We start from the raw sequence: 230,686 nt of genomic DNA, 5'->3' as shown, positions 1-230,686 counted from the left end.
AAGAAGCACGTGGCAAACACTTTCTTAATCTTTATAGCTATACCTCAACTGCTAGCTTACATGCAGCACTTGGCGGTGCAGCAAGTACCACGAGTGTCGACCTATCAAATACTTATTTGAATTGGTCAAAAGAAAATTTTGTATTGAATGGTTTAACGGTAGATCATGCTGATGAACAACATATGTTCTTTTCGAGTGATTGCTTTGAATGGTTAAAAGAAGGTCATGAACAATATGATCTCATCTTCATTGATCCTCCAACTTTCTCTAACTCAAAAAAGTTTTATGGTACATTTGATGTACAGCGCGATCATGTTTCCCTGCTCAAACGTGCAATGAATCGTTTAACCAGTGATGGTACTTTGTACTTCTCCAATAACTATCGTGGGTTTGAGTTAGATGAAGAAATCGCAGCAATCTATCATGTCGAAGAAATTACTTCTGAAACGATAGGCTTAGACTTTAAACGTAATCAAAAAATTCATCGTGCTTGGAAAATCCAACATAATCAAATTTAAGGAATGATTTTTCTCATTATTTAAATGTGAATTTGGTTCTTTTCAAATTAGGAGAATCAAACTCATAAATCATGAAGTTATCTGGAGCCTCATCATGGGGCTTCATACTTGCTTTCTTCTTTTCCCGCACATCCATTACAGACGTTTTCTTTTGTTCTTCATAAGGTGATAAAGCACCTTCAGCAAGCATACTAATTCTTATTTCACGTAAATTACGATCGCTTAAAACACGTTGCGTACGCCAACGCTCCTCTTCTGGCTGCATCGCATCTCGCTGTGCTTTCTCAATAATATTAGGCAGCGCCTTGGTCAACATACCTGTTTGTAAGGCTAAAGTTCCCTCTGTCATCGGTTGTACAGCCCAACCTACGATCGGAAATGCTGTTATGAACACAATTACACCAATATAAGTGTAATAATGTTGCTTATTCTCCATTTTAATTCATCCTGAATTTTTTTCTTATTTATTCCGAAACTAGCAAGCTTTTCATAAAATCGCAATGTCATTGGTAATATTCCTTAAGAAATCAGATAAATTGCACTGATATAAAAAAAGATGGCGATTTTCATCGCCATCTTTTTAGCCAATCATTCAAATTAGATTTAGCTAAGTTTCATTTTATCAAACACAAGCTGACCACTATCACCTTTAATCAGAATATTATCTCCGGGCTGGAATTCACCAGATAAAATTTTCTGAGCCAAGTTATTTTCAACTTGTTGCTGTATTGCACGTTTTAGTGGTCGTGCGCCATAGATTGGATCAAAACCAGCATCAATCAATAGATCAAATGCACTATCATCGACAGTTAAAGCCATATCTCGTTCGCTCAGACGTGAACGTAAACGATCCAATTGAATATCCGCGATACCACGAATTTGAGCTTTTTTCAACGAATGGAAAATGACTAATTCATCAATACGGTTAATGAACTCTGGACGGAAATGCTGAGTTACAGCACTCATGACCACTGTTCGAACTTCCTCATCAGTTGCACCTTCACCTAATTCACGTACATCTTGTGAGCCTAAATTAGATGTCATCACAATGACCGTATTTTTAAAATCGATAACACGACCTTGAGAATCAGTTAAGCGACCATCATCCAATACCTGTAACAGGATATTGAATACATCTGGATGAGCTTTTTCCACTTCGTCAAATAACACTACACTATATGGCTTACGACGAACAGCTTCTGTTAAAACCCCGCCTTCTTCATAACCCACATATCCCGGAGGAGCACCCACTAAACGGCTGACAGAATGCTTTTCCATAAATTCAGACATATCGATACGAATCATGGCATCATCACTATCAAACAAGAAGTTTGCTAATGCTTTAGTTAACTCAGTTTTACCTACACCTGTCGGTCCAAGGAATAAGAATGATCCACTCGGACGATTCGGATCAGATAGACCTGCACGTGAACGACGGACTGCATTGGAAACTGCAACCACAGCTTCATGTTGCCCAACTACACGGTTATGTAAAAACTCTTCCATATTCAGTAGTTTTTCACGTTCACCTTGTAGCATTTTCGCCACAGGAATGCCTGTTGCCGCACTCACTACTTCAGCAATTTCATTTTCAGTCACTTTGGTACGAATTAGCTTCGGTTCTTCATTTTCCTCAGCGACTTCCGCTTGTTCCAAGCGTTTTTGCAACTCAGGAATCACGCCATATTGTAAGCGTGCTGCTTCAGCCAAATCACCTTCACGTTTTGCTTTTTCTAAAGCAACACGGGCTTGATCCAATTCAAGTTGAGCTTTCTTATCACCTTCAACGAGTGTTTTCTCGGCTTTCCAAATTTCCTCTAGATCATTATATTCTTTTTGCTTTTCAGCAATTTGCTGTTCAAGATGATTCACTTCAGCTTTACTGCCAGCATCTGCATCTTTCTTCACTGCTTCTAATTGCATTTTCAATTGGATTAAACGGCGATCAAGTTTATCTAAAGCTTCGGGTTTAGAATCGATCTCCATTTTGATACGTGAAGCAGCTTCATCAATTAAATCAATGGCTTTATCAGGCAATTGACGGTCCGTGATATAACGATGCGACATTTTTGCAGCTGCAATAATTGCTGAGTCTAAAATTTGAACGCCATGATGCGTTGCATATTTTTCTTTTAGACCACGTAAAATCGCAATGGTATCTTCCACACTTGGTTCATCAACGAGTACTTTTTGGAAACGACGCTCTAGGGCAGCATCTTTTTCAATATATTGACGATATTCATCTAAAGTTGTTGCTCCAACACAACGCAACTCACCACGTGCTAAAGCAGGTTTCAACATATTACCTGCATCCATTGCACCATCGCCTTTTCCTGCACCTACAAGCGTGTGTAATTCATCAATAAATAGAATGATTTCACCTTCTTGTTTTGCAAGATCATTCAAAACGGCTTTCAAACGTTCCTCGAACTCACCGCGATATTTAGCACCTGCCAGCAACGAACCTAGATCCAAAGACAATACCCGTTTACTTTTTAGACTTTCAGGAACTTCACCATTAATAATTCGTTGCGCTAGACCTTCAACAATCGCAGTTTTACCCACGCCAGGTTCACCAATCAAGACTGGGTTATTTTTAGTTCGGCGTGATAAAACCTGTATCGTGCGACGTATTTCATCATCACGACCAATAACTGGATCAAGCTTACCGGCCAAAGCACGTTCTGTTAAATCAATGGTATATTTATTCAATGAATCGCGTTGATCTTCATGATTATTACTCATGACTTTGTCATTTCCTCGAATATTTTCAATTACTTTGCGTAAACTATCTGGTGTTACCCCAACGCTGTTTAATATCGTTTTGGTTTCACCCGTTTCCGCTAAACTTAATAACACCCAATCTGTTGATAAGAATTCATCACCTGCTTTTTGCGCATAACGATCAGCTAAATTTAAGATCTTTACCGCTTCAGGATTAAGATTAATATCTCCAGTTGGATTTGATAAAGTCGGTGCATTTCTTATTGCTTGTTCTAACTTTTGTTTTAACTCTGGCAAGCGTGCACCTGATTGCTGCAACAAACTTAAATTGGCAGGCTCTTCTAGTAAAGTCGATAAAATATGAATACCCGCAATAGAAGTATGGTCTTTACCCATTGCCAATGATTGTGCATCTGAAAGAGCTTGCTGTAGACGGTTCGTAAATTTTTCAAAACGCATTCTTGTTATTCCTCACAACAAATTTTTAACTTACCACTAAGATGGGAACACTTTTTAAATTTTCAAATAAAATTTATATATTTTTCAATATTTTGTTTAAATTAAACTTTATAAAACTTGGTAATAGTATGGGTATACAAACAATCTATTTCAAGTATATTTTGTATAATTTTCTATCTATTCTGATTTAAACAATATCCATATTGTTATTTTAGGGTGAAACTTTTACCTTAAGTCTTTACTTCATTTAAAAATGATCGTTATGCATTTAAGAAGAATTGTAATAGCTAGTATTTGCCTTTTCCCTATTCAGATGGCTATCGCTCAATTACCACAGAATTCACGACATGCAGGGGACTAAATTTCCAAGTTTTATTCCACCAACAGCAGGCAAATTTAGTAACTCATTTGGACGCAAACGTTTCTTTAATAATGAAGAACGCGCCCCACATTCAGGTCTAGACATTCCAGCACCAATTGGCCAAAAAGTTGTAGCGCCAGCAGATGGCATTATCGTTCAAACTGGTGATTATTTTTTCAATGCTAAGACTGTTTTGATTGATCACGGTCAAGGTTTAATCAGTATGTTCTGCCATCTCAGTAAAATTGATGTTTCAAAGGGACAACATATTACTCAAGGTGAACTTTTAGGTTTAGTGGGAAATACAGGTCGAGTCACTGGTCCACACCTGCACTGGGGAATGAGTTTAAATGATGCACGGATAGACCCACAATTATTACTAAAATAAAAACTATGTCGATAAAAAAGTGATCTAAACAAATAGATCACTTTTTAGTTAAACTTAATAATTAAGTCTTAATCAGCTTCTACAATTTCAAAGTCATGTGTGATTTCTACACCACCATCAGACAACATTTTGCTCGCAGAACAATATTTTTCTGCTGAAAGCTCAACTGCTTTTTCAACTTGCTTTGCTTTAACCGCTTTACCTGTTACTACGAAATGTAAGTGAATTTTTGTAAACACCGCAGGAATAGAATCAGCTCTCTCCGCTTTTAACTGGCATACAACATCGGTCACATCTTGGCGTGATTTCTTTAAAATAGTCACAATATCAAACGAAGCACACCCACTAAGTCCCATTAAAATCAACTCCATAGGACGTGGCCCACGGTTTTCACCACCATACTCAGCAGAACCATCCATCACTACACTGTGACCACTTTCTGATTTCGCTTCAAAAGCAACATTCTCTAACCAATGTACACTTGTTTGCATTGCAACTACCCGAAAAACGTTATAAATTTACTTCAGTTCTTGTACACTAACATAAAATGAGTTGATAAGGAATTTCATCTCTTCTGTGTAGAAAAGGCTCCATGGGGCCTGTGCGATCGGTTTTATCCAAATTCGGAAATTTTAAGCATGACTTCAAATTTTTCACATCTTAGCACTGATGCTTTGTCTCCAGGTCAATTACCTGAGTCAGTTAAAGCATTGCTAAAACGTGCTCATATTAATAGATACCCTAAACGCACCACGATTGTTGACGCTGGAACGGAATCAAAATCACTGTATTTAATATTAAAAGGTTCAGTGTCAATCATATTACGTGAAGATGATGAGCGTGAGATTGTTGTTGCATATCTCAATCCAGGTGATTTCTTTGGTGAAATGGGGCTGTTTGAAAATAACCCTCAACGTACCGCAGAAGTACGTACACGAGATGTTTGCGAAATTGCAGAAATCTCATATGAAAATTTCCACGAACTCAGCAAACAATACCCTGACCTGAGCTATGCTGTATTTGCTCAGCTTGTTCGCCGTCTGAAGAATACAACGCGTAAAGTCACTGACTTAGCATTTATCGATGTATCTGGTCGTATTGCTCGTTGTTTAATTGACTTATCTACACAGCCTGAGGCAATGATTCTACCGAATGGTCGTCAGATTCGTATTACACGTCAAGAAATTGGTCGTATTGTGGGTTGTTCACGTGAAATGGTTGGTCGTGTTTTAAAAACACTTGAAGATCAAGGCATGATTCAAACTGATGGTAAAGCAATTTTAATTTTTGATACTTCTTTAGATGATAACGCATTTTCTGAAGATGAATTTGATGATGAGGATTAATCCCCTCTAGCTTTAAGCTAATTTCAAAGCCAGTGCAAACCACTGGCTTTAATTTTATCCAGATGAAGCTAAGCTATTTAGCTTTTCATCAATTCTGCTTACATAATTACTATGATTATAGAGATAATCAGAATATAAAGCCTTGCAAACTTTTTTTATAATTCTTGTTAATCATGGGTATATTTATAAGATACTGATTTGGAGCAAATAAGTATGAAAAAATTGGCTTTAAGCCTTTGTGCAATGACTGTAATAACGATTTCAGGTTGTGCATCATTTGCAGATATGGCAGGTGCTGACAGTGCCACATTAAATGCTCAGTCGGCTCAAAGCTTTGCAAAGATGACACAGGAAGCTCGTGCCAAGAATCAATTGGATATGAGCTCAAATACTTATCAACGTATTAATTCAGTATTTTTGCGCTTAAAACCGTATGCTGACCAAATGAACCAAACCGGTCAGCGTTTTGATTGGCAGTTAGCAGTACTAAAATCAGATACTGTAAATGCCTATGTTGCGCCAGGTGGGAAGGTCGTTTTCTATACGGGTATTGTGAACAAGCTGAATTTGACCAATGATGAAATCGCAGCAATTATGGGACACGAAATGACCCATGCCTTAGAAGAACATGCCAAAAGTAAAATTGGTGCACAAGCACTTACAAACTTAGCGATTGGGATTGGTACGACTTATGCGGGTGCGAATATTGGTGAAGCAGGTAATGCGGCAATTGCTTTAGGTAGTCAAATTGGTATTGGTTTACCCTATTCTCGTAATTTAGAAAGTCGCGCTGATTTTGGTGGGTTAATGCTGATGGCAAAAGCAGGATATAATCCAAATGCAGCAATTAGTCTTTGGGAAAAAATGGATCGTGTAGATGGTGCTGGTGGTGCATCATTCTTATCAACTCACCCATCAAATAGTCAACGTATTAGTGATATGCGTAAAAATTTACCTGCTGCTCTGGCAGTTTATAATAAACGTCGTTAATTTAGCCAAAGCCATTAGATCTCATTTTAGAGATTTAATGGCATATCTTTTAGCTGTCTTATATACAAAAACTCTAATTTATCTCAGCAATTTTTGAATCCGTTTCAACAGTCTGATTAATCTCTATCAGCTTTTGAATTTCCCCCGTTTGTGGAGCAATCACAGGGACCTCCATTTTCATTGCTTCCATAATTGCAATTGTCTCACCTTGGTTTACATGATCATTTTCTTGAACTTTCCACACGGTGATTACACCACTCATCGGTGCTAAGACACTATTACTACTTGGGTTCTGATCAGAATCATTTTGTTTCTGATTTGGTGGGGGTGTCCCGACTAAACTAAAAAATCCATTTGGTAAGCCAATCTGATGCAACTTTCCATCTATTTCAATTGGATAACGTTGTAATTCAACTTGATTGCTCAGTTTACTACGTGAATAGTGAGGATAATCATGGCGACTATCTTGTTCAATCCAACGTGTATGTACTTTAAATTCATCAATAAAGTCAGCATCTGACAGGATTGCACGATGGAATGGTAATACTGAAGCAATGCCCTCTATTTCAAAATGGGCAAGCGCTCTTTTGGCCCGTTGAATTGCAATCTCGCGGGTTGCACCAGTCACAATTAATTTCGCAATTAAAGAATCAAAATGACTTGAAACAACACTTCCAGTCATCACCCCCGTATCAAGACGAATACCAATTCCTGATGGTGGGTGAAAACGAGTAAGCTGTCCAAATGCTGGGATAAAACCACGTGCTGGATCTTCCGCATTAATTCGGAATTCAATTGCATGTCCTATTGGTTTTGGCATTTCTTGAATCGAAAGTGGTTGACCTAAAGCAATTCGAATTTGTTCTACAACTAAGTCTAAGCCCGTAGTTTGCTCAGTAACTGTGTGCTCAACTTGTAGACGTGTATTAACCTCTAAGAACGAAAGTTGACCATTTTGACTAAGTAAATACTCGACGGTACCTGCCCCGACGTAATCTGCAGCGCGGCAAATTGCAATAGCAGATTGCACTAACTGAGCTTCAATATGCTCATTAATAAATGGTGCAGGTGCTTCCTCGACTAGCTTTTGATTACGGCGTTGTAAAGAACAATCTCTCGTTCCTACAACGACAATATGTCCCTGTTGATCAGCAATAATTTGTGCTTCCAAATGCCGAGGCTTATTTAAATATTGTTCAACAAAACATTCTCCTCGACCAAAAGCAGCGAATGCTTCTCGCACAGCCGATTCATATAAATCGGCAACTTCATTCAATTGCCAAGCAACTTTTAAACCACGTCCACCACCGCCATAAGCAGCTTTTATCGCAATCGGCAGACCATACTGTTTCGCAAAATATACGGCTTCTTGAGCTGATTGAAGTGGTTGTTCAGTACCATGAACCAAAGGTGCATTTACCGACTGTGCAATTTTACGCGCTTGTATTTTGTCACCAAGTTTATGGATAGTTTCAGGAGATGGCCCAATCCAAATCAGCCCCGCATCCATCACAGCTTGGGCAAATTCGGCACGTTCTGATAAAAAACCATAACCAGGATGAATCATGGTCACTTGGGCTTTATACGCAATATCAATAATTTTATTGATATCTAAGTAAGTTTGCTGTGCTGTTTGTCCTGATAAGGCCCAAGCTTCGTCTGCAAGTTGAACATGCAAACTGGCAATATCATCATCTGCATAAATCGCCACTGATGTAATATCCATATCTTTACATGCGTGAATAATGCGTACAGCAATTTCTCCGCGATTCGCAATCAGCAGCTTATGTTTTTTATGCATCTTTTTTGACATCCATGAAATCATAAATTTTACGAAATTGAATATGGCAACCAGCTGGAATCTGTGCAATTAAGTCCAAATGATAGGATGCGACCGCCGCAATCACAGGATAACCCCCTGTAATAGGATGATCATTCATAAATAATACAGGCTGACCATTTGGAGGAATTTGCAAAGCACCTGTACAACAACCTTCGCTCGGTAATTCTTGCTCGAATTGTCGCGTTAAAGGCTGATCACCCACTAATCTCAATCCAATTCGATTACTCTCTGTGCTCACTAACCAAGTTTGTTTAAACAATAAATCAAGGCTTTCTTCGGCAAACCAATCTGTACGCGGCCCTAACACGAGATCTATTTCAATAATCTCATCTCGTTTAGGTAATTTAATCGGTATTAGATTTAAGCTGACAGGCTGCGTTTTTAATTGGGCAAAATGAATCTCATCACCCACTTGAATTGGTTTTGTACCCAATTCAGCCAAAGAATCATAACTAGCACTTTCTAGTACTTGCTCAACAGCGATACCGCCTCGTAGCGCAATATAATTACGAATCCCTGCACTCGGTGCTGAAATATAAATTTCATCACCATAATCTAAAGCAATCGGCTGATACAAAGCCACTTTAACTTTATCCGCGCCAATATAAGTAATCCATACTTCCGTTTCCGCACCTGTCACAGCAATAACTGTTGCTTCTAAAACCTGTAATCGCAATCCACCATTTAAAACTTCCATGACGGCTGCATTCTGTGGATTGCCAACAATTAAGTTTGCCTGACGAAATGCCTTTTGATCCATAGCACCTGCCCGCCCCACGCCTAGCTCAGCTAAATTTTTACGTCCTTCATCTTGGATCAATACTTGTAAGCCAACATTTTTAACGCTTAACACAGCAGGTTTTTTAATCGATTTTCTTTGAGAAAATCTCTGAGCAGGCACACAAATTTGGGTTGGATTATGACTATCATCCTTAAAGATGACATGATCACTCGGCAGTAATAAAGCAGGCTGTTGTCGATGAATATCCCACAATATCTCATCAGTCTGTCCAATCAACTGCCATCCACCCGGACTATCTTGAGGATAAATACCGCTATATTCGCCTGCTAAACCTACTGCCCCTGCACTAACTTTTTTACGTGGTGATGCTAAGCGTGGAATACTCCTAAATACTTGCTCAGGATTGGTTAGATAAGCAAAGCCGGGAGCAAAGCCAATAAATGCAACTTGCCAATAAGAGTTGGTATGTTTCTGAATGACTTGTTCAGTACTTATTCCTAAATATTCAGCAACATTATTTAAATCAATACCGTTATAGCGCACACCGATAACGATTTCCTTCCCTTGACGCAAAGTATCCTGACTGATTTTTTGGCTTGAAATCCATCGAATCAGTGTATGCATCTCGACCAATAACGAATCAAAATAAATCAGTATGCTACGTGCCGCAGGAATAAGTTCTTTTATATGAGGATGCTGTGCTTGTTTTAAGCAGTAATGAACCGCCATTGTTTCTTCTAAACTTTCAAGCTCAATCAAAAAACAATCTAAATTAACGGATAGAAATCGCATAAAACAGCTCTTTTAAAATGTTTAAAACTCATTCAAAGACTAAAAGCACGAACTTCAATTTTATTTTCTAACAATACTTGGCGAATCTTTTCTGCCATTTGTACCGCCCCAAAGGTATCACCATGCAAACAAATGGTATCTGCCTGAATTGTAGTGAAATCCCCTTCAATCGACTCAATACCTCCGTTCTGAATCATGCTCAGTACACGTTGAGCTACGACTTCTGCATCATGTAAAACAGCACCATCTAAACGGCGTGAAACTAGTTCACCATTACGATGATAAGCACGATCAGCAAACGCTTCAGAAATAACGCCAACTCCCTGCTTACGAGCAAAATTAATTAAAGGCGAACCCGCCAATGCAACTAACACTAATTTTTTATCTGAATGCTGTATTGCATCAATCACTGCTTGAGCTTGAGTTAAATTGGTGGCAATAGTGTTATATAAAGCACCATGTGGTTTGACGTAAGTCACTTTTGTTCCAGCGACTTGAGCCAACCCTTGCAGCGCTGAGATTTGATAAAGCACGTCTGCGTATAATTCATCATAAGATACATCCATATTACGGCGACCAAAACCAACCCGATCTGGATACGAAACATGCGCTCCCACACTAACATTTTGAGCGGCCGCTTGTTTTAAGGTATTTAACATATTGACAGGATCACCTGCATGAAAACCGCATGCAATATTGGCGCTACTCACAATCGCAAGAATCTGCTCATCATTTCCCATTTTCCAAGCACCATAGCTTTCGCCTAAGTCGCTGTTTAAATCAATATGCATATATAAACCTAATGCTGATTTTATGATCCGATAATTAAGTAATATATTCGAAGTGATTACAAAATCACATATTTTATCGACTTTAACAGCTTATAGCTGTGACTAAGGTTACGGTTTCTTGTGCCTGTAAATGTCTAAGTGTTAGCACTTCGGGATACTATGCTTGGCGAAAGCGACAGATGTATGTCCATCAGAAATATACTGATTTAAAAGCTATTTATTGGCAGCACCATGCTCGCTTAGGAGCACCTTCATTGACGCATGACATGCATGATTTAGGTTACTGCATAAGTGAACGTACAGTTGGAAGAATGAGGATTTGAGTTGCCGCCTGTTGGATTCATATTTCCAACACAACCATTTAAAAACAAGCTAGATGCAGAACAGATCAAAATTGGATATTTCATCTATACACCCCCTATTGAGTGAATGAATGATTTGCAAAATTGTACAAAAACCAGCAGAAATGACTAAAACTCAAAGCTAGTTTATGAATAAACCATATCAAAACAAAACAGTTGTAAATTTTCATTCACAACTGTTTTATAAATAAATCTATAAATGGTTTAAATAAATTTATTTCGCAGCCATACGAATACCACCATCTAAGCGGATCACTTCACCATTTAAATATGAATTTTCAGCAATATGTGCAACCAAACGACCAAATTCTTCAGGACGTCCCAAACGTGATGGATAAGGCACCATTTGCCCTAAGGCATCTTGTACATTTTGAGGTAAGCCTTTCAGCATTGGAGTTTCCATAATCCCTGGTGCAATGGTTAAAACACGAATTTGATGACGTGCTAACTCGCGCGCAATCGGAAGCGTCATCGCAACTACACCACCTTTTGATGCAGAATAAGCCGCTTGTCCAATTTGCCCATCAAAAGCAGCAACTGAAGCTGTATTTACAATCACCCCACGATCTTCATCGCCTTCAGCAACAATATTTTTACTCATTGCATCTGCTGCGAAACGCAACATGTTAAATGTACCCGTCACGTTGATATGTAAGGTTTTTGAGAACATAGCTAAATCATGTACAGATTCTTTGCCCACAACTTTTGCTGAGGGTCCAATCCCTGCACAGTTGACTAGTCCATATACCGCACCATGTTTTGCAACAACATCTTTAAAGAGTTGCTCTGCAGCTTGTTCATCAGTTACATCTAATTTTACAAATTCAGCTTGTGCACCTAATACCTGTGCCTGTTGTTCACCCGCTTCAGTGTTCATATCGACTAAGGTAACCGTCGCACCTTGTTTAACGAGAACCTCTGCTGTTGCAGCCCCTAAACCAGAACCACCACCAGTAATAACAAAATGTTTTCCTTGAATTTTCATCTAAATTTCCTCGTAAATTAAAGATATAAATTTTTATAAGCGAGAGTAAAGCCAAGTTTTTTCCGATACAATTCCTAAAAGTAGCAAAAGTGATGCGACTTTTGAGCATTCAACCTATTTACTCTTCTATATTTCATTTCTGTATGAGCAAAAGCACCGATGTCGATCTTAATTCTGCTAAGGATACAATTTCAATTGCTTTAATTCGTGAAGCATTGAGTGTTGCCGCAAGTCGAGGTTTAGATATTCTCCATATCGCTAATCAAGCAGGCGTTTCAGTCGAACTGCTCAGTTCAACCAAAGCCCGTGTTCCAGTGATGCAATGTGCACGATTGTGGATTGAGCTAGCAGAACATATGAATGATGAGTTTCTAGGCATGGATCGCCATCCAATGCGTCGAGGAAGCTATAGCTTATTGGCAAAGTTGGCATTCAGTGCAGAAACATTAGAACAAGCTATTCAAGAAATCTTAAAGTTTCTGAGTTTAGTGTTGGATGACATTCAAGGTGAATTGATTCAACAAGGTGCAAAAGCATACTTAATTTTGCATGACCGTGAACATCCTAAACGAATGTTTACTTATTCGACCTATTTGATGTTAGTCCATAGTTTAATGTGTTGGCTAAGTGACCAGCGCATCCCTTTTCAGAAAATGACCTTTAAATGTCATCAACCTGTCGAAATACAGGATTATCGTGTTCGTTTTTGCGAAGATATTCAATTTAATGCTGATCAAAATCTCATTGAATTTGATGCAAACTACCTCAAACACAAAATCAAAAAAGATAAACAGGCTTTAAACGACTTTCTCAGACAAACGCCTTACAATCTAATTGTTCGCTTTAAAAATGAAAACTCTTTAAGCTTGCAAATACGTCGTCAACTGCTTTTACAACCACCCTCAGAGTGGGATGAACTCAAAGAAATTGCCCAACAACTGAATATGTCAACGGCAACCATTCAACGCCGTTTAAAACAAGAAGGTGTCAGTTATCAGCAGCTAAAAAATGATATTCGCTGCGATATTGCAATTGAACGGCTCAGTAAAAGCAATGATTCAATTCAGAACATCAGTGATGATTTGCATTTCCATGATCCAAGTGCATTTCATCGCGCTTTTAAAAAATGGACAGGCGTTAGTCCCGGTGCTTATCGTGCGAAAACACTATTTAGTAAAATAGAAGCTTAAATAGTTTTTTGTCCTAGACTGACACGATCATTGCCACCATAATCCTTGATAGTCTGAATCTGCTTAAAACCTTGTTGCTCAAACATATTTCGCACTGCTTGCCCTTGATCATAACCATGTTCAAGCACAATCCAACCATTGGGTTTAAGCCAATCTTTGCCTTGGGTAATAATGGTTTCAATATCTGCGATACCCTGCTTATCAGCAACCAATGCTCGCTCAGGTTCAGACTTGAGCTTTTGCATATGTACATCATCAGGATCAATATACGGCGGATTGGAGACAATCAAATCAAACTGTTGCTGCTCTAAAGCCTCGAACCAAGCCCCACAAGCGAACTTCACTTGCATCAGCCCGTGTCGAACTGCATTGTCCTGCGCCACGTCTAAAGTGGGTGCGTATATATCAGTTGCAGTGACTTGCCATTGCGGACGCTCACTTGCGAGCGCCAAAGCAATTGCGCCTGTTCCTGTGCCTAGGTCAACAATATTCGCGTGTTGATCGAGTGGCAGTTTGAGCACCGTTTCAACCAAAATTTCGGTATCTGGGCGTGGCACTAGAGTGTCATGGGTGACTTTTAAATCCAACGTCCAAAAAGGTTGTGAACCTGTGACATAAGCCAAAGGCTCACCCTGTTCGATACGCGCAAGCCCTTCTAAAAAAGCCTGTTCCTGTATTTCAGTCAACTCTTGCTCAAGTCTTAATTTGAGTTCTAAAGCATTGATACCTAGTAGGTGTTCAAGTAGCCATGCCGCCTCTTGACGTTCATAGCTATCAATTTCACCTTTGATTTCTAAGGCTTGAGCAATATTCATTAGCCGCCATTTTCCTGTGCAAGCATCGCCAACTGATCCGCCTGATATTCACGATGTAAGCTATCCAGCAATTCCGTTAAATCACCTTCCATAATTGCATCTAACTTATATAAAGTCAGGTTAATACGGTGATCGGTCATACGACCTTGAGGGTAGTTATAGGTACGAATACGTTCAGAACGATCACCTGAACCGACGAGGTCACGGCGCATTTCTGAAGTCGCTGCATCAGCGGCTGCACGTTTAGCATTTTCTAAACGTGAGACTAACAATGCCATCGCTTTGGCTTTATTCTTATGTTGCGAACGCTCTTCCTGACATTCCACTACCACACCCGATGGAATATGGGTAATACGCACCGCAGAATCGGTTTTGTTAATATGCTGACCACCTGCACCTGATGCACGATAGGTATCAATGCGCAGATCGGCGGGATTGATTTCAACTGTGGTATCCACATCCACTTCTGGCAGAATCGCAACAGTACACGCTGAAGTGTGTACACGACCTTGAGATTCAGTCGCAGGTACACGTTGAACACGGTGTGCACCACTCTCAAATTTCAAACGACCATAGACGCCTTCGCCATCAATACGGCAAATGATTTCTTTATAACCGCCATGCTCACCTTCATTTTCAGAAAGTACTTCAATACGCCAACTTTGTGTTTCAGCATATTTGGTATACATACGGAATAAATCACCCGAAAAAATCGCTGCTTCGTCACCGCCTGTTCCAGCACGAATTTCAAGGTATGCTGCATTGGCATCATTTGGATCTTTCGGAATCATTAGAACATTTAATTGTTCTTCGAGATCAACTAGAAGCGCTTTATTTTCTTTAATTTCTTCTTCTGCCATATCCTTGAAATCGGGATCTGATTTCATTATTTCAGCCGTTTCAATATCTTCTTCCGCTTGACGATATTTGCTCCAAACCTCAGTGATTTCTGTTAAATCATTATGTTCGCGAGACAATTTACGAAAACGTTTATTGTCCGAAATTACTTCTACATCAGCGAGCAATGCAGTCAGCTCTTCGTGACGATCACAAAGCTGATCCAGTCTTAAACGGAGTGATGCTTTCATGGGCGGAATATCTCAAAACTAAAGACTCAGTGCCGATCAAAATAATGAAGCACGAGCAAAATCAAAAAATTGCGCATAGTTTACAGATTCTAAGACTTAAAAGACATAGAGAAACTAGGTAACTTACCAATCCCCTATTATTTCATCACAAATTCTGCGTTTTTTAGTATGTATAGGTTGTTCTCTTCCCTGAGCTTCGATATAAATAATCAAAGATAAATTAGAATGATAAAACAATAGGATAAACGATGAGTAATTTAATAAACCGCCCTACACTCGCCTTCACAGCCGCAAGCTGGCTTGCGGTTCTTATTGGTGTTGTTGGTTTTATGATTGGATTGTGGAATGCAGAAATGCCTCTGCATGAAAAAGGCTATTATTTGATCATTCTATTATATGGACTGTTCTCCACGATCTCACTACAAAAAACATTACGGGATCAATTAGAAGAAATACCTGTAACTATGATTTATGTTGCGCTTTGTTGGGCATCAGTTGGTATTTGCATTGGATTATTACTATTTAGTTTAACTAACGCTACGCTCACTTTAAGTGAAAAAGGGTACTACATTATGTCTTTCTTGCTCAGTTTGTTTGGCGTCACAGCGACCCAAAAGAACATTCGTGATCTCGATCATTTACGTCATCAACAAGAAATAAATTCTCATCAACACAAATTAGAAGAAGAGTCGAGTAAGAAAGTTCCATTAGATTAATTACAATCCATTAAAGAGTGCTTGTCGTTTAAGCCTCTTTTTGTGAATTAAATCAGTATTTGATTGATTACAAATATTTATTTCACCTTATTCAGGATTGTTATTAACAAAACACTACATTCTCCTTACTAAGTAGTAATAATTTCTGTCGGCATCTCCATATTTTCTTTCTCAAACTTTGTTACATTTGCAGTCATTAAAAAGATGTCCCATTACTGGGAACATGGAGTCAAAATGAAAGCGAATATTTTGTTATTGAGCGCAATTTTAGCAAGCTCAACTCTAGCAACCAGCGTGTATGCTGATAATGCAACACGTGTTGCAGCAACTTCTGCTTTAGGTAGTGTTGTTGGTACAGCAATTGGTAAAGAAATTGGTGGTAATAATGGTGCGATGATTGGCTCTGCTGTCGGTGGTGCTGGCGGTGCGGCGGCTGCAAGTAGCAAACGTACTCGTACTGAAGCTGCGATTGGCGGTGGTCTAGGTGGTGTTGGTGGCTACACTGTAGGTAAAAATGTAGGTGGAACCACAGGTGGATATATCGGAGCGGCAGCTGGTGCAGCGGGCGGTGCAGCATTAGGTCGTCAAGTTGGTCAAGATCGTGATTATGACAATCGCCAAGATAACAAACGTCATTGGAAAAAGAAAAAACATCGTCATCATTAATCATTCTAAAAAGCAGCTTAGGCACTGCTGTCCCATAGTTAGACTTAAATAAAAAAACCTGAGTCCAAAGTAGTTAAAATATAAGTGCGAACAAACACTTCAACTACAAGGATTCAGGTTTTTTCACATCAGAATACGGTATTTCATCAATTACTCAAGCCCATTTTGAGACAAGATTTTGAACGTCTTGCAAAACAATACCATCAAGGACAAAAATTAAGATCAGCAACACGATGGGATCAATTTATTGCAATATTAATGTCCCAACTATCATGCCGTCAAAGCTTGAGGGATATTGAATCTAATCTCGAATCACAACAGGAAAAGCTTTATCACCTTGGTGCCAAAAGAATTGCACGTAGTACATTAGCAAGAATCAATGAAGAACAACCCGCTCGCTTGTATCAACAATTCTTTATCCAACTACTGCAACATTGTGAAAATTCCAAGATTGCTCATAAATTTCGATTTAAAAATCCACTCTATTCACTTGATGCGAGTCATATTGATCTTTCACTGTCATTGTGTGAATGGGCAAAAGTACATGAGTCCAAAGCAAGCATAAAACTTACAGTTGGGTTAAATCATAGCAACACTATTCCTGAGTTTGTTGCGCTTGGTGATGGTATTGAAAATGACATGGTACAAGGCAGAACACTTAAATTACGATCTGGAAGTATCGCTGTATTTGATAAAGGGTATATTGATTATCAATGATTTGCAGAAATGACCAACCAAAAAGTCAGCTTTGTTACTCGGTTGAGATCAAAGACAGTTTATAAGGTAAAATCAAAACAAGATGTGTTCGCCAGTAAGGGGATTCTTGCGGATGAATATATTGAGTTGAGTAGTGATCATGCTAAAAAGCGTGGTGCACCTAAGCGATTAAGACGTATAAAGTTTTATGATAAAAAAAGAAAAGAACGTTTGAGTTTTTAAGTAATAACTTTCATTTAGCTGCATCTACCATTGCTGCAATTTATAAAGATCGGTGGAAAGTAGACCTATTTTTTAAAGCGATCAAGCAAAACCTAAAATTGAAATCGTTTCTAGGCCGTAGCCGCAATGCGATACAAACACAAATATGGATTGCATTAATCGCGTATTTACTGATAAGTTTTGCGAAACATATGGCACAAGAAGGATGGAGTGTTCAAAGATTATTAAGAATTATTCAGGTGAATTTATTTGAAAGGAAACCATTGAAGGCTTTGTTTTTACCTGACAAAAAGTGTAATAAACAAGAAGAACCTCAGTTGAGGTTCTTTTTGTGATATTTGTGAGACAGCAGTCACCTAAGGTGCTTTTTTCACTAGAAGCTCGTTGCGATCAAAACTAGGAAACTAAACAACAACGTACCTATAGATCGTTTACAATGTACATGAACTTCTTGCTCAAGCCCTTGAGTCAATTGGTCTAAGTTTTCCATAACTTTGCGCTCATTTAATGTACGGCAATTGTTAATTTGCCTAAATAATCCACCAGTTAAAATTAGCAAAAAGTCTAATAATATGCTAGAGCGATTTTTTAACCAATAGGTTAAATTGTGACAAAAATAAGTACATTACAAGAAATAATGATGATTAAAATTTATAGATACTATCCGAAAATTAAAAAAGCTCACTATTGTGAGCTTTTTTAATTCAGATGTTTAGTTTTGAGCAATTACTGTAATACCAGTTGCTTGAGGTCCTTTTTTACCATCAGCAATAGTGAATGAAACACGTTGTCCTTCATGTAAAACCTTAAAACCGTTACTTTGGATTTCACTAAAATGAGCAAATACATCTTGCCCAGAATCCGCATGAATAAAGCCAAAACCTTTAGTTTCATTGAACCATTTAACTGTACCAGTCACAGTGTTAGACATATACTTAACCTATTAGAAATATTTGGAATGCTTAGCAGCAAGTAACTTGGAATCATAAACTCTGAGATTAAATCTGATAACACGAAAGGTTTATCTAAACTACGAGATGAAAGATTTTCTGAATCAACAGTGTTATTCTTCTAGTTATTATTTAATATACACCACTTTACTTTTTCGGCACAAACATTATCTAACCGTAGATGAAAAATTGGGGGCAAATAGTTGTGTTACTAAAAAATCCTATTAAAAAAACAATCGCTTTTAGCATTTCAAAAATTGTAAAATTTCATTTATCTCAATCAAACAATTATATTTAAAAATTATTTTGATGCTTTTCTCGCACATAAAAAACATCAAAAAAGCCCACAGATGTGAGCTTTTTTTACTGGTCTAAAAATTAGATAACAGTGATGAGCGTTGCTTGTGGTCCTTTCTTACCTTGACCAAGTACGAAAGAAACGCGTTGGCCTTCTTGTAATACTTTAAAACCTTTGCTTTGGATTTCGCTGAAGTGAGCAAAAACATCTTGACCAGAATCAGCTTGAATGAAACCAAAACCTTTAGTTTCGTTAAACCACTTAACAGTACCAGTAACTGTATCAGACATACTTTTAAACCTTTTAAAATTTGTTCATTTATAAATTAAATCAAAATTTTCATTCTGACTTAACTTAATCTATCTTTATTTGACAGATACTGCAAGCATAGCAAATTTTAAGTCATACGAGATAGTGCATCTATGAAAGTATTGAAAGTTTTATCTCTTGAATGAAAAAGGTTGAGCTTTAATAAACCAAATCATGTAAAAATAACGTTCTTTGCTAAATCAAAAAATTAGCTTTGATAGTGTAGTTACACAACTTATAAAACTTAAGATTTACTGACAAGAGATCATAAAAAATATTTTATCTTTCCCATTTAAGATTTTCTTATATAAAAATTTACTGATTGCTTTCTTATACAAAATTCTGCTTTTAGTCAGAAGATCAACCTCTATAAAGCTTAGAATCTCATACAAAGCACAACTAGAAATCAAAAGATAGTTTTTGGATATAACAAAAAGCCCACATAAAGTGAGCTTTTTTTCAAGCAATCTTATTAGATAACTTTAATTGTAGTTGCTTGTGGTCCTTTTTTACCTTGACCAAGTACAAACGAAACGCGTTGGCCTTCGTTTAATACTTTGAAACCATTGCTTTGGATTTCACTGAAGTGAGCAAAAACATCTTGGCCAGAATCAGCTTGAATGAAACCAAAACCTTTAGTTTCGTTAAACCACTTAACAGTACCAGTAACTGTATCAGACATACTTTTAAACCTTTAAACTTTGTTCATTTATGAATTAAATCAAATTATGAATATTGATTTAACCCAATCTATCTTTAACCAATAGATACTTTAAGTGCGTAAATTATCTATATTAATCGATAAAGCTGATTAACATCGGTATAGAAGCTTTTCCCATCTAGATTAAAATCGACTTCTCGACCCGACTCTAGCTGGATTTTCTTTCCAACCTCTACCCATTTGAAACCATCCAACGTATTTTGTTGACGTTTCATCGGGATAATTTGCACACAAATTTCATTGCCATTGCTGGCTTTGGCTACACGCCATTCATTAATAATTTTCAAAACAAAATCACTCATTTCTGAGCTCAAGTGATCGATTTGGATTTACTATAACGCTAGATATATGGAGAGAGGTAAACTACAATTCTAGAATCTAATAATTTTTAGCTTTCTTTAGGGTTATTTCAGCTAACTTAATTGCCGTCTAATCTTTCAGATAACAACAACTCAATAATCACAGAGCTAATATTCAATTAACTTTAAAGTGGTAGCGGGAGCTGGATTTGAACCAACGACCTTCGGGTTATGAGCCCGACGAGCTACCAGACTGCTCCATCCCGCATCAACATCTTGATCAACATGTTTGATCAATGAGATGCTTTATACGCCCATCTCCCCCACAATGCAATTTTTTTTTAGAAAAATCACATAATTTACTGCCTAACGCTCAAATTAAATACAAATTGATTAAAAACAAATCAAAATAAGCCTTATTAGTTGATCTATTCAAAAGAGACCGAATTTTGGAATATGTACTCAATAAAATTAACTCTGTTTAATAAATCCACTATTTTCTTATAATTCAAAATCCTACAAAAATATTATGCAGCGAAAAGCCTGCTATGTAACAATATCAACAATCTTTCATTTTTATAGTTCGACATGTCATTAATTATTGGTATTGATCCTGGTTCACGCTTAACAGGTTATGGAATTATCGAAAAAGATGGCAATAAATTACGTTTTGTCGATGCAGGAACCATTCGTACTGAAACTCAAGCAATGCCTGAACGACTAAAACGTATTTTTGCAGGTGTTGAACGTATTGTTAAATTTCACGGTCCTACTGAGGCTGCTGTTGAACAAGTTTTCATGGCGCAGAACCCTGATTCTGCTTTAAAACTTGGACAAGCCCGTGGTGCGGCAATTGCGGCATTGGTCAATTTAGACCTACAAGTCGCGGAATATACTGCTCGTCAAATCAAACAGTCAGTGGTAGGTTACGGCGCTGCTGAAAAAGAGCAAGTTCAAATGATGGTGATGCGTTTATTGAACTTAAGCATTCAACCACAGGCTGATGCAGCCGATGCGTTAGCTGCTGCAATCTGTCATGCTCATGCTTCAGGGAGTATGAGCAAAATGGCGGTGTTAAATGCGCTCGGTGGTATGGCTCGTGGGCGAAGTCGTTCAAGTAGTAGAAGGCGTTAGTTTTCTTGATTTACCACTGTATAAATCACTTTCCCCATGTCATGTGCTTGTAAACCACGCATTCCATGTTCAGCCAGTAAATCCCCTGCCTGTGCATGCAAACTCACAATTTCATGCAATGCGACTTGCTCATGAAATTGTGCTTTTAAACTGGCAATCACACCTGCGAGCACATCCCCCATTCCTCCTGTACCCATTCCTGCATTGCCTTGGGTACAGATAAATAATTCAGCTTCTAAGACCAAGCTACCTGCCCCTTTAAGCACCCATTGTCCTGCATATTTTTGCTCTAGCTGATAAATTGCTGCAATACGATCTTGCTCAATGTCCGCAGCCGTACAACCCAATAAAGTTGCTGCTTCACCTGAATGTGGTGTGGCATAAATATGCTGTTTTAATTTTTGCTGATGCTTTGCCAGAAACCAAAGTCCATCCGCATCAAGCACGACTTCTAAGTGCGAATTTTGGTTGAGTAAATCAAACCATTGCTGATAAATCTGTTCTGCCCATTCATCCCGTCCCAAACCCATACCAAAACAGACGGCATCCACATGATTTAATAAGATTTGGATTGCATCTTGATCCAACGAATTAATATCTCGCACCATAATGTTTGGTGAACGCGACAGAATAGCCTGATGGTGTTTGGCATGACAGACCACACTAACTTTCCCTGCTCCAGCATGAAACGCTGCTTCAGCAGACATAATCACCGCTCCACCCATATCCGCATGACCACCCACCACCAGTACATGCCCATAACTACCTTTATGACCAAAGGCCTGACGTTTAGGTAAAGAGATTTTTTCAGGGGAAAGATAGGCGATTGGTTTTAACTCCACATCAGTTGGAATCAGGCTGACTAAATGTAGTTTTCCCACATATTCCTTTCCTTGACCTGTAAACAAACCTGCTTTATAACCCAAAATTGTAAAGGTATGATCGGCTTGTATTACACATGGCAAAGCCTGACCTGTATTGGCATGTAGCCCGCTCGGAATATCGATAGCAATCTTTAAACCAATCTGTGAGTTAAACAACTGGATGATCGACTGCCATTTTTGATCCAGCATTCGATTGAGACCTATGCCAAACAGAGCATCAATATGACAATCAAAAGTTGGAATTTCTTGGTGATTCGCATTTTCCGACAATAAATAATCGATACTTTGAATATCAACTCGATTTAACAGTGCATATTGTACAGCTTGTTTTAAATCTAAAGATTGACCGAGTTCAGCTGCATAAACCGTGATGTGAAATCCATGTTGCTTTAGAAAAGCAGCGATATAGTAACCGTCACCTGCGTTATTACCTTGTCCACACCAAATTGCGATCTTTTGAATTTTATTTTTATTAAATGGTTCAATTAACTGTTGTGAGATTGTCCAAGCGGCTTGTTGCATCAATCCTAAAGATGAATTTTGCTGCGCAAACCAACGCTGCTCCCATGCTTGAATGCTTTGGCTATGGTAAACTGAACGTTGCATGTTATCCCCTAATTATTGGTTTATGGCTTCAACCACATCCTCTGGAAAATCACTTGATAAAATTGAGCTTCAGCAGCTTGATCCTCAAGAACTTAAAACATGGATAAAAACTCAAGCTTTAGACTTGGGCTTTTCTGATTGTGTCATTGCCAAACCTGATGCTCAAGATCAAATGCCACGTTTTAAAGAATATTTAAAACGTGGTTACCATGCTGATATGCATTATTTGGAAGAGAATTTAGAAAAACGTGCTGATCCAACATTGCTTGTACCTGGAACTAAAAGCATTGTTTGTGTGCGGATGAACTATCTTGTGGCATCACCTAAGCCCCGTTATGTACCATTTGAACCAAATTCAGCCATTATTGCGCGCTATGCACGTGGACGTGACTATCATAAAGTCATGCGTGGTCGACTTAAAACATTAGCCAGTCGTATTAAAGAAAAAGTGGGCGACTTCGAATCACGCCCGTTTGCGGACTCAGCACCTATTTTTGAAAAATCACTTGCTGAAAGTGCAGGTATGGGCTGGACAGGAAAACATACCTTACTCATTCATAAAAAATCAGGTTCTTTCTTCGTTTTGGGTGAGCTATTTACTTCGCTTGACCTCCCTTTTGATCAACCCGCAACAGCCCATTGTGGCTCATGTACTGCTTGCATCGACATTTGCCCAACACAAGCCATTGTTGAGCCTTATATGTTGGATGCAAGGAAATGTATTGCTTACTTAACTATTGAATATAAAGGAATCATTCCTGAAGAGTTACGTTCAGGTATAGGTAATCGTATTTTCGGTTGTGATGATTGTCAGCTGATTTGCCCGTGGAATGGCTTTGCTAAAACCGCGTCAATTCCAGACTTTGACCCAAGACATAGTTTAGATGACATTAGCTTGTTAGAGATCTGGCAATGGGATGAAGTAACTTTTCTTGCAAAAACAGAAGGTAGTCCAATTCGCCGCACAGGCTACCAATCCTTTAAACGGAATATTGCAATCGGCTTAGGAAATGCGCCATACTCGGCTGAAATCGTGAGCCAATTGCAAGAAGCAAAAGCTCTACACGATGAGATTGTCAATGTACATATTGAGTGGGCAATTCAACAACAATTGCAGCAAATAAACGTACCTGAATTGAAAAATGATGTTTTTTGCCCTTTGGCTTTGGCACGATTTCTGTATGATTAATCTCAATGTTTGTAATCAATCATCATGGATATAACAATGACTTTACGTAATGACTGGACTCGTGATGAAATCCAAGCTTTATATGATCAACCTTTTTTAGACTTAGTATTTGCAGCACAAGGCGTTCATCGTGAGCATTTTCAGCCAAATACCATTCAAGTCAGCACACTGCTTTCAATCAAAACAGGTAAATGCCCAGAAGATTGTAAGTATTGCTCGCAATCTGCACATTACGACTCAAAACTAGAAGCAGAAAAGCGTATTGCAGTAGATAAAGTCATTCGTGAAGCTCAAACAGCAAAAGATTCTGGTTCTTCACGTTTCTGTATGGGCGCTGCTTGGCGCAACCCACATGAACGAGACATGCCCTATGTGTTAGAAATGGTTCGTGAAGTAAAAGCACTCGGTTTAGAAACTTGTATGACTTTAGGTATGCTGAATCAGTCACAAGCTGAACGCTTAAAAGATGCAGGTTTAGATTATTACAACCATAACCTTGATACCTCTCGTGAATACTATTCACATATTATTAGTACGCGTACTTTTGATGATCGTTTAGATACATTAGATCATGTACGTCAAGCGGGTATGAAAGTATGTAGTGGTGGTATCGTTGGCTTAGGTGAAAGTCGTAATGACCGTATTGGTTTATTACAAGAACTTGCAACTATGCCAGTACATCCTGAATCAGTGCCAATCAATATGCTTGTACCGATCGAAGGTACACCACTTGCCGATGTTGAAAAACTGGATGTGACCGAATGGATTCGTACCATTGCGGTTGCACGTATCATTATGCCGCACAGTTACATTCGTTTATCTGCTGGCCGTGAGTCACTCAGCGACTCTGATCAGGCATTGGCATTTATGGCTGGGGCAAATTCACTGTTCTCTGGTGATAAGCTTCTGACCACACCAAATGCTGGTGAAGGCAAAGATCAGGTCTTGTTTGCCAAACTGGGTTTAAGCGCAGAAAAGCCGAAACCAACTGTTGCAGAACTTTCCATTGATGCAATGAGTGCATAAACAAAAAAGCCTTGTTATTTGACAAGGCTTTTTTTCGATCATATTAAATTGATGTCACTAAAATGCCGTATTTGGCATTTAAAAACATTCCTACACGAATAATATCCACACCTGCTGCATGTGTGACTGACAACTCTTGAGTATGTACATCAAAATGGAAAGAATCAAAAATATCCTGATGCTGCATCAACCATAGAATGGTATCAGTCGTACTTTCATCTACCTTCTCTGTACACGACAAATTTCATAGGGCCCTTGTCCTATCAGGCTTTTTCTTTCTTAAAATTGCGAGCACTTTCTTAAATTCTTCTTTTTTCCCAAAACCAATCAAACGTAGAATAGCCATTTGAACATAGTCCAAACCGTATCGAAATAAACTTACTGAAAGTCGTCCATGCTTCTTTATTTTTATCGCTTTTTTTCGATCATGTTGCCATTCACTTGTTAAATAGCACCAACAGAAACCGATGGCTCGCACTGCTATCAATTTCTTGACTCGTCTAGGGTCTGTTAAACGAGTATTTTCAAGATTGAATCCACGTCCTTTGAGACAACTAAATAAGGTTTCGATTTCCCAGCGTAATGCATAATCACGAATAGCAGAAGCATTAAACATAGGAGAAACAACAAGTAAAAGTTCTCCATCTTCTAATCGTAACGCACTAAGATCTGTTGAGAATTACCGAGAGTTAATTAAACTCGCGCACAATTGAATCATGGCTTCAAAACTCGTATCTGTTTTACAACTACGCATCGCTATACGTTTAAATTCTTTTAACTTACAGAAATAGTTTTCAATGAGATGACGCCATTTATACATAATCGCATCAAATGCTCTCATTACTTTTCGATTAGATTTTGGTGGGATCACCACTTTCACTTTACGTTCATTGAGCTCTTGGATGAGCCAATCTGCATCAAATGCTTTATCCGCTAGTAATGCTTGAAAATCAACATCTTCGATTAAAGGTTTGGTTTCTACTAAATCGTGATATTGACCAGACATTAATCGAAACTTAATGAGGTTGCCTAGACTATCCACTAAGGCAAGAATTTTACAGGTCATTCCACCTCGAGATTTACCTATAGACTGTTTGAAAGTCCCCCTTTTGCACCTTGGCCATGTCGATGAACTTTAACAATCGTTCCATCAATCATGGTGTATTCCAAATCAACATCTTCATTTACAGATGCAAAAAGGCTTTGTTGAACAAATAGACGAAAGGTAGAGTTGTTCTAGGGCTTGTTGAGAATTAACAAAGGCAACTGATTAATTTATAATAGTACTATGGATAGATACATACTTACTGATGCCCAATGGGCAAAAATGGAACCTTTTTGCCTAGGTAAAGTGACCGATCGAGGTCGTAGTGGAAAAGATAATCGATTATTCTTAGAAGCAGTCCTCTGGATTGCCCGTACAGGCAGTCCATGGCGTGATCTACCTCCTCATTTTGGTAAATGGAATACCGTCTTTAAAAGATACCGTGACTGGGTGAAAGCTGGTGTATTTGAAACTATTTTTGCATCTGTAAATGAAGATGTTGATTTGGAATACGCCATGATTGATGGAACGATTGTTAAAGTTCATCGACATGGGCAAGGTGCAAAAGGGGGACTTTCAAACAGTCTATAGGTAAATCTCGAGGTGGAATGACCTGTAAAATTCTTGCCTTAGTGGATAGTCTAGGCAACCTCATTAAGTTTCGATTAATGCCTGGTCAATATCACGATTTAGTAGAAACCAAACCTTTAATTGAAGATGTTGATTTTCAAGCATTACTAGCGGATAAAGCATTTGATGCAGATTGGCTGATTCAAGAACTAAATGAACGTAAAGTGAAAGTGGTGATCCCACCCAAATCTAATCGAAAAGTAATGAGAGCATTTGATACGATTATGTATAAATGGCGTCATCTCATTGAAAACTATTTCTGTAAGTTAAAAGAATTTAAACGTATAGCGATGCGTAGTTGTAAAACAGATACGAGTTTTGAAGCCATGATTCAATTGTGCGCTAGTTTAATTAACTCTCGGTAATTCTCAACAAACCCTAATCTTCAGATATTTATGCAACAGCCACCGTTTTAGCTGTACCAAACAGAAGTTAATGTCATTTTCAATTCACCATGTAAACCATTTCTCACCGATAAATTCTCTGTCTGCGAACACATTCACAATACGATCTTTACCAAAAATGGAGATAAAGCGTTGAATCAAAGCAATACGCTCTTTTGTATCTGAATTTCCACGTTTATTGAGCAATGTCCAAACAATAGGTATCGCTATTCCACGATAGACGATGGCTAACATCAAGATATTGATATCTCGTTTTCCCCATTTCCAGTTGGTTCTATCCAAAGTTAATTGGACTTTATCGAATGAAAATATATTGAAAATTAACTGAGAAATTTGACGATAATCGAAATACTGATCTGCAAAGAAGCGCTGCATACGTCGATAAAATGATTGTGGTAAGCACTTGATGGGTAAGGCTTTAGATGCAGAAGAAAGGTTACATGTCTGTTTTACAATTAATGCAAGCATAATCAGTGTAAAACATTTTACATGTGACTTGTTCCACTTTAGATATTTGTTTAAGATGAGATGTAACTCATTGAAATGTGTCATCATATTCGTCGTCAGAAAACAAGTATTATGCCATTATTTCAATGAGTTATCTTTTTTTGTCGTGTACAAAGGAAAATACGATATTCTTTAATTTCATTCTTGAACCTGCTTTGGTACATTTTTATGCAGATACATTCTAGCGGTCAAACAACTTAAGTAAATGTATATTTATATTTCCATATAAATCAAAAGTTAATTTTTATTAATTTATAAAAAGCACAGAACAAATAGACAGTTTGCCAAAATAATAAGCATGCCATTTTCGGTTTGCATGCTAAACTATGCGTTGCTTTAAAAAAGGATAGTCCTTCTATGCGGTTTGTTCATCTCGGTATCCATACAGAATTTTCGATTACGGAATCGATTGTTCGCATACCTGATTTGGTCAAAGCTGCCGTTAAAGATGACATGCCTGCGCTTGCATTAACAGACTTATCCAACTTGCACGCTGCGGTGAAATTTTATGAAGCTTGTTTAAAAAAAGGCATTAAACCTATTTTAGGCAGTGTCATTCGACTAAATGACGCAGAGCACCGCGCAACCTTATTAGCTATGAGCAGTAAAGGTTGGCGAAATCTAACCGAAATCGTATCTCGGGGCTTTATTGAAGGACAACAACTTAGTATCCCATGCGTACAAAAAGAATGGATACGTGAACAATCAGAAGATTTAATTGTATTGCTTGGACAGCATAGTGATGTTGGCAAAATGCTGTGTTCATCCAATCCACAAAAAGCAGAACCTTTATTAGAAGCATGGATTGAAAAGTTTGGTAATCGTGTTTATTTAGCATTAACACGTACTGAACGTGTTGGTGAAGAAGATTTTATTCAACAAGCCGTTAAACTCGCTGCTAAATATCAAATTGGTGTCGTTGCACATAATGATGTTCACTTTATTGAACAAGATGATTTTGAAGCACATGAAGCACGTGTGTGTATTGCCGATGGTTATGTCCTTGGTGACGATAAACGTCCTAAGAATTATAGCTCTGAACAGTATTTTAAAACTGGTGAGCAAATGTCTGAACTATTTTCAGACATCCCTAGTGCCATTGAAAATACTTATCAAATTGCCAAACGTTGTAATGTTGCCTTACAACTCGGGACTTATTTCTTACCTGATTTCCCGATCCCAGATGGCTATACCATCGACACCTATTTCGAACATTTATCTCGTACAGGTTTAGAGGAACGCTTAAATCACCTTTACCCTATTGCTGAACGTGATGAAGATTGGGCTGAAATCCGAAAACCTTATGATGATCGTATCAAATACGAAGTTGATATTATTTTAAAAATGGGTTTTCCGGGTTACTTCCTGATCGTCATGGACTTTATTCAATGGGCCAAAAATAATGGTGTGCCTGTAGGTCCTGGCCGTGGTTCGGGTGCTGGTTCATTAGTTGCCTACAGTTTAAAAATTACTGATCTAGATCCATTACGTTATGATTTGCTTTTCGAACGTTTCTTAAACCCTGAACGTGTCTCAATGCCCGATTTTGACGTCGATTTTTGTATCGCAGGTCGTGACCGAGTGATCGAATATGTCGCACAAAAATACGGTCGTGAAGCCGTTTCACAGATTGCGACTTTTGGTACGATGGCTGCAAAAGGTGCAATTCGAGATGTTGCACGTGTCTTAGGTAAGTCTTATGGTCTGGCTGACCGTATTTCCAAAATGATTCCGACCAAGCCGCTTGGCGTTGATCTAGCCACTGCGATTGACATGGAACCACAGCTCAAAGACATCGTGACCAACCCATCAAACCCTGATAATGATGATGCTGCTGAAATTTGGGAAATGGCACTTAAGCTCGAAGGCATTACACGAAACACAGGGAAACACGCAGGTGGTGTAGTCATTGCACCCGGAAAAATTACCGATTATTCAGCGGTACTGTGTGAAGCAGATGGAACAAGTCGTGTTGCGCAATACGATAAAGATGATGTTGAAGCAGCAGGTCTGGTTAAATTTGACTTCTTAGGTTTGCGTAACCTCACAGTTATTGAAGATGCCGTTCAAAATATTAATAAAAGAATCAAATCTGAAATTCCTCTCGAAATTGCAAATGTTCCATTAGATGACAAGGATGCTTATTTAGTCTTTGCGGACGCAAATACAACTGCGGTGTTCCAGTTTGAATCCATCGGCATGAAAAAAATGCTCAAGGAAGCAAGACCGAGTAAATTTGAAGAAATTATTGCTTTCGTTTCTTTATACCGCCCCGGTCCAATGGATCTAATTCCAGACTTTATCCATCGTATGCATGGTGGTGAGTTCGAATATCTACATCCATTGCTAGAAGGTGTATTGGAACCTACCTACGGGATTATGGTTTACCAAGAACAGGTGATGCAGGCGGCACAGTTCTGCGCAGGCTATACGCTTGGTGGTGCAGATTTGCTTCGCCGTGCCATGGGTAAAAAGAAACCTGAAGAAATGGTTAAACAGCGCCAAATCTTTATTGAAGGTGCTGCAAAAAAAGAGATTGATGAAGCAACAGCAAACCATATCTTCGACTATATGGAAAAGTTCGCAGGTTATGGATTTAACAAATCACATGCTGCAGCCTATGCCCTTGTTGCCTATCACACTGCATGGTTAAAAGCACATTATCCTTCAGAATTTATGGCGGCGGTTTTATCATCAGAAATGCAGAATACGGACAGTATCGTATTCTTAATTGATGACTGCCGTAATAATAAATTAGAAGTGCTACCGCCTTCCGTAAATATGTCTTTGTATCATTTCCACGCCAGTGATGAAAAAACCATTGTTTATGGTCTCGGTGCAATTAAAGGCGTCGGTGAACAAGCGATGCAATCAGTCATCGACTCACGCATCAATGAAGGTCCATACAAGGATTTATTTGACTTCTGTCATCGAATCGACCTGAAAAAAATCAATAAACGTACTTTAGAAGCCTTAATTCGTGCAGGTGCATTGGATTGTTTAGGCATTGAACGTTCAAGCTTAATGGCTCAATTGCCTGAAGCTGTTCAAGCGGCTGAACAAGCACGAAGTAACCGCGAAACGGGTATCATGGATTTATTTGGTGAGGTTGAAGAAGTTCAACGCAAACCTGCTAAACCTGTGAAACCGTGGTCAGACGAAGTTCGCCTTAAAGGTGAAAAAGATACGCTTGGATTGTATCTCACTGGTCATCCGATTGATGTCTATCGTCCAGAATTAAAATCGTTTATTCCAGCAAAATTAAATGAACTAACACCTACTCGTCGTGGTGTCACGACCGTCTTTGCTGGTTTAGTCGTTGATATTGCCAACTTCCCGAACCGTATCATGATTACACTAGATGATGGTACTGCTCGTGTGGAAATCAGCTGTAATCATGAGCGTTTTCAACGTTATAAAGAAATCGTTCGTCTAGAACAAGTCATTGTTATCGAAGGCGAAATCTACGAACGTGAAGGCTTTGATCGCCCAATGGCGCGTTTAAGTAAAGCGTTTAATTTAAATGATATCCGCCAAAAGCGTGCCCAAAGTATTCAAATTCGTCTCCCTCAAGATTTAATGACCAAATCTTTAGCCAAAGATTTACAGGCAATTTTATTACCTTATTGCAATGTCGATATGTGTCAGCATATTGCTTTACAAATCCAACTTGAACAAAGCTTTGCGACAGCAGAGTTGCATCTAGGTCCGCAATGGAAAGTCGCACCTTTAGATGAGTTGCTAGGCAAGCTACGTGATTATTTTGGTAAAGACGCGATTTTTATTGAATATCAAGTGAAGTCAAAAGCTGCAAAGGTAGCAGAAGCGCCTAAAGTAACGACAGTTGCACCACCACCTGAAAACATGTCTATAGATGAAGCACTTGATCTGTATCAAGCTGAAATCTCTCAATACTCTTAATTTTGGATGATATATGAATCTGTTTGACTCAAATAACGTGTCTAAACACTTGGATCATGTGCGTATTGTGATGGTCAATACCACCCTACCAGCCAATATTGGTAGTGCCTTACGCTCAATGAAAACGATGGGTTTATCTCAACTCGTTTTAGTTGCGCCTAAAACCTATCCACACCCAGATATTGATGCTTTAGCAGCGGGTGCACAGGATTTAATTGAAAAAATTGAAATTGTTGATACTTTAGAGCAAGCTATTCAAGACTGTCATCTCGTGTTTGGAACCAGCGCACGTAGTCGTACCATTCCATGGCCGTTACTGGACGTACGTCCTGCTGCAAAAGAAGCGTTACAAGCTGCAACTCAACAACAAAATATCGCTATTGTTTTTGGTCGTGAAGACCGTGGTCTCACCAATGAAGAACTTGCTTTAGCCAATTATCACTTAACCATCCCAGTTAATCCTGAGTATGGTGTTTTAAATGTCGCACAAGCGATTCAAGTCATTTGTTATGAGTTGAGAATGGCTGCACTCGAACAAAATACGCAACAAATGACTGTTGTTCCAGATGATCACATGCAACTTAAACAACAACAGAGCATGGAATGGGATGAGCCATTAGTAACACAAAAACAAATGGAAGAATTCTATCCTCATCTAGAAAAAATGCTGACTGAAATCGAATTTTTAGATCCAAATAATCCTCGTTTACTTCCATTACGCTTACGTCGCCTGTTCGGAAGGATACAATTAGATCGTATGGAATATCATTTATTGCGCGGAATTTTCAGCCGCGTACAGGCTTTAGCCAAAGGCTCATGGAAACAAACCAATTCGGAGGATCATGCCCAATGATTAAACAGCTTAAAGAAGATATCGAGGCTGTATTTGCACGTGATCCTGCTGCTCGAAATACACTCGAAGTTCTAACCACCTATCCTGGTATTCATGCTTTGATCATGCATCGTATGGCACATGAGCTTTGGAAAAAAGAGTACAAAGGTACAGCACGTTTACTCTCTTCATTTAGCCGCTTTGCAACAGGAATTGAAATCCATCCTGGCGCAAAAATTGGTAAACGCTTTTTTATCGATCATGGTATGGGCGTTGTCATTGGTGAAACAGCTGAAATTGGTGATGATGTCACGCTTTATCATGGAGTAACGCTTGGCGGCACAACATGGAATAAAGGCAAGCGCCACCCCACGCTTGAAGATGGTGTGGTGGTGGGTGCAGGTGCTAAAATCCTCGGTCCCTTTACCGTCCGTAAAGGTGCAAAAGTTGGCTCAAATGCAGTCATCACCAAAGAAGTTCCTGAGGGCGTAACCGCCGTTGGCAACCCTGCACGATACATTTTCAAGGATAAAACCCAGATTGAGCAGGATGAAGCACGCCGCCGTGATTATGCTGAAAGCATCGGTTTCCAGCCTTATGCCACCACTCAGGATCAGTCAGACCCAATCTTAGAAGGTATTCGTGTTTTACTGGATCGGATGCAGCAAAATGAAAAGCGCATGAATACCCTTTGCCAGCGCCTCTCGCTACTGGACCCAACATTTAACGGTCAAAAACAGAAGACACAGCCATTTAGTAAAGAAGAACTTAAAATTATTGAAGAGGTTAGACGTGAATGTGAAGCTCAGAGCAAAACTTCTTCTAACTAATCCAATTTATAAAAAATGTAACAAGCTTCTCGTTGCAAGTTGGTTTTGCTTTTCCTAGACTGGTAAAACCAACGACCGACCTAGTTAATTCACTAAAATTAATGGATGTAAAGCATGAATTTTAAGCCTTTGGCACTTTTTGTACTTTCAACTTCTTTTTTAACTGCATGTAGTACACCACCTCCTGTAAAAAAAGAAGTTGCGGCACCCCAACCTTTTGTATTCAAAGAACCTGATCCAACTCCCCCATTTTACGCTTTAAATCCAGTTAAATATGATGCTCCACCAAGCTTTGAAGTTGCAATTAAAGATGCATCGGCTCAACCTGTAACAAAAATGGTTGTTTCACTTCAAGGCGACCCATCAAAATCAACCACCCTTGAGGTGAATAAATTAATTGTCCCTACGACAGATCAAAAGCAACGTAATATGAAATATGCGGTGCTTGCTGGTGATAATGAAGTAGATGTCACTGAAATTGATGATTTTCTTCAATTGGTTGAAGGTAAAGCGCGTCACTATCCACCACGTTTTACGGAACGCCAAGAACGTAAAGGTTATGAGGCAAAACTTCGTGAAATTACGCAGAAACTTGATGCTTTAGCAGAAAAGCCCAATGCTTCTCTGGATGTACTTACTCGTGCATTTAAAGCAAGCGTTATGGCACGTAATATGGACTTAGGTACAGCCTATACAACCAAATCACTCAACTACGCACAGCGTATTCTTGCGATTAGCCCAAATGACCCTGAAACTAATTTTTGGTTTGGTTTTGGTCTATCTGAAGGTGGCGGTCAACGTGAAGCAATTCCATATCTAGATAAAGCGATTAAAGGCGGTGTACAAGAAGCTTATCTTTCTGCTGCAAATAACTATTTATGGTTAGAGCAAAAGAAAAATGCGATTCAAACACTCAAAAATTATAAAATTAATTATCCTGATGAAGCCGAAGTTGCAGATCAACTTATCAAAGAAGTTGAATCTGGAAAACGTTGGAATGTTTGGCAAGTCCTAAATTAAAGATTTGTGATTTTGTAAAAATAGACTGTTCAGAACAGTCTATTTTTTTAAGTTGATTGAAAAAACATCTTTTTTTCGTATTATAGCTAGAATCTTCCAGCTAAATTTGCTCCTTGATAATGCAAGCATCTAATTCAAACAAATATCTATTTGCCTTTACGCTGTTATCAACTATTGCTTTAAATGGCTGTCAGGTCGTTAGCCTCAAGCAACAAGCGGTTGATGTCACCCTAGCCAATGAACGTAATAGTATAGTAACTCAGAAAAAGTTAAGTGAAGCAAGCCTGAATGTCTTATCGATGTCAGGTAAAGAAGCAAAAATTTGTATGCAATCTCCGAATGAATGCATTGCAGATCTACACAAAATTCCTCAGATTCAAGACGAACAATTATTGTCGACAGCCAGTGAACTATATCTTGCTAAAGCCGTGTCACTGTCGGACTCATCAGAATGTAAAATCAGTAAATTGTCTAAACATAAACCTGCTGATGAACAAAAGCTAATACAGCAAAATTATGAAAGTTGTTTAGATCAGAAGCTTGAAGCTTTGGATAAAAGTATTCGTTATAGTTATGCGTATTTATTCAAAACATCACGTCAGCCACAAGAACGACTTTTTGATAACCGCCAATTACAAATTCGAGATTTCTACAATCAGGCACTTACTCAATTGGTGAGTGGTCATAGTTTAAGGAATCCATCGACCAATCTTAGCCCAACGATTAAAATTGGAAAAAGTACTTACACAATTGATATTCAAGCATATCAACGCCTACAGAATATGAAACTGGAAAAATTCATTTCCAGTTACAACATGAATTTTTCTGGATTAAGAGCAATTAACCGCCGTGATGGTTTCGGTTCTGATTTTGTCGCAGTTTTTCCATCGACAGACTCATCATCACAAGTAAATAAATACATTCTTAATCCTTTAACCCATGATTATCCTAAAGGGATAAATCCTAATATTCATAAAGCACGCTATTTAGCAGCCACAATTATTGCTCAACCGAAAAAATCGAATGCAACGATAGAAGATGTTTTAACAAATCCGAATTTTGAAATTAAGGTTTATGATCCTTATAGCATTGAGAAAGTAGAGATTGCCGGTAAACCATATTCATTAGCAGCAAATTTTTCTGCACCCTATGGTTTATGGCTAGCAGAAAACAATTTAGGTGCGGCTGCGTATTTGACCTTAATTGACCGCGATCAGCATTTGGCAATGCCGCATCTCTATATGCTGGAACCCTATAACCCGAATAAGAAAATCATTGTATTAGTACATGGTCTGGCAAGTAGTCCTGAAGCATGGATTGCGGTAACTAATGACATTATGGGTGATGCAATATTAAGAGAACATTATCAAGTTTGGCAAATTTTTTACTCTACCAATATGCCAATTTTGGAAAGCCGTTTTCAAATTTATGCTTTATTAAAACAAGCATTTGGTTCACTTAATCCCAAAGATGCAGCAGCCCAAGATGCAGTTTTAATTGGGCATAGTATGGGTGGAATTATTAGTCGACTTTTAGTGAGTGATGCAGATATTTCTAAACAAGCTTTAGAATTGATGAATAATCGCCAACAAACACGTCTAAGAAAACACCCTGTCATTGGTGAAAGACTCAAAATGAAACCAATTGAAAATTTTGATCGAGCTATTTTTCTCGCAGCACCACACCGAGGTACAGATTATGCAGACCGATGGTTTACTTTAGCAGCAAGAAAAATTATTAAAATTCCTGCAACTTTCTTAACGACCCTTGCAGATACGCTGACCAGTTATGATGTTGATTTAAAAGACTTTGTCAAAACACTAACGAATGATGTCATTCAAAATGGACCAAGTGATCTAAGTAAAAAATCTAAATTTATGGAACTGACAGCTAGCATCCCACCCGAAAAAGGCTTAGTTTTTCATTCTATTATGGGCAATATTACTAAAAGTGATGATCCAAATGTCATTACAGACGGGATTGTTCCTTATAAGAGTGCACATTTAGATGGTGCTGTTTCCGAGAAGATCTTCACGGGTGGTCACTCTATTCAAGAAACGCCCGAAGCTGTGTTAGAACTTCGTCGCATCTTACGCCAACATTTAGTTGATCATGGTTTATATAAACCGAAGAATTAAGCACAATAAAAAAAGCCCCAAACAATTGGGGCTTTTTTAATCAAATCATTTACACATCAGAGCGAATCATATAATCAAAAGCGGATAGAGACGCTTTGGCACCTTCACCTGTCGCGATGATGATTTGCTTGTAAGGCACGGTGGTACAGTCACCCGCAGCAAATACACCTTTGACATTGGTTTCATTACGATCATTGATCACAATCTCACCACGATTGCTGAGTTCAACCGCACTGTTCTTCAAGAAATCTGTGTTTGGTAATAAACCAATCTGCACAAAGATTCCTGCAAGCTCAACTGTATGTTCAACATCAGTCGCACGATCTTTGTATTTCAATGCCGTCACTTGAGCACCATCTCCGACCACTTCAGTACTGAGCGCATTCAAAATCACAGTGGTATTTGGCAAGTTGTTTAATTTGTCTTGCAACACTTGATCTGCACGAAGCTTGGTATCAAACTCAACCAACGTCACATGCTCCACAATTCCTGCAAGGTCAATCGCTGCTTCTACACCCGAGTTACCGCCACCAATCACCGCAACACGTTTGCCTTTGAATAATGGGCCATCACAGTGTGGGCAGTACGCCACACCACGGGTACGGTATTCTGCTTCACCCGGTACATTCATTTCTCTCCAACGTGCGCCTGTTGAAAGAATAATGGTTTTCGATTCAAGCTTAGCTCCATTTTCCAATTCAACTTCAACCAGACCATTGGCTGTTTGATCTGCACCTGTGATCTTGCTGACACGTTGCAAATTCATGATATCCACACCGTACTCACGTACATGGGCTTCCATATCTTGAGCAAACTTCGGACCTACAGTTTTTTGAACCGTGGTGAAGTTCTTAATGTCCATAGTATCCATGACCTGACCACCAAAGCGTTCAGCCACGATACCTGTTTTGATCCCTTTACGTGCTGCATAAATCGCTGCTGTACCACCTGCAGGACCACCACCAATCACCAATACATCAAAAGCATCTTTGGCATTGAGTGCTGCGGCATCTTTTTCAGCTGAGTTGGTATCTAGCTTCGCCACGATTTCTTCCAAAGTCATACGACCTTGTCCAATATGTTCATTGTCTTGAAACACCATCGGTACAGCTAAGATTTTGCGTTCTTCAACTTCTTCTTGGAAGAAACCACCATCAATCATGGTCGCCGTTGCATTCGGGTTATAGATTGCAATCAAGTTGAGTGCTTGAACCACATCTGGACAGTTATGGCAGCTCAATGAAACAAACACATCAAAGTTTGCTTTTAAATTTAAGCCTTTGATCTGGTTCAAGACTTCATCAGAGACTTTAGGCGCGTAACCTGATACTTGTAATAAAGCCAAGATCAAAGAGGTAAACTCATGTCCCATCGGTAAACCAGCAAAGAACACACGTGGTTGTTCACCTGCTTTAGCTACACCGAAACTCGGACGGCGAGCGTTTGAACCGTCAAAACGCGCCGTAACTTGGTCAGAAAGTTCTGCAATTTCAGTCACGAGTTCTTTGATTTTTGCAGCTTTGTCTGATTCATCTAAAGCCGCAACTAACTCGATTGGACTTTCTAAACGTTCTAAGTAAGCTTTTAATTGAGTTTTAATATTTTGATCTAACATGTATTTCTCCAAATTCTAAGCAGTTCAAGTCAGCTAAATTCATTCGATGAAGCTATAGTACGCAAAACTAATAAATAGGTAAAACAGTATGTTTTTATAAATTTAATCGGATAAACCGAATTAAGATTTAAGAGACATCAAGCTTTTGATTAATGCGCATATGGCGATTTTTCAATTGCTTAGCGAGTACATACAAAATAGTGCTTAAAGCAACAACCAACACAATCAAGCCCCATAAAATTACATTCACAATCTGAGAAATACGTTCGGCTTGTTGTGCACGCAGATCTAAGGGCTGAGTAATTGAGGTGATACTCTTACCGTAGAGCTGCTGCTGCATAACCCATAACTGTTCAGGCTTAAAATCATATTGTTTAAACTGAATCGGGTTATTCTTCTCAGCGACAATCAATTGATTCACGTAGACATTGGCAGTTTTACGATCGATAGGCTGATGCAATAAAGCTACTTGTGCCAACACATAGGCTTTTTCAGTCGATGAAATGTTGGCCTGCTGTAAATCTTGAGCAATTTGACTTTCAACAATATTATTTTGATAGCTCATCCATTGTTGATAAGCCTGTTTGGTTTCATCTTTCCAATCGTATTGAATGTAGCTCAGACTGGACCAAAGCAAAATAAAGGCAATAATCCAAGCCAGAATACGCTGTGTCCATGCTTGGAAACGTTGTTGAAAAAACTTAAATTTCTTCATCCAACTGAGCAGTAAAAATGCCCCAATAAACGAAACCAAAATTTTTAGAAACAACCAACCAAACCATGATAATAAATTAAAAAAATAATCGACTGGTTGTTTAAATGGCACCAATTCTTGAACATGATAAGGCAAATCTAATGCCTGAACATGCGTGGAAAGATCAAAGAACCGATAGATAAATTCTTTTTGCAAAAATAACGATGCAACTGTAATAACGACCAATGTACAGGCTAAAACGAACCAGATCATTAAATGACGTTGACGTTTTTTTCTTTGTACACGACAAAAAAGATAACTCATTGAAATAATGGCATAATACTTGTTTTCTGACGACGAATATGATGACACATTTCAATGAGTTACATCTCATCTTAAACAAATATCTAAAGTGGAACAAGTCACATGTAAAATGTTTTACACTGATTATGATTGCATTAATTGTAAAACAGACATGTAATCTTTCTTCTGCATCTAAAGCCTTACCCATCAAGTGCTTACCACAATCATTTTATCGACGTATACAACGCTTCTTTGCAGGTCAGTATTTTGATTATCGTCAAATTTCTCAGTTAATTTTCAATATATTTTCATTCGATAAAGTCCAATTAACTTTGGATAGAACCAACTGGAAATGGGGAAAACGAGATATCAATATCTTGATGTTAGCCATCGTCTATCGTGGAATAGCGATACCTATTGTTTGGACATTGCTCAATAAACGTGGAAATTCAGATACAAAAGAGCGTATTGCTTTGATTCAACGCTTTATCTCTATTTTTGGTAAAGACCGTATTGTGAATGTGTTCGCAGACAGAGAATTTATCGGTGAGAAATGGTTTACATGGTTAATTGAAAATGACATCAACTTCTGTATACGTGTTAAAAAAACTTTATTGTGACCAATCACTTAGCCAGGAATCATAAAATTAGTGATTTATTTCGTCATCTTCAAGTTGGTCAAACTGAATGTCGTAAACGACGTATTTGGGTTGGTCGAGTGAAACTGTATATTAGTGCGCTACGATTAGAAGATGGGGAACTTTTACTTGTTGTTTCTCCTATGTTTAATGCTTCTGCTATTCGTGATTATGCATTACGCTGGGAAATCGAAACCTTATTTAGTTGTCTCAAAGGACGTGGATTCAATCTTGAAAATACTCGTTTAACAGACCCTGGACGAGTCAAGAAATTGATAGCAGTGCTAGCTATCGGTTTCTGTTGGTGCTATTTAACAGGTGAATGGCAACATGATCGAAAAAAAGCGATAAAAATAAAGAAGCATGGACGACTTTCAGTAAGTTTATTTCGCTACGGTTTGGACTATGTTCAAATGGCTATTCTACGTTTGATTGGTTTTGGAAAAAAAGAAGAATTTAAGAAAGTGCTCGCAATTTTAAGAAAGAAAAAGCCTGATAGGACAAGGGCCCTATGAAATTTGTCGTGTACAGAGCGTTTTTTTAATGCATCTAAACGTTGGTCAATCGGTTGTACACTAAAATCGTTTATGGGTGACAATGATTTTTCCTTCAAAAATTAACAATATCAAGATTTAGGTGGCTGGCTATGCTCAAGCACTAAATGATTTAAGTTCTCTTGCAAAGCACGTAAACGTGTTGTCGCTTCCGCACGCTTTTGCATCCCTTCTTTCTGGATCTGAATCACATCATTTACTGTTTTAATGAGGGTGTTTTGTACATGTTCAAGTGTTTCTACATCAATCACTGAACGTTGATTCGCTTTCGCAGTATCGACTGAGTTTTGATGCAATAATTCAGCATTACGGCGTAATAATTCATTCGTTGTGTCATCAATCGCTTTTGCTAACTGGACACTATTCTTTTGCTCTTGTAATGAAATCGCCAAACTAATCTGATTTTTCCATGCAGGTAGCGTAATGTTCTTAATGGCATAGAACTTATCTACCAACATTAAATTATTCGACTGGATGATCCGAATCATCGGCAGAGTCTGCATTGCAGATTGTTGTAAAACCTGCAAATCACTGACTCTTTTTTCAAGATTATTCGCCAAATGATTAAGATCATAAATCTGTTGCGTCGTTTGTTGATCCTGCTCTTTTGATGTGAGAATTGAGATCTGTTGCTGAATATCCTGCTGTTTTAATTGCCCTGCAGCAATATAAACTCCAAGCTGTTTATATTCATCCTGTACCGCATCAAACATTTTATCTAAGGTTCCAACCCGAGCTTTCAACCCTGATTGAGAACTTTCAATTTCTTTAAGCAATACATCAATCTGCTCTTTGGTGGTATTAAAATGCTGATCAAAATTTTGTTTAGCATTTTTAAACTTACTCAGTAAACCGCCAAAAAACCCAGAGCTTTTTGATTTATTCAAAATACTTGAAGTATTCAATTGCTGTGCGACTTGCACGACCTCATTAAGTTTTTGTCCAGTCGTATCCAAATCTTTATTCTGAACCAGATTTAACAGTTCATCAGTATAAGTTGAAGTTTTACTGGCAATATTTTTGCCATATTCAGCTACCACTGTGGTACTGATATCTGCCAATTCTTTATGTGCATCCATTACTTCTGCAAGATCATGTGGTTGCAATCCTAAATCTTTTAAATTCAACTGTTCAAAACGTTGCTCAGGCTTTACTTCAAGCTCATGAGATAATTTGCTAAGTTCTGAATCTGACATCTTTTTTCCCTCTTATTTCTGTAATGATTTTTTCAAATTTCTAATTAAATCTTCTCGACTTTTATCAAGCTGATCAAGTGTATTTGTTGAAGTCGATGCTGTACTTTGTTTAACGTGATATTGCCATGCAGGAATCAAAACCTGTTGTGCTTCTTTAAATCGATCTAGCAAGCCAAAAGATAACTCTTGTGATAACTGCATTTGTTTCATCGCAATATCATTACTCGTTTGTAAGGTGTGTAAGGTGTTTATTTTTTTTGAGAGCCGTTCAACAAAATGGTCAAGCTTTTGCTGTTGAGTAAATTGAGGATATTCTATTAAAAATTCATCAGCGGCGCGGATATAAGCGGCCATCTGTTCTCTCAAACCTAAAGCTTGCTGTAGTCGTGATTGCGATTTTTGGATTTCGATCTGTAAGCGCTGACTTAAATGATTTGCTTCATTGATTAAATGCTCAAGATCTTTGACAAACTTTACTTGACCAGCATCGTATTCAACATCTATACCTAACCATTTTTGCAACGCGTTAAAACGACGACCACCTAAATGTTTTTTGGAAATTGAAAGTTGCTGAATAATCTGGGTAATCACTTCACTCAATTGCTGATTCAATCTAGGGTCAACACCATTCAGTAATACACTTTGAGCTTGAACTAAATGATCTGCATAATGATTCAAACGATGTGGATCATTGAGTAGAGGAAGTAAATCATTACGTTTAATCGCTAAAATATGTTCTTGATTTGATTCAATTTGCGATAAAGGTATGAAGTCGAACGATTGCGTCATATTAGCCGAGTATAGTAAGAACAAATAAATTTGAACATAATTAGTTTTAGCATGTTCTTACTCTTTCGCATACTTAAATGTTGTTATGTTTTTTAAAATTTAACATTTTGGAATGAATAAAAAACCTCTTAATTACAATGAATAAAGAGGTTTTCAGAATTGTAAACGATGCTTTATTCATCATTCAGAGCGTATTCAAAACTATTTGGATTTTGCTTACAACGCACTTTTTTCAGAAAGTTCATCATTTTAGGATCATAAATACCTGCTTTGGTTAAAAAAATACGAGCTTCGCGCATCATTTTCATATAATTAAGCTGTTCTTCGGGGGAATGTTCATCCAATATTTTTCAGAAATTTCTTTTTCATATTTTACGATGATATTAAATGTACGACCAAGTTGACCCGCTACCCATTCACGAGACTTTTGCCCAAATCCTTCAGGAAACTTATCCTTTGGAATAATAAAATTTGCTGAAATTTGTGTTAATGGAAATTTTACGATTCCACCTTTATCCCCCAAACCTTTATAGAGTTCAAAGGGTTTATAAGCAACAATCATTGATAGGCAAGTATTGCTGTTTTTAAGTCTGTTCATGCACCAATTGCATCCAATGATGCTACATATTTATTGAATTGGCGACCACGCAAACCACTAATAATCGCACCATCACATTGTCCAAGTTTCAAATCTTAGGAATTTACAGTCAATTACTCTCTAAACAAGACCGTTTTAAACAATTCTAATTAGTCAAATAATTACTGAGCTTTTCGTGGTGGAAGCGCATATGTTCCAATCACATGCGCAACTGGTTCTTCATCATCCAAAGAATATAACCACACTTCACCTGTAACTAATGTTTTACCAACTTTGATTAATTTACATTCAGCTTTAATATTTTGATTTCCATTCGGTTTACGAAAAAAATTAATGGTCATGTTGGTTGTAACAGCCATAGCAATTAGACCTAAATGTCCCATAATCGCAACATATAGCGCGAAATCAGCCACCAACATCAAGGTTGGACCTGATACAGTTTGACCTGGACGTAAATCGTTCTGATCGATTTTATAAAGTAACTGTGCCCCTTTAGGGCTAATCTCTTCAATACTAGTTTTTTCGAGTGCTTGAGGAAATTCCTGTGCCAAAAAACGAGTAATTTCATGCTTACTAAGTGCCATAACAATACATCCCAAATGACTTAGATTATTTTTAAATTATGACTAAAACTATAAACAAACATTTAATCAGCTTGATCTGAAAGTTCATTTAAGACTTGCCAGTAACTAGGAGGCTCAGGAACATGCCCACGCTCTAATAACATCTGGTGCATTTTAGGTAACTTAAAATATGGAACTGTTGCCATTAAGTGATGTTCTTTATGGAAATTGACATGGATAGGTGCAACTAAAGCACGAGCAATATAACCTGCTTTTGTAGACCGTGTATTGGTTAATGCACTATTACTGGTTGGCATACCTGCATGTTCTGCCATCGAACGAACACGTAAAAATAATGGAAATGGTGTTAAATATGCCAATATCCAAAGCGCATACAATTTAGGATGACCGGCTGCCCATAATATTGAAAACAAAGCAGCATTTGTTGCTATTGCACCACCACTATTTTTTAGAAATGCTTTTGGATAGTCGACCCAATGGCGTCCCTCTTGAGAAATCCAACGACGGTCGTTAGATACCGTCCACTCCATTTTCTCAACATCCATAAGCACTCGTCCAAGTGCGAATTTTAATCCTGTTATTCCAGAAACATCACGTAAAAACTTACGCATTAACGATTTCTTCGAAGTTGGAAAACCCTCTACCAAAGAGAGATCAGGATCCTCTACGGTAGAAGTTTTACTGTGATGGCGTAAATGATGGGCACGATATTTCTTTAAATCATTCCAGATTGGGCGAGCACAAAGCCAATCAGTGGCAATATCATTCAGCCATTTGGTTTTAAACAAGCTTTGGTGTGAAGCATCGTGCATAATGATTGCAAGTGCAAGTTGACGACCCGCTAATATTACCAATGCAGCTATACACATCAGTAATTTGCCCCAGACAGGTAAATACTCCCATGTACTGGCAACTGCAGCGAAGGTTCCACCAATGACTGCCCAAGTTGATAAAACAGCCCAACTACCGTGTAAATCTGACTTTGTTGTCAATTCTGTGATTTCTTCTCTTGTGAACAAATCACTTATTGATGTACGTGTATTCATATCCCTACCCTACAATTTTTTTATTTCTATAGATACATAAATATATTTTTTATTTTAGATTAAGTAATATTTCTGTCAATACATTAAAATTAATTTTTCAGTAATATTTATACTAAACTAATTTCATAGAATCGTTGCCACAATTCCAGTCCAGTCTGATCCAATTGCTGAACACTTAACGCAAATTGATCACGTAAATGAACATCAACAAAATCCTCAGGCAATAATGGATCATTCATCAGCAAAGAAATGGTCTGCCGACCAAGCAATAGCGATTCTTTAGCAGCAATATCTAAACTTAATTGCTCAACTGTCTCCAACCACTTTTGAATCATTTGACTATATTTTTTATAGTTTTGGTTAAGTGTTTGAGTGGGCCAAAGCTTCGGAATTTTATTTAATGTTGTGGTGTCGAAATGATTAATTTGGCAAATTTTGGCGCTTTTTTCTAAGCCAGAAGCTTGTAATGCCAAAAATACCTCTTTAAAAGAAATGGCTAAATTATCAGGGCGAATATAAATACCTTGTTCTAATTCTTTAAAACCGAAGTGCTTTAATGCGCGTTCTCGGCGCTTTAAAGCTGTACGATCAACCCGCCCTAATTCCCCCGTAAAGACAGCTAAGTATTGGTGATCCCATTGTTTTGTTTGTTTAATTCCGTTTTTACGGTTCAACATCACATCGGCCCATTCATGTGATTTAGCCGTAAATTGATATATACCCCGCTCAATCGCCTCAATCACCCCATCACTAGATAATCGGGTTACTGCGACACGAATACTATTTTCGCTAATCTCAAAAAGCTTCGCTGCGATAATAATTTGTTTAATCGAGATCTCACGACCTTGTAGCCCTAAAAGTAAATCAATGATTAAATCTCGGGCATTCATTTTAGCTATTGTCATCTTACAATCGAACCAGTTCTAAACATGAAAAAAGAAATAAAGAATAAGAATTTTAACTTAGAATCTCTCCCTTTTAGTAATTTTTCTAAAAGGGAGATTTTATTTTTATAGAAAAACAAATAATAAAATTATACCCAGTACAATCCGATACCAAGCAAATACGCGTAAAGTGTGGCGTTCAACAAATTTAACTAATGCGCTCACCACCAATAATGCCGAAATAAAAGCAGCAACAAAACCAACCCCGATATTCAACATATTATCTTGTGTCAATACATCTGCATTACGAATAAGATCAAAAGTTGCAGCCCCCAACATCGTTGGCATCGCGAGAAAGAAAGAAAATTCTGTTGCCGCTTTACGAGACAAACCTGAGAACATTCCTCCCACAATGGTAGCACCAGAACGAGAAGTCCCTGGAATCATCGCAACGCATTGTGCACAACCGACTAAAAAAGCTTGCTTGTAAGTAATTTTTGTCGCTTCAGTTGTTTTATGATCAAAATTCTTGGATTCAACCCAGAAAATAATCAGACCACCAACAATCAGTGCGATTGCGACCACAAGTGGACTAAATAGAACACTTTTAATAAAATCGACTGCAAAAATACCAATCACGACAGCAGGAAAAAAAGCAATTAAAACGCTAAAAGCAAAATGACGCGCTTCTGAATCACCACTAAAAAAACCTTTAACCAAATCAAAAATCTTTTGTCGGTATAACCAACAAACAGCCAAAATTGCACCAAGCTGAATGACAACTTCAAATACACGCCCATCGTCAGAATGGAAGTCGATCATGTGACCAAATAAAATTAAATGACCCGTACTTGAAATCGGTAAAAACTCGGTCAAACCCTCAATAAACCCTAAAAATAAAGCCTTTAAAATTTCAATATGTTGCATAACTTACTCAAAAAATGCGTAATTCAAGATTAAAATAAAGGGCAAGCTTACCTTGAAATTAAATCATTTTATGTGATTGTCACGTAACGTTTTAAGCTTGATCTTTCTAGCTCTAATACGAGTTTATTATTAAATAATCATCAAACTATTTTTCTTTTGCATTTGTTCAACAACTTCACGTGTATCGAATCCTAAACGCCAATAAAGCAACTCTAAAACATCTAATTCATCTTGCGTGATGATACGATCGCTCCATAAACATCGCTCTGCAATTGCTAAAATATTGAGGCGATCACGTAATAATAAGCCTGAAACATCATTTAAAATTTCTGCTAAATCAAGTGGTTCATCAGAAATATCTGCATAAATCTGCATTTCTTCAGGTGCTAAAATCTGCTGAAAAATTCGCTCACGCACCTCAAGCTGATTTGGACTGTTAATTTGTTGTACATGCAATAAAGCATCAATTAAATGCACAATTTGTGCTTTCACATCTTCAAATGATGTTGGTAAATGTGCAGGCATAAGATTAAGTTCACGCTTTACTCTCTCCAACAATAAAGCATCAAGCAAACCCACTTCACCGTCTTCTTGAATAATACAAGCCAATTTAGTCAAAAATTGACGAGCAATACTTGTCGGCATATGCCCAATATTCTTACAGGCATCATGGAAGATTTGAACATGAATACGACCATCTAAATTCAATAAAGAGTCTACAATTGCATGACTTACAGCGGCTTCTTGAGGAATGAATTCACGATATTGACGAATCATTAGAATCGCAACCATCACTTCCCTTGAACCTGTCGCCGTTTGCATCGCTCTTTGTATCAATTCTGGGCGCTTTTTATTCTTCCGCATTTCAGAGTTTAAAGGCTTAATTGCATCATTTAAGGCAAAACTGATCGGTGATAAACGTAATAAAGGTAAAGGCTGTGGAGAACTCCAAGGTAATGTCATATCTGTCATTTCCTCTTCCAAAGAACGAAACAGACTGAATAAAGGACGATTGCGTAACTTTTTTAAATTTTCTAATTGCAAATCCTGTAGCAAAGTAGGATTTAGTTCATAAATTCGATCTTTGATACTTGGATGAATATTCATCCAACTTTGCGGACTAAGAGAATTTGCGAAACACATATGTGAAATCGATTCTGAATAAGCACTATGAATTTGCGACCCTGAATGGTGGACATAGATACGTAACAAGGTTTGAATATTGGCATTATTATTCATCAAACGCATAGTTTTCAGGTCATTACGAAAGGTTCGCCCACTTAAGGTCAAATATTTAATTAAACGCGTTATTAAGATGCCTAAACTACCAATCAGCCAAATCACTCCACCAATCGCAACAAAAATAGTTTCGAATTTGTTTCGATAAGACGTTGCATAAGGATTGTAGCCTGCTTGAGCTAATTTACTCCCCCATTGACTAAAGGTGGTTAAACCACTGTATAAAATTTTTAATTTGGTATTTTCGACTGCTTCGCCTGATAAAATCTGGTTGAATTCATAACTTAATAAGCCATATAGCTCTAGCTCATCCAAATTTTGTAGAGCACCCCACGTTAAAATAATTACGATGTCTTGAGATCTGAAGCCTGCGGTTAAGGCATTCACACCAACTTCATCTGGGAGCACATAAACAGCGGGGGTATCGATCGCAAAACTTTGAGCAACTTGCTCTACGACTTTTAATGCTGTGCTTTCTTCGGGCGTACTCTCATCAAAAACAAGGCGTCTAGCTTTAAGTTGTTTTGCGAGTGAATGGCCGCCTTCACGTAAGACATACAGTTCAGCACCAACCGACCAAACCATAACGAAGAATAAAAGAAAGATAAAATATGGACTAAGAACATGCCACCAAATGGCTTGAGTGTAGTCAAAGAAATGAACGACTAACCCCAAAATCAAATTGAGAATAAAAACTGTCGACAACATAGCGAGCAAGCAAAAACTTACCGACCATGCAATATTTTTATTTTCAATTAAATAATGGCTCATTTCTTTCAATGTAAATTTTCCTGATTACATTGTTGATCTTAGAGGCTTCGAAACCTTAAGTATCATAAAATAAAAAAGCGGGAATTTCCCGCTTTTCTATAGATTTAAATGATTACTCTTCTTTAATACCTGTTAAATCAACAGAAGAAGCATCGATATTTACATCAATATAACCATCTGCTTTCTTTTTTGCTGAATCATTACGTTTCTGCTCGAGATTAATCAGATAGTCATTATCAATCCCACCAGCCACATAGATCCCGTCAAATACTGAACATTCGAATTCTCTTAAATTAGGTACTTTGCTGGTACGCACTGCGTTCTTTAAATCTTCCAAATCTTGGAAAACTAAACGATCTGCACCAATAATCTCACGAATTTCTTCAACTGTACGATCTGAAGCAATTAATTCAGATTTTGCTGGCATATCGATACCATACACGTTTGGATATTTCACCATAGGTGCAGCCGAAGCAAAGAATACTTTCTTCGCGCCAGAATCACGTGCCATTTGAATAATCTCATTACACGTTGTACCACGTACAATCGAGTCATCCACTAACAGTACATTTTTATCTTTAAATTCAAGCTCAACTGGGTTTAGCTTTTGACGAACTGATTTTTTGCGCTGCTGTTGACCTGGCATAATGAAGGTACGTCCGATGTAACGGTTTTTCATAAAACCTTCACGGAATTTCACGCCCAAAATATTAGCCAATTCTAATGCTGAAGTACGGCTAGTATCTGGAATTGGAATGACCACATCAATATCGTGCTCTTTACCCCATTCCTTCAAAATTTTATAAGCCAGCTTTTCACCCATTTTTAAACGAGCTTTATAAACTGAGATGCCATCAATTGTGGCATCTGGGCGAGCAAAGTACACATATTCAAAAATACATGGACGATATTCAGGATTTACTGCACATTGTTTGGTAAACAATTCACCATTTGAATTAATGAAAATTGCCTCACCTGGTGCAATATCACGCTCAACTTTAAAACCTAGCGCTGTAATCGCAACGGATTCAGAGGCAATGATATATTCAGTGCCTTGCTCAGTTTCACGAGAACCATAAACCAAAGGACGAATCCCGTTTGGATCACGAAAACCAACAAGCCCATGACCTGTGATCATCGCAACAACCCCATAAGCACCTTTACAACGCTCATGAACACGAGATACGGTGTGGAAGATATTTTCTGGCGTTGGGTTGAGTGTACCGATCTTCTGTAACTCATGTGCAAACACGTTGAGTAAAACTTCAGAATCAGAATCAGTATTCATGTGACGTAAATCTGTTTTAAACAGATCATCATGAATTTCTGCGGCGTTGGTCAAGTTACCATTGTGTGCAAGGGTAATACCATATGGAGAGTTTACATAAAACGGCTGTGCTTCAGCACTACTTGATGAACCTGCTGTTGGATAACGAACATGTCCTATCCCATAGTTACCAAGCAAAGCACGCATGTGACGGGTATGGAATACATCACGCACCATACCATTATCTTTGCGGAGGAATAAACGCCCTTGATGGCAAGTTACAATCCCTGCTGCATCTTGTCCTCGATGTTGTAACATCGTCAAGGCATCAAATAACATTTGGTTTACTGGCGATTTACCGGCAATCCCAACAACTCCACACATAGCAACCTCTCGACAAGCTAGGAACGGGGTTTAACCCCAATTAATAAAAAGGATTTTTCGTTGAATGATCAGAACGTTGATCTACTGAAGCGCGTTCTGACTCCTCCATTTCAGTCGAAGGGCGATGTAATAACGCACCTTCAGATGTCATTTGATGTATCGCTTCATTTGCAGCATCTTTTGATATTTCAGTCGCTAATGGCGCGTATGGCAATAAGATCTGTACAAATTTTGATTGTTTCCAATGTGGTGAACTATTCACCCAAGGACCGACACCCTGCATCGCAATCAAGACAATTAATAAACCTTTTAGTGAACCAAATGCACCGCCTGCTAGACGATTTAATGGGCCCAATTTTAAACTTTTCAAGAGCCCATTCAGGAATGCGGTAATCACCCACGTGCAAATCACGATGACTAATACAATAAAAGCAAAAGCAGCAATTTTTTGCACAACTGGGTCTTGGCTTAGACTGCTCATCGCAGGTGCCCAAATGACTGCATATTTAGCCCCAATGACCAATGCGAATATCCACCCGATCAAGTTCGCAAAGGCTTTAATAAATCCTTGACGCAAACCGTTCAGCCCTCCAATGAGCAAGATGATCAGGATGATGATATCAAGTGTGTTCATGTCACACAGTCATCGCGTTAACACAATCTTTTACTAGTGTTGGGCCTGTATAAATAAGGCCACTGTATACTTGAACGAGACTCGCGCCCGCCTCTTGTTTTGCTACGGCCTGCTCACCTGAAACAATTCCCCCGACACCAATTAAAGGAATTTTTCCATCTAAAACATCGGCGAACTGACGTAAACATTCGGTGCTTTTTTCAAAAACGGGTGCGCCCGACAAACCACCTGCCTCATTACCATTTGGCAGATTTTCAACACCGTCTCGCCCTAATGTTGTATTGGTAACAATTAAGCCATCAATCTTAAATTTCAATAATTGTTTAGCGATAAATGTAATATCTTCAGGCGTTAAATCTGGCGCTACTTTGAGTACTAAAGGAACATAATGATTATTTTCTTTAGCAAGTTCTAGTTGACGTTGTTTCAAAGTTTGTAATAGCTCTGTAAGTGCATCGCCACTTTGTAAACTACGTAAATTCTTTGTATTCGGTGAAGAAATATTAACTGTAATATATGATGCGTAGTTATAAACTTTTTCTAAACAAATCAAATAATCAGAAACCGCATCTTCAACGGCAGTATCTGCATTTTTACCAATGTTAATTCCTAAAACGCCTTTAAACTTAGCAGCTTTAACATTTTCAATCAGTTGATCAACACCGTCATTATTGAATCCCATGCGATTGATGATTGCTTTCGCTTCTGGAATACGAAATAAACGTGGTTGAGGATTACCTGCTTGTGGACGTGGTGTAATGGTACCGATTTCAATAAAACCGAAACCTAAAGCAGCTAGAGCATCAATGTGCGCACCATTTTTATCTAAACCAGCAGCAAGACCAACAGGGTTTGGAAACTCGATACCCATACAGCTTACTGGTTTATGTGCAGTTTTCTGATGCATCAATCCAAATTTATGCGCTGTATCGAGCATAGAAAGTGTGAGTTCATGTGCACGCTCTGGTGCCAAAGTAAACAACAAAGGGCGAGCCAATGAATATAACATACCAATCACAGTCTACTGATTTTTCAAGTAGCCGTATTATAGGCATAGGCTCAACAAAACACCATGCTTGACATAGGCTTATTTTGTAGAGTCTTTGCTTTAGTGCTTCTTGATTAAACAATTTTCTGGTTTTATTCAGATTTTTAATCTTAGTCTCTGTTTGGGATTTTGCAGAAGTTTAGCATTCACAACCTAGTGCATTGGAATGTTTGACATTATTGCGGATTACAGAAGAAGCACTTACCAACGTCATCAAACATAGCTACCCCAAAAAAGTCATTGTTCGTTTGTATTTTTCTGATCTTAAAAAATTATTTTAGAGTTAGAGTCATTCAGAGTTAATCATACTCATCATGATGAGTCTATAATTATAAAGGAGCTTCAAGCTCCTTTATAGTTATTGCACGGTCGCAGTTAACTTGATTTGATTGTTATTTGAGACCAAGTCCATTTTCTGGATACTTAACCCCATTTGAGAAAGTTGCATTAAGAAGTTTGCAAGAACAGCATAATTTTGATGTTCAGCGACAATTTGAATTTGCTCACCATTCTGCTGTGAAGAAACTGATAAGCCTTGTTGTTGTGCCGTACGTTGAATTTTATCTGCTGCTGATAGCTCCAGATCATTTGCAGGTTTCATTGTTGCTGCATTACTTTGCATCCAAACCATTAAATCTTTTAATTCATTTAAACGTTTTTGCTGTTGCTCGGCCAAAGCATGCATTTTCCATAATGCAAAACCAATAATCGCAACAACTAAAAAAACTGTTGTGAAAATTACCATCACGCGTTCACGTACAGATAAGCTCTGTAAATATTGATTTAAGGTTTCAATTTTTTGATCGAAACTATTTTGTAGACTTGTTAATGCTTTCATTATTTTATTTTTACCACCCCAATCGCACCAATCGAATCTGATTGAACATTACCCAATTCAGCTTGGAAACCTTGTTGGTTTAATTGTTGAGTTAATCCTTGTAAGTCATCTGCAGATTTAGCTTTTAATGACATTGCTAAAGTCGAAGCATCATAATTGACTTGCTGAGCAATGATCTGTTTCTGCATTAAAATCGGTCCTACTCGACTCAACAACGAAAGTGCTTGTGTATCACCCAGCTGACTCATTCGTAATTGACTTTCGAACTGACTTTTAATGTTTTGCTCAGTAACGCGACTATTTTCACCAAACCACAATTTATATTGATCTATCGCCTGAGCCGATGTCTGATCAGCCACTTTTTTTAGTTTAGACCAACGTAAAGCGTCATAACCCAATTGAACAAAAATGACGGCAACCAAAAGCAATGCTGAAGCTTTCCAATAACCTGACCACTGAACTTCTGCATTCTTGGATTTTGGCAAAACATTAAATGGATGCTGTTTTGCCTTTGCCAAGGGCTGAAATTGGTAACTAAATTCAGTGTATTGATCTTGGGTTGAAGCAGCCATAACTGTTGCTAATTCAGTTGAACTAAGATTTGCCAGCTTATAATTCGTTTCAGGTGTTTGAAACTCAAGGAATAATCCCAAGTCATCCACTGAATTACCAGACCATTCCGATTCTCTTACCAATAAGTGATCATACAGGTTTGCAATCAACACTTGGTTTTCTTCTGGCGTTGGCAAAATTAAAAAATCAGGTAAGAACGCTGCAATTTGAATTGGCAAAAGACTAAGCGCATGTTGCCATGTCTCAACTGTGGAATGAGCCACGCCCATCACACTAAGCTGATCATTTTGAAAATGATGAACCACCTTCATTTGATCGATTGGCAAAGTGACATATTCTTCTAATAAGTATCTAAGCCCTTCTTGCCCTAACTGCTTGTAGTGCATTTTTGTCATAGGCTGTTGCAAGATTTGCGCATTACGGCTTGGAAAATAGACCACTGCCTCTTTTCCATTATGCACTTGTAAGTCCTGAATCAACTGCTCAAGACTATTTGCCTGTAACCAATTTTCCCCTGCCGACCAATACCATGTTCCATTGGTTTCGGGCATCCATATATACAGCATCGGTGTTCAGTACCCTTATCCTATCGCGGATATATAAATTATAGTGTTGGTATAAAACGATTCTTTTGTGTTGATAAACCATTAGCAATCACAGCTTGATCATAAATACGTGCTTCTGCTAATGCAAACGGATTAAAATTCTCATGGGTCAATTGCTCTGCAATATGTGCCACAACATTCATATGACAGACCACAGCAATAGATTCATAGGGTAATTTAGATAACCATTCAATTGCATCTTTAGCATCATCATCAGGTTTAATTTTATCGCAAATTAAAACAGGAATGCCGTAAAAATGAGCCTTGATGTGTGCCAAAGTTTCTTGGGCACGTAATAGCGGACTAACAATAAAAATTTCAGGCTGAATGACATCTTTTAAAAAATGTCCTGTTTGCTCAGCTTGTTGATGTCCACGCACTGTTAATGGGCGTTGAGTATCATTACCATTGATTGCTGGAGATGCTTCACCGTGACGTACTAAAGTTAACTGCATATAACGACCTTATTATTTATACCTAATATTAACAATGATTGATGACAGTTTTCTGATTAAACTTCATGATGTGGTAAAACAAATTCTACATCACTACGATGACCATTTTTCATCAATGATAAAGCGATCGTCATTGGTGGCGCATTTTCAAAAATAACTTCATATAAGGCATTGGTAATCGGCATATAAACATCCAGTTCTTGTGCTTTAGCACGTACTTGGACAATGGTATTAATCCCTTCGGCTGTTTGACCTAATTCTTTAGTTGCTTGATCAAGTGTTTTACCCGAACCGAGTGCAAAACCAATTTGATAGTTGCGACTTAATGGACTATTACAAGTTGCGAATAAATCACCTACACCAGAAAGCCCTAAGAAAGTCAAAGGATTCGCACCCTGCTTGACTGCAAAACGGCTCATCTCAGCCAAAGCACGGGTCAAAATCATACTCTTGGTATTTTCACCAATGTTATAAGCTGCGCCCATTCCCATGGCAACTGCATAAATATTTTTTAATGCACCACCAAGTTCCACACCGTGTACATCATCACTACCAAACACACGGAACAATGCGCTATGCAAAGCATGTTGTACCGCATAGCGAACCAATTCCGATTCACTTGCAATCACTGTTCCTGATGGCATGCCTGCCATAATTTCTTTTGCTAGATTAGGACCTGATAAAACGCCGTAAGGAACTTCTGGTAATTCTGCGCGAATAATCTCACTCATAAAACTAAAGGTTTTTGCTTCAATGCCTTTGGTTAATGAAACTACTGCTTGGGCTGTAATAAACGGCGCAATTTGTTTTAAAACATCGCGAAATGAGTGACTAGGAATTGCGACCAAAATAATATCTCGATCTCTTACTGCTAATTCTAAATCAGCAACAGCACGCAAAGCTGGCTCTAATGGATAATCAGGTAAATAACGTTTATTGATATGTGTTTGATTAATTTCTTCTGCTACAGCCGCATCTCGAATCCAAATCATGGTATCGCAACCATTGCGTACAGCTAAATTTGCCATTGCTGTACCAAAACTTCCACCACCTAATACAGTAATTCTTAATGCTGTTTTTTGATCTACTGCCACAGGCTCAACTAAATCACTAAATTTTAACTCTGTCATTTTTTTTCCTGAAACCAATTTCTTTCTTTAATCATTCATCAATAAGATTAAACTTGTTGCCATATTTTTAAAAAATCTTGACTCTCTATTTCTGCACGAGGTGCAATCGTTTTAGCAGCTGTTCCAATATAAATAATACCAGAAATCAAATCTTGCTCTTTTAAGCCCAACTGTTGTTTAAGCCAATTAGATTCTACAACTGCACCAGAACGCCACATACTCGCAAAACCTTGTGCTTGCAAAGACAATAAAAAGTTCTGAATGGCTGCACCCGTACTTAAAATTTGTTCAAAATTCGGGACTTTCGGATGATCCTGAATTGTCGTAAGTGCTAAAACCAAAAGTGGCGCGCGAAATGGATGATGCTTCACTCTTTCTAATTGTGCAGGGTCATTTTCGCCCATATCAGCTAAAGCATTTGCTAAAAACTCACCAAAAGCCGCTCGTTGCTCAGGTGTTACAACCACAAAACGTGTTGGTTTTAAACGATGATGATCGGGTGCAGTTAATGCTGCTTGTACCGCTTTTTCGAGTTGTTTTGTATTCGGTGCTGGCTCAATTAATTGCCCAATAGATTGACGTTGATGAATATTTTGATGAATTGTCTCTATATTTGAGTCCGTCATTGACATGAATCTAACTAACACAAGGATTTGTTTAGATTAGCATAATCCAACTGATTTCTACCACGTTTAATCCTTGCTTAATCATCAATTTGAGAAATTTAACAGAGCCTCACTACAAACTGTACATAACCTGCAAAAGCGTTCAAAAATTATATGTTCAAATAATACAATTATCTAACGACCTGAGAATAAGCAATGAATAAAGCATTAGTAATGAGTTTAATTGGCGGCTTGGCAATCGGTTTAACAGCTTGTGCATCTACCCCAACCAACACTTTGGCAATACAAAAAGAAAATAATCAATATGAAGTGACAGGAATTGGTAAAACCAATTTGATCGCTAAAAATAATGCCATTAGTGCCGCGCAAAAAACTTGCACCCGAAATACATCACCAGTCGTGGTTGATGAGAAAACTGCATATCAAGGCGTTTTAAAAGATGTTGTGGATGAAGAAACTGGAAGATTAGTTGAAGCTGCTGCTGGCGTAATTGGTACGTTAACAGGTAAGAATGCCTCTTTAGCCAAAGATGATGATTATCAAACAACATTGACCTTCTACTGCAAAGCAAATACTTAAATAAAGAAAGCCGATGTTATCACATCGGCTTTCTTTATTAGCGAGGAGCTTATTGAACTTCGCTCACTGCAACTTCTGATGCTGCACTTTCTACAACATCAGTATTTTTCTCATCTAAATTCGGTTTGTCGATTGCATCAATCGCAGCTTGTTGTTCTGGAGTAGTCTGTGTAGATACAGTTGAAGCTGCTTGTTCTTGCTGTTCAGTGTTGTTCGCTTCTTCTTTTTTTGCACATGCAGTTAACATGATTGGAGCAATAATTAAAGCGGCAAGAGTTAATTTAAATTTCATCACGGCTTTCCACAGTTACTTGGTTAAGTTGATGACAAGCATATTTCAAATATGTGACAGTTTTATGACTGATTTGTAATATAAAGGTAAAAGAGCCGATTTACATCGGCTCTTCTTTTCTATCTTTGTATATTAATCAAAAGATTAGTAACGACTATGCACGCTCAAGTAAAACGGCAACAGCTGGTAAAGTTTTACCTTCCACAAACTCCAAGAAAGCACCACCACCTGTCGAGATATAACCGATTTGATCTGCAACTTCGTATTTATCAATCGCAGCAAGTGTGTCACCACCGCCCGCAATTGAAAAACCTGCAGATTCAGCAATTGCTAATGAAAGCGCTTTAGTACCTTCACCAAACTGATCTACCTCAAACACACCTACTGGACCATTCCAAAGGATTGTTTTAGATGTTTTTAAGATCTCAGCAAATGCTTTCGCTGTTTCAGGACCAACATCTAAAATCATGTCAGTATCAGCAACATCTTCTACTTTTTTAACAATTGCTTGTGCGTTTGCTAAAGAACCTAGGAAGTCACCAAAATCAATTTGACTTGCATCAGCCACAACGACATCTGTTGGTAATGGAACGCTTACTTTAGCAGCGATTTGTTTTGCAGTTTCTACCAAATCAGCTTCATAAAGTGATTTACCTACATTGAAGCCCGCTGCTGCAAGGAAAGTATTCGCAATACCACCACCTACGATTAATTGATCGCAGATTGTAGAAAGTGAGTTCAATACATCTAATTTAGTTGAAACTTTAGAACCCGCAACAATTGCTACCATTGGTTTTTCAGGTGTTTGCATTGCTCGACCGAGCGCATCTAATTCAGCAGCTAATAACGGACCAGCAGCAGCAACTTTTGCAAAACGTGCTACACCTTCTGTTGACGCTTCTGCACGATGAGCAGTACCAAATGCATCCATAACAAATACATCACAAAGTGCTGCATATTTTTGTGCAAGCTCTTCGTTATTTTTCTTTTCGCCATGATTGAAACGTACATTTTCAAGTAATACCACTTGACCCGCTTCAACCTCAACGCCATCTAAATAATCAGTAAATAATTTAACATCCTGACCTAAAGCAGTGCTTAAATAAGCTGCAACTGGTGCAAGTGATTGTTCTGGCTTTGGCTCACCCTCTACAGGACGACCAAGATGAGAAAATACCATTACCGCAGCGCCTTTATCTAACGCAGCTTTGATTGTTGGTAATGCAGCACGTAAACGTGCATCGCTGGTAATTTCCCCATTTTTTACAGGAACGTTTAAGTCTTCACGAATAAGAACACGTTTACCTGCTAAATCAAGGTCAGTCATGCGCTGAAAATTCATGGATGGCTCTCTAATTGATTTTAAAAACGGCGTAATTTTAAATGATTCTTAAAAATAAAGGTGAGTTTTTTTGCAGAAAAGCTGTCTAAAATTTCACTTTTGATTATCATAATCATCGTTATTAAATCTTTGTATTCTTATGTCTATTCATCCTGATCCAAAAATTAATCGTCTAAATGTTCTTGGTGAACCTTTATCTAGTTGTTGCTTTGACCCGATCACGGGCTATTTTCGTAATGGTTTTTGCCATACGGCGGTCACGGACTTAGGTCAGCACACCATGTGCGCGCAAATGACTTCAGATTTCTTAAATTTCTCACAAAAAGTTGGCAATGATTTAATTACGCCTTTACCTGAAGTAGGTTTCCCTGGATTAAAACCAGGTGATTTTTGGTGTATTTGCGTCACACGTTGGGTTGAAGCCTACGAAGCAGGTCATGCCCCACCAATTAAATTGAATGCTTGCCATAATGCTGTTTTGCATTATGTGCCACTGAATATTCTCGTTGAATATGCAGTCTAATGAATCAGTTTGAATTGATTTTGGCATCGAGCAGCCAAACCCGTAAAGACTTGATGGATCGTTTACGATTGAACTATCGCTGTATTTCACCTGATATTGATGAATCTGCAATGGGCGAATTACATGCCGATGATTTAGCCAAGCGTCTTGCTTTTCAGAAAGCACGAGTTATTGCTGAACTGAATCCAAATGCGATTATCATTGGTTCTGATCAAGTCGCTTGGCGTGAACACGCGCCGTATGACTTTATTGGTAAACCTTTGAGTGTTGAAAATGCGATTCAGCAGTTACAAGAAAACTCAGGGAAAATCGTGTTTTTTAGCACCGCTCTCAGTGTTCAGCATTTACGATCAGGGTTTGAAAGAACTCTGGTTGAGCATTATCAAGTGAAATTTCGCCAACTGACGCTTGCTGAAATTGAGCGTTATATCGAGATTGATCAACCTTTACATTGCGCAGGTAGTTTTAAGTGTGAAAGCTTAGGGATTAGCTTATTTGAGAAAATGGTGGGTGATGATCAAACTACGTTGATGGGTTTGCCGATGATTCAGCTTTGTAAAATTTTACGCCAGTTTGGGATAAATGTTCCTTGATCTCTATTATTAGCTCTTTGGTTGCCAAATTTAATATTTTTATACTTCTAAAGAAAAAACCAACTTTACGCTTTTAAGAGTCCGTTCACGGTGCAATTTTCTCTTATTTGATTATACTATCGTAACAAAATATTTATTTTATAAATTAAACACTTAAAACTAAAAATATGATTGACCACTTCATATTTCGATTGCTATAACTTACTCACTTTCTCCTCATCAGGACTCACCGTGACTGATCTCTATTATGAAATGCAGGCTTTAACATGGCGAGCAAAACCACCCATTCAACAAGATGCAATCTTGATTGGAAATAAAGTAATTCAGCATGATGGATTGATCAGCAAATGCTATCTTTATCAAAAAGATGATGATTGGTGTGCTGCTGTTTCAGATGGTGTCAGCAGTAGTCCGAAAGCGGAACAGGCATCAAAATGCGTTTTAAACAGTGTTTTACAACAAACCCAAACTCAGCAACGGATTCATTTAAAACAAGTTCAAGATGATTTAAGCCAGTATTTAGCAGGCAACTCAAAGACTTATGCTTCTAGTGCCACTTTGGCAGTCGTTACACCCTCTAGCCCATTTGGATTTGTCAATATTCAGCATTTAGGTGATAGTCGAGTCTACTTATTTAGCAGCCATAATCAATACTGGTATGCCCTGACCCAAGACCATAATTTCATTACAGAAATGCAGCAAAATGGTGAAGCAGAAATTAAAGCAAATGAACAATATGCCAGTTTCTATTACATGCTGAATCATTGTTTTTGTGCAGATTCTTTACATGAAGTTCCCGAATTTTCTCCCAAAGAGGAATATTTGGTTGTGGGAGATGCTCTCTTGATTTGTAGCGATGGTGTGCATGATGTGTTGGAATGCAATCACTGGAAGCCTTTAATGCCTGAAACCCCATTAAAAACATGGTTATTAAATATGAAAACTGCCCTCCATCAAAACCATGCTTTTGATAATGTCAGTATGATTTTGATTCGTCTCACACAGGAAAATCAATATGCAAAATAATGAGGATTTATTACAACAGGCAATTTTATTTGTTCAAGAAGTCGAACACATTTCTGTTTCAAGCTTACAAAGAAAATTTTTAATCGGTTATCAACAGGCGAATAAGTTACTCGAGTGTTTGATTGAAAATAAAATTTGTGCAGTAGATTTTACACCTCATTATGGTCATTTAGTTTACAAGCAAGGAGTTTCTGATGCCAAGAATACTTAAAAATATAGATCAAATTGCGCTTGAGAAACAACGTGATGTTTTATATTTGCTTTTTCATAAGAACTATAACGACATTTTCCACAATGAAGATCTTTCACTTAAATTTCACTATGAAACCTGTATTGCTCGTCAACAATTGATTGAATGGTTAGAAAAACATGAAATTGATTTTTCCGATTGTTTTGGCTGGTCATCTCGAAGTGGAATTATGTCAATGCCTTATCTGGGTGAGATTTACCTTGATGTACCCTTTGATGAAGCTAACCCAAAATATCAACTGTTATATAACCACCTAGAAAATTCTGATGGCAGTATGAAAATAGAAGGCGTTACTTGGTATTACTGCCCATTGAGTGAGGCTTTAGAAAATCATGCCCAGAACTTAAATGATGATTAATAAGTAAAGGAAATTAAATGAATCTCAATATATCTAAACTACTTAATCAAGTTTCCTATGAATTAAAAGCGCTTGAACTAGCACGACAAAAATATAAAAAACAGCTTGCCCCAAATTTTTCAATATTTAATTATATTTATACAGATGAAATGATGCTAAGTAGAATCATTGCTGATTTATTAAACCCAAGTGGTGATCATGCACAGGGGCATCTATTTCTATCCCTATTTCTTCATCAATTGGATTTACCTGATGATTGGAGAAATATTAATTTAGATCATGCAGACATCACTGTACAAACAGAGAAGACGATCAGAAATGGTCGAAGAATGGATATTTATATCCATATTAAAATCGCTCAGCAAAGCTATGGTATCTGTATTGAAAATAAACCATTTGCTGCGGATGGTGATCAACAATTACAAGATTATGCTAATGAAATGAGCTTTCTTTTTCCTCAAAATTGGCATCTTGTCTATTTATCTGGGTATGGTAATGAACCAGCAGAACATAGTGTCAAACCTGAAATCTTAAAATCATGGTTAGACCAGAAAAATTTCAGCCATATTACTTTCCCTGACTTAATTAGCTGGCTAAAACAAGCTTTAACTGAATGTCAAAATGACAAAGTGATTTATTTTATAAAAGAGTTTAAACATTATATTGAAAAGGAATTTTTATCAATGAATGATATTTCAGAACAAAATCATATTTTAAACATAATCTTGCAAGATCCTCAGCATATTCAAGCTACATTTGAGTTATTAGGAGTCAAAGATCAATTACAAGACTCTTTGATTCATAAACTTGAACAACAACTACAGAGTGCTGTCCACCAGAAAGGCTGGTATATTACTGACCATATTTCTCGTGATCACTGGACTGGATTAAATATTTTTTACACACAAAAACATAAGCTATGTTTTAGAATAGAATTTAATCATTATAACTATCGGGGATTTTTTATAGGAATTGCTAAACGAGAGGAAAATCTAGCTGCCCCTGAACTATTCCATCAAATTCATTCAACCATATCAGAACTCTTCCCTCATGAAAAAGTTAAACAAAGTGAATGGTGGGCGACATATATTGATCAAAAAGATATATGGGATTGGCAGACACATACCCATGTTTGGTCAATGATTGAATCAGGCGAATTATGTCAACGTATCACGCAATATGCAGAACTTATTTACCAAGCACTGAATCAGAAAAATTTATTAGATGAATTCAATCTTAGTTAAAAAATTTCCCCCATTCACCGTTTTATTGAATGGGGGAATTTTGTTAAAACCAGCCTTTTCTACCCGTCAATATTTCATCAGCACAACGCAAGGTTTCCTGACTCAAGCCCCATAAACGATAATCGCCTGTTGCAGAAGTGGTACTAAAATTATGCGTATAAGCGAAACTGAGTTCACGGTCAGGATCACACCATGCACCTGAACCATTAAAACCCATATGGCCAAAGCCATGTGGTGAACGCTTACCCATCGTTAAAATACGGTGATAACCCAAACGCCAATGCATTGGAATTGGCATCACCCGATCACGTGCTTTGCTTTGTACTGTACTCAGTTGCTTAAATACTTCTGGACGAATCAATTGTTGACCATTCCACTGCCCTTGATTAGCAAGCATGGCATAAACTTTAGCCAGACTATCTGCGGTAAAGACACCATTTGCCGCTGGAATGACGGCTTGTAAACCAGCATCGCTATAAAAGCTAAAATTACGCATGCCTTTTGGAATCATGGCATCCTGAAAATCTTGAGGACTTTGCCCAGAAAGTTCTAGTAATTTTTCTGATAATGATACTTTACGTGGTTGATCAGTTTTTTTAACTTGTGGCTTTGGTGCAGATGATTTTTTAGGTTTTTCCAGCAAACGAGCAACCCGATCCAGCTCAGAAGCAGGCACGCCAAAATATGCGCCATCCAACCCAAGTGGTTGCACCAAATAACGTTGCATTAACCAACTTAAAGGCTGTTTCGCCGCTTTTTCAATGACCCCACCTACGAGCCAACCATAAGTCAGCGGTTGATAAGCCAAACTTTGTCCTGCTGCAAAACGTGGTGTAGCAGCCGCCATTAGCTCTAACATATGCGACCAATCCAACATTTCTGTTGCTGTATCAATCACATTGCGGATATCAAATAAACCACTTTGATGCGATAAAACATGACGTAATGTAATATTGGCTTTACCATTTTGGGAAAACTCAGGCCAATAATATGCAATAGGCTGATCATAATCCAGTAAGCCTTCACTTACTAAAATATGTGCAAGCGTTGCTAAAATTCCTTTGCCTGTCGAATAACACATTGCCAAAGTATCAGATTGCCAATCTTGTTCTTGAGATTTTTTACCAGTAAAAATATCAACAACTTTCTGACCTTGGAAATATACCACCAATGCAGCGCCACCTTGATGGCTTCTCGCATCTTGCAAACGACTGAATTGGGTCGCTAGGTCAATAAAACGATGATCAACCTTGCCATGATAGTTATGCGTATCGGCAAATAAAATCTCTTTAATCAATGCACATGTCCTTATGACATTTATATTTTTTAGAACAACCCTCTTGCGAACAAAAGGGCTGACTCAACAATACTATTCAGTATTAAAGTGCTTTCACTGTTCCCGCAACATGTGGCTTTTTAGATTTAACGTTACGAATCAAGAAGTCAGTTTGTTTTGATTCGGCAGCTGTTAAAAACTCAACAGTTGATGGTAAATACATCGGCAATTTAAACCAAACATCTGCTTCATAAGCAGCGGCTAACTCAATACTCGCCAAAGCTTTTGCCTTACTCCACATGCCATGAGCAATCGCTTGTTTAAAACCAAATGCTTTAGCTGTGACTGCATGAATATGAATCAAGTTAAAATCACCTGAAATCAATGCATAGCGGCGACCAGTATTCTCAGAAATATTCCATTCAGCTTTTGGCTGATATGCAGGCTCTTTAGATTCTTTCGATTTTTCAGAAGCTTTTTTCTCAGTTTTTTGACGTGATAAATAAGTCGTCAAACTTTCCATCACCACTTCACCGCCCACTTTGGCAGTTGTAATGAAATCGAATTGTAAGCCTTTATCATGTGGCTGAAGTTCGCCAAATTTACATGACAACGTAATTTGTTCATTTACAGCGATTTTACGTGTTTGCTTGATTTGGTTACGAATATGCACCAATCCTAAAATCGCAAATGGAAATGCTTCACTTGTCATCATGTGCATTTGCAGACTTTGCGACAGTACTGCTAGATAAATTGCTGGTACAAAACCATCATTTTTAAAACCACAAATTTCGTTATAGCTTTCTAAATGTTTTGAATCAATGTTAAGCGTATCTACCACATATTCCACTTGTGGTAATACTTTTTCGCCTTTTGGCTTTTTAAAAATTAAACCTTGAATAACTTTTGGATAAGCTAAGTAAGGCTTTGGTAATTGACTAAAATGGCGTGTATTCATAATGAACCTTTCTATATTTTTATAAAAAAGGGATGCACAAGCACCCCCTCTTCAAAACTTTTAACGCTTAAGCGCCCAACAAGCTTTGACCGCATACGCGAACAACGTTGCCTGTCACACCTGTTGAACCAGTAGAAGCATACCAAGCAATTGCTTCAGCAACATCTACAGGTAAACCACCCTGGTTCATTGAGTTCATACGGCGACCAGCTTCACGAATCGCAAATGGAATCGCAGCAGTCATTTGAGTTTCAATGAAGCCTGGTGCAACCGCGTTGATCGTAATACCATTCTTCAATGTTGGTGCAGTAAATTTAACCAAACCAATTACGCCTGCTTTAGACACTGCATAGTTGGTTTGACCCAAGTTACCCGCGATACCACTGATCGATGATACACAAACGATACGACCATTTGCATTTAAACCATCATTAGAAAGTAAGTAATCATTAACACGTTCAATTGCAGACAAGTTAATGTTGATGACTAGATCCCAAAGCTCTGGCTTCATGTTTGCCAAAGTTTTGTCACGAGTAATACCTGCATTGTGAACGATGACATCCAAACCGCCTTGTTTAGCCGCAGCAGTTTTGATTTTCTCGCCAGCGTCAGCAGCAGTAATATCGATTGCCAATACTGAACCGCCAATTGAACCCGCAACACGCTCAAGATCAGCTTGTTGTTGAGGAACATCTAAGCAAATCACATGTGCGCCATCACGTGCCAATACTTGTGCAATTGCTTCACCGATACCACGGCTTGCACCTGTTACGAGTGCGGTTTTACCCGCAAGTGGCTTAGCCCAATCTAATTTCACTGTTTCTGCTTTAGAAATACGGATCACTTGACCAGATACATAAGCAGAACGTGGTGAAATTAAGAAACGTAAAGTAGACTCTAAGTTTGCTTCAGCACCTTGATCTACATAAACCACTTGAGCAGTGATACCCTTTTTGAATTCTTTACCAACAGACTTCACAAAACCTTCAAGCGCACGTTGAGCAATCGCTTGTTTTACGGTTTTAGCTGTTTCAGGTGTTGTACCAATTACAATTACACGACCAGAACTTGAGATTTGACGTGCGATTGGATTAAAGAAGTTATACAACGCTTTTAACTGTTCAGAATCTTGAATACCTGAAGCATCAAATACGACCGCTTTAAACTTAGATTCTTTATCATCTGCATTTAAAGGGCGAAGGTTTAAACCTACTTTTGCAGCAGTTTGTTGTAATTCAACATTATTGCCTACGTAGCTATCTGCATGGATATTGCTAAGAACTTGAGCAATCGCAGCAGAAATTGTGCTTGAAGGTGCTGCGCCAAGCAATACGGCACCATTTACAACAGGTTGGGCACTTTCAAAACGATCTAAGCTAACTGGTGATGGTAAACCTAAATTTTTTACAACAAATTTACCCAAAGGTGATTGTGTAAATGCTTGGTATTGATCGGTCATGATTATTATCTCTCATACAAATGAATTTTTTACAAACATCTAAACCATGTCAGCAAAATAACATGAAACCAATGTTTGATTGACTCACAATAAATCATACTTGACTTCATGTCTGGATGTCTTGACCTGAATGTGGTCTAAAGCGTCATTCTAGTCAATACAGCAGTACTGGAAATATGCTATGGTTATAGTAAGAATATCGCAATTATGCTTGGAAAAGCCTTATGAGCAAAACAACTCAAGAAAATCCAGCAGTCGAGAATTCTGCTCAAGAGACTGTGTCAAATACATCAAAAGCAACTTCTACTCCAAGTAAAAGTGCTGACGCAACTCCTAAAGCAGCAAGTACGACAACTAAAACGACTCGTCCTCGTTCTACCAGTCGTAGTACAAAAAGCACTGCTTCTTCTACATCTACAAAAGCAGCAACAGCTAAAACAACCAAACCTTCTGTTCAACAGGATAAAACCATGAGCCAAAACACTGTTCGCCGTGTTGCCATTATTGGCGGTAACCGTATTCCATTCGCTCGTTCAAACGGCGCATATTTCACTGCCTCAAACATGGATATGTTCACCGCAGCATTAAACGGCTTAGTTGAGCGTTTTAACCTACAAGGCCAACGTTTAGGTGAAGTGGTTGCAGGTGCGGTATTAAAACACAGCCGTGACTTCAACATGACTCGTGAGTGTGTTTTAAATACTCAGCTTGCACCAGAAACTCCAGCTTATGACATTCAACAGGCATGTGGTACTGGCTTACAGGCAGCTTTCCTTGTTGCAAACAAAATTGCTTTGGGTCAAATCGAAGTGGGTATTGCAGGTGGTGTTGATACCACATCTGATGCACCGATTGCATTGGGTGACGGTTTACGTAAAGCTTTGCTTGAGCTGAACATCGCTAAAACAGGTAAAGATCGCCTTAAAGCATTGAAAAAAATCAATGTTAAAGATTTGATGGATGCACCGAAAAATGGTGAGCCACGTACAGGTCTTTCAATGGGTGACCATCAGGCAATTACTGCTCTTGAGTGGGGCATTAGCCGTGAAGATCAAGATGCTTTAGCAGCTTCTTCTCATCAAAAAATGGCAAAAGCATACGAAGAAGGTTTCTTCGATGACTTAATCACACCGTTCTTAGGTTTAAGCCGTGACAACAACTTACGTGCTGACTCAACTGCTGAGAAATTAGCAAAATTAAAACCAGTATTTGGTAAAGGCGAAGCTGCAACAATGACAGCGGGTAACTCTACTCCACTTACTGACGGTGCTTCATGCGTACTTTTAGCTTCTGAAGAGTGGGCTAAAGCAAATGGTCACGAAGTTCTTGCTTACTTGACGTTCACTGAAACTGCTGCGGTTGATTTCGTGGGTAAAAAAGAAGGCTTATTGATGGCTCCTGCTTATGCAGTTCCACGTATGCTTGAGCGTGCTGGTCTTAAACTTCAAGATTTCGACTACTACGAAATCCACGAAGCGTTTGCATCACAAGTACTTTCTACTTTGAAAGCTTGGGAAGATGAGAAGTTCTGTAAAGAGCGCTTAGGCTTAGATGCACCTTTAGGTTCAATTGATCGTAGCAAATTAAACGTTAAAGGTTCTTCTTTAGCTGCGGGTCACCCATTCGCTGCAACTGGTGGTCGTATCATCGCGACTGCTGCGAAAATCTTAAACCAAAAAGGTTCAGGTCGTATCTTAGTTTCGATCTGTGCTGCTGGCGGTCAAGGTGTAACAGCAATTATTGAAAAATAATCGTTAGCTTGCATAATAAAAAGCTGAATCAAATGATTCAGCTTTTTTTATACTACTATTCATAAGGACATATTGGCTTATCTTGGTCTTTGAAATTTCACATAATAATCATTCAAAATTTTGATCATTTCTTTGAACTCTTTGAGATTTTCTTCTGTATTCCCCAAGCGTCCTACAAAACGTTGCGAATAAATTTCTAAATCAATTTTTTCATTTATCTGTGGACTGATTTCAAACAACTTTGCCAAATCATCAAAGTGATCTAATTTTCGATTTGAAAAATACTCCAGACGAAAACCCAATTCATTCAGTTTTATACCCTTCAATATAGCACCATGCTCCTTATCAAAGGCTAAAGCATGCTCTTTCAAAAACAATTGTTCTAGTGTCTCTTTTGAGCTTTTGAATAAACTAGATAACTGACTGAACATTAGTTGATCACATCACAATATTAACTAAAGTATTTAACCTGCAAAACAATCATGAGTGCAACAACCAAAAACAACCAAATGATAAAAAAAGCACCTTCTTGAAGGTGCTTTTTCAATATTTATTGTCCGTACTGTTTCTTTAGATACTCAACAATTTTAGCTGACTCAAACATTTTCACACCCGTGTTCGGATCAACCAAATATGGAACCTGAATATCACGCCCCATGATTTCAACAGTCTTTTCACGCTTACCATTTGGTAGTGGAATATATTTCCCTGGTTTTAAACGCAAAATCGCAGGACCCATATCTTGCCAACGCTCTTTCGGTACGTTGTGCAACACATAAGGTAATTCCAATTCACATAATACTTCACGTACTAAACGCGTATACGGACTAGCCTCAAAACTCCATAACTCTAAAAGTTCCGTTGGCGCTGGGCGATTAATAATTTTCTTACTGATCCAAACACCACGAGCTGCATTTGCAACAGTAGCCAAAGTCGAAACATACGGTAATTTAGGATAATGACTATATTTTTTTGGAGTTTGTCCCGTTTTTCCATAATGCTTAAATAAATGATGAATAATGTCTTGTGATTCGTATAACTGATCACCTGTATTTTCATCAATTAAAAATGGAAACTGCTTTTTCCCACCTTTTTGCTTTACGATTTGACGGTATTTTTCACCACCTTTCGGACATGGATAGATTTCAACATCCAAATTCAGAAGCGTAATAACTTCACGAACACGTCGGCAAAATGGTGAACCTTCAAATTCATATAGCTTGATTGGTTTTTCAGGCTGATTCGGAAATGGTGTTCCTGACACACCACGCCCACCTTCGATAAGTGTTGCAGCTACTGATTGTAAAACTTTAAACTGATGGCTCACCATTTTAAGCATACTGTTATCCTTTTAGCAGTCGACTAGTTTTTCTTTGGCAATCACAATTCCGTTATTATCTGCATAGATATAATCGCCAGAATTAATGGTCACACCACCAAAATACAATGTGATGTCTACTTCACCTATGCCTTTACGATTACTTTTTTGCGGTATTGCAGCCAATGCATGCACACCCAAGTCTAATTCCGCAATTGCATCGACATCACGTACACAACCATAAATTACCACCCCATTCCAATGGTTTTTTACAGCCGAATCAGCAATTAAGTCCCCCATCAAAGCACAACGCATTGATGCACCACCATCAACAACCAAGACTTTACCCGTACCATCGGTCGCTAAAAGTTCTTTAACACGAGAGTTATCTTCATAACATTTAACGGTAACGATCTGACCACCAAACGTTTTACGTGCGCCGTAGCTCTTAAAAAATTTACCATCCATGCAAGGTGTTACAACTTGCAACTCTTTATCTGGATTATCATCTAATAGGTCACAGGTAACGAAAGATACTGTTGTCACAAAAGTTCTCCTTTATTGTGTCTGCTGAATCGCTAAATTATCATATAGTTTAAATGCTGCTGTTTGTGTTTGAGCCGCAATCACCATAGTATGCGCCAATTGTTCTGCGGTTACAGGCTTATATTTAAACGGCTTGGTCCAAGTTTTTTCAACCAATTTAAATAGCGTTTGTGCCATATCTTCTAAAACCCGTACTTCACTACGCTTACCAATTAAGAGTGAAGGTTGAAAAATTGAGAGCTTATATATCGACAAGCTTTTTAAGTAGTTTTCCAACTCACCTTTAACTTTATTATAGAAAACTGGTGAATTAGCATTCGCTCCTAAAGCACTGACCACCAATAAATGAATATTTTTATCTTGGATTAAATCAGCAAAATGAGCGTTAATTTCATAGTCAATTGCGTAAAATGCTTGTTTCGATCCAGCTTGTTTAATCGTGCTACCTAAGCAACTAAATGCATGGGTATAAGTACTTACATCTTCATCATTCAAAAGCAAAAAATCTTCTAGAATAAGCTGATTTACTTTGCTATAAGATTTTAATTTATCTGAATTTTTCCTTACTACAACAGTCACAGAACTAAAATCATTTGACTGTTCCAATTCAGCCACTAGCGCTTCACCCACTAGCCCTGTAGCACCAATAACAATTGCCTTTTTATCACCTATTCTCATTTTTATTTATTCCGACTCATAACTAAGCCTAATGTAACGTTTTCTTGCAAGATTATCACCTGTTAAATGTACTTAAAAGTATCACAAGGCTTGACTTCGGGGCTTAGTTTCCTCAAAATATGGCACTTGTTTACGGGCTGGTGAATGTTGCCAATATTTTTTGGTTTTAACTTCAGCCCGCCCAGACCAACTTATTTTCAAGGAGTGCACGAGTGGCAAACTCTGCTCAAGCTAAAAAACGTGCTCGTCAAAACGTTAAAGCACGTAAACACAACGCAAGCTTGCGTTCTATGGTTCGTACTTACATCAAACGTACTGTAAATGCGATCGCTGCTGGTGACTATGCTGTTGCTTCAGAAGCTTATAAAACAGCTGTACCTGTAATCGACCGTATGGCTGATAAAGGCATCATCCACAAAAATAAAGCTGCTCGTCACAAGAGCCGCTTAAACGCTCAAATTAAAGCATTAGCTAACTAATTTGATGCATGTAAAAAAGCCCGATTTTCGGGCTTTTTTATTATCTTCAACTTAGTAATGCAACGTTAGTAGTTTTTTAATTTTAAATTGCACAATTAAATCATACTTTTCAAAAATCTTATTTATTCTGAAAATCTTTAATAACCAATTCATGCTTTTGACCACGCCAGATCCATTTTAGCTTACTACTGCTAAAATCCTCACCTTCAAACCACACAAATAAGCCCTCCATCATCTCAGGCCAATCCGACTTATCAATTTGTGTTTGACCTGAAATCACTGCAACGATCGCAGCGATAATGGTGTCGTGGCTAACAGCCAAGCTTAAACCCTGATGTTGCGTTGGATGGGTATGATATAACAGCTCCAGAACATCAAAAACGCCTGTAATTGGATGTTTCATACCAGGCAAAGCATTATTCACAAAGCTATTAATAAACCCTAATGCACCTTGTTTACGAAAGTAAGGGGCTGCTTGCTGAATATCCAATACAAAGCTTCCGGGTTCTACTAACAATCGCTGCTCAACAATTTCGATCGTATGCGTATTTATTGCCTCATGAATCCCATCTGCACCTTGAATCATTAATGCAGCCGTATCAACACAACGCTGAATCGGACTAGAGATACAATGTTGAATTGCTCGATCCGTATTTTTAATAAGATATTGACCCCATGCATAAGCCAAATCTCGACCTTGTTCCGTTAATTGCAAGTCATAACCAGCCAAACCCTGCCCATTCACCAATTCACGCAACGAATGGCGAGTAAACAGTGTTACAGGAATTGAGGCATCAGGAAGCAGATCAACTGCTTCAAACATGCTTTTTGGCAATAAATGCAGAGCCATATCACAATTTACAAAAGATGAGAATTTAGCTCACTATACCATGCAGACGACAAGACTCAATCTAAAATGCCTGAATGCGCCAAGGCCTCATAAGCAATTTTTTTGCAATATTGATCTCTAAAAGCAATAAAACCACCATTCAATACCGTTTCACGCTGATTATATTGAAATGGTTTTCCACCCAGAGTCATCAATCCACCACCGATACTTTCAAGCAAAGCTTGTCCTGAACTGGTATCCCACTCTGAGGTTGGATGAAATCTTGGGTAAATATCAATTTCACCTTCTAACATCATGCAAAATTTATAAGCACTCCCTGCCTCACGTCTTTCTACAGCACGATCTCGCAAAATTGGTTCGATAAAATTTTTATACTTTGGATTTTTACTGTTATGACTCAAACCAATTTGAAGTGGTGTTGTCAAATCATGTTCTTCGACCTGATATTGAAACCATTCTTGACGGCTAAAACTATACTTATAAGGTAAGTGTGACTGATAACCAATATACATGACCTGTTCACAGGGTACGGCAATAATCGCAAAAGTCGTTTCATTACCCTCGATCAAGCTTAAATTAATCGTAAATTCATCACGCTCATGAATAAACTCTTTCGTACCATCTAAAGGATCGAGCATCCAGCAACGTGACCAAGCAGATCGAGCAGAATAATCACTCTCCTCTGACAACACTGGTAACTCTGGCGTAAATTCCGCTAACTGCTTTAATAAAAAACGATTTACTTTTAAATCTGCCTGAGTCACAGGCGAATCATCACTTTTTTCCTGAATATTAAACTCACCACCCGCACAATAATTTTGATATTCTTCCAATAATATTTGACTTGCCTGCGCCATGATTGGCACAAGTTTCAGAATAAATTGATCTTGTGGGGCAAGCGTTTTAATAAACATAGATCAGCCTTATGTCATATTCAGATTTACAGCAGCAGCCTATCGCCATGTTCGACATGGATGGCACATTACTCGATTTAGCCTTCGATGATTTTATTTGGAATCATTGTTTACCTGAACGTCATGCCCAAACACACCAATGCACTCTAGAACAGAGTAAACAGACACTATTTCAATTTTACCAACAACATAAGCATACACTATCTTGGTATTCTTCTGCGTACTGGACTACAAAAGTTGGAGTCGATGTTTTGCAACTCCTATACGAGCATCGAGAAAAAATCAAAGCGCGTTCAGGTTGCTTTGAATTATTAGAACAACTCAAAGCTCAAGGCTATCGCTGTTGGTTACTGACCAATGCTGATCGAGCAGGCTTACAACTGAAGCTTGAAAATGTCGAACTTAGCCCTTACTTTGAAGTCATGATCAGTAGTGAAGAGCTTGGGCATGCCAAAGAAGAAGTCGCTTTTTGGCAAAAGTTACAACAAATACATCCATTTGATCCAGCTCAAGCAATATTTATTGATGATACGGTTGCGGTACTCCAAGGTGCTGAACGTTTTGGTATTAACCAATTATTTAGCATTTTACAACCGTCTAGTGCTAAACCCGCTCGACTCGCCACGGAAATAGCGTACCCATCACTTGATCATTTAACCAATCTCTTTGATTATCTTGACACCAACTTACAGGTAACAGATGCCAAAACAGCATGAATCAGACAGCATGGATGCCATGCGCATTGATAAATGGCTTTGGGCTGCACGTTTTTTTAAAACTCGCTCTATTGCCAAAGCCGCAATTGAAGGTGGTAAAGTCCATCACAACAATGACCGCGTTAAAGTTTCTAGAGACGTGCGTATTGGAATGGAACTCACCATACAGCAAGGTTTTGAGAAAAAGACCGTTGTTGTGAAAGCACTATCAGCTGTTCGAGGTGGTGCTCCCATGGCTCAACTTCTTTATGAAGAAACGCCTGAAAGTATTGAACGCAGAGAGTTGCATGCATCACAGCGAAAATTGCATAATCTAGCCCGACCTGATCACCGACCAAGTAAAAAAGATCGTCGTGATATCAATCGTTTTAAACAAGAAAATGTAGAATCATGGTCATATCATGATGAATAAAATTTTCTAATTTGGATGCGTCATCTTGTGTCGTACTGACACAGATCAGATGTGGAATATACAACTAGAATCTGCCACTATACTCAAGTCCCAACAAGTTGAGATTCAGTACATCCACTTGGGTTAGTCGTTAAGAAATAAAGTTTTGAGGTTTTGAGATGGATGATAATAAAAGCAAGGCGTTACAAGCAGCCTTAAGCCAAATTGAAAAGCAGTTTGGTAAAAATACCGTGATGCGCTTAGGTGATAATACTGTACAAGCTGTTGAAGCGGTTTCTACAGGTTCTTTAACTCTCGATATCGCATTAGGGATTGGCGGATTACCTAAAGGTCGTATTATCGAAATTTATGGTCCTGAATCTTCAGGTAAAACCACCATGACATTACAAGCGATTGCTCAATGTCAAAAAAATGGCGGTACCTGTGCCTTTATCGATGCAGAACATGCATTAGATCCAGAATATGCACGTAAGCTTGGCGTAGATATTGATAATCTATTGGTTTCACAACCTGACCACGGTGAGCAAGCGCTCGAAATCGCCGATATGCTAGTGCGTTCGGGTGCAATCGATTTAATCGTTGTCGACTCTGTAGCAGCATTAACCCCTAAAGCTGAAATTGAAGGCGAAATGGGCGACTCGCATATGGGCTTACAAGCACGCTTAATGAGTCAAGCTCTGCGTAAAATTACAGGTAATGCAAAACGCTCGAACTGTATGGTGATCTTCATTAACCAAATCCGTATGAAGATTGGTGTAATGTTTGGTAGTCCAGAAACCACTACAGGTGGTAATGCACTTAAATTCTACGCTTCTGTACGCTTAGACATCCGTCGTATTGGTCAAGTGAAAGAAGGTGACGAGATCACAGGTAACGAAACGCGTGTTAAAGTTGTGAAAAACAAAATGGCACCTCCGTTCAAAGAAGCTGTGTTCCAAATCATGTATGGCAAAGGTACCAATCAGTTAGGCGAATTGGTTGATCTTGCTGTTCAACAAGACATCGTACAAAAAGCGGGTGCTTGGTATTCTTATCAAGGCAATAAAATTGGTCAAGGTAAAAATAACGTGATTCGACATTTTGAGGAAAATCCAGCAATGGCTCAAGAAATCGAAAAGGTCATTCGTGAACAACTTCTTACTAAAAATAACAAAGAAGCAGCTCAAACTGAAGATGAAGAAGAACCAGATTTTTTAGAAAGCTAAGCTGAAACGCCCTTCGGGGCGTTTTTCTTTCAAGAGGATATAAAACTTGTTTAATTCTGAAAAAATAGAGAAACCGAAAACACTAACAGGTGTAAGATTACGCTCTTATGCATTTGCCCTTCTTACACGTCGGGATTATTCCAAAGCAGATCTCGAAGCAAAATTAAATCAATATGCGATCAATCCAGAAGAAGTCGCAAATCTAGTTGATGAATTAGCACAACAAAATTACCAAAGCGACCAACGTGTTGCAGAACTCACATTGGCCAGTCAACTTAGAAAAGGTAAAGGATTACAAAGAATTAAACAGGTTTTAAAAGCAAAACAACTCGATACAGAACTTATTAAAGAAGAACTTTCAGAGGTCGATTGGCTAGATCAAGCTTATCAACTCAAAATAAAGAAATTTGGAATAGAAGTAGAGACAGATCCAAAACTAAAAGCAAGACAAATTAGATTCTTACAGTACCGAGGATTTGATATGGGAATAATTATGAAAGCAATTGCTCGAACGAGCGATGAAGAATAAATGGTGGCAACCCCACTAGCATTACTTCGGCACATCATAGTTCTACTACCGTTGCTACCTTCCGGTCCTGGCGGGGTTCGTAGAGTACAATTGCGAAGCTACCAGCAGGGCTACCATTGCCTGACAAAGTATAGAGATTTTTACCTGAGTTGCAAGACTTGTATCTGTTTTTAAGTGACTTTTTGATTCAATTGCTTATTTCATCAGCAAAATCTATCTCTATATTATCCGTTTAATTTAAATATGTATAAACATTAAACAACAGATAATTTCTTTATTCGAAAAATGCTTGAAGATTGTAAATGCTTATTGCATTTAAATGAGTTGCTGCTTTAATGACTAAATCAAAAACATAGATCTAGTGTGCCACAAGTAAACATGAGGACTTGTTCGCTCACGGCTTTTTAACTTTATGGATGAATTTTTATGCTAAAAAAGTATTCCGTACTTTTTACTGCCTTACTCGCTAGCGCACATTTATATGCAAATGTTCCCATTGAATCTCGTGCACTGAGCCAGACGATTGCAGATAACACAAATATCTCTAATCCTGGCGCAAACCTAAATTGGGATCTCATTCAAAAGAACCAAAAACTAGAAGAAGAAGTTCGAAAATTACGAGGACAATTAGAAGAGCATGACAATTCTATTGAACAACTGAAAAAAGAGTTGGCAAATCGCTATACAGATTTAGATCAACGCTTAGAATTACTCTCTCAAAAAATTGACCCGCCAGAAGAAAATACAGAACCAGAAAATAGTACGACAACTGATACAGTAAAAACAGAAACAAACTCAGCTCCAACATCTGCACCCACATCAACAGCTCCTAGTCCTGTAAAACAAGACACAGTCTCTCAGACACCTGCCGTACAACCGAAGTCAAATACCGCTACCACAAGCAATACCACCAACCAAATTGAGCTAGAAAAAGCAGCATATACGGTTGCTCTAGATGCCTACAAACAAGGTGGTGCAAAAAAAGCCATCCAACCCATGCAAAATTTCATTAAAAACCACCCAAATGGAATTTATGTTGGAAACGCTTACTTTTGGCTAGCTGAGTTTTATTTAGCGGTTGAACCTGTTGACTATAAAGCAGCCAAACAAAACTATAATATCGTGGTAACACGCTATCCCAATTCAGCAAAAGCTTCTCGAGCGGTTTATCAACTTTATAGCATTGCAAAAGAAGTCGATAAAAACACTGCTCTTACCAATAAGTATAAAACAAAGTTGCTTAACCAATATCCACAATCCGAAGAAGCTAAATTTATTCAGAAAAAATAATGCTTATCATGCACAAAAAAGCCAGTTCATAAGAACTGGCTTTTTAAATTTCAAAGCTTAGATCAAACTTATTTGATCTTCGCCTGTGATTTTAAATAATCAGTATAGTCTTCTAGTAACTGCTGACCACGGAACTGCTGATACAACTTAGTTAACTCAGCAATTTGTTCTGGCGGTAACTCATTTGCAGCATTAGTATTCACGTTTGAAACTGCAACGATAACCAACTCATTAGGTAATTTTGCTGTCGTAGCAGACCACATACCTTCTTTAGTTGGCGCTGGAATACTGAAAGCAGCACGTTCAATTGCACGCTTTAAACCTTGAGAACGTGCAAATGTACCTGCATCTTCAAAAGTGACTTGTGATTTTGCAACAACTTGTGCAGCAGGTAACGCTTTAAAATCAGCTAAAATCTTTGAAATTTTTGCTTGAGCAGCTTTATATGCCTTTGCATCAATGACTTTTGCTTTTACTTCAGCAGTCGCTTGATCTAATGGTTTAACACCCGCTGCATGGTAATTACGGACTTTAATCCAAATCGTATCACCATTCGCTAACTGAATATTAGAAGATGCATTACGGTCACCGTTTTTCACATCATCATTGAACAGTTTTGCTTTAACATTTAAATCACTCAAATAAGGGTTTTGAGTAGTTAAGGTCACCCCATTTAAAGATTCAACACGAGCACCCTTCACTTCTTGAGCAACCGCTTCTAAAGAGTCATTGCCCACAACCATTTCATTTAAGCTATTTACAGTATCGCTAAATAAATTTGCAGTTTTTGCTTTCTGCACTTCAGCTGTTAAGCGAGCTTTCTCACTCTCAAATGAAGGAATATTTGTAACTGGTGCATTTGCTTCAATGATATGGTAGCCATATTGTGTTTTAACAGGCTTAGAAACTTCACCATTCTTTAATCCATTAACCGCATTATCAAAGTCGGCTGAGAAAATACCTGGCGCGTAAGCATCAACTAAACCACCCTGTGCTTTTGAAGTCGGGTCTTCAGAAAATTGTGCAGCCGCTTGAGCAAATGACATTCCACCTTGAATCTTGGCATAAACATCATTCGCAATTTTTTGAGCTGCTGCCGCATCGCGCGCATCAGTTGTAATTAAAATATGCTTAACTTCACGTTTTGCATCTTTCTGCTGCTTTTCAACAAAAGCCTTATAAGCTTGTTGTAAATCAGCATCAGTGATATTTAAATTAGTTTGAGGCAATAATGCTGGGCTTAAAACCACATAGTCAACATCAACACTCGCAACTTGCTTAAATTCATTTTTATGCTTGTTGTAGTACTCTGTTATTTCTTGAGTCGACGCAGTCAAACCTTTTTTATAATCATCCAACTTAATACTTGCTAAATGCAAAGTACGCTGTTCTGTTTGCAAACTCGCAAGCTGATGTAAATCAGATTGACTTACCAACGCATAATCTAACAAAGTCGATGAAATCATTTTTAGGGCATGATCTTGACGCAGGCTAGCAATTAGAGCTTGGTTAGTCATTCCAACTGAACGTAAATAATTTTCATACAACTTTTGAGAAAACTTTCCATTTTCTTGGAAACTTGGTTGTTGTGCCAACATTTGCTCTAGCTGAGTATCACTTAAAGAAATACCTAATTTTTCTGCCTGTTGTTGCAATAAAGAGCGTGCAATCAGCGCATCTAAAGCTTTTTGCTGAATAACGGACTGATTTAAAAGAGACTCATCACCCTTAACCATTGATAAATATTGATCTTTATAATTTTTAGTCGCACTTTCCAAGTCTTTATTAGAAATATCTTGTCCGTTAACAGATTTCGCAACGTCTGCTTTATTACTGCCGCTAAAATATCCTTCAATACCTACAAGCGCTAAAGGGGTCAAAAACAAAACTAATAGGACTTTGCCAAGCCAACCCTTAATGACTGTACGAAATGATTCCATAAGTATTCCAATATTTTATTTCGGGGCAATTTTAACTGAAAAACCAAAGCGAATGAATGCTGAATAAAGTATTTCATTCAATAAATAAAAAACGCACCCAAAATGGTGCGTTTTCTGATTTAAAAAGATTACGCAACTGAATCTTTTAAACCCTTACCTGGTTTAAAACTAGGTACTTTGCTTGCTTTAATTTGAAGCTCTTCACCTGTTTTAGGATTACGACCAGTACGTGCAGCACGTTCTTTAACGCTAAATGTACCAAAACCAACTAAAGTAACCGTATCACCGCTTTTAAGTGCTTCAGTGATTGACGCAATCGTTGCATCGAGTGCCTTACCAGCATCCGATTTAGATACTCCCCCTTTTTCAGCAATCGCATCAATTAATTCTGATTTATTCATGATAAAAAATATCCTCTTAATATCGTTTGTTAAGATCCAAGGCTATAGTTTAAAAGGCCATGCCGCCTTTATAGCAATGCTTTAGGGGAGAACGCAATACTAGAAAGGCTTTTTAGCAAAAATAAATACTCAAAAACCACATAAACAGACGAGTGCCTATATTTTTTACTTTTTATTCAATTTACTCTTTAATAGATTATTTTCTTCAATCAATGCATCTACTTTAATATGTAGCTGAACTAAAAGTTGCTCGATATGCTGGAGATCTTTTGGAGTGACTAGACCAATACGATTCAACGAATGATTCACACCTGTGTCTAAAATTTTTTCAACTTTATCTTTAGTATCCGTCACTGATTCTTTGGCTTTCTCAGTTACTTTTCCAACAGTGCTATCAGCAAAATCTACGGTCTTGGATTCTAGCTCTTCACCCACCTTGACTAAAGAGTCAAATAATTTATTTCCCTCTTCTTCGGCGCGTGAAAAAGCACCTAATCCAGCCAGCCAAATCTGTTGCGTATACTTTTTGAAATCAAGGGCAGATTTTTTAGAACTCTTTGATTTTAGCTTAGTTTTTACCTCTGCCTCATCAGTTGGGTGTTCTACATTTGAGTTGTCCATTAACCATTACTCCCAAACACTTTACAAACAGTATGTCGTATTTAACCATAAAAATGTTTTTATAATATCAAAGTTAAGACTTGATCGTTTTAAAAAACTGTTCTACAAAGCAATAAAGTCATGTAAATTATTTTTAACAATTGAGTATGGATACTCAGATTTACGTGCTTTATGAAATTTATAGTGTGATTGGCAAGGACAAAGAGACCTATGAGTGATACGCAACAAAGACATAAACACCCCCATTTGTTGCTAAACATTGTCATCATTGTTTTAGAAACTTTTTTTTCATTCATTCTCACGCATGATGCAACTTTACGCTTGCAAGCGAAAAAGCTTATCGATGAAAAAGTTACCATTCGAATCAACAGCTATATTCCTTTTTTTGACTTTTATGTCCAATTTACCGAAAAAGGAATTTTATTTGATATGAAAGCACTAGATCGAAAAGTTGATCTAGAAATAAATAGCACACTCATCGATTTGATTAAAATTTTCGTATTTAATAATCAGCGCAGTATTTACAATATGCGTATTTTAGGTGATGCAAGACTTCAAGAAGATGTGATGGATTTAATCCCTCACCTCACACTCACGAGTATATTCGCAAATTGGAAACAATGGTTCAATGCATTTGATAATGATGCAGAAGCTATTGCGTCTCAGCAACGAATCGCGCCATTGCTTGATAAAATTGATCAGCAACGCTCTGAGATCAACTCATTATTGGTTGAAGTTAAACAATATCAAAACCGTATTCACCGAATGCAAAAACGCCAGCGCCTGATCAATATTAGCTTTGCTGTATTGAGCTTTATTTTTATTGCCTTTTTTGTTTATACTATGTGGATACAATAATTCAAATATATTTCACTTTTCACACTGATAATGACAATTTAAAACTTGACTATTTTAGTCGGAATTAATAAAATTTAGACATCTAGTCTAACCATGTGTATCGAATCATGCGCCTTACAACTCGCGGTCGTTACGCAGTGACTGCTCTACTTGATTTAGCTTTGCAGCCAACTGAACAAACGATCACGCTTGCGGAAATAGCAGCACGCCAATCCATCTCAGTCGCTTATTTAGAACAGTTATTCGCGAAACTTAAGCGTCATGAGTTAGTTTCAAGCGTTCGTGGTGCTAACGGTGGATATCATCTTGCACGCAATGCTGCTGAAATCACTGTGCTAGAAATTATCGAAGCTGTAAATGAAACTGTCGATGCGACACGTTGTGACCATAAAGGTAACTGCCAAAATGGTGCAATGTGCTTAACGCATGACTTATGGCAAGAACTCTCCCACCATATTGCCGATTATCTTTCAAAAATTTCTCTTGCAGACTTAATTGCACGTGACAACGTTCAAACTGTTTCACTACGTCAAAACTCAGCAAGTTTAGATTCAGCCCTCCTATCGGTTACAGGTATTTGACATGAAACGTCCAATTTATCTTGATTATGCAGCAACAACACCAGTACTTCCTGAAGTTGCACAACGTATGATGGAATGTTTAACCTTCGAAGGGACTTTTGGTAATCCTGCATCACGCTCGCATGCCTATGGTTGGCAAGCTGAAGAAAAAGCTGAATATGCACGTGAACAAGTTGCAAACCTAGTTAAAGCAGATCCACGTGAGATCGTTTGGACTTCTGGTGCAACTGAATCTAACAACTTAGCACTAAAAGGTATTGCTCAGTTTTACGGTTCAAAAGGCAAGCACATCATTACTAGTAAAATCGAACACAAAGCAGTGTTAGATACTTGCCGCGAGCTAGAAGAACAAGGTTTTGAAATTACTTATTTAGAACCTGAACCACGTACAGGTTTAATTACGCCTGAGATGGTGAAAGCGGCTTTACGTCCAGATACCATTCTTGTTTCACTGATGATGGTCAACAATGAAATCGGCACCATTACTGACGTAGCGGCTATTGGCGAGTTAACACGTGCGAATAAAACATTCTTACACGTTGATGCAGCACAAGCCGCTGGTAAAGTCGAAATCGATCTTTCAACCATGAAAATTGATTTAATGAGCTTCTCTGGTCATAAAATTTATGGTCCTAAAGGAATTGGTGCTCTATTTGTCCGCCGTAGCCCACGTGTTCGCTTAAAAGCACAAATGCATGGTGGTGGTCATGAGCGCGGTATGCGTTCTGGTACTTTAGCAACTCATCAAATTGTAGGTATGGGTGAAGCTTTTGAAATTGCTGGGAAAACCATGCAAGCAGAACAAGAGCGTCTTCGCCACCTACGTGACAAACTTTGGAATGGCTTTCAAGACCTTGAGCAAGTGTTCTTGAATGGTCATCCGACTGAGAACGTTGCAAACTATCTAAATGTTAGCTTCAACTTCGTTGAAGGCGAGTCACTGATGATGGCATTAAAAGATGCTGCCGTTTCAAGTGGTTCAGCATGTACATCTGCAACTTTAGAACCATCATACGTATTGCGTGCCTTAGGTTTATCTGACGAGTTGGCACATAGTTCAATTCGTTTCAGTTTTGGTAAATACACAACTGAAGCAGATATTGATCATGTGTTAACAATTACCAAAGCTGCTGTTGAGAAATTACGTGAACTTTCTCCGCTTTGGGATATGTACAAAGAAGGGATTGATCTTTCAACAGTTGAATGGGCTGAACACTAATTTATAAGGTGCTCTATTGAGCACTTCATTGAAAAGTATGTTTTAACCCTCATATTAATATTAGGCTGACCCCGAGGTTTGGAGAAGCGACATGGCTTATAGCGAAAAGGTAATTGATCATTACGAAAACCCTCGTAATGTTGGTGTATTAGACAAAAATGCAGAAAACGTAGGTACAGGTATGGTCGGCGCACCTGCATGTGGCGACGTGATGCGTTTACAAATTCAAGTCGATGACAATGGCGTAATTGAAGAAGCTCGCTTCAAAACTTACGGCTGTGGTTCTGCAATCGCATCAAGCTCTCTTGTAACTGAATGGCTAAAAGGTAAAACACTTGATGAAGCTCAAGCAATCAAAAACATTGATATTGCGACCGAGCTTGCGCTTCCACCAGTAAAAGTACACTGCTCAGTATTGGCTGAAGATGCAATCAAAGCTGCGATTGAAGACTATCGTGGTAAGAAAGCGAAAGCTGTGTGATGACCGAAATAATATTGGAGTTTTCATGATCCATTTAACTGAAAATGCTGCGACTCACATCAGCAATTACCTGCAAAACCGCGGTAAGGGTGAAGGCATTCGTATTGGTGTGAAAACTTCGGGTTGTTCTGGGTTGGCGTATGTACTTGAGTTTGTCGATGATATCGATACACATGATCAAGTGTTTGAACAATTCGGTGTTAAAGTTTTTGTTGACCCTAAAAGCCTTGTTTATCTCAATGGTTTAGAGATGGATTATGTGAAAAATGGTTTGAATGAAGGCTTTGAATTTAACAACCCTAACCAAAAAGGTGAATGTGGTTGCGGTGAATCATTTACCGTCTAACTAGCAACACCCTCTTTTTTTTTCGTCAAAACAGTGTGTTCCGCACTGTTTTAACGTATTTATTAATAGCGGAATTCATCTCCCATGAATCATTTTGAGTTGTTCCAATTACCAGAAGCACTCGATATAGATTTAGCAGCTTTAAAAAAACAATTTTTAAGTTTGCAACAGCAATATCATCCCGATAAAGCCACTGACAAAGATCAAGCATTGATCAAGTCGAGTGAAATCAATCAAGCGTATAAAGTGCTCTCACAAGTTGATAGTCGTGCGGCGTATTTACTTGGCTTAAAAAAACAAGATCATCACTTGGATCAGTCCATTAGCGATTTTGAATTTTTACAATCTGCACTCGAAATGCGTGAACAGCTTGATGAGGCCGCCTCTACCGAGCAACTTCGCACCTTAAAAGTTGAAGTTCAGCAATGGATTGACGGGTTAGTTCGTGAATTTAAAATTGATTTTGCTGAAGAAGACTGGGCTGAGGCTCGTGATACCGTTCGTAAACTACGTTTTTTTCAACGTGTAATGAATGATATTGATAAAGCTGAAGATCGTATGTTGGACGAAGAAGATAGCTTCGATCTCGATGATGATTTTTAATCCGCTGTTACCAAATATTTTCAAGGGATACCTCACGCATGGCACTTTTGCAAATTGCTGAACCAGGTCAATCTACTGCTCCGCATCAACATCGTATTGCGATCGGCATTGACTTAGGGACAACCCACTCTTTAGTGGCGACAGTGCTATCGGGAAAACCGAAAGTTCTGCAAGATGACAAAGATCGTGTATTACTGCCGTCGATTGTTCATTACGCAAAAGATTCAACGACGTTTGGTTATGAAGCCAAGCCGTTTATGATGACTGACCCCAAAAATACTGTTGTTTCAGTAAAACGTTTTATGGGTCGCTCACAAGCAGATATCAAATTCCAGCATCCGTATACACTTGTTGGTGCAGAAAATGAGATGCCAGCATTTGAAACTACTGCTGGTCGTAAAACGCCTGTCGAAATTTCTGCAGACATTTTAAAACAGTTAAAAGATCGTGCCGAAGCAAGTTTAAAGAACCCTATCAACGGTGCAGTGATCACTGTTCCAGCATATTTTGATGAAGCACAACGCCAAGCGACACGTGATGCTGCTCAACTTGCAGGTTTAAATGTTTTACGTTTGTTGAATGAACCTACTGCGGCAGCTGTTGCCTATGGATTAGACCAAGATACTAACTTGAGCACCGATCGTAACTACGTGATTTACGACCTTGGTGGTGGTACATTTGACGTTTCTATTTTACGTTTCTCACAAGGTGTTTTTGAAGTTCTTGCGACTGGTGGACATACCGCGCTTGGTGGTGATGACCTTGACCGCTTAATCGTAAAATGGGCAAAAAAACAGCTTAATATCGAAACTTTAAGCGATGAAGAATATGCTGTTTTTGTTGTTGCAGCGCGTCAAGCCAAAGAATATTTAACAGATCATGAATCTGCTGAATTAAAATTACTGGATGATCGCCTCACTTTAGATCGCCCAACTTTTGAATCGATTATTCAAGTTGCACTCGATAAAACCATGAGTGTATGTAAACGTGTACTGCGTGATGCTAAACTTGAACTCGATGAAATCGAACATGTGGTTTTAGTAGGTGGTTCAACACGTTCATATGCCGTACAAAAAGCTGTACGCGAATTATTTGAACGTGAACCACTCTGTACGATCAATCCTGATGAAGTCGTTGCAATTGGCGCATCTATTACCGCCAACCAGCTCATTGGCAACAGTCAAGATGGTTCATTATTACTTGATGTCACGCCACTTTCTCTTGGTCTAGAAACCATGGGGGGATTGGTTGAACGTTTGATTTCACGAAATACCGCAATTCCTGTAGCTCGCCGTCAAGAATTCACCACTTATCAAGATGGACAAACAGCGATGTTGATTCATGTGGTACAAGGTGAACGTGATTTAGTCGAGCATTGTCGTTCATTGGGTCGCTTTGTTTTACATGGCATCCCACCAATGACTGCTGGTCAAGCACGCATTGAAGTAACCTTCCAAGTTGATGCGGATGGCTTACTGACAGTATCGGCAAAAGAAACCACTTCTGGTGTTCAAGCGCAAATTGATATCAAACCATCTTATGGTCTATCTGCAGCAGATACTGAACGCCTATTGGTTGAAGGTTTCCAACATGCGGAAGAAGACAAACAATTGCGCCATCTGCAAGAAACAAAAGTGGAAGCACAACGTGAGTTGGAAGCTTTAGAACAAGCGTTAAAAGCAGATACCGATTTACTCTCTCAACAACAAGCACGAGATCTAATTCTTGCTGCTGAAGCGTTAAAAACTCGTCTTAAAACCGATGAGCTTGCAGCGATTGAACATGCTGTTCAACAACTTAAAATTCACAGCGATGCCTTTGCAGCACTTCGTATGAATCGACATATTGACCATGCCTTAAAAGGTACAAAACTTGAAGATTGGTCAAACTCAAACTAAAGGTATAGGTGATCAATATGCCACGTATTAAAGTTCTTCCTCATTCACTCATTTGCCCTGAAGGTGCAGAATTTGAAGTCGAACAAAACGCCAATTTATGCCAAAGCTTATTGAAACAAGGCATTAAAATTGAACATGCTTGCGACATGTCTGCGGCATGTACAACTTGCCACGTGATTGTTCGTAAAGGTTTTGACAGCCTTGAAGAAATGAACGATGTTGAAGCAGATCTACTTGATCGTGCATGGGGTTTAGAGCCTGACTCTCGCCTGTCATGTCAAGTTGAGATCGTTGATGAAGATTTAGAAATTGAAATTCCGAAATATACGATTAATCATGCTTCGGAAAATCACTAAGCTTCATTCATAAAAAACTCCTCTTTATTAGAGGAGTTTTTTAATCCAAGTTTATTGATCAACATCACAATCCTCAAAATATTGCCAAATAGACTCCACATGATCTCTATAAGCACCTTTATCTATAGGTAGATCATATAATATTTGCAAATCTGGATTATATTTGAGTAATTGTGCCATATTGGTCAATTGAATATTCTGCTCAAAATCCAAACTATTTTCAGAAAAATCATGTGCATCCACATGACAATACATTTGCCAGTCTCCGCCTGCGTGAGATACCCAACGTATTGGCAATTTTCCATCAATAACACAAGAACAGGCAATAACCCCTAAATATTGTGGGAATGCTTTGTATGCTTGCGGATTAAAATCTCTGGTGAAAGGCGTCGCATCCATCACTTCCTGATAGCCTGTAAATGCAATTCCTCGTTTCGCAAAGAAATTTTCAATATCACCATCTTGACGTTTTGCATTATTCAACCAGATTACTTGCCACTCAGTTAGACGTTCTCCACGATCAGCAGTAAATACGCCTGTTTGAGGTTCATTAATCCAACAGCTTTGACGTATCAAAACCAAAGGATGTTCCGCTCCAGCTGTTTGTTCGGAAAACTGTTGAGCATCTTCATAACTAGAAAATGCACAATAATAATCTTGCCCCTCATATTCATCTAGCGCACCACGTTCTGGGTGACACCAAACTCGATATTCAAGAACATCATCATAAAAATAACCTGCACCAGACTTTACCAAAGCAGGATACTCACCCACCATGTTCTCATCAATAGCCAATGGATACTTTGAAACGAATGCAGACATATTTCAACTCTATAATTAATTATTGAATATTTTTATCTTACTTCATCATCCAAAGTCAGTTTTGGAATACCCTGAGCATTGGTAATTTTTTGTTGTGTTTTAATGCGCTGAACCATATTCTCCAAAATTTCAACCAATTCTGGATATTCATAATTCTGCACTTCCTCTAAGTTCAAAACCAGATGGAAGCCTTTATAATCGAAATCAAACCATTTTTGTGTATCGGATTTCTTACCTGTGAATTTTTCCATTACCTGCCACGTTTTAACAGGTCCTTGAATCCCTTTTAAATAAATTGGCACTTTCGGTACACATAAAAATTCATTTTTAATTAGCTGATGGGTATCATCCGCAATCAGGATTTCATCTACTTCCGCAGCAGACTGTAAACGCGCCGCCAAGTTTACATCACGTCCCACAATGGTATAGGCCATACGGTGTGAAGCCCCATAGTTCCCAACGTGACAGTAACCCGTACTAACACCCATTCGAATGTGCAACGCTGGATAGCCCATTTTCTTCCAACGCTCACGCAACAATTTCATTTGCTGACGCATTGCGATCGCCATTTGTACACATGACTTCGCATCTTGTTCAACACCCTGAGAATTTGGATCACCGAAGAAGATGAGAATCGCATCGCCCATAAACTTATCAACGGTTGCTTCATACTGTTTTGCTATTTCAGTCATATGACTTAAATAATCATTAAGTAAAAAAGCTAAATCATCAGGAATAAGGCTTTCTGAAAGCTCAGTAAACCCTTGAATATCAGAGAAGAAAACCGTTAATTTTTTACGTTTATATTCAATTTTTGCCTCAGCCTCACCCCGCATAATCGATTGCCATAACTGAAGTGGAGCATAACGACTGAGCTGGTTGGCAAACGCAATATAGCGCGTCATTTGATTATGATAATGCCGGCGTTGCTGTTCCAGAATATTGAGACGGCGGTGCTGATAGTAATTACCAATCACAATAAACATCATCAAACCAAATAAACTAACGACAGTCAGTTCTGGATTTGTAGGCTCGAAATATTCTTCAGCAGCAAAAATTGTAAAAGTACAAAAGTAAAAAGTAAGAACACCGATCAGTCCGATTAAACACGCAACAGGGAGTGTAATTTTATTATTTAAACCAACATAAAGAAGCCCAAATAAAATCGTAAAAGTAGGAACTAAACTTAGGTGTAACCCTGCAAGTACAATTGCAACGATGACCGCTTCAAAAGCAAAGAGTACATTTTTTTGAGTATTTTTATCATATTTATACTGAAGCCATTTTTCTAATTTGGGACAAATAAGAAAATGGATCAATAAAAAAGGAAGGATGTAAAGCTGATAGTTAGCACTGGGAGAGGTAAATGCATAGATGACTAAAATCAGTGACAAGATCGAATATCCCATCAAACGATGAAAATAAGCGAACTGTCTAGGTTCTTTATCTATTAACCTATCTAGTGACACCCTACCCTCCTTCCTTGTTATAGAAGACTGTTTTTTATTCTATTTTCTAAATCAGTCCATACGCCAGTCAAATGGCATATCGCCTTGACCACGCAATGCAAGCATTAATGTTTGACGCATATGTGCGAGTACATCATTGCTATAAGGTACGGCTGGCGTTCCCCAAACTGGTTTAGGCCATGCAACATCATTTTGATAACGTACAACATGATGAAAATGCAGTTGTGGCACGACGTTACCGAGTGCTGCAACATTCATTTTGTCTGCACGGAATACGCGTGCCAATTGGCTCGATAACCAGCTTGATTCACGTAAGAATTGCTCTTGATCAGCTTGGCTTAATTCATATAACTCGCTAATTCCCGGTACACGTGGTACAAGAATCAACCATGGAAATTGCATATCATTCATTAAACGACATGTTGAAAGCGGAAAGTCGCCTACAAAAAATGTATCTTGAGCAAGTTGTGGATGCAAACTAAACATATCTTTATAAATGATGCATAATAATGATGATCAATACTATCACATCAGTTTTGATGTGAATATTATTAGTCGCCTGTTTGATTACAAATAACAATGATTTTCCTTATTTATTACATCGACATCAGACAAAAAGCAAATTCTTTGCTTAAAGGGGAATCCAAGCTGTTCAATTCGTCAGCAAAAAATATACTTTTCAACTAACTATGTAGCTCATTTAGCAATTTATTTAACAAATCAACAATAAACTGAATCCGCTTATCATACTCAACCAATTGCACTGTGACCTTCAAACGCTGTCCTCCTTCCATACGATAATAGGTTGGATTGTTTTGCATTAACTGAATAATGCTGATCGCTTGCACTGGTGTGTCTGGTGAAAACTCGATATAGCCACCGTTATTATTGACATCAATTTTGGTAATCCCGAGTTGCTCTGCCTTCAAACGTAATTGATGTACGCTAAACAATTGTTTGACCGACTGTGGTGGAATGCCAAAGCGATCAATCAACTCCATACGGATGTTATCGAGTTTTTCCTGCGTATCGGTGTTACTGATACGTTTATAGAACAATAAGCGTTGATGTACATCACCCAGATAATCATCTGGAATCAGGGCTGGTATGTGCAGGTTAATTTCAGCAGTTAATGATAAAGGCGCATCAAAGTTTGGCGTTTTACCTTTTTGGATGGCTTTGGTCGCTTTCTCTAGCATTTCCATATACAAGCTATAACCAATTGCCTGCATCGAACCACTTTGCTGCTCACCGAGTAATTCACCTGCACCACGGATTTCCAAGTCTTCCGTTGCAAGCATGAATCCTGCGCCCAATGTTGAAGCACGTTGAATGGCATCAAGACGTTTTTCCGCATCACCTTTGAGATGTTTAAGTGATGGAACGAGTAAATAAGCATACGCTTGGTGATGTGAACGTCCAACACGACCACGCAATTGATGCAACTGCGCTAAACCCAGTTTGTCTGCACGTTCAATAATAATGGTATTGGCATTCGGTACATCAATACCCGTTTCGATAATGGTTGAACATACAAGAACATTATATTCTTTGTGATAGAACTGCTGCATGATCTGCTCAAGTTCACGTTCGCGCATTTGTCCATGTGCAACTGCAACACGTGCTTCTGGGACTAAATTACGAATCGTTTCTGCTGCTCTTTCAATGGTTTCAACTTCATTATGTAACAAATAAACCTGACCACCACGTAACAACTCACGCAAAATCGCTTCTTTAATTGAGTCATCCGTATGTTCTTGAACAAAAGTTTTGACGGCTAAACGGCGGGCGGGCGGCGTTGCAATAATCGAAAGATCTCGCATCCCAGAGAATGCCATATTCAGAGTTCGTGGAATCGGCGTCGCCGTTAGCGTCAGCATATCCACATCGGCACGTAAGGCTTTAATCCGTTCTTTATCACGAACACCAAAACGATGTTCCTCATCAACAATCATTAATCCAAGATTCTTGAATTGAATGTTTTCTTGCAGGATTTTATGTGTTCCCACCACAATATCAACTTTGCCTTCAGCTAAGTCTTCAATCGTTTTCAAATGCGCTTTATTACTACCAAAACGAGACAGCACTTCAATGCGCACCGCAGTATCAGCAAAACGATCTTTAAAGGACTCATAATGCTGCTGTGCCAATAGCGTAGTAGGAACTAATACCGCAACTTGCTTGTTGTTTTGGACTGCAACAAAAGCTGCTCGCATCGCCACTTCAGTTTTACCAAAACCGACATCACCACACACCAGACGATCCATTGGTTTGGCAAGCTGCATATCCTGGAGGGTTGCTTCAATCGCGTTGGCTTGGTCTAAAGTCTCTTCATAGGCAAAGCCACTAGAGAATTGCATATATCCAATATGATCGAGCTCAAAAGCAAAACCCGGTTTCGATTGACGACGGGCCTGAATATGTAACAACTCAGCCGCAACATCATGGATTTGCTCTAAAGCTTTCCGCTTGGCTTTACTCCATGTATCTGTACCTAATTTATGTAAAGGTGCTAAGTCAGGATCGCCACCACTATAACGGCTGATCAGGTGTAAATTGGTGACAGGCACATAAACTTTTGCACCATCTGCATAATCGAGCTGTAAAAACTCATGATCCTGTTGATCAATTTCTAAGGTAATTAAGCCTGCATAACGTCCAACACCATGATCGATATGTACTACAGGCGCACCAATACTGAGTTCAGTTAAACTCCGAACAAGAAATTCTTCAGAAACTTCTTGCTGACGCTTACGACGTCGCTGCACTACCCGATGTTCATAGAGTTGATTTTCAGAAATGACTGAGAGTTGATTGCTGAGCACGAGTCCACGATCTAATGGTGCGCTTGTGATTGCAACTTGTAGCTTGTCTTTCTGAAATTGGACAAAATTCTCTACATTTTGAATTTCACCTAGAACTGAACGTAATGCATCTTTTAAGGTTTCACGCCGACCTGCACTTTCTGCTACCAATAAAACAGGATGTTTAACTTGGTCGATATAATGTTTAACAGCTTCAAAGGGCTGTTCTTTTTTAGGATCAACTGCAAGCTTTGGTGGTTGTTCTGCTGCAAGATTTAAAACACCTACTTTTTCGTCAAATGCTTCTGCTGAAGCTAAAATCCTTGGAAATTGGTTTAATGCCTGTAACACATGATTTGGCATTAAAAAAAGCTCTTCAGGCGGAAGAATTGGTTGGTCGATGTTATGACGGCGATCTTCATAACGACGAACCACTTCTTTCCAGAAGTTGATGAGTTCATCTTCAACTTCGTTATTTGTAATGACAACGCAATTCTTTGGTAAGTATGTCATAAGCATACTTTGCGCTTCCATCACCTTTTTCTCAAAGAATAAAGGTAAATAAAACTCTAATCCCGGTGTTGCAATTCCTTCAAGTACATCTTGATAAATTGGGTTTTTCTTAGGATTCGCAGTTGGAAAACTTTCTGCGTAACGATCTCTAAAGGTAGAACGTCCCTCTTTTAAAGGAAATTCTTTTGCTGGTAAAACAGTGAAGTTTTTTAAAGACTCAGTGGTTCTCTGCGTTTCTGGATCAAAAAATTTTAAGCTTTCAATTTCATCATCAAATAAATCAATTCGAATCGGTTGATCTTGTCCAGATGCATAAATGTCCATGATACTGCCACGAACTGCAAATTCTCCATGATCATAAACAGTATCAACCAAACGATAACCCGCCTGCACAAGTTGCTTTTTCTGTGCTTCCAAATTAAGTCGTTGTCCAACTTTAATATCAAAGTGTTCACCAACCACCCATGAGTACGGTGCAACACGTTGCGCTAAGGTACTGGCAGAAACCAGTAGAATACCCTTTTGTGGCATATTCGCTAAAATCGCCAAACGTTCAGAAACAATATCTTGATGCGGAGATAAACGGTCATAAGGCAAAATTTCCCAATCAGGAAAAATCGTTGGTTTTATTCCGTAAAATTCAAGTTCACTTTCGAGCTGAGCAAGATGCTGATTATTTCTCGCAACAATCACATATAGATTTGAACTTTGCGTGGCAATTTCTTTAAATAATAATGCTGCTGATGATCCACGTAAGGAACCAATCCAGCGCTTTTCGCCTGCTTTGAATTGTTGTAGGTTTAATTGAAAGATTTCTTGTTGAAACATAGAGAAAATCATGTAATCGAAAAGACAATGCGCTTAGTTTAGCATGGAGTTTTTTTAGGGATGTGAATTTTCTATTCTGTTTGAGATCTACTTAGGCTATTTAGCTTCTAAGACAATTGATCAGCTACCATATAGATCAATATATAAAAGAAATAACGAAACCATGAATTATCACAAAAGTTTTCCAGAAATGATCCGTATCCATAATAAGTATCAAAAATCCTTTTTATTTTAATCAATTATGTGCTTTTAAGGCATTGTTTAAAAGAGTCTACTAAACAATGCCTTTATTTATATATCAAGATGCAAATTTCACATCAGGAAAGAAACGCTCCTCTACCATGTCATAACACCATTGGAAGATAAAGGTATAAACCAAAATACACATCGTTAGACCAAAATCTAAAATTAATGCATCAATAAAGCTCATCTTCATCATATAAGCAATAATTGGAATGGTCGCAAGCATCAAACCACCCTCAAAACCAACCGCATGCAAGATACGCACAGGAATCGTTCGTTTCCACTGATATTTATGTTCAACTTTCTCAAAATAATGGTTAAAAATCATGTTCCAAATCACTGAAATGATGGCCATGATTACACCTAGAATACCAGTCACCTCTAAAGGCATACTAAAAATAAAACTTAACGCAATTGCGATGATGACCAATAAGATCACTTCATAGCTAATTGCATGAATGAGTCTTCTTCTGGAAATCAACATTTTCTAACACTCTTTTATTTGGATACGCGCCATTTTATTTTTATAATTTTGATTAATCTAATCAGGTTCTTTCACTTTTTTTGATAGATTAGTTTTGACAGATGAATATTAATCAAGAACAACTTCTGATGTTTCAGACCGTAATCGAAACAGGTTCATTTTCGGCTGCTGCTCGGAAACTCGGCAAAGTTCCTTCGGCAGTGAGTATGTCAATTGCCAATTTAGAAATTGATCTGAATCTCAATTTATTCGAGCGAATTGGACGTGAACCTACACCAACACCTGCGGCAATGGTTTTATATGAGAAAACTCAACAGCTTTTGATTGAAATCAATCAATGGAAACAACATGCTCATGCACTCAGCGCTGGACTAGAGTCAACTTTAAACATTGTCGTGGTTTCTGAATTGCTACATACCAATTGGACCGATTACATTACGTTGCTTGAACAACATTTTCCAAATCTGACTATTAATATTTTTTCTGCTCCTCAGGAAGATGCTTTACAGATGTTACTGGATCAGTCTGCACAACTTGCACTGATGTTTGAACGAGAACAATTAGATAGTCGTGAACAATTTGTTGAATTAAAAAGAGAAGCTCTTGTTCCAGTGATTGCTCAAGGTCATGCTTTAGCCCAATTTGAGCAAATTTCATTTGAGCAAATGGTGCAGACACGCCAAATCGTGGTCGCTAGCCGTGACCATAGCATTAAACCTGAATTGTTATTTTCTAAAGATTATTGGCGTACAGATAATCATCATTCTGCTTGTATGATGATTCTTCGGAATTTAGGTTGGGGTGTTTTGCCCTTAGAAATGTTTAATGAAAACCCAGAATTAAAGAAAAAATTAAAAGTTTTGCAACTTTATGATTTCACCCCAAAGTTTGAATACTATGTTGATTTAGTCTGGAGTCGAGAAAGCAAGTTAGGTGTTGCTGCTAGATTTTTGATTGAGCACATTCGACAACAACGGCAACAACCTAGGAAAAGCGACTAAATTACTCAGATTTAAATGTATTGAAAGCGATGCTTTGCTTTCCTGTAGATTGTGCTATAAAGAAGTTATCCATAATTTTTTTTAAGTAAGAACGCTATATCAATGACTCAGACTGCATTACACCAATTAAAAAATTTAACAACCGTTGTTGCCGATAGTAGTGATCTAGAAGCGATTGAAAAATTTCGTCCCTTAGATGCAACAACCAATCCATCACTTATTACAGCAGCGGCTGAACAACCTGAAAGTAAGCAACTGATTGAAGAAGCTTATACACAAGCAAAACAAGAAGGCTATCAAAGTGATGAACTGATTGAACGCACCATTGATATTTTGACAGTGAAGTTTGGCGTTGAAATTTTAAAATTGATCGATGGACGTGTTTCAACTGAAGTCGATGCTTCTCTTTCTTATGATACTGATGCGACGATTGCCAAAGCGCGTGAACTTTCTAAACTTTACCAAGGCTATGGTATTGAGCAATCTCGTATCTTGATCAAGATCGCGTCAACGTGGGAAGGCATTCAAGCAGCTAAAGTTTTAGAGGCTGAAGGGATTCCATGTAACTTAACATTATTGTTTGGTTTGCATCAGGCCCAAGCTTGCGCAGATGCAAAAGTAACCCTAATTTCTCCTTTTGTTGGTCGTATTTTAGACTGGTATAAAAAAGCGGAAGGCGTTGAGCAATACCCGATCGAAAACGATCCAGGTGTACTTTCAGTCAAGAAAATTTATAACTATTACAAGCAACACGGTATTGCGACACAGGTCATGGGAGCAAGTTTCCGTAGCACAGCACAAGTCCTTGGTTTAGCAGGTTGTGATTTATTGACCATTGCGCCAAATTTATTGGCACAACTGGATCAGGATCAACAAACGGTTACAGCGCAACTCAGCAACGAAGCCGCAGAACAGGCGGAAAAAATTGAACGTTCTGCCCAGACCAAAGAAAGTTTTAAAGCTGAACTTGAGCAAGATTTAATGGCTTTCCAATTACTACAAGGTGGTATTGATGGCTTTATCAAAGCACGTGATCATTTGAGTTTATTACTGCGTCAATCTTTTGGTATTGATGCAGAGATTCGACCTTAATTAGTTTATTTTTCACCTATAAAAACCGATTTTTGTTATATTAATGAAAATCGGTTTTTTAATGAGTAGATTGTGTTCGGCATAACAGATTTAACCACTTTCATTATTGGTACAATCTTAATTGTGTTATTGCCTGGCCCAAACTCTTTATATGTGATGTCGGTCGCTTCACGCTATGGTATTCGTACAGGTTATGCTGCGGCATGTGGCGTATTCACAGGTGATTCTATTTTAATCCTGTGTACGGTCTTAGGTGCGGCATCATTATTAAAAGCCTTCCCGATTTTATTTATCGTTTTAAAATTAACAGGCGCTTGTTATCTCGCCTATCTAGGCTTCAAGCTATTACAAAGTGCCTATCAGACATGGAATAAGCCTGCACACCCTACAGAAATGGCGGATTTACCACGTTTAGATCAAATTCATCCCTATCGTACAGCACTCAGTATCAGTTTACTCAATCCTAAAGCGATTCTGTTTTTCCTGTCTTTTTTCGTGCAATTTGTACAACCCAATTATGCTTATCCAGCACTCAGCTTTCTGATCTTAGCCATTATTGTGCAACTGGTCAGTTTTACCTATCTGACTGCTCTGATTTTTTCAGGTGTTAAATTAGCAAACTTTTTCAAACATAATTACAAACTTGCCGCTGGAGGTGTTTGTAGCGTGGGTATTTTATTCTTTATTTTTGGATTACGGTTGGCAACCTCTACCCTTACATAATAATGTTTTGATCATATGATCAATTAATTCAATCATTTTTAAACTACGATTTCCGCTGAATTAACGATATACTTTTCAACAAATTTTAATTAAGTATAGATGCCTTGATGCAACGTCTAATTCAAGATTTTTCGATTCCTGCCGTTTTTGCTGGCTTTATTACCTTCCTGATTGGAATTAGCGTTTCTGCTGTATTAGTGATCCAAGGCGCACAATCTTTAGGTGCAAATACAGCACAAATCAGCTCTTGGTTTTGGGCATTAGGTTTAGCGATTGGATTATCAGGACTCATCTTATCTTGGAAATATAAATATCCAGTTGCTACAGCATGGTCAACCCCAGGGATTGCACTGATCATTGCATCGACTGGCCATTATGATTTGTATGAATCAATTGGTGCTTTCTTAATTTGTGGCGTCGCAATCGCAATCGTTGGATTTTCAGGCATTTTCCAAAAGTTACTGGCGCATATTCCTCAAAGCCTAACATGTGCGATGCTTGCTGGGATTTTATTAAAATTTGGAATTCAGATTTTTAGCAGCTTAGAAAGTCAACTCGGCTTTATCTTAAGCATGTTAGCAATTTATCTTGTGTCAAAACGCTTATTGCCTCGTTATAGCATTGTGCTGACAGTGATTTTAGGTGCAATGATTTGCCCGCTCTTTATTGAATTTCAATTACATTCAATCACTTGGTCTTTTACTCAACCTGTATGGATGCAACCTTCATTTTCATGGTCTGCATTACTGGGTCTAGCCTTACCCTTGTTTGTCATCAATATGACTTCACAAAATTTGCCCGGTATTGCCATGATTAAAAGCTATGGTTATCACCCACACGTCAATCAAATTGTAGGCTGGACAGGCATTGCACATACGATTTTCGCCCCTTTTGGTTGTTTCTCGATCAATTTAGCCGCGATTAGTGCAGCAGTCAGCTTAGATGATCAAGTGCATCCTGATCCGAGCAAACGCTATATTGCAGGTATAAGCTGTGGTTTATTTTATATTTTAATGGGGCTTTTCGCTGCAACCTTAGTCAGCTTACTCATGTCATTTCCGCCTATTTTTATTGTTGCACTTGCAGGTATTGCCCTATTTGCCACGATTAGCCATAACATTGCAGTGGCTTTTGCAAACGTAGAAGAACGAGAAGCAGCATTACTCACCTTTTTATGTAGCGCATCGGGAGTTCAATTTTGGGGAATTGGTTCTGCATTTTGGGGGCTTTTATTGGGTATTTTTGTTTTAGTTTTATTCAAATTTAAATTAAAAAATAAGTCTTAGTTTAGTCTAGCTAAGACTTATTTAAATCCATTTTATTTCAAAATCGACTTACCTATCTTCTACATCCTTTTCAGTTTCTTCACCATTTAAAATTCGTCCTGCTTGTTTAGGTCGAATCAATGGTGCTGTAGGTCGAGGATGAGAATGTGAATATTGTAAACCCACCCCAGCATAGACATCATCCGCAGCAATTTCTGTTTCAAAACGCTCATTATCACGTTCTCGAATTTCATTTGAGATCATGCGAACCTCATCTTCATCGACACCTAATTGTTCTAAAATGACCTCACCGAATTTAATCGCAGATTCAAAGGTTTCACGAATCATATAATCGACTTTTTGTTTGACCAAATGTAGTGAATGTTCCCGATCATAAGAACGGACCAAGACTTTGGCTAACGGAAACTCATTCGTAACCAATTCTACAATTCGATTGGTTGTTTGCTTACTGTCAACACAAATCACGATTGCTTCTGCCGTTGAAGCGCCTGAAGCATGTAAAATATCGAGACGACAGCCATCGCCGTAGTAAATTTTAAAACCAAATTTTTCTGCGTTTTGAATCATGTCGATGTCATTATCAATAATTGTCACATCAACCCCTCTTGCCAAGAGTAATTGACTTGTCACCTGACCAAAACGACCAAAACCAATCATTAGAATACTGCCACTTAGACCTTCAGCTATATCAACATTATCAAGAGAAACTGAATCTTTGGTTTCGGTAAATCGTTTAAAAAGAATGCCTAAGATTGGGGTTAATACCATAGACAGTACAATAATTGCTGTTAGATTCGACTTAACTGTATTATCAATCACCTGAGCAGTGAGCGCCGCAGAAAACAGAACAAAAGCAAACTCACCGCCTTGCGCCATCAATAAAGCACGATCCAAAGCTTCCGTATGCCGACTTTGGGTTATTCGCGCAACGATATAAATCATAAGTGATTTCGCAAACATCATTGCAATAACGCCACTGACGATCAGTTGCAAGTTTTGCTTCACGACCGATAAATCCAGTGACATTCCAACACCAAGGAAAAAGAGCCCCAATAAAATTCCTCGAAATGGTTCAATATCGGCTTCAATTTGGTGTCTAAAAGTTGATTCTGATAGCAACACGCCTGCAAGAAATGCCCCCATTGCCATAGATAAGCCACTGACTTGCATCAATAAAGCAGCACCCAACACCACTAAAAGTGCTGCAGCCGTCATTACTTCTCGTGCTTTTGCCGCAGCAAGCAATCTAAATAAAGGATTGAGCAACCAATAACCGGCGGCGATTAAACCTGCAATTGCAATTAAACCAATGCCAATATTTTCTAAACGTGCTGAAGTGCTTTCCACCACATGATTCGGTGCCATAAAAGCAACAATTGCCAGTAATGGGACAATTAATAAGTCTTCAAATAATAAAATCGCGACAATCTTTTGACCTTGTGGCTGTGCAATATCACCACGATCGCCCAAGAGTTGCATCACAATTGCAGTGGATGTCAGTACAAAACCTGCTGCACCAATAAATGCAACTTGCCATTTAAATCCAAATAAAAGCCCAACACCTGTTAATGCCAAAGCACAAGCAATAATTTGCAAAGTCCCTAAGCCAAAAATCTCACGCCTTAGACTCCATAAGTGTGAAGGCTGCATTTCCAGTCCAATCACAAACAGGTACATGACGATTCCTAACTCTGCAATGTGTAAAATTGATGCGGAGTCTTGGAAGAAAGCAAAGCCAAATGGTCCAATGATCAAGCCTGCAATTAAGTAACCCAGTACCGAACCCAAACCTATTCGTTTAAAAATAGGGACTGCAATCACAGCTGCAGCCAATAAAACCACGGGTGCAATTAAGCTGATTGAATGTGCCTCTGAACTCATGTTGTTCTCATTTTTATCAATGCGATTTTATTCTATGTGAAAGCTTAAAAGGCTGATATATCATTTATGAGACATAGCCTCTCAATTCATTTATTTTCATGTGGATAGAAACAAAAAAGCCGTCAACCATGACGACTTTTTTGTGTTCATCTTGAAAATCTAAAGTTACAACTCACGTACAACTACACTTTTTGCGATTTTGTCATGCCAGCCTTGTTTTTTACTATCGAATGCAATCCAGATAAAACCGAGAAAGAAAACCAGCGTAGATGGGAAATAACCAATATAACGAAGAATAGCTTGCCCAACCGTGAGGTTTTCGCCTGTTTTTTCATCCAGTACCTTTAAACGTAATAAACGTTTTCCAGGTGTTCCTGCAAATTTTACCCAGCATACAATATAAAAAACTGCACCAATAATCTGGCCAAGCCAATCTGACCATGTCCAGCCTGTAAAATCACTTGCAGCATTTGGTGCGATAATCATCATGATCGGAATCAAAGCGACAATCAGAATAATCGAATCAATAATAGACGCAAGAAAGCGTATCCAAAAACCTGCATATTCGTATGTATGTGACATTTTCCCCTCTCATTTTATTTCTATAAGAATCAATATTTATACGTGATATGTGCCTAAGCATATTATTTATACCGTATTTTGTTTTAATTCACGATCAAAAAATTCAACTGTGCGTTGCCAAACCACCTTTGCTTCTGGTAAACCTCGACTGACACTGCGGAATCCATGTGGCATGTTATAGGTATAGGCTTCAACCCGACCACCCAGTTGCTGAATCAGTTTGTTGCGCTTGGTTGTTGGACAGAATGGATCAACGTTTGACCAATGCCCCTGTAGAATGCGAACTTCATCCAGAGACTCGTTGTTTGGAACACCCGCCCCTTGAATCCCTAGAGAATGATGATAAACCACAGGTGCCAGCATATCCTCACGCTTGGCCATTTGAATCACATAACCACCCGTTAAACATTGTCCCAGCATGCCCAAGCGACCATTTGAGCGTGGATCAGCTTTTAACGCATCAAGTAACACATGAATTTCTTTATTCATATCACTATCGGCAGCATTGATTCGCCCAGCCTTACTGACCATTGCCCGAATACAATACTTGACTGCACCACCACTAAATAAATTGGGTACATAAACCAGATAGCCACGATTTGCCAAGTCCTTCGCATCTTCCCGATACACATCGAGAATGCCAAACAACTCATGCAGCAATAAAATTGCAGGGACTTTTTCTGACGTCTGTGCAGGTGCATATACTTCTACGTCTATCTTGCGTGTGGGTAATGTGATTGTTTTTATTTCCATTTCAGCTATCCATTCTTTTAAATCGCTTTTATATTATTTTTGACAATTAATATTGTCAAATATAAAAGGGCATCAATAGATGCCCCAGCTAAGATTAGAGTGAATTTTTAAAATTTCAGTATGCCATTGGCAGTTAATATTTTCGTTGGATCAGCTTGATGAGAAAGTTTTACATCTTTAAATGTTAATGTACGGTTTGCTGTGTCCAAACTTAATCCAGGGCATACAGAAGTTTCCGAAGCATATGTTCCACATTGATACCAAGTTATTGAACCTAGTGCAAATGAGATATAAGTAGCACTCGCATTAGCTTTGGTAATCGTTATACCATCCTCTAGTGGTGGATTTGCTTTATGGGCGAACTGTACATTTACAGTTTGATTAGATGCGTTAAACTGCCCAACTCTTGGTGTCGCCCATACAGCTGAGTCATGTTCGAATATCAATGGCGAAGCTAATCCAGTAATGGTGATACAACCCCATTGATTAGTACTCTTTGCACAGCTTGTAGCAGGTGTCGGTGTAGTCTGCTGACTGTTATCTAAATACATCAACAAACTATTATTTTTAACTGTTAGATCTTGCGTTGTCCCACTGACTGCTTTTAATACAGTATTATTAAAATAGAAGCTTTTTGCAGGTTTTGAATTGATCTGTCCATCTTTTACGGTTACACCATTACAGGCAGGATTTGTTCCCACACCACATGCCCAAGCATAACTATTATTTTCAACAGCAACACTTTTCACAACTGAATTTTCAACCGTGATTTTTACATTTTCTTTTTTATCAGCATTAAAAAATGTATAAATATCAGGTGATGTAATTGCAACTGAACTTGCCTTACTAAAGCTACAGAAATCATTCGGGGCATTCTTAAAGCCAAGCTTATCATCCGCACCATTTGACTCGCAAAGTTGTGGAGAGGCTGTGGCTTTTTCACCATAAAAACCTGTAAAATCTGCACTTTCCGCAGAATATTTACCTGCATTGTCTTTAAATAGTGTCACATATCCCTTGTCAGTAATTACATAATAATTTGTACCATTATTTTGGACGTTTGCGCCACAAACTTCTGCAATGGTTGCAGTTGTGCCTTTTGCAATAACTTTTCCTGTCGCTGCATTCAGATTAAAGACCACTGTACCTTTATCACTGTAATCACCGCTATAGCTCGTCAAATCACTGAGTTTGCCTACAGGTAGTTTCTTGCTGGCACAGGTTTCTGTTACTGGGGCAGGAGTTACAGGAACGAAATCAGGAACTGCTGCCACATCTCCTGCTTTTACTTTCTCAATCAGGGCAGCGTAGTCTTTAATTGTTGCTTGATTGGCAGCCAATGACGCTGCAAAGGCATCCAGAGCTTTATCAAATGCATCATCAATCGCAAATTTAGTTGTTAATAGGTCAAAGTTTTCTGGTAATACATAACCATTTGCTTTGAGTTGCTTGGTTAAATTATCTACCGCAGTTTTCAGTGTGGTTTCTAAAATTGGTTGATAAGTTTTGTACCAGTCACTTGGCGTTTGTGAGCTTGCCAAAGCCAGAGCAAGATCAGTAAATGGTGTAATATTGACATTACCCGCTTTTGTAGCATAACCATGCAAGGTTTGGGTATCTGATGCTTTCACTTCCAATGCACAAGGTAGTTTAGTGCTATCCACCTCCCCTGACCATTCCCCCTGTTCATTGGTTTTAACCTCATTTTTAAACCCAGTGCCATCTTTACAACTCGCTGTGACACTGGCATTTTTAATCGCTGCCCCAACAGCTGCTGTTCCAGCTAAATTACTGTAGGTTGTGGTCGGTGTTGGTGATGTATTACTGTGCTGATCATCGTCATCATGACATGCTGTCAGTAACACACTGGCAGCAATACAAGCACTCAATAAACTTTTTTTTAACATACTAACCCCATTCATTATTTCATCCCTTTCGTGATGACAGTAACGTTTTTAGGGTTTTCTGTGTATCCCCAGTTCAGGGGGGATAGCCTAAAATCTATTTTGACTTCAAAAACTTGCTTACAATGTGAATATTCAGTCAGTTGTGATACTTCTTCATACACGCTAAGGTATAGGCTGTATTTATATCATTATGAGTTATTGCCATGTCACCTCATCATGCCTACCCACTTTCAGTCAGTGAACAGGATTATCTTGATGGCGAATTGCTGACTGATATTAAACATGAATATATTCATGGCGAAGTCTATGCAATGGCTGGGGCAAAAGCGGCGCATAATCATATTGTCAGTAATATAAATTCAGCCTTTCATATGCATTTAAAAGGAAAATCTTGCAGTTCTATGATGTCAGATATGAAAGTCAAAATTGACGACTGTTATTTCTATCCTGATGTACTGGTTGATTGTTCAGATTTAGCAGATGACAGTGTTTTTACAGAAACACCGACCATTATTGTTGAGGTATTGTCTAAATCCACGCGCCAGATTGACCGTGTGATCAAACGTGAAAAGTATCTACAGATTCCGACCCTACAGGAATATATCCTGATTGAACAGGGTATTGCCGAGATTGAAGTGGTATGTCGTAGTCAAAACTGGCAATCTCATTTCTACTATTTGGGAGATCACATTACACTGAACTCAATTGGTTTAAGCATTTCAGTTGAAGATATTTATGACCGTGTCAAAAATGAAGATGTCGTGACATGGCTAGAGAAGAAAGCCCTAGCAGAACAAAACCTCTCAAATTAAACCATATTGCTGTGCCAGCAATGCTGCTTCAGCACGGGATGAAATATGCAGTTTTTGATAAATTGTCTTGATATAGCCATTTATGGTATGGCCAGATAATTTTAATTCGTAGGCGATTTCAGCGACCTGATGTCCTTTTGCAATATAGACAAGCACCTGTTTTTCCCGATTTGTTAAAGTCAGTGACTGTATGGCCTGTTGCTTTTGTTGATTGAGCTGTTCATGTGTTTTGACATAATTGAGTAGTTTCTGCGTCATGCTTGGGGAAAAGGCATGGATTCCAGCAATCAGGTTTTTCAAATGCTGCTGAAATACAGTTGGTTCAAGGTCTTTCAGCAAGTACCCTTTTGCACCATGACAAATGGCCTCAAACAGATATTGGTCATCTTCAAAAATTGTCACCACCACACTCAAGGTATTGGCAGAATGTTGTTCCAGCCAGTCAATCACCTCTGTTCCCTTTCCATCAGGCAAGGAAAGATCAATCAAGGCCAGATCATAATGTTGTGACAATAATGAATGTTTTGCTTCCTTTACACTATAAACCTGCTGGATACGAATGCCTGCAAAGGTTTCAAGCAACATCTGTTTCATCCATGCATTGACTTCCAGTATATCTTCTAAAATCAATGCCGTTTGAATCATATTTACACCCATCTTATATATTTACATCCATTACTTTTTGCCACAGTCACGATAATGGAAAAATCAACTCTACCCTTGAACCTTGTGTTTCTGGCAGCCTATGAAAATGCAGGGTTGCCGAAAGTTCAGTTGCACGTTCCCTCAGGTTTTTAAGCCCATTCCCCTCAGACTGATTAGTTTGACCATCAAATCCAGCACCATCATCACAAATGACTGAAACCAGTTGTGAGTCAAGCAAACTGATGTCAATCGTCACTTTTTGCGCATTGGCATGCTTCATTATATTACTGATGATTTCCCGAAGCATAGAAATATAATGCCTGTATTGTGCATAACTCAAGGTAATGGGTGTGTCTGCAAGGTTTTGTTGCCAATTTAGTTCTATCCCACAACTTTGCAGGCGAGTCGCAACCTCATATTCAAACTCCTGCAAAATCACATTTAACTCAACCCCTGTACCTAACAGACCATTGACGATGGTACGCATTTCGGCAATCGCCTGACGAATGGCCTGCTTGGCTTGATCCACATCTTTCTGGTAGAGACCCGATAATAGTTTCGCCCCCAGATCATCGTGCAAATCTCGGGCGATACGGTGTCTTTCCTCACGCACACCATTGTCATAGGCAACCCGACTCTCTACTGCCTGAGCTAAAAACGGTAATAGATTCTGGATCAGTTGCTGGTCATATTCACTAAACAAACGGCGGCCTTGCTGCGGATAGCTGAGACGCATCGCCGTCAGCCCTGCCACCTGTGGGATATAGAGCACCAGTCCGTTGTCTTCGATTTGGCTATGATTTGTCTGTTCACTTATCTCAAGGTTTAAAGGCTGAAACAGGTCATTCAACAAGGCTTTCCACTGTAACTGGCGTTCCTGCTCATTCACCGCAAAGCTGACCTGCAAGATTCGTTCAAACAGTTCGCTGTCGGATAACTTTTTGCGTTGTAACAGGCGTGCCTGTAGCCAGCCACGGACAGGCAACCAAACCAGACCACAAATCAGGATGGCCAGACTGAGTGACATAAGTGGGCTTAACATCATCACCAGAAAGGCATCCAGCAACACCAGTAAAATCGCTCCTGCCAGCCAGTACAGAATTCCGAATGCCCAACGGTCCAGACTAAATAACTGATAGCGTTTTAAGCCAATCGCAATACCAATAGTCACAAACAGGAAGAAACCGAACGAATAGCCTTGTGACATATTAAGCTGAATATCAAGTAGCTGGGTACTCTGAACCAAAAATACAAATGCGCCGCTACTGACCAGAATCCATAAGGCAAACCAGCGCAATGCCACTTTTGCCCGTGGATCATGTCGGTTTGCCCGCCATTGCCAAACCATACATAAAATTGCGCCCAGCATTTGCAGGGTAACGGGTAAGTCTCCCCCCATGCTTGGTTCAGGCAAAAGAAATAAGGTATCAAGCAACCACCAACCAGAGAAAAATATCGGTATTGCCCACAACCATTGGGTTCTGATCAACTGCTTTGGGTACACCAAGAATAGACTGATTAATGCACAGCCATATAGCAATGCACCACCCGTATTGATTGCGACCAGTACCCGAAATAATTCGGCATTTAAAGCCAGATCACGGGTGCTATAGATGGCTGCGGAAAAGGCAAATACGGGATAGGCTGCATTGAGTAAGGCAAAAACACGGGGGGCGATTTCATTGGGACGCAATGCCCAAATCCAGCAGCCCAGCAAAAATCCAATCGAACTGACAGCAAGTTGAAACCAGAACTCAAAAGGTAAATCTCGAAGCGTTCGTTTAGGCTGAATATTGACAGGATATGGCGTTGAGCTTGAATGATCGCCTGAATGCAAAAATATTTGCTGATGCTGGCTGATCAGTTGATGAACTTGGCTCTGCTTGATAAAAAATTGCTGCATCTCAGGATAGGTTGCAACAAAATGGGGGTCTTCAGTAAAGTCATTTGCGTTTAGCTGTATTCGGTTCTGCCCACCTGCTGCTGAAATTGCAACTGAATCCACATCCTGTAATATCAATCGCTCCCCGTCAAATACCGAAATTTTTTGGCGTTCTTTGACTTCAAAGCGTAAATGGCTACTGGGCTGATTTACCGCACAATAGATGACCGCAACAAGGGCCAACGACAACCCTAAAATGGCATAAAACAACCGATCCGCTGGTGTTTTGCGATGCAAAGCCATGTATCACCACAATATGAGTATCCTTTCTGTGAACTAATGATAATCCAGAACATGTAAAAAAGGATGCTGAGACAGCATCCTTTCTGACAAAAATAATGTGTTATTCAATGTTTAGCATACTGTTCAATGTTTCTGCTACATTTTTCGATTTCACTTTAGGCTGCAACGCTTTAAGCGCTTGCTGTACTTGACTACGTTGTGGTTCGGCTAAAGTATACCAACGAGACAATACTTGTAATAAACGCGAACCTAAAATTGGGTTTTTTTCATCCAAATAAGCGGCAAGCTCAATGAAATGATCGACACCAAAGCTCCACGTATTGACTGGATTTGCAGCTAGTCCACCACTCACTGCACGGATACGGTTCGGTGTTCCCAAATCATAATCGGCGTGCTTAGTCAGATACTCAATCGTTTCCGCTGTCGCACATGGATTTGATGCTTGGATGCTAAACCATTGATCTAAAGACAAGGCTTCATCTTTAAAACGCTTATAGAAATCTGCAAGTGCAGCTTGCGCTTGTGGCGCATCATTCCAGACCAAAACGCGTAATGCCCCTAAACGTTCAGACATATTGCCTGTTTGTTGATATTGGGTATAAGCCAAATCGAACACAGATTCATCACCTTGACGCGCCAACATATTCAAGGTGATATTTTTCAATGAACGCACGCCCATTGCCAAAGAGAACTCTTTTTGCTGGTCTGGATCTAAGGCCAAATAGGTGTCTTTCCAGAATGAGCCTAAATCACGTGCTAAATGATCCAGCACAGCTTCACGCTTCTCTCGAATCAATTCGGGCTCATAGTCTTGATCAATACGACTGCCTAGATAGTTTTCACTTGGTACATCAAATAAACGTGATGCCAATAACGGATCTTTATTTACTAAGTCAGGCAAGGTATTTTTAATTGCCTGAATATAGGTGTCCACCTTATGGTCTTCTAAAAGAATACGTTCCAATAAAGTTTGTGTCGCTTGCCATTGGTTAAAGCCATTGGTTTCATGCTGAATCAAGAAGGCAAGATCATCATTGGAATAATCAAAGACTAAATTCACAGGGGCAGAAAAATTACGTAATAACGAGGCAACAGGTTGCTCAGTCACCCCTGTAAATTCAATTGTTGCTTCATCTTGATCAAATAAGTACACGCCATCTTTGACCTCATTCACAAACAGATCAGTGCTGTGCAAGGTATATTGCTCACCTGTATTGGCATTAAATAATGCCAGAGCCACAGGAATTGGCACTGCTTTGAGGTTTGGATATTTTGGATGTGCTTTCAAACTTTGTTTGAAGCTTAAACGGTAAGTCTGTGCAGCAGCATCATATTCACCTTGAGCTTCTAACTTTGGTGTCCCCGGTTGGTTATACCATGTGAGGAAGTTAGAGAGATCAACACCTGAACCTGCACTCAATGCCGCAACCCAGTCTTCAACTGTAACTGCTTGCCCATCATGACGCAGAAAATATTCATCTGTGCCTTTACGGTATTTTTCTTTCCCCAATAAAGTTGCCATCATGCGATTGATTTCAGCACCCTTCTCATACACTGTCGCGGTATAGAAGTTATTGATTTCAACAAAATGGTCTGGACGAGGTGGATGTGATAATGGTCCTGCATCTTCAGGGAATTGATGCGATTTCAATACCGCTACATCATCAATTCGTTGTACGGCCGCTGATTGTAAATCCTCAGAGAAAGACTGATCCCGGAAAACCGTTAAGCCTTCTTTTAAACACAACTGGAACCAGTCACGACAGGTAATTCGGTTGCCTGTCCAATTATGGAAATATTCATGTGCAATTACAGATTGAACTCGCATAATCGCAACATCAGTGGTGTATTCCTCATCGGCAAGTACACAAGATGCATTAAAGATATTTAAACCTTTATTTTCCATTGCACCCATGTTGAACTGACTGACGGCGACAATCATGTAGTTATCGAGATCATACGGACGACCATAGTGTTCTTCGTCCCAACGCATCGAATGCTTTAATGCTTCCATTGCGATGTGACATTTTGGAATATCTTTATCGATTGCATAAATTTCAAGAGCAACATCACGACCTTCTGATGTAGTGTAACGATCTTTCAGTACCGCCAAATCACCAATCACACAGGCAAATAAATAGCTTGGCTTTTTGGTTGGATCTTGCCAAATTGCAAAATGACGACCTTCCCCAGCTTCACCCGTTTCCAACAAGTTACCATTTGCAAGCAATATAGGATATTTCTTATCTGCTTCTACCCGTGTCGTAAACTCAGCAAGCACATCTGGACGATCTGGATAGAAGGTGATTTTACGGAAACCTTCTGGTTCATTTTGGGTAACGAACAAATCGCCTGCTTTATATAAGCCTTCAAGTTGCGTATTGGATTCAGGATGGATAATCACCTGAGTTTGAACAATGACCTCATCTGGTGCATCAGTGATCACCAATTGTTCAGTATCCAAATGATATTGTTCAGCGCTAAGGGTTTGCCCATTCAATTGAACCGATTTTAATTCAAGATCACGACCTAACAGAACCAATTCACCTGCAGTCTGACGCTTCATCACCAGTGTAGAATCGACAATCGTATGATCATCATAAACTTGAATATTTAAATTAATTGATTCAACCAAGAATGATGGCTTTTGATAATCTTTTAAATAAATCGTTTGATCTGCTTGTACAGGAGGCTGTGCCGCAATATTCATCAGTATTCCTTATCATTCATCATGTCGGATGGTCTTGTTATCAAGACTTCTTGATTAGTCGATCATACGCCAACTTACAAAAGCTGTCTTTAAGCCCATATCTTAGTTTCAAGTATTTTTATTGGGGTTTAGTTCAGTGATTTTCAAATTAATTGATTAAAATGGAATTCTGTTTAGAAAGAATAACAACAGTTATTTCTAATTTTAAATAAAAGCTACAAAAATAACCAAATCCCAAGGTTTGAATTACATTTTTTTTATGCGCTTTACATTTTGTGCACGGTTATTGCTTAAGTTTATATGCCAATGTAGGTAATACAATCAAACAAGCGAGGGTTAAGACGATGGAATTAAAAGCACACTTATATCGTTTAGAAAATATTAAAGCGATCCATGATCTTGCAAAAGCAGGTGTGGATCATCATGTCATTTCCGTTTTTTTAACAGCAGAAGGAATCGAACTCAGCAGCTTAGAAGTAACGAATATCGTGAATACCTATGATGAACTTGGAAAAGAAAAATTACCAAGTAAAAAAGTCCAAGCACTTATCAACGCCAAAAAAATCGGTCAGGAGGACGAAAACTTACCATGCCCTGTTTAACTTTTACATTTAATAAAAAACCTCGAAATATTTTCGAGGTTTTTTATTACACTAATTAAGGATTTGCACTATCTGTTCGTAACCAGACGACTGTACGACCTAAGGCAGAAACGCCCATATAACCGCGCATACGTAAACGTTTACCGTCACCCGTTACGACCGCTTTACCTTTATAAACTCTACCACTTGTTGCTTCTAATACTCGACCTTCAATATATGAATCTGGCTTATCTGGATCTTCTCTAAAACCTGATAAAATTTCTAAGCCAAGAATTGGCTTATTGGTATTTGGAGCTGGGCACTTGGTACAGTTCGCAAGGGAAAAACCACGAGCATTAGGATAACGATAAACAATTTTCCCATGAAAGCGACCATCTGATCCTTTACGGATTTCAACAATCGAAAGTTGCTCACCTGTACGTTCTTCAATACTTTTCCAATAACCTTCGATCGAGGCTGAAAAAGCAGTCATGCTTAAAAAAGCAATAGAAACTCCCATGATTCCTTTCATAAACATTTGATTTAGCATACTAACCCCGTCTTTTAAAAACTAACCCATTCATCTTTATAGGTTTAATTATTGAAACTTATCACACTTCACTAGAACTTTCACTCTACTGGTGCGTTCTTTTGCTTTAAAAAACTTATCTAACTGATATAATTCATGTAATCAATAACTTTATTTTTTAAATACAAAATAGATTCTTCACATTTCTATCAACTTACAAGATTTTTTAGGCATTTCTTTAATGAATTTTTATACATAGAAGCCTCAACGTTTTGAATAAGAAAAATCTTTTTTATGCTCGATCTCTTAGGATATAGCATAAAAAACCTCTCTGATTCAATATCAAAGCATTGAAACTGATCTACATAGATGAATTCATAAAATGACTAAAAGACGATTAGACATGAATTCATTTAGATATAAACCCAGATATTGAACCAAATTTATTTGTTCAACAGGGTTATGGATTGGCACTGTCAGTCCTAATCCAAACTTGGGTACGACCTAAAGCAGAGATCCCCATATATCCGCGCATGCGTAAACGTTTACCATCAGCACTTAACTGAGCTTTGCCTTTATAAAAATTGCCCGTTTTAGGTTCAAGTATTTTTCCGTCTATAAAATGGTTTGGATTTTTAGGGTCTTCTCGCAAACCTGATGCGATCTGAAGTCCTAAAATAGGTTTGTTTTTGAAAGGCTCAGGGCATTTCACACAATTGGTTAATACACTACCACCACCTGGAACAGGGTAACGATATACAATTGTTCCTGTATAAGTATTATCAGGTTTCTTTTTAATTTCTACGATTGAAAGCTGTTCGCCCGTACGGTCATCAATACTTTTCCAAAAGCCTTCAGGTGTCATCGCGAAATTAGCAGTTGCGAATAGGGCAAATGAAATTCCCACGATTCCTTTCATGAGTGAATGTTTTTGCATAATATGCTCTCCCTAAGTGCAAAATAGATCCATCTGATATACATTTTTATTCCAATGTTCTTAGACAGTCAACAAGACGAGTGGATATTTAATTGTTTAAAATCACAATAAATTTTAAGCAATTCCCATATTAAAAAAGAAATGATTACGGGTTCGCACTATCTGTACGTATCCAAACCGTATTTCTACCCAAAGCTGAAATTCCAACATAACCGCGCATATTTAAATGCTTACCATCTGCATTTAATCGAGCTTTACCTTTGTACACTTTTCCAGTTTTGCTCTCTAAGATGCGTCCATTAATAAAACTATTTGCTTTATTGGGGTCTTCAACCAAACCGGTTAAAACTTCTAAACCTAAACGTGGCTTTCCTGTATACGGCGGTGGACAGTTAACACAATGTGTTACGATCGCCCCCTTGCGCATTCGGATAGATATAAACGATTTTTCCGCGATAAGTGTTATCCGCTGCTTTCCTGATTTCAATGATGGTCAGTTGTTCGCCTGTCCGATCATCAATACTGCGCCAATAGCCTTCAATTGAACTTGCATATGAGAGAATACTTGTAAAACAAGCAATGAATGCAATAGAGCATTTCAACAATATTTGATTATTCATCCTTATCCCTTTCTACTTCTATTAACAAACTTAATAACATCTTTTAATTGGGACAGAAATTTACCATATTTTAAAAAACAGATAAGCCACCTGCTTAGCTTTTATATAAAATTCAGTGGATTAAATCTCAATACAAAACTACTTTTTCAGTGCAAATAATCTTTTTCTCACTCCGAGCACGAGCAATGTATAATCCTTTCATTTCGTGGTTATATAGGTTTATTGTCAATGGATTTACAGATTCTGCAAAAGCAGCTAGATGAAAGTAGCCATTGTCCATTGTGCCAAGCATCCATGTTCTGGATTGAAGCTGAGCAATACTCGCAAGAATTCCAATTTCATGAATGTAGTCATTGCAAACATCGTGTATTTAAAAGTGACAGCAAACTGAATTGCCATTGTGCTCAATGCACCGCTCAACGCAAAAAACAAACTCAACAAACCATTTTACAAGAACAACGTAAATACAAAGTCAAAGATGAAGTGATTTATAGCCTGAATCAACTCAGCTTTATGCATAAATTATTTTTACTAAGTTTGTTGGACAGTTATGCTCGTGAAGATGTACAGCATGATGAATTAATCCACTGGAAGAACATTAAATATCATGATTTCACCCCCAATTATTTATTTCAAAATCAACTCGTTCAAGAGTTACTCAAATTAGGCATCTTTAAATCACAAGATTCGAGCCTAGAAACAGAACATTTTTATCTTAATCTTCGGCTTGATGGTTATTCTGATCCGAGTCTGTTTAGTGTAACCCAACAATTGCGCCATTGGTTTTATGAGAATCTAAGTTTAGGTATTCCCTTCAAAACGACAGATGAAGTTAAAGATGCTTTATATTCGATTCTTTATCAAGAAATCGTACAGTTCATGCAGTTTTATTGTAGAACATGGGGAATTCAAATTGCAGGTAATCGCTCCTTTCAGGCCTTTTGCTATCGCTTGATGGAAGGACTCGCAGTGGGCCAAATTTTTTACTTAATTCAAACTGCGTTAGAGTACCTCTATAAGCAAAAAGCATTGCAGCCAAGAAACGATAAATTTATTAATACAAACTTACTCAAAAAGACATTAGAACAATATCGTGAACGCGCTTTGGCTGAGCGTTGGGAAACCACGACATTACCTCGCCCATACACCATTCCATTTAGTAAAATGAGCGAAGTATTATTATTTAAATTCTTGGGTTATGACGAGAGTGTTTTTATTCAGCCTGTCTGGAAATCTTGGCGCAAGATCGAACCTCGTTTAAATTTTTATGCAGTAAAACGTTGCATGTATTGCGGTTCAAATGATCTTGTAGTCGATTATGATGCTACAGACTATGTATCATTGATTTGTCGTCGATGTAAGCATCAAGACCACTACTTCACGCGTTAAACTATTATTTTTTAAATTTTTAAGGGGTGATGAATGTCACAAAAACAACAACTGATTGAACAAGTGATTGAAGCTTGGCAAGCTCTTCAGCAACAAGCCCCATTGGTACAATGTATTACCAATAGTGTCGCCAATAATTACGTCGCAAATATCTTACTTGCAGCTGGTGCATCGCCCGCAATGATCGACAATCCATTTGAAGCAGCAGATTTTACAAACATTTGTGCAGCTTTAAGCATCAACATTGGTACACCGACGACTGAACAAACTCAAGCGATGCTCATTTCTGCTGAAACAGCACAACAGCAACAAAGACCATGGGTACTCGATCCTGTTGGCTATGGAGCAATCCTGAAATGGCGTAGTGAAACTGTTGATCAATTACTCAAGTTTCAACCTACCATTATCCGCGGCAATGCATCTGAAATCAGCACTTTAGCGGGCAGTCAAGTTCAATCTAAAGGCGTTGATAGCACATTAAATAGCCATGATGTTTATGCTCAAGCAAAAAGCTTGTTACAGCATACTGAGTGTGTTGCGATTTCTGGTGAATCTGACTATATCATTTCCAAACAATTGGATATGGTAATCAAAGTAAATGGTGGTTGCCATTTACAGCCTAAAATTACTGCAACAGGATGCGCTCTAGGTGCATTAACCGCCGCTTATCATGCAGTAAGGAATTCAACCATTGCGGCGCTTGCTGCACATATTCATTTTGCTATTGCAGGCAAACTTGCATATGACCATGCTCAAACAGTTGGAAGCTTTAATGTTGCTTTTTTAGATTATATTCATATGCTCGATGATAATTTAATTCAGCAATATGTAGACATTGAAATTTTATAATTCAGCTCTGCTTATTCGCAGAGCTTAAACGCTATTTCAGTAATAAATAAATGTCTGTGATCAAATCACATTCATCTACATCATGAACAAAGTTGTGGTAGTGAAAAAAGACGGGAAAATCCCCTACTTCACGTGCTGATTGTGGTAACCAGTCCCGATATAGATAGTAAACACTGTCTTTAATATTATCGTGACTGCCCAAATGCCGAATCACGGCATAGTTGCCTTTGGGAAGAGTACCTGTGCTTACACCGTATGTATTTTCAGGGATATCCGCCGTGATTGTTCCAGCAATATCAATAATTTTGGTGTCAGTAGAAAATGTAAGAGGCATTTACATCCCTTATTCGATAAACAGTAATGCTAAACGGACTTGATCATAAGCCATACGCGGACTTGTAGCTTCCACAATTGGACGTAACTTAATTGAACCATCATCGGTAAAATGCTCAGGATTTTTACGTTTGTGTAACCGTTTATAGATCTTACGAACTTCTTCAACGACTTCATCACCAGGGTTAGCAATAGAAATATCTAATCCTTGCTCTTTATGCAATCGCGCGAGATGGTTAATAATCGTTGCAGGCGTTAGCCCTCGCTCATGCGCGATATCTTCAATTTCATAACCATCTTCAAATAAAGCACGCGTTTCCTCTAAAGTCGCTGCTGCATAATTCTGTTTTTCGCCTTTCGAAAGTTTTTTCTCGTTGCGTGCAATTTCAGTTGCATTCAGCGTGCCGCCACAATGACGAATAAAGGCATTATGCTGTGGGGTTAGATCAATATTTTCAAAATTCACTTCTGCTTCGGTCGATAATTCCTGAAAACGGCGGTCTGCTTTAATTGCTAAACTATCCAACTCAAGTGCTTGTTCATTAAACCCAAGCAATTTCAGTCCAGTCAGTGACTTTAATCGAGACAAAGCCACATAACCCTGACCTTTTTCAAAAGTATGCGTTAAATTAATTTCTGCTGCTTCTAAAGTCATACCCTGACTTTTATGAATAGTGATTGCCCATGCCAAACGTAAAGGAATTTGCTGATAACTTGCAATCACCTTGCCTGCTTCATTTTCAATTGACCATGTTTCTGGCTCAACAAGTAATGTCGTTCCATCTGTCAATTTGACCTTTGGTAAAATCCCTTGTTTATCATCTTCCTCAAAACCAATCACTTCACCTAAACTGCCATTGATATAGCCCATATCAAAATTATTTTTGACAAACATCACTTTGGCATGCTTTTTAAGGGTCAATTCTTCAGGTGCGCGTACCGAGGACTTCAGTGTTTCGATTAATTTTTCATTACCATCTAAAACAGCATTAAATTGATGACTTTCATTCTCAATTTCGTTCAGATGCTGATAATTGATGTTATCCACATCCATATTATGTGTGTATAAACGGGTAAAGGTTTCGCCAATATCGTGCTGACGCGATTGTTGTAATGCGAAAATATGATTCTGCTGAATGCTCTGTGCTCGAATCGCATTTAATATCTGATTTAAAATTTCATCATCCTGACGGTGTTGCTCAGTCAAATAGCAAACCCGAAATTTTGCTTCAACCCACGCTTCAGACATGAAGCAAAATTTATCTCGATTACTTTCATCTTTCTTACCTACTGGTGGTAACTGGAAAAAGTCACCTGCAACAATGACTTGAATTCCACCAAAAGCTTCATCACTTTCTTTGAAGTATTTAAGCACCTGATTGACTAAATTAAGCTGTTTGGCATGCAGCATTGAAATTTCATCAATAATCAAGACCTGGGCATTTTCTAAATGCTCTTTTAAATATTTACGCTCTTTCATACGCTTCAGATCATCATCACTCAAACGATCTTTAATTCCAATCCCTGCCCATGTATGAATGGTCATTCCATTCATATGCGTAGCCGCGATCCCTGTAGAAGCCGTAATCGCAACGGGTACTTTTCGCGCTTTAAGATAGTGAATATATTGATTTAGCGTATAGGTTTTTCCTGCACCCGCGGAACCTGTTAAAAAAACATTTTCCCCAGCTTTAAGTAACTTCAGTGCAGTCTCTTGTTTCATAATTTCTTCAGTCAAAAACAACAGCACATAGCTTAACGATTTTTTTGTAAAAGTAAAAACTCAAACTGATTTTGAGAACTGTTTGTATCTCACTTTTACATTGACATCCAAACATTTTCATTTAATGTGTTTCTTAATTAATTCAGATTAGATATAAAAATGAACATTTCAAATTCATATAAATATCAAACAGATATATTGGGAGAAGATTATCAGCAACTCACTTTAAATTTTGCTGATGATTATGATGGGAAAGTCGTTGCAACATTAGTTCGCAAGAAATCAGCTCAAGCCACCAAGAAAGCAGTTCTATATATTCATGGTTTTTGTGACTATTTTTTCCAAACAGAAATGGCAGAACAATTTAACCAGCATGGTTATGATTTTTATGCTCTCGATCTCAGAAAATATGGTCGCTCAAAATTACCGCATCAGAAGTTTTATTATCTACTCGACTTACGTGAATATGATGCTGAAATCACTAAAGCACTCGAAATTATTGGCCAAGAAAATCACAATCAAGTTTTACTTGCTGGGCATTCAACGGGCGGCTTAATTACAACGCTATACGCCGCACATTACCCAGATCATCGCCTGATTAAAGCACTATGGACCAACAGTCCTTTTTATGATTTTTATAAAAGTGTAATAGAGAAAAAAGTTGGTATTCCCTTATTAAGCGAGGTTGGCGAACGTTTACCAAATGCTAAATTCCCAAGTGGCTTAAATCAATGGTATACATCAAGCCTACATAAAGATTTCTATGGTGAATGGGATTTCAACTTAAATTGGAAGCCCAAATCACTCCCTTTTGTTCATTTATGTTTTGTAAATGCGATCCACAAAGCACAAAAAGAAATCCATCGCGGTATTAGTTTAAATATTCCAACCTTGATTATGCATTCACACCAATCCAAATATCCCAAAAAATGGGGTGTTGATGCACAGCAAAGTGATGTGATTTTAGATGTCAAAGATATGACACACAATGCAAAGAAAATGAAAGGTGATGTACAAACCTTAGCAATCAAAAATGGCTTACATGATTTAGTCTTATCTGCACCGCCTGTGCGAAAGAAAGTCTATGAGGATTTATTTTCTTGGCTTGAACAAAAAATGCCTTAAATAAGCTCTATTTATAGTGATTACACAGATTATGGATACTTCAATTTCTTTGCCTAAAACAGTTTATGCAATTCAACATCTTGCATTTGAAGATTTAGGTTCATTAGAAGATATTTTTTATCAACTCGGTTTCCGTGTTCGTTATTTTGAAGCGGGTGTGGATGATCTTAAACCCGCTTTAAATTATGAAGGTCTTACCATTATCCTTGGTGGACCAATTGGTGTTTATGAAACTGAAGACTACCCTTTTCTTATAGAAGAAATTGAAGGCCTTAAGCAACGCTTGAATGCGAATAAACCAACTATTGGTATTTGTTTAGGCGCACAATTGATCGCACATGCATTAGGTGCAAAAGTCTACGCAGGTCATCAAAAAGAAATTGGTTGGAGCCCATTAGAAATAAAAAATCTTGATCAAAACCCATTATCAGGATTAGAAAATATTCATGTCTTACACTGGCATGGTGATACTTTCGATTTACCCTCACAAGCAACTTTACTCGCTAGCTCAGAAATTTATCCAAATCAGGCATTCGCCGTGGGAAATAATATTCTAGCTTTACAATTTCATCTTGAGATAAACCAACACAGTTTTGAGAAATGGCTCATTGGGCATACGTGTGAAATACGGCATGCAGGCTTATCAATTCCTCAGTTAAGACAAGCTAATTTAGATTATGCTGAACAATTAGAAAGTAAATGCAGGGAAATTATTGAATTTTTTTTAGAAAAACTTGATGATTGAATTCATGACTCGAAAACAGTATGTTTATGCTCTGTACACGACAAATTTCATAGGGCCCTTGTCCTATCAGGCTTTTTCTTTCTTAAAATTGCGAGCACTTTCTTAAATTCTTCTTTTTTCCCAAAACCAATCAAACGTAGAATAGCCATTTGAACATAGTCCAAACCGTATCGAAATAAACTTACTGAAAGTCGTCCATGCTTCTTTATTTTTATCGCTTTTTTTCGATCATGTTGCCATTCACCTGTTAAATAGCACCAACAGAAACCGATGGCTAGCACTGCTATCAATTTCTTGACTCGTCTAGGGTCTGTTAAACGAGTATTTTCAAGATTGAATCCACGTCCTTTGAGACAACTAAATAAGGTTTCGATTTCCCAGCGTAATGCATAATCACGAATAGCAGAAGCATTAAACATAGGAGAAACAACAAGTAAAAGTTCTCCATCTTCTAATCGTAGCGCACTAATATACAGTTTCACTCGACCAACCCAAATACGTCGTTTACGACATTCAGTTTGACCAACTTGAAGATGACGCAATAAATCACTAATTTTATGATTCTTAGCTAAGTGATTGGTCACAATAAAGTTTTTTTAACACGTATACAGAAGTTAATGTCATTTTCAATTCACCATGTAAACCATTTCTCACCGATAAATTCTCTGTCTGCAAACACATTCACAATACGATCTTTACCAAAAATGGAGATAAAGCGTTGAATCAAAGCAATACGCTCTTTTGTATCTGAATTTCCACGTTTATTGAGCAATGTCCAAACAATAGGTATCGCTATTCCACAATAGACGATGGCTAACATCAAGATATTGATATCTCGTTTTCCCCATTTCCAGTTGGTTCTATCCAAAGTTAATTGGACTTTATCGAATGAAAATATATTGAAAATTAACTGAGAAATTTGACGATAATCGAAATACTGATCTGCAAAGAAGCGTTGTATACGTCGATAAAATGATTGTGGTAAGCACGTGATGGGTAAGGCTTTAGATGCAGAAGAAAGATTACATGTCTGTTTTACAATTAATGCCAGCATAATCAGTGTAAAACATTTTACATGTGACTTGTTCCACTTTAGATATTTGTTTAAGATGAGATATAACTCATTGAAATGTGTCATCATATTCGTCGTCAGAAAACAAGTATTATGCCATTATTTCAATGAGTTATCTTTTTTGTCGTGTACAAAGATGGAGTATATAAAATTGTCATACCATCATCTTAACTTTGAAGATCGTAATGCATTAATGCTTGAATCAAGAAAAGAAGGCTTTTCAGCCAGAAAATTTGCTGAACTTATTAAAAGACATCCTAGTACGATCTATCGTGAGCTTAAAAGAAATAGCATCAATGATGTTTATCAAGCTCGATATGCTTCTGATCACACCTTCGCTAGACGTAGACGTGGTCACAGAAAACTCAAAATCGATTCAATCCTCTGGAAATTTATTGTTGAAGCGCTCCGTTGTTTATGGTCTCCTCAGCAAATAGCAAAGCGTTTAAAGACATTTCCTGATTTGGATCAAACAATGAATGTAAGCCATACAACGATTTACTCAACGATACGAGCATTACCAAAGGGTGAGTTGAAAAAAGACTTATTATCCTGTCTGCGTCATGAAAATAAAAAGCGAAAAGCTAACGGTGAACCTAAAAAAGATTCTATATTACAGGATATTAAAACTATTCATGAGCGCCCAGCCGAAGTTCAAGAAAGAAAAATACCGGGTCATTGGGAAGCCGATTTAATTAAAGGCAAAGACAATAAAAGTTCGATAGCAACACTTATTGAACGAAATACACGGCTCTGTATTTTGGCAACATTACCTGATGCAAAGGTAGAATCAGTGCGCAAGGCTTTAACAGAAGCTCTGAAATATTTACCTGCAGAACTGCGTAAAACGTTGACCTATGACCGTGGACGCGAGATGGCAGAACATAAAATACTTGAAGAAGATTTAGGCATAGATGTATATTTCTGTGACCCACATTCACCATGGCAAAAAGGCACATGCGAAAATATGAATGGTTTAATTAGGCAATATTTACCTAAAGGGATTGATTTAAATCAGGCAGATCAGCATTATTTAAATCAAGTTGCCATGTCACTGAATACTCGCCCTAGAAAAGCGTTAGATTGGCTTACACCATTAGAAAAGTTTGCTCAGCTTGTTGATTATCATAAGGCTTTTGAAACTGTCGCACCTCATGTTTGAATTCGCCAGGTTTAATAATCAGTTCACATCAGATTCACATAACGCGCTCTAAACTATTTATAAAATGAAATGAGTTTACGAGCATGGCATTTATACGAACTTTAGCGGTTTCAACATTAGCCTTATTCTCTTTAGCTTCGTGTAAAAGTATACCAAGCTATTCATCTGACTATAGCAAAGCAAGTAAAGAAATATCTGGCATTGCTTTGACGCAAGAACAAGCGACTGAAATCGGTAAGCGGTTCACTTCAGCATTCAATACACTTGGAACACCAAGTTTTATTAAAAATGCAAGCCAACTTTATGCTAATGACCTATACATTAATGACACCTTATCCCAGTTTTCGAACAAAGAAGATTTGGTAAAACATTTTTCAGGTATGAATGAGCATGTGAGTAACGTCAATGTCAAACTTATTAGTGCCACTTATCAAAAAGATTCAGCCTATATACATTGGTATATGACTTATGATTTTAAAATGTTTGGTCGTAGTAAAACTATGGCATCGTATGGCATAAGCGAAATCAAAATCAACTCCTCTAGCCAAATAGTTTTTCAACAAGATTATTGGGATCCTGCCAATGGCTTATATCGTTCATTACCATATATTGGAAAGGGTTACTCTCTGGTTTTACCTTTCAAAAAATAGTTTAAAATTCGGCCATCATAAATTTGTAATAATTCAAGGGTGATATATATGGACGATAGTTTCTTATTAAATCAATTTAGTCACATTGATGGTTTAATCTTCCTTGCTGTGATAGATAATTATGATGGTTCTATATTAAAATCTATAGGAGATCATCATATAAATATAGATAGTGCTATACTTGAAGTTACCAATATATATAACATGCAAATAAAGCTGACACATCAGTTTGATCCAATGGATTATCTTGAAGGTATATTTATCAGTTTACACAATCAATATCATATGATTACTCCCCTTGAAAGTAATCAAAACCTATTTTTATATGCAATTTTAGATCATACTCTAACAAATCCTGCATATGCACGTTACGAAATTGAACGTATTGAAAAAAATCTGAATTTTTATGCCTATTAAAAATATATCTTATTAAATAAGCTTTGAATTGAGTATTTCTTTGCACAATGGAGTTAAAAATGAATTCTAATTTAACGAAGAAAATATTTTCATTTTGTGCCATTAACTTAATAGTAGGTACTCATGTAGTGCATGCAAGTGTTCATACTTGTCGGAATGCCCCACTAATTGTTACGGGAAAAGTTGTTGGTTCAGTGACATACTTTGCAGAGGATTGTAAAAAAAACTGGGAAAACCAAAACATACGCCTAGACTTTTCTTATCGTCAAAACATTCCTGAATGGGCATTTAAACGTGCAGCGACTCATTTCCTTAAGAAAAATATTGCAGGCTTCTCAGAAAACTCAACAATGAATAACATCACAGAATTATATCACCCTGTAAAAAAAGGTGATCTCTATAGCCTCAGCTACAATCAAAATAGCAATACACTTACATTATCTTTAAATCAAAAGACTCTCGGTGCGATTACAGATCAAAAAGCAAATCAGTATTTTAAAATTTGGTTTGGAAGCCAGCCATTTAATGCTAAATTAAAGCAACAATTACTAAATCAATAACTTGACTATTATTATGAGCAATCAATTTATTCTGATGGTTGAAGATCACTATGAACTTGCAGCAACAGTGTGTGAGTTCCTAGAAGAGCATGGCTTTGTGATCGATCATGCACGCAACCTCGATGCGGCACGAAATTTTCTAAAGAACCAACCCTACCATTTGCTACTTTTAGATATCAATCTTCCCGATGGTTCAGGCTACGACTTATGTGAATGGCTTAGAAATGATCAAGGTAAAGATATTCCTATCTTGATGTTAACCGCGAGAGATACCTTAGATGACAAATTAAAAGGTTTTACTGCTGGAACAGATGACTATTTAGTTAAACCTTTTGATTTTAATGAATTAGTCATGCGTATTCGTGCGTTGATTAAACGATCTCTTGGAGAGGTTTCTTCTAGTAAAATTCAAATCCATGATCTTGTTTTAGATAGTTCTACTCAAACAGTTACCCGTGCAGGTCAACATATTGAGCTGCCAAGAATTCAGTTTAAATTACTCAAAATTTTGATGCGTAATTCACCTAAAGTAATCACTAAACAAGAAATTATCATCGAACTATGGGGAGATGAAGAACCTGAAAGTGATGCCTTACGCAGCCATATCTATAACTTACGCAAAATGGTCGACAAACCATTTGACCAAAAGTTAATTCATACCGTCTCAGGTGTAGGCTTAAAAGTCGCTTTTGAAGATTATTAAACTCAATTCATATACACCACAACGATTAAACCCGTTGTGTTTTCCAATTTGAGATATTTGCGTGTGCTCAAATAATATTGTCGATCAAATAGTTCAACACGCCAACCTAATTGATTACAGAGTTTTTGTACCAACTGTAATCCGATACCATGCCCTTTTGCCTTAAGTTGCAGTTGAGTCGTATTTAATTCTTGCACTTTGGAATCATTCGGCATCGTGATTCCAATCCCATTATCCGCAATCACAATACTATTTTTACGTTGAATAATATGAATACTTGAGCCTTGAGAATAATTTAGCGCATTACGCAAAATATTGCTAAACACCATTTTTGTCATTGATGAATATAATAAACGTGTTGATTCTGAATCATCATACTGCACCAAGATCTCTATCCCTTTACTTTGGCTCACCATATCTAAATCGTGAACGAGATCAGTAATAATGGCAGATAATCGGGTTTGCTCAGCATTTAGGGTATTGGTCGTGTTACGTGCAATTGCAAGTAAAGTATCTACGAGTAATTGCATGTCCTCAATGGTATTTGCTATACGGTTCAATGATTTATCATTACCATATCTTGCTTGGCAGATTTGGACATTACCTTTCAAAATCGTCAAAGGCGTACGTAATTCGTGACTAACATCCCCCGTAAACTCGCGTTCACGATAAATAAACTCACTCAATACTTCATGGTACTTTTCTAATGCCTGTTTTAGATATTCTGCTTCCAAGTTGCCATTGGTACTAATATCTTGAAATGGAGAAGCCTCTTTACTTTGATGAACCCAGTCTATTTGTTCTAGCGCATTTGCAAGACGGGTAATCGGTGAGAAATAACGTTTCGCACGGCGATTTGACCACCATAAAATGCTATAGAGCACAATCAAACTAAACATTAATGGCGCAAGACCAAACATCCAAACAATTTTATTGACGTTACTTTCACCGAACACCAACAACACATGCTGACCATTGCGCTTGCCATAAACAGTCATACGATCTTTGCCATCTACAAAAATACGATGCACGCCTTGCTGTAAAGTCAAATCACGAAGTGGTTGCGGAGGCTTGTTTGATGACCAACGATAGCCATATAAATTTTTAGTGTCTGGAAGATCGGCATTTGGATTACGATCAACACGTATCCAATAATGTTCCATTTCTTGTTCAAGCGCAGTTTTGAGTAATGAACCTTTAATCACCCATGCGCTACAAGCAATACCAATAATAATTGAGAGTGCGATCAGCCCGATCTGCAACCAATAATAGCGATTAAACATCTCACCGAGTGGATGATTATTTCCGTCATTTTGTTTCGATCTAAACATTGGCTGATCTACTTACAGAGCTATCTTTAATTATACGACTTTCTTTTTAAACAGGAAGTGACCGACAACCCACTCTTGCCCTTGTTCAAACCCAAATAATTCTGCACAAGCCATAAAGAAAATACGCCAACGTTGCCACCATGCATCTGCATCTTGAGCGTAAACTTGTTCAAAAAGTGGTTTTAATTGTTCGACATTGCGATCCATATTTTCTAACCAAGCATTCGCTGTTTTCTCGTAATGAGTACCCGACCATTGCCAATGTTTAGATAGCTCTAAATGATCTTGGAAATGTAAGAATGTAGACGTTGATGGCATCAGACCACCTGTAAAGAAGTAGCGCGACATCCAATCATATTCACTTTTAATTTCAAATGGATAATGTAAGAAACGATGACAAAAATTATGACACCACAACATCCCATCTGCTTTGAGCCAAGACTGAATTTTCTCAAAAAGCTTTTGATAGTTTCGAACATGTTCAAACATTTCAACCGAAACCACACGATCAAAAGTATTCGCTTTTAACTCAAGCACATTAACATCACAGGTTAAGATTTCTACGTTGTTTAGACCACGCTTTTGAGCTTCTGCAAGAATATGTTGACGTTGAGTAGCTGAATTAGACACTCCCGTGATTTTTGCATTTGGATAACGCTCTGCCATCCATAAGGTAAATGATCCCCACCCACAACCCAACTCTAAAATTTGTTGACCATCATGTAATTGAGCACGATCACTATATATCTGTAGTGCAAACTCTTCAGCTTCATCCAAATTTGTTCGATCATGGGGAAAGAAACATGCACTATATTTCAAACGTTTTCCTAGAACCGCCTGAAAGAATGCTGTAGGTAGTTCATAATGCTGCTCGTTGGCTTTGTCCGTTTCGATCGCAATTTCACTGTGCTTTAACATATTAAGCACATCCATATAGCGCTGAGCACCTTGTTCAGGGTCATAACGCCCTTCTTGAATCAAACGCTTTTTACTCAATGCACGGATGGCTGCACGAATCGCTTGATCAGGAACTAAACCGCTTTCGACGAGTTTTAAAGATTTTTGAATAATAAAGTCCATGTGCGTACCTACTCTTTGGGTTTCCACGGAATAAACATTGAAGTTCGTTTTTGATAATCGAGATAATTTTGACCTCGATTTCTTAAGGCTTGTTGCTCACTAAATGGAATACCCGTGATGTAATACAAGAATAACCACATCAACACTGGATAGATCCACAAGCTTAATAATCCTGCCGCTACTCCTATGATGGGATAAGCAAACCAATGCAACCATTCAAAGAAATAGTTTGGGTGACGTGAATATCTCCATAGACCTTGATCCATTGTTTTGCCATGATTATTGGGATTTTGCTTGAAGCGATATAATTGTTGATCTGCAACTGTCTCACCGACGAATGCAACGAACATAATTAAACCTGCAATAATCAGATAATCATTGGTATCCATGCTCCAAGACATGCTTGGCACATTGAGCAAGCTCCACATTGGAAGACTAAATAAGATGGCCAATCCTGCCTGAAACATAAAAAAAGCAAAGAAACCTAAATGTTGATATTTTCCCATCGCCCTACGCATATTGGCATATCGTCTATCTTCCTCATGTTCAGCCAGATAACGCCGAAACAAGTGCAAGCTCAATCGTAAAAACCAAATCGAACTGAATATTCCAATAAACAACCTGACATTTAACGGAGCGATCTCAACAAACAATGCTGTCAGAGCAGTATTTAAAAAAATACAAAAGCTCCAAGCGACATCTACAATACCTGCTCGATGATTAGAGGTTGCCCACAACCAACACAGCGTCATTACTACAGCATCAAGTAAAAATAATTGCCACAACATAACCATCTCCTTGATGCATTAAAAAATCTTGGATTTTTTAATAAGGGCTTGCTTCAAATAGAAGATGTACATCACTGATCACTCCTTCTTTAAAGCCACCTTCGCAATAACAGAGATAGAAATCCCACATCCGAATAAAGTTTTCATCAAATCCTAAAGCCAAAACGCGTTCTTTGGCATTTAAGAAACGCTCACGCCATTGATGAATCGTTTCTGCATAGCTCAAGCCAATATCTTCAAGATGTTTTAAACGTAACTGTTGTTCAGATGCAGCTTGAGTTAAAACACTGATACACGGAATAAAACTTCCTGGGAAAATATAGCGTTTAATATAATCCACGGTATTCAAAGCTTTTTTATAACGTGCATCTTCAATTGTGATAGCTTGAATCAAGCCCAAACCGTTCGGTTTTAATAAGGATCGGCATTTATTAAAGTAAGTCGATAAATATTGCTCACCCACCGCTTCAATCATTTCGATCGAAACTAACTTGTCGAATTTGCCTTCTAACAATCGGTAATCTTTGAGCTGAACATTGACACGATGACTGAGACCCGCATCGGCAATACGTTTGGTTGCTTCATCGTATTGTGCTTGAGAAATGGTGATCGTAGTCACTTTACAGCCATAATGCTGAGCAGCGTAGATCGCAAATCCGCCCCAACCACTACCGATCTCAACCAAGTGATCCATCGGTTTGAGTTGTAATTTCTGACAAATCAGCTCTTTTTTATAATCAGAAGCTTCTTCTAGAGTCATATCTTTGTGCTTATATACAGCACTGGAATACATCATTGAAGAATCAAGAAAGAGTTTGAAAAAGTCATTGCTCAGGTCGTAATGCTCTGCAATATTTTTTCGACTTCCTGACAATGAATTTTTACGTGTTTTGTACCAAGCTTTTAATACAAGTTGGCTGGCTTGAGAAATCACATTCTGATTAATCTTATCAAGCACATGACGGTTTCTCGCCAAAATTTGAATGACTTCAACGAGGTGTTCACTGCTCCAATAGCCGCGAATATAACCTTCAGCCGCACCAAGTACACCGTTTTTAAAAATCAGATCAATCAATTCTTTATTATGAATCTCTATCGTCGCTTCTAAATCAGAAACCTCACCCACGGTACCATTCCATTCTCCACGAAAATGAATTTGTCCATGACGAAGTTTGAGCAAGCTTCGAAGAACCAAGGGCAGTGAATCCTGTTCACCGAAAATAAGCGTTTTCATCATGTTGTTTTAAATCCTTATCTTTTTTGGGTGCCGATAAAATGGAACTTTCTTTCGCCATAGATGAAAAGCTTGAAGGTAGATCGAAGCTAACATCTTGAAAGGTTCAAAGATATGATAAATAGCATAACGATTCAGTTGTGAAGGAACTGTGATGCTGGTTAAAGTGAAATGCATCGTTGCATCAAAGATAAATTTATCTGATTGATAAAGCTGCATATGAATCACATTTTGTTCATCTGAAAAGTTAAATCGCCATTTGTACTGAATATCAATTGGCATAAATGGAGAGACATGAAAACTCTTTTCAAATTCGAACTCATAACTTTTGAAATGACTGTGCTCTTTTAATTTTTGACGACAGTCATGCACATAAACTTTACGTTCATTCCAAGGGGTATTGGTGATTTCACTCAATATGAAAACAGGTTGTTTTTGAGGATTGAGTACAAAATAAAAGATGACTGAATTAAAACTAAATCCTAAAGTTCTTGGCAATGCGAGCACACGAATTTCTGATTGAGTTGATAAAATCGTATCCGCTTGCTGCAAAAGGATTTTCTTAATTCGTTCTCTGATCGAACCTGTATAGCCTTTTAGAAAATCATTTTCATAAAGATTTAAGATATTCCAACGCGAAGTTGAACAAAGCCATGAACGATCTAGGTTTTGATCGATACGATCAGGATCAAAACATAAATAGCTCAAACTAGACTCAAAATCGTGTGCTTTAGGATAAAAGCGCCGATGTCTAATCTGAGCTTTGGCTATGGAAAGTGAATCTTCAAACATGTGATCACCTCCAAATTTAGCCGTTCAATTTTAATAGTTCATCGACTACACGTTGAGCACTTCTCGCCCCATCTTCATGAAAGCCCCAACCCCAATATGCCCCGCAGAATGAACTGCGGTTTTGACCATCGATCAAATCCCAACGCGCTTGTGATTCAATTGCTTTTTTATCAAAAACAGGATGTCGATAACGACGTTCGACATAAATCTTATCTTTTGCGATCGACATATTCGGATTGAGTGTAGAAAAGATCTGGGTCTTACACGGTAGCTTCTGCAAGCTGTTCATCCAGTAAGTAAATCCATAGTGTACTTGATGAGCTTTGCTATTTTTTTGATGTTTCTCTTGAGCAGTGACATGCACATGCCAACTTGCCCATTGAGATTGACGCTTCGGCATAATCGAAGTATCAGAATGTACCACCATAAAGTTATCTTGATAATCAAAACAACCTAATACATCTCGCTCATCTGCCGAAGGATCTTGAATCAGCTTTAACGTATCATCAGCATGACTGGCAAACACAACCCAATCAAAAGTTTCTTGTTCTTGATTCGTGACAATATGAACTAAATCATTTTCACGAATCACTTGTTGAACTTGCGCTTTTTTCCAAATAATTGATGGACAAGCTTTTTGAATCGCTCGTATATAAGAAGCTGAACCACCTTTGACCGTCTGCCATTGAGGGCGGTCTTCCAATTGCAACATACGATGATGTTGAAAAAAGCTTACGACAAATTTATAGGGAATATTTCCAACTTGATCCACTGGGCTTGACCACAATGCACCACACATTGGGTATAAATGTTCTTGGCGAAATACCTCTGAATAATCATTTTGATTCAGATAGTCTTCAATACTCAGTTCAGCGTTGCACTGATCTAACTGAATATCTTTGTTGTCTTGATAAAAACGAATCAAGTCGGACAGCATGATCCGAAATTTCTTATTTAAAAAATTCTGAGGTCGCGTTAATAGTGACCATTTTTTTGATGGATTATATTGAAGCCCTGTCACTTGATTGTTGACTGAAAAGCTCATGTCACTATTCTGTGCTTCCACACCTAATTCGGCAAGCATGGCGCTAAATAGAGGATAATTATAATCATTGAATACAATAAAACCGCTATCTACAGCAACGTTTTTACGTTCAATCCAAAGATCATGTGTATCCGTATGTCCACCGAAATACTGTTCTTTCTCAAAGATAGTGACTTCATGCTGTTTTGATAATTTCCACGCAGCGTATATACCTGAAATACCAGAGCCTACGATTGCAATCTTCATCAAGACTCCTCGCTTTGAATTTTACTCGTGTTTATTTTGAGATTTAATTGATGACTTTTATGGGTGTCATAAATACGTTGTGGTACAGGTTTAATTCCCCAAATCAAACCGAAAAAAGACATCATTTTTAAAATGTAATAAGTAATGTCGATTTGCCACCAGAAGAAACCTTGCCGAGTACTCCCCGCATAATAATGATGGTTGTTATGCCAACCCTCACCCAATGTAATAATCGATAAAAATAAATTATTTCGGCTGTTATCCTTCGTCTCGAAGTCTCGACTGCCATACAAATGCGCAAGTGAATTGATACATAAAGTCGCATGAATCAGCAAAACAGTTGAAATCACAAATCCCCATACCAATAGCTGTAAGCCTGAAGTACCTAAACTCGGATAAGTAATACTCAACCACTCACCTAAACCATAAATTGCAAAAGCAGTGAACAAGACCACAGGTAAACTAAAACGGTCTAACCAAACAATTTCAGGAAACTTTAGCCAGTCTTTAATGACTTCTTTTCGTGTAGAAAAATTCTGTTCATTTAAAAACCATCCAATATGACTGTACCAAAATCCATGTGTAGATGAATGCGGATCGTGATCTGTGTCAGTAAAACGATGATGATAACGATGATGAGCTGCCCACCATAAAGGCCCTCGCTGTGCACTCATGGTTCCGATCAACACAAAAAAGAATTGTATTGGACGCGAAGTTTGAAAGGTTTTATGCGAAAGATAACGATGAAAAAAAGCAGTGATCGCAAACATACGAATAAAATAAAAAAACAGCATGAATGCTATAGCAAACCAAGACACACCCACCCAAAAAACTGCAAGACAAGCGATATGCAGCAAAATGAATGGTAAAATTCTAATCCACTGAATCTTGGTATCTTTTGAGCTTTCTTGAAAAGGAATATGCTGTTTATCTAAAGTATCAGTCAGTGACCAACTATCCATCCATCGCAGAAAAAATTTAAACATTGATTCTTCCTGACCCAATCTCTTTTTATATTTATGATATTAATAGAAATCATATGAAGTTTATGTGAAGCATCCTTTTAGGCATGCTAGTGAACTCTTAGCATCATAATACAAAATTACATAGGAAACATAAATTTATATATTTTTTAACCTAAACTCAAAACCTCATCGTTTGAGTCTAGGCTCAGTTTTAGAAACTAAAAGTCAAATAGATAGCAATATAATTAAAGTGAAATCATGGGCAAGATTTTCGATACGCTTGAAATCACCAAATAAATCGCAACACAAATTACCACTACAGCAAATACCTCTTGTACCGTTTTGATATCAATCAGGCTGATTAATCTTCTGCCAATTAGCATGCCGATAATACAAGCCACAACAAAGCTAACAGTTACAACGATTGGATACTGAAAGCCATCTATGATGTGTATTGAAATACTTACACCACCAATTAAGAAAATGATCATCAGTGACGTTGCAACGATACTACGCATATCTAGATCAGTGACTTTACGCAAAGCTGGCACAATCACGAAACCGCCACCAACTCCTAATAATCCAGTTAATAGACCTGCAATTATGCCTATAATACCCAACACTGAAGCAGTTTTAACATTCCAAATCAGTTGCCCTGTTGATTGATTCACCTTACACGGTGGATCTTCAAAATCATTCACCTTATTGAAGAAAATACGATAAGCCACAATCATCATCACGATACTAAAACCAAGGCTTAACCAAACTGGAGAAATAATACTCGCAAGATGAATCCCGTAACGTGCTGATGGCAAGCTGATTAAAGCGATCCATATTGCGGCACGATAACGTACGATTTTCTTGAATAAGCCTTGAACCATGCCAACAAATGCAGCAAGTGTTACTGCCAACAAACCTACTGGTGCAGCTTGAGACACCGTCCATCCTTGACTCGCCATCAATGCTGGTACAGCCAAAATACCGCCACCTGCGCCTGTCAATCCAAGTAAACATCCGATCGCAAGACCTTCTAAGACTAATAACCACATGATATGCAATGTCCTCGTACAAGGATGAACCCATTTCTGGAGAAAATACTGCCCTAACTCAGCTCTGAATCAGGACTAAGTATTTGATTTATTTAAGCTGAATAAACTAAAGTTTTGGCTTCACCAGCCATTCACGACCTTTGAGCATTCCATCCCAATACATCGGCGGTAGAATTTGCTCTTTTAACAGCCATGCAAGCTGTGAAGGTTTTTGCCCATCGAGCAACCACTTAGGGAAACTAGGTAACAGTTTTCCGCCATAACCAAATTCTGCCAACACAATCTTTCCACGCTCAACTGTGAGCGGACAAGATCCATAACCGTCATATTGCGCAAAATTCTGATTGCCTCTTAAGTACTGCAATACATTCACTGCAACAATAGGTGCTTGCTTTCGTGCAGCTGCTGCCGTTTTCGCATTTGGTGCATTAGTGACATCACCCAAAGCAAAGATATAAGGGTACTTACTATGCTGTAAGGTATGCTGATCAACACTGACCCAACCTGCCGCATCAACCAAGTTACTCGCTCGGATAAAATCAGGTGCTTGCTGTGGAGGAACAACATGAATCATGTCGAAATCAGTTTCAATCACTGAAGTATTTTCCCCTTCACTGACCTTAAACCAAGCTCGCTTTTGGCTTCCATCGACTTTAATCAATTGATGATTAAAGTTTAAATTGGCATTGTAACGTTTAATATATTCCATCAAAGCTGGAACATAAGCTTGTACACCAAATAACACCGCACCTGTATTATAAAAATCAATTTCAATATCTTTTAATACACCTTGTCTTTGCCAATAATCAGCTGACAAATACATTGCTTTTTGCGGAGCACCAGCACATTTAATTGGCATAGGTGGCTGTGTAAAAACAGCTTTACCCTGTTTCATATTACGAACCAAGTCCCACGTATAGGGTGCAAGATCATAACGATAGTTTGAAGTCACACCATTTTTACCTAGCGTTTCAACTAAACCTTCTATTCCATGCCAATTTAATTTTAAGCCCGGACAGACGACTAATACTTCATAGTTAATCGGCTTACATCCCTCTAATAAAACTTGTTTATTATCAGGATCAAAAGCTGCAACAGCCGCCTTAATCCAATGAACTTGTTTAGGAATCAGACTCGCCATTGTTCTTACCGTTTTTTCAGGAGCGAATATCCCACCGCCCACCATCGTCCATCCTGGTTGGTAGTAATGAATTTCAGCAGGATCAATCACGGCAATATCTAAATTCGATTGACGAGATAACAAACTTGATGCTGCTGAAATACCCGCTGCTCCCCCACCGACAATCACCACAGAAAAATTCGGTATATTGTTTAACTGAGTTGGATTTTGCTTCAAAATTCGAGGGACTAAACCTTGTAAATCGTAGCCCAGTGATTTTGACTGCAACAACATCTGATCAATGGTAAGTTCAGCCACTTGAGACAGTGCCCATAAGGTAATTGATCGAGTTCCTGAACGGCAAAATGCTAGTACAGGTTTTTGGGATTTTTGATAAAGTGACTTAAATTCAATTGCTTGTTCATCTGTCACCCGCCCACTTACAACAGGTAAATATTCCAATTGAATCCCATGGCGTATTGCAGCTTCTTGGATCTCAATAATATTTGGCTGGTCAACACCTTCACCATCAGGGCGATTACAAATAATCGTTTTGATTCCCTTGGCTGCAATTTCAACCAAATCAGATTGATTGATCTGAGCAGATACCCAAAATTCAGGGTTAACTTGTTTTAAGTCACTCACAATTTTCCCCTTATTTCCCACACGCTTTATTGGCAGGTAGGGCTATATCAATCTTTTTAGGATATGGCAGATCAAGGTTTTTCATAATTTCTACAAAATCTTGTTTGCTACGCCCATGACCTAAACGAGAGTTCGATTCGCGTTCGTACCCTACAGTTGAAGACAAACGACCTTTATAATCATGCCCCGGGTAAACAATCGTGTCGTCGGGTAAAGTGAATATCTGTTTATGGATACTGTCGTATAAAGTTTCAGCATTTCCTTCTTGGAAATCAGTACGACCACAACCATCTATCAGTAATGCATCGCCTGTAAACACCATATTGTCAATGACATAGCTTGTGCAGGCATTCGTATGTCCAGGGGTATAACGTGCTTCTATTAAGCATTCACCAACACGAATCGCACTGCGGTCAGTGATAAAAATATCGCCGCAATCCACGCCAGAGTTGCGATGTAAAACTGTTTTACAGCCAAAACGTGCTCTGAGTAAATTTGCAGCCGTAACGTGATCTGCATGAACATGCGTATCTAAGCTGTAAACTAACTTGAGATTCAACTGATTCAACATTTGTTCATAACTTTCTATTTCAGAAGCAACTGGATCAATCAGTACCGCTTCACGTGTTTGTTCAGATGCAACCAAATAAGTATAAGTTGAACTTTCTTTTTCAAAAAATTGATGAAATATCATTTCAATTTGTCTCGATATGCTTGGTTATATTCTTATTTTGCAAACTAAGTGCCAACTTTATGCAATATAAATTATATTCAAATAAAACAATATATTAATTAATAATATTTAATTTTAAACAAAATCACCATTTCATTAATGTTTCACAATATGTTTCAATTGTTTCAAATGAAAAACATTCGATGAAACATCATGCACCAAGCGATTGATTTTGATACTCAAGCTGATTTAGAGAGCTTTTTGTTTAAATTGCAAACCCTAATGTTAGATAGTTCCTTTCTTATCTTAGATCAATCTAAGCAGCATTTTGTGTATGAATTGAACGATAAAAAAATCAATAATTCGTTATTTCAAACTTTAAAAAAAACAATACAACATCATGAGCTTGAGATCGGACAACATATGATGAGTGATGCAGCTCAATCCATCGAGCTGTTTTGCCATCGTCATCCTATTAGAATTATCGATCAGCACTTTGAGGGAACCTTATATTTATTACAATCCACTCAAGTTATACAGAAAATAAAACAAGATCAAAACATCCCAACTTTAGAGCAGATTTTTCATAGCCACTCGCCAGAAATGCAACGCATGTTTTCCATTATTCAACGTGTTGCAGTTACAGAATTCCCAGTTCTAGTTCGCGGTGAATCTGGTAGTGGAAAAGAACTGGTTGCGCAGGCTATTCATGATCATAGTCAGCGGAAAAATAACGTATTTATTGCCATTAACTGTGCAGCTTTAAATGCCAATATTCTGGAAAGCGAATTATTTGGTCATGTTAAGGGTGCTTTTACAGGGGCGATTCGAGAACATAAAGGCGTATTTGAACGTGCTGCAGGCGGAACACTTTTTTTAGATGAAATCGCTGAAATTCCATTAGAACTTCAAGCAAAATTATTAAGAGTTCTTGAGACTGGTGAATTTACACCTTTAGGTGGAGAAAAATCGATTAGAGCGAATGTCCGTATTATCACCGCTACTCATCGAGCGTTACGAGAAGAAGCTCGTCTTGGACGCTTCCGTCAAGATTTATTATATCGACTGCGTGTTATTCCAATTTTTGTTCCACCACTGCGTGATCGTAAGCAAGATATTCCATATATTGCAGATTATATTTTATCTGAACAACACAATGTTTTTGGTACATCGACTAAATTATCTAATTCAGCATTACAAACCTTAATGCAATATGATTGGCCTGGAAATGTCCGTGAATTAAAAAATACGCTCCTTTACGCACTGACCATGGCAAACGAGAAGTCTGAAATAGATGTTTGCGATTTACCCGATGAAATTATTGATAAGAAACATATTCCACCTTCAAACTCAATCATTGAAGATGAACCATTACTGATCTCGGATAAAATCAATAAAGAAACGATACGGAAAACATTAATTCAATACCAAAATGATCTTTCACTCGCAGCAAAAGCACTGGGTATGAGTCGAACCACACTTTGGCGCTATCGTAAAAAATTTAATTTATAAAAAAGAAAAAAGCGAGACTTGGATATCTCGCTTTTTTATTGACCAACTTATCTAACTTTTCAAATGAGGATTCCCAAGAGACAGGTCATTTTCTAAATGCTGATCAAATATATCAGTCAGCATACTATCGTAGCGTTTAGCATTATATTTTAAAAGCTGTTCCGCTTCATTTGCAGTAATAAAACCCACTGCAACTGCATCTGTAATATGTTCCTCAAAAGTCAGTCCTTTAAACTGATCTTTAGATTCAGCTTTTTTAAACTTATCCCAAAGCGGCTGCAAACTTAGCAACATTTGGAAGGTTGATTCCATGCGCCCCATCACATCTGTTTCATCGGTTGTGTAATAAACATGTTTTTTCAATTCCGCTCTAAAAGAATTTTCTTTAAGTAGTAATTGAGCAACTTGTTGTTTAAGTTCATCCGATGGTTTTGTGACTGGTCGACCAAATGGGAAACTGATTAATTTCACCAATGTCGCAGCAATTTTCACAGGGAAATTTTCATACAATCCAAAGAATGCTTCCTGAGCATTATAGAGAGCCTTATTTAATGCTAATTCTGCATGTTTTTGATCCGACTCAGTTCTTTGTCCATGCTCATAATAATTAAGAATCGCTGTTGCAATAAATAAATGGGCATGAATATCTGCTAAACGACCTGAAAGCATTTCCTTACGTTTTAAATCTCCAGCCAATATTCCCAATGCCATATCGGCCGTCAAAGCAAAATCAGCACTCATACGATTGATGATTGCATAATATGATTTTGAGAAATCATCAGCCGATGAAGAGCCCTCTTTACTGCCCCCTGTGAGACCAAATGCAAGCGCTTTAGCAGCACGATTAAAAGTATAAGCAAGATGTTTAAATAACAAGGTATTGAATTTTTTTAGAGCACTCGCTTTATCATCTGATTGCAATAATTGCAGTTCTTCAAATAAATACGGATGGCATCTCATGGAACCTTGACCGAAAATCATCAAAGAACGCGTAAGAATATTTGCCCCTTCTACCGTAATTGCAACAGGTATGGATTGATAAGTTAAAGCCATAAAATTACGTGGTCCTAGCTGAATCGCACGTCCACCAACGACATCCATACCATGATTAATCACTTTTCTCATAGTTTCAGTCGCATAGTATTTTGCCATAGCTGTCATGACGGCTGGAGTCCCACCCTGATTCAAACCACAAGTCACCATGTATCTAAATGACTCAAGCATATAGGCATCACTGGCAATATCACTGGTTGCCTCTTGCACACCTTCAAAATGCCCAACTGACACTTTAAACTGTTGTCGAACGCTAGCAAATGCACCCACTAAAAGGTAACTCATCTCACCCGCAGCAGTCGCCAATGCTGGTAAAGAAATACCACGACCAACGCCTAGACATTCCATCAACATGCGCCAACCTTTACCGGCATTTTGTTGACCGCCAATAATCCAGTCGATTGGAATGAAAATGTCTGTTCCTTCCACAGTTCCATTCATAAATGGCGCACCAGGATTATGGCGTGCACCTATTTTTATCCCTTCATGACTTGCAGGTATTAATGCACAGGTAATGCCATATTCGCTTTTACTTTTATCACCCAATAGACCATCTGGATCGTACAACTTAAACGCCAAACCAATTACCGTTGCAATCGGTGCAAGCGTAATCCATCGTTTAGAAAAATTCATTTTTAGACCAAGAACTTCTTGTCCTTGATAAGACCCATAACAGACTATACCTGTATCAGGAATCGCTCCCGCATCAGAACCAGCTTCTGGACTGGTTAAGCCAAAGCAAGGAATTTCTGTACCATTTGCTAAGCCGGGTAAATAACGTTGCTTCTGTGCAGTTGTACCGTAATGTAGCAATAGTTCACCGGGACCAAGCGAGTTGGGCACCATACAACTTACTGCCGCAGTCAATGAACGTGATGCTATCTTGCTCATAATGCGGCTTTGAGCAAATGCTGAAAATTGTTTTCCCCCAAATGATTTTGGAATGATGAGTCCTAAAAAACCTTTATCTTTAATAAACTGCCAAACTTCAGGAGGTAAATTTTTATCTTTGTGGTGAATTTTCCATTCATCAAGCATGGAGCAAAGTTGTTGAACTTCATTGTCTATAAAAGATTGTTCTTCTACAGAAAGTTTTGGATATGGATATTGATCGAACTTTTCCCAATCAGGTGCTCCCATAAATAATTCTTTTTCCCACCAACTTGTACCTGCTTCCAAAGCCTCTCTTTCTGTAATACTCATGCTAGGCATTGCTTTGGAAAGAATATTAAATGCAGGTTTAGCAATTAACGCTTCACGTAATGGTGCAACAAGTAAAATAATACTCATTAAAATGATGGGAATACCAACCACTAAACTCCAAGGTGTAATAAAAATCGCGCATAGAATCGCAGTAGCGATAGCCAAAATACTACCAATTGTTCGATTGAGTTCGAAATAAAATGCAGCCCACAACACAAAAAACTGAATCAACAAGCTAAGCAATATCAATACAAGAGTCATAATTACTCCTTTGCCTTCAACTTGAACTGAGAAAGATGATTTATTTGAATTACTTCATGTTTAAACTTAGATGGAAATAGGTGAAAAAAGCGTGAATTTTTATTCTACAGATTGGATTGATTTTTTAAATTCGCTACCCAACATTACACAACCGCATCAAGATAAAACCTCTTGCGAAATTCGTTATTGCAAGTTTATCTGGTTTACTAGTGCAGCGAGGCTTTGTTGCCAAAAGTTTGAAAGAGAATGCTACCCTAATTGAGCTAAATTCAAGTGATAACTTGGATATGAAATCTATCTAATTATTTGAATTTATTAAAAATTTATACATATGCATGAATCTCATTCATCTGACTAGGAAAACTCCTTGCTGTGAATTTATCACCTAATAATTTGATCCAATGCATTTTGGTTTCCACTAAACTTCGATGATGATAACCCAACCATTTTTCCCAAATTGACCTATCTAGCCTTTTGACTGTTTTTAATAATTCATTCCTCTCCAAATATATCAATTTCTTATCTTTCCAAAGCTTTGCATGCTTCCTAGGTGGAATGACTGCATGTGCATCTCGATCTAAAAAGATTTGTCTGTAGTGCTTTGTGTCATCAGCACCATCTGTATAGACTAAATCAATTCGTTCATCCAACGGAATTTGATCAAGCAAATCACCAAGCACCTGTGAATCACTCACATCGTTTGTTGTGAGCTGAACTACTCGTATTTGATATGAAGTTTGCGCCATTGGCGACGATATTCAGTATCAAAATTATAAAATTGATTCTATTTTCGATAAAATAGTTTTATATAAAAAGACCACGTCAAGGGGATGACGTGGCGAAAAACTAAAATATATAACTCACTATACACAGCATATAATCAAGCTATGTATTAACTTTTCGCAATGTTATCGAGTAGTTCTGGTTCCAACATAAAGAAATCTCGTCCAAAATTTTCCAATGGAATATCAGAAAGGTTAATTTGGTATTCAATATCACCGTTAAAAAAACTTTGAGATTTTTGTATCGAACGTTCCCAACCGAATTCCTTACCACATTGCTTGAGCAAATATTGATAAACCTTTGCATCATTGACTCTTAACAAGAATGCATCATCAGCTAACTGATGTATCGAGACATTTTCGGAATATTGCACATCAATCATGATCTACCTCCTAGAATGAATGATCAAGTGGATATTAGTTATCATTATAGATAATTGCTTATTATTCAACCATTTTTTAATATTTATTTTTAGTTATTAAATATTTAAGTCATATTTTTGAAATAAACAACAAGAGTTGAAGCGATGTGGCGAAAATTGTCACTAATGCTAGCTTTCTTCTCTGTCAAATTACTAGCGATAAAGAGTAGGTCTTTGGCTGCATAACATCAAAAAGTGCAAATTCTCATAATAATACGTCCCATTAAAACCAATGATGTTCTAAAAAATTATTATTTATACATGCCTAAATACATAAAACAGCATTGATTCGATCTTGATCTGTGATTAATTTTAATCCATTCATTACCTAAAATTTTCTCCATAACAACTTCTATATTTTCTGATGGGTAAACTATTTTCCAAATTAAGTTAGTAGACACTAAAAAGATTCAGTTCAAATGGCTTTGTTGCACAAATAGACGAAAGGTAGAGTTGTTCTAATCTTCAGATATTTATGCAACAGCCACCGTTTTAGCTGTACCAAGTTGAGTAAATTTATTCAAAATATCGACTCTTATTTGCAAGTCAACCACCTGACGATTAAAGCATCGACTAGATACACCTTGTCCAAGTCGTTTCAAGGCAAACATTTTAGTCTCTATTCGGGATCGTCGATGATAACCAATATCTCGTTTCCACTGCTTTTGACCCTTGTCCCAACAGCCTTGTACTGCATGATTCCTTGCTTTACCAATTTCATTTTCTGCCCATAAAGCAGCATTGGAACGAGGAGGGATAATTACATTTGCTTGCCGTTTCAAAATCGCATCATAACAATTCACTGTGTCATAAGCACCATCAGCCCTGACAGATGCAATGGGTTCATCAATTTGATCTAAAAGAGGTTGGAGCATTTCAGCATCACCATATTGGCAGGTCGTGACTTCAACCGCTTGTATTTCTCCACTGTTTGCATCTGTCGCAAGATGTAATTTCAGCCATTGACGATGTTGGTTTACGCCATGTTTTTTACGCACCCATTCCCCATCACCTGTAACTTTGATCCCTGTGCTATCAACTAAAATATGCAAGTCTTCCTGTGGATTTTTTGCTGATTTATGTAGAAGTGGCTGGAGCTTATCTGCTCGCCGACTCAATGTTGAGAAGTCTGGAACATTCCAGTCGAGGTGAGCCATTTGAAAAAGGCTTTGAATGAAACCTTGTGTTTGGCGTAAAGCCAGTTGGAACAGGTTTCGTATCGTCAGGGCAAATTGAATTGCTATATCAGTGTAGGTAGGTTGACGTCCTTTTTTTCCAGTAGGTGTTGCAGACCATTGCATTTGGGGATCAAACCAAATGGTGAAAGCACCCCGTTGACGTAAAGCCTGATTGTACTCAGACCAGTTCGTTGTTTTTTATCGGCTTTTTGATTCTGTATTCATCTAACATGTATGGGGATAAAATTTATTTATGCAACAAAGCCAGTTCAAATTATTCAACGGTAAATGAATAACATCTTAATTGTTTAGAATTGTCTTCTATAGAAAACAATCATTATAACCTCAGACAACTGACAGTATTTTTTTAAATGTGTGCCCTATCTTTTGAATAATTACTACTGAATTTAGGCAGATCAAACCGTCATTCACATCTATTCTACTTTGAAAGAGTCAGTTAAGTTGTTCGAAGTATAGGCTCGTATATTGTTAGCATTTCAAACTGACGATTAGCTAATTCTCAATTGCTCCTTACAAGTTTTATCCCATGTAATTCAATCCAATATTGGATGTGGGGTAGGTTTAGGGGTAAAACCAGAGCTAAGAAAAAAGCCCTTGTAAAAACAAGGGCTTTTTTCGATATTTGGCGGAAGCGGTGTCCGTCTAACAAGCATCCTATACCGTCCAACCCAATATTTTAATTTTATTATTATCAATAATTTATAAAAATACTTGTCTGATACTATTTGATGTAGTAGAGTCAAATCCATAACTTTATGTGGGTTTTAATGTGGGACAAACCACCTATGCCAAAGAAAGCAAAAGAGCTATCCGCTCTTAGTGTAGCAAAGATTAAGGAAAATGGTAGACATGCTGTCGGTGGTGTTGATGGCTTACATTTGCGTATTGTTGATGGCTCTCGTGCGTGGGTACTCCGAGTTGCTGTTGGTAAAAAAGTTGATGATCACGGCAAAGTTAAAATTCATCGTAGAGATATTGGGCTTGGGTCTTTTCCAGAAGTTTCATTATCAGAAGCACGAGAAAAAGCTCGTGAATTAAAGAAAAAAATTCGAGATGGAATCGATCCACTGCAAGAAAAACAGGAACGTCTTAATGCTTTAAAAATACAGAAACATCGTGCCAAAACATTCCGTGAATGTGCAGAAGTCGTTATTGCCAAGAAAACACTTGAACTTAAAAATCAGAAGCATATCGGGCAATGGTCATCAACACTGGAAACTTATATCTATCCCACTCTAGGGGACTTAATTGTTGGAACAATTACCAAAGTCGATATTGCAGCCGTTCTTGAACCAATCTGGATTGAAAAAAATGAAACCGCCAAACGTATTCGTGGTCGGATAGAAACTATTTTGGATTATGCTAAGGCTATGGGATATTTTGTGGGTGACAATCCTGCTGAATGGAAAGGTAACCTTGAGCCTATACTGGGTAATTTAAAACAGGAATCACGCCCTCACCCATCTTTACCTTATGAACAGGTTGCTGGGTTTATCCAGCACTTGAGACAGAAAAAAGGGATTTCGCCTAAAGCTTTGGAATTTGCAATTTTAACTGCTTGTCGTTCTGGCGAAATTTTCGGAGCTAAATGGCAGGAAATTGATTTTAATAATAAGGTTTGGATCATTCCTAAAGAACGAATGAAAGCTGAAAAAGAACATCGTGTTCCCCTGTCTCAAGAAGCCATCACTTTGCTTGAATCAATCCAAGATCACACTCAAGCACAAGATTTCATTTTCCCTGCCCCTCGTAGTAGTGAAATGCTTTCTGATATGTCACTCACCACACTGATTAGACGGTTACATGAACAAAAATTTAAAGAGAATGGTATAGGCTATATTGACCCGAAACAAAATCGTATCATTACCACACATGGCTTTCGATCTACATTTCGTGACTGGTCTGCCGATAAAACGGATTATCCACGTGAAGTCTGTGAGCATGTTCTAGCCCACAAACTTCCTGATGAAGTGGAAGCTGCTTATTTACGTGGGGCTTATCTGGAAAAAAGGAAAAGTTTGATGGCAGATTGGGCTAGGTTTTGTTTCAAAAACTAGAACTATTACAAAAAACCCACCATTACTTTAAAACTGTTTAGGTAATACATGAGTTGAGCTTGTCTTAATTCAATTTTCACAAAAAATCTAAGCTAGATTATCCATAAACTATGGATAGCAACACCTTTATAGTTAAACCCAACTGTAAATTTCACTGAAATATTATTTTTTAAACTCTGCCAATCCTCATAACTAGACATAGAAGTCACATGCGCATAAATATTATCTGGAAAATCCAAACAATTGATAAATGCAAAGGAATCATGTAACCTTTCTATTTTCCCATAAAAAATTTTAGGAGTATTATGGCTATCTAATATTCTATCTCTCACTTTATTCTTCGAGCTAGGAAGCAAATTATATTTTGCTAAGCTATTAAATATTCTTAATGATTTAGTTTTATCTCCATGTAGAAACTCAAACCTTGCATCTTTAAACTGTGCTTCGATATTTGAATCGCCAAATGTATAACTTCTTTTTAAAGCTCTACTAATTTCCTCCCTATAACTTAATTCATTAATATCTATCAACATTTTTGCAAGTTCAAAATGGGCTTCTTTACTTGTTGGATGAGCTAATATAGTAGTCCTAACAATTTTCAGCCCCTCTTCCCTTTGATCTTGTTGATAAAAATAATGACGAGCAAGGCGTAATGAAATAAAAAGATTAGTTTTATTAGTTTTATAAGCTTTCTCTAGTATAGAAAGAGCTCGGGGCATATCTTGCATAAACTTTGAAAACTCTGCCTCATTATTTAGCATATCTGCATCATCAGGAAATAATTCACGAGCAGATTTAAAATTTAACTCAATATCTTTTGTTAAACTATCCAAAACTCTCAACTTACTTTGATCTTCTATATCTACTGTTTCCACGAAATCTTTTAATTCTTCTAAAAGTAATTTAGCCTTTAAACTATGTGCCATAGAATCTTTTGGTCGTTTAGTTATAGCTTGACTTAACAGAGCTATTGCTTTATCTCTTAATGCGGTCTTTTCAGCGAGTTCTGTTTCTAAATGAGCTAAACGTCTATAAACATTAGCCTTAGTATGTTGTATTGATTTTAATACATGTTTTGGAGCACAGCTCTCAGACTCTTCAATTAGTTTTAGAGCATAATTAATATCTCCACCTTGATGATGTAATTCATAAACAGCTTGCTGATGTAATAAAAAATGTCTAGGTACTTTTGCTTCTTCTGCCGCTTTAAATATATTTACTGCAAGTTTTTTATCTGCAAAACTATCAGCTAGTAGTCTACCTTTGATTAAATATTCTATAGCCTGTCTATCAGTATCATAACCACTATTTAAATAACGAATAATCTTAACTAACTGATATGATTTTTCATCAGGAGATTCAAAAGCATTATTAAAAACTATTTCAGCAATCCTATCATGTCGACTTACATATACATAATCCCCATATTTACGATCTATAAAAGATCTAACTACTAATTCTAAAGGTTTATAAAAGCTTTCTTTAAAATCATAGAAAGTAATACCACTTATTCTTGATAGTAACCCAGCTCTAATTTTAATTCTAAATCTATTAAGTGTACAAATATCTAAATATAAATCTTTAGCCTGTCTAGGGCTAATATTATTATATTCATCAATAATTATTTGCTCAAAACTCTTACCTTCCGTTACTTCATGCAAAGCAACTAAAAGTTGATTTCTAAGCTTACTTTTTAAATAATGTATTCTCTCAGCAGGTTCAATCTCTTTAAGTACACCCAAAAGATTATTTTTAGTCAATTTATCTAACAAACCATTAACTTCATTATCATCCATATCTAATACATCGTATTGAGATGAAACTAAAGGTTCTAAATTATTGCCAGCTATATTCCACTCATTGACTCTTGTTGTAGTTAGAATTTTAAGATTAAGATCCAAGTTTAATATTGTTTTATATAGATCAATTATCTCATCTTTATGATCTAGTATATCATCAATAACTATCACTATCTGCTCATTAATTAACTTTGCCAACTCTATGATTTCATCAATTTCAATGATCCCTCCCTCATCCAAATAAAAAACATTCCCATTACGTTTGAGACAAGCATTCCATGAAAATTGTTTCAATATTATAGTTTTCCCACTTCCAGCATAACCACTTAGTAAATATATGCCATTTTTTTTACCGTCATTAAATATATCTTCAAGTAGAATATCTGTAATATTTCTATAAACATCATAGCTACTCTTAATCCAAGAAAACCCTTCAGAATATCCTTTATAAAATCTTTCAGCAGATATTGTGTCACTAAAATTAATATCTTGATTAATATGAATTAATTTTTCTTTTAGATACTCAACCAAAGCTATGGATGGACGTTCATGTGATGGAATCAATTTTGTAATAGAAGAATTCCCCTCAGAAAATGCAGATGATAAAGTTAATACTTTATTTGGAATACTCTCTATTAATGATGTCATAAATCCCTCTAAATCGGTTTTATGACATTCAAACCTCCTATTACTCCAATATTGAATTTCTACATCTTCTATAAATGGATCAATAAAGATATACATTGGACGATTAATATTATTATCTTCAACATCCATTATTAAATCTCGAATATTCTCATCAGCAATACTATATCCACAAAATATAATTGGATAGTTTACGGCCCATTCTTTTAATTGGTTAAATAAACTATCTCTATTATCTCTAAATTTATAATAATTCTCACCTGATAAGATAAGTGGTAAATGAGGGTCATTTAATCGAGTAACACACCCATGTATTTTTAAATATGGTAAATTTTGAGGATCACTTACTATTTTTTGAATACTATCTGAATTTGAAATAACTCGTTTTAATTTCTGTTGTGTTTCACTAGATCTTTCATATGTTTTTTCTACAACTCTATCATAATTTGTCGTAATAATTGCTTTCCATCTAAATTTTGTAATTAACTCATGAGCTTTAGTAGGTTCTAACTCATCTACTAAATTAAAAATAAAATCATGAACATTACTTGTACCAGCTTGATTAAAAGCTAAAGATGAAACATGACTTAAACTCTTTGATTTACTAGCACCACCTAAAAATTGATCAGAAAGAGCATCTCTAAGTTGATTCCCAGATAACCCTTTTTTAATTCCATCTTTTGAGAAAGACGGTATAGAAGCACCTGCTCCCAAAAATAGAATAGCATTACCATGCAATATTTCAGATTTTATAAAGCTACTAATTTTCATAATTTCCCTAATTTAATTAATGACTAACAGCTATCTAGTACAAAGATAATTTAGTACACAAAAAAACTGAAGCTTTCTTAACTCTCTAAAAATTTTATGCACTGAATGTTGAAAATGTGTATAAGCTTGTGCCCACCTCACTTTTTCTATACGCAAATTCAATGAGAAGTATCCAAACTAAATAGACTTCTGTAACTTATCCAAAGCATACTCAATATGTTCATCTTTAAATAAAGATAACTTCCGATCTGCCCAGCGTTTACCAGCAGACCAATTTGCTAACCCATCTTTAATAGATTCAACCGTTGGCTGACATCCATCTTTATAGATCAGCCAATCTACTGTAGAAAGCAATTCCATTCCAAAAGGTGATTCAAACCCCTCAATTAAAGCAGCCGCTTCTTCCAGAGCAGGCACAAAATCTTTTGCCTCACTGTTCAAATAGCTTTGTACTTTGCCTTGTTCCTGTTGATTAAACCAAATCACATCCAATGGTTCACAATCAGGGATTCTTTTGTCAGACTTTAAATAGCTGCCATCTAGTGCATTAAGCAGATGTGTCAGATTGTGGGCGTAAGGACCATAATAGTTTGCCTGAAAATCCAATCTTAACTCATTGGATAAATTATGTTTTTCGATAACTCTTTGTAGAAACCATGCTAACTTTTGGATTTCAAGGATACTACATTCCATACCCAGTACCCCATACCTACGAATCAGTTCTGCAATCAAAGCCCGAGCTGGTGTAAGTTTTTGCACACCAATATTTTTTGCAATATTCTGATATTTTTCAGTCGGTTCAAAAATTAGAACATCCACATCCAGTAAATCTGACAATGCAGATTCTATTTTTGGCTTTACATCTTGCCAGTCTAACCCACCATTACCAGCACCCAATGGCGGAATCGCAATAGATGAAATATTTTTTTCTATAATAAATTGTTTTAAATCTTTCAGCCCATCTTCAACCCATTCAATTTGTGATTTGGCTTTCCAGTGTTGTTTAGTCGGAAAATTAACGATCCAGCGAGGTGCTAAAAATTCATTGGTTTCTGTAACAAACATTTTTCCTGTTTGAACACGCCCCTCTTTACATGCTTGACGATAGGCAGCCATATTGTCAGGGAATCGTTCTTTAAACATCAAAGCAATGCCTTTCCCCATGACCCCTACTGTATTTACAGTATTGACCAATGCTTCTACTGGGGCATCCAGTAAGTTTCCAGTCGTATAACGAATCATTTAAAATATACTCCTGACCTTACATAAACAGGCATTTCAATATTTGCTTGCTGCAATTGTTGCTCTAGCAAAGATTTAATTTTCTCATTGTAACATATCATACCGAGCAGGGCTTCAATCGGACAATGTTGATGTACAAGTGCCTCTGCCTGATAACGTTCAAACTTTGCGGGATCATCCACATCCCGACTGAAATCTTTTTTCTGTAAAATCTGCCAATCAATCTTATCTAAATCAGCTAAATCCGTATAGAAATTTGACCATTGATAATAGGCATGACCATCTGTGAATACAAACGGCATATTCAATTCCTGTAAACGATGCAGACTTGATACGAGAATGACAATCTCATCATTAGAACGCTGTCGGACACCACCTCGCCCTGTTGTGATGTTCAAAAGCATGGGAGAAAATGGCGTAAAATAAAAAGGTACATAATCATTCAGGTATCCACCCTGTCCAACTGGTACAGGATGATTTGCTCTTTTATCAATTAATTCGGTATTACCAATATGTACCCAATTTGGGGAAGCCGTAAGGCTATTGCCACAGTGCAAGCCATGTTCCAAAACCCAAGCAATATTATCCAGATGTACAATTCTCCAGATCAATGCTTTTTGTGGATTGAGAGATTCGCTATACTCACGTTCTGTCATATTGGTATAAAATTTAAATATCTTAGTAACTTATCATAAACTCAAAACGAAAATTTCCCTAAAACTTCTTCATAAAACGTACAATCTACCCACATCTACCCACATCACCTGTAAGTACTTATATAAAAAGAATTTTAGGTATTTCTATTACGTTCAGCCTCTTGTAATTTACTTATAAAGTCATCTGCGTGTTGTAGACTGTTTGCTTGTAATAAAGATCCTAGAGCGATACCAAATACTACAACAACAAAAAATATCGTGAATATTATAAATATAAATGGAGTACCTTTACTAGATAAAAAATTATTAAACCATGATGAGAATAAAAAAGGGGCAAGACCTATAAATGCAAAAACAAAGTAAAATACATTATATAATATTACTTGTGTCTTTACAGCTCTATTCTTGGGGGTATTTAAAACAAAATTATTAACATCTGTTTCTTTATTAAGAGAATCATATTTTATAAATTCTCTACCCCGACGATAATGATTTAATATTTCATCAAAATTAATTAAATATTGCTCATCTAGTTTAATAAGATACTGAACAAATCTGAAATTAACAAAATCCTGTCTAACAAGTTCTTGTGCAGCACGATCAAGTACAAGTTTTCTTTCATCTGTGCTGGTATAGAAATCTTTAAAAAACCGAACTGTCGAATCAAGACGAGCAGTAAAGTCTTTACCTCTTAAAGAAAGAATTTCTTCACGCTTAAAAAAAACCCCAAAAACCCCCACAATAGAACCAATAATTGCAATGACGTGTGTTATTTCCATATTTATTTTACTCCCATGAAATCATTTTAAGATATCATTAATATCTTATATGAAAACTTATGCGATGTGTTATGTATATAGTTTTTAGAATTATCAATAGATCTTGATTCTCAGCCCCTACTCTAACTTCAATATTTACTTTTCTTAGCTGATAGTCTTGTTTAGATATTAAAATTATCTGGAATAATATTTTCAATTTAGTTCAAGTAAATCCTATTACTTAAAACCTAAGTGTATCTTTCTCATTAACACTTCTTCAATGCTTGGCATGTTTACTGATTGATTTATTTATCTAAAAAAACTATCATTCCCTTGCTGACCCTCATGGTCAGTCGGTTTTGACAGACCGTTACAAAAGGCCGCACAACAACGCAATTATGGTTTTGTGCGTTCTCCTAAGTCACACCTTTATGGTGAGGCTAGGAGGGGCACGCTTGCGTGCGCTGATTTCCTTTTGTATCAGTCTGTCAACCCTTCTAGTCTTGCCACCATTATTTGACAGTAATTTGGTAAGGCTCTTTTTAAAATACAAAAGGAGTAGTCACCATGACTCAATTTCTATCATACCCGCTCTTTCCCCCAAAACATTTCATTTCGATTTAGCCATTTCCATCGACTTAATTGTTGAACTATTCAGCCTGAATATTTTTAGGATACCTCAGTGTATCAAAGGTTGCTTTTGCCTGTTTTTCTATGGCTTAGCTCACGCTGAATATAACAACAATAATGATTTCAAAAAATTAAATGACGGGGGTCATCATGAAAACTTATTTAACAATCCTATCTATCCTATTCCTTACTGGGGCGGTATCAGGCTGTGCCAGCAAATCTGAACGTGAGTTCGTTAAGGGCTGCAAAATGGGTGGTGCTGATAGCTCTACCTGTGAATGTGTCTATGAAAAAATTGAAAAACAATATGGCGCAGATCGACTGGAGGAAAAATTTTACATCATTAGTCAAACAGCCGAATTTCAGGATGAAATTGTACGGTATGGCATGCAATGTATGCAGGAGTAAGCCATGCGAGCAATTGCAGGAATCATCGTTGTCATCATTGCTATTGCGTTTCTGGGCTTACCCTTTATTGGATTCATGATTTTGCTTGGGCTGTTCATGTTACTGGTGAACTTTGCAACTGGGGGAAAATAAACAATGAAAGAAAACATTAAGGCATGGGTAATCGGTGGCTATTTTATTATTGGATTCTTTTTTACGGTTTACCAGAACTTCTGGGGTCAATACAGCTACAAATCATTCGCTTATCACATTGGTCGGGGGATCGTCTGGCCTGCGGTCATGTTCCCATCTGTAGGCAAGTTTATTGGTGGCGTTCTAATCCTCATCATTATTGGCACACTGGTATTGCGTTCCAAATAATTCAACCATTTATATTCAAGGAAAGACTCATGAAAAAACTCATTATCGCTGCGTTACTCACCACTTCCACAAGCTCTGCCTTTGCCATTGACCACATGCTCATCAATGGTAAAAAAGTTACGATGGAAGATACACGTAGCACTTTAACCCAAAAGCTGGGTAAACCCTCTTCCAATGGCAAGGGATATAATGAATGGAAACTTGGCAGTACCCAAGTTTATGCAGCTTATAACCAGTATGGTTTGCAAAAACTGAGTGCCATGACCACAGGTAATACATCAAGTTTGGTTGCTGTCGTTAATGACAAAAGCATTCAACTCAAAAAAGACACCTTTAATAATGTGAAAGCAAAGCTTAAACGTGGCTGTACTGATATTCAGGAACTGCGCTATGCAGACCAATATACTTTCTCGACTCGGATTGGAGCAGAGGGTGAATATAACGCCATCTTTGAAGCCGAGGGTAAAACCGATCCTGTCTACAGTATTACATTCACCTATGAAGATGGCGAATACAATCAGGGCTGTAACTAACTACTGATAAAGAGTAACCAGATATTTCCTATCTGATCATCATTAAGGTAAGCAGAATCAATCACCTGTCATGATCAATAGGAAATAATACCTATAACAATTATCATCAGAACAACCATGCGCCACCATAAAAAAGCTCCTGACAGCATTAATAGGATAATACATGAAGCCTTACCCTCTATAGGTTCTGTCCGCAGTGATGTTGGCAGGATGTAATGAGGTCAATTATGCAAAATGGGCTATCAGATTAAAGGCTGTTTTGCTGATACCACAATAAGATTTAATGATATTCAACTTAAATTTACCATTGCCGAAACCAGACTGGTTCGTCAGAGTCTTATTAGCAACAAACAACAGGCAATGACTGAAATTAGTGAAAATATCAAAATTGATTACAAAGTGACCTATACCTCTCAACAGGGATTTGATAAAAATACAATCAATTGAAATGACTAGCTATCTTCAACTGTCTCACTCAAGCTATATTATTAATTTTAAATTACTTATAGCTGTAACTAGGCTACTCTATGAGATATAATTTCTCATTTGCTTGGAGATAAAAAGTTGTCTTCTTTTTTAAGTTTAATAGAATTTACGCCCAATGAGCAAAATAAGATCAATGAGCAAAATAGCAAAACTTTATTACGTGCAGATATCAATCAAACTTTACTAGATGATTTAAAGAATACGTTTAATTTAATCTCTACTTTGATCCCTGAAAGTGATGATGATGATTGTGAAACAGAGTTTAATTTTTTAGAAGGTGATTTAAAAAAAATAAAAAAATTCCTTAAAGGAAGAATTTTAGAATTATTGGATATAGATAAACAAAGTTTATCAACCAATTATGAAAAAATAATGTCAGATTTACATATTTTGTTAAATATTAAGGAATTAATTGAATTAAAAGAACTATATAACAATGAATTAGTTAAAATTAAAGTGAGCATGTAAATATGTCAAAAGGAAAAAAGGGGGAAATGCGCTTTACAATAACTGTTGCTGAAATAGCTTTAAAAGAGAGGCGTTTAGATTTTACAAGATTTACGACTACCAATACTGCTGATGGAGGAGGAGATTTATATCTATATGCTCCTTCAAATTTAGGTGAAAAATTTGAAGATGTACGAGATAATGGTACATCTAATATTTGCTGTTCATCTTCGATGATTGAAATAAGAGTGGATGTAAAAAATAAAAAAGCAGATAAAGATGATGCAGAAAAATTCCTTGATGATATTAAAAAAAATCCTAAGTCTGGCGAACATTGGTTAGTTTATAAAACTATCTCTAAACCAGCGGGAGATGTGATTTTAGAAGCTCAAGAAAGTAGTAAAAAACCTATCCGTACTTTCTCATTTGAAGATCTAAAAAAAATAAGTCAATCTTATGCTTCATTACCTGAATATGATGAAGATGAGTAAAGTAAAACCATTAAAAATAATGGGCATTAAATGAAACATAGAATTAGGGGTATATTTTGAAAACTAAAGCTTATGGATCTTTTAAATCTAAGTTGGATTATTTTAATGATGATTTAGATTTTATGGATATTGTTTTTAACAATGTGCATAGAAAAATTCTTTCCCATAAAGATTCTCCATATATTTTTAAGGATCTAAACCCTAATAAGCATATTAGCTTAGCTAGGCGTCAAAATAGACCTACAAGCAGAAGACTAGTCACCAACCATTTCAAAGCAACAATCTACTCTGCTTATGTAAAAGATATTTATGAAGAGTTAACCCACTACTTAAGAACTATATTACGAGATGCCTCTGCATCAAATTTTGATAGTGGCCGTATAGCTGCAAAAAACAATAATAAAGATGGTGGAATTACTGTCCCTATAGGAGATATATTAAAACAAGGGTCTTGGGAAAAAGTATGTGAACATATATCAAACTTAATATTTCAAAGCTTAGAAAGAGAACAAAGTACAATTTCTTTATTAAGAAAAATTGCATCTAAACTTAATCTAAATATCTCTGATCAAATTATTAAAGATGCCTTACCATATTTAGAAATTAGACACTTCTTAGTTCACTCTGATGGTAAGGTCGATGAAAAGTTTAAAGCAAAATATCCACATATTGATGTCAATAGTAAGGATTTTGTAATTCTTTCCTTTCCTTTTATTAATGAGTTTCGTACGAAAGTACATGCACTAATTATGGAGTACGAAAAAGAAGTATTAAGAACTAACTTATTAGATTCCAAATTTCTACTACGTTAATAAAAAGATTCTAATCTATTTAATGATAAATCCTTATCTCAAAATTAAAATAAAAGCATAGTTTCCTCTAAAATTATAGCCCTAGATATGCTATTTAAAATAAAATAGCATATCTAACATTAAAATTTTAAAAGTCTACTAACCATAAAAGAAGTTCCCCCCTTTATTTCTCCTCCCCTTATACAATATTCAATTCCAGCCAATCGCTCTTTTCCTGTAATAGCTTTACCTTGAGCTAATTTACAGCCCTTACACTTTGCCGAAGTCCCTGTTTGATATCTGCGGCATTATCCATCGCCTGATGAACAGAAGCTGAATCAGACTGTACCTCAACAGCATTGTGTTGGTCACTATAAAACTCCTCCACAATATCCAGCCCCTCATCACCACCCACCTCAAAACTGGCATTGCCATAGCCCTGCCGTGCCACGAAATCCAAAGCCTCCTGATAAAAGCCTGCTGCCTTGCTTTGTTCATCTATCTGCTTGGCTGAAATAATTGCATCCTGTAAATTCACACCCTCACGTAGGGTTAAGTCCACGTAATAGATCGGGGTACGATAGCTTTGTGTGGTGCTTTTGCCTCGTAAGGTCAATTGCAGAGGCAAGCATGACAGTAGATTACCCGATGCCGCATGGTAATAACTCAGCCGTGCCGCCAATGTCCGAATACTGTTAAAACCTGTGGTTCTAAAAATGAATGTCCCAAACTCATCAGATTCATCCAGATTGACATACAGCCTGCCATAGGGTTTACACAATCCACCTTGTGCCAATGGGCATAAATCAGGTGATGGGCATGGATGCTGCTCAATGCCATTCTGTCCGAGTCGCTGGCAGGTTTCACCATTGCCTGTACACACTGGTCGCCCAGTCTGTCGGTCAAACAAGCTATATTCTGCTCTCAGATTTAGTTCAGGTTCATTAAAGATCATACGGACTGGAATAGTTCGGAGTTTGCCATTTTGTGCCTTTGCCCGAAGCTGTTCGTCTAATGGGTGTTTTACCCATCCATCTTTATTTTGGATCTGGCTAGTAATGGTGAACTGGTCATCCTTTTCAGGCAGTCGCTTACCATTCTTTTCAACGATCTTGCCAATACTAATACGCCCCAACACAGGTGGGGTAATTGCTAAACCTTTAATCATGGTGATTGTCCTTTATTGCATTTATTTACGGATTCCCCAAATCCATTGAATGCACCGCTCCCTCACCTCAAGATTGATGAAATAAAAAAACCTGTTGAATATTCGGTCATGGGAGAAACTGTAGTGCAATGGTCAAGTGTTTCATGCAAAGCTGCTCCACCGTCCTTTCCTCAGCATTGGGGAAAGGACAAGAGGGGCGACTTTGCACAAATTTTAAATTTAGGGAAATGAAATGGTTTGATGTGGTGTGTGATGACAACTATTTATACCGTTGCAGAATAAACATTAAACCGTCTGCTGCCTTGTCTGGATTGTGGGTACTGTTGCAGTAGCTCAGGCTGTGCCTGTAACAATGCCTTTTGATCGAGCACCACACTGTCCTTTGACTTTTTCCATGTCACACTGCCTTGACTAAAGATGGCTTTCTCAGCATCTTTCATTAATGCCTGAATCCGATGCTTGAGGTAGTCATACTTGGTTTGATGGTCAGTCAGTTGTTTTTCCTCGTGTAGCAGATCAGTAAATAGTTGATCAACACCTTCCAGTGTAGAGAAATCAACGGTCTGTAAAGGGATATGCTGTGGGTAAAGCAGTTGTAGGGCTTTGGCGGCTGACTCACTGGCATCAACACTGGGCGACGTGTCATTTTCAACACAGTTCCAGAATATCCGTTCAGAAGCCATGATTCGGTTGATCACAATTTCATTGCGTTCAACCTTAAAGATTTTGGCTTCATGTCCACAGATCAAGGCACAGACATGGGCTGCCTGTTTACCTGTCACCGCCAGTTGGTGCTGCACCTGAATAATCACGTATAAAGGCACACCATCACGCCAAAGTTTTGTACCCCATTCACCTACAGATTTACATTCCAGAATTTGCACTTCATCACTACCTACAACGGCATAGTCCAGATTGGCTAACATAAAGTGTTTGTCAGGATCAGGATGCTGTAACACTGCATTGACCTTACGCACTTTATGACCTGTCTTGTGTTGGTAATAGTTGGCAATTAAAGGTTCAAGCTGATTGCCCCAATACAAGGGTGAATAACTATTTTGAGTCGGTTGATCTGGTTGGTTCTGCATCCGACCTGTCTTGATCATCCACAGTTCCAGCATACTCATGTGGGGATTAAGCCCACAGGCTGCTGCGGCATCACTACTGCCAATCCCCTGTTTTCTGACTTGTAGCCATTGTTCACGGCTCATACCTTTGGTTTTAGCAAGACGTTTGGCATGGGAACGGTGTGGTTTAGCAGATTGTGGGAGTGATGCTAAATATGCTGAGGCTGTGGATTTACTGGTTTGTGGTTCAACAATATGGTTCATTAGATACTCCATGTCTGTAAAAATTAAAATTACGGCATAAAAAAAAGCCACATCAGGGCGATGTGGCAAAAGGGAGTTTTTGGGTAGAGGGAAACAGATTATTTAAGCAATAGGCATATTGCTTAGGCTAATTTGGCTCGTTGGTTCTAAATTTAACTCAGGTTAGACCACCATTCTTAATGCCTGTTCCAATCCTCGCTGTTTAATGGCTGCACCTGTACCAAACCAAGCGGAATCCAGACGGTGATCGGTACTCATGGCTCGACGTTCGTGATCGACAAACTCGGTGATGCTACACAGCAAGCCATAGGCTGTACCTTTGGCTGAACTGAGTTCTGCACCCCGACCCTGACCATTAAACATATCCATGACTTTCGACATGGCTCGTCCATTCGGTTCAGTTTTATTGGTGGCATTGGCTTCATTTGCCACATTGCGGTAGAACTGGATAAGGCTATCGTCCTGTTCTGCAATACTTAAACTGGTATTGTTAAACACGGCATCAAAATAGGCTGCGGCTTCCTGTTGAGTGACTTTACGCTGGCTCAGTTGTTTCATTTCATACATATGCTCATCCCATGCACGAACGGAAATACCCAATTGTTGTTTCACCTTTTCTGCATCAAATCGGGTGCTATGTGGAACTTTCACCACGCCTGCACTGGTACTGCCATTGCGTAAAGCAATTGCCAAAGTGTTGTTACAGACCACACGGATGCTGGTAAATTGTGCCGTTGTGGCAAGTGTACCGTCGCACGCAGTTGCCAATAAAATATAGCCGTTACTGACATCCTTACCCTTTAAAGCGGTACTCTGTCCTGTACGTGCCAACGCCCAGAACTTCTTGCCACCTTTCAATACACCTGCGGTTTCCAGTTCAAAACCTGATTGTTCGGTCAGGTCACGATAAAACTCAAGGATTTCTTTGGGCTGAACTTCCTGAAAGCGTTGGCTGACCACAGATAAAGGTGCATGGGTATCAGAACGGTATAAGACACGCTGTTCCTCATACGGCAGAATGATTGATTGTCCCCGATCATTCTTTGCCATATAACTGACATCAGAGGATTCAATCCGCCAGTCCATACCTGCCTGCTGTGTCCAGACTTCAATAGGTTGATGTGGACTCAGTTGATTACCCAGACCATGCCACGGGGTTTCACCGACATACGCCATTTGTTCAAGTTGATGTGCCATGATGATTTCCTCCCATCCTTAGTTGAAATTGTGCTGGCAATTGTTGCAATGGAAATAAACGGTAGGCTGCTGTGGTTGTGAGGGTTGAACCAGACTATCAATCAAGCCACCAACCACCGCACCAGCAAGCCCACCCAATAATGGTGAAAATGGTGTAGGCAAACTTTTGGCAAGGCTTGCACCAATCCCTGCACCTGCCATCGAAGAAAAGCTGTTATTGCCAGTAGGCTGTGCGGTTGCACGGCTAACATTGGCTGAATAGCAATATGGACATGTAATATTCATAAGATAAACCTCATTAAATGAAAAAAGGCTTGCCAATCGGCAAACCTATGTTTTGAATGTAAGGGAAAAAGAAAACATTCAATCTTCATGTTAATGATGTATATCTATGATTTTTTGGGATCATGCCAGTTCGTTGCGATTCAACCATGTAGCCGTATCAGGGTGGATCAGTGTGCCTCTGATCGTTGGGCGATTTTTGATTCAAGCCAATCATAGATTTCCTGCGATACCCAGCCAACCCGATTCTGGGTTAAATGAATCGGCTTGGGAAAATTGGCATCGTAATAGTCTGATTTCGGATTGATCATTTCATAGATGGTTGAACGACTCAGTGCAGTAATTTCAATCACTGCTTTGATGTTCAAAATACGGTATTGATATTCAACGAGATTGGTCATGTGGGTACTCCCATTAATGTAGTTGAGAGGGGTCTTCCTCAATACAAATCGGCATACCGTATTTTTTTACTGCAACCCATGAGATGAATTGACCCAACATCTCCACATGACTCAAGCCAAAAAATGAATATATGAAATAAACATTCATGTTTATAGTGTGTAGATTCGATTTTTGGGATCAATATCTATCCAAAGCAACGCATCCCCTTAATTTTTGCTCGTAAATGCTGATCTTCCTTATCAGCACTTGCCAAGTAACCAATAGCATTCAAGGCTTTTTCCACTTCGTCATGATTACGTTGAATCGTGCCAATACCCAAAGTGCCTTGTCTGAGATAATTGTCCTTGTGGCTTTTGCGATTACAACTAAAATAACAGCCATCATCATCGGTAACATCTAACCACGTTTTACTTATCTGTTCAGCAAAGTATCCATCACGCATGTGTTTTGAACCGTTATAGATAAAAAGAAAATGACAGTGATAGCCTTTGTTCCGTCCCTGTTCAATCGCCCATGAATAATCCAGTACATGCTCAAAGCAATCGTGCCGAAGATGAATAAGACGACGGAAAGTATTTAAGTCAGCATCAAACTGGCGAATGTCCTTATTAGCATCATATAAATAACTCACATCCACACGTACCAATAACAGTTTGCAATGCTGATCCAATAAGTCCTCAAAATTCTTCTTTAATACCTTGAAATTGCGTTTGCGTTGTCGCTTATGCCTACTGATAAAACGATCATGCTCATTCAGCAAGCCATCACAGAAATCTATAAAATCAGTCCTTGAACGGAATAACGAATTATCTCTTTTTGTCCTGCCATGTAAATCCAATGAACGGCTAATCGACATCAAATCCAAGTAGCCTTGTAGCATGGGTGAATATTCAAGGTCAGGATCATAAATATCAGTAGCCACTTCCCGATAATCTTCAAGTTCGTATTCAGCTTCTTTCCAATGATATTTTCCTGAACAAACATCCAGCATCAAGTCTTCAATCTGAATCAGGATTTCATTACGGTTCATGTATGTATCTCCTATGGGTTAGAACCATAGGAAAGATGACTCTGTAATAAATTACCCAAAGGCATGATGAATCAGTTATAAAAATTCTTAAATTTCAATCATTAAATTTTTGGATAGTAAGTTTTTATGAATGAATATTTTAGGGTTACACTCTTATGATTGTTCGATTTGTATATTTTTTAAGTAAGGAATTTATTAGATAGATTTTTATAAGCAATTGATTTATCAGTAATCTATAATAATATAATTAAATTATAATCCTAGCAAAATCTTCAGATCATGGCTATGGGAAATGACTGATGACACAGACTAGAAAAGCCTTATGGTATAAGGCTTTGAACCCATTCGATGATATTATTCCTGCACTACAATTTAAGCTGAAATGCAAGTGAGAGTTACGGTTTTGCTGATTTGAAAATATCAATACAATCACAAACAATTTTTAAAACTCACCTATCTCCACAACTATATGAATGCAGGTAATTCAAACCCATTGGTATGATTTTATAGGTAAAAATGGAAGTTAAAGTTAAGTCATTTTACGAGTCCTTTGGCTTAGCTTTAGGTGATGCTACAAATACTTTCTTTTTATGTACTTCAACTTTCCTCCCTGTCATCATATTTTTTCCAGCCTGATCCAGATGGTTTTCAATTGGTTCAAGAGTAACAACTTGATCTGATGAATCAATAGGGAAAGATTGTTCAATATTTTGGGTATGCAAAATAGTCTCAGGTTGATCTTCGGATTTAGTTTCAGCCTGGTTCTGCTCCGATATATCCTGATCATCTACAGATAATGGGGTTTCAGGGATTGGTACACCTGAATCGTCTGGATGCTCATCTTGCTGACTGGCTTTAGTTACTGTCTCATTTCCCTCCTCAACGGTTGACTGTCCATAATTATTACTCAGCTTTTGAATCCGTTCGGGAATCATGTTTTCCTCATGCTGGGGTAATCGTCCTTTAAGTAATAAATTCAGCTCTATTTCACGTCCCTCAATTGAGGCTCGTTTTAGAAGACTATAGTTTGCATAATACTCTGCAAGAGCTTTAATAAACCTAGATCGTTGTTTTTTATCTTTATAATTACATAATAATAAGTAGTCACCCTGACGCTTTCTTCTTTCATGGATCAGTGGCAATTCAATTGATTCGAGACTCAACTTGCTGAAGAAATCATTATAATCAACGGATAGAACATTGTTCGTTTGTTTTACACTTTGCCTCCTTTTCTCAAGTTTACGGATTAGTTGCTCTTTAAATGTGTCAGTCAGGTAACCTCTCCAAAACTCGTTAATCTTCTGAACGGTATTAATTCTAAAATCACCTTTGTTTGCAGAATCAAAAATCAGAGTGATATCGATAAGAGGTACTGTAAGCGATACATACGTCCCGACATGTGCTACAAGCTGTTTGCCGAAAATTTTAGGTTTCCTTTTAATGTCCTTTACGAACTCTGTCCATATCTCACTAAATGCTGCACAAAGTAAGGCTTCTGGCACATTTTGTGTACCAAACCTACAGGTCATCCTGAAACGGTAAACATCGACATCTTTCTTAAACTTATAGCGAAGATACTCATTTATGGATTTATAGTTTTTTTGCTCATTTGCACTTCCTTTTGCTTGTTCTGTAGCAATATCACTTTTATGCAATTCTACTTTTAAATCATAAAGATACTTATGCAACCCCTTATAGAAATCTAATGAAAAAATTTCATTATTCAATAAGTTAACTACATCTCGATTATTATTGTGTTCACGCAGAAAGAATCTTAGGTTTGGGCTAAGTGTACCCTTTAGAATATAGTTCAAATTTTCTGTACTTACCTGATCTAAGTAATGATCTTGTATCAGAATAATTGCCAACTTTTCAATCAATGATAGATACCGTTTCGGGGATTGAATGATATGTCCAAGTTCAGCATCTACACTACTAATTGGTGAAATATCAGCATATTTTAAATACTGGATAAACAACTCTAGTTGCTTAAGCTGCTCAATAGTATCTCGCTCAAATTGAAAAAAATACTTTTGCTCATCATAGATGTGACACAACCCTGCATATTCTTTTTTATTATTGAGTCTGTAGATTGCCTTTTCCCAAAGCCCATCATCAGAAAACTCCCGATATAATGAACTGAGAGTTATGTCTTTTGCAGTTTTTTTGGTGCGTGTAGGTTTAGATTCAGGTGCAGGATTCTTGATTTCATGCAAAAGCCTTGAAACTCTATATCCTACCTCATGAATATCAAATGCAAAGTGCCTGTGTCTATTTCGCTCTGCCTTAATGAATCGTTCAAAATGTGTAAATAGATATAAATACCAATAATTAAAATCTTCCAGTTGTTTCTTTGGTCTATATCCCAACACATCTGTAACCTGCCTGTGCTTAAAATGAAGTCTTATACGCTCATTCAGGCTATAAACTTTTATATCATAATCATCATACCGACTGTAAATACTTCGCTGATTCAAATCAGTCTTGAGGATATGCTCAATCTTTAAAGCAATAAGTTTTGAGTCGTATTCTCTATCATTTTTTAGCACCAACACGACACAGAAGTTAAGGCTTTCATTTGTCCCCATAAACGTATTAACAAAATCAGCATAGACATGAAAGTTTGCAACAATATCTGCATAGCTAGACCTTAAAGCCTCCATCACATGTTCAATGTTATTTTGATTCCATGATGAGGAAGCCAAACGTTCCCTAGAAAAATTAGGGGAAATTTTAATCATCAAACTTAAGACATAAACCTTTTTAGTCTTCCTAACGATTTTACTAAATACCTCTGCAAGCTCAATATGGCGGTTATTGCAGTCTACTAAATCCTGATGAATACTTTCCCGACTCAGTTCATACTTCTGACGATACTTTGCTATACAGTCAAAAATCCGATTTAGAGGAAGATTCGATTTAGTCCAGTTGTGACCGTCTGCATAGAACTCTGGAAACCCCTCATCGACCAACCGAATGAACAGGCTCACCTGAATACTAAATAAGGTATCCACCTTATCAGCAAATTCAATTAACTCCCTATCCAAACGCAACAAATTCAAATAATCAATAATGTCTTCTTTCGTATCGTCATCACTATCAAGATATGCAGACTGTGTTGAAATTATATTTTCTTCAATTTTGGTCAATCCAAATTCGACTTTATCCAGCATTTGTATCGTTTCATAGAAGATACCACTATGTATTTCTTTGCCAGTTTGCCTCAACTCATGTATGGATTCACTGTACATACAGACTTTTAGATAGTTAAATATATCTTTATTACTTATTACTAATGTTGGTGTAGTTGTCATATTCACATCCATTCAATAATAATGTGCAATACTTTAAATAAAAGTATATAGTTAAGAATATATCCAGTATTTTCTACTATCTAGACTACAGAACCGCTGGCTGGTAGTGGTCTAGCATGGTGAAAACCAAATGCTTTTTATCTACTATTCCAAATAATAAAATACCACTATTCCAAAAAAATTTAACTTTTATTTCTATTTTTTATTACTATTAAATTAAAAAAATTTAACTCTTATTCAAGGCTTAATTTTTTACTAATACACTTTTTAAAGACTACTAATCATGATGAAAATTTGGAGATCAGTATCCATAGCTCTCAAAATGGATATAAAAAAACCACACCTGTAACAGTGTGGTTCAGTAAGAGTTGGCAAACATAAGGTTGAGGAGACTGACCAATATAACAAGGAAAATGGGTGGTGAATGATGTGGTGGTTGGTTGGATGTTTTGGTTCTACCGATTTTTAAGCTTGGCTTTAAGCAACCTAGAGCCCCTCCAAATAGAAAGAGAACACATGTAATTTATAAAAGGCCATGATCAGAAAGGTAATGGACAGCAAAAGCTATGCGGTAAAATCGAATACTATTTCTTATTTTGAAGTACGATAAACAACTCGTAACTTTTAACAGCTATCCAAAGGCTACCAATTTCATCCAGTTACCATTGATTTAATCAGAATTTTAATGTGGGTTACAATGTGGGACAAAAATATAGATAAAAAATAAGCCCTTGTAAAAACAAGGGCTTATTTCGATATTTGGCGGAAGCGGTGAGATTCGAACTCACGGAGGACTCACACCCTCGTCGGTTTTCAAGACCGGTGCATTAAACCGCTCTGCCACGCTTCCATGTGCGTAAGAATACAAAGCTTGCCCTCTTTATTCAAGAGAAATTTAACTGCAATGTATTCAAATGCATAATGTTTCATCAATTATTAGAGTTTAGCGGCCAATTCTGCCCCTTCGCGGATTGCACGCTTGGCATCCAGCTCACCTGCTAACTTTGCACCACCAATCACATGATATTTTGCCAATGTGGTTTCATTCTCGTGCGGTACTAAATCTTTTACTGATTCCTGACCTGCACACACCACAATGGTATCCACACGCAATAACTGGTCATGGCCATTATGCTCAACCCATAAGCCTTCGTCAGTTACAGCCTTATATTGCACACCGCGCAGCATACGCACAGCATGCTTTTTCAATTGTGCACGATGTACCCAGCCTGAAGTCTTACCTAAGCCAATACCTAAAGGTGTAGTTTTGCGTTGTAATAAATAAATCTGACGTACAGGCATTTCAACTTCTGGACGTTGTACACCGCCTTCAGAAATATAATTAGGGTTTGGATCAACGCCCCATTCGCGTTGCCATTCTGCCAATGGTTGTGGCTGTGGTTGATGGGGTGGTTTTAGTAAAAACTCTGACACATCAAAACCAATACCCCCTGCACCAATCACAGCAACCTTATGACCAACCTTAGCGCCTTTTAGTACTTCTGCATAAGACAAGACTTGTGGTGCATCACTACCCTGAATTTTTAAGGCGCGTGGCACTACGCCTGTTGCAATCACCACTTCATCAAAGCCTTCACGTTCCAACTGTTCACGATTGACCTTAGTATTTAAGCGAACATCCACACCTGTCTGTTTGAGTTGAACTTTAAAATAACGAATGGTTTCATGAAATTCTTCTTTTCCAGGAACAACTTTTGCTAGATTAAACTGACCGCCCACATCATTATTGGCTTCAAACAAGGTTACGGCATGACCACGACTTGCCGCCACTGTTGCAGCCGACATGCCTGCAACACCACCACCCACAACCGCAACACGTTTTGGTTTCTTGGTTTTGATATAAACCAGTTCTGTTTCAAAACATGCCTGTGGATTGACTAAACAAGAGACACGCTCATTTTTAAAGGCATGATCCAAACACGCCTGATTACAAGCGATACAGGTATTAATTTCATCCACACGGTTGGTTGCAGTTTTATTGACCCAATATGGGTCTGCCAATAATGGACGAGCCATTTGCACCATATCGGCCTTACCAGAAGCAACAATCTCTTCAGCAACATCTGGCATATTGATACGGTTTGACGCAATCACTGGTATTGAAACATGCTGTTTAACTTCGGCGGTATAATCCACAAATGCAGCACGAGGCACAGAAGTGACAATCGTTGGGATACGTGCTTCATGCCAGCCAATCCCTGTGTTTAATAAAGTCACGCCTGCTTTTTCAAGTGCCTTTGCTACTACGATCACTTCCTGCATTGTATTTCCGTCATGCACGAGATCCAGCATGGATAAACGGAAGCAGATGATGAACTTCTCACCCACTTTGGCACGGATTGCTTTGACAATTTCCACAGGAAAACGCATACGGTTTTCAATATCACCACCCCAGCGATCGGTGCGCTTGTTCACGTGGCTGCTAAGGAATTGGTTGATTAAATATCCCTCTGAACCCATGATTTCAACACCGTCATACCCTGCTTTTTTAGCTAGGCTTGCACAGCGTGCATAGTCATCAATTGTAGCCAGAATTTGTGAATCTGACATTTGACGTGGTTTAAATGGGTTAATTGGGGCTTGAATTGGCGAAGAAGAAACTGAAAATGGATGATATCCATAACGACCAGAATGCAAAATCTGCATAAGAATTTTTGAACCATGCTTATGCACAGCATGAGTAACAAGACGGTGATGAGGAATATCCACCAAACTATTCATCGTACCACCCGCTGGCAATAACCAACCTTGACGGTTTGGAGAAATACCACCAGTGATAATAAGACCTACGCCCCCTTTTGCGCGCTCACCAAAATAAGCTGCAAGTTTAGGATAGTTAAAAAAACGGTCTTCTAAACCAGAGTGCATTGAACCCATCACAACACGGTTTTTAATGGTCGTAAAACCCAAATGTAATGGTTTTAAGATATTTGCATAGCTAGTCATGGTATTCCTTCTATATTTATTGGCTTTGCAACTTGTTGCATAGTACTTTAACTGAATTTTTATACGTGTTTATGACTTTTTTTAAGAAAATGCTGACACTAAAGTCAAAACAAATGTAACCGTTATGATTTACATCTTAAAAATTCAATATTCCACATGAAAGCGCACATAATTTTTCTGCTTAGTTTTTTCTTTCGGGAAAACAAGCTCAATGAAAAGTGTTACAATAGCTCCGATTTTTTATTCTCAAGACCACCTATTCGGGGTCTTTACTAATAAACGTTAGGACAAGCAATGACTGATAATGCAACTATCTTGCAGCACGTACCTGTAGGCAAAAAAGTTGGGATTGCCTTTTCTGGTGGTCTCGATACTTCAGCAGCTTTATTGTGGATGAAGCAAAAAGGTGCGGAACCTTATGCTTATACAGCAAACTTAGGTCAACCTGATGAAGATGACTATGATGCTATTCCAAAGAAAGCTGAACAATACGGTGCAGTCAAAGCTCGATTAATCGATTGTCGTTTACAACTTGCTCTTGAAGGTATTGCTGCAATTCAATGTGGTGCCTTTCATATTAGCACTGGCGGTGTACCATATTTCAACACAACACCTTTAGGTCGTGCAGTAACAGGTACTATGCTTGTGACAGCAATGAAAGAAGATGATGTGAACATTTGGGGTGATGGTTCTACTTATAAAGGTAACGATATTGAACGTTTCTATCGTTATGGTTTATTGACCAATCCAGCTCTAAAAATCTACAAACCGTGGTTAGACCAAACCTTTATTGATGAGTTAGGCGGTCGTGCCGAAATGTCGCAATTCTTAATCGACAACGGCTTTGACTATAAAATGTCAAAGGAAAAAGCCTACTCAACTGACTCAAATATGTTGGGTGCGACGCACGAAGCTAAGGATTTAGAATATCTCAATGCTGGTATTAAAATCGTTGACCCAATCATGGGCGTTGCATTCTGGAAAGAAGATGTAAAAATTGATGCAGAAGAAGTGAGCATTACTTTTGAAGAAGGTTTCCCTGTTGCATTAAATGGTCAACGTATTGAAGATCCTGTTGAGCTGATCTTAGAAGCTAACCGTATCGGTGGTCGTCATGGTCTTGGTATGTCTGACCAAATTGAAAACCGTATCATCGAAGCGAAATCTCGTGGTATCTATGAAGCACCAGGTATGGCTTTATTACATATCGCTTACGAGCGCTTAGTGACTGGTATTCATAACGAAGATACGATTGAACAATACCGTATTAACGGTTTACGTTTAGGTCGCCTACTTTACCAAGGTCGTTGGTTTGATTCTCAAGCACTCATGCTACGTGAAACTTCACAACGTTGGGTTGCTAAAGCCATTACAGGTACGGTGACTTTAGAATTACGTCGTGGTAATGACTACACCATCATGAACACTGAATCTCCTAACCTCACCTATGAAGCTGAGCGTTTGACCATGGAGAAAGGTGATTCGATGTTTACCCCAATGGATCGTATCGGTCAGTTAACCATGCGTAACCTCGACATTACTGATACCCGTGCAAAACTCGGTATCTATACTGAAACAGGTTTACTTGCTGTTGGCCAAGGTTCTGCAATTCCTCAATTGGAAAGCAAATCAAAGTAAGCGATTGATAAGTAAATTATCTTACAGAAAAGGGCTGAATATATATTCAGCCTTTTTTAATATCTAATAAGAATCCATGGTAAACAATCATTCCATAAATAGAACAATATGTCGCAATTAAAGACTATTTATAACTATTATGAATCGATATTATTACTATCAAGCAAAACATAAGAATTAGGAGATGAAAGATGAATGCTTATCTACATCGTAGTGAAAATCGTGGTCATGTCAAAGCAGATTGGTTAGACACCTACCATAGCTTTTCATTTGGTAGCTGGTACAACCCGAAATATATGGGTGTCAGTGCCCTTCGCGTGATCAATGATGATACAGTTGCTGCACATAATGGTTTCGGTACTCATCCCCATGACAACATGGAAATCCTAACCTGCGTACTTGATGGCACTATTTCCCATAAAGACAGTATGGGCAATGAAGGTCAGATCAATGCGGGTGAATGGCAATTGATGAGTGCTGGAACTGGGGTCACCCACAGTGAAATGAACAAGCATGATAAAGCGGTGCATCTATTACAGATTTGGATTCAACCGAATGTGCAAGATGCCGAACCAACCTATCAGCAAATTCAGCTGAATCCAAAAGACCATCCAAACCAATGGCACTTGATTGCTGGTGATGCATCTGCGCCAATGTCGATTCGTCAAAATGCAGAAGTGAAAACTGCTGTCATTGAAAAAGATCAATATTTAGAAATTACAGTACGAAAAAAAGTGAACTACGTGCATGTGATTTCAGGTGAAGTAATGATCGCCGATCATTTGCTTAAAGCAGGTGATGCTTTAGTATTCGATGAAACTGCAACCATTACTGCATTGCAAGACAGCCAAATGATTTGGTTTGATCTACCTTAATTAAACTCAGTTTATCTTGTACCCCTTGCCCCTTATGGGGTACAAGCTTTTTCTAATCATTATTGCTGCTACTATCACAACCACTTGAGTCTGAGCTCGAATCATCATTTGAGCTACATTCATCAGAACGTCTGAAATCATTATTTTGAGAAGAATCACATGAGGAGGTTGTTGATGAATATGGCTGGCTATAATCAAAATTATCTTGTGTAGGATCAGTTTTCTTGGCAAAAAAGAACAATAAAATCAAACCAATAACAATCACTATAATCATAAATATCGGCATCACAATTCCCTGTCGCTATCCTAATCCTTCTGACAAACTATAGCGTAAATTTGTTTTAAAAATAATGGGCATTAAAAAAGCCCGATTAACGGGCTTTTCTACAACCTTGAACATTTTTAAAAACAATCAGAATCGTTTCGTTCGTTGTTAGCTGTGTATTCAGGTCATCATATCTTTGTTCATTTAGGGTTTGTTGAGAATTACCGAGAGTTAATTAAACTAGCGCACAATTGAATCATGGCTTCAAAACTCGTATCTGTTTTACAACTACGCATCGCTATACGTTTAAATTCTTTTAACTTACAGAAATAGTTTTCAATGAGATGACGCCATTTATACATAATCGTATCAAATGCTCTCATTACTTTTCGATTAGATTTGGGTGGGATCACCACTTTCACTTTACGTTCATTTAGTTCTTGAATCAGCCAATCTGCATCAAATGCTTTATCCGCTAGTAATGCTTGAAAATCAACATCTTCAATTAAAGGTTTGGTTTCTACTAAATCGTGATATTGACCAGGCATTAATCGAAACTTAATGAGGTTGCCTAGACTATCCACTAAGGCAAGAATTTTACAGGTCATTCCACCTCGAGATTTACCTATAGACTGTTTGAAAGTCCCCCTTTTGCACCTTGCCCATGTCGATGAACTTTAACAATCGTTCCATCAATCATGGCGTATTCCAAATCAACATCTTCATTTACAGATGCAAAAATAGTTTCAAATACACCAGCTTTCACCCAGTCACGGTATCTTTTAAAGACGGTATTCCATTTACCAAAATGAGGAGGTAGATCACGCCATGGACTGCCTGTACGGGCAATCCAGAGGACTGCTTCTAAGAATAATCGATTATCTTTTCCACTACGACCTCGATCGGTCACTTTACCTAGGCAAAAAGGTTCCATTTTTGCCCATTGGGCATCAGTAAGTATGTATCTATCCATAGTACTATTATAAATTAATCAGTTGCCTTTGTTAATTCTCAACAAGCCCTAGGCAAGATTTCTCTTAAATCGCAAATAGTATATGACTTCCTTATTGATTAAATTAGCACCAATATCAGGCTGAGTCAAGATTCTAATATCTGATAAAAATTGTTCAAGTATAATGAGTATAAGAAACTCATTCTAAATTGCAATTCAACCCAGTTACCGAGTTATTCTTCTAAGCAAATATTTGTGTTATTAATAAAAAAGCCCTAATTTTTATAAACTTAGGGCTTTTTCTATTCAAATCTTGGTAGGTATATCCAGACTCGAACTGGAGACCTCTACGATGTCAACGTAGCGCTCTAACCAACTGAGCTATACACCTAGAATGAGAGCATAATATTCATTTTTAATCAGCTTCACAAGTTTTTTTGAGATTGTTTAATTGCGATCGCACAGACTTTAAGCAGTTTCTTAAATTCTTGAATATTTTGCTGAGTATTCTGTTCTAAAAACACAATTTTTTGATATAACACAACTACTTGATGAAATGATTTTTGATCACTATCTACACTTGATAAACGCTGCATCCAAACTTGAAATGTTTCCTCTGATCTTTTATGCAAATGTTTAGGCAATTGCTTTTGGAATTGAATAATGACACGTTGATATAATTCTTGCTGACGTGTTTGTCTCCACCAATAAAAACCAACGTATACAGCTAAAATTCCTGCAATTCCTATAATTAAGATCAGCACATAACTATAGCTCGAATTAAAGCCTAGCTTAGATAACCAATTTTTTTGTTTTTCGGCATCATAACCGACTACTTTGGATTGCCATTGATAACCTAAATAGTCACTCCAAACACGCATGTTTTTCAGAAATTTAAACTGTTGTAAACGCCATGCTTGTGCCTGTGCATCTCCCCAAACTTTCTGATCCTCCGCCATATAATTCTGCATTCCTGAATCTATACGTTGTGGTGCAATAATTGCTGTAGGGTCAATTCTTTGCCATTCACCATCTAGATACACTTCACTCCAAGCATGTGCATCAAATTGACGAATCTCCCAACTTTCTCCATCTAATGCAAACTGTCCACCTTGATAACCTGTCACAACTCTGGCAGGAATCCCTGCATAGCGCATCAGCATCACGAAACTAGATGCATAATGTTCACAGAAACCCTTGCGACTAGAAAATAAAAATTGATCTATACGATCCCCACTTAATGTTCCTGGGGTCAGCGTATAAACGAAGTTATTCTTTCTATACCAATTAAGCACAGTTTTTATATATTTTTCAGGCAGTCGCTGACTTTGTTCAAACAGTTGACGGGCTAATTGTTGTGCTTTCTCATCGCGATCTTCATCAAATCGAGTATTAAATTCAATTTGACGTGATGATAACAAAGTAGAAGATGTTGATGTACGCCCCAACCAAAACATTTGGATAGGTTGATTACGTTTAATAAGTTTAGATGGGCGTATACTATCATCTTGATACAGTTGTAAATAACGTTCTTGTGGAATGGAATATTCCAACCCCATGATCCAATTTGCCTGTTCATCAGCAGCTAAGTATTGATAGGCAACTCCTTGAGAATTTGAGGTTACGCTTTTAATCTGTTGATTATAAAAACTACTGGTCCATGTTGTACCATCATACTCATCCAAAACCAAAGCACGCCAGTAAAGTTCCTGTCTATCTGGTAGTTGTCTCATATCTGCAACAACACGAAAAGCCAAAGCCGATGATTGTGATAGTTGTGCAATGTCTCCTGGAGACATACGATCGCTAATCCCAGTAATAGCTTGATTTTTCTGAATAGGAATCGCCCAAAGGGGTGGCAACCGAGGAAAGAAAATAAATAATATAATAAAGAACGGTGTCGCAATCCCGACAAACTTTAGAATTTGTTTAACATCATTTTTTAACTGATTGGATAATAATTGATGCTGGTTAAATAGACCAGTTTGAATCCGATACAACCCCATCAAACATATCACAAATGCTGAAAAAACCAGGACAGCCATCCAGAATGCCTGACTATGTAACAATAAACTGGCACTGACGAATAAGGCAAAGTTAAATACAATCAATAAATCACGGGTATTCTTGGCTTCCAAACTTTTCGCAAATAAACACGTACTTAAAAATGCGACTCCAGCTTCTACTCCCAGTAAAGTTTGATAATTTAAATAAATAAGACCCAAAGATAATAAAGAGAAAAAAACTAAAAATAAGCGTGGAAATGGTGAAATTTTTTGTTTGCTATATCGCCATACCAATATAAGCCAAATAACGCCCCACAACCAACTCAATGTCACAGGAATAAAAGCCACTTGCCCAATTAATACAAATGCCAATACAGCTAAAATGCAAAAATAGATTTGTTTGGTCATAATCTTAGGCCTGTGCAAGTAGAAGTTTTGCTTGAAGAAGCTGCATCTGCCCCTGACCACTTTCTAATCTTGCATGTGGCAGTATCAATGCATAATCATGACCAAGTTGTTCACATTGCTCAATTAATCCCATCATATAGCTTAATTTTTCTTCATGACTTTGCGCAGGAATTTTTTGATAATCAATTTCTAAATGTTGATGATTGGCTTGAGCTTCAAACATTTTGATAAAAAAGCCCTGTCCTCGAGCAACTTGCTTCCATGCCACATTTTGATAAGAATCACCTTGTTGAAAGGCCCTAAGCTCCTTAAATTCATCTAAACTATCGTTCGCATTGGTTGGTTGATTTTTATGTTCTTTTTGCCAATCATGCGCTTTAGGTGCAATCCACACTTTTTGTTTTGGATATAAATAAGTCCACGCTCGCACCAAACCTAAAGGATAGGTCGAATAAATTTTCATTGCACCAAATTCAAATAAACCACGCTGCTTTGGAAAAAAAGCCAGTTCGAAGGTCTGTTGTTGCTGATCTAAATAAATTAATTGTTCTTGTTGCAGCCATTGAATACGTAAATATCGGGTCATTACCGATGGCTGACTAAAGCGAAGTTTTAAAATGAAAGGCTGATCGACTTGCCCAACTTCAGCTGCAATCAGATCAATTTGTAAAACATGCAATTGCTTGAATGTGAGATAAAAATTAATCCATAAAATTGCACTGATTAGAAAACAAAAACCTAAAATCAAATTATTTGCATAGTTAATCCCTGCAATAAAGGTAATTAGAATCAGAATGAGATATAGAAAACCCTGCTTATAAATAAAAACCAAAACATCTTTCTGTAACAGGGTTTTAGTCCCATTAACCTGAAAGCGTTTCGCAATCCACTGCTGAATCCTTTGCATAAGCCAATCTCAACTATAAGACATCAACCGATTGCAAAATTTGTTTTACCTCTATTTCGCCTAAACTTAAACGATGAGCAACCACGGCAACAAAAATGGTTTGCACATCATCAGTAGTCACAAAGCTGCGACCTTCAACCAGTGCATAAGCTTGTGCAGCAGCTTTTAATGCCAATACTCCACGTGTTGATAAGCCATGCCGTTGTTTACGTGTTTCAGCAGCCAAATCTAAAATATAATTGAGTACAGCATCACTTAGAAAAACCTGTTTTGCTAATTCACGTAATTGCAAAATATCAACTTGCGTAAATACCGCTTCTAATTGATGAATTAAAACCTGACGTGAGCTTTGTTGTAACAGTAGTTTTTCAGCTTGACGAGACGGATAACCGAGCGATAAACGCATCAAGAAACGGTCAAGTTGTGACTCAGGCAAAGCATAAGTTCCACTTTGAAATAGTGGATTCTGCGTTGCCAGCACCCAAAATGGTTGCGGTAAGTCATAATGTGTTCCATCAACAGTGACCGCACCTTCTTCCATAGCTTCAAGTAATGCACTCTGTGTTTTTGGACTACAACGATTGATCTCATCTGCCAATAAAATCTGAGTAAAAATTGGACCTTTCTTGAACTCAAATAAATGTTCTTTTTGATTAAAAATATTGATTCCAATGACATCACTCGCCAACATGTCATTGGTAAATTGAATCCGCTGAAAATGCAGCCCTGCTAGACGAGCTAAGGCACTCGCTAGAGTCGTTTTACCCAATCCTGGTAAATCTTCAAACAATACATGGCCACCTGCCAATAAACAGGTCAGCGCTAATTTAGTTTGTTGTGGTTTATCTAAAATAAGTTGATTCACTTCAACCAAAAAACGTTCGATTTTCTGAGTAAAATTTTTAATATTTTGCTCTACTTCTTGATTTTTTTGTTGTTTTTCTTGAATAGAAGCTTTTTCCATGCCCCACATAACGTAATCCTCAAACTAAAACAGTGCATGATTCAACATACACTGTTTTAGTTTTTTTTCAAAGAAATCAAATGACTTCTAGCAAGGACATTTTTTCAAATTACCACCTGATGATGGATAACGTGCATCGATACAATGACGATAAAAAGTCTTAGCATCCATTGGCGTTAAATCTGGATGATGCGCTTGCATATGCTTTACGTAATTTTCATAATCAGGCACACCCACCATCAAACGAAAACTTTTTTGCAAGTTTTGCCATAAAGTTGCAATACGAGACCAGTTTTTGGGCGAAAAAATCAGGTGTTTTTGCGACATGATAGTGAACTTAATGATCTTCACAATCACAGCACTTCCTTGCCTAGCAATTTTAAAATCCATCACGACTCTCCCTTCACTGTTTCTGCTGTCATTGCAGTTTCAGTAAATACGGCAGGTGCTTCATTTACTGTTGGGACAGGGCTTTGTAACGCACGACGAATAATTCCGATTGATGCAATAATCATAACAATTGCAACAATCATAAAGAATCCACAAAGTACTGCATTAATCTGATTCGACAACACAATCGTCTGCATCTCAGCAACTGACTTCGCAGGTGCAATTACATCACCACGTGCAATTGCATCAGAGAAACGATTCGCTTGAGCAAGGAAGCCAATCTTAGGATTTTCGTGGAAAATCTTTTGCCAACCCGCCGTCATAGAAGTAATAAATAGGAAAATCGTTGGAACAATCGTTACCCAAACATACTTCTCTTTCTTCATCTTGAATAAAATAACCGTACCTAAGATCAATGCCATTGACGCAAGGATTTGATTACCAATTCCGAATAATGGCCACAAGGAGTTAATACCACCGAGAGGATCAACCACGCCTTGATAGACAAAGAAGCCCCAACCTGCAACTGCCACAGACGTCCCAACCAAATTTCCAAAGAATGAGCTGGACTGTTTCACCGCTGGTATCACGATACCAACCGTATCTTGCACCATGAAACGGCAGGCACGTGTTCCTGCATCTACTGCGGTAAGGATAAATAAGGCTTCAAACAGGATGGCAAAGTGATACCAAAATGCCATCATTGCACGACTATTGAAAATTTCCGAAATGATATGAGCCATACCAATCGCAAAAGTTGGCGCTCCACCAGTACGAGAAAGGATTGAACTTTCACCAACCTCCTGAGCAAGCACAGTCAGCATCTCAGGTGTAACGATAAAACCTAGATTACGCACCGCTTCCGCAGCAGTATCTACCGTTGTACCCAGAACTGCCGCTGGTGCATTAATCGCAAAATAAATCCCTGGATCAAGTACAGTTGCGCAGATCATGGCCATTATCCCGACACCAGATTCCATCAACATGCCGCCATAACCGATCATGCGGATATTGACTTCATTATCAACCAGTTTTGGGGTTGTTCCAGAAGAAACCAGCGCATGGAAACCTGAAATCGCACCACATGCAATGGTAATAAATAGGAAAGGGAATAAACTGCCTGCAAATACAGGACCTGTACCATCAATAAAATGGGTCACCGCAGGCATTTTCAGGTCAGGCATGGCAAAGATAATCCCAACAGCCAGACCTGCAATCACACCGATTTTAAGGAAAGTAGATAGATAGTCACGCGGTGCCAACAGCAACCAGACTGGCAAGACAGAGGCAATAAAGCCATAAATGATCAGTGCCCAAGTCAACTGTGTTCCACTGAGGGTAAACAATTGCCCCCAATATGGGTCTTTCGCCACATCACCACCAAAGACAATTGCAGCCATCATCAGCACAAAACCGATGATGGATACCTCTGCAATTTTTCCTGGACGTAGGTAACGCATATAAATGCCCATGAACAGCGCAATTGGAATGGTGGCGGCAATACTAAACACACCCCACGGACTATGTGCCAAGGCTTTTACAACAACTAAAGCCAATACCGCAAGAATAATAATCATGACACCGAGCGTACCCAACATCACAATAACACCTGCGAAAGTACCTAACTCCTGTTTTGCCATTTCACCCAAAGACCGGCCATCACGCCGTGTTGAAATAAATAGAACCAGAAAATCCTGCACTGCCCCAGCAATCACCACACCCACCAGAAGCCAGATTGTTCCAGGCAAATAACCCATCTGCGCTGCTAGAATTGGTCCCACCAACGGCCCTGCACCTGCGATAGCAGCGAAATGATGTCCAAATAAAACGTATTTATTAGTAGGAACATAATCCAAACCATCGTTTAAACGATGAGCTGGGGTTAATCGCCTTGGGTTTAATTCAAAAACCTTGTTTGCGATAAATAAACTGTAGAACCGATATGCAATGCTATATACACAGACAGCAGCGAGAACCAACCAAACTGCATTTACATGCTCACCGCGACTCACCGCCAATATCCCAAAAGAAATTGCCCCGATAATGGCAACTAAACTCCATAGAATCTTAGAAGAAAGCGATGTTTTTGCTTGTGTTATCTCCATTCAAAACCTCTCAAATATTTCACTTTTGGTGATTTGGATTTCCATTCCTATATTTTCTTTAGAAAATATCTTCGTGAGTTTATCGTTTATTAAAATAGATTTATCTAATACTTTGGCATAAAAAAAGGGATGATTCTTTATCATCCCTTCGATAATCGTATACTTTATGTTTAACGATTAGGCACGCTCTAGGTAGTCACCAGTACGAGTATCTACACGAACACTTTCTTCTTGCTGAACGAATAATGGAACACGTACTACTGCACCTGTTTCAAGTTTCGCTGGCTTACCGCCACCGCCAGAAGTATCACCACGTACACCTGGATCAGTTTCAACGATTTTCAACACAACAAAGTTCGGTGGACTCACTGTTAAAGGTACGCCATTGAAGAGCATGATGGTACATTTTTCATTTGAATCGTCTTTTAACCATTTCGCAGCATCACCCATTGCAGTTTTGTCAGCAGCGATTTGCTCGAAAGATACAGGGTCCATGAAGTTCCACATTTCGCCATCGTTGTAGAGGTAATCCATTTCAACTTCAACAATATCAGCGGCTTCCAAAGAGTCACCTGACTTGAAAGTTTTTTCCAATACCTTACCAGAACGCAGGTTACGCAGTTTCACACGGTTGAACGCCTGACCTTTACCTGGTTTTACATATTCGTTTTCCATGATTGAACATGGGTTGCCATCAAGCATAACCTTGAGGCCTGCTTTAAAATCATTTGTAGAATAATAGGCCATGAAAGGCTCACTCCAAACTTAAAACTCAAATCTATTAGTGCTAGACTACGCGCACAGCTTAGGCTATCACTATTTTAACGTATGGCATGATAAACTATTTACATCAAGAGAAAAACTGGCAATCACAACTCAGTGATCTAATTACTGATCCTTTAGAGTTGTTAAATCTGCTTGAATTATCGACCAAGCAATTATTATCAGGGGCAATACTTGCCTCTGAACAGTTTAAATTACGCGTTCCACGTGCATTCGTCGGAAAAATGCGCATTGGGGATCCATTTGATCCTTTGCTATTACAGGTTTTACCACACCATCTTGAACTTGAAGAACATCCTGAATTTGTTACTGACCCATTAGGTGAGGAAGCAGCCAATCAAATGGCTGGTGTCTTACACAAATACCAGTCTCGCTTTTTACTGACCTTAACAGGTGCATGCGCAATTCACTGCCGTTATTGTTTCCGCCGCCATTTTCCATATCAAGAAAACCTACCCAAAAATGATGATTGGCTAAATATAAAACAATATATTGAAGACAACCCTGCCATCAATGAAATCATTCTCAGTGGGGGCGATCCTTTAACTTTATCTAATCGAAAAATAGCACTTTGGATAGAGCGATTAGAATCTTTACCTCAACTCAAAATATTGAGAATCCATTCACGAGTTCCAGTTGTTATTCCCAATCGTATCGATGAAGAGCTTATTTCTATTTTAAAAAACAGTAGGCTACGCATTGTAGTAGTGATACACTCAAATCATGCTTCAGAACTTGATGATTTCACGTGTTCAAAGTTATTAAAGTTATCATTACATCATATTACTGTGTTAAATCAGGCAGTTTTACTTAAAGGTGTGAATGACTCTGCAACATCTTTAACTCATCTAAGTTATCGACTATTTGAAGCGAGGGTTATGCCCTATTACTTACATGTATTGGATAAAGTAAAAGGTGCTCAACATTTTGACTTAAGATCTTCAGAGATAGATCATATATACAGTGATGTATTAGCGAGTTTACCTGGATATTTAGTTCCAAAACTCGTCAGGGAAATTGCGGGCGAAAAAAATAAAACACCGCTTTTTGGGGTTCAAACGTTCTGAGATTGATTACAATGATGGATAATGCATTTTCGGATATTTTTCAAATTCCCACTGTTTTAAGAAGGGATAAACTCAGTTTTTGTGATTCAAACACTAAAAGCTTGAACGAATGGATTTCAACACTTGCCATAATGCAATTGGGTGATACCTCTAGAGCATTATTCTCAGCTTTACTTGAGCTAAGTGAATTAGAATGCTCAGAAACTTTGCGTTTTGATTTAATACAGACACTACACCCTACCATCGAAAATGTTTTAGGTAGTCTAGAAAAGAATTTTTTTAATCAAGGTGTCATCACCTCTGATCGTAATGAACACATTATAGAACTAGCAATGCTTTTGCGTTGTTACTTCGCAGCGATTTATATCAATATTGTTCGCCGAAGTAGCGATCAACTTGAGCATCAAAAATTCTCTTTTTTTGCATTAAATCAAAAGAAAAATCTCCAGACTGCAAGAACCTTAGCGACTTTCCAAGCATTGCAACAACTCACTCAACTCCTGTATCAGCAACATATGCTTTATAGTGAACCTGTTGCAGGACAATGGCTCATTGCTCACCAATTGTATGATGCAGCTGTAACTCATAAATATCATCTCACTACTTTGGAACAACCAGCAGGCAAACCAAGTCTCAATAATGTTGCTCAAGCTTATGCGCAACTTATCCTAATGGATATTTTTAACACCAATCAAATTCGCCAATCTGAGATTCAAGCTTTATTCCAATGTAGCTTTGACTGGGCGAAAATGCTGCAACTATTACCAAAGGAAACTGAATTAACCAAATATGTGGTTGATACCAGTAAAGATCACCCACCTATTTATAACAAGAAACAGAGCTCAGGATTTAATCCTAATATCTTTATTAGTACAAATGGTTTACTTGATCATGTGACAGCAACATTACATAAAAATGCTGAATACATTTCTAAGAATGAAAAGATTTATCTCACACCCGCTCTAAAATTCCACGTTCAGACCATTTTAGGATCTACGGCAGAACGTCGCCATGAACGCTATGAATATTCAGCTCAACTACATATTTGTTTTGGACTCTTAACAGCCCACTTCTATTTATCTAAAGCAAAAAACTTCGGTGAAACATTACTCTTAGAACACGGGTATGGACTACAAAGCGAATCAAAATTTTTATCAACTTGGGATAAAAAAGATTCTTCTGGCAATCAAGAATCCTCAATCCAGCGTTTAAGCCGAGAAAACAAAGCCATTTATCAAGCGGATATTTTAGATATTAGTGTTAATGGTTATCGAATTAAATGGTCAGCCGAAGCACCAAAAAATCTAAGAACTGGCGAATATATTCTTGTAAAAGAAACCTCTCATGGACATTGGCGCGGCGGTGTCATTCGTTGGTTAAAGCAATCAAGTGAAAAAAGTTTAGAATTAGGCTTAGAGGTTTTAGCACAAGAAATTTTCCCTTGTGCAGTTCGCGTACAAGCAGATCGTCATATTAGTAATTATCACCCTGCGCTTATTTTAAAAAATCAAAATTTAGATGAAACTAAAACAACAATAATTTTGCCAGGCTCGCAAATTTTTCGCGAACAGCAAGCTGTTCATTTGAGATTAGGGAAAGAGGAAGTAAAAGTGTATCTGTTGACTGCACAACTAATTACCCAGAGTTTTGTTCAATTCAAATTTGAACTACTTAATGAAGAAGAACAACCCGTTCTTAATAAATTTATTGCGCAAAAAAATATGGATACAAATGACCAAGATTTATGGGAAGCATTGAAGTGAGAAATTCTTTACTCTCTAAAAAGTTGAAACGAACTGAAACGCGCTTACTCATTATTGATGATAACCAATTAAGGTATAATCAAGTTTTAGAGCTTTTTGCGCAGCAAGAACATCAAGTACAGGCTATTTTACTTGATGATTTAAAAACTTTTGAAAAACAATTGAATTTGCCTTGGGATATTGTAATTTTTGGACGTGCTTATGATCTAAAAATCGAACAAACGCTTTCTCTTATTCATGCATCCGCACAACCAAGTTTACCCATTCTACTGCTTGAGCCAGATGACTATAATTCAGCGCTATATCAAAATTACATTCATAAAGGTATTTATGATGTTGTGAACTTAAAGGCGCCAGAAGAATTTTATATCAGTATTATTAGATCACTTTCATTCAGTCGTTTAGTACAAGCAGAGCACCGTTTACTTACCGAATTAGAGGCAGCCCAAACACAAGCCCAATCACTTGTTGCTGAAACACATAAAGCAGTTGCAATTCTACAAGAAGGTATTCATGTCAAAGCGAATGCTGAATATGCTCACCTATTTGGTTTCGACAGCGAAGACGACGTCATTGGCTTACCAATACTTGATATTTTACAACCTGAAGATTTAGGCCAGTTTAAATTACGCTTTAAAAGAATTTCCCAAGGCTTATTCGAACAAGCACGCTTTGAAATTCGCACCCAAAATCCAATGGTTAAGAATAATCTTTTACATGTTGAGTTCTTACCCTCTGGTAATGATGATGAAATACAACTGAATATTGAATGTGAATCAGCAGCAACTGTTGTTTCAGCAGCAACTGCCACGACTACTTCAGTACAAAGTGAAAAAGCCTCTGGTATCATCTCAGCACTGCAACAAATTAATCGAAATTTAGCAAATCACCCAGCCAATGCAAATGCGCTCATCTTATTTAGCCTGAATAATTGTCCAAACGAAGTTTTTCAAACTGACTGGCGTGGAACTAAAGCTTATTTTTCAAATATTGCAAATTTCATTAAAGAACAAGTCAATGTTCCAATTTATCAAATAGAAACGGCTTTGTATGTTGGGCTTATTCAAGCTGAATCAAAAACAGTTTTAAACTCTTTGCTTATAGGCTTGAACGGTTTACAAAAACCCCAATTATTGGTCACTGAAAACCACACTTTCCCATTACATTTAAAACTGGGCTATCAAGAACTAGACCAACAAATACTAGATGATGCTCATTTTGAGAAAATCATTTCTCAAGCATTTACGCATGCACTACCAGTCTTGAAAAATGCATCGATTGACAGTGATATTAGCCTGACAACTGATAAAATTTCAATGTCGATGGAGGTCAATCTTTTAGAAGAGCTCAGAAGCAAATTAGATAAGGGTGATATACATCTAAAATATCAGCAGCTTTATGATAAACAAGATCAATTCACTCATACCTATGAAGTATTTGGCGGTATTATTCATAATAATCAATGGTTAGACTTGATGGATCTTAGTGATCTAAAAGATGATCATGAATTATCGGCTCAGTTAGACCGTTGGGTATTAGTAGAAGCTTGTAAACAATTACACAACTTCATTACCCAATATCCAAAAGCTAAATTAATTATTAATCTGAATCATCATATTTTATTGAATGACAGAAAATTATCCGAATTGGTCGCTAAATTATTGACAATTATTGGAAGCAAACAAGCCCATCCTTTAATTCTGCAGTTTTCAGAGCAAGCTCTTCAGCAAAATTTATCACAGGCTCAATCTCTGATTGCATCACTTCGTCAACACGGCGCTGAGATCTCTATTCGTAACTTTGGTGATTCTCTTTATAGTGACTCAATTCTTCAACAGATCGATACGCAGTATTTAAGCTTCCATCGAAAATTAGCGAAGATGCTAGTATCTGAAAAAGAAATGGCAATTCTGCAAGAGAAAATTCTTCATTTTATTGCTGAAAAGCAAGTTGAGATTTTACTCACCGAACTCAATGACATGAGTTTGTTTGCGAATGCATGGAATGTCGAAGCCCGCTTCTTGCAAGGTAACTACTTCCAAAAGAAACTTGATCGTTTAACTGACGTACAAGACCAATAGAAAATCCTCCCTAACCCTCCTTTGATAAAGGAGGGAATATCAAAAGGCATAAAAAAAACGGGCATATCGCCCGTTTTTTTTATGCCTTTTGATATTAACGTTTGATAGAACGTGACATACCAGAGAAACGTTGTTTGAATTTGTCGATACGACCACCAGTATCCACATTCTTTTGTTTACCAGTATAGAATGGGTGGCAAGCTGAACATACGTCAAGATAAAGAGTTTCTTTACCAAGTGCAGAACGAGTTTCGATTACGTTACCGCATGAGCAAGTAGCAACTAATTTTTCGTATTTAGGGTGAATATCGGCGCGCATGGTCGATGCTCCTATTTAGTAAGAAAGGCTTAAGCTGTTATCGCAATTGATCACTCTCAAGATGAGGAAAGCAGAGTGTTAACACTCGCAGATCAATACCACAACAGACCATTTCTTTTGACTCACCGAGACCCTTAGATCAGAGCAAAGCCAACAAGTGGCAAAGATTATACGCCAATAAATCAAAATTTGCGAACTATTCTTGTTTTGATTTTGACCAACGATTCGCAATTACACCACAGACCATTAATTGGATTTGATGAAAAATCATAATCGGCAATACAATCATACCTAAAGGCTGACCAATAAACAGAATTTGCGCCATTGGCACGCCACTCGCTAGCGTTTTTTTAGAGCTACAAAAGAAAATAGTAACTTGATCTGCATGATTAAACCCTAACCATTTTGGTAAATACGAAGCAAGCAACATTACAATAGTAAGCAAAACTGAGCATGCAAGTACTAAATACAGCAAAGCTAATCCACTGATTTGATGCCATAAGCCTGCAACTACAGCACTGCTAAAGGCACCGTAAACTACCATTAAGATTGATCCTTGATCGAAAGCTTTCACTAAACTTGGTAATTTGATCATATAAGGAAAAACATAAGGGCGAAGTAACTGACCTAAAACAAAGGGAACCAATAGTAACAAGGTAATTTGAACAATCGATTGCGTAGGATCAAAGCCATGTTGGCTTTGGCCTAAGATAAAATAACTCACTAAGATTGGCGTAATAAACATCCCAATGATATTGGAGAAAGATGCACTACAAACTGCCCCTGCAACATTCCCTTTTGCAATCGACGTAAATGCAATTGAAGATTGTACTGTTGAGGGTAAGAAGCACATAAATAAAAAGCCCCAGTACAACTGTTGCCCAAGAAGCGGCTCCAAAACAGGTTTAGCTAAAAGCCCAATTACAGGAAAAATCAAAAAAGTAAAAGCAAAAACCAATGCATGCATTTTCCAATGCAGCATTCCCTGTATAACGGCTTCACGTGACAACTTGGCGCCATGTAAAAAAAATAATATAGCAATCGCAACTGTCGTTAGGATATTAAAGTAATGCGCAACCTGTCCCGAAACTGGGAAAAAAGTCGCTAGTACTACCATTGCTATCAATAATATTGTGAAACGATCTAGCGCCAAGAACTTTAACATAACTTTTCCCAATCTGTTCGCTAATAACGATACAGCCCAACATGAGATTATTGACCATTCGATCAAAACATCATACTGGGCTGTATAAATAAAGCTATGGCTTTAAATTAGAAATTGTGGATCAAGATACGAAATTAATTATTACGTGCATTTTGATCCTGTTGAATCAATTCAACCTTATAGCCATCTGGATCTTCAACAAAAGCGATCACCGTGACACCACCTTTCATTGGGCCGGCTTCACGTACTACTTTTCCACCACGTGCTTTGATTTCTTCACATGCTTTATAAGCATCATCTACGCCAATCGCGATATGACCATAGGCATTGCCTAAATCATAGCTAGCTGTATCCCAGTTATGAGTCAGCTCAAGCACAGTATTGTTTTCTTCATCACCATAGCCCACAAAAGCCAAGGTAAAACGCCCCTCTTCATAATCACGTTGGCGTAGTAATTTCATACCAAGTACCTCAGTGTAGAACTTTAAAGATTGTTCTAAATTACCTACTCGTAACATCGTATGTAACATGCGCATAGTTATTCACCTGTCTGTTGAGTTGTTCGGTTTTCATGGTCACGCAATAGTTTCGCAACCCAAACCACAAGAATCAAAATTGGAATTCCAATTAAAGTCGTCATTAAAAAGAAATTTGGGTAGCCAATATTACTCACAATCGTTCCTGAATAACCACCCAATAATTTGGGTGTTAAAGTCATTAATGAACTGAAAATTGCATATTGAACTGCGGTAAATGATACGCTGGTTAAGCTAGATAAAAAGGCAATAAATGCAGCACCTGCCAAACCTGAAGCTAAATTATCTACAATAATGGCAAAATAGAGCCACAATGAACTATAGCCTTTTATCACTTTGCCAGAAAGTTCTATTGTGCCTGACTGACTTGGATCGACCGCAGCAATTGGCTGAATATCGACATCGAGTGTGGTTTCAACATGTGATGCAGTATTAATACGATATGATCTTGTTGCAAATAACTTGCTTGCACTATTATTTTTGAAATTAACAAAAGCTTTAATGGTTTTAGTGGGAGATGCTTGTAATAGCTTTCCATCTACAGCACCAGTAAATATACCTTTATCATCCAGTTTCGCAGCAAACTCTTGATTATCTAATTTAAGAATAACAGGCTTATCCTGATTTAAATCTTCATTTTTAAGCCCTGCTAATTGCCCTTTAACGACTAGACTTTGCTTCAATTCTTTTTCCGTTAATTGATCATCACCACCGATAGGTAATAATTGAATCTGAGCGTGCTGGGCATTTACTAAATATGGTATTGCAAGAGTTACATTGGTATCGCTCTGATTTTGGTACTGAGTACTTACCTGTACCGAATTTGTTTTTGCCAAGACGTCATTCGGCACTTGTAATTTCCAATATCCAACATCATCGGTTTGCACTTGATAATGTTTATTTCCGACTTGAACCTCTACTGGGGCAAGTGGTTTACCTGATTTGACCAAGCCGATAAAAATTAAATTGGTTGAACTGGCCAACACTGCGCCCACGAACATCAGTTTCATAATGTTCATGCGTTGCGCTAACAAACCACCGAGAAAACCACCAACTAAACTAAAGACCACACCATAGATTTTCACAGCCTCAGCAATTTGTTCTTTACTGAAATTTAGATCTTGATAGAACACATTGGAAATCACTCCTGCAATGATGTCTGAGATGCGGAAAAAACCAATCAGCAGCAAAAGCACTAAGGCAAGTTTAATACCGTAACGTTTGAAGAATTCTAAAACTGGGGCAACCCAAGTTTCTTTTGCCATTTGTTGATTCACGACGCCAATTTTAACTAAACCAAAACCAACCAATAAAGCTGTGGCTGTAGCAGTTAAAAAGCGTAGGGCTTCTAAACCAAATAAAGCTGCGGTGTCTTTAATATTTGCGGCTTTAGCGGTAGCATCTGTTACATTCCCAGAGTAAATATAACTGACAACAAAAGTTGCAACAGCAATAAAGAATACAAAGACTAAGCGATAGTAATCTGTAGTTTTATAATGTTTATAAACACGATTTACTTGAGGTTCACGAATGCATAAAGTTGTAATAATACCAACCACCATGACTGCTGCCATGGTGAGATAAGTATATTTCCATGCTTCATAGATATAATTGCCTTTAGCTGTACCTAAATAAGCAGCAAGAAATAAAGCCCCTGCACCTGCAACGATCATCCCAATACGATAACCTGCGTTGTAAGTTGAAGCTAAAACCGTTTGCATCTCACTTTCAGCAAGTTCAATACGATAAGCATCGATGACAATATCTTGAGTCGCTGCCGAGAATCCTAATAAAACGGCACCAACTGCCATTTGAATTAAATAGCTTTGTCCAAGTGCTGGGTCGGAAAATGCCATGATACAAATTGCACATATAATCAAAGACTGTGCAATCAACAACCAAGCACGGCGACGGCCTAAACTTTTCGTTAATAATGGAACAGGCAATTCATCAATCAACGGTGCCCAAACGAATTTAAAAGAGTAGCCTAATGCCGCCCAACTAAAAAATGTCACAGCACTTTTATCAATTCCTGCTTCACCAAGCCACAGCGATAAACTGGAAAAAATCAATAAAATGGGTATCCCTGCCGAGAAACCAAGAAATAGCATAATCAGTGCACGGCGATCTAAAAAAGCTTTAAATGCGGATGCCCACCCAGTAGCTTGAGTTGTCATTGGTTATTATTTTCCATGAACATGCGTGAATGTGCCTATTCAATCGTTTCTTGCTCTTGCTTGCAAGTTGCTTTATGCAATCAAATAAAATTATTGTTTTGTTTTGTCGATAAAAAACACAAGTTCGCTTGATCTTTGGACCTAAAACTGTATACCTTTAATTACCTAACTTTCGTTTCTTTGTTGGATAGCAATAGTGACCCAAAAACTCGATCAAATGACCGCAACAACTTTATCCTTGACACCAACAAACACGATTACAGCAAAAATCAATTCATTTCCAAGTGCTTTTGAACAGACCGACATCCAGGCAACTCTACTTAAAACGGCATTACATGCACACCAACTGACACATACGCCAGATTTGGCTGAAATTCCAAGTTCAACCAAACGCATTAAACCACTGAATAATTTTTTAGGACAGGACCGCGCCCGTGCCTCAGTCGAGGCAGGGATTTCTTTACCCTATTCAGGCTATAACATTTTTGCCGTGGGTACGGCTGGTCTTGGTAAACGAACCATGATCAAGCGTTTGCTCCAACAGCACGCCAAAACCATGGCTACCCCTGATGACTGGGTCTATGTCAATAATTTCAAGAACCCAAGACAACCGATTGCTCTGCGCTTCCCAGCGGGACAAGGCAGCAAATTTCAAAATGCCTTGCAGCAGGCATGGCAAATTATCTTAAAGCAGCTGGAACGCCGTTTTAGTGCGGAAACCTATCACAACCGTATTGAACGTATCCGTCAGGATACGGGTGATGTACAGCAACAGGCATTGGTTGAACTGACCAAAGAGGGTGAGGAACTCGATTTAAAATTGATTTCCCGTAATGACAAGCATGTCTTTATTCCAATGCAGTTGAAAGACAATGAATATCATGAACTCACCCAAAATGACCTGAACGCATTGACTAGCAGGGAACGTGCTGAAATCAACTCCAATATGCGTTATATGGAGAAAAAACTTGAACGTCTGGGTTTACATCTGGGCGATCTGGAAGATGATGCGCGGGATCAAGTATCAATTTTAAACCGTGAAATTGCCACTCAAGTGGTTACACCACGTATGGAGTCAATTTTAAATAAAAATAAAGAAGTCAAAGGTCTCGACTTATATCTAAAACATTATGCTGAAGATATTATTGATAATGTTGAGCTGATTTTAGAACAAGAAGAAGATGATTTTACGCCTGCTTTATTTAATCGTGTTCCATCACGTTATCAAGCTAATGTAATTATTGCCAATAAGCCAAATAGTGGTGCTCCAGTTATTTTCGAAGATTTTCCAACGCACTACAATTTATTGGGTCATGTTGAGCAACTTACACATAATGGTACGATTACCACCGACTTTACCTTAATTCGCCCAGGGTCTTTGCATCAAGCCAACGGTGGCTTTTTAATGCTTGAAGCAGAGCAATTGCTTGAACAGCCTTATGCATGGCAAGGTTTAAAACGTGCATTGAAATCAGGTCAACTCAAACTTTCTTCGTTAGAACATATGCTAACATTAACGGGCAGCATTTCGATTGAACCCGCTTCTGTTCCTTTAGATATCAAAGTTGTTTTACTGGCAGAACCTGAAATTTACTATGAAATTTTAGAAGTTGAACCAGAATTAGGCAGTGTCTTTAAAATTCGAGCAGATTTTACCGATACCTTGCAACGCAATAACAGCAATGAACAGGCCTACATGCAATTGATTGCAGACTATGTTCAAGCCGATAAATTGCTTCCATTTGATCGTTCAGCGCTCGCCGCTTTACTCACCGACTCTAGTCGTCAAGCAGAAGATCAAAGCTCTCTCTCACTTCATGCCTCTACACTCGGTGATTTAATTCGTGAAGCACATCATCATGCCTTTAAAGCTGATGACAAAATCGTCACAGATCAGCATGTCAACCAAGCATTACATCATCGTCAATATCGCTTAGGCTATTTAAGAGAGTTATATTGGCAAGATCTTTCGCGTGGGACACAATTGATTGAAACTTCAGGGCATCGTCTCGGTCAGATCAATGCCTTGTCTGTAATTCACTATGCAGATGTTGAGTTCGGTTTACCCTCTCGTCTCACCGCATCCGTTTATCAAGGCGGCGGTGATATTTTAGATATTGAACGCAGTGTCGAGTTAGGCGGCTCGCTTCATGCCAAAGGCGTGTTGCTCATGTCAAGCTTCTTAAAAGCACACTTTGGTCGTGAACAAATCTTACATTTCTCCGCAGCATTGGCGTTTGAGCAAAGCTATGGACAAGTGGATGGCGATAGTGCCACTGTTGCAGAACTTTCAGCTTTAATTTCTGCCATTTCTCAAATTCCAATTGACCAATCATGGGCGATTACGGGTTCTATGAACCAACTTGGCCAAGTACAACCAATTGGTGGAGTGAATGCAAAAATCGAAGGTTTCTATGATGCATGTAAACTTCAAGGCTTAACAGGCAAACAAGGCGTCATTATTCCCCGTCAAAACATGCAACATTTGATGCTACGTCAAGATGTAATTGAAGCGGTTCAAGCAGGTCAGTTCCATGTCCATGCGATTGAAACAATTGATCAAGCCTTAGAAATTCTAATGGCTCGCCCAGTAGGTACATTAGATAAGAAAGGTCGATATAGTAAAAATTCAATCTATGCAGCCGTTATGGAACAACTTGAGTATTGGCAAGCCATTGAGGACGGCGAAGCTGTTGAAGATGATGAACCTAAAAAAAAGAAAAAACGAAAAAAGACTAAAAAAGATGAAACTGAGACAAAATCTTCAGAAGAATCTACTGTTGAAGCTAAAAGCTTAAAATCACTTCGTAAGAAGAATAGATAAAATGAAAAGGCCATGTTTTTAAACAAACATGGCCTTTTTCTTAGGCTACACCTAGTAGAGATCGTCCACCAGGTAATTGAGAGAAATATTGTTTTAATGCATCAATACAACGATGTACTTTCATTGGGTATTGTTCACGCTTGGAAGTTAAAGCATGAAGCGTATAAGCAGGAAGTTGCCAATCAGGTAGAACTTCAACCAAAGAACCATTAATCAGTTCTTTTTGAATGTCCATATAGAGAATACGTGCAATACCATGCCCCTGCTGGCACAAGGATTTAGCAACAAAAACATTGTTTGTGCCTAAGCGTGTTTTCATATCAACATTGACAATTTCACCACTCAAACCATGACGGAAGGCAAAATGTTGATAATTTTGCATCAATGTAACAGGTAATAATTCGTGATTTCGTAAATCTTCTGGGCGAGTAATAGTTGATGCTTGATTGAGATAACTTGGCGATGCAACAAGAACCTGATCAACTCTCGCTAAAGGTACTGCGGTGAGCTGATGATCATCAACACGCAGGCTCATCCGTATTGCGATATCAATCCGCTCTTCAATCAAATCAATATAACGGTGGTCTGCTTCAAAATGAATCGCTAGACCTTTATGTGCTGACATCCAATGAGATAGTGCTGGAATGACATGCAAGGCACCTAATTCAGGTGTCGTCGCAATACGTAAATCTCCAACAAGATCGTCGCGCAGTTCATTGATACGAATTTTGCCACGTTCAGCGGCAGCCAACATTTCTTGGCAACTGAGAAAAAATGCTTGTCCTGCTTCTGTAAGACTGAGTTTTCGAGTAGAACGATGAAGTAAAGTGACATCCATTTCATGTTCTAAAGAACGAATTTGTTGACTGACTGCACTTGTTGTAATTCCTAATTCTCGTGCTGCACCACTAAAAGAACTTTTTTCAACAACGCAAGCGAAGACCCCCATTGCACGCAATTGATCTAGCATAGACTTCTCTCTTAATTTATTAAAATATGCTTATTGTTCTAATTAAAGCAATCTCAATAAGTATACAAGGAAGTCTATCCTTAAACTAGCGATTATTAATAATTTATTGAAAGATTATTAATAATTTATTGAAAGATTATTAATTCGGCTATTTTAGTTTGGTAAAACTGTCATTGGATTCACAGGCTTACCATCTAAACGAACTTGGAACTCAAGCATGATACGTGAAGCACCTGAAGAACCCATTTCTGCAATTTTTTGACCAGCAGTCACATTATCCCCACTCTTGACTAACATCTTACTGTTATGCGCGTAGGCCGTAATATAACCATCAATATGCTTAATCAAGACTAGATTGCCATATTCTTTTAAACCATCAGCAGCATAGACCACTTGCCCATTTGCAGCAGCAAAAATTGGATCACCTTCATTACCACCGTAACGTGTTCCTTTGACGTTATTTGCCAAATTGAAAGTTTGAATGATCGCTCCATTTGATGGTTTTACCCAACGTAAACTCGAAGCAAGCGTCGTTGAAGATAGTGTAACAGGATTTGCTGGAACAACAGCTTTGGGTATAACAGGCTGTGTCTTAGGAACAACAGGTTGTTGTGTTGGCAAGTTAATCGTTTGACGTTGAATCGGCGCGGTTTGTACCACTGCTTGTGTAGATGTAGTTCGTTCTGCAACAGAACCTTTTAAACGTAATGATTGATTGACATAAATACGATAAGGCGGCGCAATATCATTCAGCACAGCAACATCTAAATAATTCAATCCATAACGATTTGCAATTGCACTCAGCGTATCGCCTGAACGTACTGTGTAATAATTGGGTGCTTGCTGTACATAACGATTACCACCTTTTACTTGTGGTTTTGATGCACAACCTGTAACGACGACAATGCTTGTTACTGCCATAGACAACACGATTGTTTTAATCATTTTTCGTGATAGAAAAATCGAGACATGGTTTAAATGCATCTTCGCCCTCATCGAAAAAACCTTAATTTATTTGCGCCTAAGAGTACCAAAAAAGTGAGAAAAAACGAGTTCTCACTTTCTATATTCACAAAGTTATAACATAGCCACTGCTAACCATTTACATGAAGATGTAAATTATCGAGTACAGCATAATTAGTTGCATCCATTTGAATCGGCGTGATACTGACATAATCATTCGCGACAGCAAAGAAATCAGACTGAATATGACTTGAAGCGGATTGAGGTTCTGTAACTGCCTCACCGGCTAAACCAATCCAATAGACTTGGCGACCACGTGGATCGACATGGCTACTAATTGGTTTGGATTGTGCTCTACGACCTTGATAGGTGATTTGTGTCCCTTTAATTTGCTCAACATCTGGGATATTAATATTAAAAATATGACGGGGCGGCAAAATTGGTAGTCCATTCGCAATAAAATCATGAACCCATTGTGCAGCTTTCGCATAATGCTCAGGATGTTCATAGGAACGTACATTTGAACCTGCTAATGAAACTGCGATTGCAGGATGTTTCATTAGGCGACCTTCAAATGCAGCACCAACCGTACCTGAATATAGAACATCATCGCCGAGGTTTGCGCCACTATTAATACCACTGACAACAAGATCAAATTCAAAATCGAATAGACCATTCATTGATAAATAAACACAATCTGCGGGCGTTCCATTCACAGCCCAAACATCCTCTGCAATCTGAACGGGTCGTAACGGTCGATCTAATGTCAACGCACTTGAATAACCACTCCTCTCACTTTCAGGTGCAACCACGACGACGCGTCCTAAAGGCTTTAACGCTTGTGCTAGAGCCTGTAAGCCTGGTGCAAAAACACCATCATCATTTGCTATTAAAATATTCACTTTGATCTTGTCTCTTCAAATGTTACTACGTAGTTTTTTCAATTGAATTATTCAATGAATTATATATATTTGTAACTTCATAGTATTAGAAATTTATGCCGCCATGAGACATTTATCTACTTTTATCCGTGTTTTAGGGGTAAGTTTTTCACTTCTAACAGCACCCGTAATTTTTGCAAACACAACGGTTTCAGCTAAAGAAGCAGACGCACTCATCAAAGATGATATTGCCAATGCGCAAGTCCTCATTGAAATGTGCCCAAGCATAATTGGAAAAAATGCTAAATTTGACGAAAACATCAAAAAGATGGTGGGTTCTTATTTAAGCACGTATTCTGATAAGTCAGCTTCCCTTGAGAGTCTACAAAAAGATGGAGAATTCCAATCTTTATTGAAAGATGCTCGTGAAGCAGCGAAAGAAGTTGAAAAAGCTGAACAAAAGTCAGTATGTGAAGATGTATTAAATTTTGAAGGCTAATATGCAATTAAAATTTGGAAGCGTTTTCAAATTTAAGATTTGAAAACGCTTCCGTTTAATTTCCTACAGCAAACATACAATCTACTGATATTTTTATGCTATAAGCTATTCAAATTCTTTAAGTCTTGTTTCTGAGTTTGAGTTCTTATGAAGAAAAATGTTTTCAAAACACTAGGTTTATCATTTCTCATTACCTCTAGTCTTTTCACAACAACTGTATTTGCCGCAGAAAAAAAATCTGAACCTGAAAAAATTGAAGTTACACCAACATCTGAAGGCGTGACTCCTCAAGAACTTGCTGCAATTTATGTATTGTCAGAAATCTGCCCAGATTTAATTGGCAAAGATCTAAAATTTAATAAAGCATATGACAACCTCGTCAAATCATACTTATCAAATGAACCAAATGCTGTAGACATCCTCAATAAACGTGCTAAAACCAAAGAGTTCCAAGCTCCTCTTGCTGAAGCGCGTAAAGATGCGAAGGCTGCATCTGAAGATGATAATCGTCAAATTTGCGATGATGTTCGGAATTATTATTCTAAGTAACTGATTAGTTACAATACTGCATGAAAAAGCCGACTTCTACCGTAGAAGTCGGCTTTGCTTTGTCCTAAAATGCTAGGCTCATCTGCTTCACACAAGATATTGGAACACCTAGAATGACTCAAAAAAGCGCTCTTGCTGCATTATTACTTTTGCCAAGCCTTTCATATGCAGCGACTGTCCTACCGTCTCCACCAGAATTAAATAATAAATCCTATGTATTAATGGATTACGAGACAGGACAAATCCTTGCTGCAAAAAACGAAAATGAAAAACTCGCACCCGCGTCTATGACCAAAATGATGACAAGCTACATCATAGAACAAAAACTTTTAAAGGGTGAATTAACAGACAACGAACAAGTCCGTATGAATGAATCAGCATGGTGTCGTGGTACCAGTGCTGAATCATGTATGTATGTACCATTAAATGGTACAGCAACTGTCCTAGAAATGTTACGTGGCATTATTATTCAATCAGGCAATGATGCATCTAAAGCAATGGCCGAACACATTGCGGGCAACGAAGGTACATTTGCCCATATGATGAACCAGGAAGCCAAACGGATTGGCATGGTGAACACCCATTTCATCAACTCAACAGGGATGCCTGCTGAAGGTCATTACTCAACAGCAAAAGATATGGCTGTTCTTGCTCAACACATTATCAAAGATAGCTCTAAATACTACCCGATCTATTCAGAAAAAGAATTTACGTTTAATGGTATTAAGCAAGGCAACCGTAATGCATTGCTTTATACAGACCCAAGCGTTGACGGTTTGAAAACAGGTCATACGGATGAGGCTGGTTACTGCTTAACCACATCAAGTAAACGTGGTCCAATGCGTTTGATTTCAGTCATCTTCGGTACGCCAAGCATGAACGAACGTGCTGGACAGACTCGGACATTATTAGCATGGGGTTTTGCAAACTTCGAGACTGCAAATGTACAACCTGCTAACCAAGTGCTTGCTAAAGCAAAAGTATGGTTTGGTAAAGAAGATAATGTTCAAATTGGTCTTGCTGAAAACTTCAACGTAACCATGCCTAAAGGTCAAGCGGACAAAATCAAAACTCAACTTGTAGTTCAACCTAAATTGAATGCGCCTTTAGCCAAAGGTCAAGTTGTGGGTAAATTAGTTGCAAGCCTTGATGGTAAAGTGATTGCAGAGAAACCACTAGTTGCATTAAAACCTGTTGAAGAAGCAGGCTTCTTTGCTCGTCTAATTGACCATATCAAGATGTTCTTTAGTAACTTATTCTAATTTTAGAATTGCTGATATTAAGCATTCATGCTCTTGGGCATGAATGCTTTTTTATTTTATAATTCATCTATATTTTATATTGATCATACTCATGGCTAAGAATATTCGTCCCTATCTCGATCAAAAACCTGATGTTGATTCAAGCTGTTATGTGGATGACATGTCTGTCATCATCGGTGATGTCAAATTAGCAGAGAATGTTTCTGTTTGGCCTTTTGCCGTGATTCGTGGTGATGTCAATTCAATTCAGATTGGCAAAAACAGTAATGTACAAGATCATTGTATGTTACATGTCAGTCATAAAAATCAAGCTAAACCAAATGGTTCGCCTCTCATCATTGGCGAAGATGTGACGGTTGGACATCATGTGACTTTACATGGTTGTACCATTGGTAATCGTGTCCTGATCGGGATTAATACCGTTGTTTTAGATGACGTGATTATTGAAGATGATGTAATGATTGGAGCAGGTAGCCTTGTGCCACCACGTAAAGTGTTAAAAAGCGGTTATCTCTATGTCGGTAGTCCAGTACAACAAGTTCGTGCGCTGACTGAAAAAGAAATGGAATTCCTTCCTTATTCAGCACGCCATTATGTGAAAGTGAAGGATAATTATAAGAATAATTAAATTTATATCCATTTAATCAATTCACACTAACGAACTCAAAGAACAATGAAACAACTAAATGAACTAATAGATACTAAGGAATCAGGCTGGATTCTCATTAAAAGCTGGTTGGAAACAGCTAAGAATCAATTTGAAATGCTACCTAATAATATAAACAGAGCAGAAAGTGAATTACTTTCAATCCAAGTGACGACTCGCTCCTCAATGGGAGCTATGATTTATGAAACTGGTGGTTTACTCATTGATCATGGATGGTTGAGAGTTTTAGGTTCTGGCAGCAAAAGGTTAGATCGTGGAATTCATGAATGGAATATTGGAAAAACAATCACCCAACAACATAAGCAACCTGATTATTTACTTATAGCCGACGATATTCTGGGTGGTTATTTTTCGATAAATTGTGGTGGTTTGGGAGAAAACTTAGGTGATATTTATTATCTTGCTCCCGACTGTTTAAGATGGGAGAATTTAGAGATTGGTTATTCAGATTTCTTAAATTGGTGTTTAAATGGCGATCTCGATCAATTTTATGGCTCTTTAAGGTGGAATAATTGGAAAACTGATATTCAAGAACTTACTGGGAATCAGGTCTTTTCATTTTATCCTTTTCTATGGACACTAGAAGGAAAGAATATAGATGAATTAAGCAAAAAGGCTATTTCAATTGAAGAAAATTTCTGGTTGCTGGATACAATTATTAATGAAATTAAAAATTTAGATTAATTCAATAATTCCCCATCAGCACTACCATAGCCAAAAACTCTCAAATTTTGTAGAATACGTTTTTTAAAATCATGGTGCTTTCTATGACCGCTTGGACACCCCATGTCACAGTCGCTACTGTAGTCGAAAAAGACGGACGTTTTCTGTTTGTTGAAGAACACAGCGAAGGCTTTGTACATACCGTGTTTAATCAACCTGCGGGACATGTAGAATGCGATGAGACCATTATTCAAGCAGCGATTCGTGAGACCTTAGAAGAAACAGGTCATCATGTTGAAATTGATCATCTTCTTGGGATTTATACCTATACTCCCCCGATGTTTCCAGATCGTACCTATTACCGTTTTTGCTTTTTAGCACATGTCACCTCAGTTGAAGAAAATGCGCAACTGGATACAGGTATTGTTGGTACAGTATGGATGAACTTAGATGAGCTACAAGAATCAGCACGTGCTAGAAGCCCATTGGTTGTAAAAGTAATTGAAGATGCCCTTGCTGGCAAAAAATATCCCTTATCGCTCATTTATGAGCACCCTTTCTCTCCCTCATTAACTTCTCATTTGGATGCTTAATTAGATGCAACAACGTGTCATCGTCGGTATGTCTGGTGGTGTAGACTCCTCTGTTTCTGCCGCATTATTACTTCAACAAGGATATCAAGTTGAAGGTCTTTTCATGAAAAACTGGGAGGAAGATGATGGTACGGAATACTGCACAGCACTTGAAGACTTAGCTGATGCGCAAGCCGTTGCAGATAAAATTGGTATCAAGCTGCACACTGCGAACTTTGCCATGGAATATTGGGATCGCGTGTTTGAACACTTCTTGGCTGAATATGCTGCAGGTCGCACACCAAACCCAGATATCTTGTGTAATAAAGAAATTAAATTCCGTGCCTTCCTCGATCATGCCATGACTTTGGGTGCAGACTTTATTGCAACAGGTCATTATGCGCGTCGTGGTGCAAGCATGCAAAACTCGCGTGGCGAAACCTATGCTCCATTACTCCGTGGTGTGGATAATAATAAAGACCAAACTTATTTCTTACATGCAGTGCATGGTCGTGAAATCAATAAGACGCTGTTCCCTGTCGGTGAAATCGAAAAGCCCGAAGTTCGTCGCATTGCTGAACAACTTGATTTAGCAACTGCCAAGAAAAAAGACTCGACGGGTATCTGCTTTATTGGTGAACGTCGTTTCACCGATTTCTTAAAACAATATTTACCTGCACAAGCTGGAAAAATTGTTTTAGAGTCAGGTAAAGAAGTTGGTGAACATCATGGCTTGATGTACTATACGCTCGGTCAACGCGGTGGTATTGGTATCGGTGGTATGAAAGGTGTACAAGAAGGTGCATGGTTCGTACTCCATAAAGATATTGCCAATAATCGCTTGGTGATCGGTCAAGGACATGAGCACCCACTCATGCAAAGCACACAGCTTTGGAGTGAGTCGATTGATTGGGTCGCAGGTGAACAGGACATCCCAAGTACAGGATTCCGATGCACGGCAAAAACCCGTTATCGCCAGCCTGATCAAGCGTGTACAATTTATCGTGATGAGCAAACCGAAAATGGTATTCGAGTTGAGTTTGATGAACCACAAAGAGCTGTAACTCCTGGACAAAGCGTGGTGTTCTACTCCGGAGAAGTGTGCTTAGGTGGTGGTGTGATTCACCATACCAATGCACCTGAACCAGATTTTATTTAAGGAAATTGGAAGCGAAGCATGGTGGAGTTACCCTTTCAGCACGCCCAAGCGTTGAATGTTCGACAAAATCGTGCTTTAGCATTGGCTGCTGTGTTTCAAGCAACTCAGCTCACGCATATGACTGCAATGGCGGGTCAGCAAAGTATTGGCGATAGCGGTAATTTTTATTTTGAACTACTGATTAAAGCCAGTCTTAATATTCGCCCAGCCACCAACAATGCCACTCAAACTTTAGATTTTTTTAATCAACTTGCAGATATCTCTCTTGGTTTAAAAACATTAGAAGGTTGTATAACCCAACCTTTTAATACTGCGCCTAAATCTCGTATTCCGAAAATGTCGACTGCTAAACTCCCAATGTCTTATGCAATGGCGTTATTGCAATTAGAAAAGAAAGTGTATAGCAATCCTGAATACGTCAAAATTATCGAAGCAGCTCAGCAAAAAATATTAAAACAGCTTTCATTTTTCGATAACAACTATTTGCATCCAAGTATTATCGCCAACCTTGCACAAACTTATGTGGAAACAGCAGGACAAATCAATCCTCGTATTTTAGTTCGCGGTAATGCTGAAGCATTTAAAGACATCAATCATACCAACCGTATTCGTGCATGCTTATTTACTGGCTTACAACTTGCACATTTATGGAAGCAGCTCGGTGGTAGCTCTTGGAGTATGATTTTTACTAAACGTAAGTTATTACAAGATATTCAAGCTCTCGCTCGTTTACAGTATCAGGTGGTATAAACCGATGCTAAGACGAATTTATTTTTATGTTTATTCCAAAATTAAGGAATCTGTATGAATGCTTTAACCGCACTCTCACCACTTGATGGACGTTATGCAAGCAAATGCGATGCGTTACGCCCTTTTTTGTCTGAGTTTGGTTTAATCCACGCTCGTGTTACGGTTGAAGTGCGTTGGTTACAAGCACTTGCAAATCGTGCAGAAATTATTGAAGTTCCTGCTTTTTCTGCTGAAACAAATGCAGCATTAGATGCGATCGTAACCAATTTCTCTGAAGAAGATGCGAATCGTATTAAAGAAATTGAACGTACGACGAACCATGATGTAAAAGCGGTTGAATACTTCCTTAAAGAAAAAATTGCCAATATTGATGAGCTACAAAATGCGGGCGAATTTATTCACTTTGCATGTACCTCTGAAGACATCAACAACTTGTCTCATGCATTAATGCTTAAAAATGGTCGTGAAGTTTTAGTTTCAAGTATGAAACAAATCCTTAATGCGATTTCTGCTTTGGCAATCACACATGCTGAACAACCAATGTTGTCTCGTACACATGGTCAAACTGCAAGCCCGACTACATTGGGTAAAGAGATGGCAAACGTTGCTTATCGTTTAGCGCGCCAAATCAAGCAATTTGAAAATGTCGAATTACTTGGCAAAATCAATGGTGCTGTCGGTAACTACAATGCTCACCTATCTGCTTACCCAGAAATTGACTGGGCTGCACATGCTCAAGCATTTGTAGAATCTTTAGGTTTAAGCTTCAACCCATACACCACACAAATTGAGCCACACGATTATATGGCTGAATTGTTTGATGCATTACGTCGTTACAACACCATCCTGATCGATTTTAACCGTGATGTTTGGGGCTATATCTCACTAGGTTACTTCAAGCAAAAATTAAAAGACGGTGAAGTTGGTTCTTCAACAATGCCTCATAAAGTAAACCCAATTGACTTCGAAAATTCTGAAGGTAACTTAGGTATCGCAAATGCGGTATTGGGTCATCTTGGTGAAAAACTTCCTGTTTCTCGCTGGCAGCGTGACTTAACTGACTCAACTGTTCTTCGTAACATGGGTGTTGGTTTTGCACAAAGCTTGATTGCTTTTGATGCTTGCTTAAAAGGTATTGGTAAACTTGAGTTGAACGCGAACCGTTTAAATGAAGATTTAGACCAAGCACAAGAAGTTCTTGCAGAACCAATCCAAACCGTTATGCGTCGTTATAACGTTGAAAAGCCATACGAAAAATTAAAAGCATTGACTCGTGGTCAAGCAATGACCCGTGACATGATGGTCAATTTTGTGAATGGTGATGAATTATTACAAGTTCCTGCTGACGAACGTGCACGTTTGGCTGAATTAACACCTGCAACATATACAGGTAATGCGGCTGAACAAGCGAAACAAATTAATGATCTAATTAGCAAAATCTAAATTTTGTTGATTTAAAAAGCAAAGCCTCGGCTTTGCTTTTTTTATGAGCCTGTAAATAATTCTGTGTAAATGCAGATTTAAAAATATCTCGTTACGCGCTCTACAAACATGATGCTAAAACGATTCATAGCAGCTTTCCAATTTTGGATAGGCATTGTCCATTTTTTGCTTGCTGCCATAATCGCTAAATATACCACTTTTCTCACTGAATCATCCGTTGGGAAGATTTTTCTTTTCTTCGTCACATGACGGATAACACTGTTCAGTGACTCAATTGCATTTGTCGTATAAATTGCTTTACGAACATCCATTGGGTAAGCAAAAAACGTGTTTAAATTCGACCAGTTGGATAACCATGACTTGCTGATTTGAGGGTATTTGTCATCCCACTTTTGCCCAAATTCATCTAAAGCCTGTAACGCTGCATCTTCCGTAACAGATTGATAAATCCTCTTTAAATCGGCAGTTACAGCCTTATAGTCTTTCCAACTCACATATTTGAGATTATTGCGTACCATGTGGATGATACACAATTGAATATAGGTATCAGGGTAAATTGTGTTGATCGTATCAGGAAAGCCTTTTAAGCCATCTACACAGGCAATCAGAATATCCTTTAAACCACGATTTTTAAGTTCGGTCAGGACAGATAACCAAAATTTAGCACCTTCGTTTTCTGACATCCACATGCCTAATAGGTCTTTCTGTCCATCAGTATTGACGCCTAATGCGAGGTATACGGCCTTGTTTATAACTAAACTGTCTGACGTACCTTAACGACGATACAATCCATATAATGAGATACCGTCTTGGTAGTCAATCAGGCTTTGAGATTATTCGACCAATAAATAATCTCTTTGATAGGCAGTCTGATGTTTTAAAACGCCATAACACAGATGTATAAGCTTGCGCATTGCAGCACCTAAAGCACACATTTTATTTTTACCCTGGCTTAATAATCGTTGATATAAAGCTTCAATGTGTGGATTATATTTAATCGCTGTTAATGCTGACATATACAATACTGAGCGTATTTTACTGTCACCTGCTTTTGATAAGTGACTTTGCTTGTTGACTGAACTGCCAGACAACTGATGTACTGGAACCAAACCTACATATGCAGCAGCTTGACTTGCTTTTTCAAACTTGTGCGAATGAAATAACCCCAACAGTAATAAGCCTGATCGTTCACCGATTGAAGGAATAGTTTGCAGTAATTTCAAATCCTGTTTCAATGTTGGATCTTGATCTATGTGATTATTTATTAACTTATCAATATGTTCAAGTTGCTGATTTAAATACTCAATATTCTCTTCAAGTAATTTAATCACAACAACGGAGGTATGAGTGGACTGCGCCTTTTCAAGTCGATTCTTTTCCTGCAATAGACTACCTAGATAGACATCTCGTCTGCCTAGTAAAGCTTTTAATAATCTGACATTTTCAGGTTCAGGCTGCCATATGATTAACTTTGCGGTGTAACCATAACGTGAAAGAGCTTCACTATCAGCTTTATCCGTTTTATTTAGCATGGACATGCCTTTGGCAAAGGCTCTTACTCGTGAAGGATTAGCCACACAAACCTTTACACCTGCATCATATAGATAATATCCCAAATTCTCATGATAAACCGAAGTCGCTTCCATGATTGCTGTCACTTGATCAGGTTCAATTTTAAGAGTGATTAGCCATTTGAGCAGACTGCCAAAGCCACTTTCTGTATTAGTAAATATTTTATTTTTTCTTTTTCCAGTCAAACCTTGAGGGAAAATGCAACAATCTATTTTGGTTTTACTGACATCAATACCTAGCATAATCATGGTGATATTCCTTGAGTTTAAGCTATGTTTTTTATCCCATTAACCATCATCTTACCTTGTGAATACAGCATCAAAGTGCTTAGTTACCGTTCAGAGTTGTATGAGGGATAAGGGCAAATTGTAGGTTTTATCTCAGGTTCAAATTTAAGATTTTAGCAGCACTTCAAACTCTACAATTTGCGTATAGTGGTAGCTAATCATTATATCAATCAAGATACAAGCAGCACTGCTGCGCAAGGGATATAGAGCATCTAAGGGGCGGTTTTACCATTCGATTACTTGCTCTTTGACCGCATCTGTAACTCTGGAAATGAGCATTGGTGATACATCTGCATCGTACCTTTCTTTGAATGTGGCAACGGTATTTCGTGTGGTCATTCCTTTGGCATATAGCGATAAAATTTGACTGTCCATTTGCGTGATACGAGTCTGGTTTTTCTTAATCAACTGTGGCTCAAATGTACCATCACGATCTCTAGGGGTATCGAGATCGAACTCACCATCATCGGTTAATAAACCCTTTGTGGTATAGCCATTACGTGCATTTTTTGTTGGTGCGAGAACTATTTTTTTCATACCCTAAATGTTCAGTAAGCTCGGCATTAAGAACAGTCTCAACAGTGAGTTTTTTTAACGCTCGACTAAAATCATTGAGGTCAGCTTCAGTTTTTAGATTTTTGGCAAGCTCTTTTGCTAATGCCAACATTGCTTCATCTTTCATAATAAACACCTTAGTTAACCCCAACAGCGTCAGGGCTTAGTTTAAGCGTTTACACAGTTTTATTTACAGACTCGATAGCGTCCATTTATGCGGTTTTCCCAAAGGTCATTCATTACACTCTACCGAACGTACAGATTATATTGTGACGAATGCGACAACGACTCGTACACTTGATGAGATCAAAACAATCTGTGCAGTTGGCTGACGTATTGAGCAGGTGCATCGGGAGTTAAAACAAACGACAGGTATAGAACGTTGCCAGTGTCGCAAGGGTCAAAGTCAACGAAATCATATAGCCTGTTGTATATTGGTGTGGCATCGTTTGATCGCCTTAGCGAGAAAATGGAAAACGACGATTTATCAGTTAAAGCAAGGCTTTCTCAGTTCTTATATGCGAGAACAATTCAGAAAGCCTGAGATTGTGATGCTATTTTCTGGGCTATAGTACATTAATTTTTTACTTTTATGCGTAAGTCCTAAGCTGCTGCTACAGGGCAAAATTTACCACTCTTGGCAACTGTATTAGCAACACCATAATCGATCAATATATAAAATCACCAACTTAAGATTAGGAAACCTATGTGTTCCCTAGTCTTTTTATATAAGTCAAAACAGGCTATGTATGCTTTGAGCAAATATTTCTATACTTTTACTCAAACATCAAATTGAGAAAATAAAAAAGCCCTTGTAAATACAAGGGCTTTTTTATTTATTTGGCAGAGGATCAAGGACTCGAACCTTGACGAACGGTTTTGGAGACCGTCATGCTACCATTACACCAATCCTCTATAACTGCATGATTAATTCATTTCTGATCTAATCATAAAAGTAAGAAACTTACTTTTAAATTTGGTGGGGGCGAAGAGACTCGAACTCTTACACCTTGCGGCGCTGGAACCTAAATCCAGTGCGTCTACCAATTTCGCCACGCCCCCGATGGATGTGTATATTAGTGATAAACTTTCTTGCTGACAAGCCTTTTTTATAAAAAAACTATACATCTGAAAGCTAATGCTTTTTTCGTATACAAATGAAAAAACTCTTGAAATAAAAAAAGAAACTTATTTAAAGTTCCTTTTGATATTTGGCAGAGGATCAAGGACTCGAACCTTGACGAACGGTTTTGGAGACCGTCATGCTACCATTACACCAATCCTCTATAACCCTATGATCAATTCATTTCTGATTTAATCATAAAAAAAGCAAGAAAATCTTGCTTTTTAAATTTGGTGGGGGCGAAGAGACTCGAACTCTTACACCTTGCGGCGCTGGAACCTAAATCCAGTGCGTCTACCAATTTCGCCACGCCCCCGATGGGTATGCATATTAGTGAGAAACACTCGTTATGACAAGTCTTTCTGACAAAAAACTCTACCAAATGCACATATAATATTCAAATCAAACATTTATGTTTATTTTTACAGCAAATCAATTGCATTCAAACAATTTTTTGCCTCTATTGCTGAGCTAAATCGCTGTTTTAGATGTTTCTGCAATAAGCCTGTTAATAAAGGCAAAAAACACCGCAATTCATCAGGTAATTTAATTTCTAATTTCTGGCAATGTAGGATGGCCCATTCATGGTAGTTTTTTGCAGTTAATTTGCTTTGGGATAACCACTCATAAACAATGATGCCAAAAGCATATAAATCAGTTTGTACGGTTTTTGGCTTCCCATGAAAAAGCTCAGGTGCCATATAATGAGGAGTTGCGGTTAAATTTTGGATTGGTTGTAATTGATAACTTTGTTCAAAATCAATGAGCCTGCATGAGTTTTCATATAATCGAAAATGCTCTGCTTTTAAATCGCCATGAATCCAACCTAATTGATGCATACTTTCAATGGCTTGCAGCGCAGTTAAAATTTTATGGCAGATAACTTGGATGCTATCTGTTACCTGAATAGGGCTAAAAAATACATTTGTAGCAACACTAAGCAACCCTCCCCCACACTGAGGAAGATCATCGTCATTTTTAATATGAGAAAGTGGTATAATTTGATGGGGCAATAAAAAATTCTGTATAACTTGAGAGTTTTGTTGATAGAAATTTAGTTCTCGCTCAAACGCTTGCTCTAAAACCTCATGGCTATTGATTAAATGAAATTTAAGCCAATATTGTTGTTGCTTAATTTGGCAACGATATAAACGCCGCCCAAAAGCATAGCTTTCAGGTTTAGTACTTAAATTCAAATTATCCAGTTGAATATTTGAATCAAAGATCAACGTAGTAAAACTCATTCTGTTGCTTTTCTTGCTGCTTACGCAGTGATGTTAAACAATGCTCAATCGTTTTTCCAATCCGTGCATGAATTTCAATAGATGAAATCTTCGGCCATGTCGCTCGCTCTCCCTCTTGCTGCAAAACCTTAAAGAGTTTCGGACGTGGATTTTTAAGCATATAGCTATAATGTCTTAAACCATAGTGCGCAATAATATTTACATCGCCGTAATAACGCTGCCCTAAAATGCCATATCCATGATCTAAAACACGGCGAATCGGGAAAAAACTGCCCATATAATTACGTGTTAAATCCATAACTTCCAGAGCAAGCGATTTGCCTTGATGCCGAATAATTCGTTTAGGCCAGTTTAGAACATCGCGACGAAACCGTTCAGTATCACTTTGCATAAATGGCACGATATGCGGATTTACTTGGCTGGCAATGGTGTAATTTATATTATACAAACGAGCCATTTTTTCTTGTGGAAAATCACTACGCATACTCCCATCCACCCACTTGGTATTGGCCAAATAAGGTGTATGCTGACCATCGTAACGTTTACTGGTTAAGTGCACAGGCGGAAATAATACAGGTACAGCACAAGATGCTAAAATAGCACTCCACACCAAAACATTCGGCGCGGTGAGTGCATTCATAATCCGTGGGTTCTGTGCTGTGTTATACGGGGCAATTACAATATTAATATGTCGCTTTGACTGTTGATAGGCTTCTGCAAATGTCACATCACCCAAATTTTGCATCAGGAATTTTTTCAAATACATGACATCAGCAATACCACCATGACCTCGAATTAGCTCTGAAATTTTCCTGAATTGAAAAGCATCACTAAAAAAATGTTCGCCTTCGAGCAGTTCTGGAATTTTATCAGCCGAGGATACCCCCAACATGCCCGTCATGATCGCCCCTGCACTTGAACCAGACAGGACTCGAGGCATTAAATCTTGTTCGAGCAAAGCCTTACATACACCTGTATGAAATAAACCCAGTGTTGCACCCCCAGAAAACATAAGGGCAGGTTGTCCATAGGCTCTTTGACATTCTTTAAAAAATTGAATTTTTTTTTTGAGTTGAAAAGTAATACATTCACTAGAAGCTAAATAGCGAAGACATTCACTCATTTCTTCAACATAGTTTTCGATAATTCTTTTCGTACCAATATAGGTTTGTGCAAATAACATTGGATGACCAATATTGGCGAAGTCATAAGATAAGCCTTCACGGAGAACATAAATTAAATCTAAAGTTCGATGTTGCATTCGATATTTTTTTAATAAGTTGTATCGTTTAGACAAAATTTCTGCATCAAAGTAAGGCGATTGATTGTCATATTTCCATGCTTCATGCCCCGCTTCTTCGTCCAATTTTAGTGCAATTTCTTTCCATTCCGCATAAGAACTTGCATGTTGCAAGCTCTCTTTTAACATATCAATTCTATGCAATTGATATGTATTTCTTTTTTCTTGAGCTCTATTGAACATTAGCATTCCTATTTTTTCATTATATTCTTATCATCTCGCACTTATACAATGCAAAAAGCAGCACCAACAATCAAGGGTAAAATTGACCATTTGCAATATTTTTAATGATATTTTCTTCATTTCAGCTATAGCAATGATAGTATCCCTAATCATTAATCACTGAGTTTGGTTTGTGTTTATGGCTATTCTTGATTTACCCGAATCTATTCTTCAATCTTTATCTAGTGTTTTGACACAGTTACAACAAGTTCTCCCTGCACCTAAACAGCCAACAGATTTTTCTGCGATTGCTTTTCGATGGGAAAATCAACAACTAGTTGCAATTCAGCAACCTAAAAAATTGTATTTAGAAGATCTAAAAGGAATTGAACGCCAGAAAGCCAAGATTATTCAAAATACTTTACAGTTTCTCAATGGCTTACCTGCCAATGATGTTTTACTCACAGGTTCACGTGGTACAGGGAAATCATCGATTGTTCGCGCCTTGCTTACAGAGTATTCAGCACAAGGTTTGCGTTTAATTGAAATTGAACGAGATGATCTTTCTGATTTACCTAAAATCCAAAAATTAATAGAACATCGCCCTGAAAAATTTATTGTTTATTGTGACGATCTTGCGTTTAACGCAGAAGATGAAAATTATCGTAGTTTAAAAAGTGTCTTGGATGGTTCACTTCAATCGGGTTCAAGTAATTTTATTATTTATGCAACCAGTAACCGCCGTCATTTACTACCTGAATTTATGCATGAAAATACGCCTGTGCGTAAAGTGGATGTTCCTCAATATACCGAGTTACATCCACAGGAAGCGATTGAGGAAAAAATTTCACTGTCTGATCGTTTTGGCATGTGGCTTTCCTTCTATCCAATGGATCAACAACTGTATTTAGAAATTGTCGAGCATTATATTGTTCAAGCAAATTTGGAATATAACGACATTGTTCGTGCTGAAAGTTTGAAATGGTGCCAAGCTCGTGGGCAGCGTTCAGGGCGTGCAGCTTACCAGTTCTCTAAACACTGGATTGGCTCGCAAAACCTTGAAAAATTGTCTAACAATGCTTAGGGAGATTGCCCTAAAAAGCTTTGGCTTTGTCCTTATTTCCGCTTAGCAAAGGCAATTGTTTTTCATAATCTAGCTTTTCAGTATGGAAAGAACGTAGGAAACAAGATGAAGTAAAAAATGCGTTTACCGCAATTGTTTTCATGGTCTGTGAAGGATAATGCTAATCAGAAACTGCTAGAAATTATCGCTGAAGTCGACAGCCGATACCGCTATGGTCATGGAATCGGTTATGCAAGTGCATACAATTTCACGGGTGAATATCAAAACCAAAAAGTTCAAGGTCGTGGTTATCTTGAATATATTGATGTCGAAAATCAAAATGCGTTTAAAGATTAAAAGTCTTGAAATTGTATTAGTTCAGAATTGATGCAGAAAATAAATTTTCTCTGCATCAAACATACAGCTTAAATATTAATACTCTTTTGCTAACTTCTCTAAGGTTGTGAGCATTTTTCTCACCACACTTCTTTTATGATGCAGCATATTCTTAATATTGCTTGGATTAAAACCTGTCAATTTTGCAATACCACGACTGGTCATGTATTCACCCGTTTTCGCAAAGTGCTTTTCACTTAACTCGGTTTTCGCATTTGAGAATCGAACCGCCAGCTTATAATCACTAAACTCAGACCATGCGCCGGTCTTATATTCGTCCGCATCAAAGCTACCCTTCTGCTGAGTAGGTTTTTCACGCAGAATATTACTCAAGCGGTTAATAACAATCTTTTCTTCACTTTGCTCAATTATTTGATAAAGTTCAGTTTCTTCAAAAGGACGTCCTAAAGCGATGTCTTTTCTATATTGTTCAACGACCTTTTCTTTTGACTCGACCTTTTTCTCACCTTGTTGAGTGAGACAGAGAATCTTAAATAAAGACTCTAATCGGCCACATGTAAAAATATAAGAAATTTTCAACTTTTGTACTCCACAATGAGTTTTAGCTCATCAAAAAATAATTTATCCAATACTTCAAATACAATAGCGTAGGCAGTACGTGTTCGCTACGCATAAAATGAATGATTCAATTTTTTAAATAGAAGAATAGTCGGGTAAATATAAGAACCACCTAGATTTACCCACTGCCTAACAAGCAATAGAAAGATGAATTGTATTTTAGGTCGGTTGTAACTCAGTCATTGGCCATCTTGGTGTCGTCGTCACAGCCAAACCATCATGTTGCCCAGCTTTTAAACGTTGGTATCCAGCAAAGGCAATCATGGCACCATTATCAGTACACAATGCAGGCTCGGCATAATAGACTTGAGCTTTGATTTTTTTAAGTGATGTTTCCAATTGCTCACGTAATCTTAGATTGGCGCTCACACCACCTGCAATCACCAAACGTTTTAAACCTGTTTGCTTTAAAGCTTTCACCGATTTTTTAGCGAGTGTATCGACAATTGCTTCCTGAAAAGAGGCAGCAATATCAGCATCACGATTCTCTTCACCGAGCTTTTTCAATTGTACAGAAACTGCGGTTTTAAGACCGCTAAAAGAAAAATCTAAACCTTGATGTAATATTGGCCGTGGGAATTCAAATGCCTTGGCATCACCCTGTAACGCCAATTTCGCAATATTTGGCCCACCTGGATAAGGCAGTTTCATCATTTTTGCGACTTTATCGAAAGCTTCACCTGCTGCATCATCAATTGACTCGCCGAGCAATTCGTATTGACCGATGCCATAGGCTGCCATGAGTTGAGTGTGTCCACCCGAAACCAATAAAGCCACAAATGGAAATTCCGGTGGCGTTTCCGAAAGCAATGGCGCAAGCATATGGCCTTCCATATGATGCACACCGATCGCAGGTTTATTAAATGCAAACGCCAAACTGCGACCAAATAAAGCCCCAGTCATCAGTGCACCCATCAATCCTGGACCACGGGTATAGGCAACAGCATCAATCTCTTGCTTTTTAACACCACTCTGCTCAAGCAATTGATTAATTAAAGGAATCATCTTACGAACATGATCACGTGAAGCCAATTCAGGAACGACACCGCCATATTCTGCATGCAGTTTGATTTGGCTATACAAAACCTGTCCACGTAAGCCGAGCTCGCTATCATAGAGTGCTAACCCAGTTTCATCACACGAAGTTTCTAAGCCCAAAACAATCATTAAACTGCCTTTACAACGATCAAAAATAATATCAGAGCTATTATAGACTTGTGATCTGAGTTGTAAATGAGTAAAATACTGACCTTCACTTGCGATCTAGTGCAATCGTGCATTAGATCTTATCCATAATCTTAGAGGATTTTACATGCCACAAGTTAAGTTGAAAGAAGGCGAACCAGTAGACGTAGCTATCCGTCGTTTCAAGCGTTCATGCGAAAAAGCGGGTGTTTTAGCTGACGTTCGTAAGCGCGAATTCTATGAGAAACCAACTCAAGAGCGTAAGCGTAAAAAAGCTGCTGCAGTTAAGCGTTATCAAAAGAAATTGACTCGCGAATCTGTACGTACTACTCGCCTTTACTAATTAATTTGTGATTGACTGCTGAAGAGACTATGAATACTTTAAAAAACCAAATTACTGACGTATTAAAAAACTCAATGCGTGCCAAAGATATGGCAACAGTAACGGTTATTCGTGGTGTACAAGCAGCAATTAAGCAAATCGAAGTCGATGAGCGCATAGAGCTTGACGATGCTCAGGTTCTTGCGGTCATTGAAAAGCAAATTAAACAACGTAAAGAATCGATCAAGGCCTTTTCTGGCGCTGGTCGAGATGATTTAGCTAGTAAGGAACAAGCCGAAGTTGAGGTTATTTCTCAATTTCTACCAGCCGCTATGACTGAGGAAGAACTTGATTCCATCATTGAGCAAACGATTGCTGCTCAAGAAGCTACTAGCATGAAAGATATGGGTAAGGTGATGAATTCTCTACGTCCGATCATAGCCGGACGTGCCGATCCTGCACAAGTTTCTGCTAAAATTAAAGCAAAATTAAGCTAATCTGCTTAATTTCCTCTATTTTATACAAATTACTCTCTTTAAAAATTGGATTCATTAAATAATGAACCCAACAGATTATTTTTACTTAAAATCACACTGAACATTATATTTCACTAGCATTTGCATCTCTTTTGACTCAGTGACTTGTTTGATTACATCCTGTTTAGTCATATTTGCGTATTGTGGCGGCAAGGATGAGCGATTTTTTTCAATTGCATCTGACATATCCTGAATATAACGCTGATTAATACCACAATACTGAGCTTGCTGCTCAGGTGTGAACTGTGAAATCTGTGGATTAAGGCTACGTAAAAAACCACGAATATCCTGTGCATAGACACTACGAATTTTCTCAACCGAATTCACATATTGCTCGACTGATGCTGCTGAGCTAATCCCCACACTGCTTATCGCAAAAATAAAAACTAAAATTTTCTTCATAAATGTTCTAACTTCTCAGCGATTTTTTACGCAGATCATCTTATCTTAATTCAATAAAGTTTGGTTTGTGCTCAGTAAAAAATTCTTCTTTTGGTGCAGGAAGATTCCCATCGGTCACTGTTCCTAGACGTAAACGAATCACATTAGGTAAATCTGTACGATATGAGTAAAGTGGGCTTGCACAATTTTGACAAAATACGCGTGCTTTATTCGGTGTGTGGAAATATTCTTTGAGCTGATCATGTCCTGACAGAATTTTAAATTGTGTTTCGTCAAGTGGGCTATTCCAACCAGCTATCGAACCTTGCGCCTGCTGACAATGACTACAATAGCATAAAATACTGTTTTCAATTTCACCATAATATTGATACTGCACAGCACCACACAAACATTGTCCTTTGATCATTTTTATTTCTCTTAATTCTTGATAAAGATTAAATTTTCATACGGCGATCATCTTGCATTTGTTTTAAGCGAGAGTCAATTTTTGCTGACATGGCTAAATTTCCTTTGGCTAAACGCTGAGCGTGCAACATCGATTTAATCGCATTTTCTTCATATCCTGACCAATACTCAGCTTCGGCACGGTAACAAAGCACATTAATTGCTTGTAGTGGCGAACTTTTATCTAAGTTTGTTGCCTGCTGCAACAGTTGCCAACCTTCAATATCTCTCTGGTTTTTATGAATAAACCGTTGAACCAATGTTTGAGCTTGACCAGCCTGCCCTTGCCGAATTAAAACTTCTGCAAGTTTATAAGATAGTGCCCTATTTTCAGGCATCGTTTTTTGAATGAAATTTATACTACTATAAGCCTGATCAAATTTATTTTGCCCTAAGTAAATATCTGTTTGAATCAGTGGGACCAATACATGATATTTAAGCTTTGCTTTTACCAAATCTAGATTTGCTTGTGCCTGAGTATAATCACCACGTTCTAAATAAAACTTACTTAGCGCTAATTGTGCAGCTGTATTTTTTTGATTTGCAAAAGCTTGTAATTGAGTTTCTGTCGCTTGGTTTGAAATTACGAGCGTATATAACTTTAAAATCTCAAAATCAAGATCATATATTTTTGATTTTACTTTTGGGAGTTGGTTTGCTCGTAATCGGGCTTCACTCATACGCTCTGTCGTTAGTGGATGAGTGAGCCAAAAATCAGGTAAGAAACTCACACGACTTGTTTCACGATGCATGGTTTCGAAATAATCTGCCATGCTTTGTGGATTGTATCCAGCAGAATACATAAACTGCATACCAATACGGTCTGCTTCACGCTCTTGATTACGACTATAACTGAGTTGCTTGTCCATCAACGCCGCTTGAGTGCCTAACATCACCGCTGAACCAACATCACCATCTGCTTTAGATGCGATTGCAGCACCGACAAGAATACCTGCAAGAGCAAGTAACCCCTGTCCTTTAAATGCTTCTTGTGAACGACTGTAATGTCGCTGTGCAACGTGGGCGATCTCGTGTGCCATGACCCCTGCTATTTCATCCAAATTTTTTGCAGATGTAATTAAGCCTGTATTTAATGCAAACAAACCACCAGGCACTGCAAATGCGTTAATTTGTGGATCTTTTATAACCACTAAACCAATCGGTTGACCAAGCTGAGTCTGACTAAGAATACCTGAAAAAACCTGTAGAAATTGATCTTCTAACCACGCATCTTGTACCGTTGGCATCTGTCGATGAACTTCACGATAAACTTTTTCACCAATCAGTTTTTCTTTCTGTTGATCAAGCAAACCTACACCACTGCCAATTTCAGGTACTTCTGTTTGTTCAATTGCCTGTGTAGGCAAAAAGATCTGAGTATGACTCAATTGAGTAGTGGCCAATAAACCACATGCAAGCAGCAGCGATCTCAAGTCGTTTCTCTATGATTCTAATAAAGAAATTTAATATAACATTAGAAAATGAAGATATTTGCAACGAAGTGTTATAAAAGGCAGGAAAATCCTGCCTTAGTTTATATTTTTGAAATCAACACTATTATTTCGTGTTTATATAACGTTGATCGACACTAAATTTCTCTGGAAACTTTGCATTAATGTCTGCATAAAAAGACATAATTTCAACCATATCTTTTTCATAATCTCCCGTAGGATAAACAATTTTTCCTACACCTGTTTTTTTCTTAGCATAATCCATATACGCCAATGCAATCGGTACGCCTGCGGTGGTTGCAACATGATAAAAACCAGTTTTCCACTGTTCTTGTTTAGCACGCGTCCCTTCTGGTGTCACTAACATCACTAACTTAGGATGTGTTTTGAACAAGTCACTCATGAGTTGAACCATACTCGGTCGCGCTTGTCCTTCTTGTTTCGCGCTACGATCAATCCCAATACCACCCATTGCACGCACAAATGGACCAAATGGAAACTTCATGTAACTATCTTTAATCGTAAGACGAACATTTACACCTAAAGCTTTTAATGCCAACCGTGCATATAAAGCATCCCAATTACTGGTATGTGGAGCTGCAATCATCACGCATTGATCAACATTCAAATCCCAATGATTATCCAGCTCCCAACCCATTAGATTTAAACTTTTTTCAGCCAATTTCTCAAACACAGACACCCCGAAGACAAAATTTCAAAAGTCGAAAGTGTACCAATATTAATCAATTTAAAAAGATAAACCCGCACAATAATGCAGCAATTGACTGATCAGCATTGTAAGCAATTATTCAAACTTTGGATTAACGAGATAACGAGGTGTTCTATCTTGTAGTGCGTCCACTAAATTTTGATAGGCAAGTTTCACCATTTTCTGACGCGTTTCAGTCGTTGCTGAGCCAATATGCGGCAAGGTTACTGCATTTGGCAGCTCAAATAATGCTGAATTTTGCAGAGGTTCTTTGGCATAGACATCTAATCCAGCAGCAAATATCTTATTTTGTTTTAATGCTTCGATTAAAGCGTCTTCATCTACTACAGAGCCACGCGCAATATTGACGAAGACAGCATGTTTTTGCATTAAGTCAAACTGTTCTGCGCCAATCAGTGCTTGGGATTCATGATTTAAATCGACAGCAACTACAATAAAATCAGACTGCTGCAATAACTGATCTAAGTCGCGATATTGAGCATTGAATGCTTGAGCCACCTCAATCTTTTCACGGCGGTTATGATACAAAATATTCATATTAAAACCATAAAATCCACGACGGGCAATGGCAGCACCAATATTCCCTAAGCCAATAATGCCTAGAGTTTTACCAAAAACATCCATACCAAATTGTTCAGTAGATACCGTGCGTTTCCACTGACCTTGTTTGGTCCATGCATCAAGGTATGGAACTTTGCGTGCAGCACTCAGCAACAAAGTAAAGGCAAGATCGGCCGTTGTTTCCGTCAAAACATGTGGTGTATTAGCAAGCCAAATTTTCTTTTGATTAAGATAGTTAACATCGTAATTATCATAACCAACAGACACTGTCGAAATGATTTTAAGTTTTTGGGCGGGTGCCAAATTACTTTCGTTTAACAGTCGTCCTGCGCCAATCATGGCATCAGCATCAACAACTTCTGTTCGAATCTGGTCATTGATATCACCAAGTTTAGGATTAAGTACCACGACCCGATAATCTTGCTCTAACTGCGCTAAAACATCTTGATCTATTTGGCTGAATACAACAACTTTCTTCATAATTCGATTTCCGATCTTTATTGCATCAGCTGCCACAACCGTCTTTTTAATAAAGGTTGGGCTAACATTTCTTCTAAACTAGCTAAATATAAGATATTAGAATGCTGAATAAAGTCCAATTGACCTAAGCACAATATCTTTTTTTGTGTTGCGGTTGCATCCAGAAAACCTTGAATATACGAGGAGAGTCCTCGACTTTCCTGAAAAGCAGCCAAAGGAAATGGCCATTTTAATTCAGCATACTGTCCTAATCTTGCCTTTTGAATATTTTGCCAGAGTTGGCTTTGAGCATCGCTGAGCTGACTGGTTTCTAATAAAATGGCGCAGTTTTCCAACACATACATTTGCAATTCAAATGACCGAACCTGAGCAGTAATAACAATCTGTTCTTTTTCATCAAGCGCTGCTTTAACAATAGGTTCTGTAACAACTTTCGTTTGCTGCGATACTTCAATTTCGGCGATCGGTGGCGTATGTGCAGATGTTCCTGGAATATCTTCTAAAATCGGTGCAACTTCAAATGTACGTTCTGTAGACTCAGAAACGTCATCAATTAATTGATCTCGCCATAGACTTGGTGCAGTGTTTTTTTGACATACAACTTCCCGAGGAATCCAAACATCTATTCCCAAAGCTGCTAGCCTGTTTCTCTGCTGCCCAATCATCTTACCTACTCATTTTGGTTATTCACGGTAATTTGCGATACCGCAAGTTGAGTAGTCTAACATAAACCGATCTCGTCAAAATGGCTTCCTTTTGTTCAATCAAATCAATACAAATTCAATTCATTATTTAAAAGATACGCGGCGAATTCAAATATGAGGTGCGACAGTTTCAAAATCTTTATGACAATCAAGAAGTTGAGCAAAATTCTTTAATGATGCAAGCCAATCTAACGCTTTTCTAGGACGAGTATTCAGTGACATGGCAACTTGATTTAAATCACTTTTGTTGCTCTCAAATAAAGCCCACTTATTTGAATCTCATAAGTGGGCCTTTTTTATCGTATTGAAAATAGAAGATTGAGGTCAGATAAATCTTTTATCATTCACAGGTGCAACTAACTTATAAATCTTTCCATCTATATCACTTTCAAAAAGTAAATCGATATTTGGAAAAATGATATTCCCTTCTACCTCAATATGCTCAACTCGTTTAAAAAAAGGAATATCTTGGTCTTCTAAATCATTGAGCTGTGCCACAACAATCGATTCATTTTCTTCTTGATCTTTAATAATTACCGTAATCTTATCCATAATACTTCTTCCCAAAATATTGTTGATAGGACTATGGAAAATTTTCTATCGATTGTCGACTAATAGCTTGTAACAAGACTTATAACTATTATATTTTTATTTTTTAGACGACTAAGTGGTTGAAATTAAGCACTGCTTAGAAATTTCTTTAATATTAAACTAACCATACAGTTACAATATTATTTAAAAATATTTCAGAAAATTTTACATTAAATCTCTTATGAAAGTAAAAACTGCCTCAATATAGATTTTATGATATATCAAAAATTAAACCGTTTTTCAGATTCTGAATTCAAACGTTTGGTTGGCGTAACTCGACCAGTTTTTGGTGAAATGGTAAAGGTTTTATAAGAACTAGAATTACTCAAAAAGAAATCAGGGCATCCTCATACTTTAGCTATAGAGGATCAATTATTAATACTCAATTACTTGCGTAATTACAACACTCAATTGGAATTGGCGGAAAATTACCATATCGCTGAAAGTAATGTGAATCGAACCATTAAAAATGGTTGAAGATACATTAAGTTGATTAATCAAACTAACCATCCGAAAAGGTATGTTTGATTAGCTGCTGCTCAACTATACCAAGTATCGTTTCAATCCCTCTCTACCCAGTTGAACAAAAACAACTTATTGATCTCACCAAACACGCTGCACATTGGCGAGAAAGACAACGCGCACAAACCATATTGTGGCTATTCGAAGGTAAAACTGTAGCAGAAATAGCTAAACTTCAAAGTCGAATACCTGAAACTATACGGTTACAACGTCGCCATTGGCAACTCTACCAATTTGAATCTATTCAAGAAGGTCATCGTTCAGGTAGGCCAAATGTTCTTACAAATGAACATGAACAACAGATTATAGAGTGGGTCAATGCCAACCCACTTAATGCAGAGTAGATCCGTGTTAAATTACATGAACAATTTGGTATATCAGTCAATGCCAACAGTATACGTAAATTTTTAAGACAATCAGGTATGGTATTTAAACGTACTCGCCATAGCTTGAAAAAAAAAGAAAGCAGATGGCATTTGGACAAGCCCAACAGGAGATTGAATTATTACGAGAGCAGGCTTCACGTGGTGAAATCGTATTGGGTTATGTTGATGAAACAGGTTTTTCAGCCAGTCCCGACAATCGTTATGCGTGGACGAAACAAGGTGAAACTCATCAAGTTGATGCAGTGAGATCAAAAAGAGTTAATGTGATGGGTTGTCTACTGTCGACAGGTCAATTGATAACGAGTTGTTTGCATGAGTCAGTCACGAGTAATTGGTTTTACGCTTATTTGACAGGTGTTGCATAGCGAGTTAAACAAGCTTTTGGTGTTCTATTAGTGCTGATTGTTGATAATGCCTCTATCCATCGAAGTCGACAGATGTCGAGTTGGCGTGATTTACTTGAGCAAGAATATTCAACGAGCTTATATTTTATACCAGCATATAGCCCTGAATTAAATCGCATTGAGATGTGGTATGTTGACAGATGAAGTATCATTGGCGTGATTTCAAAGTAATGATGGCTAATCAAATACAAAATTAGGTGTATCAGATATCAAAATATTTTGGGAATAAATACATGTTTACTTTTTAGATGTTACTTATTTAATCTTATCTACTACAGCACAAAAAATTTTTTAAATTAAAACTTGCTCACAGAAACTTCACTATCGAACCAGTATAAGTATTAAGAGTCTTATACTGATCTAAATTCATATCAGAAAATTATAAGACGAATAAAAATTAATCAAAAATATACCCAAGATCAGCATGGTCAAGGAGATACAAAATGGACTCTCGCCTACTTTTAGCAATTATGCTAAGTAGTTTTAGTGTGACATCATTCGCTTCAAGCCACCGCGAAGCACCATCAATCAGTAAAACACCCAAGGTTGACGCTACAGATTTTTACATGTTTAAAAGTTATGAGCCGAGCCGAAGTAATTTCGTAACCATACTAGCAAACTATCAGCCTTTACAAGATGCTTATGGGGGACCTAATTATTTCGCTTTAGATCCTAAAGCCTTATATGAAATACACATTGACAACAATGGAGATGGGCAAGAAGACATTACTTTCCAATTTAAATTCAATCAAGAGTTAAAAGACTTACAAGTTCCTGTAGGTGGCAAGAATGTTTCTGTACCATTATCTAACATTGGTAAAATCACAAATGATAGTAGTTCAGCTCAAAATACCGCTGAAACATATACTGTTACCATGATTAAAGGTGACCGACGTAAAGGTGATCGAAGTGCTTTAGGCTCTTTTAAAAAGCCATTCGATAATGTTGGCGCAAAATCAATTCCAAACTATCAAGCCTACGCAGATACATTTGTCCAAAACATTAACTTTGGAAATTGCGGTTCTGGTAAAGTTTTTGTTGGTCAACGTCAAGATCCTTTTGCTGTTAACTTAGGTGAAGTATTCGATTTAGTGAATATTAAGATTCCTGCTACTCAACTCGCACCTTCAGGCGTAAATGCTGAAGATCAAGGCTTGAATACTATTGCAAATAAAAACGTCACTACAATTGCTTTAGAAGTTCCACAATCTTGTTTAGTGGCTTCAAATGATACAGTGATCGGAGGATGGACAACAGCAAGCTTACCTCAAGCCACCTTATTAAATCCTAATCCTGAAAGCAATCTTTCCAGTGCAAGTAAAGTTGGTGGTGCTTGGACTCAAGTTTCACGTTTAGGTATGCCTTTAGTTAATGAAGTCGTCATTGGTCTTAAAGATAAAGATAAATTTAATGCAAGTAAGCCTGTGAATGATGGGCAATTTGCTGACTATGTGACTAACCCAACCCTCCCTACATTAATAGAAGTTCTTTTTAAAGAGGCAACTGGTGGTGCCGTAGTTGCGCCAACAAACTTTCCAAGAACTGACTTAGTTAACGCATTTCTTTTAGGTATTCCTGGCTTAAACCAACCTAAAAATGTAAAAGCATCTGAAATGTTGCGTCTAAATACTGCTATTACTCCAGCAGCAAAAGATAAACAAAATCGTCTTGGTGTAATCGGTGGAGATACTGCAGGATTCCCGAACGGTCGTAGACCTGGTGATGATGTCGTCGATATTGAGCTGAGAGTTGCTATGGGCTTGCTCTGCACAATTGATGGTGTCAATACCGCTGTTGGCTGTAAAGCGAGCGATGCTAAAGCTGGAGGAATAGGCTTTACAGATGGAGCTCTACAATCACCACAACAATTTGGTACTGCTTTCCCATACTTAAATACTCCAGTAGCAGGCTCTCCATTTAATACAGCTAGCAAATAATTAGGAGTAGTCACCATGAGAAAACTCATTTTGCTGTTCATGGTTGGTATTGGATTAAGTGGCTGCGGTGGTAATGACAATAATTCAAAACCAAATAATAACAACCAACCCCAAAATGACCCCGTTCTTAAAGAAACGTTGTCATTAACCAATCAACCTCAAAGTAACTACGAACAGGCTGAACCTAAAAGTATTACTGAAATTTCAGAATCTACTATAGATAACAAATCAGAACCCGTTGCAGTGAAATTTTAAGATTAAGACTCTTAACAAACTTCTGTTAAGAGTCTTTATAGGAGTTTTAAATGTTAATTCGTCAGCTAACATTATCAATAATGGCTTCACTGTATTTAAGTACTGCTTTCGCTCACCCGAAACATCACCATGAAGAATCTTCATCAAGTTCAAAACATCCAGATTATTCAGTAATGTTAAAAAACAATCATAATGATGAGCTGAGAAATCAAATCGTTAATGTGTTACTTGAAAAAGCTTATTCAAAAGGCGACGGTAAGTTTTTAGAACAAGCTGAAGACTTAATGAAATCAAGCTTCAATTCATCAGACACAGAAAATAAATTGTTAGAAACTCGACTCGCTCAAGCAAATCATAATTTCAGCAGAGCAGAAACAATACTTAATGACGTATTAAAAAAAGACCCTAAAAATTATGATGCAATTTTACAACTCGCAAATATATATAGATTACAAGGTCAATTTAATCAGTCACTTAAATTATGTGATCAATTAGATCAACAGAGTGTGAAACTTTATCAAGCTGGTTGTGTCCTGCAAGTGGATGCAATGACAAAAAATATTTCAGAAATAAAATCTAGAACAAATGAACTTCTTCAAATGGCAACAAGGCTAAATAAAAACGATCAGCAATGGTTAGGTAATATTATGCTAGAAATAGCGACAAGATTTAATGATCCAACTCTTGCGAGCCAATCTATTCCATTACTTAATGTAGATAATTTACCCAACACTCTTGCTAAATCCAATTGGTATATTTCTCAACAAGAATATTCAAACGCAATCAAAATTCTGACCCCATATCGTTATCATGATGGCGCGTTATATAGAATTATTTTAAGCAAACAGAAACTAAACGATCCTCTTGCAGAAAAAGACCTAAATGAACTAACTCAAAGAGTACAAAATCTACTCGACCATAAGGATCACATACATCTCAGAGAGCAAGCTCAATTCCTATGGGTTTCAAAAAAATATGACGAAGGTTTACGCATAGCTGCCAAAAACTGGAATATGCAAAGAGAAAATGACGATTTTGAGATTTATGCCGCCCTTGCACTTGATAGTAAAAATCGTGAAAGCACAGAAAAATTATTAAATTGGAGTAATGAGACTGGCTATGAAAATCCGACCTACATTCAAAAATTAAAACAAATGTTAAAGCAACTATAAATCTAAATTTGATAAATAACTGAAAACATGAAATGAATAATGATTTCATGTTTGCGAGAATCAAGAAAATTTATAAAGTTAATGGAATAAAAATGAAAAAAAGAATTTTGTATTGCTTGTTGATAGGAAGCAGTCATTTCTATTTAGGTCAGCTTACTCATGCGGGAGGTGAACTTACAACAACACTTCCTACAATTAAAATAACAGCATCATCAAATTTAGATAGTACTTTTGGGGTCGCACTTACTTCGTCCCAAGGAACAATATCGAAAGAACAAATTGAAACTCGACCTTTATCACGTCCTGCAGAAGTTTTAGAAACGATCCCTGGTGTCATTGTGACTCAACACAGTGGTAGTGGTAAGGCAAATCAATACTTTCTGAGAGGTTTTAACTTAGATCATGGAACTGACTTTGCAACATCATTTGATGAACAACCCATTAACATGGTGAGTCATGCCCACGGTCAAGGTTACACAGACTTAAATTTTCTAATCCCCGAACTGATTGAATCAATTCAATATCACAAAGGAGCAGTATCGATTGATGATGGTGATTTTGCATCAGCAGGTACAGCAAAAATTTCGAGTATCCATTCTCTAGATAATCCTTACGCACAAATAACGTTAGGTAATCACAACTTACTTAGATTTTTAGGCGTTGGAAACTTAGTTCTTAATGATGGGGAATTAATCGGTGCAGTTGAGAATATCAACAGTGACGGACCTTGGGTTAACCCTGAAAATCTTTCAAAACAAAATGTATTCTTAAAATATTTCACTGGTGATCATAATAAAAATCAATCCATCAGCTTTCAACATTATCAAGCACGATGGGATGCTACTGATCAAATTCCAGAGCGGCTGATTGAAAGCGGTGAACTTAATCGCTTCGATAGTTTAAACAAGAGTGATGGTGGTAAGTCTGCTCGGACTGCTATTTGGTATAATGCTAAAAATTATGAGAAAACGAAATACTCAACAATCTCCTCTTATGCCGTATATAACAAACTGAATCTATTTTCTGACTTTAGTTATTTTTTAAATGATCCAATCCATGGAGACCAATTTGAGCAAGCTGAAGAGCGAACGACACTTGGATTTAAATTTCAAAAAGGTTCATTAAGTGAATGGTCAAGCAAAGAGCTTTTAAACTCATTTGGATCATCTCTTAGGTATGATTATATTAACAACTTAGGTCTTTATCAGACACAAGATCGACAACGTTTCAACACGATAAGAAATGATGATGTTAATCAATGGTCTATTGGAATATGGGGACAAAATCAAACAACATGGCAACCTTGGTTAAAAACCATTTTAGGCGTTCGCGGTGATTTTTATTCTTTTGTTGTAAATTCTGATAAAGAAGAAAATAGTGGTCATAAAACTGATCATATTTTCAGCCCTAAAATGAGCATAATTTTAGGTCCGTGGGAGAATACTGAATATTACATTAATTATGCATATGGCTTTCATAGCAATGATGCTAGAGGAACTACAACGCACCTAAACATTGATTCTCGTGATAGTAACTATTTAAAAGCAACTCTCCCCGTTTCTCCATTGGTAAGAACAATAAATTCAGAACTGGGATTAAGAGCAAAACTTATACCTGAGCTCACCTCAACAATAGCTCTATGGCAACTTGATTCAGATTCAGAACTGGTATTTATTGGCGATGCTGGTACGACAGAAGCAAGTAGACCAAGTAAAAGACAAGGTATCGAAATTTCACAATTCTATCAACCAACAGATGCTTGGATTATCGATCTAGATCTGGCTTGGTCAAAAGCAAGATTTAAAAATGAAAATTCGGAAGGAAATCATATTCCTGGGGCAATAGAAAAGACCATAGCTGCTGGATTTACTTATAAACTGAATGACCAAATTAATTTTGGAGGACGTTTGCGTTACTTTGGTTCTCGCCCTTTGATTGAGGATAACTCAGTTCGTTCCGATTCATCAACTTTAGTTAACTTACAAGGAAGCTATCAATTTAATAAAAACTTTCTAGCACAAGTTGAACTCTTTAATGTATTCGATCAAAAAACAAATGATATCGAATACTACTATGCATCATGCACTCGTCAAGATCTCAGTGAGCCTACATGCTCACCTAACTCTTCAGAACGTGAAGGAATTTATGATAGGCATATCCATCCTACTGAGGGCAGAAACCTCAGAATGACCTTCCGCTATTTATTCTGACCTGAGCGATAAATGCTGAGGAGAAAAATATGTTGTCTCAAAATAAACTCAATATTTCACATATCGCATTTCTCTTTAGCATTATGATGCATGTTTTTATTGTAATCCTACTTTTAAATTTTGCAGTTAAAAAAAACGATCATATAAATTCAAATATAAAGATTACGTTAGTTTCGGCATCAAGTGTAAATCATAAAGATGCAATGTTTTTGTCTTCAAAAGATTCGCAAACAACAGCAACAATCGATCAACCTCAACCTCAACCTCAACCTCAACCTCAACCTCAACCTCAACCTCAACCTCAACCTCAACCTCAACCTCAACCTCAACCAATCAGCGAAACAATATTTGATAGTACAGCACAAGTAAATGCATCAACAGAAAATCAAGTACCAGAGTTCTTTAGTATCGATGAGCATGTAAATTCATCAAAAATTGAGCATACTTATGACCCGCTCTTGGATGCACAAAATAGAGCAAAAAAAGCTATAAAAGAAGCAAAAGACGTATCAAATCTTTATCAGTCAAATATCAAACCGATGGAAACTGACTTCTTAGAAAAGAACCAATTATCTTCTTTAAAATTAGAAACTGACTCATTTAGTTTTTACAAAGTTGAAATTATTGACACACCAAAGGATTTTGAACGTTATTCTGCTCAAATTCATGTTTCTAAAACCACATCATCAAGTGAAGAAGAAATTAAAATTAATCAACTTAGTGAACAAATTACAGAACTACTTCATGAAAATCGCTTAGTTTTAACCAACAAAAATCCTGAAACTATTGAATTTATAATCGATCCAGTTAATCGAATTATTCTTATTAATCTTTCTTCAGAATCATTGAAAATGCATCACAATCTCAAATCATTATTAGAAAACATGTCGTTTGATGCAATTCTAATAGATAGCAATCTGAATCAAAAAGCTTATTCTTTTGTTGTTAATATTTAATTTTCAACATAATAAAGAGATTTAAAAAACTCTCTTTTGGGGAATTATTTGTGATTCAATCCAGATAGCACAATCATTAATATACTTTTATGATAGATTTCTTCTAGCTTGAACTTGCACCCCATCATCAACAATACTTTTAACAAGTTCCACAATATCTTTTCTTATAATAATATCTACCCGTCTATCTCCTAATTTTTCAACGATATCAACATATAATGTTCTTCTTGTTTCATGCTGCTGTCTTTTAAAATTACGAGAATCCTCGATCTTTTTTAAAGACCAGTACGCTAGTCAACAATTATTCTACTCTAATTAATTTCTATCAAATAACAAACTATGACATTTTTCAAATTTCATTTTTTTATTAAAACTGCTGTTCTGGGTTTAAAATAAGATTTCACTCACTATTGGCTCAATTCTTAGATATAAAAGCTGTACTTTTCCTTAGATGAGTTCCTGTTGACTCCCTATCAGTTAGACAATTAGACTTTCTATATTTTAATTTATTCAAAAATTTAAGGACTTAATACGCATGAACAGTGCTGAAATCATGGCTGACTTATCTTCCCACACCCCAATGATGCAGCAATATCTCAAAGTCAAAACAGACTATCAACATGCATTGCTGTTCTATCGTATGGGTGACTTTTATGAACTATTCTTTGAAGATGCGCATTTAGCAGCCAAACTACTCGGCATTACGCTGACTCATCGCGGTAAAGCGAGTGGGCAACCGATTCCAATGGCTGGTGTGCCTTATCATTCAGCCGAAGGCTACCTTGCCCGCTTAGTTAAATCTGGTCGCACAGTTGCAATTTGTGAGCAAGTTGGTGAAGGCGAGAACGCAGGTTCTCGCGGTAAAGCACCTATGGAACGTAAAGTAGTTCGTATTATAACACCAGGTACTTTGACTGATGATGCATTACTTAGCAGTTATCAGTCTTCAAATCTGGTTGCTTTATGTATTCAACAAAATCAAATTGGGTTTGCATTACTTGATTTGAGTGCGGGTATTTTTAAAGTTCAACAACAAAATTATAAGCCAGAACAATTGGCGATTGAGCTAGCTCGTTTAATGCCTAGCGAGATTCTCATTGATGAAGATCTGATCGATCAAAATATTATTGAACAAATTAAAAAGAATTTAGACTGCCCAATTACTAAACGTCCAAATGTTGATTTTAATTTAAATAATGCACAAAAAACTTTGTGTGACCAATTCTCAGTTTCAACTTTATCAGGCTTTGGTCTAGATCCACTCCCTTTGGCAAAAGCCGCAGCCGCAGCATTAATTCATTATGCCAAAGAAACACAAAAAACGGCTTTACCACATATTCGTTCTATTCAAATTGAGCAAAGCACTGACTTTATTGCACTTGATCCAATTACACGGCGTAATTTAGAAATTATTGATCCGTTATTTGAACATGGCACATCTTTATTCCAACTGATTAATGACTGCCAAACCGCAATGGGTGGCCGTTTACTCAGTCGAACGCTTATGCAACCGATTCGTGATACTGCCATATTAGATGCTCGCTTAGATGCCTCAGAGCAATTATTAAAAGGCTACCATGAATCTCCTGTACGTTTAGTGCTCAAAGAAATTGGTGATATCGAACGTGTATTGAGTCGTGTTGCTTTGGGCAGTGCACGTCCACGCGATTTAGTTCAACTGCGTCAAGCATGTGCACAAATTCCATTTTTACGGCATGCTTTAGCACCTGTGCTAAAAAACCAACAATCTCAATTATTAAATCAGTTGGATAATCAATTAGGTGATTTCAAAAGTCTACATCAACATTTAATGGCGGCAATTGTTGAAAATCCGCCAGTATTATTACGCGATGGTAATGTGATTGCTGAAGGTTATGATGATGAACTGGATGAATTACGTAAAATTCGCGATCATGCAGGGCAATTTTTAATTGATTTAGAAATTAAAGAACGCCAACGTACTGGAATCAATACACTTAAAATTGGTTATAATCGTGTCAGTGGTTACTATATTGAGTTGACACGCGTTCAGGCCGAGCAGGCACCTGCCGATTATATTCGCCGTCAAACCTTAAAAAATGCGGAACGTTATATCACTCCAGAGCTCAAGAGCTTTGAAGATAAAGTCCTTTCAAGTGAATCACGCGCGCTTGCCCGTGAAAAGCTTTTGTTTGAATCCTTATTAGATGAGCTTCGCCAAAATATTGCTCAACTACAAATGATGAGCGCAGCAATTGCGCATATTGATGTACTGGCAAATTTTGCACATCAAGCCAGATTAAATAATTGGACAAGACCTGAATTTACGGCTGAAACCAGCATCAAAATTCAAGCTGGTCGTCATCCTGTGGTTGAAGCTTTAAATAAAGCACCATTTACACCGAATGATACGACTCTAGACCCACAACACCGTATGGCGATTATCACTGGTCCAAATATGGGCGGTAAATCGACATTTATGCGTCAGACCGCATTAATCAGTTTACTTGCTTACTGTGGTAGTTTCGTTCCTGCAAAATCGGCAAAACTGGGTTCAATTGATCGTATCTTTACCCGTATCGGTTCTGCGGATGATTTGTCGACAGGTAAATCTACTTTTATGGTGGAAATGACTGAAACCTCACAGATTTTACATCATGCTACAAGTCAATCTTTGGTTTTGATGGATGAAGTTGGTCGTGGTACGAGTACTTATGATGGCCTCTCTTTAGCTTGGGCATGTGTACTTGATTTGACGAAGCGTGTGAAATGTCTATGTCTGTTTGCAACACACTACTTTGAGTTAACCGAACTGGGTGGTGAAGTTGGTATTGATAATTATCATGTGACAGCACAAGAACTGAATGGTAATTTAATTTTATTGCACAAAGTACAACACGGTCCTGCAAGCCAAAGCCACGGCTTACAAGTTGCAAAACTGGCAGGTATTCCAGCAAGTGTAATTAAAGAAGCACAGAAACGTTTGAAAATTCTGGAAAAGCAACAGCATCAACATTTGCAAAATACAGTTCAAAATGATTTATTCAGTTCACTTGAGCATGAAATTGAAACTCAAGTTGTTGAGAAAATTGTTGAAGTGGAAGCTCAATCCCCTGCGCTTGAATTGTTAGATAAAATTGATGTGGATGATCTAACACCACGTCAAGCACTTGAACAGCTTTATCAGCTCAAAGCCTTATTCAAATCTAGCCAAGCACTCGAAAATTAAGATTAAATCATCAGCTTTGGCCCTAGGTCAGAGCTGATTTCTCTAGTTGTAAGATCTCAATTATATTTGTGCGCTCATTTTGCATCATGTAATGCAAGGAGAAATTCGACAATTCATTAAGTTATTGAGACTTATTATCAATAAAAGTCATATAAATAAGCCCATTTCATTGATACGAATAATAAATATCAATAAAAGGAATTGTTTCTATCGGTATTTTTTGCCTAAAATACACTATGCAAAATGAAAACCATATTTTTTAGGTAGCTGCCGCCATGACCTTTGTTGTCACCGAAAACTGTATTAAATGTAAATATCAAGACTGTGTTGAAGTTTGCCCTGTAGATTGCTTCTATGAAGGTCCAAACTTTCTTGTCATCAATCCAGACGAATGTATTGACTGTGCATTGTGTGAACCTGAATGTCCAGCAAATGCGATTTTCTCTGAAGATGAGCTACCTGAAGGTCAAGAAGCTTTTATTGAGCTGAATGCTGAACTCTCTGAAAAATGGGCAGGTAATAACATCACTCAAATTGGTGAACAACCTGCTGATCGTGAAGAATGGAATGGCAAGCCAAATAAATTGCAATATTTAGAAAAATAATCATAGAAAAGACCAGTATTAACTGGTCTTTTTTTATACTCAAATCACACATTTCTTTGCAATTGCACCATTATTTGTGCGTTATTTTGCATTAAAATAATTCATCTATCACTTATAGATTGTGAACTGCTTTTTTATGATGCGAAATAAATTACAGGGTCTCTTATCATTTTGTATCATCCCTGTGATGATGGTCGGTTGTGTCAGTTCAGCCACTAAAGTGAATCAAAATCAAGATAAAAGAATTTACATTCCTCAAGAACAAGTTACTTTTACTCGCCCAATTCCAAATAAAGTTGAACCAAACTCTTATCGCCAATGGCTCAATCAAGGTGAAAATTACGCGCGCGTCCGCGAATACGAGCAGTTTTTAAATCGTAATAATGTTGCACACATTATTCCAAGTTTTGAATTATTACGTACCGCTAGAGATTGGCAAAAATGTGGTCGCTCAGAATATATGGTACCAAATCGTGAGCTATGGAATAATTCACTTTCAACCTTACGGGTCTTTAAATATTTAATCGCTGCTAAGATTTTAACTGATTTCGAAGTCACTTCTGTTTACCGCGATCTACCTTTAAATCAATGTGCAGGTGGTGCGGGTTCTTCTAAGCATTTGTTCAATTCAGCAATCGACTTCCGTATCGGGCCTGAGGTTCCACAACCGCAAGACTATGCATATATTGAACAGACTAAATTTAAACTATGCCAATTTTGGATCCAGCATGGGCAGAGTTTAAATCTTGGAATAGGCTTGTACAGCTCAGGGCAAATCCATATTGACACACAGGGTTATCGAACTTGGGGGCCTGACCTCACCCGAAATAGTTCAATGTGTAACTTCTAATAAACGATAATTTAAATCGATAAGAGATCTAAACGGTCTCTTTTTTATTTGAATGGCAGTGATTAATTCAGTAATCAAATTGCACTCTAAGCATAAATGTTTAAAATGCAGCTAAAAGATTCATAGGTAAACTTGATTATGCAACAGATGTGGACCGACATTGATGACTATATCAATTCACATTTAATTCCCACAGACCCAAGACTTCAACACGCATTAGACAACACCGATACTCAGGGGTTTTCTAATCATTTGGCTGTTGCGCCTAATCAAGGCATGTTTTTGCAAATGTTGATTCAGATGAACCAATGCAAACGGGTACTGGAACTGGGAACTTTTGGTGCCTACAGTACTATTTGGCTTGCAAAAGCATTACCTGAAGATGGCTATCTACTCACGGTAGAAGGTCGAGATACTCACGTCATTATTGCTCAGGAAAATATCGATTTTGCCAAGATGCCAACCAATATCGAGCTCAAGAAAGGTCGTGGTGCAGATATTATGAAGCAACTCATTGCTGAAGGCAGTGAACCCTTTGATCTAATTTTTATTGATGCCGATAAACAAAGTTATCGTGAATACTTTGAATTAAGCTTAAAGCTTTCTCACTCAGGTACGATTATTGTACTTGATAACGTCATTCGTGCAGGTGCGATCTTAGATGAGAATAATAAGAAGCCTAGTATTGAAGGGATTCGTGAAGCATTCTCAGCATTAAAAGATCATCCTCAACTGCTCTCTTGCACTGCTCTACAAACAGTAGGATCTAAAGGGCATGATGGTTTTGCAATTGCAATCGTAAAATAGAGATCAAAAAACAATCTAAAAAAATTATTTATTCAATATCAATAGATTATATTTATCTACAATGCTTTTCCATATAGTTATCCACAGTAATTGCGGATAACTAGTAGAGGGTCTATTAACACTTCACAGATGCTTGCGACAGCGAGCATTTTTTAGGCGGAACAAGGCATGTATTGTGAAATTTAGTCATTCTAAATGAACAAGACATAACACAGTAACGACAAAAAATGCTCCTGTCCCATAGGGTTATGGCTAAAATATCCACAAACTTCGTTATGAAACTTGACAAGGGTCTCGCCATTGCCTGCGTTTCATGCCTTGTTTGAGTCATTTTAGCCTATAACGCAAGCATGGTTGAAGTGTAATAAACCCTCTTATAAAAATGAATTACTTAGCCACAAGCAAAGGTACATTGGCATTACGGAAAATGGTGGTGGTAATGCTACCCAAAAAGAATTGATGGATTTTACTGTGGCTGAAAGCACCTAAAACAATGAGTTGAATATCATGTTCTCGTTGATATTCAAGAATATTTTGGGCAACATCTCCGTATCGATAAATGGGTATAACATCTAAACCCGCATCTTTTAAATATTTTTCTGGCTCTGCCAGCATTTCTGGATGATCACCGACATAAAGCAAATGACATTGTAACTTTTTCAATAAATCACTTTGGGCTATACGTTGCAGCATTTTTTGACAGGTCGGTGAATACTCATAAGCGAAAATAAAACGTTTCGGTGGTTCAAAATGCTCTCCCACTGTAATCACTGTACAGTTTGCACCACGAATAAAGTTTTCCACGTTACTGCCAATTGGCTTATTCTTCTCGGCCGCCCGTTCACCCACACGCCCAATAATCACAACATCATTCTCTTTTAAAATATTAAAGCTCTGTTCAAGAAAATCGCCTTTTTCCTGAATCTTGGTACTGGTTAAATCATATTGTTTTTCGATCAGCTCAGAAATATGTTTCAGTAAGTTATTACTGTAGTCGAGTGCGAGTTCACTTTGCTTTTGCTCAAGCTCGGCCAGCTCCTTGAGCAGCATGGCATTACTTTCAAAACCAATGACACCGCTGATTTCACCTAAATGATAGCTTGCTGGATAATAGTCTAGGATTTGCAACAGTACTAATTCTCTTTGCGTTTGCTTCGCCACCCATGCGGCTGCTTCAGCAACAGCATCAATACAGGGTGAAGAATCGATACATGCAATCACACGGTTCATTTTCGCCTCTCTTTAGGTATATACCTTAGGTCTTCTACTTATTTTTAACTTATCACAGATCAAAGTATGGTGGGTTAAATTTATGTATAGAATCTCATGAGCTTTTAATTGATTTTATTCAGTACGATAACGAATCAATCTAGCTGGATTACCTGCCACAATTGCAAAATCTTCTATATTTTTAGTGACCATACTATTCATCCCCACAACCGCATGATGTCCAATTTTCACGCCATCTTTTATACCAACATGAGCCCCTAACCATACATCTCGCCCAATCTCAATTCCTTTGGAGCTAACAGCTTGTTGGTATATTGGTCGGTCTAAATCCATGCCATGATCAAACGCATATAAATGACTATAAGCGGCTATTCGAACCTGATCATGCAGCTTAATGCCTGCACGTCCACCATCTAAAATACAATGATGATTAATCGCGACTTCGTTACCAATCTCTAAAGGTCCATGTAAAGTACAATCTGCTGCAATAAAGGTATTGTCACCAATGCTAATCTTTCGCCCACGCTCTGCAAAAATATGCGCTAAAGGAGAAATAAAACAATTTTTGCCAATCTCTATTGTTTCCATTTCCATCAAATAAGCTTGATATTCAGCTTGCCATGCTTCGACCCATTCTCGATGTTTAGGCTTAAGTGACCAGTACAACCAAGGCATATAATTCAAACGATGCTTATGTTGTTCTCGATACTTTAATAAAGGATCAGTTGTCATCTTCTTGTTCCTCTATCACCTTAAGCGATTCACGTCCACGTGTCACATCTTGGAGCTTATGCCTTAAAGGCTCAATTTGATGTACTTGTAATCGTGCTTCAATAAGAACACCTGTTTCAGTGTAACGTTCTTGATATTCAATCTGTTGTTGGATCAATTCATATTGGATAATTGCCCATTCATTAAATAAACAGGCAAATTGAATCTGTTTTTTCTCAATCAATTCAATTTTTTCAGCGAGTAATAAACACTGACCTGCACATCCACCATACGCTCTGACCAAACCACCTGTACCGAGCTTAACACCACCATACCAACGATTGACTAATACAATGATATTGGTTAAATCATTACCTTCAATGGTGGCAAGAATGGGGCGACCTGCGGTGCCTGAAGGTTCGCCATCGTCATTAAACCGGACATGATGCCCAATTTTCCATGCCCAGCATTGATGGGTGGTTGATGTATCTTTAGTCTGCTCTAAAAAGGCCTTGACCTGTTGTTCATTTTCAACAACTGCGGCAATCGCTTGGAAACGACTTTTTTTAATGTCTTCTTCAAAAGTAACTGTATTCGCGATAGTGAAAGGCATAAAACATAAATACAAACCAAAAAGAGAGTATAACTTTTCACAAGACAATAAAAAACCTCACTTTAAGCGAGGTTTTTTTAAAGTATGGTACCGTTCACGGGGTGTCTCAGCATGCGTAATCGGTACCGATAAAAGTACTATAGAAAATAGCCACTTAATATCTCCATATATTTTACATGTTCTACTATTGACGATTATATATCTGTCTTTATGCTCATATTCTTTTCATATTATTATCGTTTAAAAGCACAATCATTCTACTCACTTTTTCCAACAAAAAACTATGCTCTTTCAGCTAATTCGAACACACTCAAGTGTTTGTTTTTTTTGTAAAATAGTTTCGTAATAATGCGCAAACAACAGCATAAAATAAAAGTAAAAATTAATTAAAAATCAATCATCTAATAATTGAAACCTTTTAGTTTTAAATACATTAATCACGTATCTATTTATTATTCATAATAATTTTAGATAAAAAAAGAACCAATAAATGGTTCTCTCATCTCTTGATTGAATTTGGCTCAAACAACAAAGTCATCACCTAGATACACTTTACGTACTTGCTCATTATCTAAAATTTCTTGCGGAGTTCCTTCTGCTATCACAGAACCTTCACTGACAATATAAGCTTTTTCACAAATTGCTAAGGTTTCTCGTACATTATGATCAGTGATTAAAACACCAATTCCTCGACTCTTTAATGTCTGGATAATATCTTTAATATCACCTACAGAAATTGGATCGACGCCTGCAAATGGTTCATCTAATAGCATAAATTTGGGATCAGCTGCCAACGCACGAGCAATTTCAGCACGACGACGTTCACCACCAGATACACTCATTCCTAACGAGTCTTTAATATGATTAATTTTAAAATCATTCAATAATTCAGTTAAACGTTGCTGTCTTTGCTGTTTATTTAGATCTTTACGCGTTTCCAAAATTGCCATGATATTTTCGGAAATTGTGAGCTTTCTAAAAATTGATGCTTCCTGTGGTAAGTATCCAATACCTTTACGTGCCCGCTCATGCATCGCTAGATCAGATAAATCTAAATTATCTAAATGGATTTCACCCTTATCCATCCGAACAAGTCCGACAACCATATAGAAACTTGTGGTTTTACCTGCACCATTTGGTCCAAGTAAACCGACAATTTGACCGCTTTGCATCGTAAATGAAACGTCTTTTACCACCCACCGTTTACTATAGTTTTTAGCTAGGTGTTTAATACATAAAGTTTGTGATTGCTGTACTGATTGATCCATTAATCACGCGCCCCTGGAGAACTTTTAGAACTTGATGGCGGAATAATAATTTGAACTCGATTTGATGAAGAACCTTGTGCCTCTACATCACCTTTGTTCATACTATATTTCAGACTGTTACCACGAATACTAGAGCCATCTTGATATAGATACGCCTTACCAGTTAAAGTAATAATTCCTGTATCGGCATTATAAACAATGGTCTGCGCTTCACCACGCGCTAAACCTTTTTTAGCATCTATTTGCTGCTGAAATTTTGCCAACTGACCTTTAGCTGTAATCGTTTGTATTTCTTTTTTGCTATTCAATGTCGCAATAATAGAATCAGCCTGAAGCTTCATCGTGCCTTGCTCGATCACTACGTTACCCGTATAAGTTGTTACACCCGTTTTATCATTATAGGTTGCACGATCAGCAACCAATGATAACTGTTGGCTACGGTCTGATGGCAAAGCAAAACTTGAAGCCGAAGAAAATACTACAGCGGCAATACAAGTGACCTGTTTTAGGAAAGTGAAACGAAATTTAGAATTAAAAGCTTGGCGCATACTTTCCTCGAATTTTGTAGAATTCATATTGACCATTATTCAAATTTGCCTTTAGACCTTGACTAACAAACTCAGAACTTGGCGTTTGTACAGTGACTGAGTGTTGTGTCTCTAATTCTCTGGTTTTTGGATATCCTGTGAGTTCATTAGTATGAAACTCCATTTTCCCCTGATCAGACAATTTAGTTGCAACGACATTGCCTTGTAATATGATCTTTGTATTATCGTCATAGGCTTGTGCTTGTTTTGCATAAAACGTTGCATCAGCCTTACCCTGCTTGTACATCACGGCATTTAATTGATCAAGTTGGGATGTTTTCTGCTGCATATTTTGCTGCAACTGTTTCACCTCAGCCCGAATGTATAAATTACCCTGCTCATCAGTCTGTGTTAAGTGAACACCCTGCGCTGAATAAGTCATATTTTTCGCTGAATCAACATCCAACTTTTTTGCTTTGCCGCTGTAATAATAATAGCCACCACTTAAAGCAGCAATCAAAACAGCGACAACATATAAAACCTTGGTATCCATAAACAGAGTTACCTGACCTTTGGGTAATTCACGCTACTATTAATGTGGTACAGCTAAATATTTTGCAAGTAGCTCTTGGTAAACGCCTTTTGAACATAAGAGCATATCGCATACTTCTCGAACTGCGCCACGCC

210 protein-coding genes, 7 tRNA genes, 1 other RNA gene and 19 pseudogenes (2 of these 237 cut by a window edge) are annotated in these 230,686 nt (G+C 37.9%); 97 read left to right on the top strand and 140 right to left on the bottom strand.

Going from position 1 to position 230,686, the window contains the following annotated elements; all coding sequences use genetic code 11:
* Positions 1–518: the end of a bifunctional 23S rRNA (guanine(2069)-N(7))-methyltransferase RlmK/23S rRNA (guanine(2445)-N(2))-methyltransferase RlmL gene (gene rlmKL, locus CDG55_RS07475; protein ID WP_087537350.1), read on the top strand. The gene continues 1,687 nt to the left of window position 1, outside the view; 518 of the gene's 2,205 nt are visible here — the last part of the coding sequence; the start codon falls outside the window, past its left edge; it ends in the stop codon at positions 516–518.
* A 16-nt stretch (positions 519–534) separates the two neighbouring features.
* Here rlmKL and CDG55_RS07470 read toward each other — a convergent pair whose 3' ends face one another.
* A complete protein-coding gene (locus CDG55_RS07470; RefSeq protein ID WP_087537351.1) occupies positions 535–954 on the bottom strand; it encodes a hypothetical protein in 420 nt (139 codons plus the stop codon).
* 167 nt (positions 955–1,121) lie between these two features.
* Positions 1,122–3,701, bottom strand: a complete 2,580-nt coding sequence (gene clpB, locus CDG55_RS07465; RefSeq protein WP_087537352.1) for an ATP-dependent chaperone ClpB — start codon at positions 3,699–3,701, stop codon at positions 1,122–1,124.
* A 365-nt stretch (positions 3,702–4,066) separates the two neighbouring features.
* Here clpB and CDG55_RS07460 point away from each other — a divergent pair.
* Positions 4,067–4,450 (top strand): annotated as a pseudogene (locus CDG55_RS07460) (M23 family metallopeptidase); the annotation flags it as partial.
* A 68-nt stretch (positions 4,451–4,518) separates the two neighbouring features.
* On the opposite strand, the gene CDG55_RS07455 reads toward CDG55_RS07460, so the two are convergent.
* Entirely contained in the window at positions 4,519–4,941 is a 423-nt protein-coding gene (locus tag CDG55_RS07455) for an OsmC family protein (protein WP_087537353.1), read from the bottom strand.
* 147 nt (positions 4,942–5,088) lie between these two features.
* On the opposite strand from CDG55_RS07455, the gene crp reads away from it, so the two are divergent.
* Together crp and CDG55_RS07445 are read left to right on the top strand one after the other, a co-directional pair.
* Positions 5,089–5,796 carry a cAMP-activated global transcriptional regulator CRP gene (crp, locus tag CDG55_RS07450; protein ID WP_087537354.1) on the top strand — a complete coding sequence of 236 codons (708 nt, stop codon included), beginning with the start codon at positions 5,089–5,091 and terminating at the stop codon, positions 5,794–5,796.
* 213 nt (positions 5,797–6,009) lie between these two features.
* On the top strand, positions 6,010–6,786 hold the full coding sequence (locus tag CDG55_RS07445) for a M48 family metallopeptidase (protein ID WP_087537355.1): 777 nt from the start codon (positions 6,010–6,012) through the stop codon (positions 6,784–6,786).
* A 73-nt stretch (positions 6,787–6,859) separates the two neighbouring features.
* Here CDG55_RS07445 and CDG55_RS07440 read toward each other — a convergent pair whose 3' ends face one another.
* From CDG55_RS07440 to CDG55_RS07430, 3 genes are read right to left on the bottom strand one after another with little or no spacing between them, the layout of a single operon-like run.
* Positions 6,860–8,587, bottom strand: coding sequence for an acetyl/propionyl/methylcrotonyl-CoA carboxylase subunit alpha (locus tag CDG55_RS07440; RefSeq protein ID WP_087537364.1), 1,728 nt, complete (start codon positions 8,585–8,587; stop codon positions 6,860–6,862).
* The gene (locus CDG55_RS07435) at positions 8,580–10,163 is read right to left on the bottom strand and encodes an urea amidolyase family protein (RefSeq protein ID WP_087537356.1); all 1,584 of its coding nucleotides are present in this window, start codon (positions 10,161–10,163) and stop codon (positions 8,580–8,582) included. Before CDG55_RS07435 ends, CDG55_RS07440 begins: the two co-directional genes overlap by 8 nt.
* 32 nt (positions 10,164–10,195) lie before the next feature.
* The gene (locus CDG55_RS07430) at positions 10,196–10,954 is read right to left on the bottom strand and encodes a LamB/YcsF family protein (RefSeq protein ID WP_005159599.1); all 759 of its coding nucleotides are present in this window, start codon (positions 10,952–10,954) and stop codon (positions 10,196–10,198) included.
* A 107-nt stretch (positions 10,955–11,061) separates the two neighbouring features.
* On the opposite strand from CDG55_RS07430, the pseudogene CDG55_RS07425 reads away from it, so the two are divergent.
* Positions 11,062–11,268, top strand: a pseudogene (locus tag CDG55_RS07425) (IS3 family transposase); the annotation flags it as partial.
* On the opposite strand, the gene CDG55_RS15580 reads toward CDG55_RS07425, so the two are convergent.
* Together CDG55_RS15580 and CDG55_RS07420 are read right to left on the bottom strand one after the other, a co-directional pair.
* Positions 11,230–11,361 (bottom strand): hypothetical protein, encoded by a 132-nt coding sequence (locus CDG55_RS15580; protein ID WP_256415116.1) that lies wholly within the window; start codon positions 11,359–11,361, stop codon positions 11,230–11,232. The pseudogene CDG55_RS07425 and the gene CDG55_RS15580 sit on opposite strands and share 39 nt — an antisense overlap.
* 169 nt (positions 11,362–11,530) lie before the next feature.
* Complete coding sequence (locus CDG55_RS07420; protein ID WP_087537357.1) at positions 11,531–12,301, bottom strand: SDR family NAD(P)-dependent oxidoreductase; 771 nt, start codon at positions 12,299–12,301, stop codon at positions 11,531–11,533.
* A gap of 92 nt (positions 12,302–12,393) precedes the next feature.
* On the opposite strand from CDG55_RS07420, the gene CDG55_RS07415 reads away from it, so the two are divergent.
* Positions 12,394–13,491, top strand: coding sequence for an AraC family transcriptional regulator (locus CDG55_RS07415; RefSeq protein ID WP_087537358.1), 1,098 nt, complete (start codon positions 12,394–12,396; stop codon positions 13,489–13,491).
* Here the strand turns inward: CDG55_RS07415 and prmC are convergent.
* Both prmC and prfA read right to left on the bottom strand, forming a co-directional pair.
* On the bottom strand, positions 13,488–14,306 hold the full coding sequence (gene prmC, locus CDG55_RS07410; RefSeq protein WP_087537359.1) for a peptide chain release factor N(5)-glutamine methyltransferase: 819 nt from the start codon (positions 14,304–14,306) through the stop codon (positions 13,488–13,490). The genes CDG55_RS07415 and prmC overlap by 4 nt on opposite strands.
* Entirely contained in the window at positions 14,306–15,394 is a 1,089-nt protein-coding gene (prfA, locus tag CDG55_RS07405) for a peptide chain release factor 1 (RefSeq protein WP_087537360.1), read from the bottom strand. Before prfA ends, prmC begins: the two co-directional genes overlap by 1 nt.
* Before the next feature lie 248 nt (positions 15,395–15,642).
* Between prfA and yiaA the strand changes: the two genes are divergently transcribed.
* The 3 genes and pseudogenes from yiaA to CDG55_RS07390 all read left to right on the top strand — a co-directional run bounded on the left by yiaA (position 15,643) and on the right by CDG55_RS07390 (position 18,050).
* On the top strand, positions 15,643–16,110 hold the full coding sequence (yiaA, locus tag CDG55_RS07400; protein WP_005159592.1) for an inner membrane protein YiaA: 468 nt from the start codon (positions 15,643–15,645) through the stop codon (positions 16,108–16,110).
* A gap of 234 nt (positions 16,111–16,344) precedes the next feature.
* Positions 16,345–16,776 (top strand): hypothetical protein, encoded by a 432-nt coding sequence (locus tag CDG55_RS07395; protein WP_005159589.1) that lies wholly within the window; start codon positions 16,345–16,347, stop codon positions 16,774–16,776.
* Positions 16,777–16,887: 111 nt separating this feature from the next.
* Positions 16,888–18,050, top strand: a pseudogene (locus tag CDG55_RS07390) (IS4 family transposase).
* 377 nt (positions 18,051–18,427) lie between these two features.
* Here the strand turns inward: CDG55_RS07390 and CDG55_RS07385 are convergent.
* The 5 genes from CDG55_RS07385 to CDG55_RS07365 form a co-directional block, all read right to left on the bottom strand.
* Positions 18,428–18,646: a cold-shock protein gene (locus tag CDG55_RS07385; RefSeq protein WP_004661818.1), complete on the bottom strand. Its 219-nt coding sequence runs from the start codon at positions 18,644–18,646 to the stop codon at positions 18,428–18,430.
* Between the two features lie 397 nt (positions 18,647–19,043).
* Positions 19,044–19,253, bottom strand: a complete 210-nt coding sequence (locus CDG55_RS07380; protein ID WP_004661817.1) for a cold-shock protein — start codon at positions 19,251–19,253, stop codon at positions 19,044–19,046.
* A gap of 491 nt (positions 19,254–19,744) precedes the next feature.
* Positions 19,745–19,954 carry a cold-shock protein gene (locus CDG55_RS07375; protein WP_004661816.1) on the bottom strand — a complete coding sequence of 70 codons (210 nt, stop codon included), beginning with the start codon at positions 19,952–19,954 and terminating at the stop codon, positions 19,745–19,747.
* A gap of 107 nt (positions 19,955–20,061) precedes the next feature.
* Positions 20,062–20,295, bottom strand: a complete 234-nt coding sequence (locus CDG55_RS07370) for a hypothetical protein (RefSeq protein WP_004661814.1) — start codon at positions 20,293–20,295, stop codon at positions 20,062–20,064.
* Between the two features lie 188 nt (positions 20,296–20,483).
* Positions 20,484–20,560, bottom strand: a tRNA-Met gene (locus CDG55_RS07365).
* Positions 20,561–20,880: 320 nt separating this feature from the next.
* On the opposite strand from CDG55_RS07365, the gene ruvC reads away from it, so the two are divergent.
* Positions 20,881–21,426, top strand: a complete 546-nt coding sequence (ruvC, locus tag CDG55_RS07360) for a crossover junction endodeoxyribonuclease RuvC (protein ID WP_005159580.1) — start codon at positions 20,881–20,883, stop codon at positions 21,424–21,426.
* Here ruvC and CDG55_RS07355 read toward each other — a convergent pair.
* Positions 21,423–22,916: an NAD(P)H-hydrate dehydratase gene (locus CDG55_RS07355; RefSeq protein WP_087537361.1), complete on the bottom strand. Its 1,494-nt coding sequence runs from the start codon at positions 22,914–22,916 to the stop codon at positions 21,423–21,425. The two genes, ruvC and CDG55_RS07355, sit on opposite strands and share 4 nt — an antisense overlap.
* A 22-nt stretch (positions 22,917–22,938) precedes the next feature.
* Here CDG55_RS07355 and queG point away from each other — a divergent pair, with 22 nt between their 5' ends.
* Complete coding sequence (queG, locus tag CDG55_RS07350) at positions 22,939–24,105, top strand: tRNA epoxyqueuosine(34) reductase QueG (protein ID WP_087537365.1); 1,167 nt, start codon at positions 22,939–22,941, stop codon at positions 24,103–24,105.
* Positions 24,106–24,141: 36 nt separating this feature from the next.
* On the top strand, positions 24,142–25,131 hold the full coding sequence (gene bioB, locus CDG55_RS07345) for a biotin synthase BioB (protein WP_087537362.1): 990 nt from the start codon (positions 24,142–24,144) through the stop codon (positions 25,129–25,131).
* Between the two features lie 43 nt (positions 25,132–25,174).
* Here the strand turns inward: bioB and CDG55_RS07340 are convergent, their stop codons facing one another.
* From CDG55_RS07340 to CDG55_RS07330, 3 genes and pseudogenes are all read right to left on the bottom strand, one after another.
* Positions 25,175–25,372 carry a hypothetical protein gene (locus tag CDG55_RS07340; RefSeq protein ID WP_087537363.1) on the bottom strand — a complete coding sequence of 66 codons (198 nt, stop codon included), beginning with the start codon at positions 25,370–25,372 and terminating at the stop codon, positions 25,175–25,177.
* A gap of 3 nt (positions 25,373–25,375) precedes the next feature.
* Positions 25,376–25,798 (bottom strand): annotated as a pseudogene (locus CDG55_RS07335) (transposase); the annotation flags it as partial.
* Positions 25,799–25,810: 12 nt separating this feature from the next.
* Positions 25,811–26,218: an IS5 family transposase gene (locus CDG55_RS07330; RefSeq protein ID WP_228252577.1), complete on the bottom strand. Its 408-nt coding sequence runs from the start codon at positions 26,216–26,218 to the stop codon at positions 25,811–25,813.
* A 201-nt stretch (positions 26,219–26,419) separates the two neighbouring features.
* Here CDG55_RS07330 and CDG55_RS07325 point away from each other — a divergent pair.
* Positions 26,420–27,171 (top strand): IS5 family transposase gene (locus CDG55_RS07325; protein ID WP_101495461.1). Its coding sequence is split into 2 segments (ribosomal slippage): positions 26,420–26,756 and positions 26,756–27,171, totalling 753 coding nucleotides; the frame shifts between segments, so codons are not numbered across the junction.
* 21 nt (positions 27,172–27,192) lie between these two features.
* Here CDG55_RS07325 and CDG55_RS07320 read toward each other — a convergent pair.
* A pseudogene (locus CDG55_RS07320) lies at positions 27,193–27,762 on the bottom strand (IS4 family transposase); the annotation flags it as partial.
* Between the two features lie 312 nt (positions 27,763–28,074).
* Between CDG55_RS07320 and dnaE the strand changes: the two are divergent.
* The 5 genes from dnaE to CDG55_RS07295 all read left to right on the top strand — a co-directional run bounded on the left by dnaE (position 28,075) and on the right by CDG55_RS07295 (position 36,458).
* Complete coding sequence (gene dnaE, locus CDG55_RS07315) at positions 28,075–31,638, top strand: DNA polymerase III subunit alpha (protein ID WP_087537495.1); 3,564 nt, start codon at positions 28,075–28,077, stop codon at positions 31,636–31,638.
* A gap of 13 nt (positions 31,639–31,651) precedes the next feature.
* Positions 31,652–32,491 carry an RNA methyltransferase gene (locus CDG55_RS07310; protein ID WP_087537494.1) on the top strand — a complete coding sequence of 280 codons (840 nt, stop codon included), beginning with the start codon at positions 31,652–31,654 and terminating at the stop codon, positions 32,489–32,491.
* Positions 32,488–33,300, top strand: a complete 813-nt coding sequence (gene cysE / locus CDG55_RS07305; protein WP_087537493.1) for a serine O-acetyltransferase — start codon at positions 32,488–32,490, stop codon at positions 33,298–33,300. The genes CDG55_RS07310 and cysE overlap by 4 nt, the downstream gene beginning before the upstream one ends.
* 114 nt (positions 33,301–33,414) lie before the next feature.
* Entirely contained in the window at positions 33,415–34,320 is a 906-nt protein-coding gene (locus CDG55_RS07300; RefSeq protein WP_087537492.1) for an ABUW_2363 family tetratricopeptide repeat lipoprotein, read from the top strand.
* A 119-nt stretch (positions 34,321–34,439) separates the two neighbouring features.
* Positions 34,440–36,458, top strand: coding sequence for an esterase/lipase family protein (locus CDG55_RS07295; RefSeq protein ID WP_087537491.1), 2,019 nt, complete (start codon positions 34,440–34,442; stop codon positions 36,456–36,458).
* Between the two features lie 49 nt (positions 36,459–36,507).
* On the opposite strand, the gene ahpF is transcribed toward CDG55_RS07295, so the two are convergent.
* Both ahpF and CDG55_RS07285 read right to left on the bottom strand, forming a co-directional pair.
* Positions 36,508–38,073 (bottom strand): alkyl hydroperoxide reductase subunit F, encoded by a 1,566-nt coding sequence (gene ahpF, locus CDG55_RS07290; protein WP_111313916.1) that lies wholly within the window; start codon positions 38,071–38,073, stop codon positions 36,508–36,510.
* Between the two features lie 127 nt (positions 38,074–38,200).
* Positions 38,201–39,091 (bottom strand): hypothetical protein, encoded by an 891-nt coding sequence (locus tag CDG55_RS07285; RefSeq protein WP_087537537.1) that lies wholly within the window; start codon positions 39,089–39,091, stop codon positions 38,201–38,203.
* A 41-nt stretch (positions 39,092–39,132) separates the two neighbouring features.
* On the opposite strand from CDG55_RS07285, the gene CDG55_RS07280 reads away from it, so the two are divergent.
* Positions 39,133–40,223, top strand: a protein-coding gene (locus tag CDG55_RS07280) for an IS4-like element ISAba33 family transposase (RefSeq protein WP_111313932.1) whose coding sequence is annotated in 2 segments (ribosomal slippage) — positions 39,133–39,673 and positions 39,673–40,223 — 1,092 coding nt in all. Because the reading frame shifts where the segments join, the coding sequence is not laid out codon by codon here.
* A gap of 110 nt (positions 40,224–40,333) precedes the next feature.
* Here the strand turns inward: CDG55_RS07280 and CDG55_RS07275 are convergent.
* The 16 genes and pseudogenes from CDG55_RS07275 to CDG55_RS07195 form a co-directional block, all read right to left on the bottom strand.
* Positions 40,334–41,458 carry a toxic anion resistance protein gene (locus CDG55_RS07275; RefSeq protein WP_087536885.1) on the bottom strand — a complete coding sequence of 375 codons (1,125 nt, stop codon included), beginning with the start codon at positions 41,456–41,458 and terminating at the stop codon, positions 40,334–40,336.
* A 12-nt stretch (positions 41,459–41,470) separates the two neighbouring features.
* Positions 41,471–42,247, bottom strand: coding sequence for a tellurium resistance protein (locus CDG55_RS07270; RefSeq protein WP_087536884.1), 777 nt, complete (start codon positions 42,245–42,247; stop codon positions 41,471–41,473).
* 173 nt (positions 42,248–42,420) lie between these two features.
* Positions 42,421–42,940, bottom strand: a pseudogene (locus CDG55_RS07265) (putative solute-binding protein); the annotation flags it as partial.
* Between the two features lie 66 nt (positions 42,941–43,006).
* Positions 43,007–43,429: a PaaI family thioesterase gene (locus CDG55_RS07260; RefSeq protein ID WP_087536883.1), complete on the bottom strand. Its 423-nt coding sequence runs from the start codon at positions 43,427–43,429 to the stop codon at positions 43,007–43,009.
* A gap of 62 nt (positions 43,430–43,491) precedes the next feature.
* Positions 43,492–44,475: a fatty acid desaturase family protein gene (locus tag CDG55_RS07255; protein WP_087536882.1), complete on the bottom strand. Its 984-nt coding sequence runs from the start codon at positions 44,473–44,475 to the stop codon at positions 43,492–43,494.
* A 107-nt stretch (positions 44,476–44,582) separates the two neighbouring features.
* A complete protein-coding gene (locus CDG55_RS07250; RefSeq protein WP_087536881.1) occupies positions 44,583–45,380 on the bottom strand; it encodes a PaaX family transcriptional regulator C-terminal domain-containing protein in 798 nt (265 codons plus the stop codon).
* Positions 45,381–45,485: 105 nt separating this feature from the next.
* Positions 45,486–46,286, bottom strand: a complete 801-nt coding sequence (locus tag CDG55_RS07245) for an undecaprenyl-diphosphate phosphatase (RefSeq protein WP_005160682.1) — start codon at positions 46,284–46,286, stop codon at positions 45,486–45,488.
* 129 nt (positions 46,287–46,415) lie between these two features.
* Positions 46,416–48,305 (bottom strand): M48 family metalloprotease, encoded by a 1,890-nt coding sequence (locus tag CDG55_RS07240; RefSeq protein ID WP_171287513.1) that lies wholly within the window; start codon positions 48,303–48,305, stop codon positions 46,416–46,418.
* A 103-nt stretch (positions 48,306–48,408) separates the two neighbouring features.
* Positions 48,409–49,947: an amidophosphoribosyltransferase gene (gene purF, locus CDG55_RS07235; RefSeq protein WP_087536879.1), complete on the bottom strand. Its 1,539-nt coding sequence runs from the start codon at positions 49,945–49,947 to the stop codon at positions 48,409–48,411.
* A gap of 40 nt (positions 49,948–49,987) precedes the next feature.
* The gene (locus CDG55_RS07230; protein WP_087536878.1) at positions 49,988–50,581 is read right to left on the bottom strand and encodes a CvpA family protein; all 594 of its coding nucleotides are present in this window, start codon (positions 50,579–50,581) and stop codon (positions 49,988–49,990) included.
* A gap of 1 nt (position 50,582) precedes the next feature.
* Complete coding sequence (locus tag CDG55_RS07225; RefSeq protein ID WP_005215517.1) at positions 50,583–51,590, bottom strand: quinone-dependent dihydroorotate dehydrogenase; 1,008 nt, start codon at positions 51,588–51,590, stop codon at positions 50,583–50,585.
* Positions 51,591–51,987: 397 nt separating this feature from the next.
* Positions 51,988–52,467, bottom strand: coding sequence for a type II secretion system protein GspM (gene gspM / locus CDG55_RS07215; RefSeq protein ID WP_087536877.1), 480 nt, complete (start codon positions 52,465–52,467; stop codon positions 51,988–51,990).
* A complete protein-coding gene (gene gspL / locus CDG55_RS07210) occupies positions 52,467–53,606 on the bottom strand; it encodes a type II secretion system protein GspL (RefSeq protein WP_087536876.1) in 1,140 nt (379 codons plus the stop codon). The genes gspM and gspL overlap by 1 nt, the downstream gene beginning before the upstream one ends.
* A gap of 38 nt (positions 53,607–53,644) precedes the next feature.
* Complete coding sequence (locus tag CDG55_RS07205) at positions 53,645–54,100, bottom strand: SixA phosphatase family protein (RefSeq protein ID WP_087536875.1); 456 nt, start codon at positions 54,098–54,100, stop codon at positions 53,645–53,647.
* A gap of 56 nt (positions 54,101–54,156) precedes the next feature.
* Positions 54,157–55,230: an NAD(P)H-dependent glycerol-3-phosphate dehydrogenase gene (locus CDG55_RS07200; RefSeq protein WP_004661512.1), complete on the bottom strand. Its 1,074-nt coding sequence runs from the start codon at positions 55,228–55,230 to the stop codon at positions 54,157–54,159.
* Between the two features lie 47 nt (positions 55,231–55,277).
* The gene (locus CDG55_RS07195) at positions 55,278–55,856 is read right to left on the bottom strand and encodes a nitroreductase (protein ID WP_087536874.1); all 579 of its coding nucleotides are present in this window, start codon (positions 55,854–55,856) and stop codon (positions 55,278–55,280) included.
* A 195-nt stretch (positions 55,857–56,051) separates the two neighbouring features.
* Between CDG55_RS07195 and CDG55_RS07190 the strand changes: the two genes are divergently transcribed.
* The gene (locus CDG55_RS07190) at positions 56,052–56,435 is read left to right on the top strand and encodes a hypothetical protein (RefSeq protein WP_087536873.1); all 384 of its coding nucleotides are present in this window, start codon (positions 56,052–56,054) and stop codon (positions 56,433–56,435) included.
* 49 nt (positions 56,436–56,484) lie between these two features.
* Here CDG55_RS07190 and CDG55_RS07185 read toward each other — a convergent pair whose 3' ends face one another.
* A complete protein-coding gene (locus CDG55_RS07185; protein ID WP_087536872.1) occupies positions 56,485–56,727 on the bottom strand; it encodes a hypothetical protein in 243 nt (80 codons plus the stop codon).
* Between the two features lie 154 nt (positions 56,728–56,881).
* Positions 56,882–58,069 (bottom strand): phosphoglycerate kinase, encoded by a 1,188-nt coding sequence (locus CDG55_RS07180; protein WP_087536871.1) that lies wholly within the window; start codon positions 58,067–58,069, stop codon positions 56,882–56,884.
* A gap of 139 nt (positions 58,070–58,208) precedes the next feature.
* Between CDG55_RS07180 and CDG55_RS07175 the strand changes: the two genes are divergently transcribed.
* From CDG55_RS07175 to CDG55_RS07150, 6 genes are all read left to right on the top strand, one after another.
* Positions 58,209–58,592, top strand: a complete 384-nt coding sequence (locus tag CDG55_RS07175; RefSeq protein WP_004680899.1) for a DUF2237 family protein — start codon at positions 58,209–58,211, stop codon at positions 58,590–58,592.
* Positions 58,592–59,185, top strand: a complete 594-nt coding sequence (locus tag CDG55_RS07170; protein ID WP_004680901.1) for a Maf family protein — start codon at positions 58,592–58,594, stop codon at positions 59,183–59,185. Before CDG55_RS07175 ends, CDG55_RS07170 begins: the two co-directional genes overlap by 1 nt.
* A 231-nt stretch (positions 59,186–59,416) precedes the next feature.
* The gene (locus tag CDG55_RS07165) at positions 59,417–60,211 is read left to right on the top strand and encodes a PP2C family protein-serine/threonine phosphatase (protein WP_087536870.1); all 795 of its coding nucleotides are present in this window, start codon (positions 59,417–59,419) and stop codon (positions 60,209–60,211) included.
* Positions 60,201–60,422: a DNA translocase FtsK gene (locus CDG55_RS07160; protein ID WP_004798885.1), complete on the top strand. Its 222-nt coding sequence runs from the start codon at positions 60,201–60,203 to the stop codon at positions 60,420–60,422. Before CDG55_RS07165 ends, CDG55_RS07160 begins: the two co-directional genes overlap by 11 nt.
* Entirely contained in the window at positions 60,406–60,819 is a 414-nt protein-coding gene (locus tag CDG55_RS07155; protein WP_087536869.1) for a hypothetical protein, read from the top strand. The genes CDG55_RS07160 and CDG55_RS07155 overlap by 17 nt, the downstream gene beginning before the upstream one ends.
* Positions 60,820–60,836: 17 nt before the next feature.
* The gene (locus tag CDG55_RS07150; protein WP_004769246.1) at positions 60,837–62,063 is read left to right on the top strand and encodes a PD-(D/E)XK nuclease family protein; all 1,227 of its coding nucleotides are present in this window, start codon (positions 60,837–60,839) and stop codon (positions 62,061–62,063) included.
* A 43-nt stretch (positions 62,064–62,106) separates the two neighbouring features.
* Here CDG55_RS07150 and CDG55_RS07145 read toward each other — a convergent pair whose 3' ends face one another.
* The 3 genes from CDG55_RS07145 to CDG55_RS07135 all read right to left on the bottom strand — a co-directional run bounded on the left by CDG55_RS07145 (position 62,107) and on the right by CDG55_RS07135 (position 65,756).
* The gene (locus CDG55_RS07145; protein WP_004759923.1) at positions 62,107–63,360 is read right to left on the bottom strand and encodes a serine hydrolase domain-containing protein; all 1,254 of its coding nucleotides are present in this window, start codon (positions 63,358–63,360) and stop codon (positions 62,107–62,109) included.
* 82 nt (positions 63,361–63,442) lie between these two features.
* A complete protein-coding gene (locus CDG55_RS07140; protein ID WP_087536868.1) occupies positions 63,443–64,297 on the bottom strand; it encodes a MaoC family dehydratase in 855 nt (284 codons plus the stop codon).
* A gap of 67 nt (positions 64,298–64,364) precedes the next feature.
* Complete coding sequence (locus CDG55_RS07135; RefSeq protein ID WP_087536867.1) at positions 64,365–65,756, bottom strand: 3-oxoacyl-ACP reductase; 1,392 nt, start codon at positions 65,754–65,756, stop codon at positions 64,365–64,367.
* Between the two features lie 224 nt (positions 65,757–65,980).
* Here CDG55_RS07135 and CDG55_RS07130 point away from each other — a divergent pair, with 224 nt between their 5' ends.
* Complete coding sequence (locus tag CDG55_RS07130; RefSeq protein ID WP_087536866.1) at positions 65,981–67,507, top strand: acetyl-CoA C-acetyltransferase; 1,527 nt, start codon at positions 65,981–65,983, stop codon at positions 67,505–67,507.
* 77 nt (positions 67,508–67,584) lie between these two features.
* On the opposite strand, the gene CDG55_RS07125 is transcribed toward CDG55_RS07130, so the two are convergent.
* The 4 genes from CDG55_RS07125 to CDG55_RS07110 all read right to left on the bottom strand — a co-directional run bounded on the left by CDG55_RS07125 (position 67,585) and on the right by CDG55_RS07110 (position 70,049).
* On the bottom strand, positions 67,585–67,938 hold the full coding sequence (locus tag CDG55_RS07125; RefSeq protein WP_087536865.1) for a hypothetical protein: 354 nt from the start codon (positions 67,936–67,938) through the stop codon (positions 67,585–67,587).
* A gap of 119 nt (positions 67,939–68,057) precedes the next feature.
* Positions 68,058–68,846 carry a glutathione S-transferase N-terminal domain-containing protein gene (locus CDG55_RS07120; protein ID WP_087536864.1) on the bottom strand — a complete coding sequence of 263 codons (789 nt, stop codon included), beginning with the start codon at positions 68,844–68,846 and terminating at the stop codon, positions 68,058–68,060.
* A gap of 12 nt (positions 68,847–68,858) precedes the next feature.
* Complete coding sequence (gene rraA / locus CDG55_RS07115) at positions 68,859–69,371, bottom strand: ribonuclease E activity regulator RraA (RefSeq protein WP_004962721.1); 513 nt, start codon at positions 69,369–69,371, stop codon at positions 68,859–68,861.
* 12 nt (positions 69,372–69,383) lie between these two features.
* On the bottom strand, positions 69,384–70,049 hold the full coding sequence (locus CDG55_RS07110) for an NAD(P)H-binding protein (protein WP_087536863.1): 666 nt from the start codon (positions 70,047–70,049) through the stop codon (positions 69,384–69,386).
* A gap of 212 nt (positions 70,050–70,261) precedes the next feature.
* On the opposite strand from CDG55_RS07110, the gene rpsT reads away from it, so the two are divergent.
* Complete coding sequence (rpsT, locus tag CDG55_RS07105) at positions 70,262–70,528, top strand: 30S ribosomal protein S20 (protein ID WP_004639414.1); 267 nt, start codon at positions 70,262–70,264, stop codon at positions 70,526–70,528.
* Positions 70,529–70,646: 118 nt separating this feature from the next.
* Here the strand turns inward: rpsT and CDG55_RS07100 are convergent, their stop codons facing one another.
* Both CDG55_RS07100 and CDG55_RS07095 read right to left on the bottom strand, forming a co-directional pair.
* On the bottom strand, positions 70,647–71,378 hold the full coding sequence (locus CDG55_RS07100; RefSeq protein WP_087536862.1) for a histidine phosphatase family protein: 732 nt from the start codon (positions 71,376–71,378) through the stop codon (positions 70,647–70,649).
* Positions 71,379–71,434: 56 nt separating this feature from the next.
* On the bottom strand, positions 71,435–72,292 hold the full coding sequence (locus CDG55_RS07095) for a 3'(2'),5'-bisphosphate nucleotidase CysQ family protein (protein ID WP_087536861.1): 858 nt from the start codon (positions 72,290–72,292) through the stop codon (positions 71,435–71,437).
* An 11-nt stretch (positions 72,293–72,303) separates the two neighbouring features.
* On the opposite strand from CDG55_RS07095, the gene CDG55_RS07090 reads away from it, so the two are divergent.
* From CDG55_RS07090 to CDG55_RS07075, 4 genes are all read left to right on the top strand, one after another.
* A complete protein-coding gene (locus tag CDG55_RS07090) occupies positions 72,304–73,008 on the top strand; it encodes an HAD-IA family hydrolase (protein ID WP_087536860.1) in 705 nt (234 codons plus the stop codon).
* Entirely contained in the window at positions 72,992–73,420 is a 429-nt protein-coding gene (locus tag CDG55_RS07085; RefSeq protein ID WP_005160794.1) for an RNA-binding S4 domain-containing protein, read from the top strand. The genes CDG55_RS07090 and CDG55_RS07085 overlap by 17 nt, the downstream gene beginning before the upstream one ends.
* A gap of 158 nt (positions 73,421–73,578) precedes the next feature.
* The gene (gene recA / locus CDG55_RS07080; RefSeq protein WP_004661473.1) at positions 73,579–74,625 is read left to right on the top strand and encodes a recombinase RecA; all 1,047 of its coding nucleotides are present in this window, start codon (positions 73,579–73,581) and stop codon (positions 74,623–74,625) included.
* Positions 74,626–74,671: 46 nt separating this feature from the next.
* Positions 74,672–75,154, top strand: a complete 483-nt coding sequence (locus CDG55_RS07075) for a regulatory protein RecX (RefSeq protein WP_005160797.1) — start codon at positions 74,672–74,674, stop codon at positions 75,152–75,154.
* A 10-nt stretch (positions 75,155–75,164) separates the two neighbouring features.
* Here the strand turns inward: CDG55_RS07075 and ffs are convergent.
* Positions 75,165–75,261, bottom strand: an RNA gene (ffs, locus tag CDG55_RS07070) — signal recognition particle sRNA small type.
* 319 nt (positions 75,262–75,580) lie between these two features.
* Here ffs and CDG55_RS07065 point away from each other — a divergent pair.
* Positions 75,581–76,444, top strand: a complete 864-nt coding sequence (locus CDG55_RS07065; RefSeq protein ID WP_005160798.1) for a YbgF trimerization domain-containing protein — start codon at positions 75,581–75,583, stop codon at positions 76,442–76,444.
* 68 nt (positions 76,445–76,512) lie between these two features.
* Here CDG55_RS07065 and CDG55_RS07060 read toward each other — a convergent pair whose 3' ends face one another.
* From CDG55_RS07060 to CDG55_RS07050, 3 genes are all read right to left on the bottom strand, one after another.
* The gene (locus tag CDG55_RS07060; RefSeq protein WP_005160800.1) at positions 76,513–78,384 is read right to left on the bottom strand and encodes a SurA N-terminal domain-containing protein; all 1,872 of its coding nucleotides are present in this window, start codon (positions 78,382–78,384) and stop codon (positions 76,513–76,515) included.
* 128 nt (positions 78,385–78,512) lie between these two features.
* A complete protein-coding gene (locus tag CDG55_RS07055; RefSeq protein WP_004661469.1) occupies positions 78,513–78,785 on the bottom strand; it encodes an HU family DNA-binding protein in 273 nt (90 codons plus the stop codon).
* Between the two features lie 165 nt (positions 78,786–78,950).
* Complete coding sequence (locus tag CDG55_RS07050; protein ID WP_005160802.1) at positions 78,951–79,406, bottom strand: phasin family protein; 456 nt, start codon at positions 79,404–79,406, stop codon at positions 78,951–78,953.
* Between the two features lie 210 nt (positions 79,407–79,616).
* Here CDG55_RS07050 and CDG55_RS07045 point away from each other — a divergent pair, with 210 nt between their 5' ends.
* The 8 genes from CDG55_RS07045 (at position 79,617) to fdx (ending at position 85,748) form a co-directional block, all read left to right on the top strand.
* Entirely contained in the window at positions 79,617–80,264 is a 648-nt protein-coding gene (locus tag CDG55_RS07045; RefSeq protein WP_005160804.1) for a hypothetical protein, read from the top strand.
* A 107-nt stretch (positions 80,265–80,371) separates the two neighbouring features.
* Positions 80,372–80,845, top strand: a complete 474-nt coding sequence (locus CDG55_RS07040) for an Rrf2 family transcriptional regulator (RefSeq protein WP_005160806.1) — start codon at positions 80,372–80,374, stop codon at positions 80,843–80,845.
* Between the two features lies 1 nt (position 80,846).
* Positions 80,847–82,064 carry an IscS subfamily cysteine desulfurase gene (locus tag CDG55_RS07035; protein ID WP_005160809.1) on the top strand — a complete coding sequence of 406 codons (1,218 nt, stop codon included), beginning with the start codon at positions 80,847–80,849 and terminating at the stop codon, positions 82,062–82,064.
* Between the two features lie 91 nt (positions 82,065–82,155).
* Positions 82,156–82,545 (top strand): Fe-S cluster assembly scaffold IscU, encoded by a 390-nt coding sequence (gene iscU, locus CDG55_RS07030; protein ID WP_004677862.1) that lies wholly within the window; start codon positions 82,156–82,158, stop codon positions 82,543–82,545.
* A gap of 25 nt (positions 82,546–82,570) precedes the next feature.
* Positions 82,571–82,891, top strand: coding sequence for an iron-sulfur cluster assembly protein IscA (iscA, locus tag CDG55_RS07025; protein WP_005160812.1), 321 nt, complete (start codon positions 82,571–82,573; stop codon positions 82,889–82,891).
* An 84-nt stretch (positions 82,892–82,975) separates the two neighbouring features.
* Positions 82,976–83,494, top strand: coding sequence for a Fe-S protein assembly co-chaperone HscB (hscB, locus tag CDG55_RS07020; RefSeq protein ID WP_005160815.1), 519 nt, complete (start codon positions 82,976–82,978; stop codon positions 83,492–83,494).
* Positions 83,495–83,532: 38 nt separating this feature from the next.
* Positions 83,533–85,392, top strand: a complete 1,860-nt coding sequence (gene hscA / locus CDG55_RS07015) for a Fe-S protein assembly chaperone HscA (RefSeq protein WP_087536859.1) — start codon at positions 83,533–83,535, stop codon at positions 85,390–85,392.
* 17 nt (positions 85,393–85,409) lie between these two features.
* Positions 85,410–85,748: an ISC system 2Fe-2S type ferredoxin gene (fdx, locus tag CDG55_RS07010; protein WP_087536858.1), complete on the top strand. Its 339-nt coding sequence runs from the start codon at positions 85,410–85,412 to the stop codon at positions 85,746–85,748.
* Between the two features lie 51 nt (positions 85,749–85,799).
* Here the strand turns inward: fdx and CDG55_RS07005 are convergent, their stop codons facing one another.
* From CDG55_RS07005 to aceI, 5 genes are all read right to left on the bottom strand, one after another.
* Positions 85,800–86,570 (bottom strand): hypothetical protein, encoded by a 771-nt coding sequence (locus CDG55_RS07005; protein WP_087536857.1) that lies wholly within the window; start codon positions 86,568–86,570, stop codon positions 85,800–85,802.
* A gap of 32 nt (positions 86,571–86,602) precedes the next feature.
* The gene (locus tag CDG55_RS07000; RefSeq protein ID WP_087536856.1) at positions 86,603–88,039 is read right to left on the bottom strand and encodes an adenylate/guanylate cyclase domain-containing protein; all 1,437 of its coding nucleotides are present in this window, start codon (positions 88,037–88,039) and stop codon (positions 86,603–86,605) included.
* Positions 88,040–88,090: 51 nt separating this feature from the next.
* On the bottom strand, positions 88,091–88,525 hold the full coding sequence (locus CDG55_RS06995) for an HIT domain-containing protein (protein WP_005160827.1): 435 nt from the start codon (positions 88,523–88,525) through the stop codon (positions 88,091–88,093).
* 197 nt (positions 88,526–88,722) lie between these two features.
* Positions 88,723–92,184, bottom strand: a complete 3,462-nt coding sequence (gene mfd, locus CDG55_RS06990) for a transcription-repair coupling factor (RefSeq protein WP_087536855.1) — start codon at positions 92,182–92,184, stop codon at positions 88,723–88,725.
* Between the two features lie 298 nt (positions 92,185–92,482).
* Complete coding sequence (gene aceI / locus CDG55_RS06985) at positions 92,483–92,911, bottom strand: chlorhexidine efflux PACE transporter AceI (protein ID WP_087536854.1); 429 nt, start codon at positions 92,909–92,911, stop codon at positions 92,483–92,485.
* 101 nt (positions 92,912–93,012) lie between these two features.
* Here aceI and CDG55_RS06980 point away from each other — a divergent pair, with 101 nt between their 5' ends.
* The 4 genes from CDG55_RS06980 (at position 93,013) to CDG55_RS06965 (ending at position 97,013) form a co-directional block, all read left to right on the top strand.
* Complete coding sequence (locus CDG55_RS06980; RefSeq protein ID WP_087536853.1) at positions 93,013–93,912, top strand: LysR family transcriptional regulator; 900 nt, start codon at positions 93,013–93,015, stop codon at positions 93,910–93,912.
* Positions 93,913–94,014: 102 nt separating this feature from the next.
* On the top strand, positions 94,015–95,004 hold the full coding sequence (tal, locus tag CDG55_RS06975; RefSeq protein WP_087536852.1) for a transaldolase: 990 nt from the start codon (positions 94,015–94,017) through the stop codon (positions 95,002–95,004).
* Between the two features lie 72 nt (positions 95,005–95,076).
* Positions 95,077–95,727 carry a leucine efflux protein LeuE gene (gene leuE, locus CDG55_RS06970; protein ID WP_087536851.1) on the top strand — a complete coding sequence of 217 codons (651 nt, stop codon included), beginning with the start codon at positions 95,077–95,079 and terminating at the stop codon, positions 95,725–95,727.
* 107 nt (positions 95,728–95,834) lie between these two features.
* Entirely contained in the window at positions 95,835–97,013 is a 1,179-nt protein-coding gene (locus CDG55_RS06965) for a benzoate/H(+) symporter BenE family transporter (RefSeq protein WP_087536850.1), read from the top strand.
* A 48-nt stretch (positions 97,014–97,061) separates the two neighbouring features.
* Here CDG55_RS06965 and CDG55_RS06960 read toward each other — a convergent pair whose 3' ends face one another.
* The 4 genes from CDG55_RS06960 to CDG55_RS06945 form a co-directional block, all read right to left on the bottom strand.
* On the bottom strand, positions 97,062–98,894 hold the full coding sequence (locus tag CDG55_RS06960) for a monovalent cation:proton antiporter-2 (CPA2) family protein (protein ID WP_087536849.1): 1,833 nt from the start codon (positions 98,892–98,894) through the stop codon (positions 97,062–97,064).
* A 165-nt stretch (positions 98,895–99,059) separates the two neighbouring features.
* On the bottom strand, positions 99,060–99,476 hold the full coding sequence (locus tag CDG55_RS06955; RefSeq protein WP_087536848.1) for an RDD family protein: 417 nt from the start codon (positions 99,474–99,476) through the stop codon (positions 99,060–99,062).
* A gap of 66 nt (positions 99,477–99,542) precedes the next feature.
* Positions 99,543–100,229, bottom strand: a complete 687-nt coding sequence (locus tag CDG55_RS06950; RefSeq protein ID WP_087536847.1) for a dienelactone hydrolase family protein — start codon at positions 100,227–100,229, stop codon at positions 99,543–99,545.
* A gap of 107 nt (positions 100,230–100,336) precedes the next feature.
* Positions 100,337–102,136 carry a hypothetical protein gene (locus CDG55_RS06945; protein WP_087536846.1) on the bottom strand — a complete coding sequence of 600 codons (1,800 nt, stop codon included), beginning with the start codon at positions 102,134–102,136 and terminating at the stop codon, positions 100,337–100,339.
* Positions 102,137–102,339: 203 nt separating this feature from the next.
* Between CDG55_RS06945 and CDG55_RS06940 the strand changes: the two genes are divergently transcribed.
* Positions 102,340–102,948, top strand: a complete 609-nt coding sequence (locus tag CDG55_RS06940) for a Uma2 family endonuclease (RefSeq protein ID WP_087536845.1) — start codon at positions 102,340–102,342, stop codon at positions 102,946–102,948.
* On the opposite strand, the gene CDG55_RS06935 is transcribed toward CDG55_RS06940, so the two are convergent.
* From CDG55_RS06935 to pepN, 3 genes are all read right to left on the bottom strand, one after another.
* Positions 102,940–103,593, bottom strand: coding sequence for a response regulator transcription factor (locus tag CDG55_RS06935; RefSeq protein WP_087536887.1), 654 nt, complete (start codon positions 103,591–103,593; stop codon positions 102,940–102,942). The two genes, CDG55_RS06940 and CDG55_RS06935, sit on opposite strands and share 9 nt — an antisense overlap.
* Positions 103,594–103,639: 46 nt before the next feature.
* Positions 103,640–105,778: a two-component sensor histidine kinase gene (locus CDG55_RS06930; protein WP_087536844.1), complete on the bottom strand. Its 2,139-nt coding sequence runs from the start codon at positions 105,776–105,778 to the stop codon at positions 103,640–103,642.
* Positions 105,779–105,878: 100 nt separating this feature from the next.
* Positions 105,879–108,488: an aminopeptidase N gene (pepN, locus tag CDG55_RS06925; protein ID WP_087536843.1), complete on the bottom strand. Its 2,610-nt coding sequence runs from the start codon at positions 108,486–108,488 to the stop codon at positions 105,879–105,881.
* A gap of 344 nt (positions 108,489–108,832) precedes the next feature.
* Between pepN and CDG55_RS06920 the strand changes: the two genes are divergently transcribed.
* Positions 108,833–109,090 carry a hypothetical protein gene (locus CDG55_RS06920; RefSeq protein ID WP_004661424.1) on the top strand — a complete coding sequence of 86 codons (258 nt, stop codon included), beginning with the start codon at positions 108,833–108,835 and terminating at the stop codon, positions 109,088–109,090.
* Positions 109,091–109,145: 55 nt separating this feature from the next.
* Here the strand turns inward: CDG55_RS06920 and CDG55_RS06915 are convergent, their stop codons facing one another.
* From CDG55_RS06915 to CDG55_RS06900, 3 genes and pseudogenes are all read right to left on the bottom strand, one after another.
* Entirely contained in the window at positions 109,146–109,619 is a 474-nt protein-coding gene (locus CDG55_RS06915) for a DUF2147 domain-containing protein (RefSeq protein ID WP_087536842.1), read from the bottom strand.
* A 439-nt stretch (positions 109,620–110,058) separates the two neighbouring features.
* Positions 110,059–110,535, bottom strand: a complete 477-nt coding sequence (locus tag CDG55_RS06905) for a DUF2147 domain-containing protein (protein WP_087536841.1) — start codon at positions 110,533–110,535, stop codon at positions 110,059–110,061.
* Between the two features lie 145 nt (positions 110,536–110,680).
* Positions 110,681–111,155, bottom strand: a pseudogene (locus CDG55_RS06900) (DUF2147 domain-containing protein).
* A 228-nt stretch (positions 111,156–111,383) separates the two neighbouring features.
* On the opposite strand from CDG55_RS06900, the gene CDG55_RS06895 reads away from it, so the two are divergent.
* Together CDG55_RS06895 and thiM are read left to right on the top strand one after the other, a co-directional pair.
* On the top strand, positions 111,384–112,544 hold the full coding sequence (locus CDG55_RS06895) for a hypothetical protein (RefSeq protein ID WP_087536840.1): 1,161 nt from the start codon (positions 111,384–111,386) through the stop codon (positions 112,542–112,544).
* 33 nt (positions 112,545–112,577) lie between these two features.
* Positions 112,578–113,393, top strand: a complete 816-nt coding sequence (gene thiM / locus CDG55_RS06890) for a hydroxyethylthiazole kinase (RefSeq protein ID WP_087536839.1) — start codon at positions 112,578–112,580, stop codon at positions 113,391–113,393.
* Positions 113,394–113,424: 31 nt separating this feature from the next.
* Here the strand turns inward: thiM and CDG55_RS06885 are convergent.
* Together CDG55_RS06885 and CDG55_RS06880 are read right to left on the bottom strand one after the other, a co-directional pair.
* A pseudogene (locus CDG55_RS06885) lies at positions 113,425–113,691 on the bottom strand (AraC family transcriptional regulator); the annotation flags it as partial.
* Positions 113,692–113,736: 45 nt separating this feature from the next.
* The gene (locus CDG55_RS06880; RefSeq protein ID WP_005160879.1) at positions 113,737–115,449 is read right to left on the bottom strand and encodes an AAA family ATPase; all 1,713 of its coding nucleotides are present in this window, start codon (positions 115,447–115,449) and stop codon (positions 113,737–113,739) included.
* 159 nt (positions 115,450–115,608) lie between these two features.
* On the opposite strand from CDG55_RS06880, the gene CDG55_RS06875 reads away from it, so the two are divergent.
* Both CDG55_RS06875 and CDG55_RS06870 read left to right on the top strand, forming a co-directional pair.
* Positions 115,609–116,574, top strand: a complete 966-nt coding sequence (locus tag CDG55_RS06875; protein WP_087536838.1) for an alpha/beta hydrolase — start codon at positions 115,609–115,611, stop codon at positions 116,572–116,574.
* A 31-nt stretch (positions 116,575–116,605) separates the two neighbouring features.
* Positions 116,606–117,319: a glutamine amidotransferase gene (locus CDG55_RS06870; protein ID WP_087536837.1), complete on the top strand. Its 714-nt coding sequence runs from the start codon at positions 116,606–116,608 to the stop codon at positions 117,317–117,319.
* A 47-nt stretch (positions 117,320–117,366) separates the two neighbouring features.
* Here CDG55_RS06870 and CDG55_RS06865 read toward each other — a convergent pair.
* Positions 117,367–118,457 (bottom strand): annotated as a pseudogene (locus CDG55_RS06865) (IS4-like element ISAba33 family transposase).
* Between the two features lie 127 nt (positions 118,458–118,584).
* Here CDG55_RS06865 and CDG55_RS06860 point away from each other — a divergent pair.
* The 5 genes from CDG55_RS06860 (at position 118,585) to CDG55_RS06840 (ending at position 121,883) form a co-directional block, all read left to right on the top strand.
* Complete coding sequence (locus CDG55_RS06860; RefSeq protein ID WP_265736134.1) at positions 118,585–119,553, top strand: IS30 family transposase; 969 nt, start codon at positions 118,585–118,587, stop codon at positions 119,551–119,553.
* Positions 119,554–119,636: 83 nt separating this feature from the next.
* The gene (locus tag CDG55_RS06855; RefSeq protein WP_087537463.1) at positions 119,637–120,203 is read left to right on the top strand and encodes a nuclear transport factor 2 family protein; all 567 of its coding nucleotides are present in this window, start codon (positions 119,637–119,639) and stop codon (positions 120,201–120,203) included.
* Between the two features lie 48 nt (positions 120,204–120,251).
* Positions 120,252–120,620, top strand: a complete 369-nt coding sequence (locus CDG55_RS06850) for a hypothetical protein (RefSeq protein WP_087537464.1) — start codon at positions 120,252–120,254, stop codon at positions 120,618–120,620.
* 59 nt (positions 120,621–120,679) lie between these two features.
* Positions 120,680–121,180 carry a chalcone isomerase family protein gene (locus CDG55_RS06845; RefSeq protein ID WP_087537465.1) on the top strand — a complete coding sequence of 167 codons (501 nt, stop codon included), beginning with the start codon at positions 120,680–120,682 and terminating at the stop codon, positions 121,178–121,180.
* Between the two features lie 13 nt (positions 121,181–121,193).
* Positions 121,194–121,883, top strand: a complete 690-nt coding sequence (locus tag CDG55_RS06840) for a response regulator transcription factor (protein ID WP_087537466.1) — start codon at positions 121,194–121,196, stop codon at positions 121,881–121,883.
* Positions 121,884–121,885: 2 nt separating this feature from the next.
* Here CDG55_RS06840 and CDG55_RS06835 read toward each other — a convergent pair whose 3' ends face one another.
* The 10 genes and pseudogenes from CDG55_RS06835 to CDG55_RS06790 all read right to left on the bottom strand — a co-directional run bounded on the left by CDG55_RS06835 (position 121,886) and on the right by CDG55_RS06790 (position 132,872).
* Positions 121,886–123,214: a sensor histidine kinase gene (locus CDG55_RS06835; RefSeq protein ID WP_087537467.1), complete on the bottom strand. Its 1,329-nt coding sequence runs from the start codon at positions 123,212–123,214 to the stop codon at positions 121,886–121,888.
* 30 nt (positions 123,215–123,244) lie between these two features.
* A complete protein-coding gene (locus tag CDG55_RS06830) occupies positions 123,245–124,294 on the bottom strand; it encodes an SAM-dependent methyltransferase (RefSeq protein WP_087537468.1) in 1,050 nt (349 codons plus the stop codon).
* An 8-nt stretch (positions 124,295–124,302) separates the two neighbouring features.
* Complete coding sequence (locus CDG55_RS06825) at positions 124,303–125,082, bottom strand: DUF1295 domain-containing protein (RefSeq protein ID WP_087537469.1); 780 nt, start codon at positions 125,080–125,082, stop codon at positions 124,303–124,305.
* 37 nt (positions 125,083–125,119) lie between these two features.
* Entirely contained in the window at positions 125,120–126,319 is a 1,200-nt protein-coding gene (locus CDG55_RS06820) for an SAM-dependent methyltransferase (protein WP_087537470.1), read from the bottom strand.
* Positions 126,294–127,108, bottom strand: a pseudogene (locus CDG55_RS06815) (DUF1365 domain-containing protein). The gene CDG55_RS06820 and the pseudogene CDG55_RS06815 overlap by 26 nt, the downstream one beginning before the upstream one ends.
* 16 nt (positions 127,109–127,124) lie before the next feature.
* A complete protein-coding gene (locus CDG55_RS06810; RefSeq protein WP_087537471.1) occupies positions 127,125–128,399 on the bottom strand; it encodes an NAD(P)/FAD-dependent oxidoreductase in 1,275 nt (424 codons plus the stop codon).
* Positions 128,399–129,385: an acyl-CoA desaturase gene (locus tag CDG55_RS06805; protein WP_087537472.1), complete on the bottom strand. Its 987-nt coding sequence runs from the start codon at positions 129,383–129,385 to the stop codon at positions 128,399–128,401. The genes CDG55_RS06810 and CDG55_RS06805 overlap by 1 nt, the downstream gene beginning before the upstream one ends.
* Before the next feature lie 224 nt (positions 129,386–129,609).
* The gene (locus tag CDG55_RS06800; protein ID WP_005159461.1) at positions 129,610–130,413 is read right to left on the bottom strand and encodes a sulfite exporter TauE/SafE family protein; all 804 of its coding nucleotides are present in this window, start codon (positions 130,411–130,413) and stop codon (positions 129,610–129,612) included.
* A 106-nt stretch (positions 130,414–130,519) separates the two neighbouring features.
* Complete coding sequence (locus CDG55_RS06795) at positions 130,520–132,178, bottom strand: bifunctional protein tyrosine phosphatase family protein/NAD(P)/FAD-dependent oxidoreductase (protein WP_087537473.1); 1,659 nt, start codon at positions 132,176–132,178, stop codon at positions 130,520–130,522.
* A gap of 10 nt (positions 132,179–132,188) precedes the next feature.
* Entirely contained in the window at positions 132,189–132,872 is a 684-nt protein-coding gene (locus tag CDG55_RS06790; RefSeq protein WP_087537474.1) for an MBL fold metallo-hydrolase, read from the bottom strand.
* 192 nt (positions 132,873–133,064) lie between these two features.
* Here CDG55_RS06790 and CDG55_RS06785 point away from each other — a divergent pair, with 192 nt between their 5' ends.
* A complete protein-coding gene (locus CDG55_RS06785; protein WP_087537475.1) occupies positions 133,065–134,363 on the top strand; it encodes a sigma-54 interaction domain-containing protein in 1,299 nt (432 codons plus the stop codon).
* Between the two features lie 51 nt (positions 134,364–134,414).
* Here CDG55_RS06785 and CDG55_RS06780 read toward each other — a convergent pair whose 3' ends face one another.
* From CDG55_RS06780 to CDG55_RS06765, 4 genes and pseudogenes are all read right to left on the bottom strand, one after another.
* A complete protein-coding gene (locus tag CDG55_RS06780) occupies positions 134,415–136,880 on the bottom strand; it encodes an acyl-CoA dehydrogenase (RefSeq protein ID WP_087537476.1) in 2,466 nt (821 codons plus the stop codon).
* Between the two features lie 323 nt (positions 136,881–137,203).
* Positions 137,204–137,640: pseudogene (locus CDG55_RS06775) on the bottom strand (transposase); the annotation flags it as partial.
* 132 nt (positions 137,641–137,772) lie between these two features.
* Complete coding sequence (locus CDG55_RS06770) at positions 137,773–138,045, bottom strand: hypothetical protein (protein WP_087537477.1); 273 nt, start codon at positions 138,043–138,045, stop codon at positions 137,773–137,775.
* A 512-nt stretch (positions 138,046–138,557) separates the two neighbouring features.
* A pseudogene (locus CDG55_RS06765) lies at positions 138,558–139,487 on the bottom strand (IS5-like element ISAba10 family transposase).
* Positions 139,488–140,068: 581 nt separating this feature from the next.
* Here CDG55_RS06765 and CDG55_RS06760 point away from each other — a divergent pair.
* Positions 140,069–141,340 carry a tyrosine-type recombinase/integrase gene (locus tag CDG55_RS06760; RefSeq protein ID WP_087537453.1) on the top strand — a complete coding sequence of 424 codons (1,272 nt, stop codon included), beginning with the start codon at positions 140,069–140,071 and terminating at the stop codon, positions 141,338–141,340.
* A gap of 92 nt (positions 141,341–141,432) precedes the next feature.
* Here the strand turns inward: CDG55_RS06760 and CDG55_RS06755 are convergent, their stop codons facing one another.
* From CDG55_RS06755 to CDG55_RS15385, 4 genes are all read right to left on the bottom strand, one after another.
* Positions 141,433–144,555, bottom strand: coding sequence for an SIR2 family protein (locus CDG55_RS06755; protein WP_087537451.1), 3,123 nt, complete (start codon positions 144,553–144,555; stop codon positions 141,433–141,435).
* Between the two features lie 177 nt (positions 144,556–144,732).
* Positions 144,733–145,797, bottom strand: coding sequence for a macro domain-containing protein (locus tag CDG55_RS06750; RefSeq protein ID WP_087537450.1), 1,065 nt, complete (start codon positions 145,795–145,797; stop codon positions 144,733–144,735).
* Positions 145,794–146,453 carry a DUF4433 domain-containing protein gene (locus CDG55_RS06745; protein ID WP_087537449.1) on the bottom strand — a complete coding sequence of 220 codons (660 nt, stop codon included), beginning with the start codon at positions 146,451–146,453 and terminating at the stop codon, positions 145,794–145,796. The genes CDG55_RS06750 and CDG55_RS06745 overlap by 4 nt, the downstream gene beginning before the upstream one ends.
* Positions 146,454–146,587: 134 nt before the next feature.
* Complete coding sequence (locus tag CDG55_RS15385) at positions 146,588–147,232, bottom strand: hypothetical protein (RefSeq protein ID WP_213066148.1); 645 nt, start codon at positions 147,230–147,232, stop codon at positions 146,588–146,590.
* A gap of 759 nt (positions 147,233–147,991) precedes the next feature.
* Between CDG55_RS15385 and CDG55_RS06735 the strand changes: the two genes are divergently transcribed.
* The 8 genes from CDG55_RS06735 to CDG55_RS06705 all read left to right on the top strand — a co-directional run bounded on the left by CDG55_RS06735 (position 147,992) and on the right by CDG55_RS06705 (position 151,378).
* Positions 147,992–148,249 carry a hypothetical protein gene (locus CDG55_RS06735; RefSeq protein ID WP_087537452.1) on the top strand — a complete coding sequence of 86 codons (258 nt, stop codon included), beginning with the start codon at positions 147,992–147,994 and terminating at the stop codon, positions 148,247–148,249.
* Between the two features lie 3 nt (positions 148,250–148,252).
* Positions 148,253–148,381, top strand: a complete 129-nt coding sequence (locus tag CDG55_RS15575; RefSeq protein ID WP_265736132.1) for a hypothetical protein — start codon at positions 148,253–148,255, stop codon at positions 148,379–148,381.
* 3 nt (positions 148,382–148,384) lie between these two features.
* Positions 148,385–148,609, top strand: a complete 225-nt coding sequence (locus CDG55_RS06730; protein WP_087537448.1) for a hypothetical protein — start codon at positions 148,385–148,387, stop codon at positions 148,607–148,609.
* 29 nt (positions 148,610–148,638) lie between these two features.
* The gene (locus tag CDG55_RS06725; protein ID WP_087537447.1) at positions 148,639–149,142 is read left to right on the top strand and encodes a hypothetical protein; all 504 of its coding nucleotides are present in this window, start codon (positions 148,639–148,641) and stop codon (positions 149,140–149,142) included.
* Between the two features lie 234 nt (positions 149,143–149,376).
* Positions 149,377–149,589, top strand: a complete 213-nt coding sequence (locus CDG55_RS06720) for a hypothetical protein (protein WP_087537446.1) — start codon at positions 149,377–149,379, stop codon at positions 149,587–149,589.
* A gap of 117 nt (positions 149,590–149,706) precedes the next feature.
* Positions 149,707–150,096, top strand: coding sequence for a hypothetical protein (locus CDG55_RS06715; protein ID WP_087537445.1), 390 nt, complete (start codon positions 149,707–149,709; stop codon positions 150,094–150,096).
* Positions 150,097–150,098: 2 nt separating this feature from the next.
* Positions 150,099–150,566, top strand: a complete 468-nt coding sequence (locus CDG55_RS06710; RefSeq protein WP_087537444.1) for a hypothetical protein — start codon at positions 150,099–150,101, stop codon at positions 150,564–150,566.
* Between the two features lie 56 nt (positions 150,567–150,622).
* Positions 150,623–151,378 carry a hypothetical protein gene (locus CDG55_RS06705; RefSeq protein WP_087537443.1) on the top strand — a complete coding sequence of 252 codons (756 nt, stop codon included), beginning with the start codon at positions 150,623–150,625 and terminating at the stop codon, positions 151,376–151,378.
* 235 nt (positions 151,379–151,613) lie between these two features.
* Here the strand turns inward: CDG55_RS06705 and CDG55_RS06700 are convergent, their stop codons facing one another.
* The 9 genes from CDG55_RS06700 to CDG55_RS06655 all read right to left on the bottom strand — a co-directional run bounded on the left by CDG55_RS06700 (position 151,614) and on the right by CDG55_RS06655 (position 163,048).
* A complete protein-coding gene (locus CDG55_RS06700; RefSeq protein WP_087537442.1) occupies positions 151,614–152,525 on the bottom strand; it encodes a hydrolase or metal-binding protein in 912 nt (303 codons plus the stop codon).
* A gap of 263 nt (positions 152,526–152,788) precedes the next feature.
* The gene (locus CDG55_RS06690) at positions 152,789–153,856 is read right to left on the bottom strand and encodes a YqaJ viral recombinase family protein (RefSeq protein ID WP_087537440.1); all 1,068 of its coding nucleotides are present in this window, start codon (positions 153,854–153,856) and stop codon (positions 152,789–152,791) included.
* A gap of 162 nt (positions 153,857–154,018) precedes the next feature.
* Positions 154,019–155,053: a DUF932 domain-containing protein gene (locus CDG55_RS06685; protein WP_087537439.1), complete on the bottom strand. Its 1,035-nt coding sequence runs from the start codon at positions 155,051–155,053 to the stop codon at positions 154,019–154,021.
* Between the two features lie 18 nt (positions 155,054–155,071).
* Complete coding sequence (locus tag CDG55_RS06680; protein WP_087537438.1) at positions 155,072–155,338, bottom strand: hypothetical protein; 267 nt, start codon at positions 155,336–155,338, stop codon at positions 155,072–155,074.
* A gap of 167 nt (positions 155,339–155,505) precedes the next feature.
* Positions 155,506–155,736, bottom strand: a complete 231-nt coding sequence (locus CDG55_RS06675; protein ID WP_087537437.1) for a helix-turn-helix transcriptional regulator — start codon at positions 155,734–155,736, stop codon at positions 155,506–155,508.
* A gap of 185 nt (positions 155,737–155,921) precedes the next feature.
* Entirely contained in the window at positions 155,922–156,767 is an 846-nt protein-coding gene (locus tag CDG55_RS06670; RefSeq protein WP_087537436.1) for a YagK/YfjJ domain-containing protein, read from the bottom strand.
* A 539-nt stretch (positions 156,768–157,306) separates the two neighbouring features.
* Positions 157,307–160,081 (bottom strand): hypothetical protein, encoded by a 2,775-nt coding sequence (locus tag CDG55_RS06665; protein ID WP_087537435.1) that lies wholly within the window; start codon positions 160,079–160,081, stop codon positions 157,307–157,309.
* A 760-nt stretch (positions 160,082–160,841) separates the two neighbouring features.
* Positions 160,842–160,931: transfer RNA gene (locus CDG55_RS06660), tRNA-Ser, on the bottom strand.
* A gap of 86 nt (positions 160,932–161,017) precedes the next feature.
* Positions 161,018–163,048 carry an FAD-dependent oxidoreductase gene (locus CDG55_RS06655; protein ID WP_087537434.1) on the bottom strand — a complete coding sequence of 677 codons (2,031 nt, stop codon included), beginning with the start codon at positions 163,046–163,048 and terminating at the stop codon, positions 161,018–161,020.
* Positions 163,049–163,342: 294 nt separating this feature from the next.
* Between CDG55_RS06655 and argG the strand changes: the two genes are divergently transcribed.
* A complete protein-coding gene (gene argG, locus CDG55_RS06650) occupies positions 163,343–164,686 on the top strand; it encodes an argininosuccinate synthase (RefSeq protein ID WP_087537433.1) in 1,344 nt (447 codons plus the stop codon).
* A 191-nt stretch (positions 164,687–164,877) separates the two neighbouring features.
* On the top strand, positions 164,878–165,561 hold the full coding sequence (locus CDG55_RS06645) for a pirin family protein (protein WP_087537432.1): 684 nt from the start codon (positions 164,878–164,880) through the stop codon (positions 165,559–165,561).
* Positions 165,562–165,613: 52 nt separating this feature from the next.
* On the opposite strand, the gene CDG55_RS06640 is transcribed toward CDG55_RS06645, so the two are convergent.
* The 9 genes and pseudogenes from CDG55_RS06640 to efp form a co-directional block, all read right to left on the bottom strand.
* Positions 165,614–165,847: a hypothetical protein gene (locus tag CDG55_RS06640; protein ID WP_087537431.1), complete on the bottom strand. Its 234-nt coding sequence runs from the start codon at positions 165,845–165,847 to the stop codon at positions 165,614–165,616.
* Between the two features lie 200 nt (positions 165,848–166,047).
* Positions 166,048–166,760 (bottom strand): annotated as a pseudogene (locus CDG55_RS06630) (IS5 family transposase).
* A gap of 332 nt (positions 166,761–167,092) precedes the next feature.
* A tRNA-Val gene (locus tag CDG55_RS06625) sits at positions 167,093–167,169 on the bottom strand.
* A gap of 34 nt (positions 167,170–167,203) precedes the next feature.
* Positions 167,204–169,192 carry a transglutaminaseTgpA domain-containing protein gene (locus CDG55_RS06620; protein ID WP_087537416.1) on the bottom strand — a complete coding sequence of 663 codons (1,989 nt, stop codon included), beginning with the start codon at positions 169,190–169,192 and terminating at the stop codon, positions 167,204–167,206.
* A gap of 4 nt (positions 169,193–169,196) precedes the next feature.
* The gene (locus CDG55_RS06615) at positions 169,197–170,099 is read right to left on the bottom strand and encodes a DUF58 domain-containing protein (RefSeq protein WP_087537415.1); all 903 of its coding nucleotides are present in this window, start codon (positions 170,097–170,099) and stop codon (positions 169,197–169,199) included.
* A 13-nt stretch (positions 170,100–170,112) separates the two neighbouring features.
* A complete protein-coding gene (locus CDG55_RS06610) occupies positions 170,113–171,072 on the bottom strand; it encodes an AAA family ATPase (RefSeq protein ID WP_087537414.1) in 960 nt (319 codons plus the stop codon).
* 78 nt (positions 171,073–171,150) lie between these two features.
* Positions 171,151–171,456, bottom strand: a complete 306-nt coding sequence (locus CDG55_RS06605; protein WP_171287512.1) for a YbdD/YjiX family protein — start codon at positions 171,454–171,456, stop codon at positions 171,151–171,153.
* Positions 171,453–173,558 carry a carbon starvation CstA family protein gene (locus CDG55_RS06600; RefSeq protein ID WP_087537412.1) on the bottom strand — a complete coding sequence of 702 codons (2,106 nt, stop codon included), beginning with the start codon at positions 173,556–173,558 and terminating at the stop codon, positions 171,453–171,455. The genes CDG55_RS06605 and CDG55_RS06600 overlap by 4 nt, the downstream gene beginning before the upstream one ends.
* A 177-nt stretch (positions 173,559–173,735) precedes the next feature.
* Positions 173,736–174,305: an elongation factor P gene (gene efp, locus CDG55_RS06595; RefSeq protein ID WP_004652839.1), complete on the bottom strand. Its 570-nt coding sequence runs from the start codon at positions 174,303–174,305 to the stop codon at positions 173,736–173,738.
* Positions 174,306–174,391: 86 nt separating this feature from the next.
* Between efp and epmB the strand changes: the two genes are divergently transcribed.
* The 3 genes from epmB to CDG55_RS06580 are packed head-to-tail and all read left to right on the top strand — an operon-like array spanning position 174,392 to position 179,252.
* Positions 174,392–175,408: an EF-P beta-lysylation protein EpmB gene (gene epmB / locus CDG55_RS06590; RefSeq protein WP_087537411.1), complete on the top strand. Its 1,017-nt coding sequence runs from the start codon at positions 174,392–174,394 to the stop codon at positions 175,406–175,408.
* Between the two features lie 11 nt (positions 175,409–175,419).
* Positions 175,420–177,171 carry a GTPase gene (locus tag CDG55_RS06585; RefSeq protein ID WP_087537410.1) on the top strand — a complete coding sequence of 584 codons (1,752 nt, stop codon included), beginning with the start codon at positions 175,420–175,422 and terminating at the stop codon, positions 177,169–177,171.
* On the top strand, positions 177,153–179,252 hold the full coding sequence (locus CDG55_RS06580; protein ID WP_087537409.1) for an EAL domain-containing protein: 2,100 nt from the start codon (positions 177,153–177,155) through the stop codon (positions 179,250–179,252). The genes CDG55_RS06585 and CDG55_RS06580 overlap by 19 nt, the downstream gene beginning before the upstream one ends.
* Positions 179,253–179,346: 94 nt before the next feature.
* Here CDG55_RS06580 and rpmE read toward each other — a convergent pair whose 3' ends face one another.
* The 4 genes from rpmE to CDG55_RS06560 form a co-directional block, all read right to left on the bottom strand.
* On the bottom strand, positions 179,347–179,571 hold the full coding sequence (gene rpmE / locus CDG55_RS06575) for a 50S ribosomal protein L31 (protein ID WP_004662919.1): 225 nt from the start codon (positions 179,569–179,571) through the stop codon (positions 179,347–179,349).
* Positions 179,572–179,767: 196 nt separating this feature from the next.
* Positions 179,768–180,736 carry a bile acid:sodium symporter family protein gene (locus tag CDG55_RS06570; RefSeq protein ID WP_087537408.1) on the bottom strand — a complete coding sequence of 323 codons (969 nt, stop codon included), beginning with the start codon at positions 180,734–180,736 and terminating at the stop codon, positions 179,768–179,770.
* A 134-nt stretch (positions 180,737–180,870) separates the two neighbouring features.
* Positions 180,871–181,272, bottom strand: coding sequence for a lactoylglutathione lyase (gene gloA / locus CDG55_RS06565; RefSeq protein ID WP_004808260.1), 402 nt, complete (start codon positions 181,270–181,272; stop codon positions 180,871–180,873).
* Positions 181,273–181,274: 2 nt separating this feature from the next.
* The gene (locus tag CDG55_RS06560) at positions 181,275–183,449 is read right to left on the bottom strand and encodes an AmpG family muropeptide MFS transporter (RefSeq protein ID WP_087537407.1); all 2,175 of its coding nucleotides are present in this window, start codon (positions 183,447–183,449) and stop codon (positions 181,275–181,277) included.
* A 196-nt stretch (positions 183,450–183,645) separates the two neighbouring features.
* Between CDG55_RS06560 and CDG55_RS06555 the strand changes: the two genes are divergently transcribed.
* Entirely contained in the window at positions 183,646–186,273 is a 2,628-nt protein-coding gene (locus CDG55_RS06555; RefSeq protein ID WP_087537406.1) for a Lon protease family protein, read from the top strand.
* A 40-nt stretch (positions 186,274–186,313) separates the two neighbouring features.
* Here CDG55_RS06555 and CDG55_RS06550 read toward each other — a convergent pair whose 3' ends face one another.
* The 3 genes from CDG55_RS06550 to surE form a co-directional block, all read right to left on the bottom strand.
* Positions 186,314–187,243: a LysR family transcriptional regulator gene (locus tag CDG55_RS06550; protein WP_087537405.1), complete on the bottom strand. Its 930-nt coding sequence runs from the start codon at positions 187,241–187,243 to the stop codon at positions 186,314–186,316.
* A gap of 153 nt (positions 187,244–187,396) precedes the next feature.
* Positions 187,397–188,227 carry a peptidoglycan DD-metalloendopeptidase family protein gene (locus CDG55_RS06545; protein ID WP_087537404.1) on the bottom strand — a complete coding sequence of 277 codons (831 nt, stop codon included), beginning with the start codon at positions 188,225–188,227 and terminating at the stop codon, positions 187,397–187,399.
* A gap of 110 nt (positions 188,228–188,337) precedes the next feature.
* Entirely contained in the window at positions 188,338–189,108 is a 771-nt protein-coding gene (gene surE, locus CDG55_RS06540) for a 5'/3'-nucleotidase SurE (RefSeq protein WP_087537403.1), read from the bottom strand.
* Positions 189,109–189,211: 103 nt separating this feature from the next.
* Between surE and CDG55_RS06535 the strand changes: the two genes are divergently transcribed.
* The 9 genes from CDG55_RS06535 (at position 189,212) to purB (ending at position 196,651) form a co-directional block, all read left to right on the top strand.
* A complete protein-coding gene (locus tag CDG55_RS06535) occupies positions 189,212–189,586 on the top strand; it encodes an MCR_0457 family protein (protein ID WP_087537402.1) in 375 nt (124 codons plus the stop codon).
* Positions 189,587–189,733: 147 nt separating this feature from the next.
* Positions 189,734–190,135, top strand: a complete 402-nt coding sequence (locus CDG55_RS06530; RefSeq protein WP_005159320.1) for an MCR_0457 family protein — start codon at positions 189,734–189,736, stop codon at positions 190,133–190,135.
* Positions 190,136–190,248: 113 nt separating this feature from the next.
* On the top strand, positions 190,249–191,397 hold the full coding sequence (gene dacC / locus CDG55_RS06525; RefSeq protein WP_005159319.1) for a D-alanyl-D-alanine carboxypeptidase PBP5/6: 1,149 nt from the start codon (positions 190,249–190,251) through the stop codon (positions 191,395–191,397).
* A gap of 91 nt (positions 191,398–191,488) precedes the next feature.
* Positions 191,489–192,025 carry a gamma carbonic anhydrase family protein gene (locus CDG55_RS06520; protein WP_087537401.1) on the top strand — a complete coding sequence of 179 codons (537 nt, stop codon included), beginning with the start codon at positions 191,489–191,491 and terminating at the stop codon, positions 192,023–192,025.
* Between the two features lie 45 nt (positions 192,026–192,070).
* A complete protein-coding gene (locus tag CDG55_RS06515) occupies positions 192,071–192,748 on the top strand; it encodes a DUF2625 domain-containing protein (protein WP_087537400.1) in 678 nt (225 codons plus the stop codon).
* 83 nt (positions 192,749–192,831) lie between these two features.
* The gene (locus tag CDG55_RS06510) at positions 192,832–193,320 is read left to right on the top strand and encodes an NUDIX hydrolase (protein WP_034602674.1); all 489 of its coding nucleotides are present in this window, start codon (positions 192,832–192,834) and stop codon (positions 193,318–193,320) included.
* Positions 193,321–193,324: 4 nt separating this feature from the next.
* On the top strand, positions 193,325–194,458 hold the full coding sequence (gene mnmA, locus CDG55_RS06505; RefSeq protein ID WP_087537399.1) for a tRNA 2-thiouridine(34) synthase MnmA: 1,134 nt from the start codon (positions 193,325–193,327) through the stop codon (positions 194,456–194,458).
* Positions 194,459–194,476: 18 nt separating this feature from the next.
* Positions 194,477–195,208 carry a high frequency lysogenization protein HflD gene (gene hflD / locus CDG55_RS06500; protein WP_005217064.1) on the top strand — a complete coding sequence of 244 codons (732 nt, stop codon included), beginning with the start codon at positions 194,477–194,479 and terminating at the stop codon, positions 195,206–195,208.
* Between the two features lie 54 nt (positions 195,209–195,262).
* On the top strand, positions 195,263–196,651 hold the full coding sequence (gene purB, locus CDG55_RS06495; RefSeq protein WP_087537398.1) for an adenylosuccinate lyase: 1,389 nt from the start codon (positions 195,263–195,265) through the stop codon (positions 196,649–196,651).
* A gap of 77 nt (positions 196,652–196,728) precedes the next feature.
* On the opposite strand, the pseudogene CDG55_RS06490 reads toward purB, so the two are convergent.
* From CDG55_RS06490 to CDG55_RS06450, 9 genes and pseudogenes are all read right to left on the bottom strand, one after another.
* Positions 196,729–197,447 (bottom strand): annotated as a pseudogene (locus CDG55_RS06490) (IS256 family transposase); the annotation flags it as partial.
* A gap of 37 nt (positions 197,448–197,484) precedes the next feature.
* Complete coding sequence (locus CDG55_RS06485; protein WP_004278529.1) at positions 197,485–198,471, bottom strand: IS110 family transposase; 987 nt, start codon at positions 198,469–198,471, stop codon at positions 197,485–197,487.
* A 267-nt stretch (positions 198,472–198,738) separates the two neighbouring features.
* Positions 198,739–199,192: pseudogene (locus CDG55_RS06480) on the bottom strand (transposase); the annotation flags it as partial.
* Positions 199,193–199,906: 714 nt separating this feature from the next.
* Positions 199,907–199,980, bottom strand: a tRNA-Trp gene (locus CDG55_RS06475).
* Positions 199,981–200,042: 62 nt separating this feature from the next.
* Positions 200,043–200,127 (bottom strand) — tRNA-Leu (locus CDG55_RS06470).
* A gap of 150 nt (positions 200,128–200,277) precedes the next feature.
* Positions 200,278–200,351: transfer RNA gene (locus tag CDG55_RS06465), tRNA-Trp, on the bottom strand.
* A 68-nt stretch (positions 200,352–200,419) separates the two neighbouring features.
* Positions 200,420–200,504: transfer RNA gene (locus CDG55_RS06460), tRNA-Leu, on the bottom strand.
* Positions 200,505–200,610: 106 nt separating this feature from the next.
* On the bottom strand, positions 200,611–201,432 hold the full coding sequence (locus CDG55_RS06455) for a protein kinase domain-containing protein (RefSeq protein WP_087537146.1): 822 nt from the start codon (positions 201,430–201,432) through the stop codon (positions 200,611–200,613).
* The gene (locus CDG55_RS06450) at positions 201,407–202,915 is read right to left on the bottom strand and encodes a DUF3336 domain-containing protein (RefSeq protein ID WP_087537145.1); all 1,509 of its coding nucleotides are present in this window, start codon (positions 202,913–202,915) and stop codon (positions 201,407–201,409) included. The genes CDG55_RS06455 and CDG55_RS06450 overlap by 26 nt, the downstream gene beginning before the upstream one ends.
* Before the next feature lie 178 nt (positions 202,916–203,093).
* On the opposite strand from CDG55_RS06450, the gene CDG55_RS06445 reads away from it, so the two are divergent.
* Both CDG55_RS06445 and CDG55_RS06440 read left to right on the top strand, forming a co-directional pair.
* Entirely contained in the window at positions 203,094–203,978 is an 885-nt protein-coding gene (locus CDG55_RS06445) for an ATP-binding protein (RefSeq protein ID WP_087537144.1), read from the top strand.
* A gap of 114 nt (positions 203,979–204,092) precedes the next feature.
* A pseudogene (locus CDG55_RS06440) lies at positions 204,093–204,314 on the top strand (DUF6670 family protein); the annotation flags it as partial.
* Positions 204,315–204,389: 75 nt separating this feature from the next.
* On the opposite strand, the gene CDG55_RS06435 reads toward CDG55_RS06440, so the two are convergent.
* A complete protein-coding gene (locus CDG55_RS06435; protein ID WP_004662957.1) occupies positions 204,390–204,893 on the bottom strand; it encodes a hypothetical protein in 504 nt (167 codons plus the stop codon).
* A gap of 198 nt (positions 204,894–205,091) precedes the next feature.
* On the bottom strand, positions 205,092–206,099 hold the full coding sequence (gene tsaD, locus CDG55_RS06430) for a tRNA (adenosine(37)-N6)-threonylcarbamoyltransferase complex transferase subunit TsaD (RefSeq protein ID WP_087537143.1): 1,008 nt from the start codon (positions 206,097–206,099) through the stop codon (positions 205,092–205,094).
* Between the two features lie 145 nt (positions 206,100–206,244).
* Here tsaD and rpsU point away from each other — a divergent pair, with 145 nt between their 5' ends.
* Positions 206,245–206,460: a 30S ribosomal protein S21 gene (rpsU, locus tag CDG55_RS06425; RefSeq protein WP_004652785.1), complete on the top strand. Its 216-nt coding sequence runs from the start codon at positions 206,245–206,247 to the stop codon at positions 206,458–206,460.
* Positions 206,461–206,489: 29 nt separating this feature from the next.
* Positions 206,490–206,936 carry a GatB/YqeY domain-containing protein gene (locus CDG55_RS06420; RefSeq protein WP_004808327.1) on the top strand — a complete coding sequence of 149 codons (447 nt, stop codon included), beginning with the start codon at positions 206,490–206,492 and terminating at the stop codon, positions 206,934–206,936.
* An 81-nt stretch (positions 206,937–207,017) separates the two neighbouring features.
* Here the strand turns inward: CDG55_RS06420 and CDG55_RS06415 are convergent, their stop codons facing one another.
* The 8 genes and pseudogenes from CDG55_RS06415 to CDG55_RS06380 all read right to left on the bottom strand — a co-directional run bounded on the left by CDG55_RS06415 (position 207,018) and on the right by CDG55_RS06380 (position 212,299).
* Positions 207,018–207,377: a hypothetical protein gene (locus CDG55_RS06415; RefSeq protein WP_087537142.1), complete on the bottom strand. Its 360-nt coding sequence runs from the start codon at positions 207,375–207,377 to the stop codon at positions 207,018–207,020.
* Between the two features lie 40 nt (positions 207,378–207,417).
* Complete coding sequence (locus tag CDG55_RS06410) at positions 207,418–207,783, bottom strand: GFA family protein (protein ID WP_004662964.1); 366 nt, start codon at positions 207,781–207,783, stop codon at positions 207,418–207,420.
* 28 nt (positions 207,784–207,811) lie between these two features.
* Positions 207,812–209,254, bottom strand: coding sequence for a M48 family metalloprotease (locus tag CDG55_RS06405; RefSeq protein ID WP_087537141.1), 1,443 nt, complete (start codon positions 209,252–209,254; stop codon positions 207,812–207,814).
* Positions 209,255–209,378: 124 nt separating this feature from the next.
* Positions 209,379–209,966, bottom strand: a complete 588-nt coding sequence (locus tag CDG55_RS06400) for a 1-acyl-sn-glycerol-3-phosphate acyltransferase (RefSeq protein ID WP_087537140.1) — start codon at positions 209,964–209,966, stop codon at positions 209,379–209,381.
* 111 nt (positions 209,967–210,077) lie between these two features.
* Positions 210,078–211,043, bottom strand: coding sequence for a 2-hydroxyacid dehydrogenase (locus CDG55_RS06395; RefSeq protein ID WP_087537139.1), 966 nt, complete (start codon positions 211,041–211,043; stop codon positions 210,078–210,080).
* Positions 211,044–211,060: 17 nt separating this feature from the next.
* On the bottom strand, positions 211,061–211,708 hold the full coding sequence (locus tag CDG55_RS06390) for a hypothetical protein (RefSeq protein WP_087537138.1): 648 nt from the start codon (positions 211,706–211,708) through the stop codon (positions 211,061–211,063).
* 147 nt (positions 211,709–211,855) lie between these two features.
* Positions 211,856–211,987: pseudogene (locus tag CDG55_RS15480) on the bottom strand (IS30 family transposase); the annotation flags it as partial.
* A gap of 84 nt (positions 211,988–212,071) precedes the next feature.
* Entirely contained in the window at positions 212,072–212,299 is a 228-nt protein-coding gene (locus CDG55_RS06380) for a hypothetical protein (protein WP_004662973.1), read from the bottom strand.
* A gap of 252 nt (positions 212,300–212,551) precedes the next feature.
* On the opposite strand from CDG55_RS06380, the pseudogene CDG55_RS06375 reads away from it, so the two are divergent.
* The 12 genes and pseudogenes from CDG55_RS06375 to CDG55_RS06320 all read left to right on the top strand — a co-directional run.
* Positions 212,552–212,806: pseudogene (locus tag CDG55_RS06375) on the top strand (IS5/IS1182 family transposase); the annotation flags it as partial.
* 56 nt (positions 212,807–212,862) lie between these two features.
* Positions 212,863–213,204, top strand: coding sequence for a hypothetical protein (locus CDG55_RS06370; protein ID WP_228252572.1), 342 nt, complete (start codon positions 212,863–212,865; stop codon positions 213,202–213,204).
* Positions 213,205–213,329: 125 nt separating this feature from the next.
* Positions 213,330–213,847, top strand: a pseudogene (locus CDG55_RS15475) (transposase).
* A 246-nt stretch (positions 213,848–214,093) separates the two neighbouring features.
* Positions 214,094–215,587 carry a DUF4331 domain-containing protein gene (locus tag CDG55_RS06360; RefSeq protein ID WP_087537137.1) on the top strand — a complete coding sequence of 498 codons (1,494 nt, stop codon included), beginning with the start codon at positions 214,094–214,096 and terminating at the stop codon, positions 215,585–215,587.
* A gap of 15 nt (positions 215,588–215,602) precedes the next feature.
* Complete coding sequence (locus tag CDG55_RS06355; RefSeq protein ID WP_005165093.1) at positions 215,603–215,842, top strand: hypothetical protein; 240 nt, start codon at positions 215,603–215,605, stop codon at positions 215,840–215,842.
* 50 nt (positions 215,843–215,892) lie between these two features.
* A complete protein-coding gene (locus tag CDG55_RS06350) occupies positions 215,893–217,014 on the top strand; it encodes a tetratricopeptide repeat protein (RefSeq protein WP_087537136.1) in 1,122 nt (373 codons plus the stop codon).
* 92 nt (positions 217,015–217,106) lie between these two features.
* Entirely contained in the window at positions 217,107–219,224 is a 2,118-nt protein-coding gene (locus CDG55_RS06345; RefSeq protein WP_087537135.1) for a TonB-dependent receptor, read from the top strand.
* Between the two features lie 29 nt (positions 219,225–219,253).
* Entirely contained in the window at positions 219,254–220,180 is a 927-nt protein-coding gene (locus tag CDG55_RS15250) for a hypothetical protein (protein WP_162620821.1), read from the top strand.
* A 535-nt stretch (positions 220,181–220,715) separates the two neighbouring features.
* Positions 220,716–223,388 carry a DNA mismatch repair protein MutS gene (gene mutS, locus CDG55_RS06335; protein WP_087537133.1) on the top strand — a complete coding sequence of 891 codons (2,673 nt, stop codon included), beginning with the start codon at positions 220,716–220,718 and terminating at the stop codon, positions 223,386–223,388.
* Between the two features lie 275 nt (positions 223,389–223,663).
* Positions 223,664–223,993, top strand: a complete 330-nt coding sequence (gene fdxA, locus CDG55_RS06330) for a ferredoxin FdxA (RefSeq protein ID WP_004663008.1) — start codon at positions 223,664–223,666, stop codon at positions 223,991–223,993.
* A 136-nt stretch (positions 223,994–224,129) separates the two neighbouring features.
* Positions 224,130–224,843, top strand: coding sequence for a D-Ala-D-Ala carboxypeptidase family metallohydrolase (locus CDG55_RS06325; protein ID WP_087537132.1), 714 nt, complete (start codon positions 224,130–224,132; stop codon positions 224,841–224,843).
* 138 nt (positions 224,844–224,981) lie between these two features.
* Positions 224,982–225,650: an O-methyltransferase gene (locus CDG55_RS06320; protein WP_005157533.1), complete on the top strand. Its 669-nt coding sequence runs from the start codon at positions 224,982–224,984 to the stop codon at positions 225,648–225,650.
* Positions 225,651–226,037: 387 nt separating this feature from the next.
* Here the strand turns inward: CDG55_RS06320 and CDG55_RS06315 are convergent, their stop codons facing one another.
* From CDG55_RS06315 to CDG55_RS06285, 7 genes are all read right to left on the bottom strand, one after another.
* Complete coding sequence (locus CDG55_RS06315; RefSeq protein WP_087537131.1) at positions 226,038–226,880, bottom strand: universal stress protein; 843 nt, start codon at positions 226,878–226,880, stop codon at positions 226,038–226,040.
* Positions 226,881–226,994: 114 nt separating this feature from the next.
* Positions 226,995–227,612 carry an acyltransferase gene (locus tag CDG55_RS06310; RefSeq protein WP_087537130.1) on the bottom strand — a complete coding sequence of 206 codons (618 nt, stop codon included), beginning with the start codon at positions 227,610–227,612 and terminating at the stop codon, positions 226,995–226,997.
* Positions 227,602–228,204, bottom strand: coding sequence for an IMPACT family protein (locus tag CDG55_RS06305; RefSeq protein WP_087537129.1), 603 nt, complete (start codon positions 228,202–228,204; stop codon positions 227,602–227,604). Before CDG55_RS06305 ends, CDG55_RS06310 begins: the two co-directional genes overlap by 11 nt.
* A gap of 521 nt (positions 228,205–228,725) precedes the next feature.
* On the bottom strand, positions 228,726–229,472 hold the full coding sequence (gene lptB / locus CDG55_RS06300) for an LPS export ABC transporter ATP-binding protein (protein ID WP_004663024.1): 747 nt from the start codon (positions 229,470–229,472) through the stop codon (positions 228,726–228,728).
* Positions 229,472–230,020 (bottom strand): lipopolysaccharide transport periplasmic protein LptA, encoded by a 549-nt coding sequence (lptA, locus tag CDG55_RS06295; RefSeq protein ID WP_005157541.1) that lies wholly within the window; start codon positions 230,018–230,020, stop codon positions 229,472–229,474. The genes lptB and lptA overlap by 1 nt, the downstream gene beginning before the upstream one ends.
* Positions 230,004–230,552 (bottom strand): LPS export ABC transporter periplasmic protein LptC, encoded by a 549-nt coding sequence (gene lptC / locus CDG55_RS06290; protein ID WP_087537128.1) that lies wholly within the window; start codon positions 230,550–230,552, stop codon positions 230,004–230,006. Before lptC ends, lptA begins: the two co-directional genes overlap by 17 nt.
* Before the next feature lie 39 nt (positions 230,553–230,591).
* On the bottom strand, positions 230,592–230,686 hold the 3' portion of the coding sequence (locus CDG55_RS06285) for a KdsC family phosphatase (protein WP_005157544.1). It continues 445 nt past the right edge of the window; only the last 95 of its 540 coding nucleotides appear in the window; the start codon falls outside the window, past its right edge — the gene reads right to left on this strand; its stop codon occupies positions 230,592–230,594.

Origin of the sequence: Acinetobacter sp. WCHA45, from assembly GCF_002165255.2 — a bacterium.
Classification (GTDB): Bacteria; Pseudomonadota; Gammaproteobacteria; order Pseudomonadales; family Moraxellaceae; genus Acinetobacter.
The sequence above is the reverse complement of the archived record's forward strand: the minus strand, read 5'-3'. Positions and strand labels throughout refer to the sequence as shown.

Excerpts from the sequence above, each read along its gene's own strand:
- CDG55_RS07470 (WP_087537351.1), bottom strand. The coding sequence starts at position 954 with ATGGAGAATAAGCAACATTATTACACTTATATTGGTGTAATTGTGTTC.
- clpB (WP_087537352.1), bottom strand. The coding sequence starts at position 3,701 with ATGCGTTTTGAAAAATTTACGAACCGTCTACAGCAAGCTCTTTCAGAT.
- CDG55_RS07455 (WP_087537353.1), bottom strand. The coding sequence starts at position 4,941 with ATGCAAACAAGTGTACATTGGTTAGAGAATGTTGCTTTTGAAGCGAAA.
- crp (WP_087537354.1), top strand. The coding sequence starts at position 5,089 with ATGACTTCAAATTTTTCACATCTTAGCACTGATGCTTTGTCTCCAGGT.
- CDG55_RS07445 (WP_087537355.1), top strand. The coding sequence starts at position 6,010 with ATGAAAAAATTGGCTTTAAGCCTTTGTGCAATGACTGTAATAACGATT.
- CDG55_RS07440 (WP_087537364.1), bottom strand. The coding sequence starts at position 8,587 with ATGCATAAAAAACATAAGCTGCTGATTGCGAATCGCGGAGAAATTGCT.
- CDG55_RS07435 (WP_087537356.1), bottom strand. The coding sequence starts at position 10,163 with ATGCGATTTCTATCCGTTAATTTAGATTGTTTTTTGATTGAGCTTGAA.
- CDG55_RS07430 (WP_005159599.1), bottom strand. The coding sequence starts at position 10,954 with ATGCATATTGATTTAAACAGCGACTTAGGCGAAAGCTATGGTGCTTGG.
- CDG55_RS15580 (WP_256415116.1), bottom strand. The coding sequence starts at position 11,361 with ATGAAATATCCAATTTTGATCTGTTCTGCATCTAGCTTGTTTTTAAAT.
- CDG55_RS07420 (WP_087537357.1), bottom strand. The coding sequence starts at position 12,301 with ATGAAAATTCAAGGAAAACATTTTGTTATTACTGGTGGTGGTTCTGGT.
- CDG55_RS07415 (WP_087537358.1), top strand. The coding sequence starts at position 12,394 with ATGCGACTTTTGAGCATTCAACCTATTTACTCTTCTATATTTCATTTC.
- prmC (WP_087537359.1), bottom strand. The coding sequence starts at position 14,306 with ATGAATATTGCTCAAGCCTTAGAAATCAAAGGTGAAATTGATAGCTAT.
- prfA (WP_087537360.1), bottom strand. The coding sequence starts at position 15,394 with ATGAAAGCATCACTCCGTTTAAGACTGGATCAGCTTTGTGATCGTCAC.
- yiaA (WP_005159592.1), top strand. The coding sequence starts at position 15,643 with ATGAGTAATTTAATAAACCGCCCTACACTCGCCTTCACAGCCGCAAGC.
- CDG55_RS07395 (WP_005159589.1), top strand. The coding sequence starts at position 16,345 with ATGAAAGCGAATATTTTGTTATTGAGCGCAATTTTAGCAAGCTCAACT.
- CDG55_RS07385 (WP_004661818.1), bottom strand. The coding sequence starts at position 18,646 with ATGTCTAACACTGTGACTGGTACAGTTAAATGGTTCAATGAAACTAAA.
- CDG55_RS07380 (WP_004661817.1), bottom strand. The coding sequence starts at position 19,253 with ATGTCTGATACAGTTACTGGTACTGTTAAGTGGTTTAACGAAACTAAA.
- CDG55_RS07375 (WP_004661816.1), bottom strand. The coding sequence starts at position 19,954 with ATGTCTGATACAGTTACTGGTACTGTTAAGTGGTTTAACGAAACTAAA.
- CDG55_RS07370 (WP_004661814.1), bottom strand. The coding sequence starts at position 20,295 with ATGAGTGATTTTGTTTTGAAAATTATTAATGAATGGCGTGTAGCCAAA.
- ruvC (WP_005159580.1), top strand. The coding sequence starts at position 20,881 with ATGTCATTAATTATTGGTATTGATCCTGGTTCACGCTTAACAGGTTAT.
- CDG55_RS07355 (WP_087537361.1), bottom strand. The coding sequence starts at position 22,916 with ATGCAACGTTCAGTTTACCATAGCCAAAGCATTCAAGCATGGGAGCAG.
- queG (WP_087537365.1), top strand. The coding sequence starts at position 22,939 with ATGGCTTCAACCACATCCTCTGGAAAATCACTTGATAAAATTGAGCTT.
- bioB (WP_087537362.1), top strand. The coding sequence starts at position 24,142 with ATGACTTTACGTAATGACTGGACTCGTGATGAAATCCAAGCTTTATAT.
- dnaE (WP_087537495.1), top strand. The coding sequence starts at position 28,075 with ATGCGGTTTGTTCATCTCGGTATCCATACAGAATTTTCGATTACGGAA.
- CDG55_RS07310 (WP_087537494.1), top strand. The coding sequence starts at position 31,652 with ATGAATCTGTTTGACTCAAATAACGTGTCTAAACACTTGGATCATGTG.
- cysE (WP_087537493.1), top strand. The coding sequence starts at position 32,488 with ATGATTAAACAGCTTAAAGAAGATATCGAGGCTGTATTTGCACGTGAT.
- CDG55_RS07300 (WP_087537492.1), top strand. The coding sequence starts at position 33,415 with ATGAATTTTAAGCCTTTGGCACTTTTTGTACTTTCAACTTCTTTTTTA.
- CDG55_RS07295 (WP_087537491.1), top strand. The coding sequence starts at position 34,440 with ATGCAAGCATCTAATTCAAACAAATATCTATTTGCCTTTACGCTGTTA.
- ahpF (WP_111313916.1), bottom strand. The coding sequence starts at position 38,073 with ATGTTAGATCAAAATATTAAAACTCAATTAAAAGCTTACTTAGAACGT.
- CDG55_RS07285 (WP_087537537.1), bottom strand. The coding sequence starts at position 39,091 with ATGAGTTATCTTTTTTGTCGTGTACAAAGAAAAAAACGTCAACGTCAT.
- CDG55_RS07275 (WP_087536885.1), bottom strand. The coding sequence starts at position 41,458 with ATGTCAGATTCAGAACTTAGCAAATTATCTCATGAGCTTGAAGTAAAG.
- CDG55_RS07270 (WP_087536884.1), bottom strand. The coding sequence starts at position 42,247 with ATGACGCAATCGTTCGACTTCATACCTTTATCGCAAATTGAATCAAAT.
- CDG55_RS07260 (WP_087536883.1), bottom strand. The coding sequence starts at position 43,429 with ATGGCACTTAGTAAGCATGAAATTACTCGTTTTTTGGCACAGGAATTT.
- CDG55_RS07255 (WP_087536882.1), bottom strand. The coding sequence starts at position 44,475 with ATGAATACACGTACATCAATAAGTGATTTGTTCACAAGAGAAGAAATC.
- CDG55_RS07250 (WP_087536881.1), bottom strand. The coding sequence starts at position 45,380 with ATGACAATAGCTAAAATGAATGCCCGAGATTTAATCATTGATTTACTT.
- CDG55_RS07245 (WP_005160682.1), bottom strand. The coding sequence starts at position 46,286 with ATGCAACATATTGAAATTTTAAAGGCTTTATTTTTAGGGTTTATTGAG.
- purF (WP_087536879.1), bottom strand. The coding sequence starts at position 49,947 with ATGTGTGGAGTTGTTGGGATTGCCGGTAAATCGCCAGTAAACCAAATG.
- CDG55_RS07230 (WP_087536878.1), bottom strand. The coding sequence starts at position 50,581 with ATGAACACACTTGATATCATCATCCTGATCATCTTGCTCATTGGAGGG.
- CDG55_RS07225 (WP_005215517.1), bottom strand. The coding sequence starts at position 51,590 with ATGTTATATTCATTGGCTCGCCCTTTGTTGTTTACTTTGGCACCAGAG.
- gspM (WP_087536877.1), bottom strand. The coding sequence starts at position 52,467 with ATGAAAGCATTAACAAGTCTACAAAATAGTTTCGATCAAAAAATTGAA.
- gspL (WP_087536876.1), bottom strand. The coding sequence starts at position 53,606 with ATGCTGTATATATGGATGCCCGAAACCAATGGAACATGGTATTGGTCG.
- CDG55_RS07205 (WP_087536875.1), bottom strand. The coding sequence starts at position 54,100 with ATGCAGTTAACTTTAGTACGTCACGGTGAAGCATCTCCAGCAATCAAT.
- CDG55_RS07200 (WP_004661512.1), bottom strand. The coding sequence starts at position 55,230 with ATGACAGAGTTAAAATTTAGTGATTTAGTTGAGCCTGTGGCAGTAGAT.
- CDG55_RS07195 (WP_087536874.1), bottom strand. The coding sequence starts at position 55,856 with ATGACGGACTCAAATATAGAGACAATTCATCAAAATATTCATCAACGT.
- CDG55_RS07190 (WP_087536873.1), top strand. The coding sequence starts at position 56,052 with ATGAATAAAGCATTAGTAATGAGTTTAATTGGCGGCTTGGCAATCGGT.
- CDG55_RS07185 (WP_087536872.1), bottom strand. The coding sequence starts at position 56,727 with ATGAAATTTAAATTAACTCTTGCCGCTTTAATTATTGCTCCAATCATG.
- CDG55_RS07180 (WP_087536871.1), bottom strand. The coding sequence starts at position 58,069 with ATGAATTTTCAGCGCATGACTGACCTTGATTTAGCAGGTAAACGTGTT.
- CDG55_RS07175 (WP_004680899.1), top strand. The coding sequence starts at position 58,209 with ATGTCTATTCATCCTGATCCAAAAATTAATCGTCTAAATGTTCTTGGT.
- CDG55_RS07170 (WP_004680901.1), top strand. The coding sequence starts at position 58,592 with ATGAATCAGTTTGAATTGATTTTGGCATCGAGCAGCCAAACCCGTAAA.
- CDG55_RS07160 (WP_004798885.1), top strand. The coding sequence starts at position 60,201 with ATGCAAAATAATGAGGATTTATTACAACAGGCAATTTTATTTGTTCAA.
- CDG55_RS07155 (WP_087536869.1), top strand. The coding sequence starts at position 60,406 with ATGCCAAGAATACTTAAAAATATAGATCAAATTGCGCTTGAGAAACAA.
- CDG55_RS07150 (WP_004769246.1), top strand. The coding sequence starts at position 60,837 with ATGAATCTCAATATATCTAAACTACTTAATCAAGTTTCCTATGAATTA.
- CDG55_RS07140 (WP_087536868.1), bottom strand. The coding sequence starts at position 64,297 with ATGAATACACGCCATTTTAGTCAATTACCAAAGCCTTACTTAGCTTAT.
- CDG55_RS07135 (WP_087536867.1), bottom strand. The coding sequence starts at position 65,756 with ATGACCGATCAATACCAAGCATTTACACAATCACCTTTGGGTAAATTT.
- CDG55_RS07130 (WP_087536866.1), top strand. The coding sequence starts at position 65,981 with ATGAGCAAAACAACTCAAGAAAATCCAGCAGTCGAGAATTCTGCTCAA.
- CDG55_RS07125 (WP_087536865.1), bottom strand. The coding sequence starts at position 67,938 with ATGTTCAGTCAGTTATCTAGTTTATTCAAAAGCTCAAAAGAGACACTA.
- CDG55_RS07120 (WP_087536864.1), bottom strand. The coding sequence starts at position 68,846 with ATGCTTAAAATGGTGAGCCATCAGTTTAAAGTTTTACAATCAGTAGCT.
- CDG55_RS07110 (WP_087536863.1), bottom strand. The coding sequence starts at position 70,049 with ATGAGAATAGGTGATAAAAAGGCAATTGTTATTGGTGCTACAGGGCTA.
- CDG55_RS07100 (WP_087536862.1), bottom strand. The coding sequence starts at position 71,378 with ATGGCTCTGCATTTATTGCCAAAAAGCATGTTTGAAGCAGTTGATCTG.
- CDG55_RS07095 (WP_087536861.1), bottom strand. The coding sequence starts at position 72,292 with ATGTTTATTAAAACGCTTGCCCCACAAGATCAATTTATTCTGAAACTT.
- CDG55_RS07090 (WP_087536860.1), top strand. The coding sequence starts at position 72,304 with ATGTCATATTCAGATTTACAGCAGCAGCCTATCGCCATGTTCGACATG.
- CDG55_RS07085 (WP_005160794.1), top strand. The coding sequence starts at position 72,992 with ATGCCAAAACAGCATGAATCAGACAGCATGGATGCCATGCGCATTGAT.
- recA (WP_004661473.1), top strand. The coding sequence starts at position 73,579 with ATGGATGATAATAAAAGCAAGGCGTTACAAGCAGCCTTAAGCCAAATT.
- CDG55_RS07065 (WP_005160798.1), top strand. The coding sequence starts at position 75,581 with ATGCTAAAAAAGTATTCCGTACTTTTTACTGCCTTACTCGCTAGCGCA.
- CDG55_RS07060 (WP_005160800.1), bottom strand. The coding sequence starts at position 78,384 with ATGGAATCATTTCGTACAGTCATTAAGGGTTGGCTTGGCAAAGTCCTA.
- CDG55_RS07055 (WP_004661469.1), bottom strand. The coding sequence starts at position 78,785 with ATGAATAAATCAGAATTAATTGATGCGATTGCTGAAAAAGGGGGAGTA.
- CDG55_RS07050 (WP_005160802.1), bottom strand. The coding sequence starts at position 79,406 with ATGGACAACTCAAATGTAGAACACCCAACTGATGAGGCAGAGGTAAAA.
- CDG55_RS07045 (WP_005160804.1), top strand. The coding sequence starts at position 79,617 with ATGAGTGATACGCAACAAAGACATAAACACCCCCATTTGTTGCTAAAC.
- CDG55_RS07040 (WP_005160806.1), top strand. The coding sequence starts at position 80,372 with ATGCGCCTTACAACTCGCGGTCGTTACGCAGTGACTGCTCTACTTGAT.
- CDG55_RS07035 (WP_005160809.1), top strand. The coding sequence starts at position 80,847 with ATGAAACGTCCAATTTATCTTGATTATGCAGCAACAACACCAGTACTT.
- iscU (WP_004677862.1), top strand. The coding sequence starts at position 82,156 with ATGGCTTATAGCGAAAAGGTAATTGATCATTACGAAAACCCTCGTAAT.
- iscA (WP_005160812.1), top strand. The coding sequence starts at position 82,571 with ATGATCCATTTAACTGAAAATGCTGCGACTCACATCAGCAATTACCTG.
- hscB (WP_005160815.1), top strand. The coding sequence starts at position 82,976 with ATGAATCATTTTGAGTTGTTCCAATTACCAGAAGCACTCGATATAGAT.
- hscA (WP_087536859.1), top strand. The coding sequence starts at position 83,533 with ATGGCACTTTTGCAAATTGCTGAACCAGGTCAATCTACTGCTCCGCAT.
- fdx (WP_087536858.1), top strand. The coding sequence starts at position 85,410 with ATGCCACGTATTAAAGTTCTTCCTCATTCACTCATTTGCCCTGAAGGT.
- CDG55_RS07005 (WP_087536857.1), bottom strand. The coding sequence starts at position 86,570 with ATGTCTGCATTCGTTTCAAAGTATCCATTGGCTATTGATGAGAACATG.
- CDG55_RS06995 (WP_005160827.1), bottom strand. The coding sequence starts at position 88,525 with ATGTTTAGTTTGCATCCACAACTTGCTCAAGATACATTTTTTGTAGGC.
- mfd (WP_087536855.1), bottom strand. The coding sequence starts at position 92,184 with ATGTTTCAACAAGAAATCTTTCAATTAAACCTACAACAATTCAAAGCA.
- aceI (WP_087536854.1), bottom strand. The coding sequence starts at position 92,911 with ATGTTGATTTCCAGAAGAAGACTCATTCATGCAATTAGCTATGAAGTG.
- CDG55_RS06980 (WP_087536853.1), top strand. The coding sequence starts at position 93,013 with ATGAATATTAATCAAGAACAACTTCTGATGTTTCAGACCGTAATCGAA.
- tal (WP_087536852.1), top strand. The coding sequence starts at position 94,015 with ATGACTCAGACTGCATTACACCAATTAAAAAATTTAACAACCGTTGTT.
- CDG55_RS06965 (WP_087536850.1), top strand. The coding sequence starts at position 95,835 with ATGCAACGTCTAATTCAAGATTTTTCGATTCCTGCCGTTTTTGCTGGC.
- CDG55_RS06960 (WP_087536849.1), bottom strand. The coding sequence starts at position 98,894 with ATGAGTTCAGAGGCACATTCAATCAGCTTAATTGCACCCGTGGTTTTA.
- CDG55_RS06955 (WP_087536848.1), bottom strand. The coding sequence starts at position 99,476 with ATGTCACATACATACGAATATGCAGGTTTTTGGATACGCTTTCTTGCG.
- CDG55_RS06950 (WP_087536847.1), bottom strand. The coding sequence starts at position 100,229 with ATGGAAATAAAAACAATCACATTACCCACACGCAAGATAGACGTAGAA.
- CDG55_RS06945 (WP_087536846.1), bottom strand. The coding sequence starts at position 102,136 with ATGTTAAAAAAAAGTTTATTGAGTGCTTGTATTGCTGCCAGTGTGTTA.
- CDG55_RS06940 (WP_087536845.1), top strand. The coding sequence starts at position 102,340 with ATGTCACCTCATCATGCCTACCCACTTTCAGTCAGTGAACAGGATTAT.
- CDG55_RS06935 (WP_087536887.1), bottom strand. The coding sequence starts at position 103,593 with ATGATTCAAACGGCATTGATTTTAGAAGATATACTGGAAGTCAATGCA.
- CDG55_RS06930 (WP_087536844.1), bottom strand. The coding sequence starts at position 105,778 with ATGGCTTTGCATCGCAAAACACCAGCGGATCGGTTGTTTTATGCCATT.
- pepN (WP_087536843.1), bottom strand. The coding sequence starts at position 108,488 with ATGAATATTGCGGCACAGCCTCCTGTACAAGCAGATCAAACGATTTAT.
- CDG55_RS06920 (WP_004661424.1), top strand. The coding sequence starts at position 108,833 with ATGGAATTAAAAGCACACTTATATCGTTTAGAAAATATTAAAGCGATC.
- CDG55_RS06915 (WP_087536842.1), bottom strand. The coding sequence starts at position 109,619 with ATGCTAAATCAAATGTTTATGAAAGGAATCATGGGAGTTTCTATTGCT.
- CDG55_RS06905 (WP_087536841.1), bottom strand. The coding sequence starts at position 110,535 with ATGCAAAAACATTCACTCATGAAAGGAATCGTGGGAATTTCATTTGCC.
- CDG55_RS06895 (WP_087536840.1), top strand. The coding sequence starts at position 111,384 with ATGGATTTACAGATTCTGCAAAAGCAGCTAGATGAAAGTAGCCATTGT.
- thiM (WP_087536839.1), top strand. The coding sequence starts at position 112,578 with ATGTCACAAAAACAACAACTGATTGAACAAGTGATTGAAGCTTGGCAA.
- CDG55_RS06880 (WP_005160879.1), bottom strand. The coding sequence starts at position 115,449 with ATGAAACAAGAGACTGCACTGAAGTTACTTAAAGCTGGGGAAAATGTT.
- CDG55_RS06875 (WP_087536838.1), top strand. The coding sequence starts at position 115,609 with ATGAACATTTCAAATTCATATAAATATCAAACAGATATATTGGGAGAA.
- CDG55_RS06870 (WP_087536837.1), top strand. The coding sequence starts at position 116,606 with ATGGATACTTCAATTTCTTTGCCTAAAACAGTTTATGCAATTCAACAT.
- CDG55_RS06860 (WP_265736134.1), top strand. The coding sequence starts at position 118,585 with ATGCTTGAATCAAGAAAAGAAGGCTTTTCAGCCAGAAAATTTGCTGAA.
- CDG55_RS06855 (WP_087537463.1), top strand. The coding sequence starts at position 119,637 with ATGGCATTTATACGAACTTTAGCGGTTTCAACATTAGCCTTATTCTCT.
- CDG55_RS06850 (WP_087537464.1), top strand. The coding sequence starts at position 120,252 with ATGGACGATAGTTTCTTATTAAATCAATTTAGTCACATTGATGGTTTA.
- CDG55_RS06845 (WP_087537465.1), top strand. The coding sequence starts at position 120,680 with ATGAATTCTAATTTAACGAAGAAAATATTTTCATTTTGTGCCATTAAC.
- CDG55_RS06840 (WP_087537466.1), top strand. The coding sequence starts at position 121,194 with ATGAGCAATCAATTTATTCTGATGGTTGAAGATCACTATGAACTTGCA.
- CDG55_RS06835 (WP_087537467.1), bottom strand. The coding sequence starts at position 123,214 with ATGTTTAGATCGAAACAAAATGACGGAAATAATCATCCACTCGGTGAG.
- CDG55_RS06830 (WP_087537468.1), bottom strand. The coding sequence starts at position 124,294 with ATGGACTTTATTATTCAAAAATCTTTAAAACTCGTCGAAAGCGGTTTA.
- CDG55_RS06825 (WP_087537469.1), bottom strand. The coding sequence starts at position 125,082 with ATGTTGTGGCAATTATTTTTACTTGATGCTGTAGTAATGACGCTGTGT.
- CDG55_RS06820 (WP_087537470.1), bottom strand. The coding sequence starts at position 126,319 with ATGATGAAAACGCTTATTTTCGGTGAACAGGATTCACTGCCCTTGGTT.
- CDG55_RS06810 (WP_087537471.1), bottom strand. The coding sequence starts at position 128,399 with ATGAAGATTGCAATCGTAGGCTCTGGTATTTCAGGTATATACGCTGCG.
- CDG55_RS06805 (WP_087537472.1), bottom strand. The coding sequence starts at position 129,385 with ATGTTTAAATTTTTTCTGCGATGGATGGATAGTTGGTCACTGACTGAT.
- CDG55_RS06800 (WP_005159461.1), bottom strand. The coding sequence starts at position 130,413 with ATGTGGTTATTAGTCTTAGAAGGTCTTGCGATCGGATGTTTACTTGGA.
- CDG55_RS06790 (WP_087537474.1), bottom strand. The coding sequence starts at position 132,872 with ATGATATTTCATCAATTTTTTGAAAAAGAAAGTTCAACTTATACTTAT.
- CDG55_RS06785 (WP_087537475.1), top strand. The coding sequence starts at position 133,065 with ATGCACCAAGCGATTGATTTTGATACTCAAGCTGATTTAGAGAGCTTT.
- CDG55_RS06780 (WP_087537476.1), bottom strand. The coding sequence starts at position 136,880 with ATGACTCTTGTATTGATATTGCTTAGCTTGTTGATTCAGTTTTTTGTG.
- CDG55_RS06770 (WP_087537477.1), bottom strand. The coding sequence starts at position 138,045 with ATGATTGATGTGCAATATTCCGAAAATGTCTCGATACATCAGTTAGCT.
- CDG55_RS06760 (WP_087537453.1), top strand. The coding sequence starts at position 140,069 with ATGCCAAAGAAAGCAAAAGAGCTATCCGCTCTTAGTGTAGCAAAGATT.
- CDG55_RS06755 (WP_087537451.1), bottom strand. The coding sequence starts at position 144,555 with ATGAAAATTAGTAGCTTTATAAAATCTGAAATATTGCATGGTAATGCT.
- CDG55_RS06750 (WP_087537450.1), bottom strand. The coding sequence starts at position 145,797 with ATGATTCGTTATACGACTGGAAACTTACTGGATGCCCCAGTAGAAGCA.
- CDG55_RS06745 (WP_087537449.1), bottom strand. The coding sequence starts at position 146,453 with ATGACAGAACGTGAGTATAGCGAATCTCTCAATCCACAAAAAGCATTG.
- CDG55_RS15385 (WP_213066148.1), bottom strand. The coding sequence starts at position 147,232 with ATGGAAATAACACACGTCATTGCAATTATTGGTTCTATTGTGGGGGTT.
- CDG55_RS06735 (WP_087537452.1), top strand. The coding sequence starts at position 147,992 with ATGAAAACTTATTTAACAATCCTATCTATCCTATTCCTTACTGGGGCG.
- CDG55_RS15575 (WP_265736132.1), top strand. The coding sequence starts at position 148,253 with ATGCGAGCAATTGCAGGAATCATCGTTGTCATCATTGCTATTGCGTTT.
- CDG55_RS06730 (WP_087537448.1), top strand. The coding sequence starts at position 148,385 with ATGAAAGAAAACATTAAGGCATGGGTAATCGGTGGCTATTTTATTATT.
- CDG55_RS06725 (WP_087537447.1), top strand. The coding sequence starts at position 148,639 with ATGAAAAAACTCATTATCGCTGCGTTACTCACCACTTCCACAAGCTCT.
- CDG55_RS06720 (WP_087537446.1), top strand. The coding sequence starts at position 149,377 with ATGGGCTATCAGATTAAAGGCTGTTTTGCTGATACCACAATAAGATTT.
- CDG55_RS06710 (WP_087537444.1), top strand. The coding sequence starts at position 150,099 with ATGTCAAAAGGAAAAAAGGGGGAAATGCGCTTTACAATAACTGTTGCT.
- CDG55_RS06700 (WP_087537442.1), bottom strand. The coding sequence starts at position 152,525 with ATGATTAAAGGTTTAGCAATTACCCCACCTGTGTTGGGGCGTATTAGT.
- CDG55_RS06690 (WP_087537440.1), bottom strand. The coding sequence starts at position 153,856 with ATGAACCATATTGTTGAACCACAAACCAGTAAATCCACAGCCTCAGCA.
- CDG55_RS06685 (WP_087537439.1), bottom strand. The coding sequence starts at position 155,053 with ATGGCACATCAACTTGAACAAATGGCGTATGTCGGTGAAACCCCGTGG.
- CDG55_RS06680 (WP_087537438.1), bottom strand. The coding sequence starts at position 155,338 with ATGAATATTACATGTCCATATTGCTATTCAGCCAATGTTAGCCGTGCA.
- CDG55_RS06675 (WP_087537437.1), bottom strand. The coding sequence starts at position 155,736 with ATGACCAATCTCGTTGAATATCAATACCGTATTTTGAACATCAAAGCA.
- CDG55_RS06670 (WP_087537436.1), bottom strand. The coding sequence starts at position 156,767 with ATGAACCGTAATGAAATCCTGATTCAGATTGAAGACTTGATGCTGGAT.
- CDG55_RS06665 (WP_087537435.1), bottom strand. The coding sequence starts at position 160,081 with ATGACAACTACACCAACATTAGTAATAAGTAATAAAGATATATTTAAC.
- CDG55_RS06655 (WP_087537434.1), bottom strand. The coding sequence starts at position 163,048 with ATGACTAGCTATGCAAATATCTTAAAACCATTACATTTGGGTTTTACG.
- argG (WP_087537433.1), top strand. The coding sequence starts at position 163,343 with ATGACTGATAATGCAACTATCTTGCAGCACGTACCTGTAGGCAAAAAA.
- CDG55_RS06645 (WP_087537432.1), top strand. The coding sequence starts at position 164,878 with ATGAATGCTTATCTACATCGTAGTGAAAATCGTGGTCATGTCAAAGCA.
- CDG55_RS06640 (WP_087537431.1), bottom strand. The coding sequence starts at position 165,847 with ATGCCGATATTTATGATTATAGTGATTGTTATTGGTTTGATTTTATTG.
- CDG55_RS06620 (WP_087537416.1), bottom strand. The coding sequence starts at position 169,192 with ATGACCAAACAAATCTATTTTTGCATTTTAGCTGTATTGGCATTTGTA.
- CDG55_RS06615 (WP_087537415.1), bottom strand. The coding sequence starts at position 170,099 with ATGCAAAGGATTCAGCAGTGGATTGCGAAACGCTTTCAGGTTAATGGG.
- CDG55_RS06610 (WP_087537414.1), bottom strand. The coding sequence starts at position 171,072 with ATGTGGGGCATGGAAAAAGCTTCTATTCAAGAAAAACAACAAAAAAAT.
- CDG55_RS06600 (WP_087537412.1), bottom strand. The coding sequence starts at position 173,558 with ATGGAGATAACACAAGCAAAAACATCGCTTTCTTCTAAGATTCTATGG.
- efp (WP_004652839.1), bottom strand. The coding sequence starts at position 174,305 with ATGGCCTATTATTCTACAAATGATTTTAAAGCAGGCCTCAAGGTTATG.
- epmB (WP_087537411.1), top strand. The coding sequence starts at position 174,392 with ATGATAAACTATTTACATCAAGAGAAAAACTGGCAATCACAACTCAGT.
- CDG55_RS06585 (WP_087537410.1), top strand. The coding sequence starts at position 175,420 with ATGATGGATAATGCATTTTCGGATATTTTTCAAATTCCCACTGTTTTA.
- CDG55_RS06580 (WP_087537409.1), top strand. The coding sequence starts at position 177,153 with ATGGGAAGCATTGAAGTGAGAAATTCTTTACTCTCTAAAAAGTTGAAA.
- rpmE (WP_004662919.1), bottom strand. The coding sequence starts at position 179,571 with ATGCGCGCCGATATTCACCCTAAATACGAAAAATTAGTTGCTACTTGC.
- CDG55_RS06570 (WP_087537408.1), bottom strand. The coding sequence starts at position 180,736 with ATGTTAAAGTTCTTGGCGCTAGATCGTTTCACAATATTATTGATAGCA.
- gloA (WP_004808260.1), bottom strand. The coding sequence starts at position 181,272 with ATGCGCATGTTACATACGATGTTACGAGTAGGTAATTTAGAACAATCT.
- CDG55_RS06560 (WP_087537407.1), bottom strand. The coding sequence starts at position 183,449 with ATGACAACTCAAGCTACTGGGTGGGCATCCGCATTTAAAGCTTTTTTA.
- CDG55_RS06550 (WP_087537405.1), bottom strand. The coding sequence starts at position 187,243 with ATGCTAGATCAATTGCGTGCAATGGGGGTCTTCGCTTGCGTTGTTGAA.
- CDG55_RS06545 (WP_087537404.1), bottom strand. The coding sequence starts at position 188,227 with ATGCATTTAAACCATGTCTCGATTTTTCTATCACGAAAAATGATTAAA.
- CDG55_RS06535 (WP_087537402.1), top strand. The coding sequence starts at position 189,212 with ATGAGACATTTATCTACTTTTATCCGTGTTTTAGGGGTAAGTTTTTCA.
- CDG55_RS06530 (WP_005159320.1), top strand. The coding sequence starts at position 189,734 with ATGAAGAAAAATGTTTTCAAAACACTAGGTTTATCATTTCTCATTACC.
- dacC (WP_005159319.1), top strand. The coding sequence starts at position 190,249 with ATGACTCAAAAAAGCGCTCTTGCTGCATTATTACTTTTGCCAAGCCTT.
- CDG55_RS06520 (WP_087537401.1), top strand. The coding sequence starts at position 191,489 with ATGGCTAAGAATATTCGTCCCTATCTCGATCAAAAACCTGATGTTGAT.
- CDG55_RS06515 (WP_087537400.1), top strand. The coding sequence starts at position 192,071 with ATGAAACAACTAAATGAACTAATAGATACTAAGGAATCAGGCTGGATT.
- CDG55_RS06510 (WP_034602674.1), top strand. The coding sequence starts at position 192,832 with ATGACCGCTTGGACACCCCATGTCACAGTCGCTACTGTAGTCGAAAAA.
- mnmA (WP_087537399.1), top strand. The coding sequence starts at position 193,325 with ATGCAACAACGTGTCATCGTCGGTATGTCTGGTGGTGTAGACTCCTCT.
- hflD (WP_005217064.1), top strand. The coding sequence starts at position 194,477 with ATGGTGGAGTTACCCTTTCAGCACGCCCAAGCGTTGAATGTTCGACAA.
- purB (WP_087537398.1), top strand. The coding sequence starts at position 195,263 with ATGAATGCTTTAACCGCACTCTCACCACTTGATGGACGTTATGCAAGC.
- CDG55_RS06485 (WP_004278529.1), bottom strand. The coding sequence starts at position 198,471 with ATGATTATGCTAGGTATTGATGTCAGTAAAACCAAAATAGATTGTTGC.
- CDG55_RS06455 (WP_087537146.1), bottom strand. The coding sequence starts at position 201,432 with ATGAGTTTTACTACGTTGATCTTTGATTCAAATATTCAACTGGATAAT.
- CDG55_RS06450 (WP_087537145.1), bottom strand. The coding sequence starts at position 202,915 with ATGTTCAATAGAGCTCAAGAAAAAAGAAATACATATCAATTGCATAGA.
- CDG55_RS06445 (WP_087537144.1), top strand. The coding sequence starts at position 203,094 with ATGGCTATTCTTGATTTACCCGAATCTATTCTTCAATCTTTATCTAGT.
- tsaD (WP_087537143.1), bottom strand. The coding sequence starts at position 206,099 with ATGATTGTTTTGGGCTTAGAAACTTCGTGTGATGAAACTGGGTTAGCA.
- rpsU (WP_004652785.1), top strand. The coding sequence starts at position 206,245 with ATGCCACAAGTTAAGTTGAAAGAAGGCGAACCAGTAGACGTAGCTATC.
- CDG55_RS06420 (WP_004808327.1), top strand. The coding sequence starts at position 206,490 with ATGAATACTTTAAAAAACCAAATTACTGACGTATTAAAAAACTCAATG.
- CDG55_RS06415 (WP_087537142.1), bottom strand. The coding sequence starts at position 207,377 with ATGAAGAAAATTTTAGTTTTTATTTTTGCGATAAGCAGTGTGGGGATT.
- CDG55_RS06410 (WP_004662964.1), bottom strand. The coding sequence starts at position 207,783 with ATGATCAAAGGACAATGTTTGTGTGGTGCTGTGCAGTATCAATATTAT.
- CDG55_RS06395 (WP_087537139.1), bottom strand. The coding sequence starts at position 211,043 with ATGAAGAAAGTTGTTGTATTCAGCCAAATAGATCAAGATGTTTTAGCG.
- CDG55_RS06390 (WP_087537138.1), bottom strand. The coding sequence starts at position 211,708 with ATGATTGGGCAGCAGAGAAACAGGCTAGCAGCTTTGGGAATAGATGTT.
- CDG55_RS06380 (WP_004662973.1), bottom strand. The coding sequence starts at position 212,299 with ATGGATAAGATTACGGTAATTATTAAAGATCAAGAAGAAAATGAATCG.
- CDG55_RS06360 (WP_087537137.1), top strand. The coding sequence starts at position 214,094 with ATGGACTCTCGCCTACTTTTAGCAATTATGCTAAGTAGTTTTAGTGTG.
- CDG55_RS06355 (WP_005165093.1), top strand. The coding sequence starts at position 215,603 with ATGAGAAAACTCATTTTGCTGTTCATGGTTGGTATTGGATTAAGTGGC.
- CDG55_RS06350 (WP_087537136.1), top strand. The coding sequence starts at position 215,893 with ATGTTAATTCGTCAGCTAACATTATCAATAATGGCTTCACTGTATTTA.
- CDG55_RS06345 (WP_087537135.1), top strand. The coding sequence starts at position 217,107 with ATGAAAAAAAGAATTTTGTATTGCTTGTTGATAGGAAGCAGTCATTTC.
- CDG55_RS15250 (WP_162620821.1), top strand. The coding sequence starts at position 219,254 with ATGTTGTCTCAAAATAAACTCAATATTTCACATATCGCATTTCTCTTT.
- mutS (WP_087537133.1), top strand. The coding sequence starts at position 220,716 with ATGAACAGTGCTGAAATCATGGCTGACTTATCTTCCCACACCCCAATG.
- fdxA (WP_004663008.1), top strand. The coding sequence starts at position 223,664 with ATGACCTTTGTTGTCACCGAAAACTGTATTAAATGTAAATATCAAGAC.
- CDG55_RS06325 (WP_087537132.1), top strand. The coding sequence starts at position 224,130 with ATGATGCGAAATAAATTACAGGGTCTCTTATCATTTTGTATCATCCCT.
- CDG55_RS06320 (WP_005157533.1), top strand. The coding sequence starts at position 224,982 with ATGCAACAGATGTGGACCGACATTGATGACTATATCAATTCACATTTA.
- CDG55_RS06315 (WP_087537131.1), bottom strand. The coding sequence starts at position 226,880 with ATGAACCGTGTGATTGCATGTATCGATTCTTCACCCTGTATTGATGCT.
- CDG55_RS06310 (WP_087537130.1), bottom strand. The coding sequence starts at position 227,612 with ATGACAACTGATCCTTTATTAAAGTATCGAGAACAACATAAGCATCGT.
- CDG55_RS06305 (WP_087537129.1), bottom strand. The coding sequence starts at position 228,204 with ATGCCTTTCACTATCGCGAATACAGTTACTTTTGAAGAAGACATTAAA.
- lptB (WP_004663024.1), bottom strand. The coding sequence starts at position 229,472 with ATGGATCAATCAGTACAGCAATCACAAACTTTATGTATTAAACACCTA.
- lptA (WP_005157541.1), bottom strand. The coding sequence starts at position 230,020 with ATGCGCCAAGCTTTTAATTCTAAATTTCGTTTCACTTTCCTAAAACAG.
- lptC (WP_087537128.1), bottom strand. The coding sequence starts at position 230,552 with ATGGATACCAAGGTTTTATATGTTGTCGCTGTTTTGATTGCTGCTTTA.